The following is a 230,686-nucleotide window of genomic DNA, read 5'->3' as shown; positions in this document are numbered from 1 at the left end:
GCCTCCGCATCCCCGAGCACCAAGGGCAAGGCCACCCTGGAGTTCTGGAGCTGGACCGACGGCATCGAGGCCCAGACCAAGGTGTGGAACAAGGAGCACCCCGAGACCCAGGTCAAGTTCGTCAACGCGGCGGGCGAGACCGTCTACCAGAAGCTCAGGGCCGCGGTGACCGCAGGCAACGCCCCCTGCCTGTCCAAGATGGACGGTATGAACCTGGCGAGCTTCGCCGCGGACGGCCTGCTCACCGACATCACCAAGACCGCCGGGCCCTACAAGAGCCAGTACACGGCCGCGGCCTGGAACGCGGTCAGCCCCGGCGGTACCACCTTCGGCATCCCCATGGGTTCCTCACCGTTGTTCACCGCCTACCGCGCGGACCTGTTCGACACGTACGGCATCAAGGAGCCGAAGACCTGGGACGACCTAATCGCGGCAGGCAAGAAGGCGCAGAAGGAGAACAAGAAGGTCAAGATCTTCAACATGGCCGGCGAGGACCCGTCCACCCTGGTCGACCTGTCCTGGCAGGCAGGCGCCCAGTGGTACAAGGTGGACGGCGACCACTGGGTCATCGACTTCACCTCCCCTGAGGCCCTCATGGCCGGTGAGGTCGTGCAGCAGCTGGTCGACAACGACCTCGCCTCCAGCGCCTCCTACGCCGACCCGGGAGTCTTCAAGACCTGGGACCTCGGAACAACCATCGCGATGACCACCTCGACCTGGCAGCTGCCGATCTACGACACCAACTTCCCCAAGTCCAAGGGCAAGTGGCAGCTGGCGGATGCACCGGTCTTCGACCCGGCCAAGCCGCAGACCTCCAGCAACTTCGACACCACCGCCGTACTCAAGGGCTGCAAGTACCCGGACCGCGCCGCCGAGTTCGCCTCCTGGTTGTCCAGCAGTAAGGAGTCCCTGACCACGCTCACCGACCCCGCCTCCAAGTCCGGCCTCTTCCCTGCGGTCGCCGACGTCACCCCGTACGTCGACAAGATCATCCCCACCGGGATGTTCAACGGGAAGTCCGACGGCGAGAAGGTGATCACCGACGCAGCCTCGCGGGTCGGTGACCAGTGGCAGTACGGCCCGAACTACGCCGCCATGTACTCCGAGATGCAGAAGCAGTGGGGCAAGGTCATGAAGAAGGAGCTGACGGTCAAGGAGATGCTGACCAGCCTCCAGAAGTGGACCGTCGACGACCTCAACGGCAAGGGCATCAAGGCCGTCGCAGGCAGCTGACCCCGTCCCGAACCACCGGCGGCAGCCGGCGCACCTCACCTGGAGAGATCCGTGTCCACCCTCACGCGACCGCGTGTCGCGACCGACTCCCCGGCCCGGCGGCCCTCCCCCCGCCGGGCCGGGAGACGGGGAGCCCACAAGGGGCTGCTGTTCACGCTCCCCTTCCTGCTGGGCTTCCTGGCCACCTACGTCGTACCGATCGGCTACGCCTTCAGCCAGAGCCTGCACGAGAAGAAGAGCACCGGCCTCGGCTTCGGCCCGACACGGGTCGTCTACACCGGCTTCTCCAACTTCGCGTCGGTCCTCGGCGACGAGGCGTTCTGGGCAAGCATGGGGCGCACCCTCCTCTTCGGCACGGCACAGATCACGGTCATGCTGGGCATCTCCCTGCTGCTGGCCCTGCTGCTCGACGGAGTCGCCGCCCGGGCGGTGCGCTTCTTCCGTGCGGCGCTCCTCATCCCGTACGTCGTTCCCGCCGTGGTCTCCACCCTGATGTGGCTGTTCCTCTACAGCCCGACGGGCAGCCCGCTGCTCGACCTCACGCAACGCGCCGGCATGGACATCGAGTTCTTCGGCGGCCTCAACACCTACCTCTCGCTGGGTAATCTGCTCACCTGGCAGGGCATCGGCTTCAACATGATCCTGATCTCCGCCTCGCTGCAGGCGCTGCCCCGTGAGCTGTACGAGGCCGCCCGGCTCGACGGGGCCCGTGAGTGGCGGATCGCCTGGTCGGTCAAGGTGCCCAACATCACCGGGATCCTGGTCCTGACCGGCATGTTCTCGCTCATCGGTCGGCTGCAGCTGTTCGGTGAGCCGCTGATCATGCGGCAGATCGCACCGGAGTCCATCAATACCGACTTCACACCGATGATGGAGATCTACGACAAGGCCTTCAAGGTCGGCGACTATCAGTACGCCGCCGCAGAATCCCTGGTCCTGGCCGTGGTCACGGGCATCCTCGCCTTCGTCTTCTACCGCGTCACGAACAGGAAGATGTCATGAGCAGCGCCACCCGGGCCGTGCGGGCCACCAAGGCGACGGAATCGGCCGGGGGCGGCGCGCGCCCCTCCCGCCGCGCGGTGGCGCTCACCACCGGCCTGCTGATTGTCTTCCTGCTGTACTCGCTCGCCCCGACCTGGTTCCTGATCGTTTCCGCCACCAAGAACCAGACCGACCTCTACTCCACGTTCGGCCTGTGGTTCTCCTCCAACCACCTCGGGGACAACCTGCACAACATCTGGACGTACCACGACGGCGTGTTCGTCCGCTGGGTGGGCAATTCGGTCCTCTACTCCACCCTCGGCGCGGCGGGCGCCACCCTCGTCTCGCTCGCCGCCGGATACGGCCTGTCGAAGTTCGACTTCCGCGGCCGCGGCGTGCTCTTCGCCGTCATCGTCGGCGCCTCCCTGCTGCCGAGCACCCTGCTGGCCTTTCCGCTCTATCTGGTCTTCGCCGAACTCGGCATCACCAACACCATCTGGTCGGTGCTCATCCCGTACTTCATCAACCCGTTCGGGGTCTACCTCGGCAAGGTGTACGCCGACAGCTCCGTGCCCGCGGAACTCATGGAGGCGGCCCGTCTCGACGGCGCGGGCGAGTTCCGGATCTTCGCCTCCGTCGCGCTGCGGCTGATGCGGACCGGCGGCATCACCATCTTCATGCTCGACTTCGTCAACATCTGGAACAACTTCTTCCTCCCTCTGTTCATGCTCAACGGTGAGCGCACCTTCCCTGTGACCCTGGGTCTCTACTCCTGGCTCCAACAGGCCCAGAACGCGCGCGACATGAACACGCTCGTCCTCACCGGTTCCCTGCTGTCGATCGTTCCGCTCGCGGTCTTCATGTTCGCCCTCCAGAGGTACTGGCGCAGCGGAATCCTCATGGGCAGCCTCAAGTGAGACCAACGCCGTCGGGGACGGTCCGCGCCGCCTCCGCTCACCGGCTCCAGGGCTCCGGCACCCTGCTGTTCACTCTCTGATCCCTCAGCCAGCGGAGCTTCAGTGATCCACAACCCCGTCCTTCGCGGGTTCGAACCCGACCCGGCGATCCTTCGGGTCGGCGACGACTTCTACATCGCCACGTCCACATTCGAGTGGTATCCGGGAGTCCGGATCCACCACTCGCGGGACCTGGTGCACTGGCGGTCGCTGGGAGGGATCCTGGACGGCAGGCGGCTGCTCGACCTGACCGGTGTTCCCGACTCCGGCGGGATCTGGGCGCCCGGTCTGTCGCACACGGACGGATTGTTCCACCTCGTCTTCACCGTGGTGGACACGTACGCCGAGGGCTGGAAGGACCTCCCGAACTACGTGACCACGGCGCCGTCGGTCGAGGGCCCGTGGTCGGACCCGGTGCCGCTGCACGGCCGGGGGTTCGACGTGTCACTGTTCCACGACCACAAGGGCGACGGGCGCAGCTGGCTGGTCAACATGCGCTTCGACTGGCGGCCGGAGCGGGAGGGGTTCGCCGGGATAGAGATCCAGGAGTACGACCGCAGGACCCGCGTGCTGCTCGGCGAGCCCCGGACGATCACCGTGGGCACCGCGGCCGGTGTCGCCGAGGGGCCGCACCTCTACCGCAGGAACGGTTGGTACTACCTGGTGCACGCCGAGGGCGGTACCGGCTACGAGCACGGGGCGGCTGTCGCCCGTTCCCGCGAACTGCTCGGCCCGTACGAGCCCGACCCGGCCGGACCGTTGCTCACCTCCCGGCACGACCCGGCCCTGGAGCTCCAGAAGGCCGGTCACTGCTCGCTCGTCGAGACGGTGACAGGCCAGTGGTACGCGGCTCACCTCACCGCCCGCCCGTACACCGAGCGCGGCCGCTGTGTGCTGGGCCGGGAAACCGCCCTGCAGCCCGTGGACTGGAGTGAAGACGGCTGGCCGCGTATCGCGGGCAGAGTCCCCGCCGTCACTGTCGCGGCGCCGGACCTCCCGCCCGCCCCCGTGCCCGAGCCGCCTGCCACGGACCGTTTCGACGGCCCGGTGCTCGGCCCCGACTGGTCCACCCTGCGCCGTCCGGCTGACCCGGAGTGGGTGGAGCCGAGGCCGGGGCGGCTCCGCATCCTAGGCGGTCAGTCGCCCGTGGGCCGCCGTACGCCCAGCCTGGTCGCCCGGCGGGTGACGGCAAAGCGCTGCTCCTTCGAGACCGAACTGGTCTACGCGCCCCGCACCCCCGACCACATGGCAGGGCTCACTGCCTACTACAACACCCGCAACTGGCACTACCTGTACGTCACGGCCGAGGACGACGGTTCCCCAGTGCTGCGGGCACAGAGCTGCGAGGCCGGACGGCTCACCGCCCACCCGCCCAGGATCCCCCTCGAACCCGGGCGCCCCGTCGTGCTGCGCGCCGAACTCGACGGACCCCGCCTGCGCTTCGCGTACGACACCGGCGGTATCGGTTCGCGCGGCCCCAGGCCCCTGCGGCTCGACCTCGACGCCACCGTCCTGTCGGACGAGCACGCTGACGAGTTCCACGACGGGCAGCTGCGGGTCCTCGGCTTCACCGGGGCGATGCTGGGGCTGTGGGTCCAGGATCTCGACGGCGCGGGCATACACGCGGACTTCACGCACGTCACGTACCGCACGACCCCGGATGGCCACGCATGACACTCCTCGACCTCGGACGCATCCGCCTCTTCTGCACAAGTCTCGGCCCGGACGATGCCCCCGCGCTGCTGCTGGTACATGGCTGGGGCGGTGACGGACGGGAGTGGTCGCCGCATGCCGAGGCGCTGGCAGACCGGTTCCACGTACTCGTCCCCGACCTGCGCGGTCACGGCCGCTCCGAGGTGCCGGACGAGGGCAACACACCGACGGAGATGGCGGACGACCTGGCCGCGCTCATCGCCTCTCTGGGCGTCGGGCAGGTCGTCGCCGTCGGTCACTCCATGGGCGTCCAGGTCGTCAATCTGCTCGCCATCCGCCACCCGAGCACCGTACGGTCGGTCATCGCCCTCGATCCCGCCCACGGCGCGCACGATGCCGAGGTCGCGGAGATCCCCGCCCGCCTCGCCGAGTACCGCAAGCATGGCGCCGGAGCCGCCGCTTCCTTCGTGGCCAGCGCCTTCTCGGAGCAGGCCCCGACCGGCCTGCGTGCCGCGCACATCCGCACCATGCTCGGCACACCCGACCACGTCGTCGCTCAGGCCTACGCGGGTATGTACACCGACCCCGGCGCCGTGGGCGCTCGCCCGCACAGTGAGACATACCTGCGCCTCCGCCGGCAGCCCTCACTGACGGTGTGGACGTTTACGAAGGCCGCTGAGTGGGAGCGCGGCACGCCGCAAGTGCCAGGCTCACGCGTCGAGTACTGGCCCCACACCGGCCACTATCTGCACGAGGAGCGGGTCGAGCGCACGACCCGGCTTATCCGTGACTGGGCGGCCGGGGCGACTGCTGGCCGACAGACCGGAGCGATCCCCGACGCGACGACTTCGCCTGCCACCTCAGCTCGGGCATCGTCGCTCGCCCCTCTTGAGACTTCGGCAGACACCAGAGGCGTCTCTGAGTGACTTGTGACTGCTGGAGAGCGCGCCCCCAGCAAGGTGATCATGTATGAGGTGGTTGTACATAGGCGGCTCGCACGAATCCAGGCGATACCGGCATGCGACGCCGGTGCGGTCAGCGTGGGATGTTGATCTCCCGTTTGAGGATTCTTGCCGCTGCCCCTTTCAGTAGCCCGTCCAGGAAGACAATCTCGCGCGGGTATTTGTACGGTGCCGCTCTGTCTTTGACGAACTGGCACAGTTCGTCGGGGCGCTGCTCCGCGTCGGGCCGGAGCACGATCGCTTGGGCGGAGCCTCTGCGGCCGTCGTCGCATGTTTCAGGACCTGCCCACAGAGTTGCATTTGGGCTGCGGGTGGGCAGTATGCCGGATCCGGGGCGATCAGCTTTCGGACCTGAACTTGCCCGGTGTCGTCCCCAGTCTTTGCTGGAAGACGCGTGTCATGTGGCTCTGGTCAGAGAACCCGCACAGAGCGGCGATTTCCCGCAGCGGGTTGCTTGTCCGCTGGAGCATGAGTTGGGCCCGGGAGACACGCTGATTGGTGACGAATTCGTGTGGCGTGGTCCCCATGGTCTGCCGGAATCGCCTGGCGAAGTGGTAGCGGCTCAGGCCGACACAGTCGGCGAGGTCGTCGAGGGAGATGTTCTCGCGCATGTGTGATCGGATGAACTCCTGGATGGTGCCGATCTGCCGTGTGGTGAGGGTGTCGTTGGGGGTGTGCTCCCGGAACTGCACCTGGGCGTGACGTCGCAGAATGTGCACGGACAGTTGGCAGGACAGTGACTCGATCAGCAGTGGACTGCCCACGTCGCTGTGTGCGGCTTCGGCTGCGATGTGCATGGCGGTGCGGTGGATCGCCGGGTCGTTGGCTTTGAGGACGTCGTTGAGTTCTATGTCGGCGATGTCGCGTTCATACATCTGGCGGCAGGTCGCGGCGAGTTCGTCCTGGGTGAGGTAGACGTGCACGACCTCGATTCCCTCGGGCCAGACCCAGTGGGATTCGGCGGCGCGGGTGAGCAGTGAGACATCGCCGGGGCAGAGGTGTTCGGTCGACCAGCGGCCGTCGAAGCGACGCCGCATGGCCGTGGTTCCGCGGCGGTAGGCGACGATCATGTAATCCCGCATGGGCGGGACTTCGACATCGGAGCCGGCATAGCGGTATCCGCGTACCGACATGCCGTCCCAGCCCTGCTCGGGACTGTGCACTGTAAGACGTCCGGGCACCCAGACCGGAAGCTCGTCCGGCCCGATCAAGTGTTGCGCCATCGGCCTGTCCTCCACGTCGACATTGACGCTCGGCAACGGGCTGTTCGGCGAGTGCGCGGCCGCCTGCTGCGTTTCGACGCTAACGCCTGCGGGCGGTATGCGACAGGTCACAGCGATTGTCGCGCCCGTATGTTCAAGCCGCACAGCGGATTGTTCAACGCATTCGACATGCCCAAACCGCAGTGACCTGCGCCGTTGCCTGTGCCTTGGCGAAGCGTGCGAGATCGTTCAACGGCTCGGCGTATCCGTTCAAGCCTTCTCGGTGCGTTTCGGTGCAGGGTCCTGGGCCATCAGGTGGGCGCCCGTAGCTCGTTACGGCGCCGCGGCTTCTGTGTGATCGGAGATGCACCGTGACGGCTCAAGATCAATCACTCGGCGCGGGCGAGAGCAACTGGGTTGCCCTGGACGCGGGCGGCACGATGACCGACGCGGTCATCGTCAGCGATGACGGCCGGTTCCTTGTCGGCAAGTATCTGACGAACAAGCAGGACGAATCGGTCAGCTTCATCGGGTCGATCGCCGATGCCGCGAAGACAGACGGCAAGCAGTTGTCCGAGGTGATGCCGCACAGTGAAGTCATCGTCTACGCGGGCACGATCATGCTGAACACGCTGCTCAGCAAGACCGGTTCGACGGTGGGGCTGCTGCTGACCCAGGGCTTCGAGGACTACCTGCTGATGGAGAAGGCCGAGGGTGGCTGGCTGGGCTATCCCTACGCCGACCGGCTGCACACCGTGACCCATCACCACGACGATCCGGTGATCCCGCGGGACCGGGTGCATGGCGCCCAGGAACGCATCGACCTGTTCGGTCAGGTCACCGTCCCGCTGCGGGAGGAGGACGTACGGGTCGCCGCGCGCGAGCTGCTGGCAGCCGGGGTCGAGTCGATCGGTGTGATGTTCCTGTTCTCGCACATGAACCCCGCACACGAGCAGCGTGCGGCACAGATCATCGCCGAGGAGGCACCCGGCGTCTCGGTCGTGCTGTCCTCGGCGATCGCGCCGACGCACAAGGAGTACACCCGGCTGGCCAGTGTCGTCGCGCAGTCCTATGCGGGGGAGCGGGCCCGCAAACACTTCAAGGCCGTGGAGGAGAAGGCGCGTTCGGACGGTTTCCGGCGGGAGGTCTCCACGCTGCTGGCGCACGGAGGCACCGTGCCGGTGGACACCCCCCGGCTGTACGAGTCCTATGTGTCCGGTCCCGTCGGTGGGGTGCTGGGCGGACACTTCGTCGGGGAGATCCTCGGTTCGGACAATGTGGTCTGCTGCGACATCGGGGGAACCAGCTTCGATGTCGGCATCGTCCGCGACGGCACCATCCCGATCACCCGGGAGCCCACCCTGCTGAGCTTCCGCACCAACATCCCGATGATCCACACCGAGTCGATCGGTGCCGGGATGGGGTCGGAACTGGGGATACACCCGTTGACCGGGAAGCTCACCATCGGGCCGCGGAGCGCGGGGTCGGATGTCGGTGTCTGTCTGAACTGGCCCAACCCGACGATCACCGACTGCCATCTACTGCTGGGCTATCTGGATCCGAACAACTTCCTCGGCGGTGATGTGCCGCTGGACAAGGACGCGGCGCAGGCGGCGCTGGAGCCGATGGCCAAGCATTTCAAGGTCGGCGTCATGGAGTTCTGCGAGCGGGCACATCAGCTGGTCACCGAGTCGATGCGGGAGTTCCTGTCGAACATGCTCCGTGGCCGTGGGTACACCACCGAGGAGTACTCGATGCTGATGTACGGCGGTGGCGGGCCGCTGGGCCTGTCCGGGGTGCTCGACGGGCTGAATTTCAAGGAGGTCATCACTTTCCCGTTCGCCGCCGTCTTCTCGGCATTCGGCGTGCTCTGCGCGCCGCGGCGCTACCGCTACCACCAGGCGACCATCGCGGCGTGTCCAGCAGGGGACGACGGTCCGGCCCGCGCGCTCAAGAGCGCGGCGATCGAGGCGATCAACGCGGCCTGGGCATCGCTGGAGGAGCGCGCGCGTCAGGACTTCGCCATCCACGGCTGGGATTTCGGCGCGGCCAAGCTGAACCGCTCGGCCTATGTGCGCTTCACCAACCAGCTCTCGGACTTCGAGGTCCCCTGGGACGGTGAGCGGCTCAAGTCGATCGACGACCTCCATGAGCTGATGCGCGGCTACGAGCGCGTCTACACCAGCATCTATCCGAAGCAGGCCCTCTACTCCGAAGTCGGTTACCAGATCCTGGAGCTCGCGCTCTCCGCCGATCTGGAGACCCCCAAGCCGGCCATCCCGGTGCTTGATCTGCACGGCAGGACCCCGCCCTCGTCGGCGCTCAAGGGAACCCGGCCTGGGCACTGGAAGGGCCAGGCCATCACCTTCCGAATCTACGAGATGGACGAGCTACAGGCCGGCAACGTCGTGGGCGGCCCGGCGGTGATCGAGCACCCGGCGACCACACTGCTCATCCCGCCCACCCATCACGTCGAGTTCGACAGCCGCCGCCTCATCCACTACCGCGCCGGTCAGGCCTGACCCCGTTCGTCCCAAGGTGACTTGAAAGGCAGGACCCCACATGACCAGCGAGAAGCCGACTCTGCTCGAGCAATTGAACTGCTGCGAGGAGCTGTTCGAAGAGACCGGTCACTACCAGGGCTTGACCGAGCTGCCCAACCTCGAAGCCGACCCGCTCCAGTTCGAGTCGTTCCACTCCCGGCTGCTGTCGACCATCATCTCGACGCGCGAGACGATGAAGTACATCGCCTCCTCACCCGCGGTCCGGGACTTCGAGGAGTTCGTGATCGGGCTCTACACCCCGGAAGGCGACGCCATCGCCCTGTCCAGCGGGATCATGGTGCACGTCCACACCTTGTCCGAGTTCATCAAGTTCATGATCAAGAACGGTTACGAGGACAACCCGAGGATCAGGCCCGGGGACATTTTCGAGAACAACGAGGTGTGGGCCGGCGGTGTGCACACGCCGGACGTCATGACGGTCATCCCGGTCTTCCACGGCGACGAGCTCATCGCCTGGGTCGGCGCGGTCACCCACGAACTGGAGGCGGGCACCTACGAGGGGCCGGGCATGTCGGTGCTCACCCCGGACCGGTACGGCGAGGGACTGCACATCAGCGCGGAGAAGGTCGGCGAGGACGACCACTTCCGCCACGACTACATGCTGCGGCTGCGCATGGGCCTCAGGAACGCCAACTGGTGGATCCTCGACGACAAGGCCAAGCTGTCGGGCTGCCTGATGGTCCGCGAGGCGCTCACCGAGATCGTCGAACAGTTCGGCCTGGACTACTACAAGCAGTCCACGAAGGAACTGATCGAGGAAGGCCGCCGGGAATTCCTCAAGCGGGTTCGTACGACCATGGTGCCGGGCACCTACCGCGGGCTGACCATGCCGGTGCACAAGCGTAGCCATGTGCCCTTCGTACACCCGCTGGCCAAGAACGACTTCATCGATCTGGTGCGCCAGGAGATGACGGTCACAGGTGAAGGCCGCATAGAACTCGACTACGAGGGTTCGACGGGCTGGAGCTTCCACCCGTTCAACTGCGCCCCGGGGCCGATGAACGGCGGCTTCTGGATCACCCTGACCCAACTGCTCAACTACGACGGCCGGGTCAACGACGGCGCGTATCTGGCGGTCAAGCAGTACCTGCCCGAGGGATCGATCGTCAACGCCAACTACCAGGGCGTCGCGACCTCGTTGGCCTGGTGGACCCTCATCCCGATCTTCGCCAATGTCTGGCGGCTGATGGGCATCAGCATGTACGCCAGGGGATTCACCGAGGAGATCCTGATGTCGACCCCGACCTGCATGGTGGGGGTCACCGGTTTCGACCAGTTCGGCGGACCGACCGGCTACAACAACTTCGAGATGGCGGGCGAGAGTTTCGGCGCCCGCGGTGTGGCCGACGGCATGGACTGCGGCAGCCCGATCTGGAACTCCGAAGGCATCCAGGGCGACGCCGAGGTCTGGGAGCTGACCGGCCCCAACGTCTACCTCGGCCGTAGCTTCGTCCCTGACCACCAGGGCTACGGCCGGTTCCGCGGGGGGTCCGGCTGGCAGTCGCTGTGGATGGTCCGCAACTCCGACGTGGTCAACGTGACCCTGTCCGGATCCGGGTGCATGAATGGCGGCGTGTTCCACAAGGGACTGTTCGGCGGCTACCCGCCGGCGGGGTGGAAGTGCCTGTGGGCCACCGGGACCAACGTCGCCGACCTCATCGCCCGGGGAGAGAAGCTGCCGTCGAGCATCGAGGAGGCCGAACGCATGCTGCTGGACGGCACGATCACCGCCGAGGACTGGTACTGCGGTCCGGACAACCAGTGGTCACCGAACCTGCGGGAAGGCGACCTGTTCGGCGTGCTGTACTACGGCGGCGCGGGGTACGGGGATCCGCTGGATCGCGAGACCTCCGCCATCGAGAAGGACCTCGCCAACGGACTCATGACCACTGAGGGTGCCCGCACCGCGTATGCCTTCGCGGGCACCGACACCGACGCGGAACGCGACCGGCGGCGGCAGGCCCGGCTGGCCGAGTCGGTGCCCGCGGCCGAGTGGTGGGAGGCGGAACGCGTCCGCGCCGCCGCGGGTGAGGTCTCCGACATGGTGCACCACACCTTCGCCCGCTCGGCCAAGCTGTCCGACGTCCTCGTCACCCAGTACAAGGCGTTCTGGCAGCTCGACGAGTTCCCCTACACCGAGACCGGCGAGCCGAACTTCTCCGCTCCCGCACCCGTCGGCTTCTACTACCCGACCTCGTCCAGCCGCCCGCGGCCGGACGCGGCTTCCTGACCGGACGCGGCTCCCTGAAAGAGGACACCACCATGACCGACGACGACCGCTCTCCGGTCTCCAGCCAGGAGACCACGAACGCCCTGGTGCAGCGCAAGCTGTCCTGGGAGGAACTGCTCGGCCTCATGCGGGCCCCGAAGGACGAGTCCCGCTTCGCCGAAACCCTTGTCGCACAGCAGCAACTCGTCGACTGGGACGAGCAGATCCTGCTCCCCCTCGGGGAGAACCTGTTCATCGTCGCCAAGGACGGCAAGGCCATCGTCAAGACGAAGGCAGGCGCCGAACTCGGCCCCTGGAACGGAAACTGGAAGATGCTGTGCCGGGTGATCGTCCGGCGCACCCGCGAGGACTTCCTCAGAATCTACCCGGAGGAACACCTCACCATCGACCCCGACCTCGTCGAGATCCGCGAGTTCCTCTGCCCGGTCAGCGGCACACTCCTTGACGTCGACTGCGTCCCGCCGACCTTTCCGGTGGAGGTCGACTTCACACCCGACCTGGCGACGTTCTACACCGAGTGGCTCGGCCGCGACCTGCCGGTCACCCTCTGAAACCCGCCGGTCCCGGCGTCTGCTCGCAGATTCAACGGCAATCTCGCAGATCCATGTTCAATGAAGGGGGAAAATGGTAGGAGACGCCTCGCCGGAAAAGCCGCGATAGTCACGGGGGCGGCAACGGGCTCGGCCGCGCCCTCTCGCCCCGGATGGCCGAAGAAGGCGCCGCGCTCGCCATCGTCGACCTCGACGAGGACGTCGGCTAGGAGCCCGCCGACGCCCTGACGAAATCCGGGGCACAGGCCACGTTGGCGGCGCCTGTGACGTGACCCGGCAGGACCAGGTCGCGGACACTGCGTCGTCGGCGTCACCGAACGGTTCGGCAGGGTGGAGGGCCTGGTCGGCAACTTCGGCACACGGATGACGCGCCTGATGCGATTGCTGGCCACGGGGACAGCCGACCCGGCACCGATGACGACGCACCGGTTCGGCATAGCCAAGGCCGAGGACGCGCTCGATTCGATGACCAGCAAGCGTGATGGAGTCAAACCGCCCATCACCTACTGAAACCGGACGGATCATGGGTGTATCGAACATACTGTGGCGGCCGAGCCCGCACCAGGTCGAAGAGTCCAACCTCGCCGACTTCCTCCGATGGCTCCGGACATCGCGGGGCCACTCGTTCGCCGACTACATCGAGCTGTGGCGGTGGAGCACCGACGAGCTCACCGAGTTCTGGGCAGCGGTCTGGGAGTACTACGGGCTGGATGAGGCCGACAGCTACGACGCCGTGCTGGCCGAGCGCACCATGCCCGGCGCGCGCTGGTTCCCCGGTGCCCGGCTGAACTTCGCGCAACGCTGCCTGGCCGCACCGAGCGACACCCGACCGGCGCTGGTGAGCGTGACCGAGACCGGCGAGCCGGTCGAGACCTCCTGGCGTGAGCTGCGGGACGAGGTCGCCGCCGTCGCGACCAGGTTGCGTGTACTGCGCGTCGGGCCCGGCGACCACGTCGCGGCCTACCTGCCCAACATCCGGGAGGCTGTCGTCGCCTTGCTGGCCACCGCAGCCGTCGGCGCAGTATGGACAGCATGCTCACCGGACTTCGGCATACCGAGTGTGCTGGGCCGGTTCCGCCAGGTTGCCCCGGTCGCCCTGATCGCCGCAGACGGCTACACCTATGGCGGAAAGGTGTTCGATCGCCGTACTGAGGCTGCCGAGCTGTTGGACGGGCTGCCCACGGTGCGGCACCTGGTCACCGTCCGGTGCCGTACCACCGGTTCCTGGCCCGTGCGTGCCGGCGTGGCGGTCCACGACTGGCCGGACACCCTGGACGACGCGGAGATCGAGTTCGCCGACGTCCCGTTCGACCACCCGCTGTGGGTGCTGTGGTCCTCCGGCACGACCGGGGTGCCCAAGGGCATCGTCCACGGGCATGGCGGCATCGTCATGGAGCTGCTGAAGTCTCTCGGCCTCGGTGCTGACGTGCGCGCGTCCGACCGGTTCCTGTTCCTCACCTCGACGAGCTGGATGGTGTGGAACTACCTCATCGGCGGTCTCCTGCATGGCGCGACCATCGTGCTGTACGACGGCAGCCCCACGTTCCCGGACGTCAACGGTGGCTGGCGCATCGCCGAACGCACCGGCGTGACTGTGCTCGGGGTGGGCGCCGGCTATCTGATGGCGGGCGAGCAGGCAAACGCCCAGCCCCGAGCCGCAGTTGGGCTGAGCCGGCTGCGCTCGATCCTACAGACGGGCTCCACCCTTGCGCCTTCGGCGTGGCGGTGGGTCTACTCACACGTGTCCCCGGACGTGTGGCTGCAGTCGGTGTGCGGCGGCACCGACATCTGCTCCGCCCTGGCCGGCGCCGCCGCCGACCTACCGGTTCGCACCGGACGCATCCCCGCGCCGGCGCTTGGCGTCGCGTTGGCCTCCTGGGACCCGGAGGGGCATCCGCTGACCGGGCAGCAAGGCGAACTGGTCGTCACCGAGCCCATGCCCTCGATGCCCCTGCGGTTCGTGGCGGATCCGGACGGGCAGCGATATCACGCCAGTTACTTCGACACATTTCCCGGTGTGTGGCGGCACGGCGACTGGGTGACCGTGCACGACGACCTCAGCATCGTCGTGGCCGGTCGGTCCGACTCCACCCTCAACCGCATGGGCGTACGGATGGGCTCCGCCGACATCTATGCCGTGGTGGACCGCTTCCCCGAGATCACCGACAGCCTCGTCATCGGTGCCGAACTCCCCGACGGCGGCTACGTGATGCCCCTGTTCGTCGTCCTCGCCGAGAACATCCAGCTGGACGACACCCTGCGCGGCCGAATCGTCACCGCGATCCGCACTGAACTGTCACCCCGCCATGTCCCCGACGACATCATCGCCGCCCCCGCCGTCCCCCGTACCCTCACCGGCAAGAAACTGGAAGTGCCGATCAAACGCATCCTGCAGGGGACAGCACCGACCGAGGTGGCCTCGGCCGGTGCTGTCACACACGAGGACACGCTGAACTGGTACGCCCAATGCGGCCGCACCATCGCCGGAACCCCGAAGTGACTTCGGAGCTGGCGACCTGACCACAGCGTCAAGCGCGGCGTCTGACGCTGAACGTGCTCGCCCGGTGCGAGGGGCAACCATCGCGCTGGGTCTCCTGGTGGAAGAGAGCACCGCGCCCCAAGGGCCCGTGTGAACTGGGACGAGTACGCGGTCCGCCCGTATCGAAGTGATACTGGCATGTGACGCCGTCGCGGTCAGCGTGGGATGGCAATCTCCCGCTTGAGGACCTTGCCGCTGCCCCCCTTCGGTAGCCCGTCCAGGAAGACAATTTGGCGCGGGTATTTGTACGGCGCCACCCTGTCCTTGACGAACTGGCGCAGTTCGTCGGGGCGTTGCTCGACACCGGGCCGGAGCACGATCGCGGCGGCCACATCCTCGCCGAGCGTGTCGTGAGGGATGCCGATGACGGCTACCTCCAGGATGTCGGGGTGCTCGTAGAGCACGTCTTCGATCTCACGCGGGTAAATGTTGTATCCGCCACGGATGATCATGTCTTTCTTGCGGTCGACGACGAAGAGATAACCATCCTCGTCCTGGCGGACGAGGTCACCGGTGCGAAGCCAGCCGTCCGGAATGGCCTCCGCGGTGGCCTCGGGCCGCTGCCAGTAGCCCGTCATCACGTTGTGGCCGCGGACGGCAAGTTCGCCTACCGCACCGCCCTGCACCTCGGTGCCGTCGGGCGCCAGGACGCGTACCTCGACCCCTTTGATGGGGGTTCCCACCGAACCGGGCTTACGCGGTCGGTGGAGGTGGTTGAAGGAAACCACCGGCGAGCACTCCGACATGCCGAAGCCCTCCAGTACTGCGCAGCCGAACCGCTGCTCGAAGGCGTGCAGCACCGGGACCGGCAGCGAAGCGCCGCCGGAGACGCACAGCCGCAGCGACGAGGTGTCCGCATCGCTCTGCTGTTGCAGCAGGGCGGCGTACATGGTGGGTACCCCCTCGAAGACAGTTACCCGGTGCTGCTCGATGGCGTGCAGTACTGCTGCGGGGTCGAAGCGTGGGAGGAGGACCAGGCAGGCGCCCTGCTGGAGGGCGGTGTTCATCGCGCAGCCCTGTCCGAAGATATGGAAGAGGGGCAGGCAGCCCAGTACCACGTCCTGTTCGGTGAGCTCAAAGAGGCGGGTGACCGCGTCGGCATTGCGGGCGAGGTTGTGGTGGGTGAGTTCGGCGCCCTTGGGGTGGCCGGTCGTTCCCGAGGTGTAGAAGATGGCGGCCGTCGCCTCACCGTCCCGGTCGGCCACCGTGGCAAGCGGTTCGTGCGCCCCTGCTCCGGCAGTGATGTCGGACGGGTCGATGCGGGCGAGGTGGGTGTCCGTGGCGCGCGCCGCGGGTTCCGCCTCCCTCATGGACTGCTCCGCTGCGAAGAGGCGGCGGGTGCCGGAGTCGGACAGGTAGTGCTCCACCTCGCGAGCCTTGAACAGAGGGTTGATCGGTACGACGGTGCCCCCGGCCCGCAGGATTCCGTAGTAGAGGACGACGAAGGCGGGACCGTTGGGCAGCATCAGCCCCACCCGGTCGCCGGGCCATAGTCCGTCGGCGGTCAGGCCCGCCGCCACCCGCGCTGACATGACGTCCACCTCGGCGTACGTCCAGACTTGCTCACCCATCCGGAGGGCAGGGCGCCGAGGGTGGCGCGCGGCGGCCTGCACGAGGTTGTGCGACAGATTCGCCATGATGGGAAACTCCTCGATGAGTCGGTAACCGGGGCGGTCCCGGGCCAGCGGTCAGAGAGTCGGGGCCGCTATCAGGTCCATCGCCGACGCGGTGTCATCGGCGGTCAGGTTCCGGCCGCCCAGCAGGCGGTTCAGCAGCACGGCCAGGAGCGGCCCGCCGCGATGCTGCCTCCAGCGGTGGGGGCCGTCTCTTTGAAGGGCATGAGGGGGCAGGCTCCGTGTTGTAACGGCTGGACGGGGACCTCGAGGTTCCCGTCCGGGGTGACGTGCCGGCGGTCAGGATCGCCGGTGATGCGGTGGCTCCCTCGGGTGTCCGCGGCCGCCCACGGTGTGCTGTTGCACATCCGGGGTCGGCAGCGCCCCGGGCCTGGGCAGTCAGGTATGGCATATCGGTCCTCGTGATGCGGGCGCTCGGCCCGTTTCCCCCTGGTCATCGGCGAGGTTAGTCCTCTGGCGTGCGGACAACGAGGGAAAAAATCATGGCTGTTGTCCACCAGCACGGACAGGGTGCTGGCGAAGACTCGTCGCCGCAGGGCAGCGGGCGAATGCAAGACCGCTCCAGGAGTTGGGTGCCTCCGTGACCCAACTCCTCGTGCGGTGAGGGGGGTTGGCGGCTTCCTGAAGGGAATGTCCGCCGCTGGCAGAGTTTCCGACGGTTGCGGACCCGAACATGGGTGGCCGAATTTTTGCGGTCTTCCCTGCTTCGTTTCTGGGCCCCAGGCAACCGGCAGGGCTCCCTGGGGCTCCCATGAGGCGCGAGGGGTTCCTGACAGGAAAGGGGGCTCCCGCGCTCACAGTGGTGAGGAAGTGGCCCCTTGATCCGTGCCTGGCGCATAGGCGTCACCGCCGTGGCCGCATTCGCGGCCCTGGCGGGAACACCGGGACTGGCACAAGCCCGACAACCGTCCGACACAACACCGTTGACCACGTCTGCCGACAGCCCGCTGCCGCCGGGTTGGCGGATCAGCGGAGAGGGCGCCGCTCGGGAGCTGGTGTGGCGGTCGCCCACGCCTGTCCCCATGGGTGACGCCCGCGTGGAGTTCCGCTCGGCGAACCGCCTGGTCGGCATTCCGCAGCCCGGGAAGGACAGCCGCACGTTCCGGCTCGCTCTCGACGAGGTCGGCAACGCGCCCCTGAAGGACCTGCAGGTGCTGGCCGCCGGACGCCGCTTGGACGCGGCTGCGGACAACTCCTCGGCCCGGGATGGCAGTGTGCATGACGCCGCGCAGCCGCCCGCCGCCCTGCCGGCCAACCCCGTCGACCCCGGCAGGCCGGGCGCGTATCGCACCATCACCGGCGAGTACACCCTCGACCCGGTGAAGCTGCCCGGATACGCCGCCCCGATCGAGATGCGGGCCGTCGTGGTGGCACCGAAGCGGGCCACCGGCAAACGCCCGCTCGCGCTGTTCCTGCACGGCCGCCACACGACCTGCTTCAAGCCCGGCGACAAGGACTACACGAACGGTGTGTGGCCGTGCCCGTCCGGCACCCGGCCGGTCCCCAGCCACAAGGGCCATCTGCAGGACCAGCAACTGCTGGCCTCGCAGGGCTATGTGACGGTGTCGATCTCCGCGAACGGCATCAACGGCCAGGACCAGCAGGCCGAGGACGCCGGGGCGCAGGCCCGCTCCTCGCTGGTACGCCGGCACCTCGCTCGCTGGGCCGACTGGGCCTCCCGCCCGACCGGCGCACCGACGGCCGTACGCAACGCGCCGGAGGCGGACCTCTCCCAGGTCCTGCTGGTCGGACACTCGCGCGGCGGCGAAGGCGTCAACCGCGCGGCGATGGACAGCCTCTACCCCGCACCCGCCGCCCAGGACGGCTACCGGGGCCCGGTGCGCTGGAAGATCCGCGGCATCGTCCTCATCGGACCGACGATCTTCGGCCAGAATCCGGTCGCCGACGTGCCGTCCGTGACGATCCTCCCGGGCTGCGACGGCGACGTGTCCGACCTCCAGGGCGAGGTGTACGTCGACGGGACACGCGGCGTCAGCCGGGGCAACGCGCTGCACAGCGCCGTCTACATGGTCGGCGCGAACCACAACTTCTTCAACACCGAGTGGACGCCGGGCCGGTCCCAGGCCCCCTCACTGGACGACTTCCGCGACGATGAGGAGCAGCCGGACCGGGTGTGCTCGGTCGGCTCCAAGCCCCGGCTCACCGCCGACCAGCAGCACAAGGCAGGCGCCACCTACATCGCCGCCGCGGCCCGGCTGTTCGTCGCCGGCGACGACCGGGTGCGTCCGCTGCTCGACGGTTCCGGCAAACGGGCCCCCTCCGCCGACCCCGCCCGTGTCCTGACCCACGCGGTCGGCGCACGCCGCAGCGGCGCCTTCCTGCCCGACGGACCAGTGACCGTGACCGGCGCCCAGCTGTGCTCGGCCATCGACCCCGCCCCCAGGACTGCCTGCCTGGACCAGGAGACACCCGGGGCCTCGCCGCACTTCGCGGCGTGGGACACCGGACGGGAGGCCGGCCGCCGCGCGGTCGCCCTGAACTGGTCCACGCCGGGTACGGCGGCCCGTGTTCAGCCCGCCGCACCGCTCTCCCTCGCCGGTTCCAAGGAACTGGCGCTGCGCGTCTTCGTGCCCCCGAACACAAGCGGCACACAACTCGACCTGGCCGTCACCGACGCCTCCGGACGCAGGGCCGCGCTGGGCCGGGTGCGAGTGGAGGGGCTGCCCGGCAGCGACCACACCGCCTCGTACTGGGCACAGGAGGCCCGCGTCCCGCTGACCGCCGCCGCGCGCGCCGGGCTCGACCTACGGCACGTCAAGTCCCTTGACCTGACGCCGCGTTCGCCGTCCGGGAAGGCCTGGCTGATGGACGCCTGGGGCTGGACCCCCGGCACCCCCGCAGTGCAGGCCCCGACGCTGCCACGCGTCGACGTCGGCCGCACGACCGTCAAGGAGGGCGACTCGGGCACCCGCACCTACCGGATCCCGGTCGAGATCTCCGGGCACGGCGTCGGCCAGGTCCGCGTGTACACCCTCGACCAGGCGACCGGGCTGGGCACGGACAAGCTGGTGACCGTACGGCCCGGCAGCAACGCCATCGACGTACCGGTCGTGGTGAAGGGCGACACGCTCTACTCCCACGACCTGCGACACGACATCGCCGTGAAGGCGGTCAAGGGCGCCGTCGTCGGCTCGCACCGGGGCGGTGTCACCACGCAGAACGACGATCCCGTGCCCACGATCACCGTGACGCCGGTCGCTGACCGGGTGACCGAGGGGCAGTCGCTGACCTGGCGGCTGACCCTGTCCAAGGCCGCCGGCGTGGATCTGGAGCAGCCGATCCTGGTGAATCCGGTCACCGACGGCATTGAGCTGTCCACTAAGGACGTAGACCCGCAGTGGCTCCGGCGGAACGGTGTGGAGGCCGCCCCGGAGCGCCCGCTGTCCGAGGCGAACCTGTCGCTGGAGCTGGACATCCCGGCCGGGTCCACGAGCGCCGAGGTGACCGTGCCGACGGTGACCGACCAGGTGGCCGAGCCCAGCGAGTCGGTGCTCCTGGAGCTGATCGGCTCCGACGCCAGGGCGTATCTGCTGAAGGGTGCGGTGCTGGACGGGTCGTAGGCCGCCCCGCACGTCACAAAACTAGAGGTCCAAACAGAAGCCTCTGACGATGTGGTTATGGGCCTGCATGCTTGCTGGGGTGGTGTGGGGAGTTGCACCCACGGGCCGCGCAAACGGTAGAGGCCGGGCGGATGTCCCACGCTCCAGCGTTGCTCATCGCGCTCGGCCTCTTGCCTGCCGCTGCTGGACTCGTTTGGAAGGGCGCGTCCAGTTCCCTCAGCAGAACCGCGCCAGGCGGCCACGGCCCGGGACCAATCCAGGAATCTTGGACTGCTCGGTCGCTGGCGGCGGCGCCCCGGTCCGCTGCTGCTCGTGCGCGTCGTCCCCGGCCTCGGTGGCACCGTCTCCCTCGAATCGGCCAACTTCCCCGGCCGCTGCATCCGCCACTGCACCAACCTGTTCCGCGTCCAGCCGATCAGCACCGCACTCGACCGGCAGGACGCCACTTACTACGCGAAATGACGTGTGCCCCGGCCCGCTAACCGCAGATCCTGCGGTAGGGAACGTCCGGGATATGCGACTTCCAGTCGGCCCTGGACAGGCCGACGGAGCCGGTGCGGTCACAGATCCCGGTGACGGCCTGTTCCGGGTCGATGGGGTACTTCTGGAGCGGGACGTGCGGGCTGCCCACGTACACCGTGCCGCCGTCCCGGCCGAAGGCGAGGGAGCGGATCTCCTCACCGGGGGTGGCCAGGCCGACGAGGAGCTGCCGGGACGCGACGTCCCAGAGCTGGAGGCTGCCGTTCACGCCGCCCACGGCGAGAGTGCGGCCGTCGGGTGAGAAGGTGAGTGCGGTCACGGCCTCAGGATCTTCTTGGGACATGGTGGTGGAGGAACCGGCCAGAACGCCCGAGCGGTGTTGCACACTGCCGTCCCACAAGGTCACCCGGCCGGAGGAGTCCCCGGTCGCGAGCCGGGTGCTGTCGGGGCTGAACGCCAGTGCGGTCACGTCCCTGCCCTCGCTGAGCGTACGGCCGATGACAGGACCGGACGGCAGCCGGGCGTACTGGTCTCCCGACCCGGCGAGCAGCCGCCCGTCGGGCCGTACGGCGAGGGTTACACCGGAGAAGCCCGGCACCGTGCCTGTCCTGCGCAGGCGGCCGGAGCCGGTGTCCCAGACCTCCACCACGGCGTCTTCCCGCTCGGAGCTGGCGACCAGCAGTGTCCGGCCGCCGGGGCCGAGGGCGACGGCGACCGGCAGGCTGCCCTCCGCCCTTGGCACGTCGGCCCAGGCCCGTACCTTGTTCTCCGCCACGTCCCACACAGTGAGCCGCTGCCGCGCGGAACCGGGTGAGGATATGGTCTCGCTGATCGCGAGTGCCCGGCTGTCCGGACTGAACGCCAGCAGGGGAAAGGGGGAACCGGGCACGGGGCCCTTCCCGGCTGCGGGCCGTGGGGGCTGTTCGGTGAGGACCGTGTCGGTACGGGTGGAGCGCAGGGCCCAGCGGCCACCGACGCCGGAGGCGATCCCGGTCGCGAGGACGGTGCCGTCCGGGCTGAGTACGGCAGAGTCCGGTGGCGAACTCTGCCAGCGGGGCGTGAGGTTGGCACTCAGGTCGTACGAGTGGACGGTGGCCCCGACGAGGAAGCGCAGCACGCGATCCGGCCCGGGATCCCAGGCGAGGCCGTGCACCATTTCGCCGGCCAGCGGACGCCGGAAGGCCCGCACGCCGGGTGACGTCAGGCGCCACACCGCGAGTTCCTGGTCGTCGACCGTCGCCAGGAACGCCCCGTCCGGGGTGAAGTCGACGTCCATGACACCAGTGCCGCCGCGGGTTTCAAGATCGGTGAGGAGACGCTCACGGGGAATGTCCCAGATCTGGATCCCGGTCCTGGACACTACGGCCAGCAGCCTTGCGTCGTGGCTGAACCGGACCTTGCCGGTGCCGATGGCGCAGGCGCCCCGCGACGCGCTGTCCCATGGCCCTCGCAGGCGCTTGCGGCGCGCGGTGTCCCATACCCGGAGCGGGCCGTCGGAGGGGCAGACGGCCACCAGCCGGCCGTCCGCGCCGAGAGCGGCGCCGGACAAGTCCTCCGGCAGGGGCTCCTCGAAGAGGACCTCGTCCTTCCCTAGCCGGCGCAATTGCACGGTGCCCGGCCCCCGCGGCGTACGCGGCGTACCAAGAAGGTAAGTGCGCCCGTCGGCCCCGAAGTCCAGCAGTGCCGCCTTCCGCAGGACACGTGGGTCGGCGGCCCTGCCCGCTGGCAGGTCCCACAACTGGTCACCGTCCTTCCCCGCGAGGTAGAGGATCCTGCCGTCCGGGCTGACATCCGCCACCCCCGCGTCCTCGGGCAGCCGGACCGGGACGGCCGGTCGGTGACCGGTTACGTCCCGCAGGACTGTCCGACGGCCCACGACGCTGAGCAGCATCCGGCCCCGGCCGGTGAGGAACCGCTGTACGTCCTTGCCCTTCTCCGGATCGGTGAAGGTGTCCCGCTCCTGCTGGGCCAGGGCACCGAGCAACGCCGAACGGGTCTCGGTCAGCGGGGCGATCCGCCAGGCGGCGACGCCGAGCAGCATGGCAGTGCGGGGGTCGGAGGACCGCAGGCTGTCGGCGATCGCCGCGACGCTGCGGGCGGCGGCCTTGGCCCGTTCGTTCTCGCTCGCCCGGTTCTCCTGCCAGGCGAGCAGGCCAGCCACGAGGGCGAGTACCAGAAACGCGGAAAGGGCGCCGCTGAGGGTGCGGAACCTCCTGGTGGTACGGGCGGCGGCCGCCCGTTCGGCGTCGCGGGCGGCCAGCGCGGTGGTGAGGAAGGCACCTTCCGAGCGGGTCAGGTCGTCCGCCAGGTCCGCGGCGGGCCGTTCCGGCACGGCGAACAGATCCTCGGCCCGGCTGAGCCGGGCTCCCCGGTACAGGGCGCCAGGGTCGTGGCCCAGTTCCTGCCAGGCGCGGGCGGCCTCGGAGAGCCGGTGCTGCTCGCGCAGCCGCTCACGGTCCTCCTCGACCCAGTCACGCAGCCGGGGCCAGCCGCTGATCAGCGCTTCGTGGGCGAGCTCGACGGTGCCGTCGTTCAGGGTGATCAGGCGGGCGGCGGCGAGGAGTTCGACGACGCCGGTGACATCCCGCCCGTATGCCTGCCCTTGTGGCCCCGGCTCCAGCTCGGCGCGTGCCGCCGGGCGGCGGGTGTCGGCGGTGCCCTGGCCGGGGGCGATCAGGCGCAGCAGGATGCGGCGGGCGATGCGGGCCTGGACCGGGGACAGCTCGGCGTACACCTGTTCAGCCGTGGCGGTGATCGCGCCGTGTACGCCGCCCGCCTCCTCGTACGCGGTCATGGTCAGCGTCCGGCCCCGGCGGTGCCGCCAGGTCTCCAGCAGGGCGTGCGAGAGCATCGGCAGCGCGCCTGTCCGGCCGGTGACCTCGTCGACGATCCTGGCGGTCAGCGCGTGTTCCACGCTCAGGCCTGCGGCGGCCGCCGGTCTGGTGATCACCTCCCGTAGTTCGGCCGGATCCATCGGCCCGACCAGCAGGTTGGCCCGGCTCACGGCGTCCGCCAGTTCGCGGTGGGCGGCGCAGTGTCCGTAGAAGTCCCCGCGGACCGCGACGACCACCCGCAGTCGGCTCTCGGGCCGCCGGGCCGCCAGCAGCAGATCGAGGAAGCCCTCCCGTTGCCCGCTGTCATGGCACAGGGTGAAGAGCTCCTCGAACTGGTCGACGATCACCCATGTGTCCTGCTCGGCGCCGTGGGGAGTGAGCGCCGCCGTGTGGGTGTGCGCGGGGCGCTCACCTGGGGTGAGCACCCGGATCACGGCCGGTCTGTCAGGGGCCGGGGCTTGCTGGAGCCGGGGGATCAGCCCGGCCCGCAGCAGCGAGGACTTCCCGCTCCCCGACGGTCCGAAGACCGCTGCGATCCGGTGCTCCCCCACCAGTTCCAGTAACGCGCCGACCAGGTTGTCCCGGCCGAAGAACAGCTCCCGGTCGTCCGCTTCGTACCGGGTCAGTCCCCGGTACGGCGGTACGGCTTCCGCGTCCTGACCGGACCGCACAACAGCCCGGTGTGCCTCGCGCCAGCGCTCTTCCCATTGCCCGGTGTCCGCCTTCAGGGCCTGCGCGTACGCCAGGACCAGTGCCAGCGACGGTAGTTGCTCACCGGCCGCCGCCTGCGACAGTGCGCTCGTCGAGTACCTCGTCCGCCCCGCCATCTCTCGGTACGTGGGTTTCCCGGCCTGCTCGCGGAGGGCGCGCAGTTCGTGGGCGAGCCGTTGTATTGGACCGGCGTCGGGGTCCACGGGCTTCTCGCGTCGTCCCACAGGGCCGTACCTTTCGCTGATCGTCAGGGAGTCGGCGACCAAACTAGCCGGAACGGTGCCCGCCTCAACTTTCCTGCTGGTCAACGGAATTGTTCAGAGGGCCGGAGGGCTACTGACAAACGCGCCGGTCACCAAGACTTCTTCTCGGCGAGGTGACGCCTGGTCACCCCGTCGCCCAAGCCGCGGCCCCGGACGCCCCCGATCCGGGGCCGCATCCGTCCGCGTGCGCGGCACCGCACATCACCGAAGCGGGGAAGAGGAGAGAGGCATTCCTTGAGCCATCCCTTGAAGCACCGTCTACGCAAGAGACGCCGCCTGCACGGACGCGGCACGGCAGTCGCGTACGGAACGGCCGCGATGCTGGCGATCGGCCTCGCCGGCACCGCCACCGCCCCCCCGTCAACTGCCGCACCGGGCCCGGCGTCCGGACTACCCAGCGGCGTCGCGACGCGGGCCGTCGCACACATCACCCTGATCACCGGCGACACCGTCCTCGTGGGCCGCGACGGCCGGGTCGTCGGTGTGGAGCGGGGCAAGGGCCGCACCGGCATCGGCTACTCGACGCAGTTGGCGGGCGGGCACACCTTCGTCATCCCGGCGGACGCGATCAAGTTGCTGAACAGCGGCAGGCTGGACCGCCGGCTGTTCGACATCACACAGCTCCTCGCCGACGGCTATGACAACGAGCATCGCGAGCGGCTGCCGCTGATCGTCTCCTACAAGGGCGACAAGAACCAACGAGCCGGTGCCGAGCGGGCCTTGAGGGCGGCGGAGGCCGATGTGCGGCGCGAACTGCCCGCCGTGCACGGCCAGTCGCTGACCGCCGTCCGGCAGGACTCGGCGGATGTCTGGCGTGCTCTGACCGGCACCGACACCGACACCGACACCGGGTCCGCGGAAGCGGTGACCACGGCGCCCGGCGTGGACCGTGTCTGGCTCGACGGCAGGGTCAGGGCCGCCCCGCAGGCCGCCGCCGACGCGCCCGGCGAGGACACCGGTACGGTCCAGATAGGGGCGCCCAATGCCTGGAAGGCCGGCTGGGACGGCAAGGGCGTCAAGGTGGCCGTCCTGGACACCGGCATCGACGCCACCCACCCGGATCTGAAGGACAGGGTCGTCGCCGCAAAGGACTTCAGCGGCTCCAGCGACACGGACGACCGCTTCGGACACGGCACTCATGTGGCGTCCACCGTCGTCGGTTCCGGAGCCGCGTCCTCGGGGAAGTACCAGGGCGTCGCGCCTGGCGCACGGCTGCTCAACGGCAAGGTGCTGGATGACTCCGGCTACGGTACATACTCCGGCATCATCGACGGCATGCAGTGGGCGGTCGGCCAGGGTGCCAAGGTCGTCAACATGAGCCTGGGCGGTGCCGACAGCCACGGCACCGACCCGATGGAGGCGGCCGTCAACGAACTGTCGGCGTCCAAGGGCGTGCTGTTCGCCGTCTCGGCGGGCAACTCGGGCCCCTCCGACCAGACCCTCGGCTCACCGGGCAGCGCCGCCGCCGCGCTCACCGTGGCCGCCGTGAACCGGCAAGACGCCCTGGCCCCGTTCTCCAGCCGGGGACCGACGGCCGACGGCGGGCTGAAGCCCGACATCTCCGCGCCCGGCGTGGACACCGTCGCCGCCAAAGCCAAACACGGCAAGATCGGCACGGACGCAGACACCGACGGCTACATCAAGCTGTCCGGCACCTCGATGGCCAGCCCGCACGTCGCCGGGGCCGCGGCCATCCTCGCCCAGCAGCACCCGGACTGGACCGGCGAACGGATCAAGGCCGCGCTGATGGCCTCCGCCAAGGCCGACGCCAAACTGACGGCGTACGAACAGGGCTCCGGCCGGGTCGACCTCACCCACGCCATCACCCAGCGCGTCGTGGCCGGGCCCCCGTCCCTCGACTTCGGCACCCAGTCCTGGCCGCACCACGACGACACTCCGGTCACCAAGACCCTCACCTACCGCAACACCGGCGCCGAAGGCGTCACCCTGAACCTCGCGGCGACCGGCACGGCGGGCATGTTCACCGTCTCCCCGGCCACGCTCACCATCCCGGCGGGCGGCACCGCCACCGCGACCGCCACCGCCGACACCCGCGTGGACGCGAAGGACGGCGTGCACTCCGGCGCGGTGACCGCCACATCCGCCGACGGCGGGATCGTCGTCCGCACCCCCGGACTCGTCGTCCGCGAGGTCGAGTCGTACAACCTCACCGTCCAGAGCATCGGCTTGGACGGCAAGGCCCCGGCCAACGCCATGGTCAACGTCGCCGCAAAGACCTCCGCCAAGATCTGGGCTCCCTACGACAATGACACCGACGGCGACTACCGGGCGACGCTCCGGCTACCCAAGGGCCGCTACCTGGTGGACGACTGGATCTGGGACGGTGGCGAGAAGTACGCGATGCTGGTCGCCCCCCACGTGTCACTCACCAAAGACACCACGCTCGTCTTCGACCAGCGCAAGGCCAAGAAGGTCACGATCAAGGCTCCCGTTCCCGGGGCCGCCGGCCCCTATCCGCTCGTGCGGTACGCCTCCAACGGAAGCGAGAGAGCGTACGACTACTCCCAGGCCGTCGACGCCACCGGCATCACCCTCGCCCAGGTCGGCCCGAACGCCCCGGCGGACAGCTTCATGGCCCAGGTCAGCGGCGTCTGGAGCGCGGCGAGAGCCGGCTCACCGCAGTACCACATCGTGGTCGGCCGGAAGGGGTCCTTCTTCACCGGCCTCACCCGAACGGTCCGCCGGTCCTCGATGGCCAGGGTCGACATGACGATCGGCTCCGCCATCAAGGACGCCGGCGCCGCGCCCACCGGCCAGTGGGAGACTCCCGGCTTCCCGCAGCTGACCGACTCCGACCACGGCACCATCGGTTCGCGGACTCCGCTGCCGGCCACTCGCGCCGTGACCTATGTGTCGGCCGACCAAGGCCTGCGCTGGAATCTCGGCGTGGACCTCTACCGCCCCGACGTGACCTTGCCGTACTCCTCCATCAGGGGGTTGAACGCCAGGGACTACAGGCCCGGCCGTACCTATCACGAGACGTACAACAAGGCCGTCTTCGGCCCGCACATCTCGGGCGGCTCCACCTGGATCGGCGGCTACCGTTCGGGCAACAACTACGCCCTGTGCAACTCACTGCTCTCCGACGGCCACTACGTGGTCGACTACGGCGCCCAGCAGAAGACCGTGCTCACCGGCGGCGGCAAAACCTATCTCAGCACCACCGACGATCCGTGCGGCAATGGAGTGATGCGTGGTCTGCCCAAGGAGCCGACCAGGTTCACGCTGACCGCCGAATCGCAGCGCAGACTGGACATCTACCAGGTCAGCGACCAGGTCTCCGCGACCTGGGCCTTCACCTCGCAGTACGTGGACACGAACGGCCCGGCGCAGCCCCTACCGCTCTCCACCGTCCGCTTCGCACCGAAGCTAAGCCTGACCGCCACCGCCAAGGCCGGGCAGAAGACGGTGGTGCCGGTCACGGTGCACGGACCGGCGGCCGCCAAGGGACACCTCAAGTCCCTTGCCGTGCAGGTCTCCTACGACGCAGGTCGCACCTGGCTCCCCGTCGCTGTCCACACCGATGCGTCCGGCAAGCGGTCGGTCACTCTCGCCCATCCGGAGAGGCCTGGCACCGTGTCCTTCAAGGCCGCCCTGGCCGACACCGAGGGCAACACCTACACCGGGACGATCAGCAACGCTTATCGCACCGTCAGGTGATCAGCGCTCCGCCTGGTATCAAGGGCCGTGCCAACCGGTAGCCGGTTGGACCGTGCAGGCCGTCCTCAGGCACCGGAGGAGTCCACGTGGGATGCAAGTAGGTCGAGTGATCGATGCGCGCAACCGATCTCGCGGGCATCGGTCCCAGTCGTAAAGTCTTCACCCGCCGGGACCCGAAGGCCACTTCCGCCCCTGACCTGGTGCAGGGCGTCTTCACAGCGCCCGGACCGGCTGTGGGCTGCCGACCTCACGGTCTGACGTTCCTGTACCGCGGGGGCGCCCGCGGCAACTGCACAGCCGAAAAGCCCCTATTGGCCGCTGCTATCGGACTGTATTACGCGGCAGTCCGATAGCAGCGAGTGCGACTGCGGTTGGCAGTGCGGCGGGTGGTCTTTGCGGCTTCAAGGCCGCGGTCGTTCCTGTCGTGGGTCATGCATGATCGTGTCTGGACGCCGAAGAGTCACAAGGCGGTACGACAGGGCCCGTGGGTATCGGAGTCCAGGCCGACCTCTGTGCGCTTTCCGTGGCCCGTGTCATCTGCGTACGCGGGCACTGCTGTCGGTGACAGTGCAGGAGGCGCAACGTCCCATGGGTCGGCCGTGTGGGCCTTGCACCTTCAGGACGGGCTCTGCAAGAGAGCGATCGCAAGGATCGCGGCCATCGAGGTGAGGGAGGTCGCGAAGAAGTCGATGCCCGTTGTTTGCGGGTCGTCGATCCGGAAGTCGATGGCCGAACCGGTGTTGAGGCTGTCGACTACCTCTTGCGAGGCCGTGCTCCAGGCGTTCATCAGCGCCGCATCGGCAACGCCGACGGTGGCCTGGCCGCCGTTGGCGTCGAAGGCCCCCCTGAAATTCTGCCGCAGCGGATCGAACCTCGCAGCCTCCGCGATGGTCATGACGAACAACATCAGCGACCGGGCTACCGCGTTCTCGTTGGCGTCGTCTCGCAGGGTCCTGTACGCAGTGCTCATTCCCTCCAGGGTGAGCTTCAGGCCGGCCCGCTCCTGGCGGCCGACCCGTTCCAGGTCCGTGTAGCTGCCCGTGAAATTGAGCGGGTCACCCGTCATCCCGCCGGGAGCGTCGCCTCGCAGAAAGTGGGGGTTTGTCGGGCCTCGTCCGCCCGTGACCTGATAGCCGATGACGAACAGGTCCCGCGCTCGCATGATCAGGCGGACGCTGTTCGCGTCCGAGCTGCCGGGTAGGGCACTGGCCTGCAGGTTGATGGCGAAGACGTTGGCAGGATTGTTGGGGTCCAGGGAGGGATCGGTCTGCAGTATCCCTTCTCGCAGCACCCTTCCGCCGGTCGCCCGCTGGCGTACCGCGTTGATCATGGCGTCGTACGCCTTCTGCCCACCCGATACGTCCCAGGTGATGTCCCGCCCGTCGTCGATGGCGCTGGCCTTCTCCTGGAACTGGGGCGCCACCAGCGCGGTGCCTGCCAGGAGCGTGGCGACGGCGAGGAACAGAACCAGGAACTTTCCGGTGAGCCACCGGGAGCGCCGTTTGTGGCCGGGACTGCCGGCCGGGATCGTCTGTTTTAGGGACATGAGAGTCAGACTCCTTTTCGTAGAGCCCGGACGGGACCCCGAGGTCCCGTCCGGGGTGGCGTACCGACGGTCCGGATCGCCGGTGGTGTGGCGGCTGCCTGAGGCATCCGTGCCCGCGCAGAGACTCCACGGTGTGCTGTCGCACCGCGGAGCGGCTGTTTCATTCCGCTGGTGAGACCGGCTTCTCGGTAGTCGTCCTCGCGATGGGCGTGGCCTGCGGGTGGGGTGCGACACCGGCGTCTGATGCCACGGCGCTGGAAGCGGTCATCCTGAGGAGCGGAAGTGAGGCGAGGAGGGTTCCGACAGCGAGCAGGATGCTCAGGACGTCAACGCCCAAGCTGTCCATGATCGCGCCGACGGACAGGGGGCCGATGCCTTCGCCGAGTGCTCCGGCGCCGCTGAGGGCGGCCACCCACCGGCCGGCGGAGTCGATGACCGAGGCGGCCGCGAGCATCTGCACCAGGACGGCCAGCTGGCATGCCTGCCAGACAACGGCGGTGGCGATGAACAGGGCAGGGCTGTGGGTGACGATGAGGAGCCCCATGCTGAACGCTTCGACGATGACGAACCCGGCCATCGAGCGCAGGCGGCCGAAACGCTTCGCGGCGAGCGGTCCGGCTACGGCTCCGGCCAGTGCGACGACGCTGGAGATAGCCAGGACGGCGGAGAGCGCGGAGGCAGACATACCGGTGTGGTCGCGCCCAAGGACGGAGGCGTAGGACCAGGCGCCCTGCGTGACGGCTGACAGAAGGGCAGCGCCGACCAGCAGTGTGGCGGAGGGATGGGCCGGCCGGGAGGCTGCGTTGGGGGCGGTCGTGGAAGGACCGCTCGCCGGGCCGGGACCGTCGGGGAGGCGGCCCACCAGGAACCAGCCGGGCAGGCAGCACACGGCCAGCAGGAAGAAGCCGGTGCCTCCGCCGGTGGACTCGTTGACGGCCGGGACGGCGAGGAGCAGCAGGGCGCTCGCGCACACCGCGCCGGTGATGGTGATCGAGGAGGTCTTGTCGGCGTCGTCGCCGGCGCCGGCCAGGGCGGCGGTGGAGGCGGCGTAGACGGCTCCGAGTCCGGCGCCGAGTAGCAGGCTGGCCACGATCAGCGTGAGGATGTCGAAGGCGACGGCGGCGCCGATGAATCCTGCGGTGGCCAGGGCCAGCCCGTTGCGGGCCATGCGAACGCGTCCGGGGCGGGCGGCGCGGTTGGCGAGCAGGAGGGTGGCGAGCGCGACCGCCATCAGCTGGCTGGCGGCGACGAGTCCGGCGCTGGTGCTGGACAGGTCGAAGCGGTCGGCGAAGTCGTCGACGAAGACGGGCATCACGTTGGTGCCGCTGCTGCCGAGAGTGACTCCGGCGATCAGGGCTGCGGCGACGGTGAAGGTCAGCGCGGGGCCGCTGTTTGTTTTCACTGGATGCCCCTTGCGCGGAGGGCCGCCTGGCAGGCGGGCACGGCAGCGGGAGGGAGGGGGAGCATCGTCAGTAACCTCAGAACTGGTAGGCGCTCGGGTGCCGTGTCCGGTACTGGAGCGTGCGAAGGGAGCGTCCGGGCCGAGAGGGGAGGCCTGGACCCGGACGCGATTGGGGGTGCAGGTCGGCGGCTGGCGGTCAGCCGGCCCAGACGTCTTCGACGTAGTGGCCGGACTCGGTCAGCGAGGCCAGCCAGGCCCGCGCTTCGTCGTCGTCGGCGCCGGTGTGAGTGCTGTAGATGGTCATGAAAGCCTCCCGTACGGCGGGGGCCATGCGGCGGCCGTCGCCGCAGACGAACACGCGTCCGCCGGCCTTGAGGTGCGTAAAGACCTCGTCGCCCTCCTGGGCGATGCGGTGCTGGACGAAGCGGGCGCCGTCCTTGGGGGTCGCGCTGAAGGTGGGGCGCAGGCTGACGGCTCCGGCCTGTTCGGCGGCTTCGAGTTCCTCGCGGTGGAGGTAGTCGATGTCGGGGTGGTCGCAGCCGAAGTAGCAGAGCAGGGGGCCGGTGGAGCCGGTGTGGTGGCGGTCGAGGACGGCGCCGCGGAAGGGGGCCAGTCCGGTGCCCGCGCTGACCAGGATCACGGGGACGGAGGTGTCCTGGGGCAGTCGGAAGGACTCGTTGCACGGCAGCACCCGGGCTTGGAGGGTTTCGCCGACCGGCACGGTCTGCAGGTAGTTGGATGCGATGCCGTGGAAGGGGCCCTGGCCGCTGCGGTGGGGTGCGAACAGCTGGGAGACCATCAGGTCCACCTCGCCGGGGGCGGCCGCGGCAGATGAGGAGATGGAGTAGTGGCGCGGGCGCAGGACCGGCAGCAGTTCCAGGAACCGTTCGAAGGGCAGCTCGCAGGCCCGGTATTGCTCCAGGAGGGCCAGGACGCTGCGGCCTGTGGCGGTGACCTGTTCGTGGAAGGTGTCCGGGTCGGCTGCGGCGAGGTCCGCCAGGGGGCGCTGCTCGGGCGGGCAGCCGGTGTGCTCGGCCAGCACCGCGACCTGTTCCGGCGTCGCGGGATCCTGCAGCTCCACGAAGTCGCTGAGCAGACGGCGCAGGGTCAGCGGCCGGTCGACGGGCAGGGCGCTGCGGCTGCGGCGGCGTGTCTGCAGCCGCACGGTGCGCTCCAGATCGAGGCCGAACCGCTCTGCGGCCCGCTTCACGAGGTGATCCGGGTTGCGGGGGAGTACGGCGAGGTGGTCGCCGGTGCGGTAGGTGACGCCGTCGGGCAGCCGCAGCCGCAGGAAGCGCTTGGGGCGGCCGACCAGGCGCCCACTGTCGACCGGGTCGTACATGTCGACCAGGTCGTAGGCGTCGAGGATGGTCATGGGCTGGAGGCCGTGCCGGGCGGCGAGGGGACCGGTGACGTGCTCGGAGACGTCCTGCAGCTCGTACAGTCCCTGGTCGGTGCCGGTGTCCTCGGTGACGGCGGCGGCTTCGGCGTCCGAGGGAGCGCCGTAGGCCTCAAGCAGGGTGGCCCACAGGTCGCCGCTGAAGCGGTCGACGGTGCCGGCGAAGTCACCGGCGGCGTCGGCGGCGCCGCGCTCCAGCAGGCGGGTGGCGCCGGCGGCGGCAAGGTGTTCGTCGATGAGGGTGGGGACGCGCTGGTAGGTGGCGGCCCAGTTGCGGTCGCCGACGCCCAGCACGGCGTAGGAGACTCCCTCCAGCGTGCCCGGGGCCAGCTCCTCCAGCCAGGCCACGAACTGTGCGGCATCGTCGGTGGGCCGGCCGTTGTAGGAGGCGGCCACGATCACCAGAGGGCCCTGATCGGGGCCGAGTTGACCGACGGCGTCGTTGAGGGCGGCAACCGAGGAAGTGAAACCGTGCTCGTCGCCGTCCGCGGCCAGGTCACGGGCGATGCCGGCGCACGTGCCCAGGTTGGAGCCGTGCAGCACGCGCAGCGCGGTGCCGTTCACGCGCACCGCGGCGGGCCGCTCTTGGGCCACGGGCACGGCAACGGCGGCCGCGGCGGGCAGGCGGCGGTCACCGCTGGTGCGGGGGGCAAGCCGCAGGGTGAACCCGTCCGGCTTGATGGTCAGCGACTGCTTCATCTGCAGCTGGTAGTTCGCGTGGTCGATCAGCCGGTAGCGGTGGATGAGCATGCCGAGCACCAGCGTCGCCTCGTGCAGAGCGAACTGGCGGCCGATGCAGGCGCGTTCACCGTTGCCGAACGGCTTGAACAGATGGACGGGACGGACTTCCTCCTGCTCGGGCGTGAACCGCTCGGGGTCGAACAGCTCGACGTTGTCGCCCCACGCAGGATCCCGGTGCAGGGCAGGGGTCAGCACGAACAGGGACTCGCCCTTGCGCACCCGGTACCGGCCGCCGATGACGGTGTCCTCCAGCGGCTCGACCGCGTACCCGGGGGCCGTCGGCCACAGCCGCAGGCCCTCGTTGAGGACCTGGCGGATGTAGGCCAGCTTGCCGATGTCCGCGTAGCTCGGGTCCGGGTCGTCGGTGTCGCCCCACAACGCGTCGACCTCGGCCTGGGCGCGGGCCAGCACCTCGGGGTGCTTGGTCAGGTAGTACAGGGCGAAGGACAGGGCGCCGCTGGTGGTTTCATGACCGGCGATCAGGAACGTGATCACCTGGTGGCGGATGTTGACATCGTCCAGCGGCTCGCCCGTCACCGGGTCGGAGGTGTGCAGCATCCGCCCCAGCAGGTCGTCGGTGCTGCGGTCCCCCGATGCCTTGCGTTGCCGGATCACGTCGTCGACCAATTCCTGCATCAGGGCGACGTCCTTGCGGAACTGTTCGGCCTTCTTCCACCTGAACAGCGCCGTGCCGGGAATCGACTCACCCTGGACCTGAGCGAAGTCCAGGGCCCTGGCCAGGGCCGGGATGAAGGAGTGCGGCTCATCCCGCCGGAAAGACTCGAAGTCATAGCCGAACCCGCACAGGCCGATCGTGTCGAGGGTCAGGCGGGTCATGTCGGCGGCCACATCCACCGGGCGCTGCTCCACGTCCCAGTCCCAGGTGGCAATCAACTCGCGGGCTACCCTGAGCATCGACGCGTGGTAGCCGCGCATCGCGCCCAGGGAGAACGCCGGCATCAGGATGTCATGGGCCTTGCGCCAGTTCGGCTCGTCGTTGAACGCGGTGAACAGCCCGTCTCCGCCTAGTTCCCGCAAGGTGACCAGGTCGGAGTGCACGTTCTTGCGGAACCGGGACTCGTCCGACAGCTCTGCGACGAGGTCCAGGCTGGAGACCAGGAGGATCTCCTCGCCGAAGATACGGAGCTTGAACACCGGGCCGAGTTCCTTGGCCTCCTGCATCAGATAGGTCAGGCCTTCGGCTCCCTCCGGGATGTCGAGGGCGTGGCCGATCAGTGGCCAGGCCGACCGCTCGGGAATCGGCTCGGTCTTGTGCACCGGTGAGGAGGTCATGCGTGTGCCTTTCTCTGCGAAAACGTGGCGAGAGCCGATGCCTTGGCCGCATCGGGCCCCCGGCCAGCGGCCGCCTCGGCGGTGAAGAGGCGCCTCCCGGGCTGGCAGGCCAGGGGCTGGTTCAGGGTGCTCTGGCGGGCGCTGCGGCAGGTGATGGAGTCACCAGCCGGGCCCGGTGCGAGCAGGTGCTAGGTGGCGCCGGGTGTGCGGTACGCGCCGAAAACGTGAGCCGGCCCGGCGGTCATCCGGGTGACGGCGGCTCGGCACCGGCGCGTCAGCGCCCCCCGGCTCAGGCGGTCAGGTATGGCATATCGGTCCTCGTAATGCGGGCGATCGGCCCGTTTCCCCCTGGTCGTCAGGGACGCTAGCCCTCTGGGGCGAGGACACCGAGGGAAAAAATCCCGACCGCTGCCCACCCGCACGGGACAGAATTGGTCGAAGACCTCGTCCGCCGCAGGTCAGCGGCGGACACAAGAACGCTCCAGAAAAGGCACGCAACACGAGCCCGAAACGCTGAGTGAGCCTGGGATGCACGGTGCACGGGAATCACCGACACTCCCGCTGTCAGTGGTCCTCACTACGATCAACAACCGTGGAATCCACTTCTATTGATCTGCTCCAGCAGATCGAGCAGGACGCTTTGGATGAGACCCGTCCCCTCAGCGGCGCACTGCGCAAATGCCTCGTGCTGGGCAGCCAGACGGGGTCCGCGGAGCTGCGGCGATGGGCGGAACGCGAGCTACGCGGCTACGACAACGTGCCCGCTGGAGAACTACCTGACTATCGCCTGGTGCACGCCGGACTGTGTATCGACGCCCTGACCCCCGCCGGCGGCGGTGTGCTCCAGAACAATGCCCAGCCGGTCAACCGCTACGCGATCCCTGCGGCGTGCCGGGCTGTCGTCGATGAACCGGCCCTGATCCGCAACGGCGTCACCGAGCTTGCCCAGTTGGCCCAGCAGGCCGATGCCGTCAACGGCAGCATCAAGATCGTCCCGCATGGGGCGGATGAACTGGCCGTGCTCATCGCGCAGGAACAACGGGCACCGATCAACATCACCTCGGTGTACTGGAACGTGGGCCCGGCCACCCTCCACGGTCTGCTGGATCAGGTGCGCACCCGCCTCGTGCAACTCGTCACCGAGCTTCGGGCCAGCACCTCTGCCGACGCACCGGCCCTTTCGGCTGCGAGGGTCAGTCAGGTCATGCGGGACATCAGGATTCAGGGGAACCAGAACCAGCTGTCCCTCACCATCGGCGGCCAGTCCCCGGACACCTCTGGGAGCCAGCAATCGGGCCGCTGGGCTCCGTGGGGCCTCTTCGTGGCAGCCCTGGGATCCATCGGCACGGTGGTCGCGGCCGTCGCCGCGATCATCGCGCTCAGATAGCCCGCAGTCATCGGCGCAGGGACGGACGTGGAGAACCGGTTCGGGAGCGTGCGCACCGTGTGCTGTGTGGGTTGCCGCACGCGGTGGCTTTCTGTAAAGAACGGACAGCGTCGCCTGGGAAGCACAGTGCGCAACGTGCCAGCGCGTCGATGGACTCGCCCAACGCGAGGACTTCGACCCGGATGATCTCGAGCTGCCCAGGGTGCCGGCGCCCGGGAGCGCGACCAGCGTGCCCCTTCGCGTTCTCGGTCTGACCTGTGCGTGCTCGAAATGCAGGAAGGACCCCCCGGTGCGTCGGCGGTCTGTGTCCAGCCCGCCCCGGTCGATCGGGGTTCATTCGCAGTGCATCGGGCTTCAGCCCGGTGGTGGAGCGAATCTGATGGTTGCGACGCGGAGCGTCGCCGCGTCTGGTCCGGCGGAGCCGGACACGGCATGTTCACTACCCGCGGCGCGGAGCGTCGTGATCGCTGGTCCCGGCGGAGCCGGGCTGCCATCACTCACTGGTACAGCCGGACCATGCGCGTGCGGCAGCTGACCCCAACGGGTGTCAGCACTGCGCCGCGCTCCAGGCAACTTCCCCGTCCAGGAGGAGGCACTGGCCGCGTCGCGTCGGCTGGCGGGCCGGACGGCCTGGAACGCTGTTGGTCGCCGACTGCTCCGTCCGTGAATTCAGGTGATCGTGCACGACAACGGTGGCGGCGTGATCGCCACCTGACGGGACCGAACCGCACCCGTCCTGACCGAATCTGCCCCGACCCTTGGCCGACCACGCGGAGCCAGCCGGTCATCCCGGAGGAATCCCAGCTGGGTGCGGCCCCTGCGGTTCACAGGGCGGGCGCTCACTGGCCGTGAATTATTCCCATGGTCTTCGCACCCCGGACGACTAGCGTCCGCGGCCACCAGCTGAAGACGCCGTGTGCGCCCGAGCGACGAGGACCGACATGCCGCACCTGATCGCCGATACCAAGTGGGCGTTCACCCGCCTGTACATGGCCGCCAGCAAGCATCTGGTCACCCCGTTCAAAGAGTTGCCGTCCGCGACTGCGGCCCGCCACGCCAAAGCGGTCCGCGAGAGCCACATGGTCGCCATGCGGGACGGTGTGGCCCTGAACACGGACGTCTACCTGCCCGCGGAGTCGGGCGGTGATCGCGCGCCGGGGACGTTCCCGGCGGTGCTGATCCGAGTTCCGTACGGCAACCGCGAAAGCTATACATACATGCCCGCCGTGGGCCGCTTCTGGGCCCGGCGCGGCTATGCGTGCGCCGTGCAGGACGTGCGCGGGCGCTTCGGCTCACAGGGACAGTGGACGACGTTCGTCAACGAGGTCGACGACGGCCACGACACCATCGACTGGATCGCTCGCCGGCCCTGGTCTGACGGGCGGGTCGCCCTGACCGGAGAGTCCTACTACGGCTTCACCGCCTGGGCAGGCGCAGCCTCTCAGCATCCCGCGGTGGTCTGCACTGCCCCCGGCGACATGGGTCTGGACATGTACACGATGCTGTACGAGGGCGGGGCGCTGTGTCTGGGCAGCACGGCCATGTGGGCGTGCGACCAGGCGGGCAGCGGATACCTGAACTGGTACCGCCTCGACAGTGAGCACCTGCCGCTGCGGGAGATGTCGGAGGCGGCTGGTCTGCCCAGCGACAACTACCGCGACGCCGTCGACAACCCCACCCGCATGGCCCGCTGGGAGGAGCTGGACTTCCGTCACCTGATCGACAAGATCGAGGTGCCGGTCATGGTGTGGGACGGCTGGTACGACGTCCTGCTCCCCGGCGCGCTGCAGGCCTGGCAGGAGCTGGCGGTACGCCGACCGGAGGTTCCCAGGCGCCTGGTCATCGGTCCGACCGACCACGAGACCAGCAGCGACCACAGCGGCCGCATCGGCCGCATTGCCATCCCGGAGGGGCCGCGGACCTGGGATCGGGTCCTGGAGTTCATCGACGCGGTGATGGCCAGCCGGGACCTCGGCCCCCGAGTGAGCCTCTACATCACCGGCGCCGACCGCTGGCACCACACCACGGCATGGCCGCCGCCGGAAGCCCGCCCCTACCGGCTCTACCTGCACGCCGACGGCACCCTCAGTCCGATGGCTCCCACCGGCCCCGAGCCGGACATCCAGTTCACCTACGATCCCGCCGATCCGGTGCGGTCCTGGCAGGGCAAGGACCTGTGGGCGATGACCCGCGGGCTGGAAGACCGCCGCCCGTTGCACCGCCGGCCCGACGTACTGGTCTACCGCAGCGAACCACTGGAGCGCCCCACGGACATCGTCGGCCCTGTATCAGTGCGCCTTGCGGTGAGCACCACCGCCCCCGGCACCGACTTCACCGCCGCACTGATCGACATCGCGTCCGACGGGCACGCACAGTTCGTCCAGGAAGGTATCTGCCGCCTCTCGCACACCGATCAGACTGACACCCCGCAAGCCCCCGCCGACGGCGCACCGCGACACATCGACATCTCCCTCACCGCCACCGGCTACCGCTTCGCCGCCGGTCACCGCATCGCCATCGAGGTCTCCAGCAGCTCCTTCGACCGCTGGGACCGCAACCTCAACACCGGCCCCGATGGAGACGGCGTCACCATGCGCACCGCCCGGCAGACGATCCACCACAGCGCCCAGACACCCTCCCACCTCGACGTCCTCGTGTTGGGGGAGCCCGGATGACCGCCCAGGCAGCCACCCCGGCCGCACTGGTCCCGGCCCTGCCCCGGGCGGTGCGCTGGGGCTACGGCGGCGGCGAGTGGGCCAATGCGGTGGTGTGGACCTCCTTCACCGCCCTCTTCCTGTACTTCTTCACCGACATTGTCCACGCGAGCGCGGCTCTCGGCGGCACGCTCATGCTGCTGGGAACCCTGTGCAACACCTTGCTGCAGCCCTACATCGGCCTGCGCTCCGACCGGCTGCAGAGCCGGCACGGCCGCCGGCTGCCGTTCCTGGCCCTCGCGGCCGTCCCCTATGCGGTGACCTCGTGGCTGCTGTTCACCGATCCCGGATGGAGCGGGATAGCCCAGACTCTGTACTTCGGCGCCGTCGTCATCGCCTGGTCCGCCTGCCTCACCTTCTTCTACGTCCCCTACGGCGCCCTCGGGGCCGAGCTGAGCACCCACGCGCCAGAACGCACCGCCCTGGCCACCGTGCGCACCGCCTGCTCCCAGATGGGCGCGCTGGTCGGCGCGGTCGCCCCCCTGCTGCTGGCCGGATGGTTCGGCGGCGGCAGGACCGGATGGTCCACGGCAGCCGCCGTCACCGCCCTGCTCGCGGCCGCCGGAATCCTGATCACATGGGCCACCGCGAGGGGCCGTGAAACGGCTGCTGAACCCGCCACCACCCGCATGCGGGACCAGTTCGCGATGTTGCGCTCACCCACCGTGCGCCGTCTGCTCGGCGCACTGATGTTCGGTTGGGCCCCCATCAGCGTCACTGGCGCCGTCAACCTCTACTATGCGCTCCACATCATGCAGCTCAGCCAGAGCATGGCCTCGGCATTGCTGCTCGTGTGGTTTATGGCCGGGCTCGCCTGGCTGCCGCTGGTGCAGTACCTGAGCAGCCGCATTGGCAAGACACGCACCTACGTCGCCTTCACCACCGGCTGGTTCTTCACCCAGTGCCTGTTCCTGCTGCTGCATCCCGGTGACCAGGTACTGCTGTGGACGCTGATCCTGCTCTCCTCCGCCGGGAGCATGGCCGTGGCCGTCACCACCTGGTCCCTGCTGGCCGACGTCAGCGACATCGAGGAATTGCGCACCGGCGAGCGGCGCGAAGGAGCCCTGTACGGACTGGCGGCTTTCGCCCAGACCGCCCTGGCCGCCCTCGCGGTCTGGTTCGTCGGCCTGACCCTGTCAGCCGCCGGCTACCACGGCGGCGAGCACCCCAACCACACCGCCCGCGAGGCCATCCGCTTGTTGATGTCGATCGGCACCGCCGTGTGGCTCATCCCCGGCATCCTGTGCTGCCTCAGGCTCGGCCTCACCCACCAGCGACACCACGCTGTCCGAGCCGCCCTCGACTCCCGGGCCGCCGACACCCCCATTTTGCCCGCCGCCAAAGCCGACTTGCTGGCAAACCTGTAGCAAAAACAGTTCACCGTTCACATGCTTACCTCGGTCCCGCCGCACACGCGCCCTATCATGACGGCACATCACAGCCGCTGAAGCGGCTCACGCCACCAGAGGTGACATCGACGTGGACGAGGTTTCGCCGAGCAGCGAACCCACCAAACGAGGCCGGGGCCGCCCTCGCGAAGTCGTGCGTCGCCCCTCCGGCCAGGGCAGCCCTCTGCAGCAGCGGCGTGAGGACTACCCCGGCACCACCCGCGCCATCCTGGAGGCAGCCCACCGCGTGCTGCTGCGCCATGGCACCGGCGGCTTGACCCTTGTGGCCGTGGCCAGGGAAGCCCACGTGGACGTCACCACGGTCTCCTACCACTTCGGCACCCGGCACGGACTCATCGAGAACCTGATGGACCTGCTCTACTCGGACACCGTCGCCGACCTCGCCGAGAACGTCAGTCACCTCGACTCCGGCTACGACCGATGGCACGCCTACATGGCCACGGTCAGCCGGATGTGCCAGGACCGCGAAGCCGCCCGCGCCTACTTCGACATCACTGCGCTCGCCCTGCGCGACGATGCCCTGCGTATCCGGCTGGCCCGCCTCAACGTGTGGACCATCGGCGCATTCGCCCAGTTGCTGCAGGCTCCCGACCTGCCCGACCTCTCCGACGATCAGGTCAAGGTCCTCGGAGAGCTGATCTTCGCCGCCGTCGACGGCATCAACCTCCACCACGCCCTGGCCGGTTCCGACTACCCCCTCGACGACGTCCTCACCCTCCTCGAGCGCGTCATCAGCGACAGCATCAGCAAGGACACCGACACCAGCCACGGGTAACTGGCGACGTTCGACCGGATCCTGGCGGCCGCGCCTGAGCCCACCCTGGCCAGGGCCAGGGCCCTGTGGGCTGCCGCCTGGGTGGCACTGCTGCAGAGCGACTTCGCGACCGCCGACCGGTGGCTCGATGAGGCCGCAGAGCTGGGCGAACAGTTGGACGACCCGGAGGTGCACGCTCATGTCCAGGGCTCTCGGGGGGCCTTGACCCAAGGCCGGGTAGTTAGGGCTTGCAGAGAATTAACCCGTAGCTTCACGTTCCGTGGTTCATTGGTCTGCTATGGGCGCTCTGGAAGGACAACAGGCCGAGCTGGCAGCCAAGTTCGAGGCGGTCCTGCCACATCTGGATGAGCGGCAGAGGCGTCTGCTGATGGGCGCGGAGGCCCGGTCGATCGGCCATGGCGGGATCGGGCTGGTCGCCCGTGCCGCCGGGGTGCGCGAGGGTACGGTGTCTCTGGGTGTCGCCGAACTTGACTCCGGACAGGCCCCGTTGGGGCGGGTGCGCCGGGCGGGCGGCGGCCGTAAGCGGACAGTCGATCTGGACCCGGGGCTGCGTCCGGCGCTATTGGCTCTGGTCGAGCCGGACGTGCGGGGCGATCCGATGTCGCCCCTGCGCTGGACGACGAAATCCACCCGCCATCTGGCCGGCGAACTCACCCGCCGGGGCCACCGGATATCCGCCGACACCGTTGCCGACGTACTGCGCGAGGAAGGCTTCAGCCTCCAGGGCAACGCCAAGACCGTCGAAGGTAGACAACACCCCGACCGGGACGGCCAGTTCCGCTACATCAACGAGCAGGCCAAGGCCCACCAGGCCGCTGGCGACCCGGTGATCAGCGTCGATACGAAGAAGAAGGAAATCGTCGGGCCGTACAGGAACGGCGGCCGCGAGTGGCGGCCGGCGGGTGACCCCGTGCAGGTCAGCACCCATGACTTCCCCGACAAAGAACTCGGGAAAGCTGTGCCCTACGGCATCTATGACCTGGCCGCGAACACCGGCTGGGTCAGTGTCGGCACCGACCACGACACCGCCGCTTTCGCCGTGGAATCCATCCGCCGCTGGTGGAAGGGCCGCAGCCAGCACGACTACCCGCAGGCCAAACGGCTACTGGTCACCGCGGACGCCGGTGGCTCCAACGGTTACCGCACCCGCGCCTGGAAGGCCGAACTCGCCGCCCTGGCCCTGGAAACAGGCATGAACATCACCGTGTGTCACTTTCCGCCGGGAACTTCGAAGTGGAATCGGATCGAGCACCGACTGTTCGCCCACATCACCATGAACTGGCGCGGCAGGCCCCTGACCAGCCATGACGTCATCGTTCAGTCCATCGCCGCGACCACCACCCGCACCGGATTGAGCGTCCACGCCGAACTCGACACCACCGCCTACGAGACCGGCATCCGCATCGGCGACCGGCAGATGGACGCCCTGCCTCTGAGCCGCCACGACTGGCACGGTGACTGGAACTACACCCTTCGCCCCGAGTCGCACTGCCGGGACGGGATCCCTCCCATCCCGCCTCAGGATCTACCCGGCCCCGGTCGCGCCTGGCTGGCCCATCCGGACCTGACCGGTCTGCCGCACGACCAGTGGGACCAGCTGATCACCCAGTTGAGAGCCGCCCGAGAGCTCCAGCGGGAAGAAGACCTTCACCAAAGACGCGGCGGGGACCGGCGGAAAGTCCCCTCCGCCGGCCTCTACACCGGCCGCCGCCCCGGCCTCACCCTCGTCGACCGGCTCCTGGCCACCCTCCTCTACCAGCGGTTCAAGCTCCCCCAGGTCGCCATCGCCCCGCTCTTCACCGTCACACCCGTGACCCTCAACCGCGCCATCAGCCAAACCCGCCGACTCCTGGACGCGATCGGACACACCATCGAACCCGCCGCCACTCGACTGGCCACCCTGGACGACCTCGCGGACCTCGCCACCCGCCTCGGCATCACCCCGACACCAAAGATCAAGACAGCGAGTTAATTCTCTGCAAGCCCTTAGGGCTTGCAGAGAATTAACCCGTAGCTTCACGTTCCGTGGTTCATTGGTCTGCTATGGGCGCTCTGGAAGGACAACAGGCCGAGCTGGCAGCCAAGTTCGAGGCGGTCCTGCCACATCTGGATGAGCGGCAGAGGCGTCTGCTGATGGGCGCGGAGGCCCGGTCGATCGGCCATGGCGGGATCGGGCTGGTCGCCCGTGCCGCCGGGGTGCGCGAGGGTACGGTGTCTCTGGGTGTCGCCGAACTTGACTCCGGACAGGCCCCGTTGGGGCGGGTGCGCCGGGCGGGCGGCGGCCGTAAGCGGACAGTCGATCTGGACCCGGGGCTGCGTCCGGCGCTATTGGCTCTGGTCGAGCCGGACGTGCGGGGCGATCCGATGTCGCCCCTGCGCTGGACGACGAAATCCACCCGCCATCTGGCCGGCGAACTCACCCGCCGGGGCCACCGGATATCCGCCGACACCGTTGCCGACGTACTGCGCGAGGAAGGCTTCAGCCTCCAGGGCAACGCCAAGACCGTCGAAGGTAGACAACACCCCGACCGGGACGGCCAGTTCCGCTACATCAACGAGCAGGCCAAGGCCCACCAGGCCGCTGGCGACCCGGTGATCAGCGTCGATACGAAGAAGAAGGAAATCGTCGGGCCGTACAGGAACGGCGGCCGCGAGTGGCGGCCGGCGGGTGACCCCGTGCAGGTCAGCACCCATGACTTCCCCGACAAAGAACTCGGGAAAGCTGTGCCCTACGGCATCTATGACCTGGCCGCGAACACCGGCTGGGTCAGTGTCGGCACCGACCACGACACCGCCGCTTTCGCCGTGGAATCCATCCGCCGCTGGTGGAAGGGCCGCAGCCAGCACGACTACCCGCAGGCCAAACGGCTACTGGTCACCGCGGACGCCGGTGGCTCCAACGGTTACCGCACCCGCGCCTGGAAGGCCGAACTCGCCGCCCTGGCCCTGGAAACAGGCATGAACATCACCGTGTGTCACTTTCCGCCGGGAACTTCGAAGTGGAATCGGATCGAGCACCGACTGTTCGCCCACATCACCATGAACTGGCGCGGCAGGCCCCTGACCAGCCATGACGTCATCGTTCAGTCCATCGCCGCGACCACCACCCGCACCGGATTGAGCGTCCACGCCGAACTCGACACCACCGCCTACGAGACCGGCATCCGCATCGGCGACCGGCAGATGGACGCCCTGCCTCTGAGCCGCCACGACTGGCACGGTGACTGGAACTACACCCTTCGCCCCGAGTCGCACTGCCGGGACGGGATCCCTCCCATCCCGCCTCAGGATCTACCCGGCCCCGGTCGCGCCTGGCTGGCCCATCCGGACCTGACCGGTCTGCCGCACGACCAGTGGGACCAGCTGATCACCCAGTTGAGAGCCGCCCGAGAGCTCCAGCGGGAAGAAGACCTTCACCAAAGACGCGGCGGGGACCGGCGGAAAGTCCCCTCCGCCGGCCTCTACACCGGCCGCCGCCCCGGCCTCACCCTCGTCGACCGGCTCCTGGCCACCCTCCTCTACCAGCGGTTCAAGCTCCCCCAGGTCGCCATCGCCCCGCTCTTCACCGTCACACCCGTGACCCTCAACCGCGCCATCAGCCAAACCCGCCGACTCCTGGACGCGATCGGACACACCATCGAACCCGCCGCCACTCGACTGGCCACCCTGGACGACCTCGCGGACCTCGCCACCCGCCTCGGCATCACCCCGACACCAAAGATCAAGACAGCGAGTTAATTCTCTGCAAGCCCTTAGCGTATTTCCGCTGGTGGGAAGGGGGTTGAGCGAGTTCTCGGGCTGCTGTAGGTGGCGGGGCCGGTCTTGGAGATGAGTCCGTTTACGGCCCATCTGTCGAGCTGTCGGTACATCGTGCCGAGGGTGATGTCGCCGAGGTGGCGGGCGAGGTCGCGGGGGTGCCACTGGCGGTCGGGTTCTGCGTGAAGGAGGTCCAGGACGTGCTGTCGGCGCCGGTCGGCGGCCGGTGTGTGCCGATCGTCGTGTGAGACGGTGGGCAGGTTGGGATCGGGTTCGAGGATGGTGACGTCGAGGTCGGTGACCAGGCGGCTTGTGTCGGGGCGGCCGTCGTCTTGGCGTTCGGCGTACCGGGAGACAGGTGACCTGACTTTTCGGGTGCTGATGCGGGGGCGCCGGTGCGGGAGGAGCCCGGCCAGGACCCGGTTGCCGATGACGCCGGTGGTGCGGTTGCCCAGGGTGCCGGGCTTGATGACGTCGGCGGCTTGGACCACGAGGTCGCGGGCGGTCTGGATGGCTATGGTGAAGCCGCAGCGGTCCGGGTCGGTGCCCGGCCGGGACTCGGCGGCCTCCACCATCACGGTCCGAAGTGCCTGGTAGAGGGCGAGCAGGGCCCACATCTCCTGCTCGACCCCGACTGGGTCGCCTGAACGCAGGACCCGGCCGTCTGTGATCGTGTGACGCAGGGCAAAATACGCCGACTCGTGCTCCCAGCGCTGGTGGTAAAGGGCAACGAGGGCCGGGGCGGGGTACCGACGAGCATCGGTCAGTGTCGTGACCAGCCGGTAGGAGTTGGTGAACGAGCAGTCGTCATAGGCCACGGTGATCTGCGCTTCCACGACGCGTACCGGGACGGTGCCGATGACCGAGAGGTAGGAGCCATCGGTGAGTCGGCTCAGGACCGGGGTGCGTCGGTTGGCGCGCAGACGGCCCAGGAAACTGGCTCCGGTGTCGTGCACGGCGGCGAGGAAGGCATTGGCGTCGAAACCCTTGTCCCACAGGACCAGCATGCCGGGGCCCAGGTGGTGCAGGAGCCTGCGAGCGTAGGAGGTCTCCCCGTCGCTGGGAGTGCCGAACACGGCGCCGATCAGGGCACGGGTGCCGGTCTCCACCAGGGTCATCAGTTCCAGCATCGGATACCCGCCACGGCTGCCGGGTCCGAACCACTCCACGTTGCGCTCGGTATCCGGGAGCTTGATCGAGGTGCAGCCGTCGAAGGAGACCATCTGGAACGGCCCGAACCGCACTCCGGGAGTCACCGGCTGGGCGAGCGGGCCGGCCAGGGTCTCCGGTCGCGGTTTTGCCGGAAGTGCAGCAGGCGTCGGCTACGCACGGCCGGACGAGGACGGATGGGCGGGGCGCAGGAGCCGGTTGAGGTTGCGGGCGGCAGCGGCGAGGCGTTCAGCGGTCCATGCGTCGGGGTGTTCCAGGGTGCTGAGCATGGCGCCACGTGAGACGAGGTAGATCAGGTCGGCGGACGCCCAGGGGGAGCGGATGTCGGCGGCCTCCGCGGCCTCGCCAAGTGCCTGGCGCCAGGCATCGAGTTCCTGGTGTACGACGGCGAGGCTTTCCGGGGCGGGCCTGGCCTCGGTGAGGAGGTGCAGCAGGAGGGCTGCGAGGACCTCGTCCTCCTCGCTTGACCAGTTCGCCCCCCACTGGGCGAGGTAGTCGATGCGGTCAGCGGCGGGCAATTGGGCCAGGCGGTTCTCTTCGGCGGCCCACCGGTGCTCGACGGCGGTGAAGGCGAGGATCAGCAGTTCACGCCGGTTGCGGACGTAGTGGGTGACCAGGCTGGTGGAGCCGCCCATGGCGTCGGCCACCGCGCGGATGGTGAGTTGGGCCGCTCCACGTTCACGAACGACGCGTAGTGCAGCTTTGCCGATCTGGCGCCTGCGTTCTGTGCTCTCCACCTCAGTCGGCATGTGCCCGAATCTCCTCCGCCTTGGTTTCCAATCTGCAGAGTACAGCCTACAACGCTGTTGTATATTGACGTTTGAAACAGTGTTGCAAACGAGAGGATGATCATGCGCCAACTGCTGACGCTCATCGCCGACGACACGTCGCCGGTGGTGACGACGACTGCCGGCAAGGTTCGCGGGCAGGCCGGTGAGGGCGTGCAGGCGTTCAAGGGCATCCCCTATGCCGCACCCCCGACCGGCGCCCTCCGGTTCGGACGGCCCCAGGCCGCGCAGTCATGGTCGGGCGTTCGGGACGCCACCAAGTTCGGCGCGGCCTGCCCACAGCCACGCGCCAAGATCGTCCCCAAGGGGATACCGATCTCGGAGGACTGCCTGACCGTGAACGTCTGGACGCCCGTCCCGAGTACGCGCGCGGGCAGCGGCAAGAAGCCGGTGCTGGTGTTCATCCACGGCGGCGGGTTTGTGGAGGGCACGGCTGCGGAGCCCATCTACGACGGCGCGGACCTGGCCCGCAAGGGCGTCGTCGTGGTCACACTGCAGTACCGGTTCGGCCCCTTCGGCTACCTGGACCTGTCCGACCTGGGCAAGGAGTACGAGAACAGCGCCAACAACGGACTGCTCGACCAGATCGCCGGCCTGCAGTGGGTGCGCAAGAACATCGCCGCCTTCGGCGGCGACCCATCGAATGTGACCCTCTTTGGCGAGTCCGCCGGTTCCATCTCCATCTCCGCGATCATGGGCAGCCCGCAGTCCGACGGCCTCTACCACCGCGCCATCCTGCAGAGCGGCACCTCCGCCAACATCTCCGACCGCAAGCAGGCAGGCAGGGTCTCCCGCGCCTACCGAGATTTCGCTGGTGCCTCCACCGTCGCCGATCTGCGCAAGCTCAGCGCCGACAAGCTCCAGCAGGCGGCCGACGACCTGTATGACAGTGACTTCTCCGACACCGCGTTCGGTCCCGTCGTCGACGGTCAGCTGCTGCCCGAGAATCCCATGAAGCGCCTCGCCTCCCCGGACGGTCCAAAGGTTCCCGTCATCATCACCACCACCCGCGACGAGGCCCGGTACTGGATCCAGGAGGTCCCCGAGGCCGAGCACATGCCCGAGGTGCTCTACCGGCCCTGGCTGACTAACCTCGTCGGCGAGAGCAACACCGACGCCGCCATCGCCGCCTACCGCAAGAACCGCCCCGATCTGACCGAGGGGGAGGTGGCCATGGCCCTCGCCGGCGACGTCGCCTTTCGCGCCCCCTCCATCAAAACCGCCGAGGTCCTCGCCCATCGCGGTGTTCCGGTCTGGATCGGCCTGTTCACCGCACCCTCGCCCAAGGACGGCGGCAAGTACGGCGCACCCCACGCCATCGACCTGGGCTTCGTCTTCGGGAACTTCACCGCCGACCCCGACTTCTACGGCACCGGCACCTGGAGAGAGCAGCTGTCCGAGCACGTCCAGGACCTGTGGACCACCTTCGCCAGAACCGGCAACCCCGGACGCGCGGACTGGAGCCGGTACAACCTCACCGACCGCCCCACCCTGGTGATCAACAAGCACTCGGCCGTCGAGAACGACCCGCTCAGCAACGAACGCAAGGTCTTCGCCGCCCTCCCTTACGACGGCACCACGCCCGCCCTGCAGGACCTGACCCCACTGACCTATCCCGGAACCCCCTGGCCCGACTCCGCGTCATCATCTCTCTGAGCGGCCCCTACTGGACCACCGCGACAATTGCCGCGCTCGTGGCCCTCGTGACCGTCCGCTCGCTCCTCAAGCGGTGCTGCCGCACCCGCGCGGCAGCGGCTGCCGCCTGACCTGACGCCGGTTTCCCAACCCGCCCCAAACGCGGGAAGAAGGCCCGTCCTCAGGCGGCGGCATCACCCACGTCTCCCATGGGCCGCCCCGACGGGCGGCCCATACGGCCGCTCCATACATACGTCACGGACCACCATCGGCGGTCACGTGCGGCTTGCCAGGCAGTCTTCGTCGTCCTGGGCAACCCGAGCTCCGGCGGCGTCTACCCCGCCTTGCTCCTCCCGGCCTTTCTGGAGCGCCATAGGTCAGGCCCTCCCGCCGGGCGCGGGCACCACCCCCGTCCGCAACACCGTCTACTTCTTGGGCAACGTCATCACGCCCGCCTTCTGGGGTCCTCACCGCCTACGCCATCGGCGGCGTGCTGCTCGCCTGGGCAGCCTCGTGGTGGCACGAACGGCGACAAGAAGGCGTGTCGGAGACGGACCTTCGGTAGGCCGAGGGCGGATGCCGGTGATGTCGAGGGCCTGGTTGATGGTGCTCTCGACTCCCGCGCGTAGGGCGTACTTGTTTTTCAGGTGGCGGTCTTCTGCTCGGCGAGGGCCTTGCAGGGCGCTGAAGGGGGTGACGATGGCGCTTCGTCACCGGGCAACGGGACGAGCAATGCCGCAGCGTCGCGGAGGGGCTGCGGCGGGCGGTGCTCCGGGTCGAGGAGCGCGGCGAGGAACGCCGCCTTGCTCTCCTGGACGGTGCACCGTCGGCACCGCGCCGCCAGCCGGGCGCCGTCCACAGGCCTGAGTCCTCAGGGGGCTGTGGTCCGTCGCCGGCCGAGTTGTCAGAAGGCCTCTGCCGACAGAGCGCTCGGCAACTCCGTAGGGGGCGGTGACACCTCGGTCCAGATCGTCTTTCCTGTCGGCGTGTAGCGAGTTCCCCACCGCCGGGTCAGCTGGGCCACGAGGAACAGGCCACGGCCTCCCTCGTCCTCCGTCGCGGCTCGCCGCAGGTGGGGGGAAGTGTGCCCACCGTCCGAGACCTCGACGATGAGTCCGCGTTCCCGGATGAGCCGTAGACGGACCGGGGATCCACCGTACTTGATCGCGTTGGTGACCAGTTCACTGACGACAAGCTCGACGATGAAGGATGCGGCCTCGTCGGCACCCCATGCGGCCAGCCGGGTACAGGCCAGCGACCGCGCTCGGGCCACCGCTCCGGGATCGGCAGGGAAGTCCCAGGTCTCCACTAGGTTCTGCGCCAGAGCGTGAACACGTGCCAGCAGCAGTGCCGCGTCGTCCTCCGGTGACTGGGGCAGCAGTGCGTGGATGACGTCGTCGCAGGTCTCCTCCAGTGGGCTGTTCCCAGATCGTGAGAGCCTTTCGCACAGGGTGCGGATACCGACGTCGATGTCCTCCTGCCGGCTCTCGACCAGTCCGTCGGTGAACAGGGCGAGCATGCCGTCCTCCGGCAGCTCGATGTCGGCGCTCTCGAAAGGCAGTCCTCCCAGACCCAGTGGTGGTCCGGCCGGGAGATCCACTACTTCGGCGTGTCCGTCGGCGGTGACCAGAACCGGAGGGACGTGGCCTGCCCGCGCCATGACGCAGTGCCGCGAGACCGGATCGTAGATTGCGTACAGACAGGTCACGCCCAGAGCCTGGTCCTCATACGCGTCGCCCGCCGACTCAGAGGTGCCTGTGCGCGCCACTTGGTCGTCCAGACGGGCGAGCAGTTCGTCGGGCGAGAGGTCGAGTGCCGCCAGGGCAGCCACGGTGGTGCGCACGCGGCCCATGGTGGCTGCCGCGCCCATGCCGTGTCCCGCCACGTCTCCGACCACCAGCCCGACACGGGCTCCCGAGAGCGGGATGACGTCGTACCAGTCCCCGCCGACGCCCACGGGTCCGGCGGCGGGCAGATAGCGGTGGGCGATTTCAAGCCCGGCCGGCCGGGGCAGGGTGCGGGGTAGCAGGTCTCGTTGAAGCATGAGGGCGGTCGCGTGTTCGCGTGTGTACCGACGGGCGTTGTCCACGCACACCGCGGTACGGGAGACGAGTTCCTCGGCGAGCGCGATCTCCTCGCTGTCGAAGGGGGCGTGCGGCTCGGATCGTACGAAGGTCGCCAGGCCCAGGACGGTGCCCCGGGCCTTCAGTGGTGCGACGAGCGCGCCGGTGGCCGGATCTGTCAGCGGTTCGGTGGCCGTCAGGCAGTGCAGGCGTGCGGCGTCCGAGGCGGCGGGCACGGTGCCGCTCGCCGCCGCGCGATGGGTGTGCTCCGCGACTCGGCGCAATATGGGCGGTGCGCTGCTGTCCCACCGCGGGGGGTCCTCGCCCCTCAGTACCGGTTCCAGGAGGTCAACGGTGGCTGTGTCCGCGAACTCGGGGACCACGAGTTCGGCCAGGTCGCCCGCCGTGCGCCGGATGTCGAGAGTTCTGCCGATGCTTCCGCTCGCCCGGCTCAGCAGAGCCAGGCGCTGTCGGGCCACGTAACGGTCGGTGATGTCTAGGCCGACCTCGCAGACTCCCATCGTTCGCTGGCCTTCCTCCTGAAGCCGGAAGTATGAGCAGGTCCAGACGTGCTCACGATGGGGCTCTAGGGGGGTGGGGCTTCGGAAGCGGACGTCGATCATCGGCTCACCGGTCCGCGCGACGTGTTCGACGATGCCCTCGATGTCGGTCGGCTGCCGCCCGTCCTCGCTGAGTACCTCGCCCTGCGGAAAGATGTCCTTCACGAGCCTGCCCGCGACCTCTCGCAGCGGCATGCCGAACTGCTTCTCGGTGGCCGTGTTGATCCACTGGACGCGGGCGGTGGTGTCGTAGAGGACCACGTAGAAGGGCAACTCGCGGTAGATCCCCACGAGCAGGGCTCGGTCAAGGGACCGTTGGTGCAGCACTTCCACGTCCGTCGCCGTGACCAGCCACGCCGCCCCGGCGGCGCCGTGGGACAGCGGGCTGAGGGCCAGGGCGACGTACACAGAACGGCCGTCGCGGTGGCGCACCGGCCGGATCCCAAGATCCTTTGCTCGTCCGTCGCCGGGCGAGCACAGGCCAACGCCCGTCTCGGTGTCCGCCAGGATCTCGTCGGCGGATCGGCCGAGCACGTCGAGGGGACGGTGGCCGAACAGCTCCTCGGCTTCCCGGCTCCATCCGATCAACCGCATGCCGTCGTCCAGCACAACGGTTGCGCTATTGACCATCAGCGCGTCGGAAACGCCGTTCCCTGGTTGCGGTCCTGTGCCGTGGGAGTTGCTGATACCCGTCATGACCGGCCCTGCTGTTCGTCGCGCCGGATTCTTTCTATCCATTCAATGTAGTACCGGACACCGAGGCCGACGCCTGTTCGCGGTACGCCGCGAGGAGCCGACACAGCGCTTCAATCCCTTCTCGGTGTGCTTCGGGTCGCCCGTGGTGCCCTGGTGGGTGACCCCTCCAGGGCCGCGAAGACGATCTCCACCAGTTCCTGGGACGCGCCGAAGCAGGCGAGCGCCTCGCGGACGCCGTCGCGGTAGGCGTCGTAGAGAGCGTCGACATGCCGTTGCAGTTCCGGCCTGCGGCTCGCCTCCAGTTTGTTCGTACTGGAAACTTGCAGGTCGGGATCTGAGGCGATGAAGCAGGGCAGCGTCGAGGTGAAGCCCTCCATCCAGTCTGCTGCTGGCGGGCTGTCGGCAGCGGGCACCAGCGAGGAGACCTGGATGCTGCGTCCAACGCCTCAGCGGAGAGACTCGTCAAGCAGGGCGTCGCGCGTCCCGAAGGGCTGCGCGACGCCCTGTTCTCCCGGTGGTACGAAGACCGTCGGAAGTGGATCGACGTCTACAGCCACGCCGTGCCCCTGTTCATCGGTGACCCGCCCGAGAAGTACGGGCCATCCGAACCGCGGCCGACGCATCCGAGTACTCAAGTTCTACAAGTGGCACGTCGAGGGCACGACCGACGCACCCACGATTCATTTTCGTGTCCGTCGCTCGCTGAACGTGAACCAAGTTATTCCGTTACGACGCGGAGCCCGGACGAGGGATCGAATCCACGTTGAAATCCTTGTTGGGGGTCAGATTGAGGTACGGGACGGGCGCGGTGATGGCACGGATCTCCTTCTGACGGGAGCCGGGCTCACCCCACAGGATCGTGACTTCGGTGCCCGGCTTGGCGCAGCTGACGTCGACGACTGCGAGCGAGAGGATCTCGCGGGAGTGCGCGCTGTACACCCGTCCGGAGGAGAAGCCAACCTTCTGGCCATTCCGGGACACCCGGTCGGCTTTGTTGGCGTAACCCCCTTCAGAGCTATAAAAGTACCCGAGATCATGTGGCATCTCCATGAACTGGTATGGGTCTTCGTCGCGCAGCTGTGAGGCGTACACGTCGACAACGTCATCGGCGTTCCACACCAGGGTGACGGTGGTGTGTTCAGGGTTCGCCACCTGCTTCTCGAGCGCGGAGCGGCCTCGGAAGTCGTGATCGAACTTGATCATCTTCGACCAGCCGAGATCGACAGGGCTGCAGTAGCGCTCACGGATGTCTGGCCCGAGGCTCCCGATCATCCGGCGTCCGGGCACCGCATCCTGGTTGTCAGATCCGTCGTACGGTGCCGGGACGAAGTGCCATTCACCTTGCTGGAAGCCGTTCTCGGTGTGGTTGAGCATGTAGGAGCCCCAGCCGAGCCGGCGGATGTCGAATCTCTCTCCAGCCTTCATGAATGCGGAGTACACCGCCCGTGCACTCTCGACGGGGCCGTGCACCTCGTAGGCGAGGGTGCCGCCCATGCCCATGCGCAGCACGGTGATCTCGTGGCCGTCGACGTTGCTGGGACGGTGGCCCATGAACTTGATGTCGTGAAGGTCCTCGGCCGTCGCCGCTTCGAGCACCTCAAGCGAGCGCGGGCCTGCGAGCTGGAAGAGGAACACTTTCCCGGTCACGTCCTCGGCTGCGGCGTCGTAGCCGCCTTCCTCGAGGCGATCGGTGATGTACGGGTCCAGCCAGTAGGTGATGAAGTCTTCCTCACCAAGCCGCAGCAGCACGCCATGTGCCACGACGAAGCCGTTGTCGTTGCACATGATGGCGTGCTTTCCACGACCGACGGGGAAGTTCGCGAAACTGTTGACACAATTCGCTGCGAGGAAGTCGAGGGCTTCGGGACCCGTGATCCGGATCGTGGCTGTCGGGTTCAGGCCGGCGTGCAGGTAGCACGACTCCTTCCACGACATACCTTCATCGCGCCAGTCGGTGAAGTGCCAAGGCTGCGCCACGCCCATCTCGGTCGCGTAGAGCCCGATGTGCGGGTCGTAGGGCAGGAAGGGGCTGTGATCGAAGGACTTCTCGATGAGCCCCTCTGGCCACACCAGGTCCATGCTCCAGTCCCCCTGGAACTCGCGCGGCGCATCAGAGGCACTGCTACTCATTCATCTCTCCCTTTGTGCGAGCACCATTCTTCAAGTCAGGCCAAATCATATAGCATTTCAGACGAAAATAGAAGAGGGTTTCACGTCCCACGTGACGCCCTTGTGGGGTAGTGAGCAGCGCGGGGGACTGTGCAAAGTCGACGCTTCGTCGTTTTCATATACGAATGACATCAAAGGGATTGCGTCTGAGTGTCCTCGATCAGTCGCCACTGCCGGAGGGCTGCACGAGGGCTCAGGCGCTGCGCAACACGCTGGATCTCGCGCGCCATGTCGGCGTCCGAGGCTTCCATCGTTGCCAGGTGGCGGAGCGTCGCCTGAAGTTCCCATTGGCCCGCTCGCGGCTGCGACGCTTCACATACGCGTCGGTAGCGGCGGTTCATGCTTCCGCACTACAGCCCGTATAAAGTCGTCGAGAATTTCAGCGTGCTCGGCGGCCTGTGCCCGGATCGGATCGATCTCGGCTTCGGCAGGTCATCTGGCACCGACGCCCTCACCAGGTAAGCGCTTCAGCGTGATCGTGCGCATACACCGCCGGACGACTTGTTCGGCCAGTTGGTCGAGCTGCTGGCCTACGTTGACTAGGCGTTCCCTGACGGCCACCCGCTCCAGAGATTGAGCCGAACCCTTCCTGGTCGACCGCACCTGCCTGAGCCCTGGCTCGAGTGAGCAAAGGGCGCTTTCTAACGGCTCAGCTCGGCCTGACCTACGCCTTTGCCGGCTTTGTCAATCCCCGAGGTGCCCAGGTCGAGGGTGTACCACAGCCGGTTCGAGTCAAGCGAACGCCTCGCGGGCCCGCGGCAATCCGTAGCCATGTGGGCTCTGGCTAACACGGAGGAAGAGGCGCCGCTGCTCGTGACGAGAACGCGCATGACGGATGCGGTGCTGTTCGACGAAGGTCGGCTCATCGTAGTGCCGTCACCCGAGGAGGCCCTTGCCTTCCTATGGGCTCGGGGAGAAGACCTACGGTATGAACGCGCGGCGGCGCACTGTGGTCGGCACACCCGACCAGGTGCGAGGCGGCCTTGAGGAGATTGCTGGCGCGTATGCAGCGGAAGAGATGATCGTACTGACGATCTGCCAGGACCACGAAGCTCGCAAGCACTCGTCGCCGACGCCTCCGGCCTGTGCCCGCCCGACTCTGCGGGATAGCCGCGGCGCACCTGACTGCCAGTTGCGTCGCGACTGGCGCGAGCCGCAGCCCCGGTCAGGTTTCCATCATGTTCAGGTACATCGTCAACGCGGCTTCCATGTCGGTCTCACGGAGCGCGTTGTTCGGCCCGGGAACGTAGCGACTGGACTTCACTCCGCGGGCATTGCGTTCAACGAAGGCGTGATCCTCTGCGGCGACTTCCTTGAACACCTGCGTCAGGGGGCCGACCTCGTAGTCCACACCCTCGACGGCGTTCTCGTGGACGAACCACTGCATCCACAACTCGCAGGTGTCGACCGTCAGCGGGTTGACAATTCCTCGCTGACTGTGGTCGGTGAAGAAGCAGGTGCCGTTCCACATCAAATTGTCGACCCAGACGATGCTGTCGCCAGGCTCCAGCGCGCCCAGTTGCTTCTTCGAGACGAGTTCGCCATCCATGGAGAAGGTCTTCATGTCAGGTCGCAGGCCGTAGCTACCGTCCCCCTTGATCTTCAGCCCACCCTCCTCGTCGCGCTCGTAGAAGTAGTTCGTCGCATCGCACGACACCATCAACGAAGGATGACCGCTGATGCAGTGGTAGCACTCGATGTTGTTCTCGATCATGAGCTTCCAGTTGGCCTTGATCTCGTAGCGCACCTCGTGCGCGAGCTTCAGCCGCTCGGGTTCTGCGATCTCGATCCTCGCGTCGTCGATCGGGAACTGTCCCCCACCCGTGAGCTGCTCGCGCAGAGTGCACGCAGGCTGCTCCCTACCGAGCCACACATAGATCGAGCCATGGAACGTGTCCACGTACGCGTCCTGAAGCCCGAACTCGGAGTAGTTGAAGTCGACGCCGTCGCGGGTGGCCGGAGCACCGGCGAGCTTCCCGTCCAGATCGTACGTCCAGTTGTGGTAGGGGCACACGAATCGCTTCGTGTTGCCGCTGGACAGCTCGTCGCAGAGCTGCGAGCCCCGGTGGCGACAGACGTTGAAGTGTGCCCGGAGGCCACCGTTCTTGGCCCGGGTCACGATGATGCTCTCGGTGGCCGCGCGGGCCACGAAATAGTCACCGGTGTTCTTCGCTTGGCTGACATGGCCGACATAGATCCACTGCCTATGGAAGATCTTGTCGATCTCTTTCCGGAAGATCTCTGGCGAGGTGTACCACTCGCGCGGCAGGCTCGTGAAGTAGGAGTTCCCGTGACGGGTGGTGGCGGGCTGACCGGTGGTGACGGACATCAGGGACGGTCCTCCGAACTGTACGTCTGTTCCGACTCGCAAGCGAGTATGACAACATATATGATATGAGTCAATGTTTTGGGGGGTGAATGTAGGCTTTCCGCGAGGGCGTCGAGCTGAACGTCGAGGTCGCCGGTCCCGGGGGACGGCCCCGCCGTGGCGTTCTTGCACGGGCTCTCTGTCGGTTCGGCCGACTACGACCGGTTGCCGGCAGAGATCACCGACGACCGCCGGATCCTGAAAATCGCGCGGAGATGGACTGTCTGGCCACGCTCCGGGCACCTGCGTACTCGACAACTACTGCGCGGATGTCGCCCACATCCTGGCTTGCGTCGAGCACAGGCCGGTCGTCTTGGTGAACCACCCGCTCGGGGCATGACTGCGTGGACGCTAGCCCAGAGGTATCCAGATCTCGTGGCCGCCGCTCTCCTGGAGGACCCTCCCTGATCGCACCGATGCTCGCCGCAGCGTGCGACAAGGCCGTGGCGTGGCGGCGTTCGGGCGCCGACGCACGTGTCGTTGCTGCCGAGGTCGCCGCTTCCCTGGGGGGGGTGCCTCTATGTCTTTGGTCAAGCGAGGCGTGGGGTTCGGTGTTCGTAGAAGGTGCCGTCGCGGAGCATCGCGAAGAGCACGCTGATGCGGTGTCGGGCGAGGCGCAGAAGTGCCTGGGTATGGGTCTTTCCCCGGGCCCGGCAGCGGTCGTAGTAGCTGCGGGAGGTGGGGTCGTGCAGGGCGGCGAACGCCGAAAGGAACATGGCTCTCTTCAGCTGACGGTTGCCGCCCCGGGGTGCGTGTTCGCCGTGGATCGAGGTCCCCGACGACTTCGTCGTCGGGGCGAGCCCGGCGTAAGAAGCGAGATGGGCGGCGCTGGGGAAGCTGGTGCCGTCGCCGACGGTGACCAGCAGAACAGCAGCGGTCCTGACCGCGACCCCCGGCATCGAGATCAGGACCTGGGAAAGAGGGTGTTGTTCCAGCAGGGTGTTGATCTGGGCTTCCAGGGCCCGGCGTTGTTGATGGACTCCTGCGAGCTGGCTGGCCAGGGACGGGATCACGATGTCGAGGGTGCCCGTGCCGGGGACGATCACGGTCTGCTCGTCGAGTGCGTCGAAGACCTCGTCGATCAACCGGGCGGCCATGCGCGGGGCCTTGGGTCGGATCACTTCAACAAGCCGGCGACGGCCTGCTTTCCGCAGGGCCTTGGGGGATCCGTAGCGTTCGAGCAGCCAGGTCACGGCCTGGTGATCGAGGCGTGGTCCCAGGACGCGTTCCAGCGAGGGATGGAACTGGGTGAGCAGGCCGCGTATGCGGTTGCTGGTGCGGGTTGCCTCGGCCGCGAGGTCCTGGTCGAAGCCGACGAGGACAGTGAGTTCGGCTGTGATCTCGTCGGTGAGTTCCAGCGAGCGCAGGGTGTGCGGCATGGTGCGGGCGGCGTCAGCGATCACCGCGGCGTCTTTCGCATCCGTCTTCGCCTCGCCCGGATAGAGGTCGGCGATCCGCCGCATCGCCAGTCCCGGCAGGTAAGCGACCTTGCATCCCGTGTCGCGGGCGACGGTCAGCGGCAGGGCGCCGATGGAGGCGGGCTGGTCGACGATCACCAGGACGGTGCCGAACTTGGCGGCCAGTTTGTCGAATACGGCCCGCAGTCTCGGCTCACTGTTGGGCAGCGGCTTGTCGAAGATCTTCTTGCCGGCCGGGGTCAGCCCATGGCCGTGGTGAGCGGTCTTGCCGACGTCAAGGCCGAGGAACACGCCCACGTCGCCGGTGTCGAACATCGGGCTCTCAACTCCTTTGATGCGGTGCCGGCCTGGGCATCGGTGTCGTACTCACGCATCCACGTTATGCAGACCTGCCGCCCACGAACTGCCGGGCGTTGCGCTCGGCGGGGCGGTAGTCGGACCTCTTATCAGCGTCTCCGACGGCACCTCTCGGGCCCGGTGAACACCACCCCCCAGGTCATCGTGGACAGGGGGACACAGTCATGCCGGGCCCGGAGGCCAGCGGCCCTCTTGCAGGACCGCGAAGAAGATAACGGGGGGGGCTGTGGTGCAGCGCAATCGTCGCACGCAGTTTCGCGACGATCCTCCGTCGCCGCGACGGCTACCGCCTCACCCACTGGCTTGAGGAAGTCGAACAGAGTGAGATCAAGGACCTGTGTGTCTTCGCCAATGGCCTGCGCAAGGGCCTTGCGGCTGCCACCGCCGGACTGACCCTGCCCTGGAACTCCAGGGCCGTCGAGGGACACGTGAACAGGATTGAGACGATCAAACGCCAGCGCTACGGACGAGCTGGATTCGATCCTCAAACGCCGCACCCTGCTGGCCAGTTGGGCGGCTTCACGGAAGATGCCGAGGAACCTCAGTTCTCCCCGGAAGCCTAGAGCGCCAGCGTGCCCGCGTCCACGGGGAGAGTGACACCGGTGATGTAGCGCGCCTCGTCGCTAGCGAGGAAGGCAACGGCGTTGGCAACGTCCTGTGGCTCGATCCACGGCACCGGCAGCAGCTGAAACGCCTTCGATGCTTCCGCGAATTGCTCCAGGGTGGGATGCTCCACTCCTGGGACGAACAGCCGCATCATCTCGTCCTCATGCAGCATGGGAGTGTTCACCGTCGTTGGGTGAACCGTGTTCACGCGGATCATCCGCTCGGCCAACTCGTGCGCGAGCGAGCGCATGAAGCCGACAACGGCGTGTTTGGAGGCCGAGTAATGTGTGATGTGGCTGCCACCCTTCAGGCCGACGACCGAGCTGGTGATCACGATCGAGCCGCCATCGGCCAAGTGCGGGATCGCAGCCTTGCAGGTGTGGAAGACTCCGGTCAGATTGATGTCGATCACATCCCGCCACGTCTGAAGTGGCATGTCTGCTACCGCGACATGAGAAGCGATCCCTGCGTTCGGACAGACAATGTCAAGTCGACCCAGTTCGGCCATGCCCGTTTCCAGCGCGTCCTTGACTGCCTCGAAGTCGCGCACGTCGGCCATCGACGCGACAATGCGCCGACCGAGGCCTTCCACCGCAGCGACCGTCTCTGAAAGCCCTCCGGGGGTGGTCATCTCTGAACTCACGCTTGCGACCTGCCTGCCCAGGTCGACGGCGATGATGTCGGCACCCTCCTCCGCAAGGCGCACTGCACAAGCATGCCCGATGCCACGCGCAGCGCCGGTGACGAACGCCACCTTGCCTTCCAAACGCGCCATTGATGTCTCCCTCGCTGTCAGAGTCGCGGGGTCGCCCGGCCCTCGCGTTACGTATCGCTCGTCGATATCGTGCTTGATATCATAGGTGATCGTGTGGCGCGTTGTCGGCCTCGCCACTTGCCAGCTGTCTCTGCGACGTAGACCGACTTCACCTGGTTCTGCGGATCACCGAGCCGGGCAAGTCGCGTGCGAGCGCGAATGATTCTGGTATCACGCCGCAGGTCGGCTGCCCGGTCGGGCGTCAGGTCGTCGTGCAGGAAGCGCGGTGCTTCGCGGTAGGCGTCCGGCGATGCCCCCTGCTGCTGGCATCGCTGGACGAGTCCGCGCCACGGGATCACTGGAAGACGACAGTGCTTTGCCCATTGAGGAGCACTCGGCGTTCACAATGCCAGCGCACCGCCCGAGAGAGGGCCTGAGCCTCCGCGTCCCGGCCGACGGTTTGCAGCGCCCGCGGATCGTAGGTGTGGTCGATGCGAATGACCTCCTGCTCGATGATCGGGCCCTCGTCCAGGGCTGAGGTCACGTAGTGCGCGGTTGCTCCCACGAGCTTCACGCCACGTTCATACGCCTGGTGGTAGGGCTTGGCGCCCTTGAATCCCGGCAGGAAAGAGTGATGGATGTTGATCGCGCGACCGTACAGCTCCTTGCAGGTCTCGTCGGAAAGGATCTGCATGTACCGTGCGAGCACTACGAGTTCGGCGTCGTACTCGTCGACGAGTTGGAGGAGCCTGATCTCGGCGCTTGCCTTCGTCTCCGGTGTGACCGGCACGTGCACGAACGGGAGGCCGGCAGTCTCGGCCATCGAGCGCAGGTCCTCGTGGTTGGACACGACCGCGACGATCTCGGCGCCCAGGGAGCCGGCCTTCCATCGGAAGATCAGGTCATTGAGGCAGTGGCCCAGCTTGGAGACCATGACGAGCATGCGTGCACTCTGCCGGTCGTTGAACTGGTAGCTCATCTGGAACTCCGCGGCCACCGATTCGAATCCCCGCGAGACTGCTTCGAGATCGATGTCGAGCGGGGCGGTCACCTGGGTGCGCATGAACAGCAGGTTGCTCAGTGAGTCGTCGAACTGCTGGTGCTGACCGATGTCGCAGCCGTACTTGAGCAGGTAGCCGCTCACAGCGTGCACGATCCCAGTCCGGTTGGGGCAACTCAGGGTGAGCGTGAAGGAGTCGGTCACTGGATCTCCTAGGGCGAATACATGGAGCGGCGCGAACGAGCGTCTTGGCTCGAATATGGATCGGATCCGATAGGATATCGTACACGGCATGGTCAATCCTATGCGTATTGCTTTGATCGGTGCTACCGGCGGCGTCGGAGCTGAAGTCCTCCCCGAGTTGGTGTCCCGGGGCCACCAGGTCGTGGCAATCGTCCGCCGAGCTGGCGCTGTGGACCCGTCCGACCGGGTCGAGCCGGTTCTTGTCGACGTTCACGACACTCCACGTCTGTGCGAAGCCCTGAAGGGAGTCGACGCCGTCATCAGCGCATTCAACCCGGGCTGGACGGCGCCGGACCTCTACCGCCAGTTCCTAGCCGGGGCGCGAAGCATCCACCAGGCGGCGAAGGCCGCCGGCGTACGCCTCCTGGTGGTCGGCGGGGCCAGCAGCCTGTACGGCGAGGACGGGCGGCAGCTTTTCGAAACGACCGAGTACCCCGATCCGTTCGAGGCCGGCGTTCATGCCGCACGTGACTACTACGCCGAGATCCTCGACGAGACGGAGCTGGATTGGACCTTCCTGAGTCCACCCCCGGGATACCCAGGCCCCCAAGAACGGCGCGGCACCTACCGGGTCGGCGCCGACACACCGCTGCTTGACTCAGAGGGCGGCTACAGCCCGATCTCGGGTGCGGACCTCGCCGTGGCGATCGTGGACGAGATCGAAACGTCCAAGCAGCAACGTCGCCGTTTCACCGTCGCTTACTGAGAGCGAATGATGGAGCCTCATGCCAAAAGGTTGTTCCTCAGTGCGGTGATCGACGGAGGTGACGGCAACGCTGTGCCTGCGCGGTCCAGCAGAACCCCGCCCTGTACGCCCCGACTACCTCAGTTGTTCTACTTCTTGACCCAGGTACTTCGATGCGGGATGGCCTTGAGGGTCGCGTATGGCATCTGGGGCGCCTGCGGCGTCACCTTCATCGCCCTCATGGGTGCCGGCGTCTTCGATGCCCCGCTCAGCCCCACGATGTTGCCGGGGATCGGACTTGTCATCATCGGTGTGCTCGCCGTCGAGATCCGGGCTGAGAATCGGGGTACACCCCGCACGGAAGGCCATCCGTGAGCTGGGTTTTCCTGCCTGTCGCTATCATCAGCGAGGTCAGCGCCACCCTGTGTCTACGTGTGGCGAGTCACGGAACCGGACGCAGGATCTGGGTCGGCCTCCTGGCCCTGGGATAGCTGATCTCGTTGCATGCTCGCGCTCGTGCTGCACGAAGGCATCCCCATGGGTGTCGTCTACGCCATTGGACGGCCGTCGGCATCGTCCTGACATCGATCGTCGCCCGCATCACCTTCAAAGGAATCTTCACTTGGCTGATGACGGCAGAGTTCGTCCTCATTGCCGGAGGGGTGGGGTCACCATGATCGAGCTCGACAGTATGACACACCGAGCCAGCATCCTGTGCTCGGAAGAGCCCACACCCGACGTAGGTATTCGGAGGAGATCAGCATGACAAACGCGCCGACCGCCGCGAGCACAGCAGTCGTGACCACTGAGCGACCCGCACGATTCGGTAAGCAGCTTGTGGCCCACCTGGGGCGGCACTCGGGCGGGGAATGGTCCGATGATGAGGGCACCGGGTGGATCTCGCTCGGTGAAGCCCGGGCTGAGGTCGAGGCGCGCAGTGAAGCGCTGATCCTGCGGGTGTACGGACCAACCGACGACCTCGACGACCTCGAAGACGTCGTAGGCCGTCACCTGGTCCGTTTCACGCGGCGCGGTCAAGTTACCGTGCGCTGGGTTCGTGCGGATGGCCGGGCCGGCACCGAGCAGCGTACGCAGGTTGACTGAGTAACCAGTCTCTGCCGCGTCCGTCGATCGGCTCGATGGCAGGCGTGGGCCGCTTCTCTCGTTGTCACGCGATCGTGACGCCCTGGCGTCGGCTCAGGTCTCGGGTCGGGCACGAGCCCCGAACAAGGCAGCAATCTGCGTACGCGACTTGAAGTCGAGCTTGGTCAGGATGTTCTCGACATGTGTGTCAACCGTTCGGTGAGCGATGACCAGCGTCGACGCGATCTCTTTGTTGGTCTTCCCAACCGCGACCAGCTCGGCGATCTCGCGTTCGCGGGGCGTCAACGGCAGATCGGGAGCGTCGTGGACTGCCGGAACTTTGGCGGCGAGCGCGTAGTCGAACAGGTCGGCACCGGTGAGGCGGCGGCCGCGCTCCCAGGCCGCTTCGAAAGCTCGCGCACCGAGGCGCTCGCGCACCTGGCCCACGTAGCTGGCGTGCCACTCCACCATAGGCATGTCCCGCATCAGGTGTGTTCCCGGCCGTTCAGCTCTGACCTCGTTTGCGCTGAGCAGAGCAGCGGCTCGTCTCGCATCCCCGCGGGCGAACGACGCCCACCCGAGGATCTCGATCGCGTAGGTGATCCCCAGCGGGTCGTCAACGGCTCGCTTCCGGTCAAGGGCATCAACGACCAGCGCTACGCAATCCCCGACCCGCTCATCGAGCAGGGCGACCAGACCCTGATAGACCAGGACCCAGGACAGGAGGAGCTGTTCGCCGTGTCGCGCGCAGAACGCCTTCGCCTCGTTGAGAACCTGCTCCGCGCCTTCCAGGTCGCCCCGCAAGATCAGCGCGAATGCGAGTTCACCCATGCCGACCGCACGATGAGGATTGTCGTCTTGCAGATTGCGCTCGAGCTTGACTCCCCGCTTGAGGAAAGGCATGGCGTCCTCGACGCGGCCCGCGTAGAGGTAGGCGCCGCCGCGGCACGTGGTGGCCCGGGCGAGGCTGACGAGATCGCCCAAGGCGCTGGCGACGCTCTCACACTCGTCAAGGAGTCGGAGCGCTCCGGTGAGGTCTCCCTCCATGAGCGTGAGCCGTGCGTCCACCCACAAAGCGGCCGCACGCTCCTGCGTTGGCTCCGTCGACGCCGTCAGTAGCGCGTCCAGCCAGTGCCGACCCTCGGCGGGATTGCCGCTACTGATCCACAGCGGCCAGAGGTTCGCCGCGACGCGCAGACCACTGCGCAGGTCAGCCGACTTGCGAAGATAGTCGGAGAGCACATCCCGCACGCTCGCCCGTTCCGTAAGGACGCGGGCCAGGACCGCCTGCTGCCCGGGGCCGAACCAACCAGAGTGCAGCTCGTCGACGATATCTTCGACATAACTGCGCAGCTTGCTGCGTACGACGTCCTCCTCGCCCAGCTCGGTAAGACGCTCCTGTCCATACCGCCGGATGACCTCAAGCATCACGTAACGGGAACCGTTCAAGTTGACGATGGACTTGTCGACGAGCTCAGCGAGTGTCGACCAGAGGTCCTCTAGGGGTAGGTCGTCCCCGACGCAGACTTGTTCGAGTCCCACGATGTCCACGCCACTTCGGAAAACGGACATACATGCCCAAAGCTTTCCAGCCTTCCCCGAGCACAGCTGGTATGTGTAGTCCATCGTGGCTCGCAGTGTCTGGTGGCGCGATGGCGCCGTCCGGCTTCCTGCGGACCTCAGCGTCAAGGCGTCGCGTGCCCTTTCTGCCAGCACCTTGACGGGCATGGCACGCGTGGCAGCAGCTGCCAACTCGATGGCCAACGGAAGCCCATCGAGACGCCGGCACAGGTCCACGATTGCGCGCTCTTCGTCTTCGGTGGTCGAAAAGTCAGGGTTGAACGCGCGAGCACGCTGCATGAAGAGCTTCACCGCATCGGAGCCCGCGACAGCTGCACCGAACGTCCGCCCTGACAGCGTCACCGACAGCGGCGGTACGCGATACAGCGACTCTCCGTCGATCTGCAACGGCTCCAGACTCGTCGTGAGCACCCGAATGTACGGGCATGAACGCAGCACCTCGGCAGTCAAGGCAGCACAGGCATCCAGGAGATGCTCGCAGTTGTCGAGCACGAGCAGCATCTGCCGGTCTCCGATGAGTGCCGTGAGCTCCTCTACCCGGACCGACTCATAGGCTCCGTTGTCGATAGCCGACATCAGAGTCGGCACCAGGAGATCCGGCTCGGTCAGTTGCGCCAGAGCAGTCAGCCAAGCACCGTCGTGAAACGAGCTCTGCAGTCTGCGAGCCACATCGATGGCAAGCCGCGTCTTACCGACACCTCCAGGTCCGGTCAGCGTCACCAGCCTCGACGCAGCGAGCAACCGCCGAACCTCGGCAGATTCTCCCCGCCTGCCCACCAGGTTGGTCACTTCGGCAGACAGATTTCCAGCTGCTCGCGAGGTGCCACTGACCATGGCCAACTCCCTTCGATGCTGTCCGCCGTCCAAGCCTATCCCTGGCCGAGCGCTCGGCCGCGAGCTCGTCTGGCTGGTGGAGGCGGCGTACCCGGTCGCATTCGCCGGGCTCTACGTATGTCCGGCGTCATTGCCTACGCCCATATCCGTGCTTCTGCCCATGCGCTTGCTCGCGATAGAGACCAGCCTCAAGGGGTGGCTCAGCTCACAGTCGAGAGGAGGCCTAGATGGCTCAGATCGGTGTCAGGACGCCTCATCGCGCCCGGCGGTCTCGATCGACGTCGGCAGGCACGTGCACTCACACACCATGTTGTCCCTCGGCCGACTCTGGCGAGGCGTGTCTGGCGCGCGTGCGCACGGCACATCCGGAGCAGGGATGGTGCCTACTCTGCAACGGCGTGATCGCTTTCGATGACGGTGGCGCCGTCTTCCCCGACAGCCACACGATCGAGCCCCCAGCATCTGCGGCAGCCGCCTAGCCATCTGAGGTGATCGACATGCTCAACGTTAACGACCGGTCCGACGCGGTCGGCGTACGACGTAGCTACGTGCGCTTTGCCGCTCTCGGCGACTCAGCCACTTTCGGCATCGGCGACCCCCTTCCCGGGCGCTGCCGCGGCTGGGCACGCCTCCTGGCCGACGCGATGCGACAGGACCACGATGTGTCGTTTCACAACGTCGCTCGGCCCGGCGCGACGGTTGCGGACGTCCGCTATGAGCAACTCCGCCCCGCGCTCCAGCATCGGCCACATGTGGCGTCTTTGATCGTCGGCCTCAGCGATGTCATGCGTGCAAGCTGGGACGCGGATCGGATCCGAGCTGACCTCCTCAAGAGCGCAGGCGAGCTGTCCGCGCACGGCGCGCTCCTGCTCACCGCACGGTTCCATGATCACTCGCGCGTCTTGGGGCTTCCCAGGCTGCTCGCTCGCCGGATGCAACATCGCATCGACGAACTGAACGGCATCTTCGACGAGATCCACCACCGCTTCGGGGGCGTGTATGTAGACCTCGGCGCTCATCCCGGCGTCTACGACCGCGAGTTCTGGTCCGTCGACCGGCTCCACCCCTCGGAGCTCGGTCATCGAGCCCTCGCCGACGAATATGCGGCCCATCTGTCAGCTCTTGGACTCTCGTTCCAACCACCTGGTCTCTCTTGCGACGGGTTGCATCTGTCCCGTCTTGATGAGGTGCGTTGGCTCGTCCGCGAAGGGTTCCCGCGGCTTGGGCGGCGTCTTCTCGACAGGGCAGAGCTTGCCATACAGTCAACCTGCAGTCGTGTCCGTAGTCTCACTCAGGCAAACGTCGATGTTGCTTATGTCCTCGGTGACGGAATGTCGTGAGCCGAGGCGATCGCGCTTCGACGGCGTGTGTCCTCGAGTCGGCAAGGGTACGTCGCGTCGTTGAAGCGGACGGACCAAGGGTTCGTACTGCGGGCCCTCAGCCCTCCATTCCAGACTGCGGCCGTCACTGAGCAGTGTGCATCGTAAAGTTGCAGGTCATGGGCCTGGTGTGACGGGTGGGTGTGATGCTTGTGCTGGTCGTGGGCGGGTGACTTCGGTGAAGATCGTCGGTCATCGGGACTTCGCGGTTCGTGAGGACGAGCAGGGCCCTGACCAGGGTGGTCGCCCACGTCGGTCGGTGCGGACCTTGCCGAGGACGCGCCAGTTCTTCAGGTGGGCGAAGCCGTGCTCGACCGGTGCCCGGACGGCGGCCAGGACCTTGTTGGACAGCTTCTGCCCGCGTGCGAGCGGCCGGTTCCGGGCGGCCTTGTAGCCGATGATGACTGCGGGGTCGGCCTCGGGATTGCTGTCGTCGAGTCCAACGAATCCCAGGTCGGCGATGACTCCGAGGCCAACCGCCCGCAGCTTCTGCGTGAGCTGGTCGTGGCGGCAGGCGGTGATCTCCGGGGTTCGCCCGGGCCGGGCCGAGGAGACCAGAGCAGCCGGCCCTTCTCGTCGGTGAGCGCGATCGCGAGCAGGCCGTGACATTTGCTCTTGCCGGAGTAGTTCTTCCGGTTCTCCCGGCTGGTGCGCCAGCGGGTGCGGATCAGCGTGCCGTCCAGCAGCACCACCCCGCCACCGTTCCGGGTGATCTTCTTCAGGGCCCGGTCCAGGCGTGGGGGGCACGGGCAGCCAGCAGGCCGACGACTTCGCGGACCCGGCGAGTCACGGTGGTACGTTGTCCCGTTACCGTCGGCCAGGTCACCCGGCCGCTGGTCACAGCGCAGTACCGTCAGTACGACGGTGGCGATCTTCCCGGCGGGCAGGGCCCGCTACCGCCCCGCCGCTTGTGCAGCCAGCCCCAGTCGGCGAGCTTGGCCATCTTCGCCCGCAACGGTTCCAGCTTGCCGCGCGCTGCCACGTTCAGGCCCAGCTCCTCGCCGACGCCCCCTGACCTGCACCGGGCCGTCCGCGCCCCGCACGATCGCCAGGCAGGGCGGTCTCGTCGGGATTCTCGCCGCGGTGCGGAATCAGCAGGACTGGCCGTCCCGCCACCCGCATGGGAGCTGGGACGACCGCCGCGGCCCGATCCTGCTCGGCCAGCCGGTTCAGGCTCGCTCGGCCACCAGCTCCTCCCGCTCCGTATGGACATCCTGGAGCCGCTTGGTCAACTCCTCGACGACTGCGTCCAGTTCACTCCGGCGAGCTGTGATCCGCTCCAGCTCCTGCATCCCCGCACCCTTCCGCGACTTCCTGGGGTACCGACCTGGCCACGGATCGTAGGAGCGGCGTGGCGACCGGCGCAGCGGAACCCTGCAGCTGGCCCAGACCGGCACGTCAGACGATCTTCACCAGAGACACCTGCTGGCGACCAGCACGAGTATCCCGCCCGCCCCCACACACCAGCCCCTGTGACCTGTTGCACGGGGCTCAATGGTGCTCAGCAGCGAGTGGGATCGAGGACGGCCACTCGTCCCTGGAGCGCGAACTCGCACACGAACACGGTGCCGTCGGGGGCGACCGCGATCCCGTGAGGGGTGTGGAAGGCTTCAGGCTCGAAATGCACAGGTGCCACGATGCCTTCCGCGGACAGCGCATTGGGCCACCCCTGAGCCTCCCAGCGGGCGAGATCGCCCCAGGACTGGGGCGCCGATGAGTGCTCGAACTGATGGGTGACCAACCGGTCGTTTCCGTCGAAGATGCTCAGACGGCCGCGGAGGAGATCCGTGACGATCAGGTACTCACCGCTGACCGCCATCTGAGTCGGCCCACCGAGGTCGCCCTCACCGACGACGCGGACGAAGGTACCAGTCAGGTCGAACACCTGGATTCGCCCGTGCACACGATCGGCGACGTAGAGGAGGGGCTCTGCTCCGCGGCGGTCGATGAGCAAGTCGTGTGGTTCCTGGAAGCGTCCGGCTCCCTTGGTGCCATCCAGGGTCGACACGTAGTTGCCCGCCGCGTCGTAACGGTGCACCAGCGAGGCGCCATAGCCGTCGGCGACCCAGATGTCGCCACTCCCGCCGAAACGTTGCTCGTCGACCACGACGCCGGACGGGGCGTACGGCGTCTCTGTGTACGCGGCGACATCAGGATTTGCCAGTCGACGCAGAACATTGCCGTTCAGGTCGATCTGAAGCACCTTTCCGGGAAGCGAAGCCTGGATATAGAGCTCGGGCTGGCCGCCGTACAGTTTCTCTGCGGTGTCGGCAATCCAGATCCGCTGTTCGCCGTCCTCCTCGACCAGCGTCAGGCCGTGCAGCTCGATCACATCAGGCACCGAGACTCGGCGCGTGACATTGCCTGTGCGATCGCGGAAGACCAGGGCCGGCTCATCGGCCGCACCAAGGCCGATGGAACCATCGCGGGGGATCACGATGCTGGTGTGGGACATTGCGGGCGTCGGGTCATCAAGCCACGTCTCTGTCCACCTGTAAGGGGTGGGAGTCGTGCCCCGCGGGACCACAGTCGATGACTCAAACATCCATTAATCATATATGAAAACATTGGCTTGTCAATGGCTGCCGTCTAGCTCTGTACTTCGCGGGTAGTTCGTTCAGGTCTCTGGCCAGCGGGGATGTGTGGGTTCCAGGCCGAGGAGGCCGAGTAGATGGAGCTCGACGTGCCTCGGCTGATGACGATGGTGGGTGGTCGGTGGCATGACCGACTCGTAGTCGTACAACGGTGCGGTGAAGGAAGGACCGGGACGCGAGAATCCCGCGATGTGGCCACTCGCCGACACCGGCCCGTGCTGCACGGCGCTCGTGTCGGCCGGAGCGCTGGACACCAAGAGCGGACCTAAGGCCACGGTCGACGGCCAGGTCGTCGATGACATGGATGTGCCGATCCCCGGGCTGTACGAGGTGGGCAACTGTGTCGCCTCGCCTTCGGCACGCGTTGGGCTGTCGGCGGCACGCTCGGCCCGATGATCGCGTTCGCCTATCGCGCCACGGGCGCGGCACATGCGGAGCCGATCGACCCTCCGTGCCTGACCCACTGGCGTCACGTCGTGGACAACTCGTGTCGCGACATAGTGAACCGAGGCGAGGACACGGCCCGAGTGTGCCGTGTCCTCGCCTCGGTTTCGGCTCAGAGTATGAATGCTCCACCGTCGACCGGCAGCGCCACCCCGGTGATGTAACGCGCTTCGTTGCTTGCAAGGAACAGAGCGGCGTTGGCAATGTCGCGTGGCTCGACCCACGGGATCGGCAGCAGGTTCTCGCCCTTCGTGGCCTCGGCGAGCTTCTCCGGCGTCGGATTTGGGTCACCTGGGACGAACAGCCGGTAGGAAACCTCGTTGACGACCATGTCAGTCTTGATTCCGGTGGGATGCACACTATTGACGCGAATCATTCGGTCGGCCAGTTCATGCGCGAGTGAGCGCATGAACCCGACGGCGCCATGCTTGGCCGCCGAGTAGTGCGCGATCCCCGCAGCACCCTTCAGGCCCGCGACCGAGTTGGTGATCACGATCGCCCCTTCAGGCGCCAGATGGGGCAGTGCGGCCTTGCAGGTGTGAAAGACGCCGGTTAGCGTCACATCGATCATGTTTTGCCAGGTTTGCGCGGGCATGTCCGCCACGTCGGCGAAGGTGTTGATCCCGGCGTTGGGGCACACAATGTCGAGGCGTCCGAGCTTGGCCACGCCGACGTCCAGTGCGGCCTTTAGGCCGTCGAAGTCTCGAACGTCGGCTGCCGAGGCGATGATGCGCCGACCGAGGGACTCGACGGCACTCACCGTCTCTGACAAGTCGTCGGGCGTGGATTCGTGGTAGTCCACGCCGGCGACCGGTGCACAGAGGTCGACGGCGATGATGTCTGCGCCCTCCTCGGCGAATCGAACCGCCAGGCTGCGGCCCACGCCACGTGCGGCGCCGGTGATGAACGCCACCTTTCCGTCGAGTCGTCCCATGGCGAATTCGTCTCTGCGGCTCAGACGCCGACGAGTTCGACGAGGTTGCCCTCGGGGTCGAAAACGAACGAGCCGCGGCGGCCGGGCACCCCGAAGTCGCGCGGGTCCCACACACCCTGGCCACCGGCCTCGACCGCGGCGGCGTACGCGGCGTCGAGATCGTCGAATTCCAGAGCCACGTGGAAGTAACCGTGCCTCTGCGGGGCGCCCGGAGGCTCAGTACCCTGCACCGGGCCGCTGGTGGAGCCTTCGACCTCGAACAGTTCGATCTGCGCACCGCCGGACTCCGACCGAAGCATGATCCCGCGCCCGTCCGGCAGCTTGAAGGCGAAGGCCTCCTCGAACCCGAAGGCCGTGGCGTACCAGTTCTTCATGAGGCCGATGTCCTTCACGGAGACGCCGACGTGATTTGCGGTGACTGTCTGAGCCATGTCGCTCCTTGATAGCTGAGATGCATCGAGGGTATCGTATATGTTTTCAGGCCAAGCGTCACGTGGTGCGAGTTTCGGGCGTGAGGGTGACCCGCCCTGCTCTACTCGGAATGGGAGTAGTCGATTGTGGAGGGGTGCCTGATCATATATGGTTTGGCTCTCCCTCGCCGGAGTGGTGCGGCGAGAAGCGCCGCTGTCGCCGAATGGGCGCGGCACACAAGTGGAAGGACCACGTTTCGATGTACAAGGTGATCGCATTTCTGAAGAAGCGCGACGGGCTGACACGGGGCGAGTTCATCGAGCAGTACGAGCAGCACCACGTGCCGCTGATGCTCAGCCTGGCGCCGTCGCCGCCGGTCTATCGGCGCAACTACCTCGTGCCCGAGGAGTCCGCCAAGGGCATCGACTTCGACGTGATGGTGGAGCTGGGGTTCGAGGACAAGGCCGCTCACGCCGCTTGGGTCGCTCAGCTGGACCGGCCTGAAGCCTGGGCTGACGCACCGGATCTGTTCCACCCGGACAGCCACGAGATCGCGGAGTATGTGCTCGAGGAGTACATCACCAAGTAGTTGGATCGGGCCACTGCGTGGCTGCGCTGGACCAGCCGCAAGCCACAGTGCGGCCGCGCCGCTCCGAGCGTCCGCGAAGCCCTCAGCTCCCGCTTCAGGTCATCGTCAGCATTGTGAGGAGTCCGCGCCAGTGATCAGCCTTCCGAACACACCCCGCCAAGCTCTGATAGGCGAGTCGTTTGTCAACGCAGCGTCCGGCGAGACGCTGACCACCCTCAATCCCGCCACGGGGGAGACGCTGACGGCGGTCGCGGCATGTGGCGCGGCCGATGTCGACGCCGCAGTAGCGGCAGCCCGCTCGGTCTTCGAGGCCGGCACATGGAGTCGGCTCGCTCCCGCTGAGCGCAAGCGGGTGTTGCTGCGGTATGCCGACCTGCTCGAGGAGCACGCGGACGAGATCATCGCCCTCGACTGCCTGGAGGCCGGGAAGCCGATCAGCGATACACGCGACGGTGACGTCCCGGAGGCGATCAGCACGTTTCGCTGGTGTGCGGAGCTGATCGACAAGCTCTACGACCGGGTTGCTCCCACAGCGCCGGACATCCTGGGCCTGATCGTCCGGGAGCCCATCGGCGTCGTAGCGGCGGTGCTGCCGTGGAACTTTCCTGCATTGATGTTCGCCTGGAAGGTCGCGCCTGCTCTGGCGAGCGGTTCGAGCATCGTGGTGAAGCCCGCCGAGCAGACCTCCCTCAGCGCGCTGTTGATGGGTCAGCTCGCTCTCGAGGCAGGCGTGCCGGCCGGTGTACTCAATGTCCTGCCTGGCTACGGCGAGTCTGCCGGGGCGGCGCTGGGTCGTCATCCGGGTATCGACGTCGTCTCCTTCACTGGATCGACCGAGGTCGGACGGCTGTTCCTGCAGTACGCCGCACAGTCCAACCTCAAACGAGTGGTGCTGGAGTGCGGCGGCAAGAGCCCGCAGTTGGTGCTGGCCGACGCACCGGAGCTCGACGTGATGGTCGACGACATCTTGGCCGCAGGGTTCTGGAACATGGGTGAGAACTGCTCGAGCGGGTCGCGGCTCATCGTTCACCGCAGCAGACACGAGGAACTCGTCGAGCGGCTCGTCTCCAGCCTGGCCGACTGGAAGGTCGGCGATCCCCTCGACGATGCGACGCGCATCGGGCCGATGATCGATGCGAACCACTTCGCCAAGGTGATGGGGTTCATCGAGGCGGGCACGAAGGAGGGTGCCCAGCTCCGTACCGGTGGGGGACGTGCTCTGGAAGGCAGCGGCGGTTACTTCGTGGCACCGACCATTTTCGACGGGGTGGACAACAACATGACGATCGCCCGTGAGGAGATCTTCGGGCCAGTGCTTTCGACGATCGTGTTCGATGACGAGGCCGATGGCATCAGACTCGCCAACGAGACGAACTATGGGCTGGCCGCCTCCGTCTGGACGCAGAACGTCGATTCCGCCATCCGGGTTTCGCGCGCCATCCGAGCCGGCACCGTCTCGGTCAACTGCTTCTCCGAGGGCGATGTCACCACGCCCTTCGGCGGCTACAAGCAGTCCGGCTTCGGAGGCCGCGACAACGGGGTCGAAGCGCTTGACCAGTACACCGAGCTCAAGACCATCTGGATCCAGACGCGCTGAGACACCGGAGACCGCATCGGTCCGGCTGTCGAACTCCGGTTCTAGCGGCTGGGACACGCAAAAACCTGGCCGCAGGACCGGTGGCATTCGGCGATTTGTCGGCGCCTTCAGTCGAACCATTGCAATCTAACCATGAAATCATATATGATTTCATGCGAGCGGAGAGTCCGCTCGTTGTCGCAGACCCGCTCGGCGCCCCTCGGCGGCGCTCGCGGAGAGGAGTCATGCCGCATGTATAAGGTCATTGTCTTCCTCAAGAAGAGAGACGGACTCAGTCGCGAGGAGTTCGTCGACTACTACGAGAACCGCCATGTCCCGCTGATCCTGAGCATGGCGCCGTCCCCGCCGATCTATCGACGCAACTACCTGGTTCCGGAGGGGTCGGCGAGCGATGGATTCGACTTCGACGTGATGGTCGAGTTCGGGTTCGCCGACAAGGCCGCCCACCAGGAGTGGGTCGCACAGATGGACCGGCCGGAGAATCGCCAGCAGAACGACGATGACTCCCCGAACCTGTTCCACCCCGACAGCCTGGAGATTCGCGAGTACGTGCTGGAAGAGCACATCACCTCGTAGTGCCGCAGATGCACCCCGACGCGCAGAATCACCACTCAGATCATATATGAATTCAGTATAGCATTTCGGGGGTTGGCGGGGTACGGTTCCCTGAACTGGAACGATAGGAGCGCGTTGATGATGCGAAGAACGTCGCGAGGGGCCAGCTCGAAGTCGTGGCTCTCGATCACCGGGATCGCGGTGGCGCTTGTCTTGGCTGGGTGCGGGCCGAGTCCGACGTCGGGATCGGACCCTTCGAAAGGGAGCGACGCGATGGGCTCGAACCGAGCCGGCGCAGTCAAGACTGCACTTGCGTACACGGGCGGGACTGCTGGTAAGGCGGACGCTTCCAAGACGCCGATCGTGATCGGCTGGATGAACCAGGACAGCGGCGGCGCATCAGCGGTCCCCTGGTACTCGGAGTCCGTCCGGACCGCAGTGAAGTTCCTGAACGACGAGCTGGGCGGCATCGACGGGCATCCACTCAAACTCAAGGAATGCATCGTCGGCACGGATCCCGAACAAGGGCAGGCCTGCGCCCAGAGGTTCTTGAACGACGACGCCATCAAGGTCATGTTCGCAGGAGAGGCTTCTGGCGCACAGGCTTCCTTCATGGCCGGCATCGGAAACTCGAACAAGCCGTTCGTCGGGTTGTCGCCTCTCGCGCCCGACGAGGCGAAACTGAAGAACGCGTTCTTTTTGCGGCCTGGGTTCCTCGCTCTCGGCGCCCAGGTTACTTACATGCGCGACTACGCCAAGGTCAAGTCCGTCAGCAACATCAATCTGGACACTCCGGAGCTCCGCGGGTTCGCCGAGGTCTACACCCACATCTTCAAGGCGGGAGGGATAAACCTCCACACCGCGTTTCTGAAGCCGGATGCGCCGGACGCTCTCGCACCACTGGTTGCCGGGAAGGTTCAGCAATCCGAGGGCATCGAAAACAATGCCGGGACGGCACAGGCCTGCATCACGGCCTACAAGGCACTGAAGCAGCTCGGCTCTGCCGACAAGCCGACCCTTGCGTTCCCGGGCTGCCTGGATCCTTCGGTCAAGAAGACACTCGGTGACTATCCGAAGGGCTGGACGTACTTTCAGGAATACCAGAGTGTCAACCGCCCAGACCCGACTGGCCAGGTCGGAACTTTCCTTTACGCCCTGAACAAGTACGCCCCGACCCAGGTGGCAAACGTCAAGGATCAGTTCGGTGCGCCGGCAGCCTTCGGGGGTGTGCTCACCATCGCCAAGTGGCTCAGGGAGAAGGGTCCTGACAACATTTCGCTGGCCACCTTCAAAGAAGCCGCCGACAGCGATCCCGGGCCCCTCTTCCTCGGGCAGCCGAAGGTCAGCTTCGGCAAGCAGCCATACCCCGCGCTGGCCGGGCTTGGCAACAGATTCTTCACCTATCTTGGTGATGGCAAGTGGAAGGACGCGACCGACGGAAAGTGGGTCTACCCCATCCCTGGGACCACCTTCTGACAGGGACGCGCAATGTCGGCTTCGCCGACAGACTTGACGACCTGGGCCGTCCGGAAGGCCGGGCTTTCGGACGGCCCAGGAACCGCACATACCCTTGATGAGGCAGGTACGCCATCCTTCAGCGGCTTCGATGGAGAGATCGGCGCCGGGGCCAGCCGCATGATCTGAGCAATGATTCAATGTTGGAGATGGCAACGTGGACCAGCTAGTAGTTTTCGTGGCACTGGGTCTGGGCCCAGCGGCCCTGATTGCCGCCTTGTCGGTATCACTCGTCGCGCAGTATCGGGGTTCGGGTGTCATCAACCTCGCTACCGGCTCGATCGCCACTTTTGGTGCTTTCCTTTATTATTCACTCCGCACCGATGGCTCGATCTTCATGCCGTTCCCGTTCCCGCCGCACCGGATTGGTCTCGGCGGACCATGGGCCCCCGTACCCGCGTTCCTCACCACGATTGTGGCGTGCATGGCGCTTGGCGCAGCATTGGACCTGTTCTTGTTCCGTCCGTTGCGCACCGCATCGCCGCTCGCAAAGCTCATGGTTTCACTGGGCGTTTTCCTGACCTTGCAGTCGGTGTTCGCGATGCGGTTCGGACCCACCGGACTCGCCGCGCCGGCCATCTTCCCGAACGGCCCCGATGACTCGCTGACGCTGTTCGGGGTGCCTGTGCCGACCGATCGATTCTTTGTCGCTGGACTCGTGGCCGTCGTGGCGGTGATGTTGATCTGTGTCTACCGTTTCACCGGCTTCGGACTGGCTACCCGCGCGGCGTCCGAGAGCGAGACGAACGCGATGCTGATCGGCATCAACCCGCAGCGTTTGTCGCTCTACAACACGACCATCGCCGCCACATTGGCAGGAACGTTCGGCGTCATCGTCGCGCCGACCACGCAGCTCGATACGACAACGATCAGTCTGGCGGTCGTCCCCGCACTCGGAGCGGCCCTGCTGGCCGGCTTCACGTCGTTCGGCGTTGCTGCCGCGGCGGGCATAGCCATGGGAATCGTAGGCTCCGTGGTGACGTACGTGCAGACACTGTCGTGGTTCCCGACCACAAGCGGCACTGCGATGCCCGGCGTGGAGTCGGTGGTGTATCTGGCCGTGATCGTCGGTGCGTTGCTCTGGCGAGGAGCCAAACTGCCTTCGCGTGGCACCCTGAGCGAGCAGCGGCTGCCGGCAGCGCCGGAAGCTCGTCGCCTGACTGTGCCGACGTTGGTATCCGCTGTCCTCGGCGTCGGTGCGATCATGGTGTTCACATTCGACCTGCGTCAAGCCACGGTCAACTCGCTGCTCGGCGTGATCATCTGCTTGTCGTTGGTGGTCATCGTGGGCTTCGTCGGACAGGTGTCGCTGGTGCACGTCGCGCTCGCGGGCGTTGCGGCTTTCGCCATCTCCAAGCTCGCCCTGCACGCCGGGATCGGGCTGCCCCTGGCGCCGATCCTGGCCATCGGAGTCGCCGTGATCTTCGGCTTGGCAGCAGCGATTCCCGCCCTTCGTGTGCGAGGGGTGAATCTGGCCATCGTGACACTTGCGGCGGCAGTCGCCATCGAGCAGTTCGTGTTCTCCAATCCGACTCTCGGCCAGGATCCCTCCAACTCGCCGGTTCCCTCGCCCCGGTTGTTCGGCCTTGACCTTGGCCCACGAGCCGGCTTCCCGGGTTGGGATGGAAAACTGCCCAGCCCACTTGTGGGCCTTGAGGTCCTCGCGATCACTCTCGTCGTGGGCCTGTTCGTGGCGAACCTCCGCCGAAGCACGCTCGGCCGTCAGATGCTCGCAGTACGTTCCAACGAGCGTGCAGCCGCAGCGGCCGGCATCAGCGTCCGCAACGTCAAGATCGCGGCCTTCGCCATCTCCTCGGCCATTGCCGGACTGGCCGGAGTGCTTGCGGCCTACAACCTCGGCAGTGTCAGTGCATCCCGATGGGGCCTCATCACGGCTCTTGGATTCGTCGCGTTCGCCTATATGGGGGGGATCACGACGACCTTCGGCGCTGTCAACGCCGGCCTGATGGTTCCGGGTGGCCTCATCGCTGTGCTTCTCCAGAATTGGACCGGCCTCAGCACGAACGCGCTGTTGTGGATCGGCGGTGTGTCACTGGTCCTGACGGTGATCTATTACCCCCAGGGTGTTGCGCTCTACACGATGGACTCGATCGAGCGGATCCTGGGACGGTTCCGACCCCGCCGTGCCGGTGCCTCGCCTGTGTCGACGACGAGCAGTCACGAAGGCGCTGACGCGGCCGCGATGGGAGTGACCCGCAATGTTTCGTAGAACATGGTCGCGGCCCGCGGGGCTGAGTCGGTCAGGTCCGGATCTCGCACACCCCGGGAAGGCGCAGCGATGAGTTCAGCACTCTCAGCCAAAGGACTTTGTGTCTCCTTCGGGGGCGTGCACGCGGTTCGCGATGTGGACCTGGACGTTCAGGGCGGGCAACTCGTCGGGCTCATCGGTCCCAACGGCGCTGGCAAGACGACCACGATCGATGCCGTCACCGGCTTCGTCCCGTCTTCCGGATCGGTGCAGCTCGACGAGCAGGAACTCTCGTCGATGCCAGCCAACAAGCGAGCACGGCGGGGCCTTGCGCGGACCTGGCAGTCGATCGAGCTGTTCGACGATCTCACCGTTGAGCAGAACGTCGCCGTGGCCGCACACCACCCCCCGACGTTGCAGGTGCTCAAGGAGATGGTGCTGCCTCCGCGCCCGCCCGGCACGAAGGTCATGGAGAGCCTCGACCTCCTCGGCCTGGCGGACCTTCGCCACCGAATGCCCCAGGAGCTCTCCCAGGGACACCGAAAGCTCGTCGGGGTGGCTCGAGCAGTCGCTCAGGGACCCCGGGTGCTCTGCCTGGACGAACCGGCGGCGGGTCTGGACGTCAACGAGTCGCTCGAGTTCGGTGAGCGCTTGCGCACGTTGACCCGTGAGGGTATCGGCATGCTTCTCGTCGAACATGACATGGGGCTGGTGCTGAGTGTGTGTGACCACGTCGTCGTACTCGAATTCGGCAAGGTGATCGCGCGCGGTGCTCCTGCAGACGTGTGCCGAGATCCTCGTGTCATGGAGGCGTACCTCGGCTCAAGTGGCGAGAAACTGATCAAGAACGCCGAGATCGAGGTGAACCACCAGTGAGCGACACCGTGCTGGCCATCGAGAACATGACCGCCGGGTACGACGGGGCCGAGGTTGTCCGCAACATGGACATGACCGTCACAAAGGGGGAGGTGGTCGCGCTCCTCGGAGCCAATGGCGCAGGCAAGACCACAACGCTGCATACCGTCTCCGGGCTCCTCCCGACGATAAATGGGCAGATAGTGTTCGAGGGCAGAGACCTCGCGGACGTTTCGCCGATGGCGCGAGCGCGACTCGGGATTGCTCACGTACCCGACGATCGCGGCCTGTTCTTCGGTTTGACTGTCGGCGAGCACATTCGGGTGGGGCCTCCGGGCGAGACCTTGGACGAAGGGCTCGTCTATGACCATTTTCCTGCGCTGCGTGAACTGCGTGACCGCCGTGCCGGCCTGCTGTCCGGCGGGGAACAGCAGATGCTGGCCATTGGGCGGGCGCTTGCGAGGCGACCGAAGCTGCTCATGCTCGACGAGCTCTCGCTCGGACTGGCGCCAGTGATCGTGGAGCGAATCCTCCCAGTGGTCCGCAAGTACGCCGACGAGTCAGGGTGTGCGGTCCTTCTCGTGGAGCAACATGTCCAGCTCGCGTTGGAGATTGCCGACCGCGGCTACGTGCTCTCGCATGGCGAGATCGTCCTGAGTGAGCGCGCAGCCAAACTGCGTGAGAACGAGCAGCTCATGATCTCGAGCTATCTCGGTGAAGAGCGCGCCGGGGTGCACGCCGACGGTTGACCTGACGGGCCGAACCTCCTCGGACGACCTGTAGAAGGGCAAGTCAGCTCGCCGGGCGCACCGGCGAGGCCGGAGCGCGCCGTGTTGGCCTGGCACGTCGCCCTGGTGCCGGCGGGGCAGATTCTCCGAAGACGGCGCCGTTCCAAATTCTCTGCTTCAGACACACATCACTCATAGGGATCATATACAATTCTCTATCAAGTGACGGTCGCCGTGCGCCGCCATGTTGCGCGTCCGCCGGTTGGCGTTCCAAGGAGGAATCATGGAAGGACTGGTCACCGCCAGTCAGGAAACCGATGCGGACGGCATCACCCCGTCGAAGATCATCTGCATCGGGCTCAACTACCGCGAGCACGCCCGCGAGATCGATGCACCACTACCGGAGCGGCCGCTGTTGTTCGCGAAGTGGCCGAACACGCTCATCGGGGACGGCGACGACATCAAAGTGCCCACAGTTTCCACGAAGGTCGACTTCGAGGCTGAACTCGGCGTGGTGATCGGACGTCGAGGCCGCGCGATTGCTGTCGAGGACGCACTGCAGTACGTGGCAGCGTACGTGGCAGCGAACGACGTGTCTGCGCGGGACGTCCAGACATCGGACGGGCAGTGGGTGCGCGGCAAGTCCTTCGACACGTTCCTGCCGATCTCCACACGACGGCCGGCTACGGAGGTGGGTGACCCTCAGGCGCTCGCGATGCGCACCTTCGTCAACGGCCAGGTCATGCAGGAGTCCACGACCGGCGACATGATTTTTTCGGTTGCAGAACTCATCGCCTTCGTCAGTGAGGCGATCACACTCGAAGCCGGTGACCTGCTGCTGACTGGTACTCCTGCCGGAATCGGGGCGGTGCGCAAGCCGCCTGTGTGGTTGCAGCCCGGCGACGTTGTCACGGTCGAGATCGACGGGGTCGGCCGGGTCAGCAACCCGGTCGTCGCGGGCTGAGGGGGCCTCGATGAACTTCGATGGACGGGTTGCACTCGTGACCGGCGGCGCGAGCGGCATCGGTGCCGGCGTCGTCGACATGCTGCGCGAACGCGGAGCGGAGGTCCACGTGTTCGACGCCGCCAACGGTCAGGACGTGCGTGATGCGGATCAGCTCCGAGCGTGTGTTGACGCCTTGCCGCGGCTGGACATCCTCGTGTGCTCGGCAGGCGTGGCGGGCACGGCGATGCCCCTCGAGGACCTCCCTGTCGACGAATGGGAGCGTGTGATGTCCATCAATGCGACCGGCACCTTCTTGAGCAATCGTGCTGCCATTCCGAAGCTCCGAGCCAATGGCTACGGACGCATCGTGAATGTCGCGTCGATCGCCGGCAAGGAGGGCAACCCCTTGGCCGCCGTCTACTCGGCTTCGAAGGCGGCGATCATCGCGATGACCAAGTCGATCGGAAAGGAACTCGCGGGGACGGGCGTGCTGGCGAACAGCATCGCGCCCGCGCTTGTCGAGACGCCGCTGCTCGCACCGCTGCCGGCCGATCACCTCGACCACCTCCTCGAGCGCGTGCCTCTTCGGCGTCTCGCGACCGTGGAGGAGATCGCTGCGTCGATCTGCTGGCTTGCGAGCGAGCAGATGAGTTTCGCCACCGGCACGTGTCTGGACGCTTCCGGGGGCCGGGCGACGTACTAGCCCAACCGCCTGCCCGGGTGCTCGGCGAGCGTCTGCTTCGTTGACATGAAGAAATAATTTCATATATGATAAATGATGAGATCTTGGCGGCCTTTGAGTCGGAAGCGATTGAACCCGGCGTGCAGCTGGATGGACTGGGGAACACCTTGAGTTTTGTGCAGACAACACCTGCGGCCGAGATCGGACCATCAGTGACTGCCGATGTCTGGCGCGGACACTGGATCGGCGGACATCGGGTCGACAGCGCCAGCCGAATCCCGGTCACCTCCCCGATCGGCGGCGAGGACCTCGGTGACATCGCCTCGGGCAGTGCTGAGGAGGTCGATGCTGCTGTCGCCGCTGCACGCAGCGCGTTCCCGGCCTGGGCAGCGCTCGGGCCGCAAGGCCGACGGGAGCACCTACGTGCCTTCGCCGACGCGATCGCACGTCACGGCGAAAAGCTCGCGCAGGTCGAGACGCTCGACAATGGCACCCTGCTCGCGGCCATGCGGAATCGGTTCGTGCCCCGCGCCAAGCACAACATCGAGTTCTTCGCCGACCGGGCCGTCGACCTGAACCGCACGCCGATCGTCAGCGGCGAGGTCTCTCACCACACTCGTTATCAGCCGGCAGGTGTGGCAGCGCTGATCACACCGTGGAACGCCCCGCTCATGCTCACCACCTGGAAGCTCGGACCTGCCCTTGCCGCGGGCAACACCGTGGTGATCAAGCCGCCGGAACTGGCTCCGCTGAGTTGCTCGCTGCTTGCGGAGATCGCCGCAGAGGCAGGCATCCCGGACGGAGTCATCAACGTTGTTCAGGGTTACGGACGTGAGGCCGGAGCCGCCCTGGTCGAACATCCCGACATCGACCGCCTCAGCTTCACCGGCTCCGTCCCGACCGGGCGCGTCGCTGCCCGCGCGGCGGAACGGATGGTGCCCGTCAGTCTTGAACTCGGGGGTAAGTCGCCGCTGATCGTGTTCGAAGACGCCGACATCGATCTTGCGGTCGCTGACCTCACCCACCAATACCACAACGCCGGGCAGGTGTGCCTCGCCGGCACACGGGTGATCGTCCATGAAGCGATCGCAGACGTCTTTCTCGAACGTGCGGCGCAAGCCACCGCGGAACTGCGAGTCGGGGACCCACGCCAGCCGAGCACCCAGGTCGGCCCACTCATCTCCGATCAGCAGGCGCGACGAGTGGCCGGATTCGTTGAACGGGCACTGGACGACGGAGCCGAGCTGCTGTGGGGGAGTCCTGAACGCAATGGCCTGTACATGATGCCAATGCTTCTGGCCAGCGTGCGCCAGGACATGGAAGTCGTGCAGGAGGAGATCTTCGGGCCTGTGCTCACGTTCCAGACGTTTGCCGACGAGGCAGAAGCCGTCGCGCTGGCCAACGGCACGAGATTCGCTCTCGCGGCCGGCGTCTACACGACTGACGCGCAACGGGCCTGGCGGGTCAGCGACGCCATCGTCTCGGGGCTCGTATGGGTCAACGGCTACGGCGCGCGTCATCTGGCTACGCCGTTCGGGGGCACGAAGAGCTCCGGTCTCGGCCGCGAAGGCGGCGACTGGAGCTTCGACTTCTTCTGCGACGTCAAGAACGTTTCGATCACCGCAGACACCTTTGGGGGTACACGATGACGTTGTGGGGCTTCGACTCGCTCCCCCCTGTGTTGAGGGGGCCCCGGACGGAGTGGCGCCGCGTGTTCTTCGAGGGGCGCGTTCAACACGTGCTCGCTCGCGACGGGCAGCTCAGGATCTCGGACGGGCGGTGGGTCCCGGAGGAGGAAGCCCCCCATCTGGCGCCCTGCGTACCGTCGAAGATCGTGGCGATGCATCTGAACCTCGACGCACGCAGAATCGAGAATCGGGATCCTGCGCCGCCGGCGACACCGAATTACTTCCTCAAGCCGCCGACCTCCGTGAACGCGCACCACGGTGTGCTTCACCGGCCGCAGGGCCATCACTATCTGAACTACGAGGGAGAGCTGGCCGTCGTCGTTGGACAGCCCCTGTTCGATGTGCGCCCCGACGACGCCTGGGCCGCGATCGCGGGATTCACGGTGGCGAACGACGTGGGGCTGCACGACTATCGCGACACCGACAACGGCTCGATGCTGCGGGTCAAGGGCCAGGACGGATTCTGCCCGCTGGGCCCGGGCCTGGTCAGCGGCGTCGATGTTCGCGAGTCCACCCTGCGCACGTATGTCAATGGAGCGGTGGTGCAGGAAGGGTCGATTGCAGACCTTCTGTTCGATCCGGGCTACGTTCTCAGTGACCTGTCCCGCCACATGACCCTGCTGCCGGGTGACGTGGTGCTGCTGGGGACGCCCGCAAACTCTCGCCCGATGAACGTAGGCGACGTCGTCGAGGTGGAAGTCACCGGGGTCGGGCGCTTGAGCAACCGGATTGCCGAGCGGCCGGACGCCGCCTTCGAGGACGGTCATCGCCGCACCGACAGCGACAATGTTCGCCGCATCGCATTGATGGGTGACTACTGGGCCGCGCGTGACGCGGAGGTGCACTGACCATGCGACTCAGCGATGAGCAGGTGGGGTCGTGGGCGGACGCCCTGGTGAAGGCCGAGGAGACACGCACGCCGATCGGCAAGCTCTCAGCCGCCGAGCCCGAGCTCGAACCGGCGCAGGCATACCGTATCCAACGCGAAGTGGCACAGCGGCGAACTGACAACGGTGAGCAGCTCGTTGGCCTGAAAGTGGGACTGACCAGCCGCGCGATGCAGCAGATGAGCGGAGTCATGCAGCCAGACTTCGGGCACCTGTTCGCCGCGATGGCGGTCGCTGACGGTGCGATCGTCGAGACGGCCGAACTCATGCAGCCCGCGGTCGAGGCCGAGCTCGCCTATGTGCTGGCCGAGCCGCTGGAGGGTCCAGGAGTCTCCGCCGCGGACGTGCTGCGAGCCACCGCCTTTGTCTGCCCAGCACTTGAGATCGTCGACACCCGCTTCGACGACTGGAAGATCCGCTGGGTCGACACGGTCGCCGACAACGGGTCGTCGGCCCGGTTCGTGCTCGGCGACAACGGGGTGGACCCCAAGGGCCTCGATCTCGAAATGGCAGGTCTCGTCTTCGAGCGCAACGGCTCCATCGTGTCAACCGCCGCGCTTGCCGAGGTCATGGGGCATCCGACCCGCGCCGTCGCGTGGCTTGCGAACGCTCTGGCGGAGTACGGCACCACGCTGCCTGCGGGCTCGGTCGTGTTGTCAGGCGCACCATGCCGCGCAGTCGCCGTCGAACCCGGAGATCACTTCCGGGTCCGCATTGACCGCATCGGCACGGCAGCCGTGACCTTCCGTTGACCGCGCCGGATACCGCGGACACCGGACATGGACCAGGAACAGGCGGCCGGCGGCATGGGACGGCCCAAGCCAGATCGACCCCCACTGACGCAGGAGGCAGAGAGACGATGACCGTGACAACACCCGCCACCTGGGCGGACCCCACCGCCATTGGTGAGCGCATCTACAGTGGCGGCTGGATCGAGGCCGGCGGTGGGCTGCTCGACGTCATCGAACCTGCGACGGGCGACCTGATCGCACACGTGGGCAGCGCCTCGCCGGAGGACGTCCGCCGTGCCGCCGCCAGGGCCGCCGAGGCACAGCGCGAGTGGGCCGGCACGCCGTTTCCCCATCGTGCCGCGGTCCTGAGCCGGGCCGCGGATCTTCTGCGAGCTCACGAGGCCGATTTCGGACACTGGCTGCGACGTGAAGCGGGCGCGACCGCCCTGCGAGTACGCATGGAACTGGGTGGATCAGAGGCTGAGCTTCGCGAGGGGGCAGCCAGCACGTCCCAGGCACACGGCGAGTTCTACCCGACGCTCAAGGCGGGGGAGCGGTCCTATGCCTACCGAGTGCCGCGTGGCGTCATCGGGGTGATCTCGCCCTGGAACGCGCCGCTGCTGTTGGCGATGCGTTCGATCGCACCCGCCCTCGCACTCGGGAACGCGGTCGTGGTCAAGCCGGACCCGCACACTCCGATCTCCGGAGGCGTGCTCATTGCGCAACTGTTCGAGGACGCCGGCCTGCCGACCGGGCTGCTGCACGTCGTACCGGGCGGAGTCGAAGCTGGCGAAGCGCTGGTCGCCGACCCGCACATTGCCATGATCTCGTTCACCGGTTCCACGCAGGTGGGGCGTCTTGTCGGCGCGGCAGCGGGACAAGCCCTGAAGCCGGTGAACCTGGAGCTGGGCGGCAACAACGCCTTCATCGTGCTCGACGACGCCGACGTCGAGGCCGCCGCGTCCGCCGGTGCGTGGAGCACGTTCTTCGGCGCCGGCCAGGGATGCATCTGTGCCGGGCGGCACCTCGTTGCGGAGAACCTGTACGACCGGTACGTCGAGCTGGTCACTGAGTACGCACGTGCGCTGACCGTCGGCGACACCTTGCGTGAGGAGTCCATCCGACTGGGTCCTCTCATCAACCAGCGCCAGGCGGGCAACGTGAACCGCATTGTGACCAGCAGCGTCGCCGCGGGCGCGCGGCTGACGGCCGGCGGGGAACCGCGGGGTTGTCTGTTCCCGGCAACGGTGCTCGCGGACGTGACGCCGAACATGGCGATCTTCGAGGAGGAGACTTTCGGCCCGGTCGTCGGAATCACCTCGTTCCGAGACGACGACGAGGCGGTCGCACTGGCCAATCAGAGCGAGTACGGCCTCACCGCCGCAGTCCACTCCCGTTCCACGGGCCGCGCTCTCGCCATTGCCGAGCGACTGAATACCGGCATGGCGCACATCAACGACGTCACGATCAAGGACGGGCCGACCGTTCCGTTCGGCGGTACGGGAGCCTCCGGCAACGGAGGGCGATTCGGCGGTTCGTCGAACTGGGACGAGTTCACCGAATGGCGTTGGTTCACCGTCAACGACACCACTAGCAGGATGGAGCTCTAACATGTCGAACGTCCCACCGCCCGAGGCGCGCTTCGAGATCGCGCAGCTTGCTCACATGGAGCTTCTGACACCGAAGCCCGAAGAGAGCCTGTGGTTCTTCCGTGAGCTGCTGGGCATGGAGGTGACCCATCAGGAAGGTCAGTCGGTCTACCTGCGTGCCTTCGAGGATCCCTACCACCACTCGCTGAAGCTCACCGAAGCTCCGAAGGCGGGTCTGGGCCATGTCGGCTGGCGCGCGAGCTCTCCCGAAGCGCTGGAGCGTCGCGCCGCTCGCCTCGAGGCGAGCGGGCAGGGGCGTGGCTGGATCGACGGTGACGTCGGGCACGGGCGGGCCTATACGTTCCAGACACCCGATGACCACCTGATGGAGGTCTTCTGGGACGTCGACTACTACAAGGCGACCCCCGAGACCGCCACCAAGCTGCGCAACCGGCCGTCGCGTCGCCCGCTGCGGGGTGTCCCGGTCCGCCGCCTCGATCACGGAAACATCCTCGCCTCGGACGTCCAGGCCACCGCTGAACACCTCGTCGAGAACCTCGGGTTCCGTGTCACCGAGAAGCTCGTGTCACGCGAGAACAACGGCGAGTGGATCGGCGCATGGGTCACGGTCACCAACCTCACCCACGACATCGCCATCTTCAAGGACCCCACCGGTACGCGCGGGCGGCTGCACCACGTGTGCTACTTCTACGGTTCGCCGCAGCACCTCTACGACATCGGTGACATCTTCAAGGACCACGACATCTTCGTCGAGGCCGGCCCTGGCAAGCACGGCATCAGCCAGGGCATGTACATGTACGTCTACGAGCCCGGCGGAAACCGCGTCGAGCTGTGGGGCGACTCGGGCCTGCTCATCTTCGATCCCAGCTGGGAGACCGTCGATTGGGTATTCGAAGACATCGCCGGCTACGGAGACACGTGGGTCGGTCAGCCCATCGCCGAGTACTTCTACACGTACGGGACACCGAACGTCCAGCTGCCCGGTGGACCGGTGCCGCCGCCGTTCGCCTGAAACCGATCAGGATCGGGGCCGAGACCGATGGCCGGCGGTGAGCACGCACGACCACGCCTGCGCGGTCCCGCACGAGCGCGATCCACCGGGCTGGTACGGCCGGGGTGTCGCCTGGTCGGCGATCACCTCGGCCGTGAGCTGGAGATCAGTGAGCCGCCGTTGACAGAGTCCTCCGCCGCCAGGAGGCGGAAGGCCTTGTCGAGAGCGAGCGCTACGTCGGTGCGCGCCGGTGCCGTGCCAGGGGCCTGGGAGCAGCGGATGGGGATACCGGCCGTCCTCGTCGGCTCCGTGACCGCGCGGTCCGGCGGCGCGCATGGAGTCTCCTCGGTTCCTTGCGCAGGGGACGGCTCCGCTCGTCTGCCCGCGGGGTCCGCCGACGAACACGACGCGCTGCTCGAACTGACTGAGAACGGTGCTGATCCCGCGGCCGTCGAGACCGCCGCCCCAGAGCACAAACTACGCACCGTCCGGGCCTGTTCGGCCGGCACGGGTGGAAAGGACGTCGCCTGACATGGGTGCACTGAACATCACCATCGCGACCTGGGACTACGACCGCGTTCGCCCGATCATGGATGGCCGCGTGCGGGTCGAGGGCTGTGAGATCAACCATGTCGTACTGCCGCCCGAAGAGCTGTTCCACCGCGTCGTCAACGGCGACTTCGAGGTGTCGGAGATCGGATTCTCCTCCTACCTGGCCGCGACATCGCGCGGGATCGCCCCGTATATGGCAGTTCCGGTTTTCCTGTCCCGGATGTTCCGCCATTCGGGCATCTACATTCGCACCGATCGCGGTATCGGCAAGCCGGAAGATCTGCGCGGCAAGGTGATCGGGATCCCGGAGTACTCGATGGCTGTCGGCCTTTGGGTGCGGGGGATGCTCAATGACGACCACGGCGTGGCCGCGGCCGACGTGCAGTGGCGGCAGGGAGGGCTCGAGCAACCGGGTCGCAAGGACAAATACCCGATGAGCCTGCCGGAGGGCTTCCCGCTGGAGCCGATCGGCCCAGACGACACGCTCGACGCAATGCTGCGCAACGGTGAACTGGACGCACTGGTCTCAGCCCGCACTCCACGCGCCTACCTCGAGGATCCGAACGTAGGTCGTCTCTTCGAGAACTTCGCCGAGGTCGAGCGTGACTACTTCGCGCGCACCAGGTTGTTCCCGATCATGCATGCCCTGGGCGTGCGGCGCGATGTTCACGAGCGGCATCCCTGGCTGGCCGCAAGCCTGTTGAAGGCGTTCAACCAGGCGAAAGCGATCGCCCAGGAGGAACTGACCCAGACGGCCGCTCTGAAGATCGGTCTGCCCTGGGTCGTCACGGAAGCACTGGCGACCCGGCAACTGATGGGCGAGGACTTCTGGCCCTACGGTGTGGAAGCGAATCGGCAGGTCCTCGAGACACTGACGCGCTACGCACACGAGCAGGGGCTCTCCACCCGACCGGTCAGCGTCGAGGAGTTGTTTGCTCCGAACACCTTGACCGAACCCAAGTTGTAGAAGTGCCCTCCTCATTCGCGCGTACAGGCGATGCGCAGACCTCGTCGGCGCAAGGCAAGGTCGTTGTTCTCCTGGGCGGTCTGATCGCGATCGCCACCTTGACCATCGACCTCTATCTGCCGGCGTTTCCCTCGTTGAGGAGCGAGTTCAACGCCAGCGCGTCGCAGGTGCAGCTCACGTTGACCGCCTATTTCACAGGCATGGTCGTCGGCATGGCCACGGTCGGGCCGGCCAGCGACAGACACGGCCGGAAGCGTCCGCTCGTTGTCGGCCTGGCGGGCTTCACTCTCGCCTCGGCGCTGTGTGCCGTCGCGCCGTCCCTGCCCGTTCTGGTCGGCGCGCGGTTCGCGCAGGGCATTCTCGGCAGTGCCGCCGCGGTCCTGAGCCTGGCGATCGTGGGCGATATCGCCCACGGGCGAGCAGCCGCGCGGATCATGTCCTGGACCATGCTTGTCGGGATGGTCGGACCGGTGATCGCTCCGCTGCTGGGCGGTCTGTTGCTGGCCATCGGGACCTGGCGGTGGATCTTCGTCGCACTTGCGGTGTACGGCGCCGTACTGACACTGCTGGTGCTGTGGGCCTTGCCTGAGACGCTTCCGAAAGGACGGCGTCATAAAGCAGCGCTCCAGGACACCCTCGACGGGTTCAGACATGCGCTGAAGGACAGGCAGTTCTTCGGGTACGCGGTCGGCGGCTCTCTGATCTCGGCCGCCGTCTTCGCTTATCTGGGCGGCTCGTCCCTGGTGCTCCACGATGTGTACGGGTTGTCGGCCCAGATGTACGGCCTCGTGTTCGCCCTCAATTCCATCGGGCTGATGGCAGCGATGCAGGTCGGTCGATTCATGCTCCGGTGGACGACCCCACGCAACGTCGCTCTGGCGGGCGGGGCCTTGGCCGTTGCCGGCGCCGTCGCCCTGTTGGCGGTCACCGTCGTCGGCGGGCTCGGCCTCCTGCCCTTCCTCGGGGCGATCTTCATCATCCTCGGCGGGCATGGGATGGAGACGCCGAACTCCACCGCTCTCGCCCTGGCCGGTCACCCCGACCGGGCTGGCACTGCCTCGTCGCTGGTCAACATCATCATGTTCGGGCTCGGCGCGGCCGCGGCGCCCCTCGTGGGCATCGGTGGAAGTGACAGTGCACTCCCCCTGGTCGTGGTGATGGTCGTGGTGACCGCTGCCGGGTTGTCGACTCTCCTGTTTGTCGCTCAGCCGAACCCGCGGATTGACACTCAGGCGAGCGCCGCCGAATGACCGGCGCCTCTTCGGGTCAAAGCCGAGGTGGTCTCTCGGATGCGCGGGTCACGGCGGTATGACAATGCTGATCGGGTGCGCGACCGGACGCGACGAAGCTCCGTTGTGGAGGCGACCTTCCCAATTCGCCGTCCCGCGACGGAGCTTCGATGCGCCGTCAGTCTGCCTGCCGGCGTCGGCTGAATCGTGATCCCCTGACGACGATTGGGTTCGCCGTCAGAGAGCGGGCACCGCCCCCTGATTTTCCCGGTCACGGGGCGGCATCGACAGAGCCCGGGATGACTGCTCAGACCTTCGCGGCAGCGTTCTTCAGAATCATGCCGGCAACGGCGTCGCCGGGTGCGTTCTCCTTCTGCCAGCTGCGGAACGCCTCGACCGTGCGGAGCTTGTGAGTACGAGCTGCCTTCTCGATCTCGTCGCTCGGCGCGCCGTTGCGGATGAGCTCGATGATCGCCCTGTGCTCGGCGATGGAGCTTCGCCCGCGGTAGGGGATCTGCGTGAAGACCGTTCGCCTGATAACGTCCGATCGTTGCGAGATCTCGTTGATCATCTCCAGCAGCGACGCGTTGTTGCACCGGGCGTTGATGTACTCGTGGAAGCGCTTGTTCGCTTGACTGTAGCCGCTCACGTCAAGCGTCTCCATGCACTCGACCATGAGGTCGGTCTCGTGCTCGACGGCCGCCAGGTCCTCCGCCGTCATGGCTTTGGCGGCTTCGGCGGTCGCGAAGCCCTCAAGCACTGCCAGGGTGGCGAGCCCCTCTGCGAAGCCCGCCGGGTCAGCGGGCTTGACCTGCGCGCCCGCGTTCGGCCGGAAGATGGCCAGCCCCTCGGCCTCAAGGCGGCGAATCGCCTCGCGTACGGGCAGCGCGCTGTAGCCGAGTTCCTCGGCGATCGCATCGATCACGAGCCGATAGCCGGGCCCGTACTGGCCCTCCAGGATTCGCTCACGGAGGACGCGATATACGTGCTCTTGTTTGTTCATTGCGTGCTCTCCGTCTACGGATGTAGCTGGTGTCATCGGCTGACGGTCCGCGCCACGGGTGTCCCGGACCGCTGACCGGCGTATCGTCTACGCGCGTGCACATCGTGTTCGTGATGTTGCGTCGATGATATAGCATCCCGGCGAATATTTGCCGGGATACCGATGGCTGCGCCGCTGGACACCCCAAGGACAGCAGTAGGGCCGCTCACCATGATCCGAGTGTGAGACCCAGCAGCACCACGTTGAGGGCGGAGATGACGACCGCGACCGCACGAGCGGCATGCGTGGTGACCGCGCGGTTGACGAGCGCACCCATGACCCCCGGGTCCCGGGTGAACCGTACGAGCGGGAAGAGCGCGAAGGGTATGCCGAAGCTGAGCACGACCTGGGAGAGTACGAGGGCCTTCGTCGGATCGATGCCGAGCGCGAGGATCGCCAGTGCCGGCACCATGGTGACCGCTCGTCGCACCGAAACGGCGATGCTGCGCTGGAGGAACCCGTCGAGGATCACCGCACCGGCGTAGGTTCCTACGGACGACGAAGCGAATCCGGAGGCAAGGAGGGCGAGCGCGAACAGCAGGGCAACCGCGGCGCCGAGGTGATCACCGATCGCCTGGTGCGCTCCTTCGATGGAGTCGACGCCGACACCGAAGAGCGCGGCAGCGGCCAGCAAGATCATCGAGAGGTTCACGACACCAGCGATGCTCATCGCGGACACCACGTCCGTCTTCGTCGCGCGCAGGAGGGCGCGTTTGCTTGCGTCGTCACGCTGGCCCGGGCCGAATCGGTGCTGGACCAGGGCCGAGTGCAGATAGATGGCGTGAGGCATGACGGTGGCGCCGAGAATGCCCGTCGCCAGCATCAGTGTGTCGACACCGGCGAAGCGGGGAACCAGACCGCCTATGGTCGACGAGATGTCGGGCCCGGCCGCGAGCGCGGACCAGGTGAATCCGAGGGTGATCACGAGGAGCAGCGCGATGATGGCGCGCTCGAACCGGGCCTGGGTCGCGGGCTTCTGCAGCAGCAACAGCGAGAAACTGACACCACCTGTGATGAGTCCACCTATCAACAGGGGAACATCGAACAGCAAGTAGAGCGCCAGTGCGCCGCCCAGCACCTCGGCCAGGTCTGTTGCCAGCGCGACCGCCTCGGCCTGGAGCCACAGGAAGAACGACACGCGTCTGGAATAGTGGTCCCGGCAGAGCTGCGGGAGTGTTCGTCCGCTGGCGATCCCCACCTTGGCAGAGAGGTACTGCACCAGCATGGCCAGCAGGTTCGCTGCCACGACGACCCAGATGAGCAGGTATCCGTATTGGCTGCCGGCGGTCATGTTGGTGGCTACGTTGCCGGGATCCACGTACGCGATGCCGGCGACGAAGGCGGGCCCCAGGAGCGCTGCGCGCCGGCCCAGGGTGGCGCCGTCGCGCCGGTGAGTCACGAGATCTCCAGGCATTCGTCAAGCTCCCATGTGGGGCGCCACGTGCGGCGCGGTCTGTGGAGGGTGCTCGGCTCGATGGCGCCATCGGCGAGCAAGCAGTGCTTGAAAGGCAGTGCCTGTGAGAAGCAGCCCGGCGGTCAGCCACCGGCCGGTCGCCAGGGAGAACGCGCCAGCAGCAATGCAGAATGCCGTGTAGCAGCGTGCCTGCAGCTTCGCAAGGTTGCGGGTCATGTACGCGGTCCCTTCGCTGCTCGGTCCGGCCAGTACGGTCCGGGCCCGGGATGTGGCGTCGATCGTATGAGTTCGGGTAGACGAACTCAATAGTTTCATAGAGTGAAATCGTATATAGTAGAGTTGCTGGCGGGTACGATAGTGCGATGTCAGTCGAGTCGGTCTCATCAGTGGCGCAGGACTACATGAAGGCGATCTGGACTCTCGGCGAGTGGTCTTCAGGGCCGGTGACGACTAAGCGCCTCGCTGAGCGCTTGACGGTGCGGATGTCCACGGTCTCGGAGCAGGTCCGGAGGCTGACTGAGGCCGGTCTGCTGGCGCACGAGCGTTACGGTGCTATCGAGCTCACCGCCGCCGGACGCCTTCTCGCCGTCGGTATGGTGCGGCGGCACCGCCTCATCGAGACGTTTCTCGTCAACCACCTCGGCTACGCGTGGGACGAGGTCCATGATGAGGCGGAGCTCCTCGAGCACGCCGTCTCGGATTTGTTGATCGAGCGACTGGATGCCCTTCTCGGTTATCCGCGGCGGGATCCTCATGGCGACCCGATCCCTGACGGTTCAGGCGCGTTGCCCAGCATTCCCGCGAGATCCCTCACCGAGATGGAGTCAGGGGAATGTGCAGTCGTCGTCAGGATTAGCGACGAGGACGCGACGACCCTTCGCCGCTTCACCGAGCTTGGCCTGAATCTGGACGTCATCGTGAGTGTGGAGAGGCGGCTTGCGTCGAGGGCCCTCGATCTGAAGCTCGGGGCGGATCCGGGGATCGTGAGGCTTGAAGCAGCGGAGGTGGGAGGGGTCTGGGTGCGGCCCCTTGATGGCGCCACCGGGTTTCCGGATGTGTGAGGACTGGGGCTGGCTGGCGCAACGCTGGCCCGCGGGCCTCAGAAACGAGCGCGAACGTAGCTTTTCCTATATGATTGGTGTGCCATGGGTTGTGCCCAGTCCATGGAGTCGAGCAGTCGCGCCTTAAGGAGTCCGATGAGTACCGGGACCGCGCCATTCACCTTTGACCCCTTTGTCTACGAGGACTTTCAAACTGACCCAGGGACGTGGGAGATCTACACCGAACTGCGCGAGTCCCATCCGGTGTACTACAACGCTGACCTCGGGTTCTGGGCGCTGTCGCGATTCGACGACGTCAAGAAGGCGGCTCGCGACTGGAAGACGTTCTCGAGTGCGGACGGCGTGACTATCGATGACATCGCCGGCATCGTGGGTCCCGGCAACTTCATCGACATGGACCCGCCCCGTCACGATGTCTACCGTGACCTCGTCAAAGACTGGTTCTCGGTGAATGCGGTCAATACCCTTCAGCAGGTGATCGCGGAGGAAGCTGAGGCCCGCGTCAAGCAGATCGTGGCCCGGGGTGGCGGAGACCTCGCGCAAGAGCTGTCGTTCCCGTTGCCGGTGAGCACGATTGCCCACGTTCTCGGTCTGCCCTCGAGCGACGTGCCGATGCTGGCGGAGTGGGTGCAGTTGATGGCTTCACGCGATTCTGGTTCTCTCAGCGTGCCCGAAGCCGCCCGTTCGACGGGGGACAAGATCCATCACTACTTCGAGGAGTTTCTCGCCGAGCGCAGGCGAAACCCCGGATCTGACGTTGTCGGTGGACTCGCCCATGCAGAGGCGGAAGGAGCTCCGATCGGCGATGGCGCCCTCGGAATGCTCACGCTTCTGCTCGAGGCCGGTTCTGAAACGACGGCCGCTCTCATCTCGAACGCCGTCATCCTGTTCGCGAGGCACCCCGACCAGCGGGCCCTGCTGCTGGAGAACCCCCAGCTCCTGGACGCGGCTGTCGAAGAAGTGTTGCGAGTCGAGCCGTCCCTCCCGTACACCGTCCGCACCACTCGGACCAGTGTCGAACTCCACGGACAGACGATCCCCGAAGGCGCGAAGGTGGCGCTGGTCTTCGCTGCGGCGAACCGGGATCCCAGAAGGTGGGAGGAGCCCGACCGGTTCAACATCGCGCGCCAGCGCAAGCGGCACATCGCCTTCAACGAAGGCGTCCACAGCTGTCTCGGCTCGGTCCTGGCGAAGATGGAAACCCGGACAGTGCTGTCGGCGATCCTGAAGCACATGCCGGACTATGTCCTGAACGGCGAGATCGTCCGGACTCCGACGTACACCATCACGCGGGGCGTCTCGCACCTGCCGGTGGGCGTCGCGCCCAGCTCTTGAGTCGTGGGACCGGCCTGCGAAAACGGCGCCCTGTCGCCGGCATGCAGAGACCACTGGCGAAGTCTTTGATCGTTGAGGGCAGGACCAGGGATGCCTTGGGCGAGGACATTCTGAGTGACAGGGAGTGTGAGTCTCACGGCCCTGTCTCCCTTTCGGTGGTGACGGAGCGTGCTGGCTTGCCGTTGGCATGACGTGCGGAATGTCAACGAAGGGTGACGAGCTCGAGGTTTCTTGGGAAGCGGGCAGCGACGCCGAGAGCCGCCGGTGGTGATGAAGTAGGTGAAGGACAGCGGTGACCGGCAATGCCTTCGCTTCCGGACCGGCCGTCGGGGTACATCTGAGTCACAAAATTCGGCTGCGGTTCCCGAGAGTCGGTCGCCCGCGCGATGCCCTGGGATCCGCGGGGCGCCGCGCGCTGGAGCGGAGAGCCTTCTCAGATGGCCGCGCGAATGGCCTGTTCGAAGCCCACGACGTGACTGCCGGCCAGCTGTGCCGCCCTGTCGGGGGCACCGGCGACGATCGCCTCGATCAACGGTCCGTGCTCTTCGATATGACCCGCCATGTCGGACAACCGGTCGACGAACAGGCACCAGATGCGGGTGGCCAGGTTGTCGTACCGGACGAGGGTGTCCTCCAGGTACGGGTTGTGTGTGGCCGCGTAGATGGCGCGGTGGACCTGAAGGTCAAGGTGCATGAGCTCGGTGGCGTCGCGCCGCCCGGGATCCGCGCTCTCCAGCTCCCGCAGGACGGCTGTCAGCGTCGCGCGGTCCGTGGCCGTGGCGCGCCGCGCGGCCTGGGACGCGGCCAGGGGCTCCAGTTCCTGGCGCACTTCGGAGATGTGGGCCAGGTCGGTGATGTTGACGTCGGTGGCGAAGGTGCCGCGCCGAGGATAGGTGGCGATGAGGCGCTCGTACTGGAGCCGCTTGAGGGCCTCGCGCACCGGTGTCCGGCCGACGCCGAGGGACTGTGCCAGCTGGTCCTCGTTGATCGGGGCGCCCGGGCGGATCTCGAGCATGACGAGCCGGTCGCGGATGACGCGGTACGCGCGTTCGGCGAGGGACAGCTCCTCGCCCGCGGGCTCTGTCGCCGTCTGCTGCATGAGATGCCCCCTTGACCTGGCCGACAAGCTCCCATACCTTACCGCAGAGGTTGATATATCAGTCGTCCATTAGTTGGCTCTCAGAATGGTGTGCAGATGGCAACCAACCCGTCCATCACCACGGTCGCCTCCCTTCTCTCGGCCCCGCTCAGCGAGCTCGACCCGGAGGTCGCCACCGCGGTCGACGCCGAGCTGCGCCGTCAGCAGTCCACCCTCGAAATGATCGCCTCGGAGAACTTCGCCCCGGCCGCCGTCATGGAGGCCCAGGGCTCGGTTCTCACCAACAAGTACGCCGAGGGCTACCCCGGCCGCCGCTACTACGGCGGCTGCGAACACGTCGACGTCATCGAGCGGTTGGCCATCGCCCGGGTGAAGGAACTGTTCGGCGCCGAGGCCGCCAACGTGCAGCCCCACTCGGGTGCCCAGGCCAACGCGGCCGCGATGTTCGCGCTGCTCCAGCCCGGCGACACGATCCTCGGCCTGGACCTCGCGCACGGCGGTCACCTGACCCACGGCATGCGGCTCAACTACTCCGGCAAGCTGTACAACGTCGTGCCCTACCACGTGCGCGAGTCCGACCTGCGCATCGACATGGACGAGGTCGAGCAGCTCGCTCTCGCCCACCGGCCCAAGATGATCGTCGCCGGCTGGTCCGCCTACCCCCGGCGGCTGGACTTCGCCGCGTTCCGGCGGATCGCCGACGCGGTGGGCGCGTATCTGCTGGTGGACATGGCCCACTTCGCCGGACTGGTGGCCGCGGGCCTGCACCCGAACCCGGTGCCGTACGCCGACGTCGTGACGACCACCACGCACAAGACCCTCGGCGGCCCGCGCGGCGGGGTGATCCTCAGCCGCGCCGCCCTGGCCAAGAAGATCAACTCCGCGGTCTTCCCGGGCCAGCAGGGCGGCCCGCTGGAGCATGTCATCGCGGCGAAGGCGGTGGCCTTCAAGGTGGCGGTGGGGGAGGAGTTCAAGGAACGCCAGCAGCGCACCCTCGACGGCGCCCGCATCCTCGCCGGACGGCTGCTGGCCGACGACGTGGCCGAGGCCGGGATCACCGTGCTGACCGGCGGCACCGAAGTCCACCTGGTCCTCGTCGACCTGCGCAACTCCACGCTCGACGGGAAACAGGCCGAGGACCGGCTGCACCGCATCGGCATCACCGTCAACCGCAACGCGGTGCCGTTCGACCCCCGCCCGCCGATGGTCTCCTCGGGGCTGCGGATCGGCACCCCGGCCCTGGCCACCCGGGGCTTCGGCGCAGCGGAGTTCCGGGAGGTCGCCGACATCATCGCCGAGGCCCTGAAGGACGAGCAGCTCGGCGACGAGCGCGTGGCCTTGTTGCGCGACCGGGTCGAGAAGCTCGCCTCCGCCTTCCCCCTCTATCCCCACCTGTCCCACCTGCCCCACCTGAACGGAGACGCGGTATGACCAGCACGGCGCTGCCGGAGCATCCGGACTGGCTGTGGCGCAACCCCGACCCGCGCTCCTCGTACGACGTCGTCATAGTCGGCGCGGGCGGCCACGGCCTGGCCACCGCCTACTACCTGGCGAAGAACCACGGCATCACCAACGTCGCCGTCCTGGAGAAGGGCTGGCTGGCCGGCGGCAACATGGCCCGCAACACCACGATCATCCGCTCGAACTACCTGTGGGACGAGAGCGCGGCGATCTACGAGTACGCGCTCAAGCTGTGGGAGCGGCTCCCGGAGGAACTGGACTACGACTTCCTGTTCAGCCAGCGCGGTGTCCTCAACCTCGCGCACACCCTGCAGGACGTCCGCGAGGGCATGCGCCGAGCCAACGCCAACCGTCTCAACGGCGTCGACGCCGAGTGGCTCGAACCGGATGAGGTAGCCAAGGTCTGTCCCATCCTCAACGTCTCGTCCCGCACCCGGTATCCGGTTCTGGGCGCCACCTTCCAGCCGCGCGCCGGCATCGCCAAGCACGACCACGTCGCCTGGGCGCTGGCCCGCCGGGCCGACGAGATGGGCGTGGACCTGATCCAGGGCTGCGAGGTCACCGGCTTCCTCAAGGACGGCGACCGGGTCGTGGGCGTCGAGACCAACCGGGGCCGCATCCTCGCCGGCAGTGTCGGCCTCGCGGCCGCCGGGCACAGCAGCGTGCTGGCCGAACGGGCCGGCGTCCGGCTGCCGGTGCAGTCCCACCCGCTCCAGGCGCTGGTCTCCGAACTGCACGAGCCGGTGCACCCGACGGTTGTCATGTCGAACCACGTGCACGTGTACGTCTCCCAGGCCCACAAGGGCGAGTTGGTGATGGGCGCGGGCGTCGACTCGTACAACGGCTATGGGCAGCGCGGCTCCTTCCACGTGATCGAGCAGCAGATGGCCGCCGCTGTCGAGCTGTTCCCCGTCTTCGCCCGCGCGCATGTGCTGCGGACCTGGGGCGGCATCGTCGACGTCAGCCCGGACGCCTCCCCGATCATCGGCACCACCCCGGTCGAGAACCTTTACGTCAACTGCGGTTGGGGGACCGGCGGCTTCAAGGCCACCCCGGCCGCCGGCTGGACCTTCGCGCACACCATCGCCACGGGCGAGCCGCACCCCCTGAACGCCCCCTTCGCCCTCGAACGTTTCGCGACGGGCGCTCTGATCGACGAGCACGGCGCCGCAGCCGTGGCCCACTGACAGCCTGCTGAGAGAAGGACACCGTGCTGCTGATCAGCTGCCCATGGTGCGGTCCCCGCAACGAGACCGAGTACCACTACGGGGGACAGGCCCACGTCCCCTACCCCGGCACCCCCGCGGACCTCACCGACGAGCAGTGGGCCGAGTACGTCTTCTACCGGGACAACCCCAAGGGCCCCTTCGCCGAGCGGTGGATGCACAGCATCGGCTGCCGCCGCTGGTTCAACGTGCTGCGGGACACCGCCACCCACGAGGTACTGACCTCCTACCGGCTCGACGAGCCACGCCCCGAACTGCCCCAGGCCGGAGGACAGCGATGACCGACCAGCACTTCCGGCTCCGACAAGGCGGCCGCATCGACCGCGACGCCGTACTGCGGTTCACCGTCGACGGGCGGGAACTCACCGGGCACCCCGGCGACACCGTCGCCTCGGCGATGCTGGCGAACGGCCTCGTAGAGGTCGCCCCGTCGCTCTACCGCAGTCGCCCGCGCGGCATCGTCGCCGCCGGCGTCGAGGAGCCCAACGCCCTGTTGCAGATCGAGGGTCCGCACTCGGAGGGCATGCTGCCCGCGACGACGGCGGAACTGTACGACGGCCTGTCCGCCACGACGCTGTCCGGGATGGGCCGGCTCGACCCGGGCTCCGACCCCGCCGTCTACGACAAGAAGTACGTCCACACCGACGTCCTGGTCGTCGGCGCCGGACCGGCCGGGCTGGCGGCCGCCGCCGCTGCCGCGGGTTCCGGCGCCCGCGTGATCGTCGTCGACGACCAGCCCGAGTCCGGCGGTTCGCTGCTCTCCGGGCGTACCGAGAAGGTCGGCGAGCGGAGCGCCCTGGAGTGGGTCGCCGAGATCGGCGCGGCACTCGACGCCGCACCCGAGGTCGTCGTACTGCAACGCACCACGGCATTCGGCTCGTACGACGACAACTACCTGCTGGCCCTCCAGCGGCGAACCGACCACCTCGGAGCCGATGCCCCCGAACCGTCCACGGGTGTCTCGCGCCAGCGGCTGTGGCACATCCGCGCTCGCCAGGTGATCCTGGCGACCGGCGCTCACGAGCGCCCGCTGGTCTTCGCCGGCAACGACCGCCCCGGCGTGATGCTCGCGGCGGCCGTGCGCTCGTACGTCAACCGGTACGCCGTGGTCCCGGGCTCGCGGGCCGTGGTGGGCACGACCAACGACAGTGCGTACGACACGGTCGCCGACCTGCACGCTGCGGGCATCGACATCGCCGCCGTCGTGGACGCCCGCCCCGAACTGTCCCACCGGGCCGCCGAGGTCGCCGTGGCGACGGGGGCGCGAGTGTTGACGGGCAGTGCGGTGGTCGACACCGCGGGCGAAGGCCGACTCACCGGTGTCACCGTCCAGACCCTCGACGCCGAAGGCCAACTCGCAGGCGCACCCGAGTCGTTCGACTGCGACCTGCTCGCCGTCTCGGGTGGCTGGAGCCCGGTGGTGCACCTGCACAGCCAGCGCCAGGGCCGGCTGCGCTGGGACGAGGACCTGGTCGCCTTCGTCCCCGACGGCACCGTCCGGGACCAGCAGGTCGTCGGTGCGGCCCACAGGACGTACGGCCTCGACGGCTGTCTGGCCGAAGGGGCACGGGCCGGTGCGCGGGCCGCGACGGACGCAGGGTTCCCGGTGCCGGTGCCCACGGCTTCGCACAAGGAGGTACGTGCCGATGTGCGCGCCCTCTGGCTGGTGCCCGCCCCCGACGGCGAACCCGGCGGCTGGGACACCCACCTGGTCGACCTGCAACGCGACGTCACCGTCGCCGACGTCTGGCGGTCCACCGGCGCCGGCATGCGCGGCGTGGAACACGTCAAGCGCTACACCTCGCTCGGCACGGCCAACGATCAGGGCAAGACGTCCGGCGTCAACGCCATCGGTGTGATCGCCGAGGCACTCGGCGCGGGCGCGTCTCCCGGGGAGATCGGCACCACGGCCTACCGGGCGCCCTATACGCCGATGGGCTTCGCAGCCCTCGCCGGTCGTGAGCGCGGTGACCTGTTCGATCCTGAGCGCACCACGTCCATGCACAGCTGGCATGTGGCGCACGGGGCGGAGTTCGAGGACGTCGGGCAGTGGAAGCGCCCTGGTACTACCCCCGGCCCGGTGAGGACATGGACGCGGCCGTGGCCCGCGAGTGCCGTGCGGCCCGTGAGGGGGTGGCGTTCATGGACGCATCCACCCTCGGCAAGATCGAGATCTGGGGCTCCGACGCGGGCGAGTTCCTCAACCGCATCTACACCAACGCCTTCAAGAAGCTCAAGCCCGGCATGGCCCGCTACGGCGTCATGTGCAAGCCCGACGGCATGATCTTCGACGACGGTGTGACCCTGCGCCTCGACGAGAACCGCTACTTCATGACCACCACGACCGGCGGCGCGGCCGGGGTGCTGGACTGGCTGGAGGAGTGGCTGCAGACCGAGTGGCCCGAACTCGACGTCCACTGCACCTCGGTCACCGAACAGTGGTCGACCATCGCGGTCGTCGGTCCCCAGTCACGCGAGGTCGTCGCCCATCTGGCCCCCGAGGTCGACCTGTCGAACGAGGCTTTCCCGTTCATGGCCTTCTGCGAGACCACCCTGGCCTCCGGCATCCCCGCCCGCATCTGCCGGATCTCCTTCTCCGGCGAACTCGCCTACGAGATCAACGTCTCCGCGTGGTACGGCCTGGCGGTCTGGGAGGAACTGGACGCGATTGGCCGGCCGTACGACATCACCCCGTACGGCACCGAGACGATGCACGTCCTGCGCGCCGAGAAGGGGTACATCATCGTCGGCCAGGACACCGACGGCACCGTCACCCCGCAGGACGCGGGCATGTCCTGGGTGGTGTCGAAGCAGAAGGACTTCGTCGGCAAGCGGTCCTACGCCCGCGCCGACACCGCCCGCACCGACCGCAAGCAGCTGGTCGGCCTGCTGCCGGCCGACCGCACGACCCGGCTGCCCGAGGGCACCCAGCTCGTCGCACCCGACGTACCCGTCACCCCCGAGACCCGGCCGGTGCCGATGCTCGGCCACGTCACCTCCAGCTACCACAGCCCGGCCCTCGGCCGCCCCTTCGCCCTCGCCCTGGTCGCCGACGGGCGGGCAAGGATCGGCGAGACCCTGCTCGCCCCGGTGGGCGAGAACCTGGTGCCCGTCGAGGTGACCGACTTCGTCCTCTACGACCCCGAAGGGACCAAGCGAAATGGCTGAGCTGATCGCCGCATCGCGTACCAGCCCCGTGGCGCATCTGACGGAACGGATGCGCGCCGCCACCGTCACCGGCGCCCGCGGCGTCACGCTGACCGAGTGGCCGTTCCTCACCATGGTGAACGTGCGCGTCAACCCCGCTTCCGAAGCGGCCGACCGTATCGAGAAGGCCCTGGGAGCGCCGCTCCCGCCGCAATGCGGCCACACCTCCACATCCGGACCCCACACGGTCCTGTGGCTTGGCCCCGACGAATGGCTCGTGCTGTCCCAGGCCGACGCGACCGCTGTGGCCGCCGAGTTGCGGGAGGCACTCGGCGGAGACCCGGGCTCCGTCGTGGACGTCTCGGCGAACCGCACCACGCTGGAGCTCAGCGGCCCGGCCGCCCGGCAGGTACTGGAGAAGGGCTGCCCGCTGGACCTACACCCCCGGGCCTTCGGCCCCGGCCAGGCCGTGTCGACCACGGTGGGACCCGTCGCGGTGCTGCTCTGGCAGGTCGACGACACACCGACGTACCGGCTCCTCCCACGCTCCTCGTTCGCCGACTACCTGGCTCGCTGGCTCATCGACGCCATGAGTGAGTACCGCCGAGTGGAGGTGCCCTGATGGCATTGAGCGCGTTCGATCTGTACTCGGTCTGCATCGGCTCTTCCTCCTCTCACCCGGCGGGTCCGATGAGGGCGGCCCCACGCTTCGTCGGGCTCCCGGACGAGGAGGGCCTTCTGCCCTCCGGCAGCCGCGTGCGGGCCGAACTGTTCGGGTCGCTCGGCGCGACCGGCCACGGTCATGGCTCGGACAAGGCGGTCGTGCTCGTTTTGAGGACGAGGACCCCGTCACCGTGGACACCGGCCGGGTCGCGCTGGTAGGCGACAGCAACACGCTGCTCTTGGCCGACAAGTACCGGATCGGCTTCGACAGCGATGCGGACCCGGTGCCGCACCGGCGCAGGTCCCTGCCCGTGCACCCCAACGGAATGATGTCGCACGCCTTCGTCGACGGCCGGGCGCTCGCCAAACGGATCTACTACCCCGTTGGTGGCGGCTTCGTTGTCGACGAGGAAGACACCGGCGCCGACCGTGTCGTCGCGGACACCACACGAGTACGGTTCCCCTTCGGCTCGGCAGCCGAACCGCTCGCGCACTGCGGGCGGGAAGACCTCGCCATCAGCGACATCATGCTCGCCGACGCGCAGGCATGGCGGCCCGAGGCCGAGGTGCGCGCAGGACTGCTGCACCTGTGGTCGATCATGCAGGCTGTGTGGAGCGCGGATCGCCACCGCGAGGGAGCGCTGCCGGGCGGCCTGCGGGCGCCCTGAGCGAGGCCAAGGCGCACAGCGGCTGCCGGGCCACCGCGCCTGGACGCGCCCTTGTACGACGGACCCCGCGCACAGACCACCCTGGTACGCCGGCACCAGGTCCATGACCTCCTCGACCAGGGCGTGGGCCTGCTCGATTGCGCCCGCCGTCCGCAGCTGGTCCTGAACACCGTCACACGCCACGCCCGCGCTGATCGGCCCGAGCGGATGCTCCGCGTCCCCAAGTACCGTGCCACCGTTGTCGATCCCTACCGCGAGCACCTGCGCAAGCGCCGGGCCGTGGCCGCCATGCTCGGAATCGAGACGTCAACAGCTTCCGCGTCCAACTGTCCCCATCGTCCCACCAGGGTTACGTCAACAAGACTGGGCCAGTCTTCTATGCTCCCATTCTCAAGAGCCTCAAGCCTTCGTCAGCAGGCCCTCAGAGGTCGAGCACGAGGCGCGCGCACTTGGAGCGCGACACGCAGATCATCATGGTTTCGTTCGACGCCTGTTCCTCGGGTGTGAGCAAGGAGTCGCGGTGATCGGGTTCACCTTCGACCACGTCGGTCTCGCAGGTGCCGCAGGTGCCTTCCTTGCACGATGCCAGCACCTCGATGCCCGCCTCATGCAACACCTCCAGGATGGACCGCTCGGGCGGAATGGTGAAGATCTGGCCGGACTGGTTCAGCTCGACCTCGAACGCTCCGTGGAGCACCGGCTCCGCCAGGTCCTTGGGCGCGAACCGTTCCAGGTGCAACGCGCCAGGCGGCCATTGCTCGCACTGCTTCTCCACAGCCTGCAGCAGCGGTTCGGGCCCGCAGCAATAGACGGCTGTATCCGGCTGAGGGTCGCCGAGGAACGCCACGAGGTCGAGAAGCCCCGTCTCGTCCTGCGGTCGGATGCGCACCCGCTCGCCGAAGGCGGCGAGGTCGTCGAGGAACGCCATGGACGTGCGGCTCCGGCCTCCATAGAGCAATTCCCACGGAACGCCGCGCCGTTCTGCTTCCCGGATCATTGGCAGGATCGGTGTGATGCCGATGCCTCCGGCGATGAACCGGTAGCTGCTCGCGGGCACGAGGTCGAAATGGTTGCGAGGACCGCGGGCCGTGAGCTGTGTCCCGTCCGTGACGCGCTCGTGTGCGTGAGCGGACCCACCGCGGCTCGCCGGCTCGCGCAGGATCGCCACGTGCCAGGTGGTCTCGTCGCGAGGGTCTCCGCACAGCGAGTACTGGCGGACCAGATCGTCGCCGAACTGAAGGTCGATATGTGCGCCGGGTGCCCAGCCAGGGAGGACCTCACCTTCCTGACCGCGCAGATGGAGTCCGATGACGCCGTCAGCGAGCACCACCTTGCGGCTCACGGTGAGCTTCAGGTCCACCTCGTCGTGTGCGCCGTGCACGGGCATCCTCCATCGATCGACAGCGTCGTAGGTTGCTGCGGCTACGCCTACGATTGATGTCGCTTATCATATAGGACATTGGAACCTTCCGGGAAGGCGGGCGTTCGTGAGTTTGATGTACGGCCGAACTCGATCCGGCGACCACCGGTGCCATCGGGGCCGAGTTCTCTCGGCAACGCGGAACTCTGGAGATGATTACCGGCGAGCACCTCGCGCACGGCATGCGCGTCAACTTCTCCGCCAAGCCCTTCAAGGTGGTGCCGTACCGCATCGCCCAGGCAGGTCGTCGATTCGACATGGCCGAGGTCGAACGGCTGGCGGGCCGCACACCGGCTTATGCTCATCGTTGCCGGGTGGTCGGCGTACACGCGACACCTGACTTCGCCGAGTTGCGCCGAATCGCGGGCCTGGTCGCTGCCGGTCCGCACCCGAACCCCGTGCCGCACGCCCATGTCTTGACGACCCCGACGCGCAAGACACCCGGTGGTCCGCGTGGTGATGTGGTCCACTCTGTGATGGATCTCGCCAGGAAGATGAACTCGGCAGTGCCACGGGCCGACAGGGCGGCCTGCCCGAGCATGCCATCGCGGCCGAGACTCGCCTCCAAGCTCGCTGCCCGGCCGGACTTCACGGAGTGGCAGGCACGCACGCTCGGGGGGCCGGGATCCTCGCTGACCGGCTGTCGGAGCCCGACGTCAGTACCGTGACACACGACACGGACGTTCATCTCGTCCTGGTGGACCTCCGGGACTCGGAGCTGGACGGACAGCAGGCCGAGGGCTGACTGCACCAGGCCGGCATCGCCGTCGGCCCCGACGCCGTGCCGTTCGACCCGCGCCCGCCGATGGTGTTCTCCGGGGTGCGGATCGGTACGCCGGCCCTGGCGGCACGGGGCTTTGGTGCCGACGAGTTCCGAGAGGTCGCCGACGTCCTCGCTGCGACGTCGCTGCCGGCCCTCGACGAGGCCGTCGCGCCGCGCGGGCAGTCGCTTCGCGCTCACGGACGCGGGTCAGGGCGCGATCTCGTGCAGTTGTCACGCCCGCAACGCGGACGGGTGCCCCGGGCCGAGTCGTTGACGCCCGCGGTAATGCGGGTTCGTCCTGTCTGAGCTGCGGAAACCGCTGGTCGGTGCAGCCGCGCCGGACGTCCGACGCCGCGACGACGTCCGGTGAGCGGAAACGTCGTAGTGCGGATTCTCAGGGTTCCCAGCGCAGCGATCATCGCCTAGCATAGTGAAATCGTAAAGGATTTTCTATCTGAATGGAGTGGTCCGAGTATGGCCACCAAATCGTTTGCGTCGTCGGCGGACACTGCCGCCAAGGAGCAGACCCTGGAGGTCCTCGCCGACGGTGTGTACGCCCTGACGGCGGAGGGGGACCCGAACCTTGGTGCGATCGAGGGCGAGGACTTCCTCGTGTGCTTCGAAGCGCTCGCCACACCGACCGCCGCACGGGAGTGGCTGGAAAAGCTGCGGGAGCACACCGACAAGCCGATCCGCTACCTGGTGCTGTCGCACTATCACGCTGTCCGCGTGTTGGGTGCGAGCGCGTTCGACGCCGAGGTGATCGTGGCGCACGAGAAGACGCGGGAACTCATTGCGGAGCGCGGCAAGCAGGACTGGGATTCGGAGTACGGCCGGATGCCGCGGTTGTTCAAGGATCCCGACTCGATCCCTGGGCTGACCTGGCCAACCGTCACGTTCAGCGACCGCTTCACGATCGACCTCGGCGGTGACCGAGGAGACTTGGTGCTCCAGTACTGCGGTCGGGGGCACACCGCCGGCGACATCGTGGCCTGGCTCCCCCAGAAGAAGATCCTCTTCGCGGGTGATCTCGTCGAGGCCCAGGCGGCGCTCTACACCGGCGACGCGTTCCACCGGGAGTGGGCGTCCACGACGCTCGACCGGCTCAAGGCACTCGGCGCCGAACAGGTGGTCGGGGGCAGGGGTGCTGTCGCGCGGGGGGCCGAGGCCGTCGAGGCTGCCATCGAGCAGACGCGTGGTTTCCTCGACACGATGATTACCGAGGTCGGCGCCGTGCGGGAACGCGGGGGCACGCTCAAGGAGGCGTTCGAGGCGACCCATGCGGCGCTGGCTCCCAAGTTCGGACACTGGCCGATCTTCGAGCACTGCCTTCCGTTCGACGTGGCACGACTGTGGGACGAGCTCTCCGGCATCGACTGGCCTGTCATCTGGACCGCGGAACGCGACCGCCAGGTGTGGGACCAGTTGCAGGGCTGAGGCGTCGTGGACAGTTCGACACCGCCGGTGCTCGTGATCGGCAACGGGCCGGTAGGCCAGACGGCGGCGCTCCTTCTCGCACGGTGGGATATCCCCGTTGTGCTGCTCGACGCCCGTCCGGCGCGAGACGCGATCGGCTCGAAGGCGATTTGCCAGCACCGCGACGTGCTCGACATCTGGGAGTCGGTCGGCGCCGGCGCGGAGATCGCCGCGGAGGGACTCACCTGGGGTATCGCGCGCACCTTTTACCAGGACAGCGAACTGTTCGCCATCCAGCTCCAGGATTCCGGTGCGTCGCCGTTCCCGCCGTTCGTGAACATCTCGCAGGGCCGGACCGAGGAGCTCCTCGACCGGCAGATCGCCGCTCAGCCGCTCATCGAGGTGCGTTGGGGACACCGGGTCACCTCACTGGAACAGGACGCGCGAGAGGTCCGCGTGGGCTGCGTGACCGACCAAGGGCCGGTCACGCTCACCGGGTCCTTCGCGGTGGCCTGCCCGGGAGCGCGCGGACAAGCGGTGCGCGACCTGCTCGGCGTCACCTTTGAGGGACGCACCTTCGGCGACCAGTTCCTCATCTGTGACATTCGCACCGACCTCCCCGGCTGGGAGCACGAGAGGCGGTTCTACTTCGACCCTGCGTGGAACCCAGGCCGACAAGTGTTGATCCACCCCTGCCCCGACTCGACCTTCCGGATCGACTGGCAGGTGCCCGACGGGTTCGACCTGGCAGTCGAGGAGGCAGGCGGCGAGCTCGACCGGCGCATTCGCGACGTCATCGGCGATCGCGACTACGAGATCGTGTGGAAGTCCGTCTACCGGTTCCACGCGCGCGTCGCGAACCGGATGCGTGTCGGCCGGGTACTGCTGGCCGGCGACGCGGCGCACCTGGTGGCACCTTTCGGTGCGCGCGGCCTCAACTCGGGCGTTCAGGACGCGGAGAACGCTGCCTGGAAGCTTGCCCACGTCCTGAACGGATGGGCACCCGAGCAGCTCCTCGAGAGCTATCACCTGGAACGCCACGCGGCGGCCGTGGAGAACCTCGACGTCACCGCGAACACCATGCGATTCCTGATCCCCCAGGACGAAGACGACTGGCGTCGGCGTCGTGACACGCTGGAGAGGGCACGCGTCGACCAGGCAGCCTGTGCCGAGGTCGATTCGGGCCGAATGGCCGAACCGTTCTGGTACGTCGACTCGCCCCTCACCACCCCTGACTACCGCGGCCCGTTTCCCGGAAGGCCTCCCAAGGGAGCGGTCCCGGCACCCGCGCCCGGCGTACTGGTGCCGGACGTCCCGGTCACCGTGACCGGGCGGCCCGAGGTGTCGCGTCTGCGCAACCTGGCCAGGTCCGGCGTCACCGTCCTGGTCGGCGACGACGCCCTCCATGTACTTGCCGATCTGGAGGCGCGGGCCTGGGCGCGGCCCGTGGCCGTGCATGCGATGTCATCGCTCGCGTCGAATCTCGGTGCGACCCTCGCCGCGCGCTCTCAGGAAGTGTGGGTGCTTCGGCCGGACGCGCACGTCGCCGCTGTCCTCGATGGCTCCGATGCCGGCGCCGTCTGGCAAGCGGTCGACCGTGCTCTCGCTGTCACAGCAACCGTCCTGGCCTGAGTCGCCACTTCCGAAGGAGACTTCCCATGGCTCACTACCAGAGCGTCGGCAGCGTTCCGTCCAAGCGCCATACCCAGCACCGGGATCCGGACGGCAACCTCTACTACGAAGAGTTGATGGGAGAAGAGGGCTTTTCCTCGGACTCCTCGCTGCTCTACCACGTTGGTGTTCCGTCGGCCATCATCGGGGCGCGCGAGTGGGAACTGCCCGATCTGACGACGGTGGCGAACAGCCCGCTGACTCCGCGTCACCTCCGTCTGCACGACCTGTTCCCCGGCCAGGGGTGGAAGGCCGTGGATGCCGTCACCGGGCGGCGTCTGGTACTCGGGAACGCAGACGTGCGGATCAGCTACGCGGCGGCTGGCGAGACCTCGCCGCTGTACCGCAACGCAACGGGCGACGAGTGTGTGTACGTCGAGGCCGGGACGGGGTCGGTGGAGACCGTGTTCGGAGACCTGGCCGTCGGCCCGGGTGACTACGTCATCCTGCCGCGAGCCACGACGCACCGCTGGGTGCCGAGTGGTGGCGTCCCGCTCCGGCTGTACGTCATTGAGGCGAACAGCCACATTGTGCCTCCGAAGCGGTACCTCTCTCGGCATGGGCAGTTCCTCGAGCACGCGCCGTACTGCGAGCGCGATCTCCGTCTGCCGGCGCACCCGCAGGTGGTCGACGAGCAGGACGTTGAGGTGTACGTCAAGCATCGCGGCACCGGCCCGGGCGGGCTTGCCGGAACGGTGCACGTGGTGCCGCGGCACCCCTTCGACGTGGTCGGCTGGGACGGCTGCCTCTACCCCTACGCCTTCAACATCAGCGACTTCGAGCCGATCACGGGACGGATCCACCAGCCGCCTCCGGTGCACCAGGTCTTCGAGGGGCACAACTTCGTCATCTGCAACTTCGTCCCGCGCAAGGTCGACTACCACCCGGAGGCGGTGCCGGTGCCGTACTACCACTCCAACGTCGACTCCGACGAGGTGATGTTCTATGTGGGGGGCGACTACGAGGCGCGCAAGGGCAGCGGTATCGACGTCGGGTCGGTCTCGCTGCATCCGGGAGGCCACTCGCACGGCCCGCAGCCGGGCGCCGTAGAGATGAGTCTGGGAATTGAGTTCTTCGACGAGCTTGCCGTTATGGTCGACACCTTCCGTCCACTCGAACTCGGCGAGGCCGGTCGAATCACTGACGACGGCGTGTACGCATGGTCGTGGTCCGGCCGGGGGGCACGGTCGTGAGCGCGCCAACCAGGGAAAAGCCGGCCGTCGGAGCGCTCTTCGATGCGCTGTTCGACGACGCGGCGATCTTCCCGCCGGGGGAGGCACCACTGCCCGAAGCCGTGCGCCGGCACCTCGCGTGGAAGGCGTCGGTCGACGCTCGTCACATCGGGCCGTTCGTGTGTGCGGCGACGCGGTGGGAGGAGCTCCGCGACGCGTTGCCCGACAAGACGGTTCTGGACGTCGCCCTCACGGTGCCCGGCGGTGTGGAAGACCTGGGCCGGGCAATCGCCGCGGCAACTGAGGAACGACGTGTCCGTGTCGTCGCTGTCGAACTGCCGTTGGCCGCCACCTCACTTCGGGCCGCGACGACGGTGAGTGACATGCTGCCCGAGAGCATGAGCGGGTATGTCGAGCTGTCACCGCACGATGTCGACGACACCGCCTGCGCGGCGTTGGCCACGGCTGGGCTCCGGCTCAAGGTCCGTACAGGCGGTTTGGCCACAACCGACTTTCCCGACGAGGACGTTCTGGCGGACCTGGTGCACCTGGCGGTACGGCACGGGCTGCCGTTCAAGGCGACAGCCGGCCTGCACCACGGGGTTCGGCACCGCGATCCCGTGACCGGGTTCGAGCACCACGGCTTCCTCAACGTGCTGCTCGCGACAGCGGCTGCCGCCGCACGAGCGACCGCACCACAAGTGCGCGACGTGCTGGCGCATCAGGACGTGCGCGCCGTCGGCGACGCGGTCCGGCGCCTTTCTCCAGAGGTCACCGCGGACGCACGTCGTTACTTCCGCTCCTTTGGGACCTGCAGCATCGAGGAACCTCTCGCCGACCTCAACGACCTCCGACTTCTCCAGGAGAAAGCCGCATGACCACGAGTGCGACCGACATGCCGTCGACGTGGCTCGGTCTGTCCGAAGACCACCCTTTCGGGCTCCAGACACTGCCCTATGGCGTTTTCGACGCCGGCTCCGGTCGGCGGGTCGGTGTGCGCATCGGCGAGTGCGTCCTGGATCTGGCTGCCGCGTGCGCGCGTTCGCGACGTATCGATGCGGGCCTCTTCGCCCGAGGCAGCCTGGATGAGCTGCTGGCTGCCGGCCCGGACACCTGGGCAGCGGTGCGTGGCGAGGTACGAACCTGGCTCAGTGACACGAATTATCGCACCGCACTCGAGCCGTTGCTGGTCCCGCTCGAAGATGTGACCATGTGCCTTCCGTTCACGGTCGGCGACTACGTCGACTTCTACGCGTCGGAACATCACGCGACCAACCTCGGGCGGATGTTCCGGCCTGACCAGGAGCCGCTGACACCGAACTGGAAGCACCTGCCCATCGGGTACCACGGCCGTTCCGGCACTGTGGTGGTGTCCGGCGAGCCGGTCTGGCGTCCACGAGGGCAGAGCCGTCGTCCAGACGGCGAGATCGTCGTCGGTCCGTCCACTCGCCTGGACATCGAGGTCGAGCTGGGCTTCGTGGTGGGTGCCCCGTCCCCGCGAGGGCGGGCCGTGCCGCTGGACGCGTTCGAGCAGCACGTGTTCGGCGTCTGCCTGGTCAACGACTGGTCCGCTCGCGACATCCAGGCGTGGGAGTATGTGCCCCTGGGTCCCTTCCTCGGCAAGTCGTTCGCCACGTCGCTCTCACCGTGGATCGTTCCGCTCGAGGCTCTTCAGGCTGCCAGGGTCCGGCCACCGGTACGCGATCCCCGGCCGGCGGCCTATCTCGATGACGCGGCCACGCCTTCATGGGGAATCGACATCGACTTCAAGGTGGCTCTGAACGGCCACGTGGTCTCACACCCGCCGTTCGCGTCGATGTACTGGACCGGCGCACAGATGCTGGCACACATGACGGTCAACGGCTCCTCACTGCGCACCGGCGACCTGTTCGCCTCTGGCACGGTGAGCGGGCCCGGGCGGGATCAGCGGGGTTCGTTCATCGAGCTCAGCTGGGGCGGGACCGAGCCGCTCATACTGCCGGACGGCACCACCAGGACGTTCCTCGAAGACGGCGACGAGGTGGTGATCTCGGCGACGGCTCCGGGACCGGACGGGACCATGATCGGCTTCGGCGAGGTGCGTGGGCGAATCGTCTCCGAGCCGGCCACCGCGGAGGGCGAGGCGCCGTGACTGATCGTGCGCGCAGGGGACTGGACAAGGCCGTCGGATCCGCTGCCGAGGCCGTCGCGGACATTGCCTCGGGTTCTTCCCTGGCGGTCGGCGGCTTCGGTCTGTGCGGCATCCCGGCGGCCCTGATCGAGGCTGTCCTCGACACTGGTGTCGACCGGCTCGAGGCCGTCTCGAACAACGCCGGTGTCGACGAATGGGGTCTGGGGCGATTGTTGTCCCGGGGACGGATTCGCCGGATGGTCGCGTCGTACGTCGGCGAGAACAAGGAGTTCGCACGGCAGTACCTCTCCGGCGAACTGGAGGTTGAGCTGACCCCCCAGGGCACCCTGGCGGAACGGCTGCGCGCCGGAGGATCGGGCATCCCTGCGTTCTACACGGCGACCGGTGTGGGCACGCAGGTCGCCGAGGGCGGCCTGCCGTGGAAGTACGACGCGTACGGCAACGTGGAGCTGGAGTCGCCCCCGAAGGAGATCCGGACGCTCGACACACCTGGCGGCGCCCGGGACTTCGTCCTGGAGCGGGCAATCGTGTGCGACTTCGGGCTGGTGCGTGCGTGGAAGGGCGATCGGCACGGCAACCTCGTCTATCGCGACTCCGCGCGCAACTTCAACCCGCTGGCAGCGATGTGCGGGCAGATCACGATCGCCGAGGTCGAGCACCTCGTCGAACCCGGCGACATCGATCCCAACGAAGTACACACGCCCGGCGTGTTCGTGCAGCGCGTGGTCGCTCTGACGCCGGACCAAGCCGCCGAAAAGCGGATCGAGAAGCGCACGGTGAGGGGAAGGAGCGAAGCCTGATGGCCTGGACGCGGGAACAGATGGCGGCCAGGGCTGCCTCGGAACTGACACACGGGTCGTACGTGAACCTCGGCATCGGTCTGCCGACTCTAGTGCCGAACCATGTCGCCGACGATGTCGAGCTCGTCCTGCAGTCTGAGAACGGCATTCTCGGTGTCGGCCCGTACCCGAACGACGGGGAGGAGGATCCCGACCTGATCAACGCCGGCAAGGAGACCGTCACCGTGCGGCGTGGCGCGTCGTTCTTCGACTCGGCCACGAGCTTCGGGATGATCCGCGGCGGCAAGATCGACGCAGCGATCCTGGGAGCGATGCAGGTCTCGGCGGCCGGGGACATCGCCAACTGGATGATCCCCGGGAAGATGGTCAAGGGCATGGGCGGCGCGATGGACTTGGTCCATGGCGCCAAGCGGGTGATCGTGTTGATGGAGCACGTCGCCCGAGACGGCAGCTACAAGATCGTCAAAGAGTGCTCCCTGCCCTACACCGGCAAGAGAGTCGTGCAACGCATCATCACCGACCTCGCCGTCATCGACATCACGCCACCGTCAGAAGGCGGGGGGCTCAAGCTGGTCGAACTCGCACCCGGCGTCACCGAGGACGAGGTCAAGGAGCAAACTGAGCCCCCACTTGGCATGGGCCTGAAGCACGGGCCATAGAAGGAATCTCGATACAGACCAGTCGACCTGCAGCGCGCCAGACTCCGTTCCACGACGTCATGGCGGAGCTCGGGGATCCGAGCTCACCCTGTTGTTCGGGCCGCTGCATCCCGTCGCCAGGGCATCACCACGGTTGTGTTCTGAAGTCATAGGCCACGAACCGCTCACCCCATGCAACGAGGACCCTGACCTGCCCGCTGACACCAGGAGAACCAGCCATCGTGAACCGTCTGCCCTTCACCCGGGACGCGGGCGTGCGCGCGGATCTGCGGCGCACCCTGGGACACCTCGGTTATGAGGTGATCCCGTTCAAGAAGACGGAGGAAGCGGTACTCACCCACGTGCCCATGAGCGTGCCGCTGACCGTGACCGTATCCCGCGCCAAGGGACAGGACGCGACCGTCGAACTCGCTGTCGCGCTGGCCGGTCACGGCTACTCGGTCTCGCCGCACCTGTCGGCCCACCAGATCCGCGACCGCGCCCACTTGGCGGAGATCGTGACCCGGTGCAGCGCAGCGGGTATCACCGGAGTCTTCGTCGTCGGCGGTGATCGCACCGGCACTCCGACGGCCTTCGCCGACGCGATGGAACTACTGCGAGCTCTGCACGAGATCGGCCACGGCTTCGCCGACATCGGTATCGGCGGTCACCCGGAGGGCCACCCGGAAGCGGACGACGAAGCGCTGTTCCAGGCGCTGAAGGACAAAGCACCCCTGGCTACCCACATCACTACCCAGATCGTCTTCGACCCCAAGGCCATCCTCGGCTGGGCCCGAGAACTGAGAAACCGCGGCATCGACCTGCCGGTGTATATCGGCGTGCCCGGCGCGGTCCACCGCCAGAAGTTGCTACGCATCTCCAGCGGGCTGGGTATCGGCCAGTCGGTGAAGTTCCTGAAAAAGCAGCAGAACCTGTTCTGGCGCTTCTTCCTGCCCGGCGGCTACCGGCCGGACGGCATCATCAACGGCCTGGCGCCCCACCTGGGCAAGCCCGAGAACACCATCGCCGGCTTCCACGTCTTCACCTTCAACGACCTCGAGCCCACCGAGGCCTGGCGCAAGCGCGCGCTGCGCGGCCTGGCGGTGCGCCCGCACCTGGAAAAGCGCGCGCTCCGCAACAGCAACACCACCACCGTCTTCTGAAAGGCAGCCTCCATGTCCGCTGAGCTGATCGATGGGACGACGACTGCGCGGCGAGTCCGCGAGGACATCGCGAAAAGCGTCGCCGAACTGGTCGCTGCCGGCGGGACCGTTCCCGGCCTGGCGACAGTACTCATCGGGGACGACCCTGCCTCGCACGTCTACGTCCGCAACAAACGACGAGCTTGCGCCGAGGTCGGCATCCGCGACCACCACCGGCATCTGCCCGCCGACGTCGACCAGGCCACCGCTGCGGCACTGATCGACGAACTCGCCTCTGACCCCGCTGTTTCCGGGATACTGCTGCAACTGCCCACCCCGGGCCACCTGGACGCGGAGGCACTGCTTGCCCTGATTCCGGCGGCCAAGGACGTCGATGGGCTGACCACCGCCAACGCAGGGCTGCTCGCCCAGGGGCGACCAGGGCTGCGCCCCTGCACCCCGTCGGGCATCATCGTGCTGCTCGATCAGTACGACGTTCCGCTGCGGGGCGCCGAAGTCGTCGTCGTCGGCCGCTCGGCCCTGGTCGGCAAGCCAATGGCCCAGCTTCTGCTGGAGCGCGACGCCACGGTGACGACGTGCCACTCCCGTACCCGGGACCTGTCGGCTGTCTGCCGCCGAGCCGACATCCTCGTCGTGGCCGCCGGCATTCCCGAGCTCATCGGCCCGGCCGCGGTCAAGCCCGGCGCGACCGTGGTCGACGTCGGCATTCACCGCCGCGACACCGGTCTGTGCGGCGATGTCGACACGGCCGCTGTCGCCGAGGTCGCCGCTCGGATCACCCCCGTCCCGGGCGGTGTGGGCCCGATGACCATCGTCATGCTGCTGGCCAACACGCTCACCGCCGCGCGACGCCAGCAGGGCATGGCCGGCCGGCCATGAGCCGGCCTTGGGCACGATTCGACGACCTCCGCACGGGCACGGCCCTGCGCTGCCCACCGCCGTTCCGGGTGCTGGCAGGGGAGCGCCCGGAGGACGTGCCCGCCATCCTCCGGCAGGTCGACGAGGCCACCGCCGAGGGCAGCTGGGCCTTCGGCTACGTGGCCTACGAGGCAGCCGCAGCCCTGGATCCCAAGCTGCCCGGTGGCTGGCAGCCGGGTCAGCCTCCGCTGATCTGGTTCGGACTGTGTGACGAGCCCGCCCGCGTCGAACCCGTGCGCCCCGAGGAGTCGTCCGCTTCCCGGGTCACCTCTTGGCGGCCGACCTGGAGTGACGCCGAGCATGCCAGCGCTGTGGCGTGCGTCCGTGAGCACATCGCTGCCGGTGAGACCTACCAGTGCAACCTCACGGACCGGATGCGCGCCACGCTTACAGAGACTCCCGAGGCGCTCTACACGCGCCTCGCTCTGGCACAGCGGGGGGCGTACAACGCCTACCTCGATCTCGGTGAGCACGTCATCGCAAGCGCCAGCCCCGAACTGTTCTTCGAATGGGCCGACAGTGAGGTCCGCACACGGCCGATGAAGGGCACCGCCCCCCGGGGCCGCACCATCGCCGAGGACGCCCGCCAATCCCGTGCGCTCCGGACCAACAGCAAGGAACAGGCCGAGAACCTCATGATCGTCGACCTTCTACGCAACGACCTCGGCCGGATCGCCGAGCACGGCAGCGTGCGGGTGGACGAGCTGTTCACACTCGAGCGGTATCCGACCGTCTGGCAGCTGACCTCACAGGTCAGCGCTCGGCTACCGCCCGGCACAGGCCTGCTGGACATCTTCCGGGCCCTGTTCCCGTGCGGGTCGGTCACCGGCGCCCCCAAACGGCGCACCATGCAACTGATCAGCGAACTGGAACCGGGCCCCCGCGGCGTCTACTGCGGGGCCATCGGACTGGTCGCTCCACCGACCGCGCCGGTGCGCGCCCGGTTCAGCGTGGCCATCCGGACCGCGTTTGTGGACCGGATGTCGGGCCGGGCCGTCTACGGCGTCGGCGGCGGGATCACCTGGGGCTCGGAACCGGGGCCCGAGCGCGCCGAGGTGCACGCCAAGGCGGCAGTGCTGGCACACGACTCCGGCGACCACCAACTGCTGGAATCCATGGCCTTTCATCCCTTGACGGGTTTGCGCAACCACGCGCGCCACCTCGCGCGGATGGCCGACTCGGCTGCCTGGTTCGGTTTCAGCTTCGACCAGGACACCGTCCAGAACCGCATCCAACGTGCCCTCGAAGGGCGAACCGAACCCACTTGTGTGCGGGTACTTCTGGGACGGACCGGCGATGTCACCGTCGATGTGCAAGACCTTGAACCGGTCATCGCCCGCCCTGTACTCCTCGCCGTGGACGACGAGCCCGTCGACAGACGCAGTGCGTGGCTGCAGCACAAGACGACCCGTCGTGACCCCTACCTCACGCGTACCCTGCGGCATCCGGACGCCGACGATGTCGTGCTGGTCAACGAGGACGGCGACATCACCGAGACGACCGTCGCCACGCTCGCGGTCCGGCTCGGCGGCCGCTGGTGGACGCCGCCGACTTCATCGGGCTGCCTACCGGGAGTCGAACGCGCCCGTCTGCTCGACCTCGGACGCCTGCAAGAGCGTCGGCTCCACGTCCGCGACCTGCGGGAGGCAGAGGCGATCGCCGTGGTCAGTTCACTGCAGGGCTGGCGGCAGGCACTCCTTCTCGGCTCCGTGGCAGGGGTCGCCGGCACGGGACGGAAAGTAGTGCGCCGATGATCAGGGTGCCGAGCCTAGGCAACCGCTCCGCCCAGAAGGAGCGATGGCTGCGAGGAACTCGGTTACCCGGCCGGGAGGAAGCGGCTGCCAAACGGCGACCGGGCAGTCCAGACCCGCTCGTCTCGCGCCCCCCGACACAGGCCGGGCCGCGACCGGCGGTGAGATCCGAGCCTCGCTGGTCGCCGGGAAGCCGCCCACTGGACACCTGCGTATCCGCCAAGCCCAGAAGCCGCACTGCGATGCTGCTGACCACTGACTCAACCAGGACCGTTCCGGTATCGACCCGGCCGCAACAGTGCCGGGTCATGGGCATCTTCAACGTCACCCCGGACTCGTTCTCCAACGGCGGACGTTTCCAGGACACGGCGCGGGCAGTGGTGCACGGCCTGCGGATGACTGCGGCAGGAGCCGACCAGGTCGACATCGGCGGTGAATCGACTCGCCCGGAGCCGACCGTGTGCCGACTGAGGAGGAGCTCCGCCGCGTGCTGCCGGTCGTGACCGAGTTGGCCAGGGCAGGCGTCGCCGTGAGCATCGGCACCACGCGTGTCCGAGGCGCAGAGGCTGCCATCGCCGTCGGCGCCGTTCTCGTCAGCGGCGGACTGGCCGACCCCGCCATGGCCACTGTGGTCGCCGATGCGGGCGTCCCCTGGGTACTGACGCACTGGCGCGATCACAGCCGGCAGATGTACGCCGCGGCACACTACGACGACGTCGTCGCGGACGTCCGGCGCGAGCTGCTGACCCGGGTCGAAGCCGCCCTTGCTGTCGGCGTCGCACGCGAGCAGCTCGTTCTCGACCCCGGTCTCGGCTTCGCCAAGTACCCTCCGCACGATCTCGCCCTGCTCTCCAGGCTGAGCACCATCAAGTACCCGATCGATGAGATAAACCGGCCGTGTGGGAGCGAAGACGCTCGGCTTCGGATTCCGCCGAACACTGACGAAGTCGCCGCCTTGTTCACCAGCGGGGGCGGCGACTTGGCGACCTGCCGCAAGTTCGGTCCCACGGCCCGCAATTACGTGGCCGCCAAGCTGATGGCCGAGGTCGGACTGCGGGTCTGGGTGGACAAGTTGACTCCGCACGTCCTTCAGCACTTCTGCGCGTCCGAGCTGTACTTGAACGGCCTGGATCTCATCTCGATTCAGGAAGTCTTGGGCCATTCGTGGACTGCCACGACGATGCGATACATCCACGTGCACCGCACGCGGGTCGAGGATGCCTGGGTGGCCGGGCACGAACGAGCCGCTCGGCAGCTGGAAGGTCTGGTCCGATGAGGTGGAACCTGCGACTGACCGTGGCGAACCGGGGCGTCTGGAAGGCGCCTGAACTGCAACGGAGCCTGGCCAAGCACGGCCTGGTGAGCTCGGCGGGGAAGATGTCCGGGCTGTGGTCCGGACAGCCGGTCTCCCTCAAACTCGATGACCTCGACGTGATCTGCGTGGTCCTCGGCTGTGAGACCGGCGAGTTGCTGATTCCCGAGCCGCAGTAAGTGCCCGGCCCGGCCAGGAGGCCGAGCCGACACCAGCAGTCGCCGGCGGGACGGCGCCCGCCGTGGTGCCTCGGCGTCGTGACGGCCGATCCTTTCCCTTGACCTGACGGGCGATCAACGTTGACACCGCCCAGAGCGGACAAGCCGCCTGCCTCGTGCAAGATCTGCTTTTCCCGAGGACAGCTGCCCGGACATTCCTGCAAAGCCTGCTATTGATCAGAAACTCAAATGGTTCTCTTCGAGGGGTGTAGCGGACGTGGGGGCCGCCGAAGTAGCCGCGGACGATGTGGGGCTGGCGCTGGCGGCGGTGGAAGAACCTGCGGGGCTCGGCTGCGAGTTGGGCCTGGTTGCGGGCCCAACTGTCCCGCCACCGCCTGCCGGTTGACCTCCGGCAGCGCCGCCCACACCTGCCCGTCCGGCACCACCGGAATCGTCTTCTGGGGCCGGCGTCACTGTCGTTGCGCATGACGACCTGTTCCCCTCGTCGCTCAGCCGGCCCCGCAACCGTTGGCCACAGCGGCCAACCGCTGCAGGCCCTCACGGCCGATTATCGGCCTCCGCTCACTGCTTTGATTTTCCATAAGCGCAGTGTGCTTGGGCGATGGAGCGGACATTCGCCTGGCTGGGACGGTGCCGCCGCCTGTGAAAGGACGTGCACCGCCTCGCAAGACAGCCCGCTGACGGGCTTTTCAGACGTCCTCTGCTCCTCGCCGTCGTGGCGGCGCTAGCAAGGGGCCTCCCAGGCTTGACGCCGGATGAGCTGGGCTCAGCCCGCCACCGAGGTCTTCCCGCGGTCGCGGCGGGGGACGGCAGGTGTGATGGTCTTGGCCGGTGAAGTGCGATGCAAGCTTTTGAGGGCGATCGTGAGGCTGGCGGTGGTCAGCACACCGGCGGCTATGACCGCGGCGAGTAGTAGCGGCCTACCGAACTGTCCGGCGGCGAAGACGCCGCCGTACGGCAGGCTGAGAGTGGTACCGAAGGTCATGGCCAGGGCACCGGTGACGGCACCGCCCGCCATCGAGGCCGGAATCACCCGCAGGGGATCCGCAAGCGCGAACGGGACGGAACCCTCGGGGATGAAGGCCGCGCCGAACAACCAGGACGTCTTTGCGTAGTCCCGCTCGGCCTCGGTGAATAGCTTGCGGCGTACGAGGGCAGCCAGCGCTAGGCCCAACGGGGGAACCATGCCGGCCGCCACGACCGTGGCCATGATGGTCATGTTGAGCGTGTTGAACTTCGACGGGTCGGGACCGTTTACACCGACCATGGCGAAGGCGACGGCAGCCTTGCTGATCACCCCGCCGAGGTCGGAGCAAACCATGAGGCCGAGGATGAGCCCGAGCAAGGGGGCGCTCTCGAATTGCAGTCCGGCCAGCTGCCCGTGCAGCCATTCGGTCATGGACGTGAGCTGTGCTCCGATCAACGCGAAGATCACCAGCGAGGTCGTCACGGTGGCCAGCAGCGGGAACAGCACGGTGGAGGTGATGCCACGCAGCGCCGGTGGGACGGACATACGCTGCAGGGCCAGAGTGGCCGCACCGGCGACCAGCCCGGCGACCAGCCCGGCGAGGGCGCCGCCCTCGATCCCCACTGCAGCCATGCCGCCGAGGAACCCGGGGACAACTGCGGGCCGGTCGGCCATGCCGTAGGCGACGTAAGCGGCGACGAGCGCAGGGAGGAAGGCCAGCCCGCTGAGGCCGACCTTGAGCAGCAACGCGGCCCAGGTCAGGGGTTGGCTCCAGTCGCCGGTGTACAGGGCCTGGGAGGCCGATTCGGCGATGCGAGGACCGCTGATTGCCAGAGCCAGGACGACCAGCAATGCGGAGAGCGCGGTGAAGGCTCCGATGTACGGGGTCCCGGACACCAGCCATCTGCTGAGCCTGATGCCGATGTGTCGGCTCCGGGAGTCACTGCGGTTCATGGGGGTGGCCGGCGCGGTGGTGCGGTTATGGGGGTGGGACATGGTGAAGCTCCAGATGTCTGCGACGCCGCCGTGCAGGCGGCTGGGGCCACGACGGACCGGTGGTGGGCTGGTGTGACGTCTGCGCCCAGGCCTGTCGGGAAGGGATGCCGGCTCGTGAGTGTGGGAGCGTGGCGAGGCGGAAGGTTTCCGGGCGGTGCCGGCTGTCCCCAGGCAGCCGGCACCCGTATCTCCGTCAGCGTCTGCCGGGCTGGCTCAGTGGCTCACCGGGTCATGAGGGAGAGATCCGTCGTGGAGCTGATCTTGTTCCAGTTCACGCCGACCATGTGCGGCGTGCAGCAGTCACTCCACACGATGCCTGCATGCATGCCGACAATCCACGCAGCCGAGTTGGTTTGGTCGGTCGTGTAGATGGGGGCGCCGGAGTCCCCGACTTCCGTCCTGTTCCCGTTGTTGTAGGAGGGCCAGTTGGTCCCTCCCCGGTCGTAGAGGAAACCCCTGCCATCACTGATGCACACGGTAGTGCCCGACCAGCAGACGGAGTAGCTCGTGTTGGAGATCGGGTGACCGCAGTGGTTGTACGTCGCAGCACCGCTCACACACACCTTCAGGTTGGAGGCGACCCACGCCGTCCCGTGCACAAAGTGGGTTTGGCTGCTGGTGTCGTAGCCGCCTGTGTGGATGTAAGAGTCGTACACCGGTCCCAATAGAGTTTCCGTGTCAAATGTCGTCCACCGCGCAACGACCGTTCCCACCCATTGGCCATTGGACCAGTCTGTCCTGCGGTTGTAGACCTGAGCGCTGGTGTCGTAGCAGTGTGCTGCGGTCAGCATGTATTCGTTGCCGGATAGTCTCGACCTGACAGCGAACCCGGCGGTGCACCCACCTTTTCCAGGTGATATCAATGCAATCCCGCCATAGAAGGGGGACCATGAGTTGAACCGGATGCCGGCCTGGGGTTCGAAGCGAGCGGAGCGCACCTCGATCGCGCCGGGGTACGCGTTGCGCAATGACTCCGTGGCCGACGCTGGAGCATCGGTGTCGACGACCACCTTGTCTTTCCGTCCGTCGTACTGAACGCCGACGCTGTACGTGTCCGCGTCACTGTGCCACTTGCGCGCCGTCACTGTTTTCTGGATCTTTTCCAACTTTTCCCTGGTGAATTTGCTGGTCTTGACGGCGACGTTCATGCCGGACGGGATTGCCGCCTCAACCTTGGTTTTCTCCCCGGCGGACGTGTCTGCCGGCAGCGTCAGTACCGGGTCGGAGTCCCCGAAGACGCCGAGCGCGGAATGGGCATCAGCGGCCTTGCCGAGCTGCTTCCACTGCGCCTGACTCGGCTCGCTCGAAGGCTCCGTGGCGGAAGCCGCGGTCGGGGTGGCAGGGAAAGCCACCGCCGAGTGGACAGGACCTGCCAGTGCCGCCACCATCGCGGCGGCACTGGCGAGTAGCACCCCAACGCGGCGCTTCGATCTCATTACTGATCTCATCTTCTTCCTTTTGTCACGCGATGATCACGAAATGGATCCATTGCACTGCAACTCCGAAGGAGACTGTTTCCTGATCACCTTTATGCGATGCACTTCTCCCTTTCAGGCAATGCAGCGCATGCAAGGGATTCAGCAGGTTCGAAGGTGCGTACAGAATTCCATAAACGGAGCAGCATTCGCCGTACAAGGAGACGAAGGTGATACCTTCACCCCGCGCCACGCGAATCGGGCCGGGGGTAATTCCCCCTCGAGCCCCGACGCGGGCGGGCGTCCCGCCTATGGGTGTGCACGGGATGCGAAGCCAGCGCCCCGTGCTTTGCCTCCTTGATGTGCGTCATGCGAGAAGCATCGAGGCGGGAGTTCCCGCCCGGCTATCCGTAGTTTTACGGAGTGCTGGTTGTTTCTCTGCCCACCAGGCTGCGACCTGAGCGCGGGAGGCGAAACCGAGCTTGCCCCGGATGTTCTCGATGTGGCTGTCGACTGTGCGTGGTGACAGCCCGAGCGTGGAGGCGATCTGGCGGTTGGTCATGCCCTGGGCCACCAGCGTGGCGACCTGCTGCTCCCTGCGCGTCAGGGGGTTCGGGTTGGTGACCGGGGCGCTCCCGGCGGGGCCGCTTCCTGTGTCCAAGGCGAAGGCGATGGCTCTGCCCGGGCTGTCATGCCGGCCACCCTCGGTGAGAGCTTTCTCGTAGGCGGTGGGGCCCAGGGCCGTGCTGACCGCTTGTTCACAGGAGGCGTTCCGGTCGCCCAGAGCGGCCGAGGTGGTGGCGCCGAGGTCCCGGGACAGGGCGCGTAGCGCGCCCAGTAGGTGTGCGGCACGCGTGTGGTCACCGCCGGAGGCGGTGTTCCAGGCAAGAAGACTCAGCAGCATGGTGGCCCCGATGTGGTCGTTGAAGCCCCGCTGGATCACCAGCCCGGTCTGTGCCCATGCCAAACTCATCTCCTTTTCGCCGCGTACCCAGGCTTCGTAACCCAGCGCCCACAGCGCGTAGGACCGCGTTAGCCGTTCCCCTCGGGCTTCGGCGAGGGCCAGTGCCCGCTGGCCTGTCTGCGCCGCGCGGGGGTCGCCGAGTTGAGACTGGATCTTGGCCAGCTGGAACAGCCAGAACACGGTGGCTGGCTGGTCGTCGGCCGCCTCATGGGCGGCCACCGCCCCCGCGTAGCAGAGGGCAGCTTGCTCGTACTCGCCCTGAAAGGCTGCTGATGCGCCTCGGAAACCCTCGACATACGCGTGCACCACCGGGTCGTCCAGCTGTTCGCCCAGCTCTGCGGCCTCATCGAGCCAGCGGGCCGCTGCTGCGAAGTCGCTCTGCAATAGTGCCACCCAGGATGCTGCCCACAGGGCCCTGGCCCTGGCCGGGGTGGGCTCGGGCGCGGCAGCGAGGATCCCGTCGAAGTGGCGACGCCCTTCACCAAGGAATCCGTCGGCACACCAGTGGAAGCGCAGCGCGGCTACCATGCGCAGCGCCGCCTGCGCGTCATCCTGGCTGGAGGCGATGCACCGCCCGCTCGGCTCGGGGCCTGTGTTTTGCGCTTCAGTTCGGTCTGAGCCTGCCCAACTCACCGTGGCCACTTTCTGGCCCTCGCCCGTCAGCGCCACCCGGAGGTTGGCGTGTTCGATACGCAGCCGGGCCAATGACTCTTCCTGGCCAGGGCCGAACCAGGCATCGGCGAGGCGCTCGGCCAGATCCAGATAGAAGGAGCGGTGTCGGCGCAGCAGGATCTGCTCCTCGCCGGACTCGCTCAGGCGTGCTCTGCCGTACTCACGGATGGTCTCCAGGAACCGGTAACGGGGTAGCCCTTCAACCTGGGCGGTCAGCACGATGGATTGGGCGACCAGCCGCTCGAGAAGAGCCAGCACCTCATCAGCCGCAATGCCGTCTCCTGCGCAGACCTTCTCGGCCGCGTCCAGCGCGAAGCCGCCGGCGAAGACCGAAAGGCGCCGCCAGAGTAGCTGTTCTGGCGGTGTGCACAGCTCGTAGCTCCAGTCGATCACGCCTCGCAGACTGCGCTGCCGCAGTGGTGTGGTCCTACTGCCGCCGATCAGCAGCGCGAACCGGTCTGTCAGGCGGGCTGTCGTCTGCTCGACGGTCAAGGCGCGCAACCGGGCCGCGGTCAGTTCGATGGCCAGCGGCAGCCCCTCCAGTTCTTCGCAGAGCCGGGAGATCTGGGCGCGGTTGGTGTCGGTGACCTGGAACTCCGGTTGGATGGCGGTGGCCCGGTCCCGCAGCAGCTCGACGGCCTCGTCCGGTGTCAGGGGTGGCACGGCGTAAAGGCGCTCGCCGGTGATGCCCAGGGTTTCGCGGCTCGTCGCCAGGATGCGCAGGTCGGGAGCGGCTGACAGCAGAGTCTGCGCCAGCCCGGCGCAGGCATCGATCAGGTGTTCGCAGTTGTCCAGGACGATCAGTGCCTGGTGCCGGGTCAGATACCCCGCAAGCTGCTGAAGGGCAGTCCGCTCGCCCCGATCCGGCACTCTCAGCACGGCCGCGGTAGCGCCCGGCACCTCTGCGGGATCGTTCACCGGAGAGAGGTCCACGAGCCACACGCCGTCCGGGAAGGCCTTTCTGGACGCGGTGGCCACTTCCAGTGCCAGCCGCGTCTTTCCTATCCCGCCGGCTCCGGTGAGTGTCACCAGCCGCCCGGTGCCGAGAAGACGACGGGCTTCGGCGGCTTCGCGCCGCCTGCCCACGAAAGTGGTGAAGGATGCCGGTAGGTTGCCCGGAGTTGAGGGCACGCTTGTCATGTCACGCCTTGTATTGTGCGGAAAATATGTCGGTTTGCCGGTTCGGTTGCATACGCCGTCCGATGTGTCGTACGGATGCTGAGTGAGGATCCCTGGACCGGCGGTGGACGGTGCAGATGTGGGCATCACTCACACGTTCTGACCATGCGGAAGGGGCGGTCCACCGATCTGTGGCACGCGGCGTCGTCAGTGCGACGGCTTCGCCTGTGACCGCTCGTCGTAGGTCGCGCGTGCCGTGCTGATCGCGTCTGCGGTTTGCTCCGCCCATTCCCGCACCGCGTGCACGGCGGAGCACATGGTGGTGCCCAGAGGGGTGATGGCATACTCGACGCGTACCGGTACCTCGGCAAAGACCCGCCGTTCCACCAGGCCGTCGCGTTCGAGGTCGCGCAGGACGCGGGAGAGCATCTCGCCGCTCACCCCGAGCTGCTTCTTGAGGTCGTTGAAGCGGGCGGGCCCGGCCTCCAGGGTGTAGGTGATGAGCATGGTCCAGCGGTTGGCCAGCCTCTCGAAAGCCTCTCGCGTGGGAGTGCCTGTTCCGTAGAGCTCGGCTGCGTCCCGGGGAGTCTCGATCACGTCGTCAGCCTATCTGGAGGCCCTGTTGCCGCAGCGGTGCCGGCCTCGCATCCTCCTTGCGGACAGGCGCCCCGATGTCACGTGGGTGCACGGCCTACCGGAGGGCGTCCGCCGGGATCTTGGGATCGTCGGTGAACGCCGACACGATGATGGCCTTGATGTTGTCGTGCGTGAACGCGTCTACTGCGGCGAGCTCCGTGCCGTACTTCTCGATCAGACGGGGCGTCACGTGGTCGGCGATGCGGTTGAACCAGACAGCCTGCGCCGCCCAGATGTTGCCCTCCTCGACGACTCTCAGGTCCATGGGAATGTCCTTCATCGCCTGCACCGTCCAGTTCCACTGGTCCACGAAGAAGGAGCGGCAGGCCTCGACGTCGTACCGGTTGCCAGTGTGGTAGGTGTGGCCGCCCAGGAAGACCTCGAAGTCGAGTTCGAGGATGGCGTCCATCGCCTCGAGGATGCCCGGGGATGTGGTCGGCGTTGCCGTAGTGCATGTACGGCGCCCAGCCCGGCGCGACGACATCCGCCATCATCACGATCTTCTGCTTGGGCAGGTAGACGATGATGTTGCCGTGCTCGTGGTTCGGGCCCGGGTAGATCAGCTCGAAGCGCTCGCCGCCCACGGTGAGGCTGTGGTGCTTACCGGAGAAGGTGATGTCCGGCACGGGGCGCTCGGGATCGGTGTAGATCCGCAGGACCTCGGCGGTCATCTTGTGGGAGACGAACGTGGCGTCGGGGAACTTGACGGCGCCGGCGATGTGGTCGTCGTGGTCGTGTGTGAGGATCACGTGGGTCACCGGCTTGTCTGTGACCCGCTTGACGCCAGGGGTAGGAACTTGGCGACCGCGTCGAGCATGACGACGCCGGTGCGCGTGACGAAGAAGTAGCCCTGGGCGATGCCAGCGCTGACGACGTAGCCGTTCTTGCCGACGCGCTCGAGTCGGTACCCCTCGGGCGGCATAGGCAGCGGCTTCGCGTGCTCCGGGAGCGGGAGGAAGCCGGTGGCGGGCGTCGTAGGGGCGGCTGCGGCGGGGGCCGGCGAGCCCAGTCCTGCCGCGGCGAGCGCGACCACGCCTGCTGTGACGCCACTTCGCTGGATGACGAAACGACGGTCTATCACGAGAACCTCTGTTTTCCGTGAAATGAATTCCTGGGTTCACTGAAATGTGGCACCCGGACGACTGCGGGATCACCGTAACCGGCTCCGAGCCTGCGATCAAAATTCCCTCAGGAATCCGCTTTTGCTGACCTGGTCAATTGCGTCTGACGAGGTTCGTTCCGCGTGACTCATGGAGGGATCGAGGTTCGCTGTGCGACTGACCCGAACGCCTCGGTGGCGTCATGCGCCCGTCCACGTCACGCGATCAGCTGCGAATGATCAACTGATCACGTCATGTCAACTCAGTGACCCTGTGATCAGTGAATATGGTGCACATCACATTGAAGGTTCATGTTGCCTGCTTGAACGTTCATCCTGATCGAGGTACTGTTCCAGCGTGCATCGGGCGGGATTTGTCCAATTTTGGAAGCCTGTGCGTCATGAATCAAATACTGAGTCACGGCTTCTCGACCGGGTGAATTTCCGCCCGCCGGAATGCATCAAAAGCGGGAATTCTGGAATGGGAATACGGTCACGATGCCGTGCCGTTTCCCCTCGTGTGGCCCGTGTTCAACCGGCCCGTGCGGCACAATTCTTCCCCAATAGACGACGCGCTTATTCGGACGCGAGATCCGCGCTGGCGTCGAAAGCAAGGTTTCTATGGACAGGTCCTGTGCGGGCATAAGTGCCGGTGGCTGCCCGGTCGCGCCCCGCCTGCCACCGGCGGACCGAAGCCGGGGTGTGACGACGCGTGTGGACGCGTTGGGTGAGAGTGGCGGCATTCGTGCAGCCCTCTCGGCTGGCCCAGCACACAGCATCGGGCCGCTGCCCGCTCTGCGCACAGTGCGAGCCGATCAGGCAGCAGCCACCGTCCGCGACGGGGGCGGCCTCGGGTCTGCGAGCAGCAGTGTTTCCTGCCGCGCGCCCGCGGTCGCCGGCAGGCGGGCGGCCGACCCGCAAGGTGTGACCGCGCGGCTAGCGTCGGCGCTGCTCCACCTCGTCGATGTCGAGCTGCTTGACGACGCGGGTGCAGATGCTGCGCACATAGCGCAGCTGTGTGGCGCTGAGGTGATCAATGACGAGTCTGCGCACCGTGGCCACATGCCCTGGAGCGGCTGCCGCTCCAGCCGCCCATCCGGCGTCCGTGAGCACGACATCGGCGTAGCGGGAGTCGTCCGGGGTCGGTTCGCGGACCACCCAGCCGCGTTGCTCAAGCCGCTTCACCGCATGGGACACACGCGACAGCGACCCGCTCGCCCTGGCGGCCAGTTCCCGCAGGCGGAGCCTGCGGTCGGAGGCCTTGGCGAGGTTGGCGAGGACTCCGTACTCGAAATGGTTCACGCCGATGTCGCGCTGGACCTGCGCGTCGAGCGCGGGCGGAAGCTTGACCAGCATGGCGGCCAGCGGCTCCCACGCAGCCAGTTCATTGTCGGTCAGCCAGTCCGGCTCCGGCCTGGGCTCGCCCGATTGCGCATCCGTCATTCGCCGAGGATACCCGCCCAGGTTGAAGCGTCACGTTGCGCCGGTCGTGGCCCGGCACCGCTGCCGCCGCTTGAGTGCTCCGCGGAGGACTCCCGTCCCACCCTTCAGCCCCGCCTCGAAGAGATCCACCCCGATCAGGCCTGCCCCACCAAGGAGAGCGATGAACGCCGCAACACCTGTACGGATGCCCGCCATCTACATGAGTCACGGCGGGCCCAGTCTCCCGGACGACCCGATCTGGCCCGGCGAACTGGCCCGCTGGGGGGCCGCCCTGTCGCACCCCACCGCGATCCTGATGATCTCCGCACACTGGGAGGAGGCACCGCTCGCCCTGGGAGCGACCACCACGGTGCCGCTGACCTACGACTTCTACGGCTTTCCCGAGCACTTCTACCGCGTTCAGTACCCGAGCCCCGGCGCCCCCGATCTGGCCGACAAGGTGCGCAAGCTCCTGCGCGGCCCGGGCATGCCAGTCCATGACCTGCCCGACCGGGGCCTGGACCACGGCGCCTACGTCCCGCTCACACAGATGTACCCGGCGGCCGACGTCCCCGTCCTGCAGATGTCCATGCCCACCCTCGAGCCGAAGCAGCTGATGGACATCGGGCGCCGGCTCGCCCCGCTGCGCGACGAAGGAGTCCTCATCGTCGGCAGCGGTCACTTCACCCACAACCTGCGCGCCCTGAACACCGCCAACCACGTGCTGCCGTTCATGGCCGAGTTCGACGACTGGGGCAAGCAAGCCCTGGCCGGGGGAGACGTGGACGCGATCCTCGACTTCAAGCACAAGGCGCCGGCCGCCCTGTATGCCCACCCGCGCGAGGAGCACTTCGTCCCGCTCGCCGTCACTCTCGGCGCAGCCTTCGATGAACTGCCCACCCAGCAGGCCGTCATCGAGGGCTACTGGCTGGGCATGTCCAAGCGCTCAGTGCAGTTCGGCTGACACCCGCCCGCCCCTGCCGGGGCACATCGCCGATCGCTCACCCCCGGATGAACGCTTCAGGAAGGCAGCACGATGACTCCTCACGCCCGCGAGCGCACGAAAGTGCTCCTCCTCGCAGTGACCACCCTGCTTCTCAGCAGCGGTCTCGTCCTCATGCTTGAGCACGCCTACCGGAGCTGAGCGCGCTCATGCGCTCAGCCGGAATACGCCGCCGCCCGTGCCTCGGCGAGTGTCGCGGGCGGCGAGTCCTGCGCGGCCCTCCTCGAACACCCCGGCGCCTACGTCGGCCCGCCTCCTCCATCGTCCCCTCCCGCCGAACACGCCAGAAAAGACGACAGAGATGAACACACCCACACGCGAGCCACTGCGGTTTCTGGTCGTGTCCGCATCAGGGCGGGCCGATTCCCTCAACACCCAGCTGGCACGACTGGCGGCTGCAACAATCGAGGCAGATGGCTCGGTCGCCGATCTCGCCACCGTCAAGGACTTCGCCGTCCCCGACTACGACGGCGACGCCGAGGCCAGAAACGGCATTCCGCTCGGCGCCGAACACTTCAAACGGCGACTGGAGGACGCGGACGCACTCGTCGTCGTCTCACCCGAGTACAACGCCTCGATTCCCGGCGTGCTGAAGAACCTTCTCGACTGGGTGTCCCGCTTCCGGCCTCAGCCGTTCAGCGACCGCCAGACACTGCTCATGTCGGCATCGCCCTCCATGGTCGGCGGCAACCGCGGACTGTGGGCCCTGCGCGTTCCCCTCGAACACCTTGGCGCCCGCGTCTATCCCGGCATGTTCTCTCTGGCCCGTGCCGACACCATGTTGACCACCGGCGGCCTGTTGTCGGACAGCTACCTCCAACAGCGGTTCGACGCGAACGTCATCGACTTCGTCAACCTCGTAGAAGCCGCCACACACTACCCCCGCGTCAAGAACGCCTGGGCCCACCAGATCGGCGTCTGCCGACACGCCCACCCCGCCCCAGGCCAGACCGTCTGACCCTGCGCACCGCACCGCACGGCCGCCCCAGGCAGCTGATCCGGTTCCAACCGGCGGTCACCTGCCCGTTCTCCGTCACCCCTCATTTGTTCACCTGCCTTGGAGTCTTGTCATGAGTGGCCCCTTCATCCCCCTCGCCCGCTGGGACGAGCTGGTCGGCGACGTTCCGGCGGCCGCGCAGGCCGACGGAGTGGACCTGGTCGTAGTCCGCCATGGCCAGGACGTGGCGGTACTCGAAGGGCGCTGCCCGCACCGGGGCGCGCTGTTGGCGGACGGCCGGGTGGAGGGCGGCAACATCGTCTGCGGTCTGCACGGGTGGGACTTCCGTCTGGACACCGGGGTCTCGGCGTACAACCCGGCCGAACGCATCCATCGCTTCACCGCCCGCCGCGAGGGTGAGCACGTGGTGATCGACAAAGCCGAACTGGTGGCCTACCAGGACGCCAACCCATCGCCGGTGACGGAGTCGACGTACGACCGGCTCTACAACGATCCGCATCAGAACACCCCGGCCGAGCCGTACGTCGCCGAGATCCACCGCATGGCGCGGCGCGGCCTGAGCAGCGCGCACGGCGACGTGGCCGCCATGGGCGTGCCGCGCACCGACCTGCCGGACTGGGACGACCTGCAATTCCTCACAGCCCAGCTGCACCGATTTCCCCTCCTCGACGACGAGCCCGTCGACACCGCGGTCACTATCGGCCCGGCCGCCGCGCGGCCCCTGCGCCTGGACATCCCGCTGTTCGTCTCCGACATGAGCTTCGGCGCCCTCTCGGCCGAGGCGAAGACGGCGCTGTCGATGGGCGCGGAGGGCGCGGGCACCGCGATCTGCTCCGGTGAGGGCGGCATGCTGCCCGAGGAACAGGCCGCCAATTCGCGGTACCTGTACGAGCTGGCCTCGGGGCGCTTCGGCTGGGACGAGGCGGTGTTGGAGAAGGTCCAGGCCGTGCACCTCAAGCTCGGCCAGGGCGCGAAGACAGGCACGGGCGGCCATCTGCCCGGCCACAAGGTGACGGGCCGGATCGCCGAGGTCCGCGGCCTTGCCGAGGGCACCTCCGCCGTCTCCCCGGCCCGCTTCCCGGACTGGACGACCCTGCGCGACGCCGCCGACCTCGTCACCCATCTGCGGGAACGCTCCGGCGGGATCCCCATCGGGGTGAAGATGTCGGCCCAGCACGTCGAGGCCGACCTGGACGCCGCCCTGGAGATGGGCGTGGACTACGTCATCCTCGACGGCCGCGGTGGCGGCACCGGGGCGGCCCCCACCATCCTGCGCGACAACATCGGCGTGCCGACGATGGCCGCGCTCGCCCGAGCCCGCCGCCATCTCGACACCTCCGGCGCCCGCCATGTCACGTTGATCGCGACCGGGGGACTGCGCCGGCCGCAGGACATGGCCAAGGCCCTCGCGCTGGGCGCCGACGCGCTCGCGCTGTCCAACGTGCCGCTGCAGGCCATCGGCTGCGTGGGGATGCGCGCCTGCCACACCGATAACTGCCCCATGGGCATCGCCACGCAGCAGCCGCACCTGCGGGCCCGGCTGCCCGTGCAGCGGGCCGCGGCGCAGCTCACCCGCTACTTCGAGTCGGCCACCCAGCTGATGAAGGTCCTGGCCCGGGCCTGTGGCCACGACCGGCTCGGCGCCTTCACCGCACACGACTTGACCACCTGGAAGCACGACGTCGCTGAGCTGGCCGGCGTCACCTACGCGGGAGCGAAGCGATGACCGACAAGCAGCACCAGAGCGACGGCGCCACACGCTGGCACAAACTCGACGAACTCCCCGACGAGGGGCGGGTGCACACCGCCGTGGTCGACGGCCGAGCTCTCGCGTTGTCCCGCTGCGCCGGGAAGCTCGGCGCGCTGGACAACCACTGCCCCCACCAGGGCGGCCCGCTTGGAGAGGGTTCGATCGAGAACGGCTGGCTGCGCTGCCCCTGGCACGGCTACGACTACAACCCGACCGACGGCCGCCCGCCGGAGGGCTTCAGCGACGCCCCCGCCTCCTACGAGGTCGAGGAACGGGCGGACGGCGCCTATGTGGCGCTGCCCGCGGAGTCCGAACGTCCACGCAGTGTCTCCGACGTCCTCGTCGAGACGCTGGTGGCCTGGGGCGTGGACACCGTCTTCGGCATGGTCGGGCACTCCAACCTGGGCTTCGCCGAGGCCGTGCGCCGGGCCGAGGAGCGCGGCGAGCTGCGCTACATCGGCATCCGCCACGAGGGCGCCGGCTCCTTTGCCGCCAGCGCCTACGGCAAGCTCACCGGCCGCCCCGCGGTCTGTCTCGGCATCGCCGGACCGGGATCGACGAACATGCTTACGGGACTGTACGACGCCCGCCTCGACAGCGCCCCGGTGCTCGCCGTGTCCGGGCAGGTGCCCTCCACGGTGCTGGGCTGCGGTGCCTTCCAGGACGTCGATCTGTCCGCCGTCTTCCGCGACGTGGCCCTCTCCACGGTCACCGTGCACGCCGGCTCTGATCACGCCGAACTGGCCGGCACGGCCGTCAAGCACGCCCTCGACGGCCGCGGCGTGGCCCACCTGGTGCTGCCCGACGAGGTCCAGGATCAGCCCTCGGACGCGAAGGCCGGCTCACCCGCCGGACGGCAGGCGAACCTGGCCGTGACGCCGCCTGCCGCCGAGCTGACGGCGGCCCTGGAACGCCTGCGCACCGCACGACGGCCCGTTCTGATCGTCGGTGAGGGCGCACGCGGCGCCCAGGCCGAGGTCACCGCTCTCGGGGAACGGCTCGGTGCACCGGTGCTCACCACCTTCCGTGCCAAGGGCCTCGTTGCCGACACCCACCCCCTCGGCGCGGGCGTCCTGGGCCGCTCCGGCACACCGGTGGCCTCGTGGCTGATGAACGAATCCGATCTGCTGCTGGTGGTCGGTGCCTCGTTCGCCAACCACACCGGCATCGCTCCATACAAGCCGATCATCCAGGTCGACGACACCCCCGCAGTGATCGGACGGTTCACCGGTGTCGATGTCGGCCTGCTGGGCGATGCCGCGGTCACCCTCACCGAGCTGTTGGAGGGCCTGGGCCACGACGTAAAAGCCGAGGACCAGCGCGACGATGTCGCCGCCCGCTGGGCCATCTGGCGGAAGGAGAAGGAGCGCCGGGCCGCCGACGACCGAGGCCAGGGCCTGTCCTCGGCCGCCGTGTTCGCCGCCCTGACCCGGCACTGTCCCACTGACGCCGTGATGACCGTGGACGTCGGCAACCATGCGTACTCCTTCGGGCGCTACTTCGAAAGCACCGGCCAGCCCGTGCTGATGTCCGGCTACCTCGGCTCCATCGGCTTCGGCTACCCGGCCGCCATGGGCGCCTGGGCCGCCGATCCGAGCCGGCCCATAGTCGCGGTCACCGGCGACGGCGGCTTCGGCCAGTACCTCGCCGAACTGACCACCGCCGTCAAACACCACATGCCCATCAAGCACGTCCTGCTCGACAACGGCTCCCTCGGCAAGATCAGCAAGGAGCAGCTCGCCGGGCACCTGCCCGTCTGGCAGACCTCCCTGGTCAATCCCGACTTCGCCGACTTCGCCCGGTCCTGCGGCGCCACCGGGCTCACGGCCGGCACGCCGACCGAACTCGACGACGCCATGCGCACGCTGTTTGCCACTGACGGCCCGGCGCTCCTGCACCTGCGCACCGACGCCACCCTCGTGTGACGACCAACCGGGGCCGCGGCCGAAGACCGCGGCGCCTCAGGTCAGGGCTCCCTCATGGGCCGGCTCACAGCGGTCGGCCCACGAAAGAGGCCATTGCCGTATCCGGGACAGGTGCGAGCCTGGTTCCCGCTGGGGACCGGCCGACATAGGCAAGCGGACCGCCGAGGGCCCGCTGGCCACGCAGCCCAGCCACGTTGGAGGGCGCCTCTCCGCCCGTCGCGGGCTCTGTTCAGAGCGCCGTCGGATGCCCGGTGCCGCTTGCCGGCTCAGTGATCGGCATACGGTTCGGCGCCATCGCGGCCATGCAGCCGTTCACGGTAGGCCAGCGGCGACTCGCCGTACTGCCGCTTGAACGCACGGGAGAAGTACAGCCGGTCGTTGAAGCCGACGCGGGAGGCGATCTCGCTGACGGACATCTCCGTGAAGCGCAACAGCCGAGCGGCCTCGAGCATCACCCGCTCAGTGATCAGCCCCCGTGTCGAGTTGTCCGTCACCCGCGACAGCGCCCGCCACAGTACTCCCGGCGACACCCCGAGCCCCTGCGCATAGTGACCGACGTCGTGATGGTCGGCGAAGCCACGCTCGAGCAGATCGACGAAACGCCGGTGCAGCCGGATGTCGGATTCATCCTCTGCGGTCTGCCGAGGCGCGCCCTCCTGCGACCAGCGCTCAGCCCACCCGAGCAGCGCCAGCAGCAGATGCCGCTGCACCCCGACACTCCGGGCGTCCACGGGGCCCTTGGCCTCGGCGTCCAGCGCGTGGATCAGGGCGTCGACGCGCGCCGTGGAATCCGATGGCACCCGGATGACCGGTATCTGGCGGCCGGTGAGTAGCCGGCCGGGGCTTTGCCCAGGTCCGGCCACCTCGTCGTACAGCAGCTCGTCACCGAAGCGGACAATCGCCCCCGACAAGTCCTGCGCCCGCTCGAAATGATGTACCTGGCCGCGGCCGACCAGCATCACTGTGTTTTCCCCGAGGACGGAACGTTCGTTGTCGCGACGGTGGTGACCGGTTCCGCTCCTGGTCCAGATCAGCTCATGGAACTCATGCTGATGAGGCCCATAGACAGGGCACCGGTCATCGACGAAAGTGTCACGTTCGTACAGCGTCACATGAAGTGCAGGAACGGTTATCGGCATGCGCTCGACAACGAGCTCACGGCCGAGCCGCCTGCTCGGAAGCTGGACATCTGGCTCAGTACTCAAGACGAGGGCTCCTGCCCGCGGCGATCCGCCGCTGTTACACATGCTACCGCCCCGAAGAAGCCACTGACCTGCACTCCAGGGTGAGGTATGCCTCCGGACACCGGCGCCTCGCACCGCGAGATCCACGGAACACTGGGGTGGCTGGCGCTCGCTCGCCGTTCGCGGTGCCGACGCTCACGGACCGCTGGGCCGGGATGGCGAAGGATGCGTCCATACGGTCGCAAGAATTGTCCATCGTACGATGGATAAGTCCATACGCCTGCGAACTCTGTCCATCGCGGACTGAGCGGACAGCCGTCATACTTGGTGAAGGAACAAGGTCCGGCTCACGACCGAGTTGTGTCGGGTGACGCCGGAAATCTGTGGCTTCTCACCACCGCCGCTGGGAGCCTTTTGCTGGCTGCGGAATATTTCTGCGAGGCCGCACCCGGGAAATACGGATCAGGCGCGCGTAAATTCCGCGCTGCCTACGGCGTGAGGGCCGTTTCTTCATGAAGCTAGATGTCAATGGTGAACTCCACGACGTGGATGACCGGCATGCCAAGACGCCCCTGCTGTGGGTTCTGCGTGACGTTCTCGGAGTACGCAGTGTGAAGTTCGGCTGCGGGGGCGGGTTCTGCGCGGCGTGCACGGTTTTGGTGGATGGCAAGGCGGTGAAGGCCTGCCAGCAGCTGGCGGGCCGGGTGCAGGGAAAGGTGGTCACCGCGCAGGCAGCGGCGGGTGCAGAGGCAGACGCCGTCCGTGACGCGTGGTACCGCAAGAATGTGGTGCAGTGCGGGTACTGCCAGCCGGGCCAGATCTGTGCCGCCACCGCACTGCTGAGCGCCGATCCCGAGCCCGATGACCTGGCCATCGACAAGGCGATGACCGGCAACCTGTGCCGGTGCGGCACATATCCGCGTATCCGCGCGGCGATCCACGAGGCAGCCGACACGCTGAAGGCCGGCCGACGGCCCGCACCGGTGCCGACAGGCGACACCGGAGGGGAGCCGGTCTTCGACGTCACCGACCCCATCGGCGCATACGTGACGATCGACCCGGACGGGACGGTGCACGTGGCGTCGTCGCAGCTGGAGATGGGCCAGGGCGTCCACACCGCGCTGACCACGATCCTCGCCGAGGAACTCGACGTTGAGCCGGCGTCGGTGCACGTCGTCACGGTCACGGACACGTCCGGACGCTACGACAACCCCATCCTGGGGGGCGGCCTGCAGAGCACCGGTAGTTCGACTTCGCTGATCATGTTCTGGCAGCGCTACCGGCAGATCGCCGCGGTTCTGCGGCAGCGGCTGAAGAACGCCGCCGCCCTGCGGTGGACCGTGCAGGCCGAGGAGATCGAGGTCAGCGCAGGTGTCCTGAGCCATCCCGACGGTCACCGGGCCACGGTGGGCGAGCTGGCGGCCGAGGCCGCGCTGCTGCCCGCGCCGTTGGACGCCCAGCCCAAGCAGGCGGATGAGTATCGGCAGGTGGGACGGGACGGCGGCCCGCGGGTCGACAGCCCGGGCAAGATCTGGGGCACCGCCGCGTACACCATCGACGTGGAGTGGCCCGGTGTGCTGACCGCGCTCGTCGTGCATCCGCCGCTGTTCGGCGCGACGCTCGCCTCGGTCGAGGACGACGCTGCCCGCGAGATGCCCGGCGTCGTTGACGTGGTGACCATCAGCAACGGTGTGGCCGTGGTGGCCGAGACCTTCTTCGACGCCGTCAAGGGCGCCGCCGCTCTGGTCCTCGAGTGGGACAACACCGGCGCGGAGACACGCGGCACCGACCAGTTGCGCGAGGAGCATCTACAGCTCGCCCGCGAGGGGTCCGGCGCCGCCGTCGCGAAGAGCGAGGGCGATGTCGAGGCCGCGCTGGCCGCCGCCCATACGGTCGTCGAGTCCGTCGTAGACGTTCCCTACCTCGCGCACGCTCCGATGGAGCCCCACAACGCGGCCTGCCGGATGCGCGAGGACGGCGTCCTGGAAGTGCGGGCCGGTACCCAGTCCGGAGACGTGGCGCGCATGGTGGCCGCCGACGTGACCGGTCTGCCGGACGACAGGATCGAAGTGCAGACCGCGCTGGCGGGCGGTGGGTTCGGACTGCGGCTGGGAGCAGCCCCGAGCCCGGTCTCGGAGGCCGTGGAGATTACGCAGGCGCTGGGCTTCAAGCACCCGGTCAAGGTGCAGTCGTCACGGACCGAGGAATTCAAGAGCGGCCAGTTCCGGCCCATGGCGGCCGTCCGGGTCCGGGCCGGCCTCGACGCCACCGGCGCGATCACGGCCTGGGACCACCGGGTGGTCGCCCAGGCGGTCGCTGAGTCCCTCCCGGTGACGGGCAAGGCGCTGTTCCAAAACGGCGTGGACATCCTGCAGGTGGTCGGCGCCATCGACCACCCCTACGCCTTCGGCGACCAGCGCGTGGAGATGATCCACTTCCCCACGGCGATCCCGGTGGCGACCTGGCGCAGCATCGGCATGGTCCAGAACGTGCTGGCCATCGAGACCGTGCTGGACGAGATCGCCGAACGCCTGGACCGCGACCCCCTGGAGCTGCGCCGCGACCTGCTCGTCTCCAGCCCGCGCACCCTCGCCGTGCTCAACCTGGCCGCCGAACGCTCCGACTGGTTCACCCCGCTGCCGGCGGGGCGGGCGCGCGGCGTGGCCGTCTCGTCCGGATTCGGCACACACAGTGCCCTGGTCGTCGAGATCTCGACCGACGCACGCGATCAGATCCACCTCGACAGGATCGTCCTCGTCGCCGATCCGGGCACCGTCGTCAACCCGGACATGGTCCGTGCCCAGCTCGAGGGCGGAGCCCTGTTCGGCCTCAGCGCCGCCCTCTCCGGCCGCATCACGCTCAAGGACGGCAACGTCGTCCAGCAGAACTTCGACGGCTACCCCATTATGCGGATGGCAGGCACCCCGGACATCGACATCCATCTCGTGCCGTCCGGGGATGCGCCCGGCGGCATCGGCGAGGTCGCGGTGCCCACCGTGGCACCCGCGCTCGTGAACGCGATCGCCAGCCTGCGCGGCGAGCGCATCCGCAGCCTTCCGGTCAGCACGAGCACCAAGATCTCCCCGACCGGCGGAATCCGCACCCGGATCGCCCACGACCCGTCAGCCCGCCCCGCACCCCAGGAGAATCCCATCACCGCCGTCGACATCGTCCCCACACAGGACGGCCCCTACAAGTGCTCCGGACCGATCACGATCCACGACCACGACGGACGCGAAGTGGACGTTCCGGACGGCGACGTGTACCTATGCCGCTGCGGCGCCTCCGCAAACAAGCCCTTCTGCGACGGCTCACACGCGTCCGTCGCCTTCGACGGAACCCTCAACAACTAGAGCCCGTGGGCGGCGCACCGTGCCGCCCACGCAGGACCGGGTGCGGCATGTCCCTGCGGCCCCGCTCCCACCGCCCACCCCCACCCGCCAGGCACCGCCCCGCCGCGCTCCGCCTGATGCCCGGACAGCCCGTACGGCAGACGCCGTCACGCAACCGAAGGACGAGCACGTGAACAGCACCCTCACCGACAACCCCCAGTGGGAGCAGCTCTACCAGGCCGCGTTGCGCGAGGGCGGCGCCCTGTCGCTCTACGGCGGCGGCCCCGTCACCCTGTACACCGGCGCCGCTGCCGCGTTCGAGAAGGCGTTCCCCGGTATCACCGTCGACATCACCGCGACGTTCTCCAACATCCTGGCCCCGAAGATCGACGCCCAGATCGCTGCCGAGAACCTCGAAGTCGACCTTGCGATCTTCCAGACCGTCCAGGACTTCTACCACTGGAAGCAGCGCTCGGTCCTCACCGCTTACCAGCCCGACGGCTCCGAGCACATCCCGGCGGCCTTCAAGGACACCGAGGGCACCTACCACGGGCTGATCGTGCACGCGCTTGCCTACACCCGCAACACCGACACGGTGCCCGATGACCTCATGCCCACCGTGGCCACCGACTTCCTCGACCCGCTCTTCCGGGGACGCGCCATCACCACCTACCCCCACGACGACGACATCACCCTGTACCTGTACGCGACCCTCGCCGAGCGCTACGGGTGGGACTTCGTCGCCGACTACGTCCACAGCGGCGCCCAGTTCATCCGCGGCCACCTGGGCGTGGCCGACCGCATCGCCGCAGGCGACGCCGACGTCTCCATGGACAGCATCGTGGCGCTGACCATGGCGGACATCGCGGCCGGCAGGCCCACCGCGGTCCACGTGCCGCAGGACGTCATGCCGGTCTGGCCGCAGACCGCGGCGATCTTCAACAACTGCCCGCACCCCAGCACCGCGAAGCTGTACATGTCGTGGTTCCTGGCCGCCGAGCAGCAGGCCACCCTGGGCACCTGGTCGCCCCGCGCCGACCTGCCCGCCCCCACCGGCCTGCGCCCGCTCGCGGAGTACCCGCTGGCCGACCAGTTCCTCGCGTTCATGCTCGACGACGACCGCGTCCAGCAGGCCCGTGGCGCCTGCGCGGACCTGATCGGACCGGTCGTCGGGGAGCCCAACGTCGGCACGTCATGAGCAAAAGCCGGCACCGGGCCGGCCGCCGGTTCCAGCGGTGGACCGCACCTCCGCCGCTGGCTGCCGTTGACTCGCCGACGAGGAGGGAAACGTTGTCGACGCATACAGAAAACGGAGTGACAGCGGAGAGGAGGCGCCGACTGAATCTGCCTGAAAGTCTCACGACCCCAGTGATCGAGTTCGCGCTCGCGACCGTGCTGACATTCACCGTGATCACCACTGTCTGGGCTCTGCACGTGGCCCCAGCGATCGCCGAATTGGGCTCACCGCGCGGCGAACTATCCGTAGCGGCGCTGGTTGTGGCGATTGTCCTGTTCTCCCTGGTCTTGTCACCTTGGGGGCGGCGTTCGGGGGCACACATGAACCCCGCGGTCACGCTGGCGCTGTGGCTTATGCGGGCCTTCCCAGGCCGCGACGTGGCGGGCTACGTCATCGCCCAGCTTGCCGGCTCGATCGTCGGCACCGGCCTGGGACGGCTCGTCTGGGGAAGGACGAGCGGACTGCCGCCCGTCAACTATGGGGTGGCCTTGCCCTCACCCGCCTGGAACTGGTCCGAGGTCGCGCTCGCCGAGGCCAGCGGCGTCGCGGTCATCGTCCTGGTCGTCGGGTTTCTCCTCTCCATGCCTTCCGGGCGCAGCCGTGGGATGGTCCCGTACGCCGTCTCTCTCCTGGTGGCCGCGAACATCGTCGTCCTCGGCCCGCTGAGCGGCGGAAGTTCCAACCCCGCGCGCCAGTTCGGTCCTGCGCTGTGGTCGGGACAGACCGCCGATCTCGCGGTCTACCTGATCGCTCCCATGATCGGCGGAGCGGTCGGAGCGGTGGTGCACCGCGCCATTGCCGACCGCCGTCTTCACACCCACAAGCTATGCGGATCCGCCGGTCCGTCGGCCCTCGACGCAAGCAGTGGCCCGGTTCCGATCAAGGAGGCTGCGTGATGTCGACCCCTTCGTCCACCGAGTCCCAGACTGCGCTCGCCACCCTGTCCGCCGCCGCCACGCGGCTGCGAGAGAAGCGACGCATGGTGAGTGCCCTCCTTGTCGGCGTCGACGGCTCGGCCCCGATACCGGCCGGAGCGCGCATGGTGATCGACGAACGCGGCGCGATCGAGGGCTCCCTCACCGGAGGCTGCGTGGAAGCGGCCCTCGTGGAAGAGGCCGAGTTCATCCTCGCGGGAGGGCCGCCGAAGCTCGTCACCTACGGGGTCTCGGAAGACGACCTCGGGGACGTCGGCCTCATGTGCGGCGGCACGGTCCACATCTTCCTCCACGAAGTGCGCGGAGCTGACGCACAGACCGAACTCGCCGTCCTGGAAGCGGTCCTCGCCCACCGCCACGCAGCCGTCGCCACCCTCCTCGACGGACCGCACGCCGGAGCGAAGCTCGCCCTGGTCGATGGGCTGCCGCTGGGCACACTGGGCGAAATCACCCAGCTGGACCGGAACGTCCTTCGGGAACTCGACGGCCTGCTCGACCAGGGCATCACTGCCGTACGAACCTTCGACACCGACGGCACAACGGCGGGCCAGGACCTGCGCGTACACCTGCAGAGCTTCGCGTCGACGCCCCGGATGATCATCGTCGGTGCAGTGGACTTCTCCGCCGCACTCGCACCCCTGGCGCGGGAACTCGGCTACGACGTCACGATCTGCGACGCCCGCGAGCGCTTCGCCCGCTCGCCCCGCTTCTCCCGCGCCGCGAAGGTCGTCGTCGGGTGGCCGCAGGACGTGCTCCGGGGCCAGGACCTCGGCCCACGGGACGCCGTGCTGGTGTTCACCCACGACCCCAAGTTCGACGAACCAGCTCTCGCGGCAGCCCTCGCCACCTCAGCCGGCTACATCGGTGCCCTCGGCAGCCGGAAGACCGCAGCCGACCGCCGCCACCGCCTCCAGCAGGCCGGTCTCTCCTCCGCGCAGCTGAGCCGCATTCATGCCCCGTGCGGACTCGACATCGGCAGCCGCACCGTGCATGAGACGGCGATCTCCGTACTCGCCGAGATCATTGCCTCACGCAATCACCGTCCCGGCGCCCCACTGGGTGCCACCAGCGGAACAATCCACGCTGACGTGCTGGGCTTCCCCCAACAACTTGCTGCCTAGGAGTGCCCAGAAGATCCTGAAATCGCACCCGGCTTGACTCATGGCAGTTTGACATTTCCCAGCAATCTGGGGTGAGCCGGGTAGCCGGAGCGAGATCTTCATCGGAAACCTCCAGGGAAATCCTCGCCTTGAGTGAAGCCGGGGGAGGAATCGGATTCCTGCGAAGCGGGCCAGGTGCCCGCGTTTCAAGTTCCGCAAGAAGTCGCGCAGGTCGGCGGAGTACACCTCCAGTGCGTTCCGGTACCGGGACGGGAAGCTGACGCTGGCGAAGATGTCCGGCCCGCTGGACACCGTGCGCCCAGATCCACACCACCCACAGCACGACGAATGCCGTCCAGGTCAGGTCCGCACCACGCAGCACACAGTTCTCCAGGTGCCGCCGGACCGCCGATGCGGCACGGTAGATGTTGGCGACGGCAGCCATCTGCCGTGGCGGACCGGGATACCGCCGAGCTTGGCTTCCGCCACCCTCTCGGCTTGCGTGATGGATCGTTGGCCTATGCCAACGGAGTACGGGGCTGGACATGCTCGGCGACGGGTCCGGGGATGGCCGGTCCCGGGGAGTTGTCCCCCCGGCGGAACTCCAGGACAGTGACGGCCAGCAGCCAGATGACTGCCGCAGCCATGAGGCCGGCGCAGAGCGCCATGTCGGGCATGCGGTTGAGCTCCTGGTATCTGAGGTATTGCAGGTACGAGCCGAACGATGAGATCTGCACCACGACGGGTAGCAGCCAGAGCTGCTTGGGCAGGTAGAACGCCGAGAGCACGCTCAGCACATCCGCCACATAGAAGTAGCGTTCGTGCATCGACGGCAGCAGGAACGGCACGAGAACGGCTGAGACGGTGGCCATCAGGAGGATGCGCGTCGAAGTGATCTCACTGTCGCGTCCACCGAGCCGCATGGACGCACGGCCGACGCGCGAGAACACGACCAGTGCCGTCAGCGCGAGCACAACGAACCCGGTGCCAAGGATGCCCGCCGAGCGGATGGCGTCGGCGTGGTCGCCCGATGTGACGAACTGGTACACGGACGGCGCGTTCATGGTGAGGAACTGGTAGGTGCCGGTCTGTCGCGCGTAGATGGTCAGGAGCTGCACCGGGTCGGCGCCGAGCAGAAGTGCGGGCACGTCTAGGGCCAGGTAGACGGCGGGAATGGCCAAGAGGGCCTTCGAGGGCAACCGCCGGGTGAGGAGCAGCACGAACAGGAACGGGAAGATGAAGACGGTCTGCAGTTTGAACGCGAGCGCTAGCCCGAAGAAGGTGCAGGCCCACCACGGACGGTGGCGCAGTACGAAGTAGATCCCTCCGAGGATGAAAGCGGTGAATATCGAGTCAGCCTGGCCCCACCAGCCGCTGTTGGCCGTCACCGTCGGCAGGAGCGGGACGATGCCCCCGGCGGCGAGGGCCAGACCCGGCCGGCCAGGATGGCGCAGGGCCGTGATCCGGAACGCAAAAATCGCCAGGAGCAGGTCGAATCCGACTGAGATCGCCTTGATCCCGGCGAGCGGCGAGATCGGCAAGTGCGTCAACAACGCCAGGAAGTAGAGGTAGGGGACGTTGTAGTCGGAGAAGCCGGGGTCCTTGAGGGCGTGGAAGCCACCGTTCGCGGAGATGTGCTGGTACCAGGGCTTCAGGAACCTGGTGTAGTCGGGGGACTGCTGGTGCACCATCGAGAGCCGTACGGCGATCACGGCGACGGCAATGACGGCTGCGATGGCAAAGGTGCTGCCGGACCACCCGAGGAGACCTGTCGACGACGCTTCAGGCATACGCGAACGAAGTTTGGCAGCTATTCGCGACATTTATGGCCTTTGCTGTGATGAATGATGAATCTGGAGGCGGCACAAAAATGCGATCCGGCCTGCTATTGCAGATGAACGGTTTGGGGTCTTCGTTCCAGCCCTTATCCAGGCCCGGATGTCGGCTTCGAGAGCCTAGTATCCCGGTTGCGCTCCTTCACTTTCCTGGCCAGCGTGTCCGTCTCAAGCCTTTGGGCTGACGCTTCGTCAGGACGGTGGTGGTTCGTGACCTATCCGATCGGGGTGCGCGCGGTACTGTCGCACCTACGCCGTCAACCAGTACGAGACCGCTGTCAACAGCCCGAAGAACTCAAGCGGTTCGCCGAACACGAAGGCGGCATCGAGCACGTCAGCGCCGACAATATGCCAGCCGCCACCGACTTCATCGCCGACACCCTCTGAACCACCCCCAGAGTGACGCCTGCTGAGCCGCCCGGCTGGCTGCCACCCGGCACGCCAGGAAGGCTCGGCCACGCTCGGGATCTGCCCTGGGCACCCGCGGTGGAGTAGATCCTCCACCTCTCGCAAAGCCTCACCAAGAAGCCCTTTCGCCTCTGCCCGCCTGCTCGCACTGATCCTCGACCACAACGAACACACCACTGCCCTGCTCGAGGACCCCGGGGTGAACACAGCCGAACTGCGGGCTGCGGCGGCCGCAGCAGTCAGGGAACCCTGACGCACTCATGCCATCGCTTGATCGCGCCCCTCCCTCAAGACGAGCTGCACCCATCGTTTAATGCAAGGCTCAACGCGCCGCAGCGACCCGACATCTGACAATTAGTCAGGTCCGGAACCTTCTGCCGACAACAGTCCCACCGCTCCCGCGGAGCCCCGCTCGTGGGAGCCCAGCGGGGCCCCGCTGCCCTCGTGTCAGGACCTGCGAGAGATGCTGATCCCGCACGGCTCTTCAGCGTAGTCACGCCCGCCGTGGGGCGGGCGGGCCAGGGTGCTGTTCGCGTCCGTGATACTGCTGTCGCGTCCTTTTGCCGCGGCTGTACGGCTGTTGCCGCGGCAGGTGGGGTGCCTCATGATGTGAAGGATGCGGGCGCTGAGGGATTCGGCACTGCCTGTCCGGGTTCCATTCGCCACGGTGCTGGCAGGAGCCCTTGTCGCCTTGGGCTGTTGGGGTTTTGCACTCCGTTTGGATACGCCCTGTGACGGTACCGATGTGCGTTATTCGCGTGCTGATTGGCTGCCTGCGAGGCTCGTGGTGGGGCAGTGGTTTTCCCATGCGAAGCAGGTCAGGAACGATGATGTAGTCATCGCGATCGAGGGATATTCCCTGGCCGAGGGCGTGGGCTCGGTACCGGATCAGACCTTGCGTTCCGGTGCTGTGCTGCGCTATGAGCTGTTACGGGACGGGGCGCCGATGGAGGTGGAAGTGGCCTTAGCCCGACCGCCCTTGGGCAGGCAGCTGGTCACCTTTTCCGGCCCGTTGCTCTACCTGAGCATCCTCGGTGTGCTGGCCCTGTGGTTGCGTGCCCGCCGCCCGGCTGCCCCCACGGGCACCCCTTTGCTGCTCGGTTTCGCCGGCATGTTCGCCTGGCTGGCCGCTGGACCGGCGGTCGGGATGACAGCGCTGGATGCGGCGACGGGCAGTGCGTTGTTCTGGCTGTATCACATTGCCACTCTGGGCGGCGGGTCACTCGCCTGGGGAGCCATGGTGGCGCTTGCTCTGGTCCCGTTGCGAGCCCACCGGCCGGGCAGTTATCGGTGGCTGAGCGCTGCCGCCTATGGCGGGCCGTTGCTGCTGCTCGCAGGATGGACCGGGGGCGTACTGGTCCTGGGCCCTTCGGGGATGCCGGCGATCGGGTGGATCCACGCGGGTCAGGAAACCGTCACCGTGGCCTGCTGGATCGCTGCCGGGCTTTTCTCGCTCCAGGTGTACCGCCGGGCCGTGCCCCGACACCGTCGTCCCCTGCGCTGGGTGCTCGGTGGCGGGCTGCTGTCCGGACTCGGCCTGTTCGCGCTCTGGCTCGTGCCCGACATCGTCGTCGGTTACCGGCCCACGACCATCCGGTGGGTGGGCCTGGCCGGCCTGCCCATCCTGGTCGGCATCACCGTCGCGATACTGCGCTACCACCTGTACGCCATCGAGCGGGTCATCAGCCGAGCCCTGGGCTACACCGCTTTGGCGGCCGTGCTGTTCGGCTGCTACCTGTCGGTCACCGTAGCGGCGGCGACCACGGCGGCGTCCGACACCACGGTGGCGGCTGCCGCGGCAGTGTCGGTTGCGGTGATTGCCCTGCCGGTGCGCGAGGCGATCCGCCGCCGTGCCGCCCAGCGTTTGTTCGGCGGACGGGAGCAGCCCGCCGAGACACTGCGGGCGCTGGGGCGGGCCCTGGCGCAGATTCCCTCTCCCCAACAGGCGCTGCCGCATGTGGTGGTAGCCGTCACCCAGGCTCTGCGACTGCCCTACGCAGCCGTCGAGTTCACGGATCCGACCGCGCCCGGCGGCTTTCGCACGGCCGAGCACTCGGGGGCCCCGGTCGGTGCCCGCTACAGCCAATTGATGTACCACCACGGCCGGGCCGTCGGCCGCCTGACCGTCTCCGCCCGCGAGGTCGACGAGCCGTTGTCCGCGTCCGATCTGGCCCTCTTGGGGGAGGTGGCCGCGCAGCTCGGCCCCGCCATGCAGGCGGTGGCCCTCCATGAAGAGGTGCTGCGCTCACGCACCGCCGCCGTCGCCACCCGTGAGGACGAACGTCGGAGGCTGCGCCGGGATCTTCATGACGGGCTCAGCCCCACCCTCTCCGGACTGTCACTCAAGACCGAGGCAGCCCTCGCCCTGCTCGACAGCTGGCGCAGTCACATCACCTCCTCGCCGACGCCTGCTGATGGCGAGGACATGCCGGTCCTGCCGCGGGTCGACCCGGATCGTTTCGACAGCGCTCACCGCCTGCTGCTCGAGAGCGCGGCAGGCATGCGCACCACCGCCCATGATCTGCGCCTTCTGGTGGAAGGCTTGCGCCCCCCGGCGCTGGACTCCCTCGGTCTCATGGAGGCGATCCGGCTCAGGATGCACGACCTGGCGGCGGATACGGCCGGCACTCCGCACTGGGAGGTGGTCGGCCCTGCCGGGACCACCGGGTTGCCGGCCGCCGTCGAAGTCGCCGCCTACCACATCGCGGTGGAGGCAATGGCCAACTGCATCCGCCATGCGCACGCCTCCCACTGCCTGGTCCGCATCGGCTTCGCCGCGCCGTCCGGTCCGCTCAGGCTGTCGACCTTCGATGGGGAAGCGCTTCTGCTGCAGCTTGAGGTGGTCGATGACGGCGTCGGATTGCCGGTCGTCATCGATGACCGTGGTCCCGGCTTCGGGCTGCGGTCGATGCGCGAACGTGCCGAGGAACTGGGCGGCCGGTGCACCGTGCGTATCCGGCATGGCGGGGGGACCGCCGTGCACGCTGTCCTGCCCTGTCCACCGTCCGGCCACTCTGCCCAGCAGGCGCCATGAGCACACGCCCGATCACCGTCCTGATCGCTGAGGACCATCCTGTCTTCCTCGAAGGGCTCGCCGCCCGGCTTGCAGCCACCGAGGACATGAGGGTCGTGGCGACCGCCAGCACAGGGCGGCAGGCCGCGCAGCTCGTCGTGGAACACCGTCCCGATGTGGCTGTCCTGGACATCGAGATGCCCGACCAGAACGGCATCGAGACCGCCCGCCTGTTGCACCGCCTGGAGCCCCCGGTCCAGGTGCTGATCCTCACGGCCTATGACGACGACCAGCGCCTGACGGCCGCGATGGATGCGGGTGCTTTGGGCTACCTGTCCAAGCATGCCGAGCCGGCCACGATCCTGGAGGCCGTGCGCACCGTCGCCCGCGGTGCGATGTTCTTCGACCCCCGGCTCAGCGACCGGATCCGGGCCCGTCTCTCCTCAGACCACCTGCGGCTCCATCTGTTCCCCCAGCTGACCGACCGAGAGCACCAGGTGCTCGCCCTGTTGGCCACGGACTGCTCCAACCAGGTCATTGCGCAGCGGCTGGGGATCAGCGGGAAGACGGCACGCAATCACGTCTCGGCCGTCCTGGCCAAGCTCCCCGCCCGCGACCGCACACAGGCCGGGCAGCAAGCCCGTGACGCCGGCCTGACCCTCCACTCCGACTGAACCGGCTCCGACACCCCGTCAAAGAGCCCGACTGTCCAGGACACCATGCCCCATGCGGACCAGGACACCGGGACAGCATCGTGGCTGCTGTACCACCCAACCGTAGGCGCGGCCCAGCACACGCCGTGCCCACAAGCCCATGGGAGAGACAGCATGAAGCACAGCCACCTGGCGCCGCGCCGCGCCATCGCACCTGCACTGGCAGCCTCGGCCGCTGACCGAAGCCGCACCGTCCCGTCCACGTCCAAGCGGCGGAATCTCCTGATCGTGGTCACCGGAGGGCTGCTCCTGATCGCTGCCACAATCACGCAGACCGGCGCCGATGCGGCTGCCCCGCCGCGCTGCTACGGCGAATACGCGACGAAGTGGGGTGGGCAGGGCCGCGACATCTTGTTCGGTACGACAGGCAAGGATGTCATCGTCGGGCTCGGCGGCCGTGACACGATCTACGGCAGCGGGGGCAACGACATCATCTGCGGTGACACCGGCAACGACCACCTGGTGGGCGGGCCGGGCGACGACCTCATCGCCGGCGAGGAGGGCGCTGACCTCCTGGAAGGCAAGACCGGCAAGGACCGCCTGCGCGGCTTCCGGGGGAACGACAGGCTCAAGGGCGGCCCGGGAGACGACAACCTCAAGGGCGGCCGGGGAGACGACACCCTGGAAGGCGGCGACGGCCACAGCCGGAGCGTGAACTGGGGCAACGACACCCTGGTCGGCGGCAGCGGCAAGGACACCATGCGAGGCAGCGCCGGAGCGGACCTGATGACGTCCGCCGAGGACAACCGAAGCCGCGACCTGATGGACGGCTACGCCGGCAACGACAGGCTGTACGCACGCGACGGGAAGGCCAACGATGTCGTCCGCGGCGGCTCCGGCTGGGACAGGTGCACCATCGACATCCGCCCCGACGACACCATGACCGGCTGTGAGAGGAGCAACAAACCGCAGGGCCACCAGTCGGCCACCCGGTGACAGAGGGTCTTGCCCTGGGGGCCGAACCGTAATCCCAAGCGGGCACAGGTCGCAGGCATCACCTGAAGCTCCGTAGGCCAACCATCGCTGGTACTCACCCTCCGCTCATCGGAGGGTGAGGGACCGATGCGCACCGACACCGCCCGGCAGCAGTGCCTGCACATCACCGCCGCAGCGGAAGCCGACACAGAAGCAGCGAGGGCAAACCCCTCCGCGCGTGCGGATCGCTTCCCACATCTGCGGGGCGCCCACTCCCGTCACGGCAGGCAGCGGCTCCCTCATGAACGTATGCCTCGCGCATCGTTCGCACTCCCATCGGAGCTAAGGAACCCGGGCCTGTCTCAACGTGCCGTGCATCGGGTCCGGACGAGCCCGTATATGCGCGCTCACCAAGGCGGGACCATCTGACGGAGGACCTCATGGACAGAACTGCCAATCACAAAACGCGAGTTGCCTATCGCGTCGGCCGCTCCCTTAAGGCAAATACCGTTGCTTTTGCCCTGGGCGTAGGCTGGTTGGGAGTGGGTCCCGAGGGTGGTGCGGGTGGCTGCGAGTGTGTCTGACTTATCGGGTCTGGGGCTGTTGACCTGGGTGTATCCGCCGGGGTTGGTGGATCGGGCGGTGGCAGCGTGCGGCCGGTCCGAGCAGCGTAAGCGGCTGCTGCCCGACAAGGAGGCTGATGGCGCGCCGGCAAGCAGTCCCGTGACACGCTACCGGGCCGGGGATTCGGCAGCGTCGTAGCGTTGCTGGGCGGCCTCCAGTGCCGGGGTGTTGGCGCTGAACCAGCTCAGCAGCGCGCACAGCTGCTGCGCCAGGCTCCGCCCGAGTGGCGTCAGGCTATAGGTGACCTGCGGCGGGACGGTCGGCTCCACCAGGCGTTCGACCAGCCCGTACCGCACCACCGACTTGAGGTACTGCGACAGCATCTTCTGGCTGATGCCGCCGATGTGCCGGTGAAGGCCGGAGAAGCGCATCGGTCCAGGAACCAGCGCAGCGATGATCAACGCACCCCACCTGCCGGTCACTTGGGCCATCACCGGCCGGGTCGGGCAGTCCTTGTCGAAAGAGCCTGCCGGAAGCTGGGCGAAAACATCCTTGAACTGCTCACTCACCGCCATGCCACCAGCTTACAAAAAGGTACGTACTTACGAAAGGTCACCGACAGTCCTAGAGTCGACCCACGGAACCGGCGGTCAAACAAGACGAATGGATTCAAAGTGTTCACAAGCCGTGTATCCCCGGCCTTCCTGGGCTGGGACCTCGGAGGCATCGTTGTGCGCCGAGTCGACGAAATCGAGATGTCACCGGCGACCAGTCAATGGCTGCTGCCCGATGCCACACCGGAACACTTGCACCACCCCTGGCTGCAGCCCGACTTCACCGACGGCACAGCCTTTGCGATGCACGTTCACATCTTCGCGATCGAGGTGAACGGCAAGCGCATCCTGGTCGACACCGGCATCGGCAACGACAAGCCCCGGCAGATACCCGACGCCAACAATCTGCAGACCCCGCTGCTGCGCTGGCTGACCGCCGCGGGTTTCGCCCCGGACACCGTCGACCTGGTGATCACCACGCACATGCACGTCGACCACGTCGGCTGGAACACTCACCTGGTCGACAGCCGCTGGACACCGACCTTCCCGAACGCCCGCTACCTCACCGACCGCAGAGAATGGGACTACTGGACCGCCGCCGCCGAAAGCGACGAGGAAGTCGCCCAGGTGCACCGCGACTCCCTGCGACCCATCCGTGACAACGGCCTGTACGACCTGCTCGACATCCCCGCCTCAGGCCTTGAGGTGGCCGACGGCGTCCGCCTGGTACCGACACGCGGCCACACGCCCGGCCACCTGTCGGTCAAGCTGACAGGCACCGGCCGCAATGCGCTGATCAGCGGCGACAGCCTGCATCATCCCGTGCAACTGGCGTACCCCGACATGGGTAGCGTCGGCGACGTCGATCCCGCCGAGGCACGAACCACCCGCCACCACCTGCTCACCGAGCTGGCCGGTACCGATGACCTGCTGCTGGGCACCCACTTCACGCATCCCACCAGCGGACGCGTCCAGCAGCGGGACAACCGATTCCAGCTGCTGGACGCGTCCCCTGCCCTTCTCCCACCAGCCTCGTTCTAAAGATCGCGGGCCGGTAACAGCGCCCAAGGGGGCGTTTCGAAGGTGTTGGTCACAGCCACTCGTTGATGGCCGCGACCAGCACGGTCGCCTCGTAGCGAACGGCGAGTTTGTCGTAGCGCGTGGCGACCGCGCGGTGGCGCTTGAGGCGATTGAATCCGCACTCCACCGCATGGCGCTCCTTGTGGTCGGCCTTGTCGAACTTCGGTGGCCGACCACCGTGGGAACCGCGCTTCTGCCGGTTCGCAACCTGGTCGCGCTTCTCCGGGATCGTGCAGCGGATACCGCGCTTGCGCAGGTAGGCGCGGTTCGCGCGGGAGCCGTACGCCTTGTCGGCACGGACCTTGTCAGGCCGGGTGCGCGGGCGGCCCGGTCCGGTCCTGGGCGCCCGGATACGGCCCAGGACCACCTGGAACTACCGGGGAAGTACCGGCGAGGGCGGCGGACGCTGGTCCGATGCGACTCCGATGGCGGCACCCATGACTTCGTAGCCTGGCTCGCCCAGCGCGGACGCCGGCTGTCCTACTCGGGTCTGGCTGGAGATCGTCCAGATCGCTCTCGACCTGCTGGCCTGGATGCCCTTGCCCGCCCTGACCGGCAAGCCCCGCTTCTGGGAACCGCGCCACCTGCGGCTCCGCCTGTTCTCCGCGGCCGGTCAGCCCGTCACCACCGGCCGGCGCTGCATCCTCCGCCTCGCCCACCACTGGCCCTGGACCCGCGAGATCACAGACGCCCTCGAACGGCTTGCACTCCTGCCGAACCCCGGCTGACCGGCGGACTCGCCTGTCCCTATGAGAAGAGGATCCAGCCCGGAGCAGTGGAACCCGGCGTCCACCCGAGACGACACCCGGGCCCTCGACCTGCCCGGTCTCGACCATCGGCAACGAAATGGGCCGCCAAATTCGTCGACGGCCCATCAAGAAAGATCGAGGCTAACCCGCACCCAGGCTCAGCTCACAAGAACGACCCGCAGTCAAACCCTCGGCTCCGGGTCGTTTTCTTTCAACTCTCGCACCATAAAGGTCAGTTGCCTCACAAACACCGTTGACCACAGCCAGTTCCGCTCATAACATCACGCATACGTGGCCTGCCGAGACACGGGGGAAGACTCGGCCCTGCATTCATGCGGAACCGGAATCCGCATACGCCACTTCTCCCAACGGTCTCCGTTTCCGGGGGACATGGACTGATCACCCATGCCCCGGCTGCGAATCCACGACCACACACGGGCAACTCACCACTGCCCGCGAAAACAAGTACGGGGAAACTCTTTGACACACAAATACGCACGGACCACAGCGAGATGGGTCGCCTGCACCACCCTGACCACGGCCCTGACCACGGCTCTTGCCGTCACCGGGACGACGGCCGCCCACGCCGACTACTACGACGGCGGCATGCCGAGCCGGAGCTTCAACGTCAAGGCTGTCGGCATCAATGACACCTGGATCGGATTCCTCGACACCGGACGCAGCAACTGGAACAACGCGGGCGCCGGAGCAAGCATCGGTCGCAACTCAAGCGCCAGGGCCGAATTCACGGCGGGCCGGTATTCACAGAGCTGGTACGGACTTTACGATCCGTCCGGCCTTCGCCCGATCAACCGCGTATTCAAAATCAAGGCCAACGCGAGGACGCTCGAACGGGATTCCGGTTCCCGCATGACCGAATGGTGCCGCAGCACGACCACGCACGAACTTGGGCACGCGCTCAGCCTCGACGACAACCCGAACACCGGCAGGGTTTCGCTCATGAAGCACAACCGCAACCGGACGACGGTGCAGAAGCCGCAGCCGTACGACGTCTCCGAAGTGCGGAGGATCTACTCATGACCGCGATCAGGAGCGTTCTCGTCGGCGGTTCGGCGCTGCTGGCCGCCATCGCCCTCACCGGCTGCTCCTCGGACAGCCGGGGCACATCCGAATCCGGCTCCAAGGCCAAGGCCAACACCGGTGTCAAGGCGGCCTCGGACGTCGTGACGTACCACGCCGATTACCCCTCGTACGACTCGCTCGACTCGATCGTGAAGGAGTCGGACGTCATCGTGCGGGGCACCGTGACCAGCTCCCGCGTGCAGGAGCTGTTTCCCGAGAAGTCCACGAGCGACGACCCGGCCGCCAACCCGCAGGCGGGTCTCTCGGAAGCGGAAGCCGCCAAGGCCGAGCCGGTGGTCGTCACCGTCTCCACGGTCAAGGTCTCCGAAGTCCTCTCCGGCAACGTGAAGCCGGGGGCCACGGTCGAGGTCTCCCAGCTCGGCGGCACGCTGGGCGGCGTGACGTACGCGGAGCAGGAGACCACACCCCTGGCCAAGGACAAGACCGAGTACGTACTGATGCTCGCCGACCAGGGCACCACCAACCCGTACGACCTGCTCAACCCGGAGCAGGCCCTCTATACCGTCACCGCCGATGAGAAGGTCACACCCGTGGCCGACGACGGCTTCGACAACGCCGGCAAGGTCGACCAACTGGCCGCCAAGGCCGCCGCCCTGGGCCGGACGAACTAGCCCGCAGCGCACACAGGTACAGGACGACGGTTGCCGTGACCGGTCACGGCAATCGTCGTCGCGTCAGAACATGCTTGCGTCAGGACGTGAGTCGCAGCGCCTTGAGCACCCCGGGGCTCAGGGTGACGTCGTTGTCGCCCCCGGCCACCGCGTGCCCGCCCTCGATCCCGTAGGCGCCCTGGGTGGTGTTGATCAGGGTGAACCGTCCGCCGTCCAGCTCGTCGAGCAGCAGGACGTACTCCTTTCCGGCGGCGAGTTCCGCCGTCTCGGGCCCTGATCCGGGCGTGGTGTAGGCCAGCTCGATCTCGCTCCCCGCGGGGGAGCCGCCCTTGGCCGTCGCCACCACCTCCGCCGTGGCAACGGTCTCGGTGAGTCCGTCGACCGTCTCCTCGTGCCCGGCACCGAGCCGCGCCCTGACGATCAGGACCGACGCGGCCTCAAGTTCGGCGGTCTTCGCGAAGTACGGCTCGTCCGCGAGCCCGGAACCACCGCCGTCACCACCGCCCGGTTGCTTCGGGTCCTGCAGCGCGAGGACGGCGACCCCCGCGACCACCGTGGCGGCCGTGCAGGCAACGGCGGCCACGAGAACCCCCCGCCGGGACGGCCGCCGACTCCGCGCACCTCGTCCTTGCCCTGCCTGCCGCTCCGCCGCCTCGGCCCCGACAAGACCGACGAGCTCGTCGTACGCGCGCGCCGACATGCCGTCAGCTGCCGCCGTCGTCGTCTCGTCCGGCACCGGATTGACCTGCTTGACAAGGGACTTCACGTTGATCATGCCGACTCCTCGAGTGAGAGGGATGAGTGCGAGGTGTAGAGGCCGCGGAACGCCTCACGGGCCCGGTGCAGCCGGACCCAGACCGCCGGCCCACTGCACCCGAGGACCTCACCGACCTCAGCCGCGCTGAGCCCGTCCCAGTAGCGCATGAGCAGCACGTCCCGGTGCCGCTCCGGAAGCCGCTCAAGGGTCTCCACCACGGCGGAGTCCTCTCCGGACGCCGGTGCGCGGTCCAACTCGTCGGTGATACGCCGATGGAGCTCCGCCAGCCGGGTCGCCGCGCGGTGGTGATTGCTGAGCAGATTCCGCGCGGTGACGAACAGCCAGCCGGTACCCACCTCCTCGCCCCCGGCCACGCGCTCCCACGCGATCCGGAAGACGTCGGAGGTCAACTCCTCCGCCGCACCACGGTTCCCCACCCGCCGGTGCACGAAAGCACGCACACGCGGGTGGTCGCGGACATACAAGGCCGTGAACCGTGCGGTCCGTTCACGGTCGATCCCGGTCTGAATATTCTCCACACCCTGTACATGTCATACGCCCGGCACTTCCTTACACCGGCCCCGATCTTTTCTCCCGAAGCTCAAGCGCCGATCTCCGAGCCCTGCTTCTGAGGAATGGGCGGCGGGTCTCAACCCACCCACCCTCCCCGCGAGTTGACTCGACGCGACCGGCTTGCCACGGACAGTCACAAGGGTCTAGCGTGCCCGGATAACGAACAGCCCCCGCCAGGTGCTAGCAACACCTGCGGGGGCTTGACCAACGAGATCTGAAGCAAAGGCGATTCCGTGGCTGACACCAAGCCTAAGGGCTCGCAGAGAATCAAGCTGTTGCTTCCCGCATCCGGGCTCGTTCACCTGGTATGGGCATCCCTGACGCGACTCGTGACCAACTGGCCGTCAAGTTTGGGGTGTTGTTCCCGCATCTGGACGAGCGGCAGCGTCGGTTGCTGATGGGAGCCGAGGCCCGGGCCCTGGGACACGGCGGTATCCGGTTGGTCGCGCAGGCGGCTCAGGTCAGCGAGACCACTGTTCGCAAGGGCGTGGACGAGTTGGAGGCGGGCGAGGGACCGCTGGGGCGGGTTCGCCGTCCTGGCGGCGGGCGCAAGAAGGCCGCCGAGGTAGACCCGGGGCTGCGGCCGGCTCTGCTCGCACTGGTCGAGCCGGACATACGCGGGGATCCGATATCGCCGCTGCGCTGGACAACCAGGTCGACGAGGAAGCTCGCCGCCGAACTCACCCGCCAGGGGCACAAGGTGAGCGCGGACACGGTCGGGGACTTGCTCCGGGAGGAGGGCTTCAGCCTGCAAGCCAACGCGAAGACCATCGAGGGCGCACAGCACCCTGACCGTGATGCCCAGTTCCGCTATATCAACGACCGGGCCAAGGAACACATCGGTGCCGGGGACCCGGTGATCAGCGTGGACACCAAGAAGAAGGAGTTGGTCGGCGACTACAAGAACGCCGGGCGTGAGTGGCGGCCGACGGGCGAACCAGTGCTGGTCAAAACGCATGACTTCCTGGACCGACAGGGACCGGGCAAGGCGATCCCATACGGCATCTACGACCTTGCGGCGAACACCGGCTGGGTCAGTGTCGGCACCGACCACGACACCGCCGAATTCGCTGTCGCTTCGATCCGCCGCTGGTGGCAGGCCCGCGGCCGTTACGACTACCCGCACGCCACCCGTCTCCTGATCACCGCGGACGCGGGCGGCTCCAATGGCTACCGCACCCGGGCCTGGAAGAGTGAACTGGCCGCTCTCGCCTCCGGAACTGGTCTGGAGATCACTGTCTGTCACCTACCGCCCGGGACCTCGAAGTGGAACAAGATCGAGCACCGACTGTTCTCCCACATCTCCATGAACTGGCGCGGCAGACCGCTGACCAGCCATGAAGTCATCGTGGACAGCATCGCGGCGACCACGACCCGCACCGGTCTGAAAGTCGAAGCTGAACTCGACACCGGCACCTACGACACCGGTGTGAAGGTCACCGACGCCGAGATCGATGCACTGGCAATGAGCCGGCACCGCTTCCATGGCGACTGGAACTACACGCTCCGTCCTGCTGGTCCTCGCCCGGCCCCACACCATGAGACGGAATCCGCAGCAACCACCGCCCACCCGGCCGCGTCCCCGGACGGCGTTGACACCCAAGCCCTCCGCGACCCGGAGCTGACCGGCATGACCACTGCCGAACTCGACGCGCTGGTCAGTGCGTTGATCCCGGCGCTCGCGGAACAACGCGAGCAAATCCGCCACGAGCGCCGGGGCGGCGAGCGCCGACGGCGGCGAGGTGCGGGTGCCAAGGACAAGCTCTCCGACGCAGACCGGATCCTCGCCACCGTGCTCTGCCTCCGCAAGATCGGCACCCACGACCTGCTCGCCCAGCTCTTTGGCGTCACCGGAAGCACTCTCACACGGGCCGTCCAGGAAGCACGCTCGCTACTGGCCGAGCACGATCACGCGATCCACCCCTCAACTGCCAGATTCCGCACCCCGACTGATGTGGCCGTCCACCTCGACCGGTACGGAACACACCGCCCGAAGAAGATCAAACCCGCATGTTGATTCTCTGCGAGCCCTTAGTTATAGGTCTTGAGTATTGCTCCGTCGGTGGCTGGCAGGCACGCTATGCCTGTGGTGCTGGACCCTTCGGCTGAGGCACGGATTTCTTGGCGGCTGTCTTGTTCCGACGCTTTGAGAACTGTTCGTACTGAGCGGTGAGCACATAGATGTACTCCAGCAATGCTTCCGTGAAGGACAGGGCGTCTTCGGCGTCCTGTCGCTTGACCTCGTGACCGTGAGCTCCTTCGTTGCCAATGAAACGCAGTGCAGTCGCCCAGTCCAGGAGCCTGCCTTCGATTTTGTCGTTCTGCTGCAGCCACCCGATCTTGCTTGCCAGATTGCGGCCGACGGCCCCTTGGTCGTTACAGATCATTTCCAGGGTTCGGCGGGCCATCGTTGCTGTCGCCGAGTAGGCGCTGGCCTGGTGGAAGCACCGGTAGGTTTCCTGGAAGGCGCGCTGGATCCTGTAGGGAGCGTCGACGACCGGGGCACCGTTGGGCCAGACGTTCTCGGGGGTGTCCCAGTCTTCCGGCCCGTAGAGGTAGTTGCTGCACAGGACCATGGCGGTCCGGCACGTGGTGCAAGCGACCAGTATGACTCGGTAGGCGTCGTCGCGTTCAAGGTCATCGTCCGGTGGCACGTCGACCTCGCCGTGAACGGTAGCGAGTACTTTCTTCCGGCACGTGGGGCAGTCTGCGATGAGCGGAAGGTTCGCGGGTGAGTTGATCTGCGTCACGCACGGGAGACTATCTGCGGCTTCGCGGCTTTGCTGATCAGATCGGCGAGTTGACAGGAAACGGATGCTTTGCAGCCTCCCAGCGGCACTACACGGCCACGCCTGCCTCGCCGTTGCCTTCCAGGGCTGTCTGACGACGGTCTTTAGCTCCAAGCGGAAACAAACAAGGCTACGAGGGCGATGCCCAGCGAGAGTGTTCCGCCAAAAGCAATGGCAGCGCGGGTGATGGCGGTGGGGACAGTGGCTTCGTCCCATCGCGCGAGTGCGGCAGCGGCGGCGCCCGCGGCCAGAGACAGCGTCAAAACTGTGGTGAGCAGAGCCAGCACGATCATGGAGCGAGGAGACACGCGTAACACCGCCTGTAACCGATGTAGTTGAGTTCGAGAGCGAACTCACCGTTTCCCGGCGCGCGGATGAGCGCGAGCGGTTGGATGTTGTTGCAGGAACAAGTCGGCGTTTGTGCCGGAACAACTCGTACAGGGGGCCGAGCCGTGGGGGAGCAGACTCGGGCCGGGCGTCCGTGGTCACCGGCGCGTGGTTCGTGCGCGGAGACCAACGAAGTCGTCGGCATGCTGCGGTCATGGCTGGACATGGCCGGGGTGACCGTGAAACAGCTGCATCTGCGGCTCACGACCGACCATTTCGGCGACGGCCAAGTGCCTACGCTGCGCAGGCTGCGCGGTCAGCTGGCGGGCGAGGGCTTGATATGGGACCTGGTCGAAGCCGTGGCCGACATCTGTTTCCCGGATGATGACCACGAGGCTGTGCAACAGCGCCTGGAGCAACCGCGGCAATTGTGGGAGGCCGCCGAGAACGCGCCCACCGCCACGGACGGCAGCGGACCCCAGGTGACCGCGCGGGAGGTTCTCCACGCTCAGCAACGGGCCCTCACCGCCTACGAAGAACTCAACCGTGCCCGTCAGGCGTTCGAAGCCAGCGAGCACGGACGGCAGCAGGCCCTGCAGATCGCCACGATTCTCTTCGGCATGCTGGGCCAGGCCCAGGCGAAAGTCATGGAACTCACCCGGCGTATCGACGCTCTGAGCCATTCCACGCCGGGTGATCCGGAAGAAGTCACGAGTCTTGAGCGGATGAGGCATCGGGCAGAGGCGCAAGAGCATGAGCTGCGCACCCAGTTGACCCGTGCCGACAGCGAGCGGCAGACGGCTCAGACTGTCGCCGATCACGCGGCACGTCGCATCCAGCAGTTGGAAGCTGAACTGCGAGAACTCAGAACGAAGACGGCCGCCGGTGAGCGGGGAGAAACCGTCCACAGCCGCCCGCTACCTGTCCCCACTGCACAGCGGGAGCCCGACGAGGCCGCCTTTGACGCCGTCGACGAGACCTTGGAGAAGGTGCGTTTTGCACTGGACCGAGAGCACAGCGCCGTACAGGAGGCCGCCGAGGACCTCGGCCTGGACGTCACCGTGCCGCAGGGGGAGGGCTTAGGCAGCCGGACCATCCCCGGCGAGACTGTACCGACGACGTCAGTGCCTCCTGCGGGCAAGGAATCAGCTGGGACGCAAGCTGACGGACAATACTTCGCAACAACTACGAACAACCCTGTGACCAGCGAATCCACTGCACCAGTTGGACGTGTCGACGGTGCAGCGCTGTCGCTGGACCGTATGAGACTTGCCGGCGCCGCCACCGAGCACATCGCTTCCGGAACCACCGTCGACGAAGTGGTCACCGCCCTCGCGGACGCCGCGGTGCCACAGTTCGCCGACGGAATCCTCGTCTACCTCAGCACGCCGCTGCAGGACTACGAAACGCTGCGCCCGCACAATCTGCGCCTTGCCCATCGAACCCACGTTCCAGCGGAGTCCTCCGCCCTGGCTCCGCTGATACTGCTGGCACCCGAAGAAGACCTTGTCTTCACGTCCGACGGTGCGCTGGCCGAGATTCTTGCCAACATCAGGCCCATCGCCATCAATGACGTCCTGTCCCGGGCCGCGCTGGCGGAGATTGCTGCGGGACCGCTTCCCGGACAGTTCAGCGCGATCATTGCTCCTCTCCAATGCAAGTGGCAGCTATTCGGATTTGCCGTCCTCATCCGCTACCAGCGCGCTCCTTACGACGATGCAGACGTGCTGGTCGCAGCTCAGATGGCCACGCACAGCGCGCTCGGTATCGACCGAGCCCTGCTGGCGCGAAGCCAGGAGCACATCGCGGACGAGCTGCAGCGCACGATGCTGCCCGAGACGCTGCCCCGGCCGACCGGTGTGCGGCTGGCGTTCCGCTATCTGCCTGCCGCGGAGACGGCCAGGGTCGGCGGGGACTGGTACGACGCGATTCCGCTGCCCGGCAGCCGGGTCGCCCTCGTCGTCGGTGACGTCATGGGCCACTCCATGACCTCGGCGGCCATCATGGGCCAGCTGCGGACGACCGCGCAGACCCTCGCGGGGCTCGACCTGCCGCCGCAGGAGGTCCTGCACCACCTGGACGAGCAGGCCCAGCGGCTCGGTACCGACCGCATGGCGACCTGCCTGTACGCGGTGTACGACCCGGTCGCGCACCGCATCACCATCGCCAACGCGGGCCATCCCCCGCCCGTCCTGCTCCACCTGGGCGGCCGGGCCGAGGTCCTGCGCGTACCGCCGAGTGCACCGGTTGGTGTGGGCGGGGTGGATTTCGAGGCGGTCGAGCTGGACGCGCCCGCCGGCGCCACCCTGCTGCTCTACACCGACGGTCTGGTCGAGTCGCGGCTGCGTGACGTGTGGACCGGTATAGAACAGCTGCGCGAGAAGCTCGCCGCCACCGCGCAGCTGACCGGCGCCGACCATCCGCCGCCCCTTGAGGCGCTGTGCGACGAGGTGCTCGACATGCTCGGCCCGGGCGACCGGGACGACGACATCGCGCTGCTCGCCGCCCGCTTCGACGGAATCGCGCCCAGCGACGTCGCGTTCTGGCATCTGGACCCCGAGGCCAAGGCCCCTGGCCTGGCCCGGAAACTCACTCGCGGCGCACTGACCCGCTGGGAGCTGGACAGCCTCGCCGACTCGGTCGAACTGCTCGTCAGCGAGCTTGTGACCAACGCTGTGCGCTACACGTCACGGCCGATCACGCTGCGGCTGCTGCGCTCGGACGTGCTGCGCTGCGAGGTTGCTGACGATGTGTCACAGCCTCCCCGGCTGCGTCATTCACGTACCTTCGATGAGGGGGGACGAGGGCTCTTTCTGGTCAACAAGCTTTCCATGCGATGGGGCTCTAGCCGACTTGCCACCGGAAAAATCGTCTGGTTTGAGATGGCTTTGTCTCGGGAGACAGTCCAGAGCTGACGAGGGCTCCCGTAGATGCAGGTACCGAGCGGTGTGACGCAGAGTCAGTACGCCGCCTTCACCTAATATCCCCTCGGCAACCGCACGGGTCTGACCACTTCCGGAAGCCAGAAGAAAGAGCAAAACCCAGATCTACCTCACTGACGCCCTGGGCACCGTGCGGGGTCTGGCCGACAGACGGCACCATCGCCACTCGCCACCCTACGACCCCGCAGGCCAGCCCACGCCCAGAGGCGCCACCAGCTCCAATCGCCGCACCTTCACCGGCCGCGAAGACGACGGAACAGGATTGCTCTACTGCCGCGACCGCTACTACGACCCGCAGACCGGCCGTTTCATCTCCCCAAGACCCCATCCGGTCACGAAGGCGGCCCCAACCTCTACGAGTACGCCCTGTCCTCCCCGACCGCCTGCGCAGACCCTCAGGAGGCGGCCTCGACTGGGGCGTGCAGCGCCTGTCCGGACACAAAGTCAACTGGGGTCAGGTCGGCGGTGCCGTCGCTGTCGGATGTCTGGAAGGCGCCCTGGGTTGCACGGGGGGATGTGCACGCCAGGAAGCAGTGCGGCTGGGACCGGTGGACGACGCCACCGCGGTCACCGCCGCCCAGTTGAGGGGTGTCGTCGAGCGACTCATCACAGCCGGCCAGTGGCAGGCCGGGGACCCGCATATCGTGATCGCCAGCGATGCCGGCTATGACGTCACCCGCCTGGCCTGGGTCCTGCGTGACCTGCCCGTCGAGCTGGTCAGCCGGCCACCGAAATGCTCACGTGGTGTCGGGGCCGGGACGTGGAACGCGATGGCCTTACGCGACAGACCGGACCGGTCCCCGAAGACCACGGTGACCGAACCGGCGCCCTGCACGTCGCCAGCCGCCTCGCCGCTTGCCCCGACGACCAGGTCGGCGTAACCATCGCCATTCATGTCGCCCAGGGCGAGCGCGAAGCCGAACGAGTCGCCAGGCTCCGGCAGGTCTGGGATGCCGGGGTCCGCCTGGGTGAGATATCACGAACGATCACCGTGCCCGAAATGCCTTCCGCCCAAGCCATACCGAGCTGTTGGAGACCGGACAGCACGAGGTTGCGGGGCGATGCTGTCGTCGGGATCGGTCCTGGAGGCCGCCCACGGCGCGGCCCAGGCGGTTTGAGATCGGGCGGGTAGCCCTTGGCGCGCAGCCAGCTGTCGAGGGCGAAGGCGACGATGTATCGGGCGAGGCCGCGCGCTCAGTCGTCGTCCAGCAGGCGTCGAGCCGTGCCGATGTCCGTGACGAGTGCGGTGATCCACCGGCCGCGCACCGCGCTCCGGACAGCCGCGTACTTGCGCTCGCCCCCGGCCACGGCGATCCGGCGCGGGACGGTGCGCAGCTGGTCCACGGGGATGCCGATGGTGCGCTCGCCGAGGCCCGCGTCGACATGGACTCCGTCCTGGTCGAAAAAGCGCTGACAGATGTCGCCGACGGCGCCCAGGTCGCGCAGCCGCTCCATCTCCTCCTCGGCGACGGCGTTGCCGCTCAGCCGCAGCAGGGGAGAGGGCTCCACGCTGCCGATGCCGACGAGGACCGTGGTCAACCGCGCCCAGGCCTGGCTGACTTCGAGCACCGACGGGTCGCGCAGCAGTGCGAGCCGGGCCTGGGCGCCCCCGACTAGGCCGGGTGCGCGGACGAACAGCGGTGTGGCGCCGGCGAGTTCGGCGAGCCTGGCCGTCAGCCGGGTCGCCCGCACCTGCCCCTGCGGGTCGCCCATGCCGCCCATCAGCTGGACCACCTTGTCGCAGGCAGGCTGCTTCGCGGGTTGCATCACATCCACTGCGGCCAGCAGGGTCTCGCTCCAGGTGGACACGCCGATGAGGTCATCGGCCCGGAACGCGGTCGCCAGATAGCCGGCCGCGGCCGAGCCCAGGGCGCGCAGCAGCAGCGCCGGGTGGTCGGGCAGGTCGTCCCCATCCGTGATCACGACATCCGTGAGCCGGTGACGCTCGGCGAGGGCGTCCTCCAGCTCGCTGTGGATTCCGTCGGGCGAGACCACGATGGTGCGGACGATCCCCAACTCGGTGGCCGCGCGCAGCAGTCGGGACACGCCGGCCTGCGAGAGGTTCAGGCCCTCGGCGATCTGCGACTGGCGCAGCTCGCGCTCGTGGTACATGCGCGCGACCCGGACGATGAGCCGGAGTCGGTCCACGGACTGGCCGCCGGTCAGGTCGGGGCGCGGTGGCATGCCTACACCTCACTGAGCTCCGCCGGAAGGGCGCTCGGCGCATGACTGAATAACAATTCACTGAATGCATCGACTCTCGGCCGAGAGTGGGGCAGTGGGCCGTGTGCCGTCAAGGGTTTGGCGTGAGTGACCTTTTGCGTGTCTTTCGCTGCAGTAGAAAACGTGCGGCAACATCCTTGACACACAGAAGCTGTCGGGCCTACGTTCCCGGCAGCTTAGACAACGGTACCTGAATATTCATGCACACATCGTGCACCCCCACTGCCGGGCCTCCATCTTCCCCTTTGTCCACTCCTCGACTGGAGATCCCCATGACCGAGTTGAATCGACGACGCTTTCTCGGCGGAGTGGGCGTCACCGCCCTGGGCGCAGCGCTCGCCGCCTGCGGTGGCAGCGGTACGGGCAGCGGCGGCTCGTCGCTGACGTACATGGACTACGACAACGCCGAACAGATCGCCAACGTCAAGAAGGTCCTGGCCGCCTTCCGCAAGGACTCCGGCGTCAAGGTCGCCCTCGACAACCTCTCCGGCTCGGGCGCGGCCATCTACCCGGGCAAGGTGCGCACGGCGCTGCTCGGCGGCAGCCCGCCGGACGTCTTCCGCATCTGGGGCGGGTCCATCGGCGCCCCCTTCGCGACCGCCCACCAGGTCATCGACCTCGCGCCTTACTACGAGCGGTACGGGTGGGACGCCAAGCTCCTCAAGGGCAGCATCGGCGACTTCACCTACGACGGCGTCAAGTACGGCGTTCCCGTCTACGCCTCCGCGATCGGCGTCTACTACCGCAAGGACATGCTGGCGAAGGCAGGCACGACCGTGCCCACCAGCTACGACGAACTCGAAGCCACGAACGCGGCACTGGTCAAGGCCGGTGTCACGCCCTTTCTCGCGGGCGGCAAGTACGGCTGGTACCTGATGCGGTTCTTCGAGTACTTCCTGGAGACCGTCGCCGGGCCCGAACTGCACGACCAGCTGCTCCAGGGCAAGACCTCCTGGGACCGGACCGAGGTGGTGGACGCCTTCGCGATGCTCAAGAAGTGGACCGACAAGAAGTGGTTCGCGGACGGCGTCCTCGGGCTCGACCCCTCGCAGGTCGAGTCGAACCTGGTGGCGGGCAAGGGTGCGATGGTCCTGGACGGCCAATGGGTCGAGGGCGTCGTGGCCACCGCCGACGCCGCGACCCAGGCGGAAATCGGCACGTTCATTCCGCCGACCGGCCAGTCCACGCTCCGGTTCTCCGGCTTCAGCGAAGGCCTGATGATTCCGCGCGGCGCCCCGAACAAGGACCAGTCCGCGAAGTTCGTCGACTTCTTCCTGCGCGCCACGTCGCAGGCACAGCTCGGCAACAGCTACAGCACTGTGAAGGCGTACGAGCCGGATGCGAAGACCAGCCCGCTCAGCCTCCAGTGGCAGAAGTGGCAGAACGAGCACGCCCACTACATGATCCAGGACCAGGCGCTGAGCGCCGAGGCCGCCAACACCTACTTCAGCGTCCAGAGCGACGTGATGCAGGGCAAGCAGTCCCCGAAGGACGCCGCCAAGGCCGTGGCCACCGCTGTGAGCAAGAAGGGCTGAGCCTGTGGCCGCTACGACCCACCGCCCACACGTCGCCAAGGCGCCTGCGAGTGTGGCGAGATCACGCCCGCGGCGCCGGTTCGCAGGCACCGCCTGGCTCTTCGCCGCCCCCGGCCTGATCGTCTACGCGGCCTTCCTGATCTACCCGGCGCTGCGCTCGGTCTGGTTGAGCTTCACCTCCTGGGACGGGATCTCGCCGGACATCAAGTGGACCGGCCTGGCCAACTACCGTGCGATGCTGGACGATCCGGTGGTCCACACGGCGCTGCGCAACAACGCGCTGTGGCTGCTGGTCACCACCGTTGTCCCGCTCGCGGCCGGTCTGGCCCTCGCCGTCGCCCTCAACGGCTCGGTGCGCTTCAAGTCCGCCCTGCGCATGGTGTTCTACCTGCCGGCCGTGCTGCCACTGGTGTCCGTCGGCACCATCTGGGGCTGGCTGTACGACCCGTCGAGCGGCGCGGTGAACACGCTTCTGCGCGACATCGGCCTCGGGTCGCTCGCCCACCCCTGGCTGGGTGACAGCAGTCTCGCCATCTGGGCGACCATGGTCCCCGCGTGCTGGGTACGCGTCGGCTTCCCGCTCGTCCTCTATCTGGCCGCGCTCCAGCACATCCCGGGGGAGCTGTACGAGTCCGCCCGCACCGAAGGCGCAAGCGGCTGGCAGCAGTTCCGGTACATCACCTTCCCGAGCCTGCGGGGCACCCACTACGTCGTCCTGGCACTGTCGTTCATCGAGGGCCTGAAGGTCTTCGACATCATCTTCGCGACGACGAACGGCGGCCCGGGCAACAGCACCCAGGTCCTGGGCACCTGGATGTTCTTCAACGTCTTCCAGTCCTACAAGTTCGGCTATGGCACCGCGATGGCGGTCGTGGTGACCGTGGCCGCGCTCGCCGTGGGCATCCCGTACGTCTGGCGCCAGACCAAGGAGTCATCGTGACAACCGCCGTATCCCCCCTGGTCGGCGCGGCGCGGCGGCGCCGGTTCAGGACGGTCGGCACCACCGCGTTGATGATCCTTGTCGCCCTCCTGTGGGCGTCCCCGATCCTGCTGCTGATCGGCACCGCACTTCGCTCCGGGGCCGACTTCCTCGCGCACGGTCCGCTCAGTTGGCCCCGATCGCTGACCTGGGCCAACTTCAGGGACGCCTGGAGCACCGGAGACTTCGGCACGGCCTTCACCAACAGCGCCCTCCTGACCCTGGTGAAGGTGCCGCTCGGTGTCGTGCTGTCCTCGCTGCTGGCGTACGCGCTGGCCAAGCTGAGGCTGCCGTTCCGTCGCGGCATCATGTTCCTGGTGCTGCTCGGCCTCACGATGCCGATCTTCATCGCCGTCGTACCGCTGTTCACGATGCTGCGGTCGGTGCACCTCACGGACAACCTGTGGGGTCTGCTCGCCCCGTACCTGGCCTTCGGGCTGCCCTTCCAGGTCCTCATCCTGGAGTCCTTCTTCCGCAAGGTGCCCGAGGACCTCCTCAACGCGGCCCGCATCGACGGCGCGGGCAGTCTGCGGATCTTCCTGCGGATCGTGCTGCCCATGTCGCTCCCCGCCCTGGTCACCGTGGCGATCCTTGATGTCGCCGCGACCTGGAACGAGCTCCTCATGGCCCTGGTGCTGCTCAGCTCTCCCGAACACCGGACCGTGCCGCTCGGACTTCTCAACTTCCAGGGGCAGTTCAGCAGCAACCTCACCGGACTGTCGGCGGGAGTGCTCATCACGATCGCGCCGATCCTGCTGATCTACGCCTGCCTGCAACGCTGGATCGTGGGCGGACTGACGGCCGGTGCGATCAAGGAGTAGGCCCGCAGGCGCTAACCGAGCAGCGCCTCCGCCGTCGCCCGGTCGGTCACCAGCGTGTGCACCAGCCCTCCGCGTACGGCCCCGCGGATCGCCTCGTGCTTGCGCTGCCCCCCGGCCACGGCCACGGTCCGGCGCACCGCCCGCAGTTGCTGCGCGCTGATACCGACCACCCGCTCGTCCAGCTCGGACGGCACGGCCCGGCCCTCGGCGTCGAAGAAGTGCAGGCACACGTCGCCGACCGCGCCGAGCTTCTCCAGCGAGGCCAACTCTTCGGCAGGGTAAGCGTTTCCGCTGCGCGCGAGGGTGCTGGACGGGGTGACCTCGCCGATGCCGACGAGACCGACGGTGATCCGGTCCAGATGGGTCAACGCGGCCGCCACGAAGGGGTCTTCGCGCAGCACACGGGCGCTCTCAGCAGAGCCGGCCAGCCCGGGAGCGGGGAGATAGACGGCCTGCCCGCCCACGAGCTGGGCGAGTTGCCCGGCGAGCCGCGAGGCGTGAGCGGCGGCGGCCGGGTCACCGACCCCGCCGACGGCCTGCACGATCGTCACGTCCTTCAGGCCCGCGACCGGTTCCATGGCCTCGACCGTGGCCAGAAGGGAGGCGCTCCATGGAGAGATCCCGATGACGTCGCCGGAGCGCAGCGTGGTCTGCAGGTAGTACGCGGCCGCCGCACCGAGATCGGCCATCAGGCTCTTCTCGTCGTCGGGGTCCGTGTCCACGACCAGGGCGAGCTTGAAGCCGTACGTCTCCTGCAAGCGCTGTTCGAGTGCGGGGTAGGTGCCGGGGGCGGCGTGCACGGTGATGCGCACGATGCCCTGCTGCTGGGCCTTCTTCAGCAGGCGCGAGACCTTGGCCTGTGAGAGGTCGAGCAGTGCCGCGATCTCGGGCTGCCGGACGCCCTCGGAGTAGTACATCCGGGCCACGTGCGTCATGATCCGCAGCTCTTCGCGCGCCGACATCGGCCTTCCTTTCCCCTCCGCCCACCGATGTGGACGCACATCGTTCCCCGTCGTTTCCGTCACCGTACGGGACGGCCCCGGCCTCCCGACCCTTGACGGCGGTCGGGAGTCCGGCCTTAACTATCGACGCATAGCAATTCGATGCTGAATGGATATTCAGATGCTTTCAGCCGTACCAGGAGCCACCTCTCGGCTCCGCGACCTCCGCAGTGAGCTGCGCGCGGCCGCCCCCGCCGATCGGGCCACCCGGCTGTGCGATGCCGCACGCGAGATCCGCCGCCGCGACCTGCGGATGATCGCGCGCGCGGGCCAGGGACACATCGGCGGCGACTTCTCGGCGGCCGACATCCTGGCGGTGCTCTACCTGGCCGTCCTCGACCTCGACCCGGAGCACCCCGACTGGCCCGAGCGCGACCGCTACATCCAGAGCAAGGGGCACGCGTCCGGCGCGCTCTACGCGACCCTCGCGTACGCCGGCTTCTTCGCGGACGCCGATCTGGACACGTACATGGAGCCGCTGTCCGCCCTCAACGGTCACCCCAACCGGCGCAAGATTCCAGGCGTCGAGACCAACACCGGTCCGCTTGGCCACGGCCTGCCGGTCGCCGTCGGCGCCGCGCTCGCCGCCCGCCTCGACGGCTCCACCCGCCACACCTATGTCCTGACCGGCGACGGTGAGCTCCAGGAGGGCAGCAACTGGGAGGCCGCCATGTCCGCCGCCCACTACAAGCTGAACCGGCTCACCGTGGTCGTCGACCGCAACCGTTTCCAGCAGGGCGCCCCCACCGAGGGCACCAACTCGCTGGAGCCCCTCGCCGACAAGTGGACCGCGTTCGGCTTCCGCACCCGGCACATCGACGGCCACGACCACGAGGCCCTGTTCCAGGCGCTGAGCGCCGAGCCGGCCGACAACCGCCCCCTGTGCCTGATCGCGGACACGGTCAAGGGCAAGGGCGTGTCCTTCATGGAGGACCGGGTCGAGTGGCACCACAAGGTTCCCTCCGCCGACCAGACCGCCGCCGCCCTGGAGGAACTCTCCCGATGACCCTCGCCACCGCCGCCCCCGAACTGCACGACTGCCGCCAGGCCTTCGCCGAGACCCTCGCCGAGCTCGCCGAGTCCGACCCTCGCACGGTCGCTGTCTGCAACGACTCCGTGGGCTCCAGCAACCTCAAGGACTTCCAGCAGCGCTTCCCCGACCGGCTGATCAACGTCGGCATCGCCGAGCAGAACATGGTCGGCGTCGGAGCCGGGCTTGCAGGCGGGGGCCGCATTCCTTACGTGTGCGCGGCCGCGCCCTTTCTCACCGGCCGGGCACTTGAGCAGATCAAGGCCGATGTGGCTTACTCACGGGTGAATGTGAAGCTGTGCGCCATGAGTCCCGGGTTCGCCTACGGTCAGCTCGGCCCGACCCACCACGGTGTGGAGGACTTCGCCTGGCTGCGCACGCTGCCTGAACTAACGATCCTGACCCCCGCCGACCCCGAGGAGACGCGTGAGGCACTGCGCTGGGCGCACTCCTACGACGGCCCCGTCTATCTGCGGATCGGGCGCACCAAGGTGCCGGACGTGACCCCGCACGTGCCCTTCCGGGCCGGGCGGGCCGCACGGCTGCGCGACGGCGACGACATCACGCTGATCTGCGCCGGCACGACCGTGCCAGCCGCCCTGGAAGCCGCCGACCGGCTCGCCGCCGACGGGGTACGGGCCCGGGTGCTGAACTTCTCCACCGTCAAACCGCTCGACGAGGAGGCCGTGCTCGCGGCGGCCCGCCAGACCGGCCGGATCGTCACCGTCGAGGAGGCCAACGTGCGCGGCGGGCTCGGCAGCTCGATCGCCGAGACCGTGGTCACGCACACGCCTGTGCCGATGCGGCTGCTGGGTGTCGGGGACGAGTTCACCCCGACCGGCAGCGCGGCCTTCCTCGCCGACTACTTCGGAATCACCGCCGACGCCGTCGTACGGGCCGCGGGTGAGCTGCTCGGCTCCGAGACGGACGCGTCGTGAGCCCGGCCGCCTCGGCACGCGATGCCGTCCTCGCCCTCGACCAGGGCACGAGCGGCACCAAGGGCATGCTCGTCGCCGAGGACGGCACCGTACTCGCGACCGCTTACCGAGCGCTCAGCCAGCAGTACCCGGCACCAGGCCATGTCGAGCAGGAGCCGGAAGCCCTGTGGACCACCGTGGTGGAGGTCCTGCGCGAGCTGGCCATGCGCGAAGGCGTACGTCCCGTAGGACTGGGGTTGAGCGTGCAGCGCGAGGCGGTGCTCGTCTGGGAGAGAGCCACTGGACGGCCGCTGTCCCGGCTGGTGAGCTGGCAGGACCGCCGTACCGCCGAGCGGTGCGCGGAGCTGGCGCAGAGCCGGCACGCCGGACTGATCACCGAGCGCACGGGACTCCCGGTCGACCCGATGTTCTCCGCCAGCAAGGCAGCCTGGCTGCTCGACGACCTCGACCCGGGGCGCGGCCGGGCACGCGCGGGTCTGCTGCGGGTCGGCACGGTCGACGCCTGGCTGCTGCATCGGCTGACCGGCGGCGCGACCGAGGCCGTGGAGACCGGATCCGCCTCGCGCACCCAGCTCCTGAATCTGGCCACGGGCGAGTGGGACCCGGAGCTCGCCGAGATCTTCGGCGTCCCGCTGGAAACCCTGCCCGCGGTCACCGCTTCCACCGGCGACTTCGGTCGCATGCGCGGAGTACCCGGCGTACCGGACGGACTCCCGATCGCCGCCGTCCTCGGCGACTCGCACGCCGCGCTGTTCGCCCAGAGCCACGGCGAAGCCGACGTGGTGAAGGCGACGTACGGCAGTGGCTCCTCCCTGATGATGCTCTGCCCGCAGGACGTCAAGCTGCCCCACGGCATCGCGCGGACCATTGCCTGGCGGTTCGCCGGCCAGGAACCCGCCCGCGCGCTGGAGGCAAACATCGCCTCCGCCGGCACAGCCGTCCGCTGGGCCGCCCGGCTGCTGGGAACCGATACAGCAGGGGTTGCCGAACTGGCCGCCACCGGGCGGGACAGCGGACTTCACCTGGTGCCCGCCTTCGACGGGCTCGGCGCCCCTTACTGGGACCGCGACGCACGGGCCGTCCTCTCCGGCATCCAGCAGGACACCGGACCCGCCGAACTGGCCCGGGCCGCCGTGGAGTCGCTTGCCTACCAGGTCGCCGACACCCTCACCCGCTTCGAGGACGCACTCGGCCCCGTGGCCGCACTCTGCGCCGACGGCGGGCCCACCGCCAACGAACGGCTGATGTCCTTCCAGACCGAGCTCACCGGCTGCCCCGTGCTGCGGGCGGGCGTTCCGGAGTTGTCCGCGCTCGGCGTGGCCCAGCTTGCGGGCATGGCGCTCGGCCTCTGGAGGAGGTCCGACCTGGCGGCCGTCACCCCGCCCGGGCGCCGGTTCGCACCCATACGGGGCCAGGCCTGGCGCGAGGCTCGCATGGTCGGCTGGCGGCAGGCCGTCGCCCGGGCGCGCGTCATGCCGACCTGACAACGCCCACTCGACCGACCACCGAACATCCCGCACCCGTACCACTCCCAAAGGAGAGACCCATGTCCTCGCTCCGTTTCGCAGGCGGCATGTGGAGCTTCGGCCGCATCATCGACCGCTACGCCACCAACGGCTATGGCCCCGAGGTCGGCGCCCTGGAAGCCATCGACCTCGCCGCCGAGTCCGGCGAGCTGACCGCGCTCGACCTCAACTACCCTTTCGGCGACGGCGTGAGCGTCGCCGACGTGAAGGCGAAACTGGCCGAGCACGACCTCACCGTCACCAACATCACCCCCGTGATCTACGACCGCGGATACCGCTCCGGCTCCTTCACCAGCGCCGACCCCAAACTGCGCCGAGCGGCGATCGACCTCGGCCACGAGGCCGTGGACGTCGCCCGCGAACTCGGCGCCCGCTACGTGAAGTTCTGGCCCGGCCAGGACGGCTACGACTACCCTTTCCAGGTCGACTACGCCACCCTGCGGCGGCACGCCATCGAGGGCATCGGCGAGGTGGTCAAGGCCCACCCGGACATGACCTTCGGCATCGAGTACAAGCTGAAGGAACCGCGCACCCGCCTGTTCTGGTCGACGGCTGCCACGACCCTGCTCGCACTGGAGCAGATGGGCGCCGACAACATCGGCCTCGTCATCGACTTCGGCCACTCCCTGTTCGCCAAGGAGAACCCCGCCGAGGCCCTCACCCTCGCCCACTCCATGGGCCGCCTCGTCGACATCGAACTCTGCGACAACTACCGCGAGTGGGACGACGACCTGACCGCGGGCGCCCTGCACGTCGTCGAGACCCTGGAATTCCTGCACGTCACCCGGCGGATCGGCTGGGAGCACCCGCTCAAGCTCGACCTGTTCCCCTACCGCGAGGACCCGCGCGAGGCCGTCCGTGAATCGGTCGCCGCGATCCGCGCCCTCGACCAGCGCGCTGCCCGCATCCCGCTGGACGAGCTGGCCGCCGCCCAGGCGAACCACGACGCCATGACGGCCCAGCGCATCGTGCGCACCGCGCTGTACGGATAGCGCCGCGCGAAGGCATCACCCGGGTGTGGGCCCGCAGGGCCGACCCGCACCCGTCTTTCCACCCCACCCGACCGTCTAAGCGTGGTAACGGCGGAACCCGGCGCCTTTGTACGAGCAAGGGGCACCAAGACGTGAAGCCACAGCCCACCGACAGCGACACCAGAGGAAGCGTCGCCAGGCTCACCATGGCCGCCGCCATCGGCTGTCTCCTCTTCGGATACGACAACGGCGTGATCTCCGGTGCGCTGCTCCCCGTCTGCCGGGACCTGCACACCGCCACTCTGATGGCGCAGACCATCGTCGGCATCCTGCTGCTCTGCGCCGTAGCCGGCGCCTGCACGGCTGGTCAGCCGACCGACCGGATGACGCAAGATCACCCTCGGCATCGCCTGGGTCTGGACGCCTCTGGACGGCCTCTGCAACCTGTGCCATATGGGACCGTCATAGCTCACTGCAGACGGCCACCACCGCACGCGGCCACGGAGAGCGGATTGTCACTCCACGCCGGCAGCGTGCGGGTTTCGGCGCACAGGGCGGTATCGGCCCATGGCCATGTCACACCAGAGTGCGACCGGATGCAGTAGGCGGCACCCCCAATCTTTTCCGGCTCCGACCGCTGCGTGGCGCCGGGCGGCCACCCAGTCCGAGAGACCGCATCGGCCAAGATCCGGACAATTTCCGGGCCAGCGATCCTGCCAAAGTCCCGACGGGCGCTTTTTGCGCTGGTCAGCGACGCGTAGCCCACGTACTACCAGCAGACGAAGGGCCTGCTGGTGTCGTACTTGCCGAAGAAGCCGGACTTCTTCGGCTGCCGCAGGGGCGCCTGGCCAGGGCAGGTGCCCTTCAGGCGCCCCTCCGTGCCAAGGTCCACCCGACGAGCAGGCCTGCGCCCCAGTACGCCTCGCCACCGCCCGCGTAGGGGTTGACCGGGTCGGCGGTGCCGGAGAACGACAGGACGGGCACTCCCCTCCCGGGCCGGCAGGCGGCGAGGTCGGGCACGTAGGTGCCGTCCGCGTCCATGACGGGCGCCCCCGCGCGCAGGCCCGCCACCGCGGCGATGGCAGCGAGCCGGTCCGGGTGATCGCAGGCGCACTGCGACGAGGAACTGCTCGTCGTCCGGTCCGCCCGTGCCGGTGACATGCGGGACGTTCCACCGGTATCCGGGCGCGGCGTCGATCACACCCTGCGGTGCCACGAGCAGGAAGCCCTCTCTGTCTGCGGTCTGCCCCAGTTGACTGCAGTCGAGTTGCTCGGCCGCCGTGCTCTGGCTGCCGTGCAGGTCCAGCATCGTCGGCAGATGTCCGCGACCCTGCGCCCGCCGAGAGACGTAGACCACCACGGTGCGTTCCAGCCCGCCCGAACGGATGGTGAGCGTGGTGCGTCCCGCCTTCAGACCGCACCGGCCGAGATCAGTCCGTCGTGCGACGTCTCGGCCGCGGAAGCCGACGACACCGGGGCCGCGAGCAACAGGCCGCACAGAAGCGTGAGGGCCGTCCGTAGGACGTTATCCGGGTGGAGGCCGTGGCCGCGGAGAGGGCCAAGGCACGACGCGGCTCTTGCCAGGACGTTCAGGGCGTGTGTGGGCACGCCCGCCGCGGTGAAGGTGGTGTTGGTGACGGGGACGTCGTCAGGAAGTGGCGGTGTCGCCGACGTACTCGAGCGGCTTGGCGCTCTTGATCGTCTCCCCGATGTGGTCACTGGTCTCGGGAGACCGCTTGCCGTCCCGGGCGCGGCGGTGGCGGTACTCGTCCAGCCCGGGGTCGGCACGTGGTCCCTCACGACCGCGCCGTTGACCTCCGCCTCGTACACGCCCAGGGCGGTCACTCGCAGTTCGCCCGAGCGGATCGGCGCGCGGAGGGCGAATTCCCCGCGCGGCAGCACGGCCGGGCGGGCCCGGTCCGCGGCGGCTCAGTGGCGGGCGTGATCGCGCAGGCGGTCTAGCGGTGCGTCGTCATGGGAAGCCTCCTGCGGGAACGTTTCGGGTTGGCATCGGTGCGAGAAGCCGCACGGGAGGCCGCCGAGCATGCCGCCACCGCGCGTGCGGCCGTGCGGGAACACGCCTATACGGCCCGCAGCCGGACCGCGATGAACTGGCGGCCGGGCAGGTCGATGCGGAAGACCCCCTCGTAGGTACCGGGCAGTTCGGTGACGGTCATCCCCCAGGTGTCGATGACGTCCACTTTCCACCGGATGCCGGGACGCAGCGCGAAGGTGCGGTAGCGCGGCTGGCCGAAGCCGAAGTAGGCGAGGCGGTAGGTGTCGGCGACGCCGCCGACTGGGACGTCCCAGTCGCCGAGGAGCGGGCCGATGCCGTCCTGCGGGGACTCCTCCAGGATGCGGTGGAGGAAGGCGATCCGGGCTGGAGACTCGCCCTTGAGGGTGCCGCCCTTGGACCACCACAGCACCTCGTCGTCGGCCAGGTAGGTCTCGCCGTGGCCGACGTATCCGCCCCGGACGGCTCCCTCCCAGAAGCGGCGGACCAGCTCCTGAGCGGGAAGGTTGCCCCAGCCCTGGTCGATGTCGCCCTCGTAGCCGCACTCGTCGATGACCACCGGCTTGTTCCATTCGGTGCGCCACGCGTCGGTGTTCTCGGCGGTGCGGTAAACGTCGACGCGCTGGACGCTGGCGTGGGTGACCCAGTTGGCGTTGTTGTCCCAGAAGTCCGTGCAGTTGTGGATGCCCAGCAGGTGGCCATGCGGGTCGGTGTCGCCGATCACGGCGGCCATCCGGTGCCAGTCCTCCTCTGTCTTGGCCCACAGCAGGTCGTATTCGTTGGCCAGCGACCACCACACGTTGGGGAGGGCCGCCAGGCGGGCGACCACGTAGCGCAGGTAGCGGTCGTCGGCGACCGGGCCCATGTCGGAGAAGCCCCAGCGGTCGTAGGGGTGGAAGAGGATCAGGTCGGCCTGGATGCCCAGTTCGCCGAGTTGGCGGATGCGGTTCTCCAGGTGGGTGAAGTAGGCGGGGTTGAGGTGCCGGAAATCCCAGCCGTCCTTGAGGGAACCGGCGAAGGGGTAGAGCGGCGGTTCGTTGGCGTTGAAGAGGTACGCCTTGGGGAAGACGCACATCCGCATCTTGTTGAACGGCGCCTCGGCGAGGGTGCGCAGGGTCCGCTCCTCCAGTTCGTCGCCCTGGTGCGTCCAGGCGTACGCCGTTGTGCCGATGGGGAGATGACGGGTGCCGTCGGCGTGGCGGAAGTGGAAGGTGTTGTGCACGCGGACCGGGCCGTGTTCGCCGGGGGCGGCGGGGAGGCAGTCGAAGGTGCCGGTGATGCCGGTCAGGGAGCGGGAGTTGGAGGTGGTGGCGAAGCCCCAGGCGCCCTCTTCGTCGGGCATGAGGCGCAGGCGGTGGATGCCGTCGTCGTCGTAGAAGCCGTGCGCGGTGAGGGTGCGCCCGGTGTCCTGGTGGATGAACTCGGCGCTCAGCGCGATGTCGGTGAAGGGGTTTCCGTGAGCCGGACCGTGGAGTTCGAGCTCGAACGGGTGCCAACGGGTGACCGAGGAGGGCCAGTCGGCGTCGGCGCTGCCGAGCGGGACCTCGGGTCCTTCGTAGCTGTCGGAGGGGACGGTCACCGCCTCGGTGGGGCGCGGTTGATCGGCCAGGGTCTCGTCGACGGTGGCGAGTTCGACGAAGAAGGCGTCCCTAGCCTCGGGGTTGGCGCGGGTGTTGTCGAGGAAGCCGACGACCTGCGCGAGGCTGACGTGGCGCAGTTGCACACCGAGGGGGGCGTTGACGATGCCGGAGAGGTGTTTGCGGACGACGGCCGTGGCCTGCCGGTTGCGCAGGACGTCGCCGAGGAGAGAGTCGGGGCTGTACGGCATCGGGGCTCCAGGGGATAAGGGCGGGGCGGCGGGGTCAGTGCTTGGTGTCGTGACCCTCGTAGCGGAACCGACGGGCGTCGACGACGCCGGCGGACCGTAGCCGTCGGTGGCGTACCGGTCGATGGTGCGGCCGAAACTCCACATCCCTCCGGCATGACTGCGCGGCGTGATCGACACAAGATCTACCTGAATTAATATTCAAATACCGGTGAACAGGGGATGGCCGGGAACGTAAGCCGGGCCCGTTGTGCATGTCAAGAGTGCACCGCCACTTTTCCCAATCGCCGCAAACAGCCTATAGAACCCCTACTGCCCCCGCCCGATCACCCCCTGTCGGCGCCTTGACGTGATACTGGGAGGTGGCACACTATCCCGAAAAATATAAACCACTTTGTGAATGAATATTCACACGCTCGCCACTGGCCACGCCGCCTCGGCGCGCTACCGCGACCTGCGGCAGGTCACCCGTGACGGCCGGCCGCAGCCGTGGAGCCGCTTCGGAACATGTCCACCAAAGTCCGGGGGCGGATTGTGAAGACGAACCGGAACGGCTGCGGCGGCTGGCGGCCTGGCACGACGCGGTGGCGCGCAGCCGGAACGCGAGGAAGGTGCCCACCTCATGAGCCCGGCATCAGAGGGCCGGACCGGCCCGAATCTCAGTAGTGTTCAGGGGGTGTCCCAACATCCAGACCTCACCAGCCACGAGCCGGTCGACAAACTCCGGCTTATCGTCCGTGTTGCCCGGATGTACCACGAACGCGGCTTGCGCCAGGCCCGGATCGCCGAAGCGCTGAACCTCTCCCAGGCCGGCGTCTCCCGGCTGCTGCGCAGCGCGGCCGAGCTGGGCGTGGTGCGTACCGTCGTGGTCTCCCCTGAAGGGATCCACAGCGACCTGGAGGACGCGGTCGCCGAGCGCTACCAGCTGACCGACGTGGTGATCATCGACGGTGACGACCTGCTCGACCACCCGCGCAGCCTGCTCCGCGCCCTCGGCTCTGGTGCCGCCAGCTACCTGGAGACCGCCTTCCGCCCCGGGGACCTGATCGGGGTCTCCACCTGGAGCGAGACCCTGTTGGCCGCCGCCAACGTGATGCAGCCAGCCAAGCAGCAGGTGGCCGACAAGGTCGTCCAGCTCATGGGCGGTATGGGCGACCCCCAGGGCCAGGTCCAGGCCACCCGCCTCACCGCCCGCCTCGCCGACCTGACCGGCGGCACCCCGCTCTTCGTCCGGGCCCCGGGTCTGGTCGGCTCCGCCGAGGCCCGGCTCTCCCTGCTCCACGACCCGACGGTGGCGGAGGTCAGCCAGGCATGGCAGCAGCTGACCGTCGTCCTCGTCGGCATTGGCAGCGTCGAGCCCTCGCCGCTGCTGCGGCTCAGCGGGAACGCGGTCGCGGAGGACGAGCTGGCGCGGCTGCGGTCGCTGGGGGCGGTCGGGGACATCTGCCAGCGCTTCTTCGACGAGAACGGGACATACGTCGACGCTGGGCTGGGCGAGCGGACAATCGGCATCTCGGCGGACCAGCTCCGCACGGTCCCCCGCCGCCTCGCCGTCGCGGGCGGCCTGCGCAAGTACGCCGCCGTGCGGGGGGCGTTGAGGGGGCGGTGGATCACGGCGCTGGTGACGGACACGAGTACGGCGCGGCGGCTGCTGGAGGAAGAGGAGTGAGGGAGGCACCGTGGCCGACGCCCCCTATTGATGTGCTGGGGTGGGCGCTTCCGTGATGCCGTCGTGAAGTGCCGAAGAGCTCGGCCGCACCCAGCGTGCGGTCGCGGCGTTGCACGACCTGCTGACGCCTCCAGCATCCGGGGACGCGCCCAGGATCGAACTGCGCAGCGTCGGCGCGGTCCAGGCTGCGGCGTTCACCGCGGCACCGCCTACCGGGCGGAGCTGTCGGTGCGCGTCGACCAGCCGGTCCTGTCCGACGACCCGGTCCTCCAGCGCGACCTCCAGCTGCCGGACTCCTGGTGGCAGGACCTCGCCGTGACGCTGGAAAAGGTGGCGGCCGTCGACACCGACCGCGTCGCCGTACGACAGCAGTTCATGGACCGGGCGATCCCCGAGTTCGTGGGCATCCCGGCCCCGGCCGTGACTCGCTGGACCGCCGCCCACTCCGACCTGCACTGGGCTAACGTCACCGCACCGCTGAGGATTCTCGACTGGGAGGGCTGGGGGCGCGCTCCCCGGAGGGATTCGACGCCGCCACGCTCTACGCCTACACACTGCTCCAGGAGGACGTCGCCGCCCGCGTCCGAGACGTCTTCCCTGTCCTGGGCAGCCCGGCCGGCCTCGCAGCCGACGGCCGCCTCACCACACGCCGCGTGCGGGCCGAGCAGCACGGCCGGCGCGTCACGATGGGCGTTCGCTGGGGCCGCTTCGTCACCCGCCATCCCTGGAAGATGCTGCTGGCGTCGGTCGTCGGCCTGGGCGTGCTGGCCATCCCGGCACTGTCACTGCGGCTGACCCTGCCCGACGACACACGCGGGTACCGGTGAAGCCCAGCGTGGCGGGCAGGAGGGTGAGCGCGACCAGGACGGCGACGGTGATGGCGAAGGCCGCGGCCAGGCCCATGGTGGTGAGCATCGCGATGCCGATGACGCTCAGACCGGCCAGCGCGATGACGACGGTCAGGCCGGCGAAGACGACCGCCGAGCCCGCGGTCCCCAGGGCGCGCCCGGCGGCTTCCTCGGGCGCGTGCCCCTCACGCAGCTCTGTCCGGTAGCGCGAGACGATGAACAGGGCGTAGTCGATGGCCACCGCCAGACCGAGCATGAGCGCCAGAGTCTGCGCGTTGGAGGCCATGTCGACGAACGACGAGGCGACGGTGATGGCACACAGGGCGATACCGACGCCGACGATCGCGGACAACAGGGGCAGTCCGGCCGCGACCAGCGAACCGAAGGTGATGACCAGGACGAAGGCGGCGACCAGCAGACCGATCAGTTCGGCGGCGTTGCTCTCTTCCTCCTCCAGCACCGCGTTGCCGCCCAGACTGACGTTCAGGCCCGCCTTCTCACCCTTGTCCGCCACCTCGTGCAGGGCGTCCGACGCGGCGGGAGTGATGTCGGCCTGCGGGACGGCGTAGGTCACCTGGGCGTAGGCGATGCTGCCCGAGGAACTGACCAGGCCGGCGGTGAAGGGGTCGGTGACGCTCGCCACCTGCGGCGCCTTGCGCAGGTCAGAGACCAGGGACTCCACCTCCTGCTTGTGCGCGGCGGACGTCAGCTTCTGCCCGTCCGGAGCCTCGATGACCACGCGAGCCGCGGCGCCGGCGGCCGAAGCCTGCGGGAACTCCTTCTCCAGCAGGTCGATGGCCTGCTGCGACTGGGTTCCGGGAAGGGTGAAGTCGTCCGTCGTACTGCCGGACACGCTGCTGACGCCGATCACCGCGGCGACGAGCACCGCGATCCACGCCAGCAGCACCAGCCGGCGCCGCCGGAAGGCGAGCCGGCCGAGCCGGTAGAGAAAGGTGGCCACGAAAATTACTCCCACCAGGAGGAAAAAGGATGTGTGAGGGCGAGCCCGACAGGCTCCGCCCATGAACGTAGGAGTCGGGTGCGGCCGAAAAGAGCTACTGGAGGACGAATCCGCGCCCGGGGCGGTACTCCGGTACCGGGTGGTGTCCTCCTTGAGGCGGGTGTGCCGGGTCTCAGCCGGCCGGGTGGGCGGCGAGAAGTGCCGTGGTCGCGTCCCACAGCTCCCGCTGTACGCGCGGGTCCCGGCCGGGTTCGGGGCACTGCAAGGGGCGGGCGTCGCGGGCGGAGAAGTAGCCGCCGGTGGTGCCCGCGAGTGCCGGATCGGTGGCGAGCCGCACGATGATGCCGGCGCCCTTGCGGGGATCGCCGATCCTCAGGGTGTTCAGCACCCGCTGCAGGACGGCGGAGCCGGGCAGGTCCCGGCCCAGGCCGGTGGCGTTGAAGCCGGGGTCGCAGCAGTTCACGGTGACCTTGTCCGCGTCCAGGCGGCGGGCGAGTTCCTGCGTCCACATGATGGTCATCAGCTTCGTGCGCCCGTACAGGGGCATCGACTCCCGGCGGGTGTAGGGCTCGGTGCGCCGCAGGTCCTCGGCCGGGGCGATCGTTTTCGCCTGTTGGGCCGCTTCGGAGGCGACGTTGACGATCCGGGCCGGCGCGGAGGATCCGAGTTTCGCTGTCAGCGCCTCGGTCAGGACGAACGGGCCGAGGTAGTTCACCGCCGTCATGTCCGCGAGGCCCTCGGTGGTGATGCGCTGCGCGAAGGCGTGGAGGCCGGCGTTGTTGACCAGGACGTCCAGGCGCGGGTAGCGCGCGGCGATCTCCTCGCCCGCGCGGCGGGCGTCGGAGAGCAGACCGAGGTCGGCGTGGAAGACGTCGACGGGCTCGTCGGTCACCGCCTTCAGGTCGGTGACGAGGGCTTCCGCCTTGCTGCGGGAGCGGGCCACGGTGCCGATGCGGTAGCCCTGGCGGGCCAGCTCGAAGGCGGCGATGCGGCCCAGTCCGGAGGTGGCTCCGGTGATCACGGCGACGGGACGATCCATCCCACAACCCCTTTCATGAGGTACCTCACGATCACGTTGTGCGAGGATACCCGAACCATGGAGCAGCACGAATCGACGACCACGGGCAGCGCCCCGGAGCAGGTGGGACTGTCTTTCCTCACCCTCGCGTACAGCCTGCGCGAACGGGTCGACCAGCGCACGACGGCGACCGCCGGCCTGTCCCTGTCCCGCACCAAGGTCCTTCAGGTGCTGGCCGGCCGCGGCGCGCTCCACCAGGCGGAGCTAGCGGCTTTCCTCGGCCAGGCACCGCGCTCCGTCACCCAGATCGTGGAGGGTCTTGAGCGCCTCGGCATGGTCGCCCGGACCAGCGACCCCGAGGACCGCCGCCGCAAGACCGTCTCCCTCACCGACACCGGCCGCACGGCACTGAGGGCCGCGGAAGAAGCGGGCACGCACGTACTTCGCCAGTACTTCGGCCGGCTCGAACCGCAACAGCTGGCCACACTCGACACGCTGCTCGCACACCTGGACGTCACCCTCACTGGTGACAAGACCGGCTGACACGAGCACGGAAGAAATCGCCTGCAGCATCCAGCCAGACCGGCACGGGCTGACCGGCTTCGAGGGCCTAGCTTCCACCCGGTCGCCCCGGTCGGCCCTTCCGGGAGTCGCCGGGCCAGGAGACCGACCGCTTCGACCCCGGTCGAGGCCGGCGAACCGTCGCAGGTCCGCGAGGGATTCCTCACCCGCCGGGACTCCGGCCAGAACCTGGGGCGAGGCCTTCAGCGTTTGTGCCAGCTGGCGTAGTCGGTGAGGGGAGGGGGAGTGGCACCCCTGTTCGTAGCTGGTGATCTGCCAAGCCGACACGCCCTCTTCGGCAGCGAGCGGGCCTGGGTCAGACCCGCTTCCTGCCCGAGGAGGGACAGTGAACCGGACGCGAAGGGCCCGACGGATTACATGGAGCATGCGACCGGGGCTGATGGATCGCCGGTGTGACCTGGTGCCCTCACCGCAGTCCGCGCACACGAACGATCACGAGGTGCGAGCCGCCTGTGATCATGCAGGTCAGCCACCGCTTAGGATCGACGGGAGCGGCTGGAATTGGCGCAGAAGGAAAGGGCGGTGGGCACGATGCAGCAGACGGTCAGCGTCTACACGCTGCCCGACCTCGTGCGAATGGCACAGGACGGCCGCTTCAGGGTCAGGGCTTTCGCCCGGCCCGCCGTGTGGGGGCACCACCAGATCACTGAACTCTTCGACTCCGTCCACCGTGGCTTTCCCATCGGCACGATCACTGTTGCAGAACAGCCCGCTCCGGAAGAAGACCTCCGCATCGCCAGCGTCCCCGTCCATGCTCCCGCCGACCGTCACGCCTGGACGGTCCTGGACGGCGTCCAGCGCCTGACCACACTTGTCGGCGTATGGAATGACCGGCACGGTCAGGTAGACGACGACCGCTATGCCGTCTGCTACGACCTGGACAGAGACCGGTTCTTTCCCGGCTTGCGCCGCGACGCCCTGCCGGTGAGCGTGGCCTGCCAAGAAGACCGCCTGTCCTCCTGGATTGCAGGGCACCCTTTCCTGACCGAAGACAACATCAGCGAATGCTGGCGCCTGCACGCAGCCCTGACGTCGTACCAGATGCCCGTCACCGTACTGAGCGGCATCGAGAGCAAAGAGTCGCTGTATCTGCTGTTCACCCGCATCAACGGTGCTGGAGTGGGCCTGGCCCGATCCGACATCACACGAGCCCGCCAAGAGGCCGACGCCCGCACCCTCCTGGTCTCCGGCGAACAACCCCTCATCAGGCAGAGCGAGCAGCTCGGCTTCGGCCGCCTCCCTGAAGCGCTGGCCGTGCAATGCGTGCTGGCAGTCGCAGAACCCCGCGAACGGATCCCGAAAAGCGCCCTGCGCAAGCGCATGGACTCGCTCAGCGCGTCCGCAACGCGAGAGGCCGTAGAACGGGCCCGTCCAGCGCTGGAAGCATCACTGCGATTCCTGCGCAAGCAGGCTCGTATTCCCCACGTCCGCCTGCTGCCCCATCCCGAAGTCCTCCCCGTCCTTGTGCGGTTCACCAGCGTCTTCGGACCGCCTACCGGGCGGACACAGGAACTGCTGCGACGCTGGATCTGGCGCTCCGCCATGCTCACCCGGCAACAGGCCAGTGTGCTCAACGAGGCCCAGGCATCGCTCGGCAGCACACCGGAATCCGAAGCCGCACGCCTTCTGAGCTCCCTCCCGCACCCCGAGCCTCAGCCCTTCCGGCCCGACCTCCAGTCCACGACGGCGCAACGCCCTGAGGGGAGGCTGAACGCCCTGGGACTTCTGTCCGCGGAACCGTCCCTGCTCGTCCCCTCGGCTTCCGTCGTCAGCAACCAGCCCGGCACGCCCCTGTCGGTCAGCAGCCTCCTCACCCCCTGGCTCGACAGCGAGCACGATCTCTTCTGCCGACTGACGCCTCAGATGCCCGGACACCCCCAGTCCGCAACACTGGGCAACTACCTGCTGCACCCTCCCGCTTCCCCCAAGGCACTGCTGCACGCGATCACCTCGCAGGATGCTCAGGCCAGGTCCTTGCTCGCCAGACACTTCCTGGACCCCCACGGCATCCAACTGCTCAGCAGCCAAAGGTACGAGGAGTTCGTCCAGCACCGTGAGGACCTGCTGAAGACTGCCATCACCCATCGGGCACAGTCATTTGCCCGATGGGGCTTCAAGGACCGTGGCCACCTTCCCAGCCTGCCGGACTCCGCACGGGACACACCCAAAGGGACGCAATGACGGCCAGCACCGCACAAGCACGTGTCCTGCTCGGGGACAGACGCGTGGGAACCCTCCACTACGCCCAGGGCCAGACCTCGTTCGTGTACGAGGACCTGGAGCCCGACCACCCGGTACTGGGCCTGCGGTTCGACTACGACCCCGACTACGCTGCGCACCCCGTCACCGGAGTTCCCAGCTGGTTCGCCAACCTCCTTCCCGAGCGGGAATCGGGCCTGCGCCGCCTGTACAACCAGCAGCTCGGCCGCCGCGACACCCCCGACTTCCTGCTCCTGCTCCACCTCGGACACGACCTGCCTGGAGCTGTACGGGTCGAGACGGAGGGCACGTTGCCCACCGCCATGAGCGAAGCGCTCGAAGAGGCCCAGTTGACGACGCACCGACCGAAGATGAGCTTCTCCCTCTCCGGCATGCAGCTGAAGTTCTCCATGACCGCAGATGGCGACGGATTCCGGCTCCCTGCACCGCAGCAGCTCGGAGACTGGATCATCAAGCTGCCCAGCAACGTGCATGAGCAACTGCCCGCCAATGAGAACACCATGATGCGCTGGGCGGCTTTGGCAGGCATCGACGTACCCGAGCACCGCCTCGTGCCCCTGAACTCGTTGCATGGCCTGCCCGAGGAACACCTGTCGGAAGACGGCCTCGCCTTTGCCGTGAGCCGGTTCGACCGAGAGCACCGCGATCGCATCCACCAGGAGGACTTTGCGCAGGTCCTTGATGCCAGCCCAGCGGAAAAAGACCGAGGCTCACAGGAACTCATCGCACAAGTACTGCTGGACTACTGCCCCGAAGACTTCGATGAGTACATCCGCCGCCTGGTGTTCTGCGTTGCCGCCGGGAACACGGACGAGCACCTGAAGAACTGGTCACTGCGCTACCCCGACAGATACACGCCCCGTCTTTCCCCGGCCTACGATCTGGTAGCTGTCACCTCCTACCCCGTCTACCGCCGCGACGTCCTCACACTGCCGATAGCAGAGCAGGCCAACCCCCGATACATCACGCGTGACCATTTCCGGCGCTTCGCAGAGTCCCTCGACACCGACCCGGCACCCGTGCTGCGCACAGTGGACCAGACCGTCGAACGGCTCCACGCCACATGGCCCCAAGTTCACGACACGCCACATACCCCTGCGTTTGTCCGCGCCAACATTGCCGACCGGCTGAGGACCCTGCCTCTCCTGCAATCCGCACGTCAGTCCTCGGAAACCTGAGTGCACCGGCATCTGGTACCAGCTCTGCCAGAGGCCCTGACAGAAGCAGCTGACCCTGTGATTTCGAGGTGGGTGGTCGTTGGTCTGGTCGTGGGGAAACGACAGTGGCGGCCGTGGATCGTGTCGGATGAACTGCGGCCGCTCATCGAGCCGTTGGTGCCCGAGCCGGTTCCAAAGCTAGTGGAGGGTCGGCCGCGGGTACCGGACCGGCAGGCACTGTGCGGGATCCTGTAAGGGACCGTAAAGAATCAACACGTTGGTTTGGTCTCTGTCGTGAGGGTTGATCCGTGTGTGGTGGCGTGGACGAGGAGTCCTGCCAGGGTGTTGAGGTGTGCTGCTGGGGGCTGTGGTGTGTGTCCATGCTGGTCCATCAGGCGCCGGATTTCGCTAGTGGTGTGGCGGATGGTGTCCTTGCTGACGGCGAAGAGTTGGGCGAGCGCGGTGGGTGGCAGGGCGAGGTTTTGTTGCAGCACGGTGGCCAGGACCCGGTCGGCCAGGTCGAGTTTGGCTTTGCGGCCGCCGCCCGGAGCCCGACGTCGTTCGCCGCCGTCGCGTCGGGTGGCTGGGTCCTGTTTCTGCAGCGTCTGCCAGTCGGCGGTCAGGGTCTCGATCAGCTCGGTCAGTGCGGTGCGGGTCATGCCGGTCAGCGCGGGATGTGACAGAGCACCGCGGTCGCAGTTCAGCGCTGGCCCGAGGACCGGCTCTGGATGGCTGGATCTCGGGCCGACGGGGTGGGGGGCACCGTGTCCGTTCCATTCGCCGTGGAAGGCATGTCCGGTGACCGGCACTGCGTTCAGTTCGGCGTCGCTGACCCCCACACCGATGGGATAGGCGCCGGTGTCGAGTTCGGCGTGGACGGTGAGACCAGTGCGGGTGGTGGTCGCGGCGATGGACTGTATGACGACTTCGTGGCTGTTCAGCGGTCTGCCGCGCCAGTTCATGGTGATCGCGGAGAACAGCCGGTGTTCCACCTTGTTCCACTTCGATGTACCCGGCCAATGCCGTTGCTTGATCTCGTCAAGCAGTTCGCAGTGACGGTGGAGGAGCGCGGTCGTTGGGCCCAGCATGCATCCTTGGGTGGGGTTGTCCGATCATGTGCGGCTGGGGGTGGTGACCCGGTGGGTGACTCCGGAACTGGTCGCCGAGGTGCTGGAGAAGTGCCGGGTCCGGGACAAGAAGCCCGGCGCACTGCCGGCCGGGTTCATGGTCTACTTCACGCTTTCCCTGGCGCTGTTCCAGCAGGACTCCTATGACGATGTGGCGGAGCAACTGGTCGGCAGCATGCGGGAGTTGAGCGGGAGCATCCCGAACAAGTCCTCGTTCACGCGGGCGCGCAGGCGTCTGGGACCGCTGGTCCTGGAGGCCGTCTTCCGCGAGCTGGCCGATCCGTTGGCCCCCGTCGGCCTGGGGGGCTCCTTTTACCGCGGGATGAGGCTGGCCGCGGTGGACGCGCCGGACACGCCAGCCAACCGGGCCCCGTTCGGTGGGCCGGTCAAGAACGGTCAGCCGGCGGGGTTCCCTCAGGTGCGGGTGGTGACACTGACCGAGTGTGGCACGCACGCGCAGGTCGACGCGGCGGTGGGCGGATTCAACGGCGGTGAGCGGGAGTTGGCGCTCACTTTGGCGACCTCGGCGGGCAAAATGCTCGTCATCATGGACCGGGGCTTCCCCGGGGTCGAGTTATGGAAGGCCTATCTCGGAGCCGGGGCCCATCTGCTGATCCGGGCTCGCTCGCCGGTGGCGCACCGGCCGGTTGAGTATCTGCCCGACGGGACCTACCTGGGGAGGATGAACCTGGGCGGGCAGAAGGGCGCACATCCTGGCGGGGTGTTGGTCCGGGTGATTGAGTACCGCGTCGACGGCGGCGAGGTGGTCAGGCTGTTGACTGATCTGTTGGACCCGGTTGCGTATCCGGCGGCGGAGCTGGCAGGGCTCTACCATGCCAGGTGGGAGGCGGAGTCGGCGTTCCGGCAGATCAAGACGTTCCAGCGCGGGCCGGTCGAGGTCCTGCGCTCGGGAGACCCGGATCTGGTGCGGCAGGAGGTCTGGGCGCACCTGGTCGTGCACCACTGCCTCACGCGGGTCATCATGTGTCTGGCCGACGACAACGGCATCAACCCGGACCGGGTCTCGTTCGTCAAGGTCCTCAAGCACACGCGGCGCAGTGTAGTGCGGCAGTGCGCGGATACGCCCAAGAAGATCGAGAAGTTCCTGGCCGTGCTGGCGGCGAAGGTGCGCCGGAAGCTCGACAACGGCGCCAGGCGCCTGCGCGAGGCGGACCGGCACCTCAAACGGCCGGACTCGAAGTACTCCTCGAAGCTCTCCTACCGGATCAACACCCGGGACCGGCAACCGACACGGCGGACCACAGCCAAGGCCATCACGTTGCACACCGCGATAGTCCAGTAATCAAGCAACGGCATTGTGTACCCGGCGGCATGTGGCAGACGGTGACGGTCAGGCCGGCCCGGGCGGCGAACGCAGCCATTTCGGTCTTCCATGCCCGGGTGCGGTAGCCGTTGGAGCCGCCGGCATCGGCGGTGATCAGCAGACGGGTGGCCTGCGGGTAGTCGAGGCGTCCTTGCCCGTTCTACCAGCGGCGGATCGATTCGACTGCGAAGGCCGCAGTGTCGTGATCGGTACCGACGTTCACTCAGCCGGTGTCCGCCGCCAGGTCGTAGATGCCGTAGGGCAGGGTCTTGCCCAGTGCATCACCGGGGAAGTCATGGACGTCAACCCGCACGGGTTCACCGGCCGGCCGCCATAGACGTCCCGTATTCTTGAACTCCCCGACGACTTCCTTCTTTTTCGCGTCCACACTAACCACGGGCTCGTCGTCCGCCTGATGGTCTTTGACCTGTTCGTTGGTGTACCTGAACTGCGCGTCGCGGTCGGGGTGTTGAGCACCTTCAAGGGTCTTTGCATTGGCCTGCAGGCTGAAACCGCTCTCCCGCAGCAGCCTGCCCACGGTCGGTGCCGAGGCGGCATGGCCCTGCCGCGTCAGTTCCCCGGCCAGAGACCGCAGTCACCTGGTCGTCCACCGCAGCGGCGACATCGGATCGCCCGCTCATCCGGCTCGGCCAATGCCAGCAGCGTGGGAACGAGCAGAGGGTCAAGCTCTTCGGCGCTCTTGCGACCGCCGCAGTCCCGGCGGACCCGGCCATCGGGCAGTGGATCTTCGCCACCCTCCAACTCGAAGACCCCCTTCCGCACCGTCGTCTCACTCACCCCCGCGGCACGCGCGACGGCCCGGACCCCGCCGTGCCCCAGCACCCGGGCCTCGGCGGCCAGCGCCAGCCGCTGCTGCCGCTCATTGAGATGAGGGAACAACACCCCGAATCGCAGGACAAGTTGGTCACGAAGCTAGCTCGGTATGCGCACACCACACCAACGACGGAGAGACCGTGAAGCAACGTGTTGATTCTTTACGCTACCTAAGTGGAGTCGGCTCTGCCCTGTGGTGCACGCCCCCTCCCGGGATACTGGAGGAGGATGACAGGATGCGCTCATGACAAAGCTGGCGGTGAAGGTCGGGGGGACGCACCTCGAAAGTCTCATCAAGAATCTCACCAGCCGAGAACGCTCACGCCCTGGCGCGTCCTTGATGCCCGAAACACACTGTCACCGAGGGCTTGCCCCCACGAGCAAACCTCATGGGTAGACCTCGTTAGCCCTTGGCCGTTGTATACGGTGGTGACATGAGTAAACGTATCGGCACCCAGAGCGGCACAAAAAGGTTCATTTCGAAGGTGCTCAATCGTCCCTTCCTCGGGCTTCTGCTTATCCTTGCGCTGATTGTTGGGGTTTGGATTGGCCTGCAATTGGTACTACCCGCCTTGACCTGAGGTCATGCAGAAATGCTTCTGGCCGCCCCGGCGTCGCACTATCAGGGCGGCCAGAATAGCAGCCAGGTCAGCAGTTCGACGTGGCCTTATACCAGGGGAAATTGTTTGACGGCAGAAACTTCTTCTTATCCTTGGTCTCCGGATTTACCGTCATAGTGCAATAGGATCCCTGGATCGGCTCACCGCCGGGCTCCTGGCCTCTGTAATAAGTCCGCACGCTGCGCTTCTGGCTGCAGTGATTGTTGAAGTAGATCGTCTGGCTCGCCGGGCCCCGGTACCCGATGGATATATTGAACTTCTTCGTCGACGAGCTGCACTTCCAGCTATAACGCTTCCAGACCCCGCTCGCAGCGATCGCTGCATCGGCTCCGGCGCTGGCGTCGATCTCATCGGCATCGACTTCGATCCTCTCGAAGTCGGCGTCGAACTCCGCGAACAAGGCAGGGTTGGCAACCTCCCCATCGACAGCGGCGAGATCGGTACCTGCCTCACCAGCGTGCGCCGTGGCAGGGATACCGGCCATGAGCGCCACTGCGGTCAGCGACCCCAACGCAGCCTGCAATGTCCGCATCCGAATGTTCTGGCGATTACGCATGGACATGCGAATTCCCCCTTTTAGTTCTACAGATTTGCGGTCGGGGATCAAGGTATGGGTTCGCGTAGCAAAAAACAAAGGATTTGAGTAGGACTTGAGGGTGGAATTCAAAATTCCATTTGGGTGAACCCGATCGGGGGCCCACTCTTCACGTTCAAGGCGCCTGACCCACAATCAGGTCCTTCGAATGGGGTCCCGGATCCTGCGGCCAGCTGATCGGGAGCGGACAGGCGAGCGCCCGGAGTACTGAAGGCGAGACAGAGGCTAGGAGCATGGCGCTTAAGGGCGTGCAGATCTTTAACTCGTTTTTTTGACCTTGGTTGGGGTGGGGTTGGAAGCGAGGAACGTCGCGACGTCGGCTGGTGTGTGGAAGCGGGCGGTTGAGGTGTCGACGTGGTGGCCGTGTGTTTCCAGGAGTGGGCGGACTTCCTGTTTCGCTCGGTTGATGGTCATGGCGGTGACGCCGAAGAGTTGCCCGAGGAGGTCCATGGTGGCGAGTTTGCGCAGGTGGAGCACGGTGGCCAGGACCCGGTCGGCTGGGTGAGCTTGGCTTTGGCGCCTGCGCCGGGGGCGACCATGCGCTCGTGACTGCGGCGCGTGCGGAGCACTTGCTCGCGTTGGACCTCCACCACGCTCTTCGAGTACCTGGAAATCTTCCATATCCGACAGCGCAGGCACTCCGCGCTGGGCATGCTCGGTCCGGTGGAGTACGAACTCCGTTCCCCGCCGGTAGCGTGAAACCAAGTAACTCGACTCCACCCAACTCGGGACAGTCCGGAGCCTCCATCAGACCCGGGGTGCCTCTGTATCTGTCAACCGGCTTGAAGCAGTCTCTGGTTGCGCCGTTTGTAGGCCTGCATTCGGAATGTCCCGTTCCGATGTAGCGGCCTGGGCTTTTCCGACCGTCTCAATTGGAGGACACGACACTTCTGTCTCACGACCTTGTCCCTTGACATCCGCTGCCGACATATATGCCATGTGCTGGGCCGGTGGTTCATCCGTGATCCGGCCGAACGGAATATCTGGGCGGCCATGAGAAGTGTGACTCCTCGGGGGGGGCCGGGGTTCGTGTCAGGCGCCGGCGTGGAGGTAGGCGGCCCACAGGAAGGGGGTCCGGGTCCGGTCGAGCTGGCCGGGCAGGTCGTGGCCGTCACGTACGCCGCGCACGGCCTGGTGCAGCGCCTGGGCTGCCCGGCTGGTGTCGATGGTTCCGTCAGGGGTGCGCAGGTGGGTGTAGAAGCTGTCGGCGACGGTGACGGCGATCTGGTCGTCGATCTCCCACAGGGTGCCGACGACGTGGGGGAAGCCGGCCAGCTGGAAAGCAGAGGTCAGATGGATGGCCTCGTCGGCCAAGTTAGCGGTGTCGATGGCCGCGGTGCGGCAGGCAGATAGGTAGGCCAGCTGGGCATGGTCGAGGCGGACGGGGGTGAGGCTGGCGACGGTGAGGGGGTCGCTTTGATGGTCGTGGAGCAGCAGCAGGCTCTGGGAGGGGTCGGTGGGGTGGCTGGCGAAATGAGCGATCGGGCAATGGGACAGGTGGTCTAGGACGGCTGCTTTGGTCGGCGTGCTCGGCGGCGAGTTGGCCGGTTGGCCATCGGGGTCGGGTTCGCGCAGCAGTACGGTGCGCGGTAGGTGGCGGCGCAGCATCTCGGCCTCGGCACTGACGTGGCCCAGGCGGCCGTGACGGGGGAGGCCTGGGGTGGTGGGCATCGCGACGACCAGCCCTTGGACGGGCGTATCCGGGTGCGGGACGTTTTCCCGGGTGCGCTGGCGGGCGTAACGGAGGGCGCGGACGGTGGGGGTGTGGGACGAGATGACCCGGTCCATGACGGTGCGCCGGTGCGGGTCGTCGGCGGGGTCGGTGTGGTAGCCGGCAGCATGCAGGGGCAGCAGTCCCAACAGTCCGCCCGGTGCCCACCACATCCGCGGCCATTCGGCGTCTGCCGGCGGCTGGCGGTGGTGGCCCAGCGTGTCCAGGACGGGTCCGGCCGCGGTATCCCACAGCCATTGCAGGACCTGGGTGATGACGTCCTGTGCCTGCCGCCGCTGGGTTTTGTCCCGGTCCGTGGTGGCGGTGTGCAGCGCCTGCTGGAAGGAGGTTGCCTTCTCGGCCAGGGCGTCGGTGGTGAGTTTGGGGAGCTCCAGGTAGGTGATGCCAGCCGTGGTGAGCAGCAGGGCGTCGCTGCGGTAGCCGCTGGTGTTGAATACCACGACGGGGCCTTGTTCCGCCTGGGTGAGAAGTTCCTGGGTGGTGGGCGGGAGGGCGAAGGAGGCGAAGTCATCCAGGTCGCGGATCTCCACCAGGGTCTGGGCGAACTCGCGGGCCAGTCGGTGCCGGTCGTGTACGGCGCGATCCTGCCGCACCGTGAGGGTGTCCGTCTCACCACTCCCGTCGGCGGGGGTGGTGGGTTGGTCGAGTTGGTCGCGCAACTGGACGAACCGTGCGGCGAGGTCGGGGCGCTGCCGGTTGAGGTCGGTGAGATCGCTGCGGGTATCCAGTGCTTGGCTGAGCAGCACCGCCCGCCCGGCCTCTAGCAGCCGCAGCGCGCGGGTTGCGCGTTCCTTCCGGGTCCCGCGGGAGTCAGCGAGAGCCAGCGCTGCGGCATCCCCGGCCAGTCCGGCGAAATCGCCGAGCGCATGCTGCTGGTCGCCCCGCCCCAGCTGGCGCAGGGTCACCTCAGGCAGCAGCCGCACCGCGTCTTCCCCCGCATCCGCTGCCCGGCCCGCCTCAGATCGTGAGACGAGCCCGGCTAGCACCCACGCCGCTCCAATACGGGTCGAAGGCGCCGCCGAATCCACACCCCACGCCCCGGTCAAGGCGGATGCCGCCGCGTCCAGGTCCGCCTGGTCCCCTGCCCGCCGGAACCGGTCCCGCAACGCGAGCCCCAGGTTGTTGAGGCACGCTGCTCGGTCGGGGTGACCCGCGGGCGTGGCGCGGACCGCGGCCTGGAGATGATCGATGGCCTGGTCCACGTCCGTCAGATCCCCCGTCTGCCCGAACCGGCCTTGCAGCGCGGCCCCCAGGTTGGCTAGGTACCTAGCGCGGTCAGGGTGGTCGGCCGACGTGGCGCGGACTGCGGCCTGGAGACGGTTGATGGCTCGGTCCAGGTCCGCCAGATCCCCCGTCCGCCCGAACCGGCCTTGCAGCGCGGCCCCCAGGTTGGTCAGGTACCCCGATCGGCCGGGGTGGTCGGCGGGCGTGGCGTGTACGGCTTCCTGTCCGATGGTGACGGCCTGGTCCAGATCCGCCAGATCCCCCGTCCGCCGGAACCGGGCTCCCAGCGCAAGCCCCAGGCTGGACAGTGACGCTGCTCGGTCGGGGCGGCCGGCGGGCGTGGCGCGGACCGCGGCCTGGAGATGATCGACGGCCTGGTCCAGATCCGTCAGATCCCCCGTATGCCCGAATCGGTCCCGCAACGCAATCCCCAAATTGTTCAGGTACCCCATTCGATCCGGGTGGTCGGCGGGCGTGGCGTGTACGGCTTCTTGTCCGATAGTGACGGCTTGGTCCAGATCCGCTGGATCCCCCGTACGCCCAAACCGAACCTGCAGCGTGCCCCCCAGATTGAACAGGTGCCCCACACGGCCCGGGTCATCGGCGGGCGAGGCGTTTACGGCTCCCTGCCCGGTGGCCACAGCCTGCTCCAGGTCCGCCAGATCCCCCACCTGCTCGAACCGAACCCGCAGCGCAAACCCCAGATTGGACAGGTACATGGCTCGGTTAGGGGCACCGGCAGGCGCGGCCTGGACTGCGGACTGGAGGCAGTCGATGGACTGGTCCAGGTCCGATAGGACTCCGGTCCGCTCGAACCGGTCCCCCAGTGTGGTCCCGAGGTAGTTCAGGTACGCAGCTCGGTTGGGGTGGTCGGCGGGGGTGACGTTTACGGCTTGCTGTCGAATGGTGATGGCCTGGTCGAGGTCGGCCAGATTCTCTGTACGCTGGAACCGGGTTGCCAGCGCACGCCCCAGGCTGTGCAGGTACATGACTCGGTTGGGGTGGCCGGTAGGCGTGGCCTGGACTGCGGACTGGAGGCAGTCGATGGCCTGGTCCAGGTCTGATAGGCCCCCGGTCCGGTCGAATCGGACCCGCAGCGTGCCCCCGAGATTGTTGAGGAACGCCGCTCGGCCGGGGTGGTCGGCGGGCGTGGTCCCGACCGCGGCCCGGAGACGGTCGATGGCCTGGTCTAGGTCCGACTGAGTCCCGGTCCGCTCGAACCTGTTCCTCAGATCGTTCCCGAGGTGGAACAGGCGCCCCGCTCGCTTGGGGTGGTCGGCGGGTGTGGCCCGGATCGCGGCCTGGAGATGGTCGATGGCCTGGTTCAGGTCCAACAGGTCCTCGGTCCGTCTGAACCGGGCCCCCAGCGCAAGCCCCAGGTTGTGCAGGTACAGGTCTTCGTTGGGGTGGTCGGCGGGCGTGGTTTGTACGGCTTCCTGTCGGGTGGCGATGGCCTGGTCCAGGTCCGACAGGTCCCCGGTCCGTTCGAACCGGGCCTGCAGCGCGTTCCCCAGGTAGTTCAGGTACTCCGCCCGGTTCGGGTGGTCGGCGGGCGTGGCATGCTCAATCTGCTGCCACAGGTGCACTGCCGAGGAAGATAACCGGGTCGGCGGATTCAAGTGCCTGCTGGAGCAGGCTGACGGCGTGCGGTTCTGCGGTGTCGGCGAGCCGCAGCAGGAGGGCTTCGGGCAGATCGCTGGCGCCAGCGATGAAGCAGGGCATGAACGCTTCCGCCGCGGCGTCCAGGTCCGCACCGCCTTGACCGTCAGGGAGCGCTGTGTACCGGTGGAAGTGCAGCCAGCCGAGTACGTACCAGGCTGTTACGTCGCTCAAATCGCCGTTGTTGGTGCGGAGGAGTTTGGTGAGCTGTCGGGCCTCGGTGAGGGCCTGGGGTTCCAATGCCGGAGAAGGATCGCCGGTGTCGGCGATCCGCCGCAGCCGCGCCCACACCGCAGCAGCCAGCCGTTCCTCTAGCACCCCGACCCCCGACGTCCACCATGCGCCTCGTGGCATGCCCACCCAGGAGTCGCGGGGAAAGCTCCGCGTACCCTCGTGGTGCCGACCAACCCTACGCCGCAACAGCGTAGTTGGCCGGGTCCAAGCCGGTGGCGAGAACAGGCAGGGAGGGAAGCCATGGCCGACGAGGGCGAGGCGGAAGGGCCGGACCTGGCGCAGAGACTGGCCACGGTGTGCGCGCACCTGGAGGAGATCCGCGCAGATCTGCGCCGCGGGCTGGGCGGGGACGAGGGCCCGGTGGAGCGGGTGCTGGACGCCGCACGGGACGGGACGTCGCGGGCACGCTCTCCGTGCTGCACGCGGTCCTGCAGGCCAGCTGCGACCCCCTGGGGCTGGACGGCTACACCGATCACACAGGCTCCACCCGTGGTATCCAGCCAGCCGGGATCAGCAATACCGGGATCCCCAATATCCGTGCCGAGTTGGTGTATCTGTGTCCGGGAGGCCGCTGTGCGCGCTACTGGTGGCCCCAGGCCACCTCCTCGGTGCCGCAGTGCGCGATCAGCAGCACCATTCTGCGCCGGGAACGGCTGTAGCTGGTGGGCGTCCTGCTATCCCAACTGGGCACCAAACTCGCCGAGCGGTGGCTGTCCTTGCTGGTTCTGCCCGGCGCCCTCTATCTCGCCGTCGCCGCCACCGCCCACACCCTGGGCCACACACACCCCTTCGAGCTGCCCCGCCTCACCCACCAGATCACGACCTGGGCCAGACACCCCGCCACGAGCACCGTGGGCGGTCAAGTGGTACTGCTGGCCGCGATACTGGCTGGCGCCGCCGCGACCGGACTGGCCGCACAAGCCCTCGGTTCACTGACCGAACGGCTCTGCCTGGCCGCCGACTGGCCCACCTGGCCACCCCCGCTCCGCCAGCTTGCTGCCAAGCAAACCGCTCGACGGCACGGCCGCTGGACCGAAGCAGCTCGCACCTGGCACCATCACCGCGAGCAGGACGCCCAAGCCCTGGCCCGCGGCCAACGTCCGGACCCCGTCACGCGGCACGCCGCCGAACGCGCCGTGACCCGCATCGCCCCCGAGAAACCTGAGCGCCCCACCTGGAGCGGGGACCGCATCAACGCGGTAGCCGTCCGTCTGGATCGCGATCACCACCTCGTCCTGGCGACCCTCTGGCCGCATCTGTGGCTGATCCTGCCCGAGGAGGTCCGCACCCAGATCACCACCGCCCGCCAGAACCTCACTCGCGCCACCGCCCTGACCGCCTGGGCCCTGCTCTACCTCCCCCTCACCGTCTGGTGGTGGCCCGCCGCACTCATCACCGCCACACTCACCCTCACTGGCTGGGTACGCACCCGTACCGCAACCGACACCTACGCTCTCCTCCTGGAAGCCAGCACCCGCCTCCACATCCGCGACCTCGCCGACCACCTCGGCCTCGACCCCACCGGCCGCCTCGCCCCCGAAACCGGCGACACCCTGACCCACCACCTGACGCCCACGCCACCACCGATCCCGCCCCCACGCAACACCGGATGACGACCCGTCACCCGGCACACCACCAGCCAGCCGAACCGGGGAACGAGCCCGTCACCGAAGGCACACCGCTGGCTTCGGCGGCGGTTCCTCCCGACGGACGTCCGCAGGGTTCATGGCCCGCGTTGGCGAGCTCGGCGCCGACCAGGCCCTGACGTTCAGCGACAGTCAGTAGGTGTCGCTGCGCGCGCCGAGTTGGTCTGCGTATGGCAGGGCGACGGCCAGGACCCTCTCACCGAAGTCGGTGAGCCGCATCCGGTGCCCGTGCTGGCCGCGGATCAGGAGCTGCCCCTGGAGGTCTCGTTCCAGGTGCTGAATCTGCGGAGTCAGCGCGGACGGAGACATTCCCGCCTCGCGGCAGTACGCCGCCAGGGAGGGGTAGTTCGCGGCTTGCAGGAACCGGTGCAGCCGCCGGCGCCCGGCGAACGTTCGCACCGCAGGCTGGAGAAGGGCGGGGAAACGGTCCAGGCCCGGCGCCTCAGCAGGGTGCCGGCTCTTGCGTTTGCGTCCTGGCAGTGGAGGGCGCCACTCCGACCGGGCCCAGGTCTCCCGCGGCTGTTCCGCCAGGGTACGGGCCCAGACCTCGACGGCTTCGACGACGTCTCGGCCCAAAGCGGTGAGTTCGAGTTGACGACCTCGGCTGGCGCGGATCAGCAGCGGGCCGCCGAGATCCGTCTCCAGGCGCTTGAGCTGCATGGTGAGGGTCGACGGGTGGATGCCATGGGTCTGGCACGCCTCGATGAGGGTGGAGTACCGGACGACCTGGATGAAGAGGCGAAGCCGACAGATCGAGTAGGAGTTGCCCAGGGTGGGCTGGATCGCCTCCGGTGCTGAGGTGAAGTCGTGCTGCGGGTACCAGGGCTGGCGGTTGTTCTGTGTCCCGATGCCGTATTCGCGGACGCGGGCCCCCACGGATGATCCGCTCATGCCGACCTCTCGGCCGATGTCCTCCAGCGTCCGGCGGCCCACGACGTACTGCTCGTAGATCCATTCCCGGTCCAGGGTTCCGCACGGCCGGTGGTTGCGCTTCGGAATGCCGTACTCGTCGGCGAGCGCGGCCAGGGCCTTCCGGTTGATGCCGGTTTCGCGTTGGATCGTGCGGAAGGGCATGTCCTGCTGTACGTAGAAGCGTTCCAGCTGGTCCTTGGAGATCATGTGCCGGGCGGCGTGCAGGCCCTTGAGGCCGCGCTCCATGCTGTGGGCGGTCGACTTCGCCGCAGGTACAGGGTGCTGGTCAAGGACGTAGCGCAGCGTGCGCAGATCGGTTCCGAGGTCGTCGGCGATGCCGGTGCTCGTCTGCCCGGAGCGGACGCGGCGGTGAAGATCGGCAAGGTCGATGTCGCCGGGGTCGGGTCGGGGCAGGGCGAGTTCGTCCAGTAGTTCTGCGGGTGGCTGCCAGGTCAGGGGCTCGTTGCTGAGCCGATTGCGGTCGAGGAATGCCCTGCCGATCTGGTCGAGTTCGGCGGACGCCTCGGGCGTCAGGACGTAGGGGAACCGGACCCGGCTGTTGCGGAAGTTCTGGCTGTCGCGCGGCGGGTCGGGGATCCGGGTGTGGGGCAGGCCGCTGATCTTCTCGAAGAGGTAACAGCGGGCGACCTGGTAGCGGGTGCCGGCTCCGGGCTCGGTCAGGGTGCGCCGGCACAGGGCGATCCACTCGCTCTCGGGCAGCAAGGTGCTGTAGTCCAGGCGTCGTCGGCGGCCGTAGTCGATCGGAACCTTGTGGTTGTCGAGGTAGGCGGCGATCTGGATCAGGGCGAGTTGGATGCCCTCGTAGTGAGCGTCGTCGCGCAGTGCCTGGAGTACGTGCGTCAAGTTGGGCTGGTTGATGAGGTTGCCGACCTTCTTGACCGCATCGGGCAGTTCAAGGCGGCTGTTCACCAGCAGCAGGCTGGCCGAGAGCGCGGCGGCGAGGTGCTCGCGGACCTGCGGGACGGGGTTGAGGCGTACAGCCCACAGCGGCCAGATGATGCCGGGGATCTTGCGTGCGCGGGCGGTCAGCTGCGAGGGCGTGGTGGTCGGGAGCGACGGGGCGGGCAGCGCGGTGCGGTAGCGAAGGGCGGCGTTGGGCCACAGGGTCGGCGCGATGGTCTTGAGATGCACGGACTCCAGCACGGGGCTGTTGTGGCGGCCCCAATTCCGGGTCACCGTGGGGCTGGTCCAGTAGCCGCGGTCCACGATGGCGTCGAGGAGTTCCCTCATCCGGGGAGCGGCCTGGCGGAAGTCGGCCTGTCCCAGGATGCTCCAGGCGGCGACGGCTCCCGCAGCCGTGGTTTCCGCGTAGGCCGGGGCCGCGCGACCGGGATCGAGAGGTGCACGCCGCTGGGTGCTCGTCAGGCCGCTGTTGTGCTCCCGGGCGCGAAAGTGGGCCTCCACGAGTTCCTCGGGAACCAGGCGCGTCATGCGAGGCGCGGGCATGTGGATCAGGACGCGGCGAGCGAGGCCCCTCATGTCGGCGAGCACGGCCATGGCGAGCTGCGGATCGTGGGCGTACACGCCGAAAGTGCCGACACCGGAGGTGATGACGTCCAGTAGCGCCTGCTGGGCCCGCAGCGCAGGGTGCCCGTCGTCGAAGCGCATGGTCTCGGTATCGGCCAGCGGGTGCAGGCACCGGATCCGTGGGGCCTGATCGGTCGACCGGCTGACATGGTCGCAGTGGCCGGGAGTGGGAATGAGGTGGCTGGGGTGCGGGCGTTTGCGGTGCCGCGAGCCGCACTTGGGGCAGAAGTCCGCCAGCAGCCGGCGGTGGGTGAGACAGGCGAACGACCAACCGAGCCGCCAGAGCAGAGGCCAGCGTCCCTCGCTCTCCCGCAGGCAGTCCGGGCAGAACCGCGAACCGCTGCCGCCGCCGCGCCCCCACATGAACAATCCGTTGACCTGCCCCCGGTCGCGGTCGATGACGAGGGCTCGCTGATCGAATTGCTGCAACGTCATCGTGTGCAGAGAGTCAGGCGGGATGGCGGTAGCGACGGCTATGTGCTCGGCCTGGGGCGGCGTCAGCTGCGTCATCCAAGGCGCCCAGTTCGTCGGCGATTCGTCCTCCCGGCGCAGGCCCAGCGCGACCAGCAACTCGCCCATCGGCACCCTCAACTGGGCGGACATCACCTCGATCCAGGAGTCCAGGGCCTCGCCGGCCAACGGGGCCCGGCGCAGCGGCAGCGTACGGGCTGGCCTCATGCCACGGTCTTCGCCGCAGTGGCCTTCGCGGTGCGGGATCGCGGCTTGGTCGTCATGTGCTTGCGGGCGAACTTCTTCGCAAGCGCCTTGCGGGCACGCTCCGCCGCCGCATCCAGCTTCACCTGGTCGAGGAGTTCCACATCCAGGAGTTCGGCGCCGGTGCGGGCGGCATGCTGACAGCCACGGTTGATGAGTGTCATGAGCGAGCCGATGTGCCCGGTGGTGCGGATGTAGAGGTAGTCGGACAGTTCGTCGGCGAGCATGCCGGGGAACTTCCGGCACAGCACGATCCGCTGCTCCAGCGCGAGCAGCAGGTTCCGCCACTCGATGCGGTGCTTGTCGTTGGTGACGATGAACGGCTCCATGGTCAGCGGTGTGGTGCGGCGCGCGGTCTGGGCGAGGGTGATGTTGCCGCGGGAGTTGGCCTCGGCGTACAGGCCGCGGCCCGCCAGTTCGACACCGATGAAGATGATCGTGACGGGGAACTCGTTCGCGATGTACTTGAAGTGGTTGCTGACCTCGGTCCCGTTGCGGTCATGCCACTTGAGGAAGTGCAGATCGTCAATTACCAAGATGCGCGTCTCACATTCCAACACGCAGTCCAGGGCGCGCTGAGCGAAGAGCGCGGCGGTGCCGCACTTGCGGCCGGGGTGCGCGTAGTACTCCAGCAGCGACCGATTGAACTCCTTCATGCCGATGTTGCTGGTCAGCCCGACCCTGCAGACCGGCCACCGAGCAGGTCCTTGTCGAAGAGCCAGTCGCGGCGATAGCCCGCGAGGAAGCGCAGGTTCGCCAGTTCAGCTTCGGGCGGCTCGGACCACACCTGGAAATCCCAGCCGCGCGACAGAACGACCTCGCGGGCCCAACCGAGCGCGAAGTTCACCTTCGGGCGGGTGAGCCGGTGCCGCGGTTTGACGTCCACGACCAGCAGAACGTCCTTCTCGCGCATCACCAGGAAGTCAGGTACATGGCGGCGTCGACGGCCGTCGACGGTGGTGGACAGCAAGAACGGCTGGGCAAAGACAGCCGTCACGTCCTGGTCGAAGTCGGCGTCGAGCAATCGTGTCAGCTCAAGCCGGGACTCGTAGACGACGTGGTCGCGCATGGTTGACGACCAATACAGCCCCGAATAGTGCTTCTGGCCCCGTCGCCAGCGGAACGTACGCCAAGGGATCGAGGGCTCGAACACGTCGACGCCCGTCGTCGACCAGACCAGGTCCTCGTCGATCTTCCCGTCCGTACGACGGAGACTCATCGAGACTTCGCCGATCACACGCGACATGCCCCACCCCCGAGCAGCAAGGACGGGGAGCAGAACTCCCGGTCTCGACCAGCTGCGACATCTCCACGATCAAGCGGGAGGGGGGCCGCTGCATAGAACGAGACCGGGAACAGCACTACGACGAGTGAACGATCAGACAGGAGTTCGTCTCATCGCGTTGCCCCTTGGGCCGGACCCTTCCTGGCAGCCTCGGCTGAGGCACCCGGCATCCCGGGCCGCCCCTGATTCCGCAACGCCGATGAGGACGCCGACGACCAGTCCGGCCGCAGCGGCGGCGGCATGTGTGAGCAGGCCCTTCTTCTCAGGTGACCCGCCTCGACTGGGAGTATCTGTGAGGGCCAGGGGCCGCCGTCGCGATAGTCGATAACCCATATTCCCTAGGGGTTGAAGGTATCGAGTCAACCTGCCAGGATGTTCGATAGTCCGCAGGGCAAGGAGCCCTGGGTATCCATCTATTGGGGGGATTGATCCATGATCCACATCACGCTGGGGCGGATGCGCTACGTCAACCCGCAGGAGGACCAGCTGGGGCGCGATCACGTCGGCTGGGACCCGAACATGGACGACGAGGCGCTGTTCCACGCTAATCGGGGTTGTTGGGTTCTGGGTGAGCGGGCCGAGCGGGAGCAGTACGCCCTGCTCTCCGCCGAGGGTGAAGTGCGCATGGCCATCGAGATCGACCGGCTTGTGCCGGTGGCCGGCGGGCGCAAGGCGATCGAGGGCCGGTTCCTCAAGCCGGGCGACGCGGTCTACGACGCCTACGTCGGGGGGAAGCCTCCCGTGGGGTCGGCACGCAATCCGATCACCTACTTCGACTCCCCTCATGGAACGCGTATGTGTCACTGCGGCTGCGGGGAGCCGGTGGCCACCGGCTGGTTCCTGATCGGACACGACCAGAAGGCTCTGCACGCCCGGGTCGCCAAGGTCGGCACTGTGCGCGAGTTCATCGACTGGTTCGACAACACCTACATCGAGCCGACGGCCGAGTAACCGCTCAGCTCACTCGTCGCCGCACCGTGACCGACCGTTGCACCCGGCCACGATGAAGCCCGCCACCCGACGGTGGCGGGCTTCCGGCCACTTTCCTTGCCGGCGTCGTGTTCCTGTCCTTGACTCACGGCGCAAGGAAGCGGTCAGGACTTCCAGATCGGGGTCTTCTCGGTCTGGCGGGGGCACGGCCTGTATGGGCAAGTAAGATGCCGCGACGCCGTGTGGGGACGCGGTGGGGGTAGGGGGATCAAAGGTGCGCTCGGCGTGGGATCGCGTGACAAGGGCCTGCGCCGTGGCCGTGGGTGCATTCCAGTTGTTCTGTGTCGTCATGTTCGTGCCCGTGTTCGTGGGTCTGATGGTCGTGGGACTCCTCTGGGAGGACCCCGACGAGGCGAAACGGCCAGCACCAGCCCCGGCTGCGCCGGAAGAGCCCTCCGTGACGCCGGTCGAGTGGACGTACCAGGGCGCGGTGTGCGCTGACGGCTGGGTGTCCCTGTCGGTTGGGGAGCGGGGCGCATGCAGCCATCACGGGGGAGTCGCCGGAAGCTGGGTAGCGGCAGATGGCACCGAAGCGATCTGTCGGAACTATCCGCCGCGGACTCAGGAGCAGATCAACCGGCTGGTGACGAAGTTCGGCCGAATTGTCTGCTGAGTCGGCACCTTTGCCTGATGCCGACATGCCAAGGACTGGTCATGCCCGGTAGTGACGTTGCCTGTTGAGCTGCTGCGCCTATGGATGAAGCCCCGAGTAGTGGACGAGCGCGACGGGCCATCACGGGATGGTCACCACTCCCGCAGATTGCGGACGCATCATCTCCCCCGCAGTACCGTCGTCCCCCTCCGGAACCGCGCGCAGGGGGACGAGATGACTAACCCGTACATGTGGCCGCCCAGACCGCAGCAGCCGCCGCGCCTGGCCGCGAGATGGGCGCGCAAGAGGTACGTTCTGCCCGCGCTCGGCTTCGCGTTCTTCCTCGGCATCGGCGCCGGAGCCAGCGGCGACGGCGGCACGGCCGACGGCGCGAAACCCTCGGTAGCCAGCCCTGGCCCGACCGTCACTGTGACCGCGACGGCGACGGCGAAGCCCGCGCCCACGGTCACTGCGACGAAGACGGTGAAGGTGACCGTTACTGCACAGGCCGCCGCAGACAGCGGCGACGACTCCGGCGGTAGCGGGACAAGCGGCGGGAGCAGCTCTGGCGGCCGGACGGGTGTCCAGTTCGGATACGCCTGCTCCCCCGTCGGCGCTCTCGGCACCGCTGAAGACGGACGGCCCGTCAAATGCTTCATGGGCAAAGACGGCCGGGCTCGGTGGGGCTATGACTCGAACCGCGGATAGATTCTCGGGAAACCGACGTCATGCCTGATCACACCGCCACCGAGTTCGGGCCGCTGATCGACTATCCGCCGGGCACCTACACCCGCCGGATGTGGCGCCGCTGCCCCGGGACACCAGCCAGGACGCCTCGGGCAGACTCAGTCAGACGGTAGGAAATGGCTTCCGAGCCTCACAGCTCTCACAGGCCGTGCGGAGTCGGTGTCAGTGCCGGGGCCGATGATGGGCGGCATCTGCCCTGCGAACGAGAGGCCCCCGTGAGCGCGACCTACGCCCTGACCGTGATCGAAGAGCACGGTGCCCGCCCGGGCCTGACCCGATTCATCGAGAGCGTGCACTCCATGATCAGCGTGGTCGCCGACGAGCTCGACGTTCCGGAGTCGGAGCTGACGGTGGTGCTCACCGGCGACATCACGGCATCGTGAAGGGCAAGACGATCAGTCTGGCCCGTGACTTCAGCAAGACGGTCATCGTTCTCGACACTGGCGACGCGGCGGCCGAAGAGGAGTTGGAGCAGGCGGAACTTCTTCACCTGGTCGTGCACGAGTACGGACACGCACTCATCGGCCGGCTTCGTGCAGCAGCCGACACCCGGCCGCCCAAGACGACCCGTCCCAAGACGCCGGAGGAGGTGGCGGCGATCTGGGCGTACGAGGCCGCCGACGAGTTCCGGTGCGACCTGTTCTCCAACGCGCTCCTGGGCCAGTGCATCACCGTTACGCCGGGCAGCGGCGGTGAGTCCCGGCGGTTCACCCTTGCCGATCTCCTCGGCGAGGGCTACCGCGACGCCTTCACGGGCCTGCTCGATGACGTGCATCCCGGCTGGGCCGACCTGGTCCACGCCTACCAGACACACCAGGTCGGCCTGGACGAGATGTACGAAGGCTTGCTCCTTGGTACTGGCGCGATGCTCAAGCTCATTGCGCACGCCGCCGCCGTGGAGGAGGCCGGCGGGAACGCGCCGCTGCTCACCGGGTACGCGGACCATCCTGCAGTCCAGCGGCTTCTTGGCCCGGTGTGGGCGCCGATCCGTGAGGTGCTGGATACGACGCCCACCCTGCTGCCGCTGGCCGACTTCGCGGCCGGGGACCGGGCTATCCAGGACTGTGGCCAGCACATTGTGGCCATGTGGGCGTCCTTCGGAGTCACCGGGCGTCTGACGGCGGACGACCAGCTGCACGTCTCGGTCAGCTGACGGCCCGCTCGCGTGACCACAGCCTTACATCCTCCTGGGCGGTCTGCTGACCCTGGGGGATCAGGGTTCGATGAACGGCAGGGCGACGGCGTGCAGTTTGGTCTGGAGGTTGATGTCGCTGGTGGCGACGTACCAGGCGGAGCCGGGGTGCCGGGACTGCAGGAGCAGGGTCGAGGCGATGAACCGGTCGTCCGGGACGCCCAGCTTGAGGGATGCCGAGCGTGATCACCGCCGGCACGCTGTCGTCGAGCAGGTGATCGCCGATGTCAAGAACAGCGGCTTCGCCCACGCGCCGTCCGGTCATTTCCGGCCAATGCCGCGTGGCTCGCCCTGGCGGTCCTGGCACACAGCCTGCCCCGCGCCGCCGGCGCCCTGGCCTCCGCGTTCCATGCCAGGGCGACCACCGCCACCATCCGTGACCGCCTGATCAACGTGCCCGCCCGCCTGGCCCGCTCCGCCCGCCGCCTCACCCTGCACGTGCCCGAACGTTGGCCCTGGAGCGAGGACTTCACCCAGTTGTTCAGCGCGGTGCATGCACCGCCGGCCCTCTGACGTTCCCTGACCGGCCTGCCCGAAAGGGTCCGAGGCCTGTGGACAAAGTGGAAGAGCCGGGCAGACCAGCGGCCACCCCATGCCCGAATTCGCAACTCAGCCCCAACACGGCCTGCACGACCCCGAAACGATCAACCGGGAATCAAGCTGGTGGATCCGGGTTCAGTAATGACAACTACTCCTCCAAGTGACCGGTCGGGGAGGCTGCCGGTGTACAACCAGGGCTGTAGATAGGGTCATGCGACGGGCCAAGCGGTCGTGACTCGCCTAGGCTCGCACGATGGTCGCGCAGCAGACGTGGAGCACGACATTTCGCAAGGCCCTCCCGCAGGTGGCGGATGTTGGCTACGCCGTCGGATCGCTCGGTGTCTCAGCCACCATGCTGCACAACTGGCTCGATCCGCACAGCTACTGGCGGACTCCGGATGCCTGGGCGTACGGCCTGCTCGCCCTGATCTACCTCCCGCTGGCCCTGCGCCGCCGTGCCCCGCTGCCCGTCCTGGGCAGTACGGCGGCATGCGTGCTGTGCTACTTCACCTTGGGCTACTACCACGCGGTTGGGGTGATCGGGCCGGGTCTCGCGTTCTACACAGTCGCAGCGCTGCGCCCGCGCAAGGTCGTGGCGAAGTGCGCAGCCGCGACCCTGCTCGTCCTGCTGTGGGGTACGCGGCTCGCCGAGCCCGGGATCGGGCCGGTGAGCGTGGCCTTTGTAACCATGATGGTCGTCGTCATCTGGGTGACCGGCGACCGGTCACGGAGGCTGGTGGAACGAGGCGAGCGGCTGTCGGCACTGAGTGAGCAACTGGCTCGGCAACAGGAAGAGAAGGCCCAGTTGGCGGTCACCGAGGAGCGTATGAAGATTGCCCGCGAGCTGCACGACGTGGTCGCCCATCATGTGTCCGTCATCTCCGTCCAGGCTGGCCTGGCGGGATACGTCTTCACCACCGATCCCCCGACGGCCCGCAAGGCACTGGACACCATCTCGGGCAGCACCCGCGAGGCCATGGCGGAGATGCGCCGCATGCTGGTCCTCCTGCGGCAAGGCGCTGAACAGTCCCGGCAAGTGCAGAGGGGAGGAGAGCCCAGAGACCTCGACGCCTCCCTCGGGCTGGGACAGCTCGAACCGCTGGTGCAACGGGTGAGGGACGCCGCGGTGCCGGTCGACGTCCGGATCACGGGCACGGCGTACGCACTCCCGCCAGGCGTCGACCTGTGCATCTACCGGGTCGTCCAGGAGGCCCTCACCAACGTCATGAAGCACGCGCCGTCGGCGAACGCAACCGTGCTGGTGCACTATGACGAGGCCGAGATCCACGTGCGTGTGGCCGACGACGGACAGCAGCGTGTTTCCGCGAACGTACCCGTAAAGTCCGCGGCTCATGGTCTGATCGGGATGCATGAGCGAGTCAGTGTCTACGGCGGAACAGTGACGGCCGGACCTGGTCCGGGGGGCGGGTTCGAGGTCAGTCTGACCGTCCCTGTGCCACGCGACAGGTAAGGGTGATGTCCCGGATCCTGTCCAGGCAATCGCGAGGAAGGATGAGATCACTCATGCCCACGGTGCTCGTTGTGGACGATCAACACCTCATCCGCTCGGGACTTGTCGCACTCATGGAGGCGGCGCCGGGAATCGAGGTTGTCGGTTCGGCCCAGAGCGGCGAGGAAGCGATCCCGCTTGCCGCGCAGACCCGGCCCGATGTGATCCTGATGGATATTCGGATGCCTGGCATCGGCGGGATCACCGCCACCGAACGGATTCTGGCCCAGGCCCCGGACCCAGCCCCGAAGATCCTCGTACTGACCACCTTCGACCTCGACGAATACGTGTATGGAGCCCTGCGGGTCGGCGCCTGTGGCTTTCTCCTCAAGGACACCCTGGCCGACCGCCTGCTTGCGGCCATCGACACCGTGCACGCGGGGGAGATGTTGTTCAGCGCTTCAGTGATCAAGGGACTCATCGAGGCGTACACCCCCCGCCACGCCGCACCCGAACCGCACCCCGGGCTGGACATGCTGACCCCCAGAGAGCTGGAGGTCCTCGGCCTGGTCGGGGCGGGCATGTCCAACGCCGACATCGCGCGGCGGCTTGTGCTGAGCATCGGGACGATCAAGACGCACGTTCATCGCTGCATGAGCAAGCTCGCCGTGAACAGCCGGGCCCAGGCGGTCGTCGTCGCCTACGAGACCGGGCTGGCAACGCGGAACCCCGCCACCGGTCTTTGACCGCATCACGAATGCATCGTCAGTCCAACACCGGTCGGGCCCCGGTCAATTACGGGCGGTGATCAGGATTTACGGTCTGACGCTCGGTCATGAGCGGGCCGTGTCCACGTCACTGACGTCAGCTCTGTACGGCGGCCGCATGGGAGGTGGAACCGTTCGCCTTCTCCGTTGCCGGAGCGCCATCGCGGAACGGCGGCTTCTGCCCCACTGGCACCATGACCGCTCTGACCTGCGGCATCGGAGTTGAAAGGCGCCTGCTCCATGCGTGGCCGATGAGGTGAGGGGCGCATGCCGCACCCTGACATCTGTCAGGGACGCGACGTCCCTGGCGCGGTTACAGTTCGAGGCGCTGGCTCGGGGACCTCTTGGCTGCTACGGCGGCTGGAGCAGGAGCGCCGTGAACGCTCCGGTCGGGCAACAGCAGTAGCCGTTGTGACGACATGACGAAGGTCCCGGCAGGCGAGCATTACGGCAACGAGCAATCTGCGGGATCCGTCCGCCCTTGGACCAGGGAGAAGACATGCACAGCATCCGAAGGAGTGTCATGCATCTGCGCATTCGTGCCGCCGCCACGCTTGCCGTGGCCGCCTCGTTCATCGGTCTCGTCGGACTGGCGCCGCCAGTGTCCGCCTCTCAGACCCCGCAGACACCGGAGGGCAAGTACTGCACCATCGTCGTGGAGCCGGTGAAGCCGGGCGAGAAGACCTCCCGGGTGAAGAGCCGGACCTGCACCGACGACCGGGCGACGGCAGCAGCGGCGCGCAACAGCGCCCGGACACCGCTCATGTCCTGGTACGAGCACGCCAACTACGGCGGCGACTCGACCATGGTGTTCGGCGACTACGGCCCCTGTGACCTGTCGGGCTACAAGCTGAACACCGGCCTGTGGAGCAGGTCGATCTCGTCGTTCAGGACGTACAGCAGCTGCAACTTCCAGTCGGCGTACCGCTATGACGGCGATTGCTGCGCAACCTACTGGGGCTATGACACGCCCTACGTGGGCGACTGGGCGAACGACCGCATCGGCTCCTTTCAGATCAACAACATCTAGCCTGCGCTTTTCCCTTGCCACAGTGTCCGGATCTTGAAATTTCCTTCCGAGCTGGGACGATGAGGCTTGTCGCAGCAGGCGTCGTTAGCCTTCATCCGGTCGTCGGCGACGGTCCGCGGTGGAAGGGGGCGGCGTTCTCGGAATGCCAGCGGGCGGACTGTTGAGTGTCGCCTGTGGTCCAGCGGATGGTGGACACCACGTACTCCTCGTGATCGAACGTGCAGGGCACGAAGAGCACTTCGACGAGGAGCAGGCTGAACCCACGCCTGTCCATCGGACAGGAGGAGGCGTTCGGCTACGGCATTTCCGTAACGCCCTGCCGGGATCGTCGGCCAGCACGATCGCGGCCTTGACTCGCTTGCCCACCGGCTCCCGCCGCACCTCGAAACTGCGGCACACCGCCATCGCTATCTCCAGGCCGTGCTGTCCGACCCGTCCCGGATCGGTCGGGCAGGCCGCCGGCAGCGTCGGGTCCGTGTCCCAGATGCTGATCTCCACGGCGCCGTCGACAACCTCCAGGTCCAGCAGGCACGGTCCGGGCGCGTATTTGTAGGCGTTGGTCACCAGCTCGCTGACCACCAGCTCGACAACGCCCATCGCACGCTCTGACACCGGCATCCCGTGAACGGCCTGCACCTCGGTCATGAAACGGCGGGCAGCATGTCGCGCCTCCGCGATCGGCTCGCTGCCCTCGAAGGCCACGGCAGACAGGAGCGGGCGGCGGACCAGCGGCTCATATTCGTCTTCGTACACCACCAAGCCACACCGCCACCTCGTCCTGAGCAACGCGATTAACGACGCGCGCAAGTACCCCCCGAAAAGACGCCGCACACCAGACTCAAAGGCGAAAATCCGCCCCTCCGAAACCAGCACGCAGACGCAGGCAAGCATCGGCCGCCCCGGCCATGCCGGCTGCCGCCTGACCGACATCATTCTCATCGTCCTCATGCCCGTCGGTGGGCAGGGGGCGGCGCGGGACCTCCCCAGGCACTGCGCCGCCCCCTGCCAACCTGGCACGTCTACCCGAGGACCTGCGCCCTACGCGTCTCCGGCTCGGCGCGCGCCATGCCGTCACCGCCGCGGCCAGGTGGTCTTGAAGGTGCGCCGGCATCGGCTTGTGCTGCGTGGTCTCGACGACCGCTTCCGCCACGTCGTGCAGCTTGGTGTTGGAGTGCTGCGACACCCGGACCAGCATCTGCCACGCCTCTTCCTGGGTGCACGACCAGGTCGCCATCAGCACACCGCGGGCCACGTCAATCACCGGCCGCCGCTCCAAGGCGTCCTTGAGCTGTTCTGTCTCCTCATACAGCAGCTCGGCCTGCTCGACGACCGGCAGCCCGGGAAGAGGGCCGCCATGCTCCTGGTCCTGAGCATCAGCAGGTATCTCTCCACGCCGGGGTCCAGGGCCTTGGGGAGGTCGCATAGGGCCCATCCTGCCCGGCATCACCCTGCCCACACGCAACAGCCCCGCGACCGGTGAAGAGCCCGTGAAGAGCCTGGTTGAGCGGCGGGGCGTGGTCAGAGAACTGCCCGCGTGGGCGATTGAGCACGCGGACGCACGACAAGGTGATTCCTGACGCCATTCAGGCCCACCAGTTCAGAAACAGCTACCAAGAGACCTCGCCTCCGCAGCCGCACCACGAAGCGCGTCCCGAAGTCCGGCGCCACCTGACCCCGTACGAATCGACCAGGGAGCGCGGTCCATACCGCGCTCCCTGCCAGGCCCCATGAGCAACAACACCAGAACCGTCGCCCGCTAACGCCACTTCACCGCACTCCGCAACGTGGGTTGGGAAATCCTCCGCCGGACCTGGCCCATCGAATCTTAAGCGGAGGCCGGCAGCACACCGGTACCCCTGAGGTTTACCGCAGAGTTACCCCCCACGGTTGACGCCCGGCTCCCCGGGGCCCTGGCATCGTCAGGCCATCGCTTGACCCAGCACGGCACCGCCGATCGCCCTCAGCCTGAGGGCCGCGGGACAAGCGCAGTTCACTGAGACGCGTGGTCAAGGAGGAGTAATGCACTTCACCCGGAAGATCGTTTCCGTCCTGTCCTTGGGAGCCGCAGTGGTTCTGGCGGCGCCTGTCACCGCAGATGCCGCCAATCCTGCCGCTGCCCGGACACATGCCCAGGCCAACGTCGCGTGCGCGCGGGGCTTCGTGTGCATCTACCCGGACATGGACTTTCGCGGGCAGCCGTACGTCAAGCGGGCCTCGGACGGCAGCGTCAGCCACCTCCCGGACTACATCCGCAGCAACGGCAGTTCCGTCATCAACAACTCCAGCAGGACCGCACGGGTCTATCAGAACGACAACTACGGTGGCCGACGCGTATGTGTGGGGCGTAACGGAGGTTCCATCCAGGACCTGCGCTCCTATCAGCTCAACGACACCACGCACTCCCTGAGGAACAACGACACGGCCTGTGGCGGCTAGAGAACTGCCACGATCCGGCACAGAGCCCGGCCGTAGGACTGGCCCAGGCATCATGACGGACCGCGGGGACGGCAACGCCCCAGGGGTTCGTGCGCAGCCGAAACGGCAGCCTTCCAGCGCCCTTCAGCTCACTCTGGAACAGAGAGGCTGAGCCGGGCAGGGCGATGGGCATGCAACAACGGCCACGGAGCTCCGTCCCCAACACCAGGGGCGGAGCCTGTGGGCGGTGGAATGGAAAGTGAGGGTATCGGGGGCGAGGAGGTCGGTGGTGCCGGCCCGTCTGGGCTGGTGCGAAGAGCACCGGATCAGCTCGTTGCGCTCCTGCGGCCACTCACGTTGTGCGATCGGCGGCTCCCGGAGCATCAAAGGCTCCGAAACTGCCGGCAAGGGCAGCCGGGGAGGGGACTGCTCAACCGGGTGGGCCGGCTGCTATCTCGTGCGCAGGATGCGCCACGCGTCGTTCGCCTGCTGCGTATACGGAACGAAGGAATTCGAACCTGAGTCATCCTCACGGAAGAATGAACCCGGGCTCATGTCGTCCGCAGTTTCCAGGTCTGAGAAATGGAAGATTCCGTCCGCGTAAACGTCCTCGATGAACTTTGCCTGGGCTTCCACACTTCGCAGAGCGAACCAGGAATCTCCGGCGTCCATGCGCGGCCGCCACCTGTACGGATTGTAGCCCGGACTGAAGACGAGACCGTCAAGCTGGTGAAGCGCCGAACTGCCTATGTACCGAAACCCGCCGAACTCGAACTGCCATGTGTGCACGCACTCGTGGACCAACGTCTGCTCGCTGTACGTCGGCAGGTAGATCGTGTAACCCATGGTGAAGGCAGCTTCGCGGAACGCCGTAAGGATGCCTATCCGGCCCACTACCAGTTCGATGGAACCGTAGTTGAGTGACTCCCCGAAGATCGGCCGTAAAATCTCTCGCTCGTCCTCCGTCAGCCGGCGCTTCGCCGGCTGAAGCCGGAGCACCGTCTGCACGAGGTCCACGATCCTGAGGGCGACGAAGATCACCGTTCCGATGGCCGAGTAGAAGCCGTCTTTGGCCAGTGTCCAAAGGTCCTTCAGCGCCTGGAAGAGCATGTCGCTGTTGCCGAAGAGGAGGGCGACCAGGCCAACGACGACGGTGACCACCGTGCACACCGTCCGGTACACCCAGCGCACCACAATGGTGGTGATCCACAGCGACACCTTGACCAGGACGACGACGATCCAGCAGAAGAGCTTGTTGAGACACAGCGTCCACCAGTTGCAGGGCTCGTCCCGGCATCTCTGTTCCTGCCCTTCTACCCACTGGTCGATGGGTTGCAGGACTGTCTCCTCGACACGCTCCGCCTGCTCCTGGCATGACACGGCCATGATGCCTAGCCTTCCTCCCGGGCCTGCAGGGCTTCCTCAAGGTTGCGGACGACCGCATCAAAGCGGCGGTGTGCCCACCCAAGGCCGAGGCACTTGCCGACTGCACCGCCCACAACCCCAGCCGCGATCGTCGGCAGCAGGGCCAGCCCCAGCAGATAGAGACAGCCCGCCAGAGCCGCTCCGACAGCGCCGGCGCCACACCCGCACGCGTTGGCGTACCGCACGAGGTCGCTGTAGAGAGGCGTCGCCTCCTCTCGCGGCAGAACGTCCAGTCCGCTGAATCTCCGGCCGCGCAGCTCGAACGAGTCCGGCACGACAGTGCTCGAAGTGTCCCGCATCAATCACCCGTTCCGAGGAGACCGTCACACTGACCAGCTCCGCACGAAGCGCTCCCTGCACCGCGGGTCTGGCCGTCGAACCGCAGACGGGCAAGAGTTACCGAGCCATCGGCGGCGGTGAAGTCGAAGAGCCACCGGACGCGCTCCGTCGGACTGCCCAGCGCTTGCGAGGCGTGGAAACCGAGCCGGTGCCACGCCGTCGACCGGGAAGGCCGCCCTCGCATCTGAAGTCGCGAACGGCCGTTCACCGCGGAAGGTGCGCACCCGGCTGCGACGGTCGACACATGGCCTCGTCTGTTCAGGCTGGCGGCTGGGACGTTGCCGGGCACTGCGACAGCCTGATGAGCGAGGCGTCCGTAATCGCGAGCCCTTCCGATCCGGCGACCGCGAACAGCACAGTCTGGCCGACCACGACGGACAACTCGGCGGGCTCCACCTTGCCGCCTTCCACCGCGACGATGGAGCCCTCTTTGAGCTCCTCGCGCCACCTCTCGCAGGCCTTGCGGTCCCGGCTGTCGACATCACGCACACGGACCACGCCGCAGGCCGTGCCCCCGTTGGCGTCCTGCCACGCGTACTCGCCGGCAGCGCCGAACACATGACCGTAGAAGGCCGCGTCGCGCAGCGCGGCACTGGAGAAGGTGCCGTCGGACTCGTCCAGGCCCCACACCCCGTACGGCGGGGTGCCGGCCGCCGCAGCATGCCAGATCACCACATCGCCAGCAGCGATCTCCAACTGCGGGGTGGCGACGGTGAACCCGCCCCGCGCATGCCGCACCTCGACATCGTGCTGGCGCTGGGCGGAATTGTCGTCCGGCCGCCGCACGGTGATGGAGAAGGGCAGTTCATCCGTTTCCACGCAGGCGGCCAGCGGGCCGCCCACGGTGTAGCGAGTCCGTCCCGGCGCGGAGAAACGCTGTCCGAAGCAGTCCAGACTGGTGAGGGCGCGGCTGTCCAACGCAGACATGGCGGTTCCTTCCTCACGAAGAGATATCGATGGCGAGGACGAGTTCGTCCTCACCGCCGGAGCCGTCGAGTGTGGCGACCATCGAGTCGAGACGCACGAACACCGCCGAGTCCTGGCCGGAAGCCGGCAGGATCTCGAACAGCCGCGGCGCCCTGTGCAGCGGAATGCGGAGCCCCGCCACCAGCGGATTGAGCAACGCCCCCAGCACACCGAGCAGATTGGCCACGGTGAGAGAAGCGAAGATCACGGCGCTGGCGAGGGCGAGCAATGGTCCGATGGCGGGGACCAGGAGCAGCGCGGCGGTCACGGCCCCTCCGATCACACCGAGCAGGGCCGTGGCCGCAGGGCCGAGGACCAGTTGGGGCACGCCCACGATGACGGCCTCCACCTTCCATTCGTCCCCGGCGAGCGTGACCGAAGGCCGTACGTCCGCGGTGAAGTCGACGGTGCTGGAATGCGACACCGGCACCTCGATGGTGGGGAAGCTCAGACAGACGCGAGGGGTGCAGACACGGCCGATGAACGGCAGCGTCACGCACACCTGGGGCAGACAGAAGTCGAGGAAGCCGAGGTCGAGGGTGAGTTTCAGCTCGGTGCGATAGCTGAGCCGCACTCCGGCGATCCGGATCACATCGGCTGGCGGCGGAATGATGTCGATGGTGCCTTGTGAGAAGGACGCACTCAGCGCCCATTCGATGGAGAACGGCCCGAACGTGCTGTTCCGCGAGGCGGTCAGCGGCGCGAGCGACGAAATCTCCTTGGACATGATGACGTTGGCCGCGGTCTCGTCGACAGCGGTGAGAATGTCGGGCATGCTTCCTCCGAACAAGGCCACCGCCTAGACGGCCGCGCCATACAGCTTGAGTTGGTCGTCCTCGGTTTCTGGTCCACGCAGCAGGTTCAGCGAGAACGCGCCGGCGCGCAGCGATTCGAACGGCAGAGCCACCGAACTGAGGACGGCCCGCAGCAGGGTGAGCACGAGACACTCGACCAATGACTCGAGCGGGTCGGGCGTGATATCCACGATTTCCACGGCCAGCAGGTCGAACGAGACGGTTCCCGTTCCCGGGCCGGTCACCTGAACCACAGGCTGCCCCGTCGCCGCCACGCCGAGCCGCACGCCGACCGGCTTCCCGGACCCTTCCCGGTCCGCGGACCGGGAGCACAACAGGATGAGGTCCACCTCGGTCTGCAGCGAGAACTGCCCGACTGCGAGGTTCAGGGCCGGCGGCAGCGGCTGCGATTGAGGAAAGAGGTCGACCCGCGGAACAGAAAAGCGCACGGCGTAGTCGATCCCGCCCGGTACCCCGGGAAAGGCGATCGTCGGCAGCGCGGTCCAGCTGCTGGCGGAAGCCGGTACGGCGGCGACACTCGGCGAGGTGCGATAGTTCAAAAGCCGCGGCCGGGCTGTGAATACTGCACTCAGAATCGTATTCAAACCCTGCTCGTTCAGTCCCGCGAAAATATTCTCTGATTCGGTCAGGCTCATTTCCACCCCCTGGAACCCGCGGGCCGGAGAAGATTCCGTCGGTGTGCGGGTTCGCTGCCCCGGCAGCATCCTCCCGGGCTGCAGTGAACGCCAGGCGTCCACGCTTATGTTCACAATCGGCAGTGATCCCTCCCAATGGCGTCTCACATGGGTGGGGCTCCAGACACATCAAGAGGGCACAGGGAAAAAATTTCGGGCAGAATACGCGGCCGAATCGCCCTCCCCGGATCCGCGCTGCGGATTCCAGCCTGCGCAACCTCGCGATCAGCGTCCACCGCCAGGACGGACACACCAATATCGCCGCTGCCCTACGCGAAGCCGCCCGCGACTGGAACCGATCTCTGACGGCCCTCGGACTCACCGGATGAACCCGGACAGAGGGCGATCATGCAACGGACCCTGGCGGCAGGGGAAAATCAGGCTGGCCGTGACAGGCGAGGCAGACGCCGTCACGGGTGCGAGACAGGTCGTTCACGGGTCATGTCCTACACGGCACCAATGGTGCGGAATTCCGCATCGTCATTCGATGGCGGTCGGGTCACTGTCGGGAGATCCTTTTATTCGACGGATTCACCGTCGAAGGGCGAAGCCTGAAGGAGAAAAAGATGGAGAATGAAAGCGCGACAGAGAACGAGCCCGTTATCACCACGGAGGAGCCGACGTCCGTGGATCGGCTGACGCGCCGACTGGACCACATGGTCCCGGACTTCTAGTCGTCCCGGATCATCGAATCCGCTGAGGGGTAGGTCCGTCGCTCAGCGAGAGGTGCCCTGATCGGGCACGGCGCTGTCGTTTGGGAAGCCGGATCGGCCACCCATGCGACAGCGCCGCCGCGCCCTCGCGGCACCTTATAAAAAGCCAAGGGAGCACTGTGGCCATTAAGCCCGTGCATATCGATGTAACTTTCACTCCGCTCACTCCGGCCGAAGATGCCAATCGGCGTAAGATCTTCTCCGAAGAGGAATACAGCCCTCAGTTCGGCGACGAATTCGAGGATGTGGCGCAGGAGCTGATCGACCTTTCCGTCCGTTTGCTCCATCTCCTGCCCGACCCTTCGCTGGGGCCGGATGAACGTCTTGAGCGGCTGGCACGCATCGTGCCGGCGTCGCAGATGATTACCGCCCATCGGCGCACAGCCCGGTCGAAGCTCTACCAGCTCCAGCGGCGGCTGGGCGAACTCGTCCCGGACCCGGGACTCGATTCCCGAGCCAGGTTGGACTGGTTGGTCGAGCGGCTGGAGACGCTGGTCCCGGGGGAAGGGCTGCGGCCCATCGAGCGACTGGAGCGCATTGGTGACTTCCGCTCCACGGACGTGGGCATCTCAACGAGGAGGTACCAGTGACCGCCGCGCTGAACGCCATCGAAGCCTCGGCACCGAGCGTCCTGACCCCTGTACAGGTCCTGCCCGCACGCGACGCCGTCGCGATCAGCCTGGGACTTGCCTCTTCACCGGAACCGGCGGACCAGGGGCTGATTCCTCTCCGTCTGCACGAGGCGCTGCGCGGCAAGCCGACCGGTTCGATGGGGGCGGGTGAGATCAGAGTGTTCCGCGCGGGGCAGCGGGAGTTCTGGTGGCTGGGGCCCGCTGCGCGGGAAGGTCTCGACGGAGCCGCGGACCTAGACAGCGCTGTCGACCTGACAGGGCATCACATCGTCTGGCCGACTCATGACCTCGCGCAGGGTGTTTCGGGAGCGCTCGACCTGATAGCGACTCGGCCGTGGGCGATGTCCCTGGTCGCCACCTTCATCACCACCTTTGCTATGGCCACCACGCCGGACGGCGTACGGGGCCGGATCACCTCCTGCTCCCTTCCCGACTTCCCGCTGTGCGTATTCCTGTCCGACCGGGCATTCGTACACATTCCCCCGCTCAGTGTCAGCACGACGGGCTCGATCAGGCTGGTCGCCGAGAACATTTACCACGAGGCCGTACACCAGTCGGTCAATCACCAGTTGCTGACCCGACCGATATTCCTTCCGGGATACAGCTCGGCCACCAGCCCGAAGATCCCGATCTACTGGCGGACGTCCGCAGGGAATGAAACACGCAACCGGGCCTGGGAACTGGACCGTGTGTTGCACGCCGCCGCGGTCTACTGCCACCTGCTGCACTGGCGATATGCGGAATTGGCCGACCCGAAGACCGATCCCGAGCACCGCCGGTTCGTCGCTGAGGCGACGCGTGAATCCCTTGGCGCCCTGGCAATCCTGTGCGAGGCGCTTACCGAGCACATCGGTCACTTCACGGCCGAGGGCGCACTGATGGTCGGTCGACTCGTCGAGGCGAGCCGCCAACGCAGCGCGCTGCTCGACGCGACGCTGGAGCACTCCTCCGGATCCGCCGGGTTGAAGGCGTGAGCACGTGAGCAGTGGCGGATCCTCGTCCACGCACGTCTTCGCGCTGCTCTGGGGCGGTCAACTGGTGTCGCTACTGGGCTCCAGTTCCGCGTCGTTCGTCCTGGGACTCGCCTCCTACGCCGAGACACGCAGTACCGCCGCGCTTGCGGCGATCACCGCGGTCACGATGGTCGGCAGCATCTACCTCGCACCGCTGTGCGGGGCCTTGGCGGACCAGTTCGCCAGGAGAACGGTTCTGCTGGCCTGCAACCTGGCCGCTGGTGCGGTCTCCCTGGCGTTAGCCGGTGTCACGGACGGCGGATTCGGCGCCCGGTTCGGCTGGATACTGCTTCTCGTCCTCGCCGCAGCCCTGCTGAACGCCACGTTGTCCGTGACTCTGTCGGTATCGGTACGCCGACTACGGCAGGAAGCCGATCTCACCCGTGTCAACGGGATCACCTCGTTCGTGGAGAGCATTCCGACACTGGCGGGCCCCGCGCTGGGCGCGGCGCTGTTCTCCCTCGTGAACCCTGCCCTGATTTTCGTCCTAGACGGAGTGACCTTCCTGATGTGTGCCGTCGCCGTGCTCTGCGTTCGGTGGTCCGAGGCGGACCGGCCGGTGCGCCGGCGGCTGAGGCCCTTCGCCGGGGCGGCGGAAGGAGTGCGTTATATCCTGCGCGATCCGGACTTTCGCCGGTTGCAACTCGTCTTCACCGGGGTCAACTTCTTCAACGGCCTGTCGATGGCCGCCGTGACGGCGTTCGTCGTGGCCTCGTCGGACTCCGGGACCGCGCCATGGAATCTTGCGGCGGTCAACATCGGCGCTGCCGCAGGCCTTTTAACGGGTTCGGCGGTGGTGATCGTGCTGGCCGGCCGGGTGGACCGCCGGTACCTGATCGGCGGTGGCGTCCTGGTCGGCGCCCTGGCGGGCCGGCTCGGGCTCGTGGCGACGGCCTTTGTTCCGTTGTGGATCGCCGCTGCCACCGTACGCAACTGCTCGGCCCAACTGTCGAATGCTCCGCTCACCGCCGTATGGCAGGAGCGTGTGCCCGAGAACATCCAGGCGACGGTGTTCGGTGCCCGGCGGCTTCTCGGTCAGGGACTCTATCCGGTCGCGGTGTTGCTCGGAGGTGTGGCTGGCGACCGGTTGCTCGCTCCGTCGTCGCCGGTCGTCGCCCCTCTGGCAGGGCTGGGCGGAACGTTCCAGGGGCCGGAAGCGGGCAGCACTGTCCTGTTGGTGGTCGCCGGACTCTGTGAAGCCGCATGCGGGGTGGTTCTGCTGCGGTCGGGCAGGATCGACCGGATCACCCGACAACCGGTCAAAGCTGTTCCACCGCCGGACCGGGCCGCTGAACGCGACCTTGCCCCGGTGCGTCGAGAGGATCCACCGGGATGAAGGAGTAAAACCCATGCGGAAGTACACGTTCACGCAGGCGGCCCCCGATCCCGCGGCGGTCCTGTCCGCCGTCACCGAGTTCGGCCTGGCCCATTTGCCGGGCATTGTCGAAGGTGAGGAACTGGACCGGATACAGAGGCAGTGCGGACGGCTGGTGACCGAACCACCCAGCCACGTCGAGCATATGGGCTACGACAACGGGGTCGGCCTGCACGCACGGCGCGACCGCCTGACGGCCGAGTTCGGGCAACTGACCGGACTGTTCGACAGCGAGTGGATGCGGTTGGTGGCGGAGTCGTACTTCGCGGGCTCGCCGTACGTCTTCAACTACGATCTCATCTGCGTGCTGGATGTCGCGGGAACCAGGCATCCGGCCCACCAGCCGCACTACGACCGGCTGCCGAACCTGAAGTTCTTCGTGTATCTCTCCGACACCACGGAGTACAACGGGGCGTTCCGCTGTCTGCCGGGCTCCCAGGGATACGGGAAGCACGTCCAGCGCGAGAACCGCCTCCGTTACGTCCTGCCGGACCTGGCCGAACCAAGGGCCCTGCCGGCCGAGCTCCGCCGAGGCATCGGTCCTGTCGAGGGGCCGGCGGGCACCGTACTGGTCATCGACAGCGACCTGATCCACCAGGCGGGCACCGTCACAGCGGGCAACCGCATGGTGGTACGCAGCCGGAGCTTTCATCCGCAGTACCTCGAGGGACCGCCGGATCCGGCGGTCGCCGACCGCGGGCGGTGATCCTGACATCTGTCAGGTACAGAGGACCCGGCCTCTGTCCTAGGTTCTGCCTCACTGACACGTAGGGAGAGCCGTGTGGCGATGACCGCGCCCACACAGCCGATTTCCGCCGGGGGGCATTCGACCGTGAGTGACGTACGTTTCGATCCGACAGTCCGTCAGCTAGAGGTATTCCTGATGCTGGCTTCGGAGTTGCACTTCGGACGGGCCGCCGCCCGTCTGTACCTTTCCCAGCCCGCGCTCAGTCGCCAGATCCAGGCGCTGGAAACCCGCCTGGGGGTGGACCTGCTCGACCGCACCACACGGAACGTGCATCTGACCTCGGCGGGCAGTGTGCTGCTTCCGAAGGTCCGGTCGGTCGTCGAAGCCGCGCGGGACATGCGTGAGGAAGCCAGGTCCCAGACCCGCGATTCGTCCTGCAGTCCGAGGGTCGGGTTCTTCCAGGCCGAGGCGGCACTCGCCCATGTGGCCGGTGTCCTCCAGGAAGTCCGCCGGATAGCACCCGATGCCGGCATCCGGCTGACGACACTCGATTTCAGGACCCAGACCTCCGCCGTGTTCGACGGCACCGTGGATGTCGCATTCTGTTATCTTCCCGTCGCCCGCGGCATCCAGTTCCGGAGCCTCCATACGGAGCCGCGGACGGTGGGTATCCCCTCCGCCCATCCCCTGGCCGGCCGCGACGAAGTTCGCCTTGAGGACCTCGCGGGGGAGAAGGTCATCGGGATGTCCGAAGCCGTGCCACCTCTGTGGCGTGACTTCTGGACTCTGGCGGACCACTCACGTGACTCTGTACCGCTCGCGGACCATTACGCGGAGGACTTCGAGACCGTGCTCACCGCCGTCGCTCTGGGACATGGTGTGTGTGTCGCCCCCTCCGCGGCCCGCGAACTGTACCCCCGGCCGGGTGTCAGCTACCTCGACGTCGCCGGGATTCCGGGGTGTACCTCTGTCCTTGCCTGGGCTGCGGAGCGACGCGACACACCGGAGGTCACCCTCTTCCGGAAGGCCGCCGAAACCCTGCAGGGGGTCTCGGCGTCACCCGGTGGGTATCCGATGTGACGCTGCACGCACAGAGTGAGTGGCCCGCCCGGTCTTCGGACCCAAGATCACGGCGAGCGGGCAGTCCCGACGAGGAAAGGAGGCCCCGTGGCGAACGCCGAAGAGTACGACCGAGGCGATGCCGAACGGGCCGTGCGAGCGTACGCAGCCCGCGCCCGCCGCCATCGCACCTGACGAGGACATCCACGCCGCACTGCGCCGCATGGCGAAGCACCTGGAGGAGGCACGCGGCGCCCTGCTGGCGGCGAACGACCGGGACGTCGAAGTACCTGCGCGTGAAGCGGTACCAGTCTGACCACGTTCCTGCTGCGCCGCCGATGGCTGCGCAGCCACGGGCGCATCCCGAACGTGCTGCGCACCGGGCACGGCTGCGCAAACAACGTCGCCGCATCGACCGGCACATGCCCGGATTCGACCCTCCTTGAGCGACGAGAAGCCCGCTCAACTTCTGTACACGCTGCGCCAGTGCTCAAGAGCAGCAACCGTCTGCTTGCCGACCACGGTGGCGGCGAGGCCGGGATCAAGCCGGACCATGGCGTGCACGACATCGACGAACGGGGAGTCGAGCAGGGCCTGTGCCACCCGGTCCGCTTCCATGTCGTCGTCCTGCTGCAGCCCGTACCAGTCCCGCAGATTGGAGCAGGCCAGGCAGAAGGCGTCCTTGCGGCCTGCGACGAGGTCGGCGCGGTTGAGACCGAAGACGCGGATGGTGTGTTCGCCCTTGGCCGTGTGGTGACCGTACTCACCGCTGTGCAGCATCAGGAACAGATGCTCGGCGGGGTCCTCGACGGTTGGGTCGACCAGGAGACAGGCGCCGTCGGTGTCCACCGGGTATGCGTCCCGCTTGACGTTGCTGTTGCAGAACGAGCAGGCCAGCAGGTGGTTGTCCCACACGAACGCCCGCAGTGGCGCCACGGCCAGGGGCTGGAAGTGGTCGATGTCGGTGCCGCGGCTGTCGTCGCAGTACATGCACCGCACGGCCCCGTGCGCCATCGATTCCAGCAGCGCCTTCACGTGCCTCTTGGGCGCCCTGGCCGCTGTCCACTGGGCACGTGCTGCCTCGGTGGTCGCCCCCGCGTCCTGGACTTTGCCGGTCCAACTCGTCAGCAGGCTTTGGGTGTTCGCGGGAACAGGCACACGTTGCAGCGGGATCACTGTTCCTGCTCCAGTCGCGCCGCGACTTCGGCGACCCGGCTCTGCAGCGAACTGGTCAGCAGCCGGCTCAGCTCCTGGTACTCGTTCACCTCGTCCTCATCGGCGGTGCCCGCGTACACCTTGCGCTCCAGCGCGACCAGCCGCTGGCGGTACTTCTCGGCGCGGCTGGAGTAGGGCGTGTCCAGGCCGAAGAGTTCCGACAGCACTGCGTCGTCGGCGCTGCCGTAGACCACCCGGCGATAGAGGTCCTCGTCCACCACAGCAGGCGGCTCGTCCTCGTCCGGTCCCGGCAAACGGATCAGAGCACCCTCGTCGGCGGCCTGGCAGACGTAGGGACTGTGGGTGGTGACGATGAACTGGATATTGGGAAAGTGCTCGCTAAGCCAGCCCCCGACCTGACGCTGCCACGTCACGTGCAGGTGCGCGTCCACCTCGTCGATCAGAACGACACCGGGCTGCAGGACAGCGACACGTCCGCTGCTGGTCCGTTCGGTCTGCAACCGCCCGTAGGCGGCGTGGATCTGCCGGATGATGTCCAGCACCAGAGCGGCCAGCGTGCGGAAGCCGTCACTCATCTCGCGCAGCGGGAAACTCTCCTCGCTCTCGCGCAGGCTCACCATCAGTCCGTCTGCCGACACGCCATTGAGCCGGTACTGATGCGGCAGGAGGCCGTCGCCCAGCACGGCCATCACATCCTTGAGCAGGAGCGTGGCAGGCATGTCCGGGACCGTCTCGGCGCGCCGAGAGTAGTCGAATTCTTGGAGCGAGCGGTGGTGGAGATCGATCATCCACGACACGCTCTCGGTCAAGCCAGCGTCTTCATGAAAGAGCGTGGCCAAAGGCGAGGGCAAGGGAACAGTGCTGTCGTACGCGCGGCGCATGGACCCCGTCAGCCGCCGGAACGGCCCGTAACCGGCACAGAACCAGCCCGGTACGCCGGGGTGCCACGGGCCGCTGAGAGCGGTTTGAGCGCGGACCGGATCGAGCCCCCGGTGGTCCATTACGACGGTCGGCCGACGAGGCCAGCTGTCCTCCGGCCCCGGGGGGCGGACGCCTTTCCACGCCAATTCCAGCCGGGTTTCCTCGCTCAGCGTGACGAGTGGGTCCGTAGCGACGACAGGGTCGGCTTCAGGGTGGGGAAGGACATCCACCGCTGCGTGCCCCGTCTCGGAACCTCTGGTGATGAGGCCCGTGAAGTCCACATTCAGACGCAATGCTGCATCCGGGCCTGCCAGCGTCAGAGCGATGACCTGCAGAAGGCTGGACTTGCCGGAACCGTTGCGCCCGGCGAGCACTGTCCAGCCGCCGTGCCCGGGCAGCTTCAGATCCACAGAGCGGTTCCCGCTGAAGCCTTTGATATCCGTGAGCTGGACCCGTGTGACGTACACCCGCGCTCCGTCGTCCCTGTCGCCGCGACAGCCTGCCGCACACAGATACCGGCGTACGGGAGGCATCCGATGCCTCACCTTCTCACGAGGCAGACCTTTCCCAGCCTGATGCCGACGCCGGGCTGGGCCTTCCACCGCGACCCGGCAGAGGCCGCCGAGGCGACGGCCGAGAAGGAGCCGGACACGGAACCGGGTGAGATCACGGACCATTTCCCGAGCCGCGCGCCGACCCGGATGAGGACGCTGCCACGGGTGCCGGAAAAGAAGAGCGACCGGCTTCTGCCCGCAGTGGTTTGGGCAGAAGCCGGTCGTCTGTTTCCTCTGGCGGCCGCCCGCCCTGGAGAGCGACCACCAGATCCGAAGGCACAACTCTCAGCTGTGCCGGTGGGCGGGCTTCGCTGCAACAAAGCCGCCCGTTCCCCTGTTGTGTCGAGTAGCAACGGCCGGGGAGACCGCGATCGTGAGCGCAGGTGAAGACGCGCAAAAAAGATGCGCCGTGAGGCTACCGGCAGCGTGATCGTTCCGCCATCAATTTAGGACGGGACGGGTCCTGGCACTGTCGCGCAGCGCCAGCTGCAGGCGGCAATCCGCAGGAGCCCGCACACCGCTGACGGCTGGCTGGGCGGACCGGTACTGCAGGCCGTCCACTTCATGTCCCGAGCCGTGAAGGAAGCGCTGACGCCGTGCCATCGAGGGCCTCCGCATGCCGACGCTGCTGATGCATTGGTGACCCTTGCCGCCGGCGTCAGTCAGCCGGTTGCTTCCCCTGCCAGGATGGGCGGTCCGGTCGCAGAAGAAGAATGCTTGATCGACGTCCTTCGTGCGCTTCGGCAGTTCGATTTTCCTCCCACCCCGGCCGGTGCTGCCGACAGCCCGTGCGAACGGCATGCCGGGTCCGGCCACGCCGCCCACGTACGGCCTGCTCGACAGGAGGAACAGCACCGCCGGTGCCTGAGGCCTCAATGAGGCGACACGCGGGCTCTGGCACGGCGTGGCGCAGGCCGAGCCGAGCTCGATCAGGAAGGACGAGCATTCCGTGTCCGCGGTCAGAACCGCGCCGTGGCGCCTACGGGCGAGCGTGAGCTTCTTCGGCTGCGGGCCCACGATGGCGGATTCTGCGAGTGTGTGCCGCAACACCGCCCCACTCAGGATCACATCTGCGCTGATGGCGCCGTTGTCTTGCGTGAAGTCCTGCTTGTGCCACACGGTTCGGGGCCCGGCACCCCCGTGCCTGAGGCCGTTGCGGGGCACCTCGTGTCCATCGAGGGCCCGCCACGCCGCGGTGTGGAAGGAGCCGAGGCCGGCCACCAGGTGATCCGTAGGGGGGGAAGCCGCCGCCGGCGACTCATAACCGAGGTAGGCGTGGAAGGCCGGGCCGGTTACCTCACCGAAGTGCGACCACCACGACGTTCCGCGGGAGTTGCGGGCCGCTTCCTCGAGGTCCCTCATCGTCTCGGGCACGCTGATTCCGTACAGCTCCATCAGCGCCCGTAGATCTGTCATCGAAACGCTCACCGCTCCGCTCTCGATCCGGATGAGCTTTGAGAGTGACCACTGCAGATGCCGCGTCGTCTCCTGCTGGGAGATGCCGGCCTCTTCGCGCGCCCGGCGCAATGCGATGCGGAGTTTGCGGCGGTTGAGGCTTGGGTCGATTACACGCGGCATGGTGCTTGCCTCACTCTTCGCAGCAAGATCCGCGGCCGCTGTGGTCCGCAGCCATGCCGCTTTGCAGGGGTCGAGGTCGCGGAAGAGCGTGCCTTGCGGTGCGCTTCCGTCCCTGGTCCGGTGGGAACCAAGGGTGAACCACGTCGGGATTGCCGGGTGCACGATCACCGATCCCTCAAGAACCCTGCTGGAGGGGAGGCGTCCATGAGCGGCGTTGTCTGCGTTGCCCAGTCCGGGATGGTCAACGAGCTCGGTGCCTGCGGAGAAGTCCCCCGAGCTGGGGGCACCGGTGCTACCGGACGTGAGGTAGATATACACGAGGCGCTCTGAACACACGTACGCGATATCGAGATGCCGATCCGCGGCCGGCTGGATCGCGTGAACAAAGAACGCATGATCGATGGCGTCCTGCGTTTGCAACTGCTGCAAACTCTCCATGGCGAGGCAGTAGTTCGTGACGTTGGGCAGGGCAGAGAAGACGCTGACTCCGGTGAATCCGCTGGCGTCGCTTGCGGCCGTCCTCATCGTGCGCTCGATCCCGTGCGGCGCGGACCGCAGCACCGGCCCCACACCATGGAGCGCATCGAAAAGAGTGGCCGTCATCGTGTCTCTCCGTGTCTCGCTGCCGGAGCCGAACGGGACGACAAGATCCGTACCGTCGGCTGTGTCTGACCATTGCCCGAGCTCGCGGCCGAAGACGGATAGACCCCGCTGTGCCCGGATGGGCCGTGCATGGATATGCCTCGACTGAACCTTCTCCGCTCTCCCCGCACAAGGCCCCTGCTGCGGCCCGAAGCGGGTTTTTCGCCGTCTGCCGTGAAACACCCTCTGCGGGTTTATCCCGTATGACCTGCACCGTCGCCCTGACAGCCTGTCAGCAGAAGTTGGGACAATATGAAACACGGGCGCGGGGGTGGTCTTACGCCGTTGTGGCGAGAACGGGAAGGTGTTCGGTGAGGCTCTGTATCCCCCAGCTCTGCAAGGTCGGGGGATCTTTGCATACGGGGCCTCGCGTCGAGTAGCAACGACCGAGGAGAACAAATGAACAAAGGTGTACCCGTGCGCGCCTCCTGCGTGCACGGACCAGCCATCGGCGGCAGCTTGTTGCTGCCGGCCCCGGCTGTGGTCATCATCGTGGTGGTCCTGGGCTTCACCGCTGGGCTGGCAGTCTGGTGGCAAGATCTGGACGCCGTCATCGCAACTGTCACCATTGGCAGCCTTACGGCAGTAGAACTCGTGCGCCGAACCGTCGCCGTCTTCTCCGCCCACCGCGTGTAAGGGGAGCGTCAATGGGGCGCCACACCAATGCCCTGGCGACGCCCAAACCCCTGACCGAGCTGGCGCAGTGGCTGCGGTCACTGCGCCACCTCTCAGGGTTGAGCTATCGCCAGATGGAGCGACTGTCGACTCTCCACACTCACCCGACGGTCCCCTACCTGCGGTTCTACCGAGCCGACCGTGGAAGCGGTCTGCCGGCCTGGCGAGTAGTCCAGGACTATGTACGGATCTGCGGAGGAGACGTCCGGGACGCCGAACGCCTGTGGAAGAAAGCTGAGGCCGCCACAGCCTCGGCTGGCGGCCGGCCGCAGCGTCGTCGTCCCGTTCTGCCTTTGCAGTACATCGGCGAGCCAATCGAACTACTGGACGCCATGCGCGCCCTGCGGTTCAGCCACGGCAACAAAACCCTGCGCGAGCTCGAGCTTGCCGCCAGCGAGAAGGGCGTCAGTCACCTGCCGCGCAGCACTCTGGGCGCCGTCCTCGGCGGTAAGCGGATGCCCTCCAAGCGCCTTCTGCTCACCTTCGTCAGGGTGTGCGGTGAGGTCGAGCCTGGCACTCAGACAGCTCAGATGTGGGAGCGGGCCTGGGAGCGTGCCGACTCCTACCAGCGCGGGCAACCTGTCCCCGCCGCAGTCCAGGCAGGTCAGTCGGACCAGGGCGCAAAGGAGTCGAGGACGAAGCCGGATCTGGCAGGTTCTCGTTCTACGGTGCCGGCCGTTCGTCGCAGACGAGCGGCGAAGCGATCCGGATGGCGGCGGTTGGCGGGCAAGCTGATGGTGACCTTCCCGCCCACGCCTCCCCATGCTGGAAGACGGCAAGAGACCTGATCAGAGGTCAGGGCACCTTGAGGAGCGTCGGCCGTGCCTTACAGGCGGGTGGCGCTTCCCGGCATGCGCGAGTACCCAGCCCGGACTCACGCTTAAGGCCTCGATCCGTCGCGGCCCGTGCTCGGCGCAGCAGGGGAGTGAGCGGTCTGGCAGGAGAGGACTGCCGCTGATGCGGGCAGCCGTGAACGGGACGGATGACGTCGGTACGTGCCGGATCGTGGGCCGCAGGATCTGGTCCGACCCTGGGTGGGGAGGGACAAAGAACCCTAGTGCCACATCAGATGGGGACTTGTGCGGTCGTCGTCGGTGAGGGTGCGTTCGCCTATGTGGCGCGTGGCTCCTCCGGTGAAGTAGCTGTGGTGGGCTGCCCGCAGATCGGCATGGAAGTGCCGGAAAGAAGTCGGCGAAGCGGCCCACGTGCATGGGTGCGGCGCAGGCGATCCGGCAGTGCGCCGAGTTGATGGTCAGATGTGCGGCGGGGTGCCCCGGGGAGGCGGAGGCGGGGTCATAGTCGAAGCGTATGGCGGAGTGCAGCACCATGTTGGTGGGGGTGTCGGCCGCGTAGAGGTCGACGACGTCGAGCAGTGGCTCGAGGCGGACCAGATCCGGTCCATGCGGTAGGGCGCGCACGGAATCCTGCTGAGAAATCCAGTGAAGAGTTTCGCAGGTGCCGGCAGCCAACCCAACACAGCCAGTGATCTCCTGCTGAATCTCCTGATGACGTGGGTCACGGCGGCGCAGACAGCTGCCGGCCCGAGGCGGATCAATCCGCCACGAGACCGTCCCGCACCCCCGCCGTCGACGGGGTACAGCAACTCCCGGAGGACGGCGTCGGGCTCGCCGACGACAGTTGGCGCGGGCACCACCGAAGCTCCTGCCCTGGCCCTCGCCCCCGTGTCTCCCGCCTCCTGCACAGGGTCACACCCATAGAAATAATAAAAGCCACATTAAAAACCATCAAGGAAGAACCACCCTGAAGGAAATCTAATTGCTCTTTCACTCTTGGGTCAGGATGAAGATTTCCCGTCATTTACCACCGCGGAGAAAGTGCCCCGCGCACCACATGGTCGATGCGGCAGGCAGATCACGGACAGGGCGGGAGCGACCGTCGGCGGCAACCGGCCAGGCATCGGATGTCAGAAGAACAGGGTTCCAGCGCCACCTTCTACCGGAGCAAGGGCACCTGTCCTTGCCGGAGGAAGAGGAACACAGCGTCGTGGACAGCACAGTTGTCAGCGCGGCAGTGACCATTGCCGCGTGCGTGGCCGGGTGCGCCGCCCGGGTGCTCATGGCCCGGATCACCACCCGTGCTCTCCTGGGCAGAGCCCGTATCGAAGAGGAAGGCCGCACAGCCCGGATCAACGCGCTGGGCCAGGGCGGTACCTTGCAGGAACGGGACCAGACGGGGCGTCAACTGGCCGTGCGCCAGGGGGCAGTGGCGAGGGGGGAAGGCCGTGGACCGCATGGCGGATAACACCGCAGCCGTGCCCGGCGCACGGCAGCAGCCGGCGCCGGCAGCCGATGTCGGTGGCTCCTATCAGGAGGACCGGCCCTACCTCATCCGGTTCCTGCTGCGCCACGGCGCCACCTTCCCAGAGGCCGAGGACGCGGTGCAGAGCGCGTTCGTCGAACTGATGCGCGCGCGGCAGCCGGTGCAGCACCCACGGGCCTGGCTGCGCACGGTCGCCCTGCGGGCCCATTTGCGGCAGACGGTGCCGGAGCAGCCCGAACAAGACCTGACGGACCGTCTGGCAGCGACGAGTGTGGAGTGGCACACCCCCTTGGAAGCGGCAGAACTGAGCGAGCAGCAGCGCCGGGTTCTGCAGGCTCTGGTCCAACTGCCCTTCAAACAGCGCAGTGTGATGGCCTGGCACCTCGACGGGTTCTCCACCGGGGAGATCGCCGAGGCGATGCGCCTGGAGAAGGCCGCGGTCCTGCAGAATCTCTCGCGCGCCCGCCGCACGCTCAAGCAGCAGCTCGGCATCACCGACCGAAGGAGGCCGCAGTGAGCGACGTCCGGCGCACTCCTGACGACGAACTCGGCCTGCTCCTCGACGAGATGGACGCAGCCCTCCTGGCGGCGGTCCGCACACGGACCACCCCTGCCGGCCCGGACGGCGGCGCCGAGCATCGCGCGGCGCCCGGAACGCAGAACCTGCACGAAGGCACCGGCCAGCACACGGACGAGGCACTTGACCATCTGCTGGGCACGACCGACGACGCCCTGCTTACGGCGATTGAGAACCGCGCCCGCCGCACCGCCCAGACGGACAACCCGCCCGCACACCCCGCCAGCTCCGGCGTACCGGCGCCGGAACCGGATGAAGATTCCGAAAATACCAGCAGGCAGGAACACCCTCCCACGACCGGGACAGTCAAGTGGTTCAACGCGGAAAAGGGCTACGGCTTTATCGCCGTCGACAGCGACCCACCCGTCGACATCTTCGTACACTACAGCGCAATCCAAATGGACGGAAATCAAACCCTCGAAGAAGGGCAGCGCGTAGAATTTCATATCTCGCAGGGACAGAAAGGGCCTCAAGCAGCTGACGTACGGTACGTGAACGGATAGTCAGCCACACCGCTATCGGCTGACTCCTCCGCAGCATCTCAGGCGAACTGCGGAGAAAAACAAGCATGGCGGCCTCCAACAGAATTGACCGCTGCGCCCCCGCCAGGGCCCAGAAGCCTTCTTCTGGCATGCAGCTCACTCGGCGCGCAGGGGCCGCACCGCAGAGGCCCGGCCCGGCAGCCGGGCCTCTGCGGTGCTTCTGTCCCGGGAATCCTTGAACGCTCGTCTACGGACGCTCCTGCCGTCGGCGCCAGCGGCGCGGCAGGAGCGAGGCCCATGTGAAGCGCCGACGGCGGCCGCGCAGAGCGGGAGCCGGCTGGGACGGTTCGCAGGAGCCGGGGGAGCGCGGCGCTACGGCAGCGGGGGATGCCGCCGCCTTCGGCGCCACGGGAGCATCCGGCGGCTCGCTGTCCAAGAGAGGCGGGGCAGCGAGGGTGAGCTGGACGGGGACCGTCTGTGTGGTGCGCCGCTGGGCGTGCTCGCGAGCACGGCGGCGGCGGTGGCGTTCGCGGCCGTGCTCGGCGCGTTCGAGGGCGGCCATGATGTTGAGGGCGGCGACGGGACATAGGCCGGCCTGCCGGCCGAGCGCGGGCAACGACTGGGGAACCAGGCCCCACCAGGCTGCCCGGTCAGCAGGATGCGGGTGGGAGATGGTCCAGTCCCGCCTCCAGGAGGCCATGTCGCCGCTCCAGTCCTCGCCGGGCTGCGGGGTGTAGGAGCGCGGGTGGCCGCCGTAGGGGAGGAGTACGGTGTCGCCGACGAGCCAGCACACCGTGGCGCCGGCAGCGGCGATCTGCCGCTGAGCGGGGGTGGGGCGCACCTTGGTGTGCGCGATGGTCGTCCCGTGGGGCTGGACGTTGACGGTTCCGGCCACATCGCAGTGCAGCGGATCGTCGCGGTCGAAGAGCCACCAGTGCACCACCGCATCGCCGTACTGGGTCCGGACCTGCTGCAGGCGGCGGGCGACGGCGGCCGGGGCAAGCAGGCGGCGCGGCCGTTCCAGGACGGCGACGCCACTCTCGCCGTGACGCACAACGAGGGCGGGCGGTATCTTCCAGCGTGCCCCGGCGAGTTCGGCGTCGAGGCGCAGACGGCAACCGGCCTCGGGCAGGACGTGCAGCAGCTGGTCGCGCAGGGCCAGCATCGTAGTGAGATCGGCCTGGACGTCGGCCTGATGCTGCGCGGACGCCGGGCACTGATCGACGCCCGGGGCGCCGTCATGGCGAAAGCGCGGGGTGAAACGGGAGGCGGGACTGGCAGGACGCTGGAGAACCAGATGGCTCCCGCAGGCCAGGCACCGGTAGCGGCCGTCCGCGCGGCCGTGCGGCAGCCCGGCACAGGCGCCGGGCTCGCGCCGCAGATCAAGGATGCGGCCGTCATCGGCCGTGTCGACGGCGAGCTGGCTCATACGCGGCAGCTTGCTGCGCCCACGCCGGGCACCGCCAGCCAGAGCGAGCGGACGGGGCGGGGCGCCGGGGGCGGTGCCGGGACGGGACGAGCGGACGGGGGTCGTGCCAGCGGTGGGGCGGGTCATGCGGGGCGACTCCAAGGGTTTTCGGTGACCGGGCCAGGGACGGTGAGAACCGATTGGTTCCGGTCAACAGCCTTCCGCGCCGATGTGCGTCCGGCACCTTGTCCGTACCCTTTGACCTGGTGAACTCCGGACAATAGGGCCTTGTCCGGGACACGGCCGGACAATCGCAGGGGGCGCGATGGCGGGTGCGAAAGGCCGGGGCCGCGGATGGAGGCCACTGAACGCACAGGCACCCCAGGCAGCGGAGTTGGCCAGCTTCCTCCGAGATGTGATGGACACGCACCGTGTCACGGTGCGGACCCTGGCCGGACTCATGCACCGGGGCAAGTCGACGATCAGCGACAACCTGGACGGACGGGTGCCCTCCCGGCAGTTCGTCGTCGACCTCGTCACGGCGGTGGTCAAAGAGCCCCGCAAACGCGAACTCGATCTCAAACGGGCGCTGGCGCTGTGGGAGGCCGCGAACAAGCCGCCCGCATCGCCTCCCGCCCACACCCAGCCGTCCGGCGGGGAGCTGGCGGTCCGCGAGACCCAGAAGGAGCTGATCTCGCTCACCCACCGGGCCATGGACCTGGAACGCGAACGCGCCGGCACGCATCAGCTGGTACTGCTACTGATGCGCCTGGTCGCCACCCTCCAGGACGAGGTCGCCCGAGCCCGCGAACTACCCGACGCACACGCCAAGATGGCCGCACTCGAAGAACAACTGCACACGGCCCGGCAGGAGCTGGAACGGGCCCGGGAAGCCCGCGAGATGGCCGAACAGCTGGCCGCCCGCGCCCAGCAGCAGAGCATCTCCCTGCAGGAGGAACTCGCCCGGCTGCGCGCCGCTGCCCCGCCGATCGCCATCGCCCTGCGCCTTGGCCCTGGGGACCTGCCGCACGAACTGCAGGAGGAGTACTTCCTTGCCGATCCCGGCCGGGCGCTGCGCACCGCCGAGGCGCTGCTGTCGCAGGGAGCCGAACGCCGCGAGGAACTGGACGACGCCATCCGGCCGGCTGATCCCTGGCAGACCCGGCAGGTGGGCGGGGGCTGGCTGCTCGTGGCGCTGGTACTCGGCCGGGTACTGGGCTGCGTACTGATGATGGTCGGCGCCGGCGTGCACTACGCCCTCAAGACCTGGGTGACGTCATCACCAACATGGCTGGGCTTCCCCGACCTCCTGGTGCTCGTCGGCATCGCGCTGCTCATCGACCCGTGGGACATCCTCTGGGATACGGTCCGCCCCCTGGCGCTGCGCGTGATCAGCGACCGACACGAGCCGGTGCTGTGGCAGCTGTCGACCGAAGACGTACTGACCCGGGTGATGAGGGTCCCCTGGGCGGCGGCCGCCAGTGCGGCCGTAGTTCTGAGCCTGGCCACGGTGTACTGGTGGCCGCTGTGGATCCTGATTGCCACGGTCCCGGCCAGCCTGGGCGCCGTGGCGTACGCCGTGCTCGGACGCAACCGACCTGTGATCGGCCGCGTCGCTCCCATGCTGTCCGCCGGCCTGGCCCTGATCCGCCCCCTGTTGCCAGCCGGCCCGCCCACCTCCGCGCCGGTCGGCGCCGTCCCGCGCCAGACCACGCCGACGAAACCCTGATCTGAAAGGGGCGGTTGTTGCGATTTCCTCAGGAACAGTGGTGACCTGGCCTGCCTGTCAGCTTCCGTGGGCGTCTTTGATGGCTCCGGCGTTGATCAGGGCACGGCATAGTGCCTCACGCTCGGGGTGTCTGCGGCGGGAACACAGGCGAAGAGGCCGGCTGTGTGGCAGATCCTCAGCGGCTCGCCAGACGACGGCCGCAACGCGGGCGGTGCAGGTGGCGAGCCGGGACAGCATCACCGAGACGGCCTCGCCTCCGCCAGGGTGCAGCCGACGAGCCTGCGAGAAACGCACCGGCAGGGCCGATGGGTTCGGCGTGCGGCGCACACAAAGCCTGCCACAAGCCGGCACGGTCCAGCTGGGCCAGCAGAACAGGGTCGGGCCTGCCGTGGGCGAGCTAGCTGCGCGCGGGGCGCCACGTCCGATCCAAGGACAGCAGCGCGTCGGTGCGATCAGTGACCCAGGCAGGGGCGCAGTGGTGGAGCTGCGCGAGGCAGAAGCCGATGACGGCGAGGGCCTGGTCGTCCGGCTCGGCACCGAGCAGCTCCTCCAGTACCGCCGTCAGCTGCCCGGGTAGTCACTCGCCGGTGCGCACGGCGTGCTGGATACCCCAGGCGGTCAGGGACAGCTGGGCGCCGTCGTCGCCACGCTCAGCAGGGGAGGAGGTATCCAGACGGCCGGGTCTGCTCGGCCACCAAGTGCCCGATCTGCCCGGGTACGGGACCCGCCGCGGTCAACCCGATCGGCACGCAGCTCCTCGACCGCACTCATGAGGACATCAAGATCCCTGGGCACTAACCTCGCCATACTGCCGCCAGGCATCAGCCACGGCCTCGGCCGTCTCGGTGACTGCCTTGGTGGTACTACACAGCCCAGGGAAGTCGTCACCCGCGATGCTGAGAACACTGTCCAGCCGCACCCCGCAGACACGACTGTGTTACCTCATACGGCGCCCGGAACTCTGAAGGACGGTTCAGGACATGCGCGGCATCCAGCAAGAGACTCAACGACCGCTGCCCGCTGCCGCCTTGAGCATGCAGCGCCGAGACGAGCTCCGGACATACTCCGCACACGGCTGACAACCAGCTCAGGCTGTTCACCATCAGAGAGAGAGTCGGACACCGGCCCTCCCTAGCCGCCCAGTCCTCCAGCAACGCCCCCAGCGGCAACAGAGACAGACACGGCCGTCGGCACCACGTCCTTCGTGCCAGCCCCCGTGGCTTCCCGGCGGCAAGACACACCGGCGGCCATCTCACCCCACGACATCCCGCAACCAAAAGACGACCGATCCGCACGGCCCCCAAGTCAGGAAAGAGCAAGCCACGTTCGACAACCCGCCAACGCAAGCCCACTCAGCGCCGCCAGGCGCCAGCAACCCAACACCTACGCCCAGGGCACGCACAACACGGTCCAAGCACAAGACACCCCCCAACACCCGCGGGCCAACAGGCCCGCGACACCCCCACACCTCAACTCCCGGTCATGCCACCCGGCATGACACCACGCCACACCCAACAATCCGTCAACAACCGGAGCGCACCAGCGCTCCGACAAACACAACACCAAAAACCCAAGAAAGGGCCGCGCCAGCGGCCCAACAAAACTAAAAACAAGAATTTTGCCGCCAGGCAAAATACAGAAACCCAAACACCACCCACAACCTAGAATTTGCCGCCAGGCAAATTCACACGCCGAACTAAGGGCCGCGCCAGCGGCCCGGCATAAACCACAAACGAATTCGCCGCCAGGCGAATTCACGGGGCGAGAAATTTCGCCAGAAATTTCTTAAGGG

At 67.5% G+C, this 230,686-nt stretch carries 178 protein-coding genes and 19 pseudogenes (1 of these 197 cut by a window edge); 124 read left to right on the top strand and 73 right to left on the bottom strand.

Features of this window, described 5'->3' with window-relative positions:
* From OG718_RS00980 to OG718_RS00960, 5 genes are all read left to right on the top strand, one after another.
* Positions 1–1,233: the 3' portion of an ABC transporter substrate-binding protein gene (locus tag OG718_RS00980; protein ID WP_328842790.1), read on the top strand. 96 nt of this gene lie to the left of the window's left edge; the window shows 1,233 of its 1,329 coding nt (coding positions 97–1,329); its start codon lies off the left edge, out of view; it ends in the stop codon at positions 1,231–1,233.
* Between the two features lie 51 nt (positions 1,234–1,284).
* On the top strand, positions 1,285–2,235 hold the full coding sequence (locus OG718_RS00975) for a carbohydrate ABC transporter permease (RefSeq protein ID WP_328842789.1): 951 nt from the start codon (positions 1,285–1,287) through the stop codon (positions 2,233–2,235).
* Positions 2,232–3,131: a carbohydrate ABC transporter permease gene (locus tag OG718_RS00970; protein WP_328842788.1), complete on the top strand. Its 900-nt coding sequence runs from the start codon at positions 2,232–2,234 to the stop codon at positions 3,129–3,131. Before OG718_RS00975 ends, OG718_RS00970 begins: the two co-directional genes overlap by 4 nt.
* 102 nt (positions 3,132–3,233) lie before the next feature.
* Positions 3,234–4,844 (top strand): glycoside hydrolase family 43 protein, encoded by a 1,611-nt coding sequence (locus OG718_RS00965; protein WP_328842787.1) that lies wholly within the window; start codon positions 3,234–3,236, stop codon positions 4,842–4,844.
* Positions 4,841–5,749: an alpha/beta fold hydrolase gene (locus OG718_RS00960; RefSeq protein ID WP_328842786.1), complete on the top strand. Its 909-nt coding sequence runs from the start codon at positions 4,841–4,843 to the stop codon at positions 5,747–5,749. The genes OG718_RS00965 and OG718_RS00960 overlap by 4 nt, the downstream gene beginning before the upstream one ends.
* A gap of 374 nt (positions 5,750–6,123) precedes the next feature.
* Here the strand turns inward: OG718_RS00960 and OG718_RS00955 are convergent, their stop codons facing one another.
* Positions 6,124–7,008 (bottom strand): AraC family transcriptional regulator, encoded by an 885-nt coding sequence (locus OG718_RS00955; RefSeq protein WP_328842785.1) that lies wholly within the window; start codon positions 7,006–7,008, stop codon positions 6,124–6,126.
* Between the two features lie 350 nt (positions 7,009–7,358).
* On the opposite strand from OG718_RS00955, the gene OG718_RS00950 reads away from it, so the two are divergent.
* From OG718_RS00950 to OG718_RS00930, 5 genes are all read left to right on the top strand, one after another.
* Complete coding sequence (locus tag OG718_RS00950) at positions 7,359–9,509, top strand: hydantoinase/oxoprolinase family protein (RefSeq protein ID WP_328842784.1); 2,151 nt, start codon at positions 7,359–7,361, stop codon at positions 9,507–9,509.
* A gap of 40 nt (positions 9,510–9,549) precedes the next feature.
* Entirely contained in the window at positions 9,550–11,781 is a 2,232-nt protein-coding gene (locus OG718_RS00945) for a hydantoinase B/oxoprolinase family protein (protein ID WP_328842783.1), read from the top strand.
* Positions 11,782–11,813: 32 nt separating this feature from the next.
* Positions 11,814–12,332, top strand: a complete 519-nt coding sequence (locus OG718_RS00940) for an acetone carboxylase subunit gamma (protein ID WP_328842782.1) — start codon at positions 11,814–11,816, stop codon at positions 12,330–12,332.
* A 330-nt stretch (positions 12,333–12,662) separates the two neighbouring features.
* Positions 12,663–12,842 (top strand): hypothetical protein, encoded by a 180-nt coding sequence (locus tag OG718_RS00935; RefSeq protein ID WP_328842781.1) that lies wholly within the window; start codon positions 12,663–12,665, stop codon positions 12,840–12,842.
* 13 nt (positions 12,843–12,855) lie between these two features.
* Entirely contained in the window at positions 12,856–14,832 is a 1,977-nt protein-coding gene (locus OG718_RS00930) for an acetoacetate--CoA ligase (protein WP_328842780.1), read from the top strand.
* A gap of 194 nt (positions 14,833–15,026) precedes the next feature.
* On the opposite strand, the gene OG718_RS00925 is transcribed toward OG718_RS00930, so the two are convergent.
* Complete coding sequence (locus tag OG718_RS00925; RefSeq protein WP_328842779.1) at positions 15,027–16,508, bottom strand: long-chain-fatty-acid--CoA ligase; 1,482 nt, start codon at positions 16,506–16,508, stop codon at positions 15,027–15,029.
* 815 nt (positions 16,509–17,323) lie between these two features.
* On the opposite strand from OG718_RS00925, the gene OG718_RS00920 reads away from it, so the two are divergent.
* Together OG718_RS00920 and OG718_RS00915 are read left to right on the top strand one after the other, a co-directional pair.
* Positions 17,324–20,086, top strand: coding sequence for a hypothetical protein (locus OG718_RS00920; RefSeq protein WP_328842778.1), 2,763 nt, complete (start codon positions 17,324–17,326; stop codon positions 20,084–20,086).
* A gap of 312 nt (positions 20,087–20,398) precedes the next feature.
* Positions 20,399–20,548, top strand: a complete 150-nt coding sequence (locus OG718_RS00915) for an AbfB domain-containing protein (RefSeq protein WP_328842777.1) — start codon at positions 20,399–20,401, stop codon at positions 20,546–20,548.
* Positions 20,549–20,564: 16 nt separating this feature from the next.
* Here the strand turns inward: OG718_RS00915 and OG718_RS00910 are convergent, their stop codons facing one another.
* Positions 20,565–24,335 carry an nSTAND1 domain-containing NTPase gene (locus tag OG718_RS00910; protein WP_328842776.1) on the bottom strand — a complete coding sequence of 1,257 codons (3,771 nt, stop codon included), beginning with the start codon at positions 24,333–24,335 and terminating at the stop codon, positions 20,565–20,567.
* A gap of 273 nt (positions 24,336–24,608) precedes the next feature.
* Here OG718_RS00910 and OG718_RS00905 point away from each other — a divergent pair, with 273 nt between their 5' ends.
* On the top strand, positions 24,609–28,055 hold the full coding sequence (locus OG718_RS00905; protein ID WP_328842775.1) for a S8 family serine peptidase: 3,447 nt from the start codon (positions 24,609–24,611) through the stop codon (positions 28,053–28,055).
* A 616-nt stretch (positions 28,056–28,671) separates the two neighbouring features.
* On the opposite strand, the gene OG718_RS00900 is transcribed toward OG718_RS00905, so the two are convergent.
* The 3 genes from OG718_RS00900 to OG718_RS00890 all read right to left on the bottom strand — a co-directional run bounded on the left by OG718_RS00900 (position 28,672) and on the right by OG718_RS00890 (position 34,436).
* Positions 28,672–29,601, bottom strand: coding sequence for a ribosome-inactivating family protein (locus OG718_RS00900; protein ID WP_328842774.1), 930 nt, complete (start codon positions 29,599–29,601; stop codon positions 28,672–28,674).
* 160 nt (positions 29,602–29,761) lie between these two features.
* Positions 29,762–31,003 (bottom strand): MFS transporter, encoded by a 1,242-nt coding sequence (locus OG718_RS00895; protein WP_328842773.1) that lies wholly within the window; start codon positions 31,001–31,003, stop codon positions 29,762–29,764.
* A gap of 196 nt (positions 31,004–31,199) precedes the next feature.
* Complete coding sequence (locus tag OG718_RS00890; protein WP_328842772.1) at positions 31,200–34,436, bottom strand: bifunctional cytochrome P450/NADPH--P450 reductase; 3,237 nt, start codon at positions 34,434–34,436, stop codon at positions 31,200–31,202.
* 592 nt (positions 34,437–35,028) lie between these two features.
* Between OG718_RS00890 and OG718_RS00885 the strand changes: the two genes are divergently transcribed.
* The 6 genes from OG718_RS00885 to OG718_RS00860 all read left to right on the top strand — a co-directional run bounded on the left by OG718_RS00885 (position 35,029) and on the right by OG718_RS00860 (position 44,459).
* Positions 35,029–35,823 (top strand): AbiTii domain-containing protein, encoded by a 795-nt coding sequence (locus OG718_RS00885; RefSeq protein WP_328842771.1) that lies wholly within the window; start codon positions 35,029–35,031, stop codon positions 35,821–35,823.
* Positions 35,824–36,764: 941 nt separating this feature from the next.
* The gene (locus OG718_RS00880) at positions 36,765–38,498 is read left to right on the top strand and encodes a CocE/NonD family hydrolase (protein ID WP_328842770.1); all 1,734 of its coding nucleotides are present in this window, start codon (positions 36,765–36,767) and stop codon (positions 38,496–38,498) included.
* Positions 38,495–39,904, top strand: coding sequence for an MFS transporter (locus tag OG718_RS00875; protein ID WP_328842769.1), 1,410 nt, complete (start codon positions 38,495–38,497; stop codon positions 39,902–39,904). Before OG718_RS00880 ends, OG718_RS00875 begins: the two co-directional genes overlap by 4 nt.
* Before the next feature lie 112 nt (positions 39,905–40,016).
* Positions 40,017–40,721, top strand: a complete 705-nt coding sequence (locus OG718_RS00870; protein ID WP_328842768.1) for a TetR/AcrR family transcriptional regulator — start codon at positions 40,017–40,019, stop codon at positions 40,719–40,721.
* A 277-nt stretch (positions 40,722–40,998) separates the two neighbouring features.
* Positions 40,999–42,693, top strand: a complete 1,695-nt coding sequence (locus tag OG718_RS00865) for an ISAzo13 family transposase (protein ID WP_328842767.1) — start codon at positions 40,999–41,001, stop codon at positions 42,691–42,693.
* A 71-nt stretch (positions 42,694–42,764) separates the two neighbouring features.
* Positions 42,765–44,459, top strand: coding sequence for an ISAzo13 family transposase (locus OG718_RS00860; protein ID WP_328842767.1), 1,695 nt, complete (start codon positions 42,765–42,767; stop codon positions 44,457–44,459).
* 14 nt (positions 44,460–44,473) lie between these two features.
* Here OG718_RS00860 and OG718_RS00855 read toward each other — a convergent pair whose 3' ends face one another.
* The gene (locus OG718_RS00855; protein ID WP_328842766.1) at positions 44,474–45,733 is read right to left on the bottom strand and encodes a transposase; all 1,260 of its coding nucleotides are present in this window, start codon (positions 45,731–45,733) and stop codon (positions 44,474–44,476) included.
* Positions 45,734–45,799: 66 nt separating this feature from the next.
* Complete coding sequence (locus OG718_RS00850; protein ID WP_328842765.1) at positions 45,800–46,396, bottom strand: TetR/AcrR family transcriptional regulator; 597 nt, start codon at positions 46,394–46,396, stop codon at positions 45,800–45,802.
* 102 nt (positions 46,397–46,498) lie between these two features.
* Between OG718_RS00850 and OG718_RS00845 the strand changes: the two genes are divergently transcribed.
* Both OG718_RS00845 and OG718_RS00840 read left to right on the top strand, forming a co-directional pair.
* Positions 46,499–48,091: a carboxylesterase/lipase family protein gene (locus OG718_RS00845; RefSeq protein WP_328842764.1), complete on the top strand. Its 1,593-nt coding sequence runs from the start codon at positions 46,499–46,501 to the stop codon at positions 48,089–48,091.
* Positions 48,092–48,366: 275 nt separating this feature from the next.
* Positions 48,367–48,635: pseudogene (locus OG718_RS00840) on the top strand (DUF3533 domain-containing protein); the annotation flags it as partial.
* Positions 48,636–48,713: 78 nt separating this feature from the next.
* On the opposite strand, the gene OG718_RS00835 reads toward OG718_RS00840, so the two are convergent.
* From OG718_RS00835 to purU, 8 genes are all read right to left on the bottom strand, one after another.
* A complete protein-coding gene (locus OG718_RS00835) occupies positions 48,714–48,929 on the bottom strand; it encodes a hypothetical protein (RefSeq protein WP_328842763.1) in 216 nt (71 codons plus the stop codon).
* 45 nt (positions 48,930–48,974) lie between these two features.
* Complete coding sequence (locus OG718_RS00830; protein ID WP_328842762.1) at positions 48,975–51,323, bottom strand: ATP-binding SpoIIE family protein phosphatase; 2,349 nt, start codon at positions 51,321–51,323, stop codon at positions 48,975–48,977.
* A gap of 176 nt (positions 51,324–51,499) precedes the next feature.
* On the bottom strand, positions 51,500–51,766 hold the full coding sequence (locus OG718_RS00825) for a hypothetical protein (protein WP_328842761.1): 267 nt from the start codon (positions 51,764–51,766) through the stop codon (positions 51,500–51,502).
* Between the two features lie 349 nt (positions 51,767–52,115).
* On the bottom strand, positions 52,116–53,519 hold the full coding sequence (locus tag OG718_RS00820) for a hypothetical protein (protein WP_328842760.1): 1,404 nt from the start codon (positions 53,517–53,519) through the stop codon (positions 52,116–52,118).
* 1,204 nt (positions 53,520–54,723) lie between these two features.
* Positions 54,724–55,887: an aromatic ring-hydroxylating oxygenase subunit alpha gene (locus OG718_RS00815; protein WP_328842759.1), complete on the bottom strand. Its 1,164-nt coding sequence runs from the start codon at positions 55,885–55,887 to the stop codon at positions 54,724–54,726.
* 569 nt (positions 55,888–56,456) lie between these two features.
* Positions 56,457–57,659: an IS110 family transposase gene (locus OG718_RS00810; protein ID WP_328842758.1), complete on the bottom strand. Its 1,203-nt coding sequence runs from the start codon at positions 57,657–57,659 to the stop codon at positions 56,457–56,459.
* A 601-nt stretch (positions 57,660–58,260) separates the two neighbouring features.
* On the bottom strand, positions 58,261–59,082 hold the full coding sequence (locus tag OG718_RS00800; protein WP_328842757.1) for a mycofactocin-coupled SDR family oxidoreductase: 822 nt from the start codon (positions 59,080–59,082) through the stop codon (positions 58,261–58,263).
* Between the two features lie 334 nt (positions 59,083–59,416).
* On the bottom strand, positions 59,417–60,265 hold the full coding sequence (gene purU, locus OG718_RS00795; RefSeq protein ID WP_328842756.1) for a formyltetrahydrofolate deformylase: 849 nt from the start codon (positions 60,263–60,265) through the stop codon (positions 59,417–59,419).
* An 88-nt stretch (positions 60,266–60,353) separates the two neighbouring features.
* Here purU and OG718_RS00790 point away from each other — a divergent pair, with 88 nt between their 5' ends.
* The 3 genes from OG718_RS00790 (at position 60,354) to OG718_RS00780 (ending at position 62,093) form a co-directional block, all read left to right on the top strand.
* The gene (locus tag OG718_RS00790) at positions 60,354–61,010 is read left to right on the top strand and encodes an NAD(P)-dependent oxidoreductase (RefSeq protein ID WP_328842755.1); all 657 of its coding nucleotides are present in this window, start codon (positions 60,354–60,356) and stop codon (positions 61,008–61,010) included.
* 6 nt (positions 61,011–61,016) lie between these two features.
* Positions 61,017–61,364: a DMT family transporter gene (locus OG718_RS54285; protein WP_443054855.1), complete on the top strand. Its 348-nt coding sequence runs from the start codon at positions 61,017–61,019 to the stop codon at positions 61,362–61,364.
* Positions 61,365–61,751: 387 nt separating this feature from the next.
* Positions 61,752–62,093 (top strand): DUF2218 domain-containing protein, encoded by a 342-nt coding sequence (locus tag OG718_RS00780; protein WP_328842753.1) that lies wholly within the window; start codon positions 61,752–61,754, stop codon positions 62,091–62,093.
* Between the two features lie 93 nt (positions 62,094–62,186).
* Here the strand turns inward: OG718_RS00780 and OG718_RS00775 are convergent, their stop codons facing one another.
* Positions 62,187–64,487 (bottom strand): helix-turn-helix transcriptional regulator, encoded by a 2,301-nt coding sequence (locus OG718_RS00775; protein ID WP_328842752.1) that lies wholly within the window; start codon positions 64,485–64,487, stop codon positions 62,187–62,189.
* A gap of 227 nt (positions 64,488–64,714) precedes the next feature.
* Here OG718_RS00775 and OG718_RS00770 point away from each other — a divergent pair, with 227 nt between their 5' ends.
* Both OG718_RS00770 and OG718_RS00765 read left to right on the top strand, forming a co-directional pair.
* Positions 64,715–64,966 (top strand): DUF5999 family protein, encoded by a 252-nt coding sequence (locus OG718_RS00770; RefSeq protein WP_328842751.1) that lies wholly within the window; start codon positions 64,715–64,717, stop codon positions 64,964–64,966.
* An 18-nt stretch (positions 64,967–64,984) separates the two neighbouring features.
* Positions 64,985–65,827, top strand: a complete 843-nt coding sequence (locus tag OG718_RS00765; RefSeq protein WP_328847658.1) for an SGNH/GDSL hydrolase family protein — start codon at positions 64,985–64,987, stop codon at positions 65,825–65,827.
* A 231-nt stretch (positions 65,828–66,058) separates the two neighbouring features.
* On the opposite strand, the gene OG718_RS00760 is transcribed toward OG718_RS00765, so the two are convergent.
* The 4 genes from OG718_RS00760 to OG718_RS00745 form a co-directional block, all read right to left on the bottom strand.
* Positions 66,059–66,475 (bottom strand): transposase family protein, encoded by a 417-nt coding sequence (locus OG718_RS00760; protein ID WP_328842750.1) that lies wholly within the window; start codon positions 66,473–66,475, stop codon positions 66,059–66,061.
* A gap of 244 nt (positions 66,476–66,719) precedes the next feature.
* Positions 66,720–66,848 carry a hypothetical protein gene (locus OG718_RS00755; protein ID WP_328842749.1) on the bottom strand — a complete coding sequence of 43 codons (129 nt, stop codon included), beginning with the start codon at positions 66,846–66,848 and terminating at the stop codon, positions 66,720–66,722.
* Positions 66,849–67,035: 187 nt separating this feature from the next.
* Entirely contained in the window at positions 67,036–67,158 is a 123-nt protein-coding gene (locus tag OG718_RS00750; protein ID WP_328842748.1) for a hypothetical protein, read from the bottom strand.
* A gap of 209 nt (positions 67,159–67,367) precedes the next feature.
* Entirely contained in the window at positions 67,368–68,321 is a 954-nt protein-coding gene (locus OG718_RS00745) for a hypothetical protein (RefSeq protein ID WP_328842747.1), read from the bottom strand.
* Positions 68,322–68,616: 295 nt separating this feature from the next.
* Between OG718_RS00745 and OG718_RS00740 the strand changes: the two genes are divergently transcribed.
* A complete protein-coding gene (locus tag OG718_RS00740) occupies positions 68,617–68,856 on the top strand; it encodes a hypothetical protein (RefSeq protein ID WP_328842746.1) in 240 nt (79 codons plus the stop codon).
* 160 nt (positions 68,857–69,016) lie between these two features.
* Here the strand turns inward: OG718_RS00740 and OG718_RS00735 are convergent, their stop codons facing one another.
* Positions 69,017–69,838 (bottom strand): mycofactocin-coupled SDR family oxidoreductase, encoded by an 822-nt coding sequence (locus OG718_RS00735; RefSeq protein WP_328842745.1) that lies wholly within the window; start codon positions 69,836–69,838, stop codon positions 69,017–69,019.
* A gap of 20 nt (positions 69,839–69,858) precedes the next feature.
* On the bottom strand, positions 69,859–70,269 hold the full coding sequence (locus tag OG718_RS00730) for a VOC family protein (protein WP_328842744.1): 411 nt from the start codon (positions 70,267–70,269) through the stop codon (positions 69,859–69,861).
* Between the two features lie 239 nt (positions 70,270–70,508).
* Between OG718_RS00730 and OG718_RS00725 the strand changes: the two genes are divergently transcribed.
* From OG718_RS00725 to OG718_RS00650, 16 genes are all read left to right on the top strand, one after another.
* Positions 70,509–70,838: an EthD domain-containing protein gene (locus tag OG718_RS00725; protein ID WP_328842743.1), complete on the top strand. Its 330-nt coding sequence runs from the start codon at positions 70,509–70,511 to the stop codon at positions 70,836–70,838.
* 130 nt (positions 70,839–70,968) lie between these two features.
* Entirely contained in the window at positions 70,969–72,435 is a 1,467-nt protein-coding gene (locus OG718_RS00720) for an aldehyde dehydrogenase (protein WP_328842742.1), read from the top strand.
* Positions 72,436–72,666: 231 nt separating this feature from the next.
* Complete coding sequence (locus OG718_RS00715) at positions 72,667–73,011, top strand: EthD domain-containing protein (protein WP_328842741.1); 345 nt, start codon at positions 72,667–72,669, stop codon at positions 73,009–73,011.
* Between the two features lie 252 nt (positions 73,012–73,263).
* Positions 73,264–74,466 (top strand): ABC transporter substrate-binding protein, encoded by a 1,203-nt coding sequence (locus OG718_RS00710; RefSeq protein WP_328842740.1) that lies wholly within the window; start codon positions 73,264–73,266, stop codon positions 74,464–74,466.
* Between the two features lie 217 nt (positions 74,467–74,683).
* Complete coding sequence (locus tag OG718_RS00705) at positions 74,684–76,735, top strand: ABC transporter permease (protein ID WP_328842739.1); 2,052 nt, start codon at positions 74,684–74,686, stop codon at positions 76,733–76,735.
* Positions 76,736–76,738: 3 nt separating this feature from the next.
* A complete protein-coding gene (locus OG718_RS00700) occupies positions 76,739–77,590 on the top strand; it encodes an ABC transporter ATP-binding protein (RefSeq protein WP_328842738.1) in 852 nt (283 codons plus the stop codon).
* On the top strand, positions 77,587–78,318 hold the full coding sequence (locus tag OG718_RS00695; RefSeq protein ID WP_328842737.1) for an ABC transporter ATP-binding protein: 732 nt from the start codon (positions 77,587–77,589) through the stop codon (positions 78,316–78,318). The genes OG718_RS00700 and OG718_RS00695 overlap by 4 nt, the downstream gene beginning before the upstream one ends.
* A 262-nt stretch (positions 78,319–78,580) precedes the next feature.
* Positions 78,581–79,261: a fumarylacetoacetate hydrolase family protein gene (locus OG718_RS00690; RefSeq protein WP_328842736.1), complete on the top strand. Its 681-nt coding sequence runs from the start codon at positions 78,581–78,583 to the stop codon at positions 79,259–79,261.
* A gap of 10 nt (positions 79,262–79,271) precedes the next feature.
* Complete coding sequence (locus OG718_RS00685; protein WP_328842735.1) at positions 79,272–79,946, top strand: SDR family NAD(P)-dependent oxidoreductase; 675 nt, start codon at positions 79,272–79,274, stop codon at positions 79,944–79,946.
* 65 nt (positions 79,947–80,011) lie between these two features.
* Positions 80,012–81,574: an aldehyde dehydrogenase family protein gene (locus tag OG718_RS00680; protein WP_328842734.1), complete on the top strand. Its 1,563-nt coding sequence runs from the start codon at positions 80,012–80,014 to the stop codon at positions 81,572–81,574.
* Positions 81,571–82,461: a fumarylacetoacetate hydrolase family protein gene (locus tag OG718_RS00675; protein ID WP_443054853.1), complete on the top strand. Its 891-nt coding sequence runs from the start codon at positions 81,571–81,573 to the stop codon at positions 82,459–82,461. Before OG718_RS00680 ends, OG718_RS00675 begins: the two co-directional genes overlap by 4 nt.
* Before the next feature lie 47 nt (positions 82,462–82,508).
* On the top strand, positions 82,509–83,252 hold the full coding sequence (locus OG718_RS00670) for a 2-keto-4-pentenoate hydratase (protein ID WP_328842732.1): 744 nt from the start codon (positions 82,509–82,511) through the stop codon (positions 83,250–83,252).
* Between the two features lie 107 nt (positions 83,253–83,359).
* The gene (locus OG718_RS00665) at positions 83,360–84,841 is read left to right on the top strand and encodes an aldehyde dehydrogenase family protein (RefSeq protein ID WP_328842731.1); all 1,482 of its coding nucleotides are present in this window, start codon (positions 83,360–83,362) and stop codon (positions 84,839–84,841) included.
* 1 nt (position 84,842) lies between these two features.
* Positions 84,843–85,853 (top strand): catechol 2,3-dioxygenase, encoded by a 1,011-nt coding sequence (locus OG718_RS00660; RefSeq protein WP_328842730.1) that lies wholly within the window; start codon positions 84,843–84,845, stop codon positions 85,851–85,853.
* A gap of 511 nt (positions 85,854–86,364) precedes the next feature.
* Positions 86,365–87,351, top strand: coding sequence for an ABC transporter substrate-binding protein (locus OG718_RS00655; protein ID WP_328842729.1), 987 nt, complete (start codon positions 86,365–86,367; stop codon positions 87,349–87,351).
* Between the two features lie 2 nt (positions 87,352–87,353).
* Positions 87,354–88,601, top strand: coding sequence for a multidrug effflux MFS transporter (locus OG718_RS00650; protein WP_328842728.1), 1,248 nt, complete (start codon positions 87,354–87,356; stop codon positions 88,599–88,601).
* A gap of 286 nt (positions 88,602–88,887) precedes the next feature.
* Here OG718_RS00650 and OG718_RS00645 read toward each other — a convergent pair whose 3' ends face one another.
* The gene (locus OG718_RS00645) at positions 88,888–89,583 is read right to left on the bottom strand and encodes a GntR family transcriptional regulator (RefSeq protein ID WP_328847657.1); all 696 of its coding nucleotides are present in this window, start codon (positions 89,581–89,583) and stop codon (positions 88,888–88,890) included.
* 205 nt (positions 89,584–89,788) lie between these two features.
* Positions 89,789–91,021, bottom strand: a complete 1,233-nt coding sequence (locus OG718_RS00640) for an Nramp family divalent metal transporter (RefSeq protein ID WP_328842727.1) — start codon at positions 91,019–91,021, stop codon at positions 89,789–89,791.
* A 377-nt stretch (positions 91,022–91,398) separates the two neighbouring features.
* Here OG718_RS00640 and OG718_RS00635 point away from each other — a divergent pair, with 377 nt between their 5' ends.
* Together OG718_RS00635 and OG718_RS00630 are read left to right on the top strand one after the other, a co-directional pair.
* The gene (locus OG718_RS00635) at positions 91,399–92,097 is read left to right on the top strand and encodes a metal-dependent transcriptional regulator (protein ID WP_328842726.1); all 699 of its coding nucleotides are present in this window, start codon (positions 91,399–91,401) and stop codon (positions 92,095–92,097) included.
* A gap of 135 nt (positions 92,098–92,232) precedes the next feature.
* Entirely contained in the window at positions 92,233–93,432 is a 1,200-nt protein-coding gene (locus tag OG718_RS00630) for a cytochrome P450 (RefSeq protein ID WP_328842725.1), read from the top strand.
* 433 nt (positions 93,433–93,865) lie between these two features.
* On the opposite strand, the gene OG718_RS00625 is transcribed toward OG718_RS00630, so the two are convergent.
* Positions 93,866–94,531 carry a GntR family transcriptional regulator gene (locus OG718_RS00625; protein ID WP_328842724.1) on the bottom strand — a complete coding sequence of 222 codons (666 nt, stop codon included), beginning with the start codon at positions 94,529–94,531 and terminating at the stop codon, positions 93,866–93,868.
* A gap of 96 nt (positions 94,532–94,627) precedes the next feature.
* Between OG718_RS00625 and glyA the strand changes: the two genes are divergently transcribed.
* From glyA to OG718_RS00585, 8 genes and pseudogenes are all read left to right on the top strand, one after another.
* Positions 94,628–95,962 (top strand): serine hydroxymethyltransferase, encoded by a 1,335-nt coding sequence (gene glyA, locus OG718_RS00620; protein ID WP_328842723.1) that lies wholly within the window; start codon positions 94,628–94,630, stop codon positions 95,960–95,962.
* Positions 95,959–97,179: a sarcosine oxidase subunit beta family protein gene (locus tag OG718_RS00615; RefSeq protein ID WP_328842722.1), complete on the top strand. Its 1,221-nt coding sequence runs from the start codon at positions 95,959–95,961 to the stop codon at positions 97,177–97,179. Before glyA ends, OG718_RS00615 begins: the two co-directional genes overlap by 4 nt.
* Positions 97,180–97,202: 23 nt before the next feature.
* Positions 97,203–97,499, top strand: a complete 297-nt coding sequence (locus OG718_RS00610; protein WP_328842721.1) for a sarcosine oxidase subunit delta — start codon at positions 97,203–97,205, stop codon at positions 97,497–97,499.
* Positions 97,496–100,386 (top strand): annotated as a pseudogene (locus OG718_RS00605) (sarcosine oxidase subunit alpha family protein). Before OG718_RS00610 ends, OG718_RS00605 begins: the two are co-directional and overlap by 4 nt.
* Entirely contained in the window at positions 100,379–100,987 is a 609-nt protein-coding gene (locus tag OG718_RS00600) for a sarcosine oxidase subunit gamma (protein ID WP_328842720.1), read from the top strand. The pseudogene OG718_RS00605 and the gene OG718_RS00600 overlap by 8 nt, the downstream one beginning before the upstream one ends.
* Complete coding sequence (locus OG718_RS00595) at positions 100,987–101,247, top strand: serine dehydratase beta chain (protein WP_328842719.1); 261 nt, start codon at positions 100,987–100,989, stop codon at positions 101,245–101,247. The genes OG718_RS00600 and OG718_RS00595 overlap by 1 nt, the downstream gene beginning before the upstream one ends.
* The gene (locus OG718_RS00590) at positions 101,220–101,696 is read left to right on the top strand and encodes a serine dehydratase beta chain (protein ID WP_328842718.1); all 477 of its coding nucleotides are present in this window, start codon (positions 101,220–101,222) and stop codon (positions 101,694–101,696) included. The genes OG718_RS00595 and OG718_RS00590 overlap by 28 nt, the downstream gene beginning before the upstream one ends.
* Positions 101,690–101,975, top strand: a pseudogene (locus OG718_RS00585) (ISL3 family transposase); the annotation flags it as partial. The gene OG718_RS00590 and the pseudogene OG718_RS00585, both read left to right, overlap by 7 nt.
* 142 nt (positions 101,976–102,117) lie before the next feature.
* Here OG718_RS00585 and OG718_RS00580 read toward each other — a convergent pair.
* A complete protein-coding gene (locus OG718_RS00580) occupies positions 102,118–103,083 on the bottom strand; it encodes a PDR/VanB family oxidoreductase (protein ID WP_328842717.1) in 966 nt (321 codons plus the stop codon).
* Positions 103,084–103,268: 185 nt separating this feature from the next.
* Here OG718_RS00580 and OG718_RS54280 point away from each other — a divergent pair, with 185 nt between their 5' ends.
* The 15 genes and pseudogenes from OG718_RS54280 (at position 103,269) to OG718_RS00505 (ending at position 117,137) form a co-directional block, all read left to right on the top strand.
* On the top strand, positions 103,269–103,784 hold the full coding sequence (locus OG718_RS54280) for a hypothetical protein (RefSeq protein ID WP_443054852.1): 516 nt from the start codon (positions 103,269–103,271) through the stop codon (positions 103,782–103,784).
* A pseudogene (locus OG718_RS00570) lies at positions 103,691–104,185 on the top strand (hypothetical protein); the annotation flags it as partial. The gene OG718_RS54280 and the pseudogene OG718_RS00570, both read left to right, overlap by 94 nt.
* A 168-nt stretch (positions 104,186–104,353) precedes the next feature.
* Positions 104,354–105,316, top strand: coding sequence for an MBL fold metallo-hydrolase (locus OG718_RS00565; protein WP_328842715.1), 963 nt, complete (start codon positions 104,354–104,356; stop codon positions 105,314–105,316).
* Positions 105,317–105,322: 6 nt separating this feature from the next.
* Positions 105,323–106,927, top strand: coding sequence for an FAD-dependent monooxygenase (locus OG718_RS00560; protein WP_328842714.1), 1,605 nt, complete (start codon positions 105,323–105,325; stop codon positions 106,925–106,927).
* A 26-nt stretch (positions 106,928–106,953) separates the two neighbouring features.
* On the top strand, positions 106,954–108,159 hold the full coding sequence (locus tag OG718_RS00555; RefSeq protein ID WP_328842713.1) for a homogentisate 1,2-dioxygenase: 1,206 nt from the start codon (positions 106,954–106,956) through the stop codon (positions 108,157–108,159).
* The gene (locus OG718_RS00550) at positions 108,156–109,016 is read left to right on the top strand and encodes a hypothetical protein (protein WP_328842712.1); all 861 of its coding nucleotides are present in this window, start codon (positions 108,156–108,158) and stop codon (positions 109,014–109,016) included. The genes OG718_RS00555 and OG718_RS00550 overlap by 4 nt, the downstream gene beginning before the upstream one ends.
* Positions 109,013–110,269, top strand: coding sequence for a fumarylacetoacetase (gene fahA / locus OG718_RS00545; RefSeq protein ID WP_443054851.1), 1,257 nt, complete (start codon positions 109,013–109,015; stop codon positions 110,267–110,269). The genes OG718_RS00550 and fahA overlap by 4 nt, the downstream gene beginning before the upstream one ends.
* Before the next feature lie 20 nt (positions 110,270–110,289).
* On the top strand, positions 110,290–111,069 hold the full coding sequence (locus OG718_RS00540; RefSeq protein ID WP_328847655.1) for a CoA transferase subunit A: 780 nt from the start codon (positions 110,290–110,292) through the stop codon (positions 111,067–111,069).
* Entirely contained in the window at positions 111,069–111,728 is a 660-nt protein-coding gene (locus OG718_RS00535) for a CoA transferase subunit B (protein ID WP_328842711.1), read from the top strand. The genes OG718_RS00540 and OG718_RS00535 overlap by 1 nt, the downstream gene beginning before the upstream one ends.
* Positions 111,729–111,949: 221 nt before the next feature.
* On the top strand, positions 111,950–112,870 hold the full coding sequence (locus tag OG718_RS00530; protein ID WP_328842710.1) for a methylenetetrahydrofolate reductase: 921 nt from the start codon (positions 111,950–111,952) through the stop codon (positions 112,868–112,870).
* Positions 112,871–112,882: 12 nt separating this feature from the next.
* A complete protein-coding gene (gene folD / locus OG718_RS00525) occupies positions 112,883–113,749 on the top strand; it encodes a bifunctional methylenetetrahydrofolate dehydrogenase/methenyltetrahydrofolate cyclohydrolase FolD (protein WP_328842709.1) in 867 nt (288 codons plus the stop codon).
* On the top strand, positions 113,746–115,542 hold the full coding sequence (gene pabB, locus OG718_RS00520; protein WP_328842708.1) for an aminodeoxychorismate synthase component I: 1,797 nt from the start codon (positions 113,746–113,748) through the stop codon (positions 115,540–115,542). Before folD ends, pabB begins: the two co-directional genes overlap by 4 nt.
* Positions 115,539–116,350: pseudogene (folP, locus tag OG718_RS54275) on the top strand (dihydropteroate synthase); the annotation flags it as partial. The gene pabB and the pseudogene folP, both read left to right, overlap by 4 nt.
* A 225-nt stretch (positions 116,351–116,575) precedes the next feature.
* Positions 116,576–116,815: a tyrosine-type recombinase/integrase gene (locus OG718_RS54270; protein ID WP_328847999.1), complete on the top strand. Its 240-nt coding sequence runs from the start codon at positions 116,576–116,578 to the stop codon at positions 116,813–116,815.
* Positions 116,812–117,137, top strand: a pseudogene (locus OG718_RS00505) (helix-turn-helix domain-containing protein). Before OG718_RS54270 ends, OG718_RS00505 begins: the two are co-directional and overlap by 4 nt.
* 659 nt (positions 117,138–117,796) lie before the next feature.
* On the opposite strand, the gene OG718_RS00495 reads toward OG718_RS00505, so the two are convergent.
* From OG718_RS00495 to OG718_RS00465, 8 genes and pseudogenes are all read right to left on the bottom strand, one after another.
* Positions 117,797–118,993: a PTS fructose transporter subunit IIC gene (locus OG718_RS00495; protein ID WP_328842706.1), complete on the bottom strand. Its 1,197-nt coding sequence runs from the start codon at positions 118,991–118,993 to the stop codon at positions 117,797–117,799.
* 221 nt (positions 118,994–119,214) lie between these two features.
* Positions 119,215–120,429 carry a hypothetical protein gene (locus OG718_RS00490; RefSeq protein ID WP_328842705.1) on the bottom strand — a complete coding sequence of 405 codons (1,215 nt, stop codon included), beginning with the start codon at positions 120,427–120,429 and terminating at the stop codon, positions 119,215–119,217.
* A 346-nt stretch (positions 120,430–120,775) separates the two neighbouring features.
* On the bottom strand, positions 120,776–123,184 hold the full coding sequence (locus OG718_RS00485; protein ID WP_328842704.1) for an ATP-binding protein: 2,409 nt from the start codon (positions 123,182–123,184) through the stop codon (positions 120,776–120,778).
* A 186-nt stretch (positions 123,185–123,370) separates the two neighbouring features.
* Complete coding sequence (locus tag OG718_RS00480) at positions 123,371–123,760, bottom strand: winged helix-turn-helix transcriptional regulator (protein WP_328842703.1); 390 nt, start codon at positions 123,758–123,760, stop codon at positions 123,371–123,373.
* Between the two features lie 94 nt (positions 123,761–123,854).
* Positions 123,855–124,208: a hypothetical protein gene (locus tag OG718_RS00475; RefSeq protein ID WP_328842702.1), complete on the bottom strand. Its 354-nt coding sequence runs from the start codon at positions 124,206–124,208 to the stop codon at positions 123,855–123,857.
* Between the two features lie 118 nt (positions 124,209–124,326).
* A pseudogene (locus tag OG718_RS54265) lies at positions 124,327–124,548 on the bottom strand (MBL fold metallo-hydrolase); the annotation flags it as partial.
* A 5-nt stretch (positions 124,549–124,553) separates the two neighbouring features.
* Positions 124,554–124,880, bottom strand: a complete 327-nt coding sequence (locus OG718_RS54260) for a hypothetical protein (RefSeq protein ID WP_443054850.1) — start codon at positions 124,878–124,880, stop codon at positions 124,554–124,556.
* 954 nt (positions 124,881–125,834) lie between these two features.
* Positions 125,835–126,341 (bottom strand): MarR family winged helix-turn-helix transcriptional regulator, encoded by a 507-nt coding sequence (locus OG718_RS00465; RefSeq protein ID WP_328842700.1) that lies wholly within the window; start codon positions 126,339–126,341, stop codon positions 125,835–125,837.
* Between the two features lie 160 nt (positions 126,342–126,501).
* Here OG718_RS00465 and OG718_RS00460 point away from each other — a divergent pair, with 160 nt between their 5' ends.
* The 4 genes from OG718_RS00460 (at position 126,502) to OG718_RS00445 (ending at position 131,956) form a co-directional block, all read left to right on the top strand.
* Positions 126,502–127,284 carry a dioxygenase family protein gene (locus OG718_RS00460; RefSeq protein ID WP_328842699.1) on the top strand — a complete coding sequence of 261 codons (783 nt, stop codon included), beginning with the start codon at positions 126,502–126,504 and terminating at the stop codon, positions 127,282–127,284.
* Positions 127,285–127,624: 340 nt separating this feature from the next.
* Positions 127,625–128,281, top strand: coding sequence for an NADPH-dependent FMN reductase (locus OG718_RS00455; protein ID WP_328842698.1), 657 nt, complete (start codon positions 127,625–127,627; stop codon positions 128,279–128,281).
* 112 nt (positions 128,282–128,393) lie between these two features.
* Positions 128,394–130,007: a glutamate synthase-related protein gene (locus OG718_RS00450; protein ID WP_328842697.1), complete on the top strand. Its 1,614-nt coding sequence runs from the start codon at positions 128,394–128,396 to the stop codon at positions 130,005–130,007.
* Positions 130,004–131,956, top strand: a complete 1,953-nt coding sequence (locus tag OG718_RS00445; protein ID WP_328842696.1) for a thiamine pyrophosphate-dependent enzyme — start codon at positions 130,004–130,006, stop codon at positions 131,954–131,956. The genes OG718_RS00450 and OG718_RS00445 overlap by 4 nt, the downstream gene beginning before the upstream one ends.
* A gap of 266 nt (positions 131,957–132,222) precedes the next feature.
* Here OG718_RS00445 and OG718_RS00440 read toward each other — a convergent pair whose 3' ends face one another.
* Complete coding sequence (locus tag OG718_RS00440; RefSeq protein ID WP_328842695.1) at positions 132,223–133,161, bottom strand: helix-turn-helix transcriptional regulator; 939 nt, start codon at positions 133,159–133,161, stop codon at positions 132,223–132,225.
* Between the two features lie 491 nt (positions 133,162–133,652).
* Between OG718_RS00440 and OG718_RS00435 the strand changes: the two genes are divergently transcribed.
* The 5 genes and pseudogenes from OG718_RS00435 to OG718_RS00415 form a co-directional block, all read left to right on the top strand.
* Positions 133,653–136,493 (top strand): molybdopterin cofactor-binding domain-containing protein, encoded by a 2,841-nt coding sequence (locus OG718_RS00435; protein WP_328842694.1) that lies wholly within the window; start codon positions 133,653–133,655, stop codon positions 136,491–136,493.
* Positions 136,494–136,662: 169 nt separating this feature from the next.
* The gene (locus OG718_RS00430; protein WP_328842693.1) at positions 136,663–137,670 is read left to right on the top strand and encodes an ABC transporter substrate-binding protein; all 1,008 of its coding nucleotides are present in this window, start codon (positions 136,663–136,665) and stop codon (positions 137,668–137,670) included.
* A gap of 170 nt (positions 137,671–137,840) precedes the next feature.
* Positions 137,841–138,605 carry an MIP/aquaporin family protein gene (locus tag OG718_RS00425; RefSeq protein WP_328842692.1) on the top strand — a complete coding sequence of 255 codons (765 nt, stop codon included), beginning with the start codon at positions 137,841–137,843 and terminating at the stop codon, positions 138,603–138,605.
* On the top strand, positions 138,605–139,765 hold the full coding sequence (locus tag OG718_RS00420; protein ID WP_328842691.1) for an XdhC family protein: 1,161 nt from the start codon (positions 138,605–138,607) through the stop codon (positions 139,763–139,765). The genes OG718_RS00425 and OG718_RS00420 overlap by 1 nt, the downstream gene beginning before the upstream one ends.
* Positions 139,766–139,928: 163 nt before the next feature.
* A pseudogene (locus OG718_RS00415) lies at positions 139,929–140,072 on the top strand (RNA-guided endonuclease TnpB family protein); the annotation flags it as partial.
* On the opposite strand, the pseudogene OG718_RS00410 reads toward OG718_RS00415, so the two are convergent.
* Positions 140,064–140,266 (bottom strand): annotated as a pseudogene (locus OG718_RS00410) (MarR family winged helix-turn-helix transcriptional regulator); the annotation flags it as partial. The pseudogenes OG718_RS00415 and OG718_RS00410 overlap by 9 nt on opposite strands.
* Positions 140,263–141,534, bottom strand: a complete 1,272-nt coding sequence (locus OG718_RS00405) for a hypothetical protein (protein WP_328842690.1) — start codon at positions 141,532–141,534, stop codon at positions 140,263–140,265. The gene OG718_RS00405 and the pseudogene OG718_RS00410, both read right to left, overlap by 4 nt.
* Positions 141,535–141,789: 255 nt before the next feature.
* Between OG718_RS00405 and OG718_RS00400 the strand changes: the two genes are divergently transcribed.
* From OG718_RS00400 to OG718_RS00385, 4 genes are all read left to right on the top strand, one after another.
* A complete protein-coding gene (locus OG718_RS00400; RefSeq protein WP_328842689.1) occupies positions 141,790–141,966 on the top strand; it encodes a hypothetical protein in 177 nt (58 codons plus the stop codon).
* A gap of 766 nt (positions 141,967–142,732) precedes the next feature.
* A complete protein-coding gene (locus OG718_RS00395; RefSeq protein ID WP_328842688.1) occupies positions 142,733–145,021 on the top strand; it encodes a sensor histidine kinase in 2,289 nt (762 codons plus the stop codon).
* A complete protein-coding gene (locus OG718_RS00390) occupies positions 145,018–145,674 on the top strand; it encodes a response regulator transcription factor (protein ID WP_328842687.1) in 657 nt (218 codons plus the stop codon). Before OG718_RS00395 ends, OG718_RS00390 begins: the two co-directional genes overlap by 4 nt.
* 153 nt (positions 145,675–145,827) lie before the next feature.
* Positions 145,828–146,649, top strand: a complete 822-nt coding sequence (locus OG718_RS00385; protein WP_328842686.1) for a calcium-binding protein — start codon at positions 145,828–145,830, stop codon at positions 146,647–146,649.
* Between the two features lie 710 nt (positions 146,650–147,359).
* Here OG718_RS00385 and OG718_RS00380 read toward each other — a convergent pair.
* Positions 147,360–147,767 (bottom strand): winged helix-turn-helix transcriptional regulator, encoded by a 408-nt coding sequence (locus OG718_RS00380; RefSeq protein WP_328842685.1) that lies wholly within the window; start codon positions 147,765–147,767, stop codon positions 147,360–147,362.
* 99 nt (positions 147,768–147,866) lie between these two features.
* On the opposite strand from OG718_RS00380, the gene OG718_RS00375 reads away from it, so the two are divergent.
* Positions 147,867–148,787: an MBL fold metallo-hydrolase gene (locus OG718_RS00375; protein WP_328842684.1), complete on the top strand. Its 921-nt coding sequence runs from the start codon at positions 147,867–147,869 to the stop codon at positions 148,785–148,787.
* Between the two features lie 49 nt (positions 148,788–148,836).
* Here OG718_RS00375 and OG718_RS00370 read toward each other — a convergent pair.
* Positions 148,837–149,199 (bottom strand): annotated as a pseudogene (locus OG718_RS00370) (transposase); the annotation flags it as partial.
* Here OG718_RS00370 and OG718_RS00365 point away from each other — a divergent pair.
* The 3 genes and pseudogenes from OG718_RS00365 to OG718_RS00355 form a co-directional block, all read left to right on the top strand.
* A pseudogene (locus OG718_RS00365) lies at positions 149,137–149,554 on the top strand (transposase); the annotation flags it as partial. The pseudogenes OG718_RS00370 and OG718_RS00365 sit on opposite strands and share 63 nt — an antisense overlap.
* A gap of 501 nt (positions 149,555–150,055) precedes the next feature.
* Positions 150,056–150,616, top strand: a complete 561-nt coding sequence (locus OG718_RS00360) for a hypothetical protein (protein WP_328842683.1) — start codon at positions 150,056–150,058, stop codon at positions 150,614–150,616.
* Positions 150,613–151,290: a hypothetical protein gene (locus tag OG718_RS00355; RefSeq protein WP_328842682.1), complete on the top strand. Its 678-nt coding sequence runs from the start codon at positions 150,613–150,615 to the stop codon at positions 151,288–151,290. The genes OG718_RS00360 and OG718_RS00355 overlap by 4 nt, the downstream gene beginning before the upstream one ends.
* Before the next feature lie 79 nt (positions 151,291–151,369).
* Here the strand turns inward: OG718_RS00355 and OG718_RS00350 are convergent, their stop codons facing one another.
* On the bottom strand, positions 151,370–152,065 hold the full coding sequence (locus OG718_RS00350) for a hypothetical protein (RefSeq protein WP_328842681.1): 696 nt from the start codon (positions 152,063–152,065) through the stop codon (positions 151,370–151,372).
* The gene (locus OG718_RS00345; RefSeq protein WP_328842680.1) at positions 152,062–152,586 is read right to left on the bottom strand and encodes an RNA polymerase sigma factor; all 525 of its coding nucleotides are present in this window, start codon (positions 152,584–152,586) and stop codon (positions 152,062–152,064) included. Before OG718_RS00345 ends, OG718_RS00350 begins: the two co-directional genes overlap by 4 nt.
* Positions 152,587–152,927: 341 nt before the next feature.
* Here OG718_RS00345 and OG718_RS00340 point away from each other — a divergent pair, with 341 nt between their 5' ends.
* Positions 152,928–154,637: an ISAzo13 family transposase gene (locus tag OG718_RS00340; protein WP_443054847.1), complete on the top strand. Its 1,710-nt coding sequence runs from the start codon at positions 152,928–152,930 to the stop codon at positions 154,635–154,637.
* A gap of 61 nt (positions 154,638–154,698) precedes the next feature.
* Here the strand turns inward: OG718_RS00340 and OG718_RS00335 are convergent, their stop codons facing one another.
* Entirely contained in the window at positions 154,699–155,370 is a 672-nt protein-coding gene (locus OG718_RS00335) for a DUF4145 domain-containing protein (protein ID WP_328842679.1), read from the bottom strand.
* 143 nt (positions 155,371–155,513) lie between these two features.
* The gene (locus OG718_RS00330) at positions 155,514–155,702 is read right to left on the bottom strand and encodes a hypothetical protein (protein ID WP_328842678.1); all 189 of its coding nucleotides are present in this window, start codon (positions 155,700–155,702) and stop codon (positions 155,514–155,516) included.
* Positions 155,703–156,797: 1,095 nt separating this feature from the next.
* Between OG718_RS00330 and OG718_RS00325 the strand changes: the two genes are divergently transcribed.
* The 3 genes and pseudogenes from OG718_RS00325 to OG718_RS00320 form a co-directional block, all read left to right on the top strand.
* A complete protein-coding gene (locus tag OG718_RS00325) occupies positions 156,798–158,651 on the top strand; it encodes a SpoIIE family protein phosphatase (protein WP_443055316.1) in 1,854 nt (617 codons plus the stop codon).
* Positions 158,652–158,808: 157 nt separating this feature from the next.
* Positions 158,809–158,991 (top strand): annotated as a pseudogene (locus tag OG718_RS54255) (RHS repeat-associated core domain-containing protein); the annotation flags it as partial.
* Between the two features lie 217 nt (positions 158,992–159,208).
* Positions 159,209–159,463 (top strand): annotated as a pseudogene (locus OG718_RS00320) (transposase); the annotation flags it as partial.
* A 409-nt stretch (positions 159,464–159,872) separates the two neighbouring features.
* Here OG718_RS00320 and OG718_RS00315 read toward each other — a convergent pair.
* Complete coding sequence (locus OG718_RS00315) at positions 159,873–160,862, bottom strand: sugar-binding transcriptional regulator (RefSeq protein ID WP_328842677.1); 990 nt, start codon at positions 160,860–160,862, stop codon at positions 159,873–159,875.
* Between the two features lie 311 nt (positions 160,863–161,173).
* Between OG718_RS00315 and OG718_RS00310 the strand changes: the two genes are divergently transcribed.
* From OG718_RS00310 to OG718_RS00300, 3 genes are read left to right on the top strand one after another with little or no spacing between them, the layout of a single operon-like run.
* A complete protein-coding gene (locus OG718_RS00310; protein ID WP_328842676.1) occupies positions 161,174–162,436 on the top strand; it encodes an ABC transporter substrate-binding protein in 1,263 nt (420 codons plus the stop codon).
* A gap of 52 nt (positions 162,437–162,488) precedes the next feature.
* The gene (locus tag OG718_RS00305; RefSeq protein ID WP_328842675.1) at positions 162,489–163,376 is read left to right on the top strand and encodes a carbohydrate ABC transporter permease; all 888 of its coding nucleotides are present in this window, start codon (positions 162,489–162,491) and stop codon (positions 163,374–163,376) included.
* On the top strand, positions 163,373–164,236 hold the full coding sequence (locus tag OG718_RS00300; RefSeq protein WP_328842674.1) for a carbohydrate ABC transporter permease: 864 nt from the start codon (positions 163,373–163,375) through the stop codon (positions 164,234–164,236). The genes OG718_RS00305 and OG718_RS00300 overlap by 4 nt, the downstream gene beginning before the upstream one ends.
* 11 nt (positions 164,237–164,247) lie before the next feature.
* Here OG718_RS00300 and OG718_RS00295 read toward each other — a convergent pair whose 3' ends face one another.
* Positions 164,248–165,198, bottom strand: a complete 951-nt coding sequence (locus OG718_RS00295; protein ID WP_328842673.1) for a sugar-binding transcriptional regulator — start codon at positions 165,196–165,198, stop codon at positions 164,248–164,250.
* Positions 165,199–165,358: 160 nt separating this feature from the next.
* On the opposite strand from OG718_RS00295, the gene OG718_RS00290 reads away from it, so the two are divergent.
* The 4 genes from OG718_RS00290 to OG718_RS00275 all read left to right on the top strand — a co-directional run bounded on the left by OG718_RS00290 (position 165,359) and on the right by OG718_RS00275 (position 169,723).
* Positions 165,359–166,243, top strand: coding sequence for a transketolase (locus OG718_RS00290; protein ID WP_328842672.1), 885 nt, complete (start codon positions 165,359–165,361; stop codon positions 166,241–166,243).
* Complete coding sequence (locus OG718_RS00285; protein WP_328842671.1) at positions 166,240–167,205, top strand: transketolase family protein; 966 nt, start codon at positions 166,240–166,242, stop codon at positions 167,203–167,205. Before OG718_RS00290 ends, OG718_RS00285 begins: the two co-directional genes overlap by 4 nt.
* The gene (locus tag OG718_RS00280; protein WP_328842670.1) at positions 167,202–168,689 is read left to right on the top strand and encodes an FGGY family carbohydrate kinase; all 1,488 of its coding nucleotides are present in this window, start codon (positions 167,202–167,204) and stop codon (positions 168,687–168,689) included. Before OG718_RS00285 ends, OG718_RS00280 begins: the two co-directional genes overlap by 4 nt.
* A gap of 62 nt (positions 168,690–168,751) precedes the next feature.
* Positions 168,752–169,723 (top strand): sugar phosphate isomerase/epimerase family protein, encoded by a 972-nt coding sequence (locus tag OG718_RS00275; protein WP_328842669.1) that lies wholly within the window; start codon positions 168,752–168,754, stop codon positions 169,721–169,723.
* 843 nt (positions 169,724–170,566) lie between these two features.
* Here OG718_RS00275 and OG718_RS00270 read toward each other — a convergent pair.
* The 3 genes from OG718_RS00270 to OG718_RS00265 form a co-directional block, all read right to left on the bottom strand.
* Positions 170,567–170,863 (bottom strand): hypothetical protein, encoded by a 297-nt coding sequence (locus OG718_RS00270; protein ID WP_328842668.1) that lies wholly within the window; start codon positions 170,861–170,863, stop codon positions 170,567–170,569.
* Positions 170,864–171,112: 249 nt separating this feature from the next.
* A complete protein-coding gene (locus OG718_RS54250; protein ID WP_443054846.1) occupies positions 171,113–171,604 on the bottom strand; it encodes an alpha-L-rhamnosidase N-terminal domain-containing protein in 492 nt (163 codons plus the stop codon).
* Positions 171,605–171,783: 179 nt separating this feature from the next.
* On the bottom strand, positions 171,784–173,544 hold the full coding sequence (locus OG718_RS00265) for a DUF5605 domain-containing protein (protein ID WP_328842667.1): 1,761 nt from the start codon (positions 173,542–173,544) through the stop codon (positions 171,784–171,786).
* A gap of 673 nt (positions 173,545–174,217) precedes the next feature.
* Here OG718_RS00265 and OG718_RS00260 point away from each other — a divergent pair.
* Entirely contained in the window at positions 174,218–175,210 is a 993-nt protein-coding gene (locus tag OG718_RS00260; protein ID WP_328842666.1) for a sugar-binding transcriptional regulator, read from the top strand.
* Between the two features lie 24 nt (positions 175,211–175,234).
* Here the strand turns inward: OG718_RS00260 and OG718_RS00255 are convergent, their stop codons facing one another.
* The 3 genes and pseudogenes from OG718_RS00255 to OG718_RS00245 all read right to left on the bottom strand — a co-directional run bounded on the left by OG718_RS00255 (position 175,235) and on the right by OG718_RS00245 (position 178,058).
* Complete coding sequence (locus OG718_RS00255) at positions 175,235–175,666, bottom strand: hypothetical protein (RefSeq protein WP_328842665.1); 432 nt, start codon at positions 175,664–175,666, stop codon at positions 175,235–175,237.
* A gap of 348 nt (positions 175,667–176,014) precedes the next feature.
* Positions 176,015–177,019, bottom strand: a pseudogene (locus OG718_RS00250) (MMPL family transporter); the annotation flags it as partial.
* A gap of 172 nt (positions 177,020–177,191) precedes the next feature.
* Positions 177,192–178,058 carry an SDR family NAD(P)-dependent oxidoreductase gene (locus OG718_RS00245; RefSeq protein WP_328842663.1) on the bottom strand — a complete coding sequence of 289 codons (867 nt, stop codon included), beginning with the start codon at positions 178,056–178,058 and terminating at the stop codon, positions 177,192–177,194.
* 57 nt (positions 178,059–178,115) lie between these two features.
* Here OG718_RS00245 and OG718_RS00240 point away from each other — a divergent pair, with 57 nt between their 5' ends.
* The 3 genes from OG718_RS00240 (at position 178,116) to OG718_RS00230 (ending at position 182,017) form a co-directional block, all read left to right on the top strand.
* On the top strand, positions 178,116–178,580 hold the full coding sequence (locus tag OG718_RS00240) for a MarR family winged helix-turn-helix transcriptional regulator (protein WP_328842662.1): 465 nt from the start codon (positions 178,116–178,118) through the stop codon (positions 178,578–178,580).
* Between the two features lie 570 nt (positions 178,581–179,150).
* Positions 179,151–180,800, top strand: coding sequence for a GmrSD restriction endonuclease domain-containing protein (locus OG718_RS00235; RefSeq protein WP_328847653.1), 1,650 nt, complete (start codon positions 179,151–179,153; stop codon positions 180,798–180,800).
* A complete protein-coding gene (locus OG718_RS00230) occupies positions 180,725–182,017 on the top strand; it encodes a type II toxin-antitoxin system HipA family toxin (RefSeq protein ID WP_328842661.1) in 1,293 nt (430 codons plus the stop codon). The genes OG718_RS00235 and OG718_RS00230 overlap by 76 nt, the downstream gene beginning before the upstream one ends.
* 248 nt (positions 182,018–182,265) lie before the next feature.
* On the opposite strand, the pseudogene OG718_RS00220 reads toward OG718_RS00230, so the two are convergent.
* Positions 182,266–183,012 (bottom strand): annotated as a pseudogene (locus tag OG718_RS00220) (ISAzo13-like element transposase-related protein); the annotation flags it as partial.
* An 82-nt stretch (positions 183,013–183,094) separates the two neighbouring features.
* Here OG718_RS00220 and OG718_RS00215 point away from each other — a divergent pair.
* Complete coding sequence (locus OG718_RS00215; protein ID WP_328842660.1) at positions 183,095–184,426, top strand: IS4 family transposase; 1,332 nt, start codon at positions 183,095–183,097, stop codon at positions 184,424–184,426.
* Between the two features lie 16 nt (positions 184,427–184,442).
* Here the strand turns inward: OG718_RS00215 and OG718_RS00210 are convergent.
* Positions 184,443–185,362, bottom strand: a pseudogene (locus OG718_RS00210) (ISAzo13 family transposase); the annotation flags it as partial.
* Between the two features lie 353 nt (positions 185,363–185,715).
* Here OG718_RS00210 and OG718_RS00205 point away from each other — a divergent pair.
* A complete protein-coding gene (locus OG718_RS00205; protein ID WP_328842659.1) occupies positions 185,716–185,862 on the top strand; it encodes a hypothetical protein in 147 nt (48 codons plus the stop codon).
* Between the two features lie 67 nt (positions 185,863–185,929).
* Here OG718_RS00205 and OG718_RS00200 read toward each other — a convergent pair whose 3' ends face one another.
* The 4 genes and pseudogenes from OG718_RS00200 to OG718_RS00185 form a co-directional block, all read right to left on the bottom strand.
* The gene (locus tag OG718_RS00200; protein WP_328842658.1) at positions 185,930–186,463 is read right to left on the bottom strand and encodes a hypothetical protein; all 534 of its coding nucleotides are present in this window, start codon (positions 186,461–186,463) and stop codon (positions 185,930–185,932) included.
* Between the two features lie 291 nt (positions 186,464–186,754).
* Positions 186,755–187,086: pseudogene (locus OG718_RS00195) on the bottom strand (transposase family protein); the annotation flags it as partial.
* Between the two features lie 442 nt (positions 187,087–187,528).
* Entirely contained in the window at positions 187,529–191,071 is a 3,543-nt protein-coding gene (locus OG718_RS00190; RefSeq protein ID WP_328842656.1) for a CHAT domain-containing tetratricopeptide repeat protein, read from the bottom strand.
* On the bottom strand, positions 191,016–191,465 hold the full coding sequence (locus tag OG718_RS00185; protein WP_328842655.1) for a hypothetical protein: 450 nt from the start codon (positions 191,463–191,465) through the stop codon (positions 191,016–191,018). The genes OG718_RS00190 and OG718_RS00185 overlap by 56 nt, the downstream gene beginning before the upstream one ends.
* 542 nt (positions 191,466–192,007) lie before the next feature.
* On the opposite strand from OG718_RS00185, the gene OG718_RS00180 reads away from it, so the two are divergent.
* Positions 192,008–192,958 carry a hypothetical protein gene (locus OG718_RS00180; protein WP_328842654.1) on the top strand — a complete coding sequence of 317 codons (951 nt, stop codon included), beginning with the start codon at positions 192,008–192,010 and terminating at the stop codon, positions 192,956–192,958.
* A gap of 165 nt (positions 192,959–193,123) precedes the next feature.
* On the opposite strand, the gene OG718_RS00175 is transcribed toward OG718_RS00180, so the two are convergent.
* Genes OG718_RS00175 through OG718_RS00165 form a run of 3 tightly spaced genes read right to left on the bottom strand, consistent with a single transcriptional unit; the run spans position 193,124 to position 197,411 of the window.
* Positions 193,124–196,129 (bottom strand): LysR family transcriptional regulator, encoded by a 3,006-nt coding sequence (locus OG718_RS00175; protein ID WP_328842653.1) that lies wholly within the window; start codon positions 196,127–196,129, stop codon positions 193,124–193,126.
* Complete coding sequence (locus OG718_RS00170) at positions 196,126–196,821, bottom strand: TniB family NTP-binding protein (RefSeq protein ID WP_328842652.1); 696 nt, start codon at positions 196,819–196,821, stop codon at positions 196,126–196,128. The genes OG718_RS00175 and OG718_RS00170 overlap by 4 nt, the downstream gene beginning before the upstream one ends.
* A gap of 14 nt (positions 196,822–196,835) precedes the next feature.
* Positions 196,836–197,411, bottom strand: a complete 576-nt coding sequence (locus tag OG718_RS00165; protein ID WP_328842651.1) for a TnsA-like heteromeric transposase endonuclease subunit — start codon at positions 197,409–197,411, stop codon at positions 196,836–196,838.
* A gap of 471 nt (positions 197,412–197,882) precedes the next feature.
* Between OG718_RS00165 and OG718_RS00160 the strand changes: the two genes are divergently transcribed.
* From OG718_RS00160 to OG718_RS00120, 9 genes are all read left to right on the top strand, one after another.
* Positions 197,883–198,401: a hypothetical protein gene (locus tag OG718_RS00160; RefSeq protein WP_328842650.1), complete on the top strand. Its 519-nt coding sequence runs from the start codon at positions 197,883–197,885 to the stop codon at positions 198,399–198,401.
* A 328-nt stretch (positions 198,402–198,729) separates the two neighbouring features.
* Positions 198,730–199,053: a hypothetical protein gene (locus tag OG718_RS00155; RefSeq protein WP_328842649.1), complete on the top strand. Its 324-nt coding sequence runs from the start codon at positions 198,730–198,732 to the stop codon at positions 199,051–199,053.
* Between the two features lie 213 nt (positions 199,054–199,266).
* Complete coding sequence (locus tag OG718_RS00150; protein ID WP_328842648.1) at positions 199,267–199,740, top strand: hypothetical protein; 474 nt, start codon at positions 199,267–199,269, stop codon at positions 199,738–199,740.
* A gap of 254 nt (positions 199,741–199,994) precedes the next feature.
* Entirely contained in the window at positions 199,995–200,162 is a 168-nt protein-coding gene (locus OG718_RS00145; protein WP_328842647.1) for a hypothetical protein, read from the top strand.
* The gene (locus OG718_RS00140) at positions 200,159–200,932 is read left to right on the top strand and encodes a hypothetical protein (protein ID WP_328842646.1); all 774 of its coding nucleotides are present in this window, start codon (positions 200,159–200,161) and stop codon (positions 200,930–200,932) included. The genes OG718_RS00145 and OG718_RS00140 overlap by 4 nt, the downstream gene beginning before the upstream one ends.
* A gap of 330 nt (positions 200,933–201,262) precedes the next feature.
* Positions 201,263–201,484, top strand: a complete 222-nt coding sequence (locus OG718_RS00135; RefSeq protein ID WP_443055315.1) for a hypothetical protein — start codon at positions 201,263–201,265, stop codon at positions 201,482–201,484.
* A 280-nt stretch (positions 201,485–201,764) separates the two neighbouring features.
* Positions 201,765–202,982, top strand: a complete 1,218-nt coding sequence (locus OG718_RS00130; protein ID WP_328842645.1) for a sensor histidine kinase — start codon at positions 201,765–201,767, stop codon at positions 202,980–202,982.
* Positions 202,983–203,035: 53 nt separating this feature from the next.
* Positions 203,036–203,707, top strand: a complete 672-nt coding sequence (locus tag OG718_RS00125; protein ID WP_328842644.1) for a response regulator transcription factor — start codon at positions 203,036–203,038, stop codon at positions 203,705–203,707.
* Positions 203,708–204,251: 544 nt separating this feature from the next.
* Positions 204,252–204,758, top strand: a complete 507-nt coding sequence (locus OG718_RS00120; protein WP_328842643.1) for a hypothetical protein — start codon at positions 204,252–204,254, stop codon at positions 204,756–204,758.
* A 318-nt stretch (positions 204,759–205,076) separates the two neighbouring features.
* On the opposite strand, the pseudogene OG718_RS00115 reads toward OG718_RS00120, so the two are convergent.
* Both OG718_RS00115 and OG718_RS00110 read right to left on the bottom strand, forming a co-directional pair.
* Positions 205,077–205,511 (bottom strand): annotated as a pseudogene (locus OG718_RS00115) (ATP-binding protein); the annotation flags it as partial.
* 85 nt (positions 205,512–205,596) lie between these two features.
* Positions 205,597–206,181 (bottom strand): ANTAR domain-containing protein, encoded by a 585-nt coding sequence (locus OG718_RS00110; RefSeq protein ID WP_328842642.1) that lies wholly within the window; start codon positions 206,179–206,181, stop codon positions 205,597–205,599.
* Between the two features lie 596 nt (positions 206,182–206,777).
* Here OG718_RS00110 and OG718_RS00105 point away from each other — a divergent pair.
* Positions 206,778–207,194 carry a peptidase inhibitor family I36 protein gene (locus OG718_RS00105; RefSeq protein WP_328842641.1) on the top strand — a complete coding sequence of 139 codons (417 nt, stop codon included), beginning with the start codon at positions 206,778–206,780 and terminating at the stop codon, positions 207,192–207,194.
* Positions 207,195–207,623: 429 nt separating this feature from the next.
* Here the strand turns inward: OG718_RS00105 and OG718_RS00100 are convergent, their stop codons facing one another.
* From OG718_RS00100 to OG718_RS00080, 5 genes are all read right to left on the bottom strand, one after another.
* Entirely contained in the window at positions 207,624–208,559 is a 936-nt protein-coding gene (locus OG718_RS00100; protein ID WP_328842640.1) for a hypothetical protein, read from the bottom strand.
* A gap of 5 nt (positions 208,560–208,564) precedes the next feature.
* Positions 208,565–208,897 (bottom strand): hypothetical protein, encoded by a 333-nt coding sequence (locus OG718_RS00095; protein ID WP_328842639.1) that lies wholly within the window; start codon positions 208,895–208,897, stop codon positions 208,565–208,567.
* 298 nt (positions 208,898–209,195) lie between these two features.
* Positions 209,196–209,864, bottom strand: a complete 669-nt coding sequence (locus OG718_RS00090) for a hypothetical protein (protein ID WP_328842638.1) — start codon at positions 209,862–209,864, stop codon at positions 209,196–209,198.
* Positions 209,865–209,877: 13 nt separating this feature from the next.
* Positions 209,878–210,678 (bottom strand): hypothetical protein, encoded by an 801-nt coding sequence (locus tag OG718_RS00085; protein WP_328842637.1) that lies wholly within the window; start codon positions 210,676–210,678, stop codon positions 209,878–209,880.
* Between the two features lie 24 nt (positions 210,679–210,702).
* A complete protein-coding gene (locus OG718_RS00080; RefSeq protein ID WP_328842636.1) occupies positions 210,703–211,353 on the bottom strand; it encodes a hypothetical protein in 651 nt (216 codons plus the stop codon).
* 871 nt (positions 211,354–212,224) lie between these two features.
* Between OG718_RS00080 and OG718_RS00075 the strand changes: the two genes are divergently transcribed.
* From OG718_RS00075 to OG718_RS00050, 6 genes are all read left to right on the top strand, one after another.
* Entirely contained in the window at positions 212,225–212,695 is a 471-nt protein-coding gene (locus tag OG718_RS00075) for a hypothetical protein (RefSeq protein ID WP_328842635.1), read from the top strand.
* Positions 212,692–213,711, top strand: a complete 1,020-nt coding sequence (locus OG718_RS00070) for a hypothetical protein (RefSeq protein WP_328842634.1) — start codon at positions 212,692–212,694, stop codon at positions 213,709–213,711. The genes OG718_RS00075 and OG718_RS00070 overlap by 4 nt, the downstream gene beginning before the upstream one ends.
* A gap of 4 nt (positions 213,712–213,715) precedes the next feature.
* On the top strand, positions 213,716–215,086 hold the full coding sequence (locus OG718_RS00065; RefSeq protein ID WP_328842633.1) for an MFS transporter: 1,371 nt from the start codon (positions 213,716–213,718) through the stop codon (positions 215,084–215,086).
* A 13-nt stretch (positions 215,087–215,099) separates the two neighbouring features.
* A complete protein-coding gene (locus tag OG718_RS00060) occupies positions 215,100–215,831 on the top strand; it encodes a phytanoyl-CoA dioxygenase family protein (RefSeq protein WP_328842632.1) in 732 nt (243 codons plus the stop codon).
* Between the two features lie 81 nt (positions 215,832–215,912).
* Positions 215,913–216,893 carry a LysR family transcriptional regulator gene (locus OG718_RS00055; protein WP_328842631.1) on the top strand — a complete coding sequence of 327 codons (981 nt, stop codon included), beginning with the start codon at positions 215,913–215,915 and terminating at the stop codon, positions 216,891–216,893.
* Between the two features lie 118 nt (positions 216,894–217,011).
* Positions 217,012–217,188: a hypothetical protein gene (locus OG718_RS00050; RefSeq protein WP_328842630.1), complete on the top strand. Its 177-nt coding sequence runs from the start codon at positions 217,012–217,014 to the stop codon at positions 217,186–217,188.
* A 146-nt stretch (positions 217,189–217,334) separates the two neighbouring features.
* Here OG718_RS00050 and OG718_RS00045 read toward each other — a convergent pair whose 3' ends face one another.
* From OG718_RS00045 to OG718_RS00035, 3 genes are all read right to left on the bottom strand, one after another.
* Positions 217,335–218,030: a hypothetical protein gene (locus tag OG718_RS00045; RefSeq protein WP_328842629.1), complete on the bottom strand. Its 696-nt coding sequence runs from the start codon at positions 218,028–218,030 to the stop codon at positions 217,335–217,337.
* A 14-nt stretch (positions 218,031–218,044) separates the two neighbouring features.
* A complete protein-coding gene (locus OG718_RS00040; protein ID WP_328842628.1) occupies positions 218,045–219,436 on the bottom strand; it encodes an AAA family ATPase in 1,392 nt (463 codons plus the stop codon).
* 528 nt (positions 219,437–219,964) lie between these two features.
* Entirely contained in the window at positions 219,965–221,704 is a 1,740-nt protein-coding gene (locus tag OG718_RS00035; RefSeq protein ID WP_328842627.1) for a helix-turn-helix domain-containing protein, read from the bottom strand.
* Positions 221,705–222,142: 438 nt separating this feature from the next.
* On the opposite strand from OG718_RS00035, the gene OG718_RS00030 reads away from it, so the two are divergent.
* Together OG718_RS00030 and OG718_RS00025 are read left to right on the top strand one after the other, a co-directional pair.
* Positions 222,143–222,379 (top strand): hypothetical protein, encoded by a 237-nt coding sequence (locus tag OG718_RS00030; protein ID WP_328842626.1) that lies wholly within the window; start codon positions 222,143–222,145, stop codon positions 222,377–222,379.
* Positions 222,380–222,390: 11 nt separating this feature from the next.
* Positions 222,391–223,206: a hypothetical protein gene (locus tag OG718_RS00025; protein WP_328842625.1), complete on the top strand. Its 816-nt coding sequence runs from the start codon at positions 222,391–222,393 to the stop codon at positions 223,204–223,206.
* Here the strand turns inward: OG718_RS00025 and OG718_RS54245 are convergent, their stop codons facing one another.
* Positions 223,207–223,836 (bottom strand): DUF2290 domain-containing protein, encoded by a 630-nt coding sequence (locus OG718_RS54245; RefSeq protein ID WP_443054843.1) that lies wholly within the window; start codon positions 223,834–223,836, stop codon positions 223,207–223,209.
* 833 nt (positions 223,837–224,669) lie between these two features.
* On the opposite strand from OG718_RS54245, the gene OG718_RS00020 reads away from it, so the two are divergent.
* Together OG718_RS00020 and OG718_RS00015 are read left to right on the top strand one after the other, a co-directional pair.
* Positions 224,670–225,215 (top strand): RNA polymerase sigma factor, encoded by a 546-nt coding sequence (locus tag OG718_RS00020; protein WP_328842624.1) that lies wholly within the window; start codon positions 224,670–224,672, stop codon positions 225,213–225,215.
* A 359-nt stretch (positions 225,216–225,574) separates the two neighbouring features.
* Positions 225,575–225,778: pseudogene (locus tag OG718_RS00015) on the top strand (cold-shock protein); the annotation flags it as partial.
* 226 nt (positions 225,779–226,004) lie between these two features.
* On the opposite strand, the gene OG718_RS00010 reads toward OG718_RS00015, so the two are convergent.
* Positions 226,005–227,186, bottom strand: a complete 1,182-nt coding sequence (locus OG718_RS00010; RefSeq protein WP_328842623.1) for a hypothetical protein — start codon at positions 227,184–227,186, stop codon at positions 226,005–226,007.
* Between the two features lie 397 nt (positions 227,187–227,583).
* Here OG718_RS00010 and OG718_RS00005 point away from each other — a divergent pair, with 397 nt between their 5' ends.
* Positions 227,584–228,894: a hypothetical protein gene (locus OG718_RS00005; protein ID WP_328842622.1), complete on the top strand. Its 1,311-nt coding sequence runs from the start codon at positions 227,584–227,586 to the stop codon at positions 228,892–228,894.
* Positions 228,895–230,686: the final 1,792 nt, after the last annotated feature.

The organism is Streptomyces sp. NBC_00258, assembly GCF_036182465.1.
In the GTDB taxonomy this organism is placed as follows: Bacteria; Actinomycetota; Actinomycetes; order Streptomycetales; family Streptomycetaceae; genus Streptomyces.
The sequence above is the reverse complement of the archived record's forward strand: the minus strand, read 5'-3'. Positions and strand labels throughout refer to the sequence as shown.

Excerpts from the sequence above, each read along its gene's own strand:
- OG718_RS00970 (WP_328842788.1), top strand. The coding sequence starts at position 2,232 with ATGAGCAGCGCCACCCGGGCCGTGCGGGCCACCAAGGCGACGGAATCG.
- OG718_RS00960 (WP_328842786.1), top strand. The coding sequence starts at position 4,841 with ATGACACTCCTCGACCTCGGACGCATCCGCCTCTTCTGCACAAGTCTC.
- OG718_RS00955 (WP_328842785.1), bottom strand. The coding sequence starts at position 7,008 with ATGGCGCAACACTTGATCGGGCCGGACGAGCTTCCGGTCTGGGTGCCC.
- OG718_RS00945 (WP_328842783.1), top strand. The coding sequence starts at position 9,550 with ATGACCAGCGAGAAGCCGACTCTGCTCGAGCAATTGAACTGCTGCGAG.
- OG718_RS00940 (WP_328842782.1), top strand. The coding sequence starts at position 11,814 with ATGACCGACGACGACCGCTCTCCGGTCTCCAGCCAGGAGACCACGAAC.
- OG718_RS00930 (WP_328842780.1), top strand. The coding sequence starts at position 12,856 with ATGGGTGTATCGAACATACTGTGGCGGCCGAGCCCGCACCAGGTCGAA.
- OG718_RS00925 (WP_328842779.1), bottom strand. The coding sequence starts at position 16,508 with ATGGCGAATCTGTCGCACAACCTCGTGCAGGCCGCCGCGCGCCACCCT.
- OG718_RS00900 (WP_328842774.1), bottom strand. The coding sequence starts at position 29,601 with ATGTCCCTAAAACAGACGATCCCGGCCGGCAGTCCCGGCCACAAACGG.
- OG718_RS00890 (WP_328842772.1), bottom strand. The coding sequence starts at position 34,436 with ATGACCTCCTCACCGGTGCACAAGACCGAGCCGATTCCCGAGCGGTCG.
- OG718_RS00880 (WP_328842770.1), top strand. The coding sequence starts at position 36,765 with ATGCCGCACCTGATCGCCGATACCAAGTGGGCGTTCACCCGCCTGTAC.
- OG718_RS00875 (WP_328842769.1), top strand. The coding sequence starts at position 38,495 with ATGACCGCCCAGGCAGCCACCCCGGCCGCACTGGTCCCGGCCCTGCCC.
- OG718_RS00865 (WP_328842767.1), top strand. The coding sequence starts at position 40,999 with ATGGGCGCTCTGGAAGGACAACAGGCCGAGCTGGCAGCCAAGTTCGAG.
- OG718_RS00860 (WP_328842767.1), top strand. The coding sequence starts at position 42,765 with ATGGGCGCTCTGGAAGGACAACAGGCCGAGCTGGCAGCCAAGTTCGAG.
- OG718_RS00850 (WP_328842765.1), bottom strand. The coding sequence starts at position 46,396 with ATGCCGACTGAGGTGGAGAGCACAGAACGCAGGCGCCAGATCGGCAAA.
- OG718_RS00845 (WP_328842764.1), top strand. The coding sequence starts at position 46,499 with ATGCGCCAACTGCTGACGCTCATCGCCGACGACACGTCGCCGGTGGTG.
- OG718_RS00830 (WP_328842762.1), bottom strand. The coding sequence starts at position 51,323 with ATGGTCAATAGCGCAACCGTTGTGCTGGACGACGGCATGCGGTTGATC.
- OG718_RS00825 (WP_328842761.1), bottom strand. The coding sequence starts at position 51,766 with ATGGAGGGCTTCACCTCGACGCTGCCCTGCTTCATCGCCTCAGATCCC.
- OG718_RS00820 (WP_328842760.1), bottom strand. The coding sequence starts at position 53,519 with ATGAGTAGCAGTGCCTCTGATGCGCCGCGCGAGTTCCAGGGGGACTGG.
- OG718_RS00815 (WP_328842759.1), bottom strand. The coding sequence starts at position 55,887 with ATGTCCGTCACCACCGGTCAGCCCGCCACCACCCGTCACGGGAACTCC.
- OG718_RS00810 (WP_328842758.1), bottom strand. The coding sequence starts at position 57,659 with ATGTTCGACACCGGCGACGTGGGCGTGTTCCTCGGCCTTGACGTCGGC.
- OG718_RS00800 (WP_328842757.1), bottom strand. The coding sequence starts at position 59,082 with ATGGCGCGTTTGGAAGGCAAGGTGGCGTTCGTCACCGGCGCTGCGCGT.
- OG718_RS00790 (WP_328842755.1), top strand. The coding sequence starts at position 60,354 with ATGGTCAATCCTATGCGTATTGCTTTGATCGGTGCTACCGGCGGCGTC.
- OG718_RS54285 (WP_443054855.1), top strand. The coding sequence starts at position 61,017 with ATGATGGAGCCTCATGCCAAAAGGTTGTTCCTCAGTGCGGTGATCGAC.
- OG718_RS00780 (WP_328842753.1), top strand. The coding sequence starts at position 61,752 with ATGACAAACGCGCCGACCGCCGCGAGCACAGCAGTCGTGACCACTGAG.
- OG718_RS00775 (WP_328842752.1), bottom strand. The coding sequence starts at position 64,487 with ATGGTCAGTGGCACCTCGCGAGCAGCTGGAAATCTGTCTGCCGAAGTG.
- OG718_RS00770 (WP_328842751.1), top strand. The coding sequence starts at position 64,715 with ATGGCTCAGATCGGTGTCAGGACGCCTCATCGCGCCCGGCGGTCTCGA.
- OG718_RS00765 (WP_328847658.1), top strand. The coding sequence starts at position 64,985 with ATGCTCAACGTTAACGACCGGTCCGACGCGGTCGGCGTACGACGTAGC.
- OG718_RS00760 (WP_328842750.1), bottom strand. The coding sequence starts at position 66,475 with ATGTCACGGCCTGCTCGCGATCGCGCTCACCGACGAGAAGGGCCGGCT.
- OG718_RS00750 (WP_328842748.1), bottom strand. The coding sequence starts at position 67,158 with ATGCAGGAGCTGGAGCGGATCACAGCTCGCCGGAGTGAACTGGACGCA.
- OG718_RS00745 (WP_328842747.1), bottom strand. The coding sequence starts at position 68,321 with ATGTCCCACACCAGCATCGTGATCCCCCGCGATGGTTCCATCGGCCTT.
- OG718_RS00735 (WP_328842745.1), bottom strand. The coding sequence starts at position 69,838 with ATGGGACGACTCGACGGAAAGGTGGCGTTCATCACCGGCGCCGCACGT.
- OG718_RS00730 (WP_328842744.1), bottom strand. The coding sequence starts at position 70,269 with ATGGCTCAGACAGTCACCGCAAATCACGTCGGCGTCTCCGTGAAGGAC.
- OG718_RS00725 (WP_328842743.1), top strand. The coding sequence starts at position 70,509 with ATGTACAAGGTGATCGCATTTCTGAAGAAGCGCGACGGGCTGACACGG.
- OG718_RS00715 (WP_328842741.1), top strand. The coding sequence starts at position 72,667 with ATGTATAAGGTCATTGTCTTCCTCAAGAAGAGAGACGGACTCAGTCGC.
- OG718_RS00710 (WP_328842740.1), top strand. The coding sequence starts at position 73,264 with ATGGGCTCGAACCGAGCCGGCGCAGTCAAGACTGCACTTGCGTACACG.
- OG718_RS00700 (WP_328842738.1), top strand. The coding sequence starts at position 76,739 with ATGGTCGCGGCCCGCGGGGCTGAGTCGGTCAGGTCCGGATCTCGCACA.
- OG718_RS00690 (WP_328842736.1), top strand. The coding sequence starts at position 78,581 with ATGGAAGGACTGGTCACCGCCAGTCAGGAAACCGATGCGGACGGCATC.
- OG718_RS00685 (WP_328842735.1), top strand. The coding sequence starts at position 79,272 with ATGAACTTCGATGGACGGGTTGCACTCGTGACCGGCGGCGCGAGCGGC.
- OG718_RS00680 (WP_328842734.1), top strand. The coding sequence starts at position 80,012 with ATGATAAATGATGAGATCTTGGCGGCCTTTGAGTCGGAAGCGATTGAA.
- OG718_RS00675 (WP_443054853.1), top strand. The coding sequence starts at position 81,571 with ATGACGTTGTGGGGCTTCGACTCGCTCCCCCCTGTGTTGAGGGGGCCC.
- OG718_RS00665 (WP_328842731.1), top strand. The coding sequence starts at position 83,360 with ATGACCGTGACAACACCCGCCACCTGGGCGGACCCCACCGCCATTGGT.
- OG718_RS00660 (WP_328842730.1), top strand. The coding sequence starts at position 84,843 with ATGTCGAACGTCCCACCGCCCGAGGCGCGCTTCGAGATCGCGCAGCTT.
- OG718_RS00655 (WP_328842729.1), top strand. The coding sequence starts at position 86,365 with ATGGGTGCACTGAACATCACCATCGCGACCTGGGACTACGACCGCGTT.
- OG718_RS00645 (WP_328847657.1), bottom strand. The coding sequence starts at position 89,583 with ATGAACAAACAAGAGCACGTATATCGCGTCCTCCGTGAGCGAATCCTG.
- OG718_RS00635 (WP_328842726.1), top strand. The coding sequence starts at position 91,399 with ATGTCAGTCGAGTCGGTCTCATCAGTGGCGCAGGACTACATGAAGGCG.
- OG718_RS00630 (WP_328842725.1), top strand. The coding sequence starts at position 92,233 with ATGAGTACCGGGACCGCGCCATTCACCTTTGACCCCTTTGTCTACGAG.
- OG718_RS00625 (WP_328842724.1), bottom strand. The coding sequence starts at position 94,531 with ATGCAGCAGACGGCGACAGAGCCCGCGGGCGAGGAGCTGTCCCTCGCC.
- glyA (WP_328842723.1), top strand. The coding sequence starts at position 94,628 with ATGGCAACCAACCCGTCCATCACCACGGTCGCCTCCCTTCTCTCGGCC.
- OG718_RS00615 (WP_328842722.1), top strand. The coding sequence starts at position 95,959 with ATGACCAGCACGGCGCTGCCGGAGCATCCGGACTGGCTGTGGCGCAAC.
- OG718_RS00600 (WP_328842720.1), top strand. The coding sequence starts at position 100,379 with ATGGCTGAGCTGATCGCCGCATCGCGTACCAGCCCCGTGGCGCATCTG.
- OG718_RS00595 (WP_328842719.1), top strand. The coding sequence starts at position 100,987 with ATGGCATTGAGCGCGTTCGATCTGTACTCGGTCTGCATCGGCTCTTCC.
- OG718_RS00580 (WP_328842717.1), bottom strand. The coding sequence starts at position 103,083 with ATGCCCGTGCACGGCGCACACGACGAGGTGGACCTGAAGCTCACCGTG.
- OG718_RS54280 (WP_443054852.1), top strand. The coding sequence starts at position 103,269 with ATGATTACCGGCGAGCACCTCGCGCACGGCATGCGCGTCAACTTCTCC.
- OG718_RS00565 (WP_328842715.1), top strand. The coding sequence starts at position 104,354 with ATGGCCACCAAATCGTTTGCGTCGTCGGCGGACACTGCCGCCAAGGAG.
- OG718_RS00555 (WP_328842713.1), top strand. The coding sequence starts at position 106,954 with ATGGCTCACTACCAGAGCGTCGGCAGCGTTCCGTCCAAGCGCCATACC.
- fahA (WP_443054851.1), top strand. The coding sequence starts at position 109,013 with ATGACCACGAGTGCGACCGACATGCCGTCGACGTGGCTCGGTCTGTCC.
- OG718_RS00535 (WP_328842711.1), top strand. The coding sequence starts at position 111,069 with ATGGCCTGGACGCGGGAACAGATGGCGGCCAGGGCTGCCTCGGAACTG.
- folD (WP_328842709.1), top strand. The coding sequence starts at position 112,883 with ATGTCCGCTGAGCTGATCGATGGGACGACGACTGCGCGGCGAGTCCGC.
- pabB (WP_328842708.1), top strand. The coding sequence starts at position 113,746 with ATGAGCCGGCCTTGGGCACGATTCGACGACCTCCGCACGGGCACGGCC.
- OG718_RS54270 (WP_328847999.1), top strand. The coding sequence starts at position 116,576 with ATGGCCGAGGTCGGACTGCGGGTCTGGGTGGACAAGTTGACTCCGCAC.
- OG718_RS00495 (WP_328842706.1), bottom strand. The coding sequence starts at position 118,993 with ATGTCCCACCCCCATAACCGCACCACCGCGCCGGCCACCCCCATGAAC.
- OG718_RS00490 (WP_328842705.1), bottom strand. The coding sequence starts at position 120,429 with ATGAGATCGAAGCGCCGCGTTGGGGTGCTACTCGCCAGTGCCGCCGCG.
- OG718_RS00485 (WP_328842704.1), bottom strand. The coding sequence starts at position 123,184 with ATGACAAGCGTGCCCTCAACTCCGGGCAACCTACCGGCATCCTTCACC.
- OG718_RS00475 (WP_328842702.1), bottom strand. The coding sequence starts at position 124,208 with ATGGACGCCATCCTCGAACTCGACTTCGAGGTCTTCCTGGGCGGCCAC.
- OG718_RS00465 (WP_328842700.1), bottom strand. The coding sequence starts at position 126,341 with ATGACGGATGCGCAATCGGGCGAGCCCAGGCCGGAGCCGGACTGGCTG.
- OG718_RS00460 (WP_328842699.1), top strand. The coding sequence starts at position 126,502 with ATGAACGCCGCAACACCTGTACGGATGCCCGCCATCTACATGAGTCAC.
- OG718_RS00455 (WP_328842698.1), top strand. The coding sequence starts at position 127,625 with ATGAACACACCCACACGCGAGCCACTGCGGTTTCTGGTCGTGTCCGCA.
- OG718_RS00450 (WP_328842697.1), top strand. The coding sequence starts at position 128,394 with ATGAGTGGCCCCTTCATCCCCCTCGCCCGCTGGGACGAGCTGGTCGGC.
- OG718_RS00445 (WP_328842696.1), top strand. The coding sequence starts at position 130,004 with ATGACCGACAAGCAGCACCAGAGCGACGGCGCCACACGCTGGCACAAA.
- OG718_RS00435 (WP_328842694.1), top strand. The coding sequence starts at position 133,653 with ATGAAGCTAGATGTCAATGGTGAACTCCACGACGTGGATGACCGGCAT.
- OG718_RS00420 (WP_328842691.1), top strand. The coding sequence starts at position 138,605 with ATGTCGACCCCTTCGTCCACCGAGTCCCAGACTGCGCTCGCCACCCTG.
- OG718_RS00405 (WP_328842690.1), bottom strand. The coding sequence starts at position 141,534 with ATGCCTGAAGCGTCGTCGACAGGTCTCCTCGGGTGGTCCGGCAGCACC.
- OG718_RS00390 (WP_328842687.1), top strand. The coding sequence starts at position 145,018 with ATGAGCACACGCCCGATCACCGTCCTGATCGCTGAGGACCATCCTGTC.
- OG718_RS00385 (WP_328842686.1), top strand. The coding sequence starts at position 145,828 with ATGAAGCACAGCCACCTGGCGCCGCGCCGCGCCATCGCACCTGCACTG.
- OG718_RS00380 (WP_328842685.1), bottom strand. The coding sequence starts at position 147,767 with ATGGCGGTGAGTGAGCAGTTCAAGGATGTTTTCGCCCAGCTTCCGGCA.
- OG718_RS00355 (WP_328842682.1), top strand. The coding sequence starts at position 150,613 with ATGACCGCGATCAGGAGCGTTCTCGTCGGCGGTTCGGCGCTGCTGGCC.
- OG718_RS00350 (WP_328842681.1), bottom strand. The coding sequence starts at position 152,065 with ATGATCAACGTGAAGTCCCTTGTCAAGCAGGTCAATCCGGTGCCGGAC.
- OG718_RS00340 (WP_443054847.1), top strand. The coding sequence starts at position 152,928 with ATGGGCATCCCTGACGCGACTCGTGACCAACTGGCCGTCAAGTTTGGG.
- OG718_RS00330 (WP_328842678.1), bottom strand. The coding sequence starts at position 155,702 with ATGATCGTGCTGGCTCTGCTCACCACAGTTTTGACGCTGTCTCTGGCC.
- OG718_RS00315 (WP_328842677.1), bottom strand. The coding sequence starts at position 160,862 with ATGCCACCGCGCCCCGACCTGACCGGCGGCCAGTCCGTGGACCGACTC.
- OG718_RS00310 (WP_328842676.1), top strand. The coding sequence starts at position 161,174 with ATGACCGAGTTGAATCGACGACGCTTTCTCGGCGGAGTGGGCGTCACC.
- OG718_RS00295 (WP_328842673.1), bottom strand. The coding sequence starts at position 165,198 with ATGTCGGCGCGCGAAGAGCTGCGGATCATGACGCACGTGGCCCGGATG.
- OG718_RS00290 (WP_328842672.1), top strand. The coding sequence starts at position 165,359 with ATGCTTTCAGCCGTACCAGGAGCCACCTCTCGGCTCCGCGACCTCCGC.
- OG718_RS00285 (WP_328842671.1), top strand. The coding sequence starts at position 166,240 with ATGACCCTCGCCACCGCCGCCCCCGAACTGCACGACTGCCGCCAGGCC.
- OG718_RS00275 (WP_328842669.1), top strand. The coding sequence starts at position 168,752 with ATGTCCTCGCTCCGTTTCGCAGGCGGCATGTGGAGCTTCGGCCGCATC.
- OG718_RS00270 (WP_328842668.1), bottom strand. The coding sequence starts at position 170,863 with ATGTCACCGGCACGGGCGGACCGGACGACGAGCAGTTCCTCGTCGCAG.
- OG718_RS00265 (WP_328842667.1), bottom strand. The coding sequence starts at position 173,544 with ATGCCGTACAGCCCCGACTCTCTCCTCGGCGACGTCCTGCGCAACCGG.
- OG718_RS00245 (WP_328842663.1), bottom strand. The coding sequence starts at position 178,058 with ATGGATCGTCCCGTCGCCGTGATCACCGGAGCCACCTCCGGACTGGGC.
- OG718_RS00240 (WP_328842662.1), top strand. The coding sequence starts at position 178,116 with ATGGAGCAGCACGAATCGACGACCACGGGCAGCGCCCCGGAGCAGGTG.
- OG718_RS00235 (WP_328847653.1), top strand. The coding sequence starts at position 179,151 with ATGCAGCAGACGGTCAGCGTCTACACGCTGCCCGACCTCGTGCGAATG.
- OG718_RS00230 (WP_328842661.1), top strand. The coding sequence starts at position 180,725 with ATGGGGCTTCAAGGACCGTGGCCACCTTCCCAGCCTGCCGGACTCCGC.
- OG718_RS00205 (WP_328842659.1), top strand. The coding sequence starts at position 185,716 with ATGAGTAAACGTATCGGCACCCAGAGCGGCACAAAAAGGTTCATTTCG.
- OG718_RS00200 (WP_328842658.1), bottom strand. The coding sequence starts at position 186,463 with ATGTCCATGCGTAATCGCCAGAACATTCGGATGCGGACATTGCAGGCT.
- OG718_RS00185 (WP_328842655.1), bottom strand. The coding sequence starts at position 191,465 with ATGCCACGAGGCGCATGGTGGACGTCGGGGGTCGGGGTGCTAGAGGAA.
- OG718_RS00175 (WP_328842653.1), bottom strand. The coding sequence starts at position 196,129 with ATGAGGCCAGCCCGTACGCTGCCGCTGCGCCGGGCCCCGTTGGCCGGC.
- OG718_RS00170 (WP_328842652.1), bottom strand. The coding sequence starts at position 196,821 with ATGAAGGAGTTCAATCGGTCGCTGCTGGAGTACTACGCGCACCCCGGC.
- OG718_RS00165 (WP_328842651.1), bottom strand. The coding sequence starts at position 197,411 with ATGTCGCGTGTGATCGGCGAAGTCTCGATGAGTCTCCGTCGTACGGAC.
- OG718_RS00160 (WP_328842650.1), top strand. The coding sequence starts at position 197,883 with ATGATCCACATCACGCTGGGGCGGATGCGCTACGTCAACCCGCAGGAG.
- OG718_RS00155 (WP_328842649.1), top strand. The coding sequence starts at position 198,730 with ATGTTCGTGCCCGTGTTCGTGGGTCTGATGGTCGTGGGACTCCTCTGG.
- OG718_RS00150 (WP_328842648.1), top strand. The coding sequence starts at position 199,267 with ATGACTAACCCGTACATGTGGCCGCCCAGACCGCAGCAGCCGCCGCGC.
- OG718_RS00130 (WP_328842645.1), top strand. The coding sequence starts at position 201,765 with ATGGTCGCGCAGCAGACGTGGAGCACGACATTTCGCAAGGCCCTCCCG.
- OG718_RS00125 (WP_328842644.1), top strand. The coding sequence starts at position 203,036 with ATGCCCACGGTGCTCGTTGTGGACGATCAACACCTCATCCGCTCGGGA.
- OG718_RS00120 (WP_328842643.1), top strand. The coding sequence starts at position 204,252 with ATGCATCTGCGCATTCGTGCCGCCGCCACGCTTGCCGTGGCCGCCTCG.
- OG718_RS00110 (WP_328842642.1), bottom strand. The coding sequence starts at position 206,181 with ATGCGACCTCCCCAAGGCCCTGGACCCCGGCGTGGAGAGATACCTGCT.
- OG718_RS00105 (WP_328842641.1), top strand. The coding sequence starts at position 206,778 with ATGCACTTCACCCGGAAGATCGTTTCCGTCCTGTCCTTGGGAGCCGCA.
- OG718_RS00100 (WP_328842640.1), bottom strand. The coding sequence starts at position 208,559 with ATGGCCGTGTCATGCCAGGAGCAGGCGGAGCGTGTCGAGGAGACAGTC.
- OG718_RS00095 (WP_328842639.1), bottom strand. The coding sequence starts at position 208,897 with ATGCGGGACACTTCGAGCACTGTCGTGCCGGACTCGTTCGAGCTGCGC.
- OG718_RS00090 (WP_328842638.1), bottom strand. The coding sequence starts at position 209,864 with ATGTCTGCGTTGGACAGCCGCGCCCTCACCAGTCTGGACTGCTTCGGA.
- OG718_RS00085 (WP_328842637.1), bottom strand. The coding sequence starts at position 210,678 with ATGCCCGACATTCTCACCGCTGTCGACGAGACCGCGGCCAACGTCATC.
- OG718_RS00080 (WP_328842636.1), bottom strand. The coding sequence starts at position 211,353 with ATGAGCCTGACCGAATCAGAGAATATTTTCGCGGGACTGAACGAGCAG.
- OG718_RS00060 (WP_328842632.1), top strand. The coding sequence starts at position 215,100 with ATGCGGAAGTACACGTTCACGCAGGCGGCCCCCGATCCCGCGGCGGTC.
- OG718_RS00055 (WP_328842631.1), top strand. The coding sequence starts at position 215,913 with ATGACCGCGCCCACACAGCCGATTTCCGCCGGGGGGCATTCGACCGTG.
- OG718_RS00050 (WP_328842630.1), top strand. The coding sequence starts at position 217,012 with ATGCCGAACGGGCCGTGCGAGCGTACGCAGCCCGCGCCCGCCGCCATC.
- OG718_RS00035 (WP_328842627.1), bottom strand. The coding sequence starts at position 221,704 with ATGACGGCCACTCTTTTCGATGCGCTCCATGGTGTGGGGCCGGTGCTG.
- OG718_RS00030 (WP_328842626.1), top strand. The coding sequence starts at position 222,143 with ATGAACAAAGGTGTACCCGTGCGCGCCTCCTGCGTGCACGGACCAGCC.
- OG718_RS00025 (WP_328842625.1), top strand. The coding sequence starts at position 222,391 with ATGGGGCGCCACACCAATGCCCTGGCGACGCCCAAACCCCTGACCGAG.
- OG718_RS00020 (WP_328842624.1), top strand. The coding sequence starts at position 224,670 with ATGGCGGATAACACCGCAGCCGTGCCCGGCGCACGGCAGCAGCCGGCG.
- OG718_RS00010 (WP_328842623.1), bottom strand. The coding sequence starts at position 227,186 with ATGAGCCAGCTCGCCGTCGACACGGCCGATGACGGCCGCATCCTTGAT.
- OG718_RS00005 (WP_328842622.1), top strand. The coding sequence starts at position 227,584 with ATGGACACGCACCGTGTCACGGTGCGGACCCTGGCCGGACTCATGCAC.